This window comes from Mucilaginibacter sp. SJ (assembly GCF_028993635.1).
GTDB lineage: Bacteria > Bacteroidota > Bacteroidia > Sphingobacteriales > Sphingobacteriaceae > Mucilaginibacter.
Window position 1 is genome coordinate 4,668,472 of sequence record NZ_CP118631.1, and the last position, 230,686, is coordinate 4,899,157.

199 protein-coding genes, 3 tRNA genes and 3 rRNA genes (2 of these 205 running past the window's edge) are annotated in these 230,686 nt (G+C 43.1%); 129 read left to right on the forward strand and 76 right to left on the reverse strand.

The features are described 5' to 3' along the window. The 16 genes from MusilaSJ_RS19320 to MusilaSJ_RS19395 form a co-directional block, all read left to right on the forward strand. On the forward strand, positions 1-455 hold the 3' portion of the coding sequence (locus MusilaSJ_RS19320) for a division/cell wall cluster transcriptional repressor MraZ (RefSeq protein WP_090529909.1). It extends 7 nt beyond the left edge of the window; only the last 455 of its 462 coding nucleotides appear in the window; its start codon lies beyond the left edge, outside the window; its stop codon occupies positions 453-455. Beyond that, positions 452-1,354 (forward strand): 16S rRNA (cytosine(1402)-N(4))-methyltransferase RsmH, encoded by a 903-nt coding sequence (rsmH, locus tag MusilaSJ_RS19325; RefSeq protein WP_274986495.1) that lies wholly within the window; start codon positions 452-454, stop codon positions 1,352-1,354. Before MusilaSJ_RS19320 ends, rsmH begins: the two co-directional genes overlap by 4 nt. Further along, positions 1,351-1,758, forward strand: a complete 408-nt coding sequence (locus tag MusilaSJ_RS19330; RefSeq protein WP_274986496.1) for an FtsL-like putative cell division protein — start codon at positions 1,351-1,353, stop codon at positions 1,756-1,758. Before rsmH ends, MusilaSJ_RS19330 begins: the two co-directional genes overlap by 4 nt. Then, entirely contained in the window at positions 1,748-3,847 is a 2,100-nt protein-coding gene (locus MusilaSJ_RS19335; protein ID WP_274986497.1) for a PASTA domain-containing penicillin-binding protein, read from the forward strand. The genes MusilaSJ_RS19330 and MusilaSJ_RS19335 overlap by 11 nt, the downstream gene beginning before the upstream one ends. Beyond that, the gene (locus tag MusilaSJ_RS19340; protein ID WP_274986498.1) at positions 3,844-5,304 is read left to right on the forward strand and encodes a UDP-N-acetylmuramoyl-L-alanyl-D-glutamate--2,6-diaminopimelate ligase; all 1,461 of its coding nucleotides are present in this window, start codon (positions 3,844-3,846) and stop codon (positions 5,302-5,304) included. Before MusilaSJ_RS19335 ends, MusilaSJ_RS19340 begins: the two co-directional genes overlap by 4 nt. A gap of 117 nt (positions 5,305-5,421) precedes the next feature. Then, positions 5,422-6,663, forward strand: coding sequence for a phospho-N-acetylmuramoyl-pentapeptide-transferase (gene mraY / locus MusilaSJ_RS19345; protein WP_274986499.1), 1,242 nt, complete (start codon positions 5,422-5,424; stop codon positions 6,661-6,663). A 124-nt stretch (positions 6,664-6,787) separates the two neighbouring features. Then, entirely contained in the window at positions 6,788-8,182 is a 1,395-nt protein-coding gene (gene murD, locus MusilaSJ_RS19350) for a UDP-N-acetylmuramoyl-L-alanine--D-glutamate ligase (RefSeq protein WP_274986500.1), read from the forward strand. Positions 8,183-8,272: 90 nt separating this feature from the next. Further along, positions 8,273-9,457 carry an FtsW/RodA/SpoVE family cell cycle protein gene (locus MusilaSJ_RS19355; RefSeq protein ID WP_274986501.1) on the forward strand — a complete coding sequence of 395 codons (1,185 nt, stop codon included), beginning with the start codon at positions 8,273-8,275 and terminating at the stop codon, positions 9,455-9,457. A gap of 80 nt (positions 9,458-9,537) precedes the next feature. Then, positions 9,538-10,686, forward strand: coding sequence for an undecaprenyldiphospho-muramoylpentapeptide beta-N-acetylglucosaminyltransferase (gene murG, locus MusilaSJ_RS19360; RefSeq protein WP_274986502.1), 1,149 nt, complete (start codon positions 9,538-9,540; stop codon positions 10,684-10,686). Positions 10,687-10,740: 54 nt separating this feature from the next. Further along, complete coding sequence (gene murC / locus MusilaSJ_RS19365) at positions 10,741-12,099, forward strand: UDP-N-acetylmuramate--L-alanine ligase (protein WP_274986503.1); 1,359 nt, start codon at positions 10,741-10,743, stop codon at positions 12,097-12,099. After that, complete coding sequence (locus MusilaSJ_RS19370) at positions 12,092-12,955, forward strand: cell division protein FtsQ/DivIB (protein WP_274986504.1); 864 nt, start codon at positions 12,092-12,094, stop codon at positions 12,953-12,955. The genes murC and MusilaSJ_RS19370 overlap by 8 nt, the downstream gene beginning before the upstream one ends. A gap of 1 nt (position 12,956) precedes the next feature. Further along, a complete protein-coding gene (gene ftsA, locus MusilaSJ_RS19375) occupies positions 12,957-14,297 on the forward strand; it encodes a cell division protein FtsA (RefSeq protein WP_274986505.1) in 1,341 nt (446 codons plus the stop codon). A gap of 130 nt (positions 14,298-14,427) precedes the next feature. After that, positions 14,428-16,041, forward strand: a complete 1,614-nt coding sequence (gene ftsZ, locus MusilaSJ_RS19380) for a cell division protein FtsZ (protein ID WP_274986506.1) — start codon at positions 14,428-14,430, stop codon at positions 16,039-16,041. Between the two features lie 428 nt (positions 16,042-16,469). Further along, positions 16,470-17,714: an aminotransferase class I/II-fold pyridoxal phosphate-dependent enzyme gene (locus MusilaSJ_RS19385; RefSeq protein WP_274986507.1), complete on the forward strand. Its 1,245-nt coding sequence runs from the start codon at positions 16,470-16,472 to the stop codon at positions 17,712-17,714. A 336-nt stretch (positions 17,715-18,050) separates the two neighbouring features. After that, complete coding sequence (locus MusilaSJ_RS19390; RefSeq protein WP_274986508.1) at positions 18,051-19,484, forward strand: glycoside hydrolase family 125 protein; 1,434 nt, start codon at positions 18,051-18,053, stop codon at positions 19,482-19,484. A 313-nt stretch (positions 19,485-19,797) separates the two neighbouring features. Then, entirely contained in the window at positions 19,798-19,977 is a 180-nt protein-coding gene (locus tag MusilaSJ_RS19395; RefSeq protein ID WP_022830046.1) for a BF3379 family histone-like protein, read from the forward strand. 180 nt (positions 19,978-20,157) lie between these two features. Here MusilaSJ_RS19395 and dapA read toward each other — a convergent pair whose 3' ends face one another. Both dapA and MusilaSJ_RS19405 read right to left on the reverse strand, forming a co-directional pair. Continuing rightward, complete coding sequence (gene dapA / locus MusilaSJ_RS19400; RefSeq protein WP_274986509.1) at positions 20,158-21,054, reverse strand: 4-hydroxy-tetrahydrodipicolinate synthase; 897 nt, start codon at positions 21,052-21,054, stop codon at positions 20,158-20,160. A 418-nt stretch (positions 21,055-21,472) separates the two neighbouring features. Continuing rightward, complete coding sequence (locus tag MusilaSJ_RS19405) at positions 21,473-23,311, reverse strand: UbiD family decarboxylase (protein ID WP_274986510.1); 1,839 nt, start codon at positions 23,309-23,311, stop codon at positions 21,473-21,475. Between the two features lie 148 nt (positions 23,312-23,459). On the opposite strand from MusilaSJ_RS19405, the gene MusilaSJ_RS19410 reads away from it, so the two are divergent. The 3 genes from MusilaSJ_RS19410 to MusilaSJ_RS19420 all read left to right on the forward strand — a co-directional run bounded on the left by MusilaSJ_RS19410 (position 23,460) and on the right by MusilaSJ_RS19420 (position 25,055). After that, the gene (locus MusilaSJ_RS19410; protein WP_274986511.1) at positions 23,460-24,296 is read left to right on the forward strand and encodes a sulfite exporter TauE/SafE family protein; all 837 of its coding nucleotides are present in this window, start codon (positions 23,460-23,462) and stop codon (positions 24,294-24,296) included. 104 nt (positions 24,297-24,400) lie between these two features. Further along, on the forward strand, positions 24,401-24,784 hold the full coding sequence (locus MusilaSJ_RS19415) for a DUF1634 domain-containing protein (RefSeq protein WP_274986512.1): 384 nt from the start codon (positions 24,401-24,403) through the stop codon (positions 24,782-24,784). Between the two features lie 43 nt (positions 24,785-24,827). After that, positions 24,828-25,055, forward strand: a complete 228-nt coding sequence (locus MusilaSJ_RS19420; protein ID WP_274986513.1) for a KTSC domain-containing protein — start codon at positions 24,828-24,830, stop codon at positions 25,053-25,055. Here MusilaSJ_RS19420 and MusilaSJ_RS19425 read toward each other — a convergent pair. After that, positions 25,052-27,496, reverse strand: coding sequence for a TonB dependent receptor (locus MusilaSJ_RS19425; RefSeq protein ID WP_274986514.1), 2,445 nt, complete (start codon positions 27,494-27,496; stop codon positions 25,052-25,054). The genes MusilaSJ_RS19420 and MusilaSJ_RS19425 overlap by 4 nt on opposite strands. Positions 27,497-27,782: 286 nt before the next feature. Here MusilaSJ_RS19425 and MusilaSJ_RS19430 point away from each other — a divergent pair, with 286 nt between their 5' ends. After that, positions 27,783-29,099 (forward strand): alpha/beta fold hydrolase, encoded by a 1,317-nt coding sequence (locus MusilaSJ_RS19430; protein WP_274986515.1) that lies wholly within the window; start codon positions 27,783-27,785, stop codon positions 29,097-29,099. A gap of 116 nt (positions 29,100-29,215) precedes the next feature. Here the strand turns inward: MusilaSJ_RS19430 and MusilaSJ_RS19435 are convergent, their stop codons facing one another. Continuing rightward, complete coding sequence (locus MusilaSJ_RS19435) at positions 29,216-29,686, reverse strand: DinB family protein (protein ID WP_274986516.1); 471 nt, start codon at positions 29,684-29,686, stop codon at positions 29,216-29,218. 139 nt (positions 29,687-29,825) lie between these two features. Between MusilaSJ_RS19435 and MusilaSJ_RS19440 the strand changes: the two genes are divergently transcribed. Continuing rightward, positions 29,826-31,607 carry a DUF885 domain-containing protein gene (locus tag MusilaSJ_RS19440; protein WP_274986517.1) on the forward strand — a complete coding sequence of 594 codons (1,782 nt, stop codon included), beginning with the start codon at positions 29,826-29,828 and terminating at the stop codon, positions 31,605-31,607. An 84-nt stretch (positions 31,608-31,691) separates the two neighbouring features. Here MusilaSJ_RS19440 and MusilaSJ_RS19445 read toward each other — a convergent pair whose 3' ends face one another. Continuing rightward, positions 31,692-31,934, reverse strand: coding sequence for a hypothetical protein (locus MusilaSJ_RS19445; RefSeq protein ID WP_090529851.1), 243 nt, complete (start codon positions 31,932-31,934; stop codon positions 31,692-31,694). A gap of 154 nt (positions 31,935-32,088) precedes the next feature. Here MusilaSJ_RS19445 and MusilaSJ_RS19450 point away from each other — a divergent pair, with 154 nt between their 5' ends. Continuing rightward, positions 32,089-33,009, forward strand: a complete 921-nt coding sequence (locus MusilaSJ_RS19450; RefSeq protein ID WP_274986518.1) for a DUF6263 family protein — start codon at positions 32,089-32,091, stop codon at positions 33,007-33,009. 68 nt (positions 33,010-33,077) lie between these two features. Here MusilaSJ_RS19450 and MusilaSJ_RS19455 read toward each other — a convergent pair whose 3' ends face one another. Both MusilaSJ_RS19455 and MusilaSJ_RS19460 read right to left on the reverse strand, forming a co-directional pair. Continuing rightward, on the reverse strand, positions 33,078-33,413 hold the full coding sequence (locus tag MusilaSJ_RS19455) for a hypothetical protein (RefSeq protein WP_274986519.1): 336 nt from the start codon (positions 33,411-33,413) through the stop codon (positions 33,078-33,080). Positions 33,414-33,430: 17 nt separating this feature from the next. Then, on the reverse strand, positions 33,431-34,045 hold the full coding sequence (locus MusilaSJ_RS19460) for a TNT domain-containing protein (RefSeq protein ID WP_274986520.1): 615 nt from the start codon (positions 34,043-34,045) through the stop codon (positions 33,431-33,433). A gap of 199 nt (positions 34,046-34,244) precedes the next feature. Here MusilaSJ_RS19460 and ligA point away from each other — a divergent pair, with 199 nt between their 5' ends. The 7 genes from ligA to MusilaSJ_RS19495 all read left to right on the forward strand — a co-directional run bounded on the left by ligA (position 34,245) and on the right by MusilaSJ_RS19495 (position 44,899). Beyond that, positions 34,245-36,257 (forward strand): NAD-dependent DNA ligase LigA, encoded by a 2,013-nt coding sequence (gene ligA, locus MusilaSJ_RS19465; RefSeq protein WP_274986521.1) that lies wholly within the window; start codon positions 34,245-34,247, stop codon positions 36,255-36,257. A gap of 128 nt (positions 36,258-36,385) precedes the next feature. Continuing rightward, positions 36,386-36,616: a hypothetical protein gene (locus MusilaSJ_RS19470; protein ID WP_274986522.1), complete on the forward strand. Its 231-nt coding sequence runs from the start codon at positions 36,386-36,388 to the stop codon at positions 36,614-36,616. Between the two features lie 83 nt (positions 36,617-36,699). Continuing rightward, entirely contained in the window at positions 36,700-39,150 is a 2,451-nt protein-coding gene (locus tag MusilaSJ_RS19475) for a DUF5686 and carboxypeptidase regulatory-like domain-containing protein (RefSeq protein ID WP_274986523.1), read from the forward strand. A 55-nt stretch (positions 39,151-39,205) separates the two neighbouring features. Next, a complete protein-coding gene (locus MusilaSJ_RS19480; RefSeq protein ID WP_274986524.1) occupies positions 39,206-41,185 on the forward strand; it encodes a T9SS type B sorting domain-containing protein in 1,980 nt (659 codons plus the stop codon). 153 nt (positions 41,186-41,338) lie between these two features. Then, positions 41,339-42,037, forward strand: a complete 699-nt coding sequence (locus MusilaSJ_RS19485; protein WP_274986525.1) for a hypothetical protein — start codon at positions 41,339-41,341, stop codon at positions 42,035-42,037. Positions 42,038-42,170: 133 nt separating this feature from the next. Next, on the forward strand, positions 42,171-43,550 hold the full coding sequence (locus MusilaSJ_RS19490) for a M16 family metallopeptidase (protein WP_274986526.1): 1,380 nt from the start codon (positions 42,171-42,173) through the stop codon (positions 43,548-43,550). A 17-nt stretch (positions 43,551-43,567) separates the two neighbouring features. Then, entirely contained in the window at positions 43,568-44,899 is a 1,332-nt protein-coding gene (locus MusilaSJ_RS19495; RefSeq protein ID WP_274986527.1) for a M16 family metallopeptidase, read from the forward strand. Between the two features lie 202 nt (positions 44,900-45,101). On the opposite strand, the gene MusilaSJ_RS19500 is transcribed toward MusilaSJ_RS19495, so the two are convergent. Both MusilaSJ_RS19500 and MusilaSJ_RS19505 read right to left on the reverse strand, forming a co-directional pair. Continuing rightward, positions 45,102-46,205 (reverse strand): AI-2E family transporter, encoded by a 1,104-nt coding sequence (locus MusilaSJ_RS19500; protein ID WP_274986528.1) that lies wholly within the window; start codon positions 46,203-46,205, stop codon positions 45,102-45,104. An 821-nt stretch (positions 46,206-47,026) separates the two neighbouring features. Continuing rightward, positions 47,027-48,646, reverse strand: coding sequence for a glycine--tRNA ligase (locus tag MusilaSJ_RS19505; protein WP_274986529.1), 1,620 nt, complete (start codon positions 48,644-48,646; stop codon positions 47,027-47,029). 1,526 nt (positions 48,647-50,172) lie between these two features. Here MusilaSJ_RS19505 and MusilaSJ_RS19510 point away from each other — a divergent pair. Beyond that, the gene (locus tag MusilaSJ_RS19510; RefSeq protein ID WP_274986530.1) at positions 50,173-50,838 is read left to right on the forward strand and encodes an FAD-binding oxidoreductase; all 666 of its coding nucleotides are present in this window, start codon (positions 50,173-50,175) and stop codon (positions 50,836-50,838) included. A gap of 366 nt (positions 50,839-51,204) precedes the next feature. Continuing rightward, entirely contained in the window at positions 51,205-51,912 is a 708-nt protein-coding gene (locus MusilaSJ_RS19515; RefSeq protein ID WP_274986531.1) for an ATP-binding cassette domain-containing protein, read from the forward strand. Positions 51,913-51,921: 9 nt separating this feature from the next. Here MusilaSJ_RS19515 and MusilaSJ_RS19520 read toward each other — a convergent pair whose 3' ends face one another. Further along, positions 51,922-52,920 (reverse strand): helix-turn-helix domain-containing protein, encoded by a 999-nt coding sequence (locus MusilaSJ_RS19520; protein WP_274986532.1) that lies wholly within the window; start codon positions 52,918-52,920, stop codon positions 51,922-51,924. Between the two features lie 259 nt (positions 52,921-53,179). Between MusilaSJ_RS19520 and MusilaSJ_RS19525 the strand changes: the two genes are divergently transcribed. From MusilaSJ_RS19525 to MusilaSJ_RS19555, 7 genes are all read left to right on the forward strand, one after another. Further along, positions 53,180-53,680, forward strand: coding sequence for a putative outer membrane beta-barrel protein (locus tag MusilaSJ_RS19525; RefSeq protein WP_274986533.1), 501 nt, complete (start codon positions 53,180-53,182; stop codon positions 53,678-53,680). 64 nt (positions 53,681-53,744) lie between these two features. Then, positions 53,745-54,230: a hypothetical protein gene (locus MusilaSJ_RS19530; protein WP_274986534.1), complete on the forward strand. Its 486-nt coding sequence runs from the start codon at positions 53,745-53,747 to the stop codon at positions 54,228-54,230. A 256-nt stretch (positions 54,231-54,486) separates the two neighbouring features. Then, a complete protein-coding gene (gldG, locus tag MusilaSJ_RS19535) occupies positions 54,487-56,883 on the forward strand; it encodes a gliding motility-associated ABC transporter substrate-binding protein GldG (RefSeq protein ID WP_342457014.1) in 2,397 nt (798 codons plus the stop codon). Positions 56,884-56,916: 33 nt separating this feature from the next. Beyond that, positions 56,917-58,041 carry a DNA polymerase III subunit beta gene (gene dnaN, locus MusilaSJ_RS19540; protein WP_274986535.1) on the forward strand — a complete coding sequence of 375 codons (1,125 nt, stop codon included), beginning with the start codon at positions 56,917-56,919 and terminating at the stop codon, positions 58,039-58,041. Between the two features lie 113 nt (positions 58,042-58,154). After that, positions 58,155-58,850 carry a DUF4397 domain-containing protein gene (locus tag MusilaSJ_RS19545; protein ID WP_274986536.1) on the forward strand — a complete coding sequence of 232 codons (696 nt, stop codon included), beginning with the start codon at positions 58,155-58,157 and terminating at the stop codon, positions 58,848-58,850. An 8-nt stretch (positions 58,851-58,858) separates the two neighbouring features. Beyond that, complete coding sequence (locus MusilaSJ_RS19550; protein WP_274986537.1) at positions 58,859-59,599, forward strand: DUF4397 domain-containing protein; 741 nt, start codon at positions 58,859-58,861, stop codon at positions 59,597-59,599. A gap of 45 nt (positions 59,600-59,644) precedes the next feature. Continuing rightward, a complete protein-coding gene (locus tag MusilaSJ_RS19555; RefSeq protein ID WP_274986538.1) occupies positions 59,645-60,295 on the forward strand; it encodes a VTT domain-containing protein in 651 nt (216 codons plus the stop codon). Between the two features lie 23 nt (positions 60,296-60,318). Here MusilaSJ_RS19555 and MusilaSJ_RS19560 read toward each other — a convergent pair whose 3' ends face one another. Both MusilaSJ_RS19560 and MusilaSJ_RS19565 read right to left on the reverse strand, forming a co-directional pair. Then, positions 60,319-60,996, reverse strand: a complete 678-nt coding sequence (locus MusilaSJ_RS19560; protein WP_274986539.1) for a TapB family protein — start codon at positions 60,994-60,996, stop codon at positions 60,319-60,321. A 97-nt stretch (positions 60,997-61,093) separates the two neighbouring features. Then, positions 61,094-62,056, reverse strand: a complete 963-nt coding sequence (locus MusilaSJ_RS19565) for a zinc dependent phospholipase C family protein (RefSeq protein WP_274986540.1) — start codon at positions 62,054-62,056, stop codon at positions 61,094-61,096. Positions 62,057-62,143: 87 nt separating this feature from the next. Here MusilaSJ_RS19565 and MusilaSJ_RS19570 point away from each other — a divergent pair, with 87 nt between their 5' ends. Both MusilaSJ_RS19570 and MusilaSJ_RS19575 read left to right on the forward strand, forming a co-directional pair. Further along, entirely contained in the window at positions 62,144-62,407 is a 264-nt protein-coding gene (locus MusilaSJ_RS19570) for a type II toxin-antitoxin system Phd/YefM family antitoxin (protein ID WP_274986541.1), read from the forward strand. A gap of 3 nt (positions 62,408-62,410) precedes the next feature. Next, positions 62,411-62,686: a Txe/YoeB family addiction module toxin gene (locus tag MusilaSJ_RS19575; protein ID WP_274986542.1), complete on the forward strand. Its 276-nt coding sequence runs from the start codon at positions 62,411-62,413 to the stop codon at positions 62,684-62,686. A gap of 58 nt (positions 62,687-62,744) precedes the next feature. On the opposite strand, the gene MusilaSJ_RS19580 is transcribed toward MusilaSJ_RS19575, so the two are convergent. Then, positions 62,745-63,503, reverse strand: coding sequence for a class I SAM-dependent methyltransferase (locus tag MusilaSJ_RS19580; protein WP_274986543.1), 759 nt, complete (start codon positions 63,501-63,503; stop codon positions 62,745-62,747). Between the two features lie 246 nt (positions 63,504-63,749). Here MusilaSJ_RS19580 and rpsT point away from each other — a divergent pair, with 246 nt between their 5' ends. From rpsT to MusilaSJ_RS19620, 8 genes are all read left to right on the forward strand, one after another. Further along, a complete protein-coding gene (gene rpsT / locus MusilaSJ_RS19585) occupies positions 63,750-64,004 on the forward strand; it encodes a 30S ribosomal protein S20 (protein ID WP_090529771.1) in 255 nt (84 codons plus the stop codon). An 84-nt stretch (positions 64,005-64,088) separates the two neighbouring features. Further along, entirely contained in the window at positions 64,089-64,787 is a 699-nt protein-coding gene (radC, locus tag MusilaSJ_RS19590; RefSeq protein ID WP_274986544.1) for a RadC family protein, read from the forward strand. A gap of 142 nt (positions 64,788-64,929) precedes the next feature. Next, positions 64,930-67,329, forward strand: coding sequence for a phenylalanine--tRNA ligase subunit beta (pheT, locus tag MusilaSJ_RS19595; RefSeq protein WP_274986545.1), 2,400 nt, complete (start codon positions 64,930-64,932; stop codon positions 67,327-67,329). 119 nt (positions 67,330-67,448) lie between these two features. Next, a complete protein-coding gene (locus MusilaSJ_RS19600) occupies positions 67,449-67,739 on the forward strand; it encodes a hypothetical protein (RefSeq protein ID WP_090529765.1) in 291 nt (96 codons plus the stop codon). 21 nt (positions 67,740-67,760) lie between these two features. Then, the gene (locus MusilaSJ_RS19605) at positions 67,761-68,051 is read left to right on the forward strand and encodes a cell division protein ZapA (RefSeq protein WP_090529762.1); all 291 of its coding nucleotides are present in this window, start codon (positions 67,761-67,763) and stop codon (positions 68,049-68,051) included. Positions 68,052-68,293: 242 nt separating this feature from the next. Continuing rightward, a complete protein-coding gene (gene rny / locus MusilaSJ_RS19610; RefSeq protein ID WP_091173692.1) occupies positions 68,294-69,859 on the forward strand; it encodes a ribonuclease Y in 1,566 nt (521 codons plus the stop codon). A gap of 63 nt (positions 69,860-69,922) precedes the next feature. Further along, positions 69,923-70,468 (forward strand): Mpo1-like protein, encoded by a 546-nt coding sequence (locus tag MusilaSJ_RS19615; RefSeq protein WP_274986546.1) that lies wholly within the window; start codon positions 69,923-69,925, stop codon positions 70,466-70,468. Positions 70,469-70,779: 311 nt separating this feature from the next. Next, on the forward strand, positions 70,780-74,094 hold the full coding sequence (locus MusilaSJ_RS19620; protein WP_274986547.1) for a TonB-dependent receptor: 3,315 nt from the start codon (positions 70,780-70,782) through the stop codon (positions 74,092-74,094). A gap of 147 nt (positions 74,095-74,241) precedes the next feature. On the opposite strand, the gene MusilaSJ_RS19625 is transcribed toward MusilaSJ_RS19620, so the two are convergent. Then, positions 74,242-75,996, reverse strand: coding sequence for a bifunctional lysophospholipid acyltransferase family protein/GNAT family N-acetyltransferase (locus MusilaSJ_RS19625; RefSeq protein WP_274986548.1), 1,755 nt, complete (start codon positions 75,994-75,996; stop codon positions 74,242-74,244). Between the two features lie 77 nt (positions 75,997-76,073). Here MusilaSJ_RS19625 and MusilaSJ_RS19630 point away from each other — a divergent pair, with 77 nt between their 5' ends. Together MusilaSJ_RS19630 and MusilaSJ_RS19635 are read left to right on the forward strand one after the other, a co-directional pair. Then, positions 76,074-76,943, forward strand: coding sequence for a ComEA family DNA-binding protein (locus tag MusilaSJ_RS19630; protein WP_274986549.1), 870 nt, complete (start codon positions 76,074-76,076; stop codon positions 76,941-76,943). Further along, positions 76,940-77,467: an adenine phosphoribosyltransferase gene (locus tag MusilaSJ_RS19635; protein ID WP_274986550.1), complete on the forward strand. Its 528-nt coding sequence runs from the start codon at positions 76,940-76,942 to the stop codon at positions 77,465-77,467. The genes MusilaSJ_RS19630 and MusilaSJ_RS19635 overlap by 4 nt, the downstream gene beginning before the upstream one ends. A gap of 367 nt (positions 77,468-77,834) precedes the next feature. Here MusilaSJ_RS19635 and porD read toward each other — a convergent pair whose 3' ends face one another. From porD to MusilaSJ_RS19655, 4 genes are all read right to left on the reverse strand, one after another. Further along, positions 77,835-78,728, reverse strand: a complete 894-nt coding sequence (porD, locus tag MusilaSJ_RS19640; protein ID WP_274986551.1) for a type IX secretion system protein PorD — start codon at positions 78,726-78,728, stop codon at positions 77,835-77,837. Beyond that, positions 78,725-79,918: a bifunctional phosphopantothenoylcysteine decarboxylase/phosphopantothenate--cysteine ligase CoaBC gene (coaBC, locus tag MusilaSJ_RS19645; protein ID WP_274986552.1), complete on the reverse strand. Its 1,194-nt coding sequence runs from the start codon at positions 79,916-79,918 to the stop codon at positions 78,725-78,727. Before coaBC ends, porD begins: the two co-directional genes overlap by 4 nt. A gap of 137 nt (positions 79,919-80,055) precedes the next feature. Further along, on the reverse strand, positions 80,056-80,388 hold the full coding sequence (locus MusilaSJ_RS19650; protein ID WP_090529735.1) for a DNA-directed RNA polymerase subunit omega: 333 nt from the start codon (positions 80,386-80,388) through the stop codon (positions 80,056-80,058). 31 nt (positions 80,389-80,419) lie between these two features. Further along, a complete protein-coding gene (locus MusilaSJ_RS19655) occupies positions 80,420-81,346 on the reverse strand; it encodes an outer membrane protein assembly factor BamD (RefSeq protein WP_090529732.1) in 927 nt (308 codons plus the stop codon). A gap of 1,413 nt (positions 81,347-82,759) precedes the next feature. Between MusilaSJ_RS19655 and MusilaSJ_RS19660 the strand changes: the two genes are divergently transcribed. The 6 genes from MusilaSJ_RS19660 to MusilaSJ_RS19685 all read left to right on the forward strand — a co-directional run bounded on the left by MusilaSJ_RS19660 (position 82,760) and on the right by MusilaSJ_RS19685 (position 88,670). After that, positions 82,760-84,280, forward strand: a 16S ribosomal RNA gene (locus MusilaSJ_RS19660). A gap of 213 nt (positions 84,281-84,493) precedes the next feature. After that, positions 84,494-84,568, forward strand: a tRNA-Ile gene (locus tag MusilaSJ_RS19665). Positions 84,569-84,666: 98 nt separating this feature from the next. After that, positions 84,667-84,743, forward strand: a tRNA-Ala gene (locus MusilaSJ_RS19670). 244 nt (positions 84,744-84,987) lie between these two features. Beyond that, a 23S ribosomal RNA gene (locus tag MusilaSJ_RS19675) occupies positions 84,988-87,867 on the forward strand. A gap of 245 nt (positions 87,868-88,112) precedes the next feature. Further along, positions 88,113-88,224, forward strand: a 5S ribosomal RNA gene (rrf, locus tag MusilaSJ_RS19680). The 16S, 23S and 5S rRNA genes sit together here with 2 tRNA genes alongside, the layout of an rRNA operon. A 206-nt stretch (positions 88,225-88,430) precedes the next feature. Continuing rightward, positions 88,431-88,670 (forward strand): hypothetical protein, encoded by a 240-nt coding sequence (locus tag MusilaSJ_RS19685; protein WP_274986553.1) that lies wholly within the window; start codon positions 88,431-88,433, stop codon positions 88,668-88,670. Here the strand turns inward: MusilaSJ_RS19685 and MusilaSJ_RS19690 are convergent. Then, the gene (locus MusilaSJ_RS19690) at positions 88,667-89,650 is read right to left on the reverse strand and encodes an ISAon1 family transposase (protein WP_446725117.1); all 984 of its coding nucleotides are present in this window, start codon (positions 89,648-89,650) and stop codon (positions 88,667-88,669) included. The two genes, MusilaSJ_RS19685 and MusilaSJ_RS19690, sit on opposite strands and share 4 nt — an antisense overlap. After that, positions 89,643-89,999 carry an ISAon1 family transposase N-terminal region protein gene (locus tag MusilaSJ_RS19695; RefSeq protein WP_274986554.1) on the reverse strand — a complete coding sequence of 119 codons (357 nt, stop codon included), beginning with the start codon at positions 89,997-89,999 and terminating at the stop codon, positions 89,643-89,645. Before MusilaSJ_RS19695 ends, MusilaSJ_RS19690 begins: the two co-directional genes overlap by 8 nt. Before the next feature lie 564 nt (positions 90,000-90,563). On the opposite strand from MusilaSJ_RS19695, the gene MusilaSJ_RS19700 reads away from it, so the two are divergent. The 9 genes from MusilaSJ_RS19700 to acpS all read left to right on the forward strand — a co-directional run bounded on the left by MusilaSJ_RS19700 (position 90,564) and on the right by acpS (position 97,097). After that, positions 90,564-91,628, forward strand: a complete 1,065-nt coding sequence (locus MusilaSJ_RS19700; protein ID WP_274986555.1) for an AAA family ATPase — start codon at positions 90,564-90,566, stop codon at positions 91,626-91,628. A 206-nt stretch (positions 91,629-91,834) separates the two neighbouring features. Next, a complete protein-coding gene (locus MusilaSJ_RS19705) occupies positions 91,835-92,131 on the forward strand; it encodes a hypothetical protein (protein WP_274986556.1) in 297 nt (98 codons plus the stop codon). Further along, a complete protein-coding gene (locus tag MusilaSJ_RS19710) occupies positions 92,116-92,466 on the forward strand; it encodes a helix-turn-helix domain-containing protein (RefSeq protein ID WP_274986557.1) in 351 nt (116 codons plus the stop codon). Before MusilaSJ_RS19705 ends, MusilaSJ_RS19710 begins: the two co-directional genes overlap by 16 nt. A 1-nt stretch (position 92,467) precedes the next feature. After that, complete coding sequence (locus tag MusilaSJ_RS19715; RefSeq protein ID WP_274986558.1) at positions 92,468-93,313, forward strand: ImmA/IrrE family metallo-endopeptidase; 846 nt, start codon at positions 92,468-92,470, stop codon at positions 93,311-93,313. Between the two features lie 10 nt (positions 93,314-93,323). Further along, positions 93,324-94,106 (forward strand): thymidylate synthase family protein, encoded by a 783-nt coding sequence (locus MusilaSJ_RS19720; protein ID WP_274986559.1) that lies wholly within the window; start codon positions 93,324-93,326, stop codon positions 94,104-94,106. A gap of 50 nt (positions 94,107-94,156) precedes the next feature. After that, on the forward strand, positions 94,157-95,212 hold the full coding sequence (locus MusilaSJ_RS19725; protein ID WP_274986560.1) for a nucleotide kinase domain-containing protein: 1,056 nt from the start codon (positions 94,157-94,159) through the stop codon (positions 95,210-95,212). Positions 95,213-95,300: 88 nt separating this feature from the next. Then, positions 95,301-96,089 carry a dCTP deaminase domain-containing protein gene (locus tag MusilaSJ_RS19730; protein WP_274986561.1) on the forward strand — a complete coding sequence of 263 codons (789 nt, stop codon included), beginning with the start codon at positions 95,301-95,303 and terminating at the stop codon, positions 96,087-96,089. Beyond that, positions 96,086-96,715 (forward strand): MazG C-terminal domain-containing protein, encoded by a 630-nt coding sequence (locus tag MusilaSJ_RS19735; RefSeq protein ID WP_274986562.1) that lies wholly within the window; start codon positions 96,086-96,088, stop codon positions 96,713-96,715. Before MusilaSJ_RS19730 ends, MusilaSJ_RS19735 begins: the two co-directional genes overlap by 4 nt. A gap of 1 nt (position 96,716) precedes the next feature. Then, on the forward strand, positions 96,717-97,097 hold the full coding sequence (gene acpS / locus MusilaSJ_RS19740; protein WP_274986563.1) for a holo-ACP synthase: 381 nt from the start codon (positions 96,717-96,719) through the stop codon (positions 97,095-97,097). 1,067 nt (positions 97,098-98,164) lie between these two features. On the opposite strand, the gene MusilaSJ_RS19745 is transcribed toward acpS, so the two are convergent. The 5 genes from MusilaSJ_RS19745 to MusilaSJ_RS19765 all read right to left on the reverse strand — a co-directional run bounded on the left by MusilaSJ_RS19745 (position 98,165) and on the right by MusilaSJ_RS19765 (position 107,643). Then, positions 98,165-99,463, reverse strand: a complete 1,299-nt coding sequence (locus MusilaSJ_RS19745) for an IS110 family RNA-guided transposase (RefSeq protein ID WP_274985884.1) — start codon at positions 99,461-99,463, stop codon at positions 98,165-98,167. Positions 99,464-100,610: 1,147 nt separating this feature from the next. Continuing rightward, complete coding sequence (locus MusilaSJ_RS19750; protein ID WP_274986564.1) at positions 100,611-102,179, reverse strand: hypothetical protein; 1,569 nt, start codon at positions 102,177-102,179, stop codon at positions 100,611-100,613. Then, on the reverse strand, positions 102,176-104,029 hold the full coding sequence (locus tag MusilaSJ_RS19755; protein ID WP_274986565.1) for a glycosyltransferase family 2 protein: 1,854 nt from the start codon (positions 104,027-104,029) through the stop codon (positions 102,176-102,178). Before MusilaSJ_RS19755 ends, MusilaSJ_RS19750 begins: the two co-directional genes overlap by 4 nt. 168 nt (positions 104,030-104,197) lie before the next feature. After that, positions 104,198-106,285: a cellulose biosynthesis cyclic di-GMP-binding regulatory protein BcsB gene (locus tag MusilaSJ_RS19760; RefSeq protein WP_274986566.1), complete on the reverse strand. Its 2,088-nt coding sequence runs from the start codon at positions 106,283-106,285 to the stop codon at positions 104,198-104,200. Between the two features lie 11 nt (positions 106,286-106,296). Beyond that, on the reverse strand, positions 106,297-107,643 hold the full coding sequence (locus tag MusilaSJ_RS19765) for a sensor histidine kinase (protein WP_274986567.1): 1,347 nt from the start codon (positions 107,641-107,643) through the stop codon (positions 106,297-106,299). 1,145 nt (positions 107,644-108,788) lie between these two features. On the opposite strand from MusilaSJ_RS19765, the gene MusilaSJ_RS19770 reads away from it, so the two are divergent. Continuing rightward, positions 108,789-109,769, forward strand: coding sequence for an acyl-ACP desaturase (locus MusilaSJ_RS19770; RefSeq protein ID WP_274986568.1), 981 nt, complete (start codon positions 108,789-108,791; stop codon positions 109,767-109,769). Between the two features lie 328 nt (positions 109,770-110,097). Here the strand turns inward: MusilaSJ_RS19770 and MusilaSJ_RS19775 are convergent, their stop codons facing one another. Next, a complete protein-coding gene (locus tag MusilaSJ_RS19775; protein ID WP_274986569.1) occupies positions 110,098-111,708 on the reverse strand; it encodes a mechanosensitive ion channel family protein in 1,611 nt (536 codons plus the stop codon). A 178-nt stretch (positions 111,709-111,886) separates the two neighbouring features. Here MusilaSJ_RS19775 and MusilaSJ_RS19780 point away from each other — a divergent pair, with 178 nt between their 5' ends. From MusilaSJ_RS19780 to MusilaSJ_RS19795, 4 genes are read left to right on the forward strand one after another with little or no spacing between them, the layout of a single operon-like run. Continuing rightward, positions 111,887-112,096 (forward strand): helix-turn-helix domain-containing protein, encoded by a 210-nt coding sequence (locus MusilaSJ_RS19780; protein WP_274986570.1) that lies wholly within the window; start codon positions 111,887-111,889, stop codon positions 112,094-112,096. After that, on the forward strand, positions 112,093-112,686 hold the full coding sequence (locus tag MusilaSJ_RS19785) for an MjaI family restriction endonuclease (RefSeq protein WP_274986571.1): 594 nt from the start codon (positions 112,093-112,095) through the stop codon (positions 112,684-112,686). The genes MusilaSJ_RS19780 and MusilaSJ_RS19785 overlap by 4 nt, the downstream gene beginning before the upstream one ends. A gap of 19 nt (positions 112,687-112,705) precedes the next feature. Next, the gene (locus tag MusilaSJ_RS19790) at positions 112,706-113,065 is read left to right on the forward strand and encodes a hypothetical protein (protein WP_274986572.1); all 360 of its coding nucleotides are present in this window, start codon (positions 112,706-112,708) and stop codon (positions 113,063-113,065) included. Between the two features lie 48 nt (positions 113,066-113,113). Then, complete coding sequence (locus tag MusilaSJ_RS19795; protein ID WP_274986573.1) at positions 113,114-113,869, forward strand: MjaI family restriction endonuclease; 756 nt, start codon at positions 113,114-113,116, stop codon at positions 113,867-113,869. Here the strand turns inward: MusilaSJ_RS19795 and MusilaSJ_RS19800 are convergent. Both MusilaSJ_RS19800 and MusilaSJ_RS19805 read right to left on the reverse strand, forming a co-directional pair. Beyond that, on the reverse strand, positions 113,856-114,977 hold the full coding sequence (locus MusilaSJ_RS19800) for a DNA-methyltransferase (RefSeq protein ID WP_274986574.1): 1,122 nt from the start codon (positions 114,975-114,977) through the stop codon (positions 113,856-113,858). The genes MusilaSJ_RS19795 and MusilaSJ_RS19800 overlap by 14 nt on opposite strands. 291 nt (positions 114,978-115,268) lie before the next feature. After that, entirely contained in the window at positions 115,269-115,595 is a 327-nt protein-coding gene (locus MusilaSJ_RS19805; RefSeq protein WP_188834777.1) for a hypothetical protein, read from the reverse strand. A 414-nt stretch (positions 115,596-116,009) separates the two neighbouring features. Here MusilaSJ_RS19805 and MusilaSJ_RS19810 point away from each other — a divergent pair, with 414 nt between their 5' ends. After that, positions 116,010-117,029, forward strand: a complete 1,020-nt coding sequence (locus MusilaSJ_RS19810; RefSeq protein WP_274986575.1) for an aldo/keto reductase — start codon at positions 116,010-116,012, stop codon at positions 117,027-117,029. A 72-nt stretch (positions 117,030-117,101) separates the two neighbouring features. Next, on the forward strand, positions 117,102-117,701 hold the full coding sequence (locus MusilaSJ_RS19815) for a hypothetical protein (protein WP_274986576.1): 600 nt from the start codon (positions 117,102-117,104) through the stop codon (positions 117,699-117,701). Positions 117,702-117,727: 26 nt separating this feature from the next. Here MusilaSJ_RS19815 and MusilaSJ_RS19820 read toward each other — a convergent pair whose 3' ends face one another. From MusilaSJ_RS19820 to MusilaSJ_RS19835, 4 genes are all read right to left on the reverse strand, one after another. Then, positions 117,728-117,904 (reverse strand): hypothetical protein, encoded by a 177-nt coding sequence (locus tag MusilaSJ_RS19820; RefSeq protein ID WP_274986577.1) that lies wholly within the window; start codon positions 117,902-117,904, stop codon positions 117,728-117,730. A 22-nt stretch (positions 117,905-117,926) separates the two neighbouring features. Further along, positions 117,927-118,685: a DUF4846 domain-containing protein gene (locus MusilaSJ_RS19825; RefSeq protein ID WP_274986578.1), complete on the reverse strand. Its 759-nt coding sequence runs from the start codon at positions 118,683-118,685 to the stop codon at positions 117,927-117,929. Continuing rightward, complete coding sequence (locus MusilaSJ_RS19830) at positions 118,682-119,407, reverse strand: M23 family metallopeptidase (RefSeq protein WP_274986579.1); 726 nt, start codon at positions 119,405-119,407, stop codon at positions 118,682-118,684. The genes MusilaSJ_RS19825 and MusilaSJ_RS19830 overlap by 4 nt, the downstream gene beginning before the upstream one ends. Positions 119,408-119,867: 460 nt before the next feature. After that, positions 119,868-120,434 (reverse strand): pentapeptide repeat-containing protein, encoded by a 567-nt coding sequence (locus MusilaSJ_RS19835; RefSeq protein WP_274986580.1) that lies wholly within the window; start codon positions 120,432-120,434, stop codon positions 119,868-119,870. A gap of 323 nt (positions 120,435-120,757) precedes the next feature. On the opposite strand from MusilaSJ_RS19835, the gene tnpA reads away from it, so the two are divergent. Further along, positions 120,758-121,219: an IS200/IS605 family transposase gene (gene tnpA, locus MusilaSJ_RS19840; RefSeq protein WP_274986581.1), complete on the forward strand. Its 462-nt coding sequence runs from the start codon at positions 120,758-120,760 to the stop codon at positions 121,217-121,219. A 985-nt stretch (positions 121,220-122,204) separates the two neighbouring features. Next, positions 122,205-122,576 carry a hypothetical protein gene (locus MusilaSJ_RS19845; protein ID WP_274986582.1) on the forward strand — a complete coding sequence of 124 codons (372 nt, stop codon included), beginning with the start codon at positions 122,205-122,207 and terminating at the stop codon, positions 122,574-122,576. On the opposite strand, the gene MusilaSJ_RS19850 is transcribed toward MusilaSJ_RS19845, so the two are convergent. After that, on the reverse strand, positions 122,573-124,657 hold the full coding sequence (locus MusilaSJ_RS19850) for a beta-galactosidase (protein ID WP_274986583.1): 2,085 nt from the start codon (positions 124,655-124,657) through the stop codon (positions 122,573-122,575). The genes MusilaSJ_RS19845 and MusilaSJ_RS19850 overlap by 4 nt on opposite strands. 184 nt (positions 124,658-124,841) lie before the next feature. Here MusilaSJ_RS19850 and MusilaSJ_RS19855 point away from each other — a divergent pair, with 184 nt between their 5' ends. From MusilaSJ_RS19855 to MusilaSJ_RS19865, 3 genes are all read left to right on the forward strand, one after another. After that, entirely contained in the window at positions 124,842-126,599 is a 1,758-nt protein-coding gene (locus MusilaSJ_RS19855; protein WP_274986584.1) for a family 43 glycosylhydrolase, read from the forward strand. Between the two features lie 539 nt (positions 126,600-127,138). Then, a complete protein-coding gene (locus tag MusilaSJ_RS19860; RefSeq protein WP_274986585.1) occupies positions 127,139-127,642 on the forward strand; it encodes a hypothetical protein in 504 nt (167 codons plus the stop codon). A gap of 47 nt (positions 127,643-127,689) precedes the next feature. Continuing rightward, positions 127,690-128,643: an acetyl-CoA carboxylase carboxyltransferase subunit alpha gene (locus MusilaSJ_RS19865; protein ID WP_274986586.1), complete on the forward strand. Its 954-nt coding sequence runs from the start codon at positions 127,690-127,692 to the stop codon at positions 128,641-128,643. A gap of 134 nt (positions 128,644-128,777) precedes the next feature. Here the strand turns inward: MusilaSJ_RS19865 and MusilaSJ_RS19870 are convergent, their stop codons facing one another. Then, on the reverse strand, positions 128,778-129,350 hold the full coding sequence (locus MusilaSJ_RS19870) for an REP-associated tyrosine transposase (protein ID WP_274986587.1): 573 nt from the start codon (positions 129,348-129,350) through the stop codon (positions 128,778-128,780). Positions 129,351-129,471: 121 nt separating this feature from the next. On the opposite strand from MusilaSJ_RS19870, the gene MusilaSJ_RS19875 reads away from it, so the two are divergent. Further along, on the forward strand, positions 129,472-129,675 hold the full coding sequence (locus tag MusilaSJ_RS19875) for a DNA-directed RNA polymerase subunit alpha C-terminal domain-containing protein (RefSeq protein WP_274986588.1): 204 nt from the start codon (positions 129,472-129,474) through the stop codon (positions 129,673-129,675). Between the two features lie 41 nt (positions 129,676-129,716). On the opposite strand, the gene MusilaSJ_RS19880 is transcribed toward MusilaSJ_RS19875, so the two are convergent. The 5 genes from MusilaSJ_RS19880 to MusilaSJ_RS19900 form a co-directional block, all read right to left on the reverse strand. Beyond that, positions 129,717-130,649: a bestrophin family protein gene (locus MusilaSJ_RS19880; protein WP_274986589.1), complete on the reverse strand. Its 933-nt coding sequence runs from the start codon at positions 130,647-130,649 to the stop codon at positions 129,717-129,719. A 31-nt stretch (positions 130,650-130,680) separates the two neighbouring features. After that, positions 130,681-131,172 (reverse strand): hypothetical protein, encoded by a 492-nt coding sequence (locus MusilaSJ_RS19885; RefSeq protein WP_274986590.1) that lies wholly within the window; start codon positions 131,170-131,172, stop codon positions 130,681-130,683. Positions 131,173-131,535: 363 nt separating this feature from the next. Further along, positions 131,536-132,909: a HAMP domain-containing sensor histidine kinase gene (locus MusilaSJ_RS19890; RefSeq protein WP_274986591.1), complete on the reverse strand. Its 1,374-nt coding sequence runs from the start codon at positions 132,907-132,909 to the stop codon at positions 131,536-131,538. Next, entirely contained in the window at positions 132,910-133,593 is a 684-nt protein-coding gene (locus MusilaSJ_RS19895) for a response regulator transcription factor (protein ID WP_274986592.1), read from the reverse strand. Between the two features lie 637 nt (positions 133,594-134,230). Continuing rightward, positions 134,231-137,368, reverse strand: coding sequence for a glycosyltransferase family 117 protein (locus tag MusilaSJ_RS19900; RefSeq protein WP_274986593.1), 3,138 nt, complete (start codon positions 137,366-137,368; stop codon positions 134,231-134,233). A gap of 213 nt (positions 137,369-137,581) precedes the next feature. Here MusilaSJ_RS19900 and MusilaSJ_RS19905 point away from each other — a divergent pair. The 7 genes from MusilaSJ_RS19905 (at position 137,582) to MusilaSJ_RS19935 (ending at position 144,047) form a co-directional block, all read left to right on the forward strand. Continuing rightward, a tRNA-Gln gene (locus tag MusilaSJ_RS19905) sits at positions 137,582-137,652 on the forward strand. Between the two features lie 163 nt (positions 137,653-137,815). Further along, positions 137,816-138,760 carry a ribose-phosphate pyrophosphokinase gene (locus tag MusilaSJ_RS19910; RefSeq protein WP_274986594.1) on the forward strand — a complete coding sequence of 315 codons (945 nt, stop codon included), beginning with the start codon at positions 137,816-137,818 and terminating at the stop codon, positions 138,758-138,760. Between the two features lie 137 nt (positions 138,761-138,897). Continuing rightward, positions 138,898-139,482 (forward strand): 50S ribosomal protein L25/general stress protein Ctc, encoded by a 585-nt coding sequence (locus MusilaSJ_RS19915; RefSeq protein ID WP_274986595.1) that lies wholly within the window; start codon positions 138,898-138,900, stop codon positions 139,480-139,482. A gap of 326 nt (positions 139,483-139,808) precedes the next feature. Next, complete coding sequence (gene pth / locus MusilaSJ_RS19920; protein WP_274986596.1) at positions 139,809-140,369, forward strand: aminoacyl-tRNA hydrolase; 561 nt, start codon at positions 139,809-139,811, stop codon at positions 140,367-140,369. Positions 140,370-140,473: 104 nt separating this feature from the next. After that, positions 140,474-140,938: a carboxypeptidase-like regulatory domain-containing protein gene (locus MusilaSJ_RS19925; RefSeq protein WP_274986597.1), complete on the forward strand. Its 465-nt coding sequence runs from the start codon at positions 140,474-140,476 to the stop codon at positions 140,936-140,938. A 149-nt stretch (positions 140,939-141,087) separates the two neighbouring features. Beyond that, positions 141,088-143,574 carry a TonB-dependent receptor domain-containing protein gene (locus MusilaSJ_RS19930; protein WP_274986598.1) on the forward strand — a complete coding sequence of 829 codons (2,487 nt, stop codon included), beginning with the start codon at positions 141,088-141,090 and terminating at the stop codon, positions 143,572-143,574. Between the two features lie 122 nt (positions 143,575-143,696). Continuing rightward, positions 143,697-144,047 carry a Spx/MgsR family RNA polymerase-binding regulatory protein gene (locus MusilaSJ_RS19935; RefSeq protein ID WP_274986599.1) on the forward strand — a complete coding sequence of 117 codons (351 nt, stop codon included), beginning with the start codon at positions 143,697-143,699 and terminating at the stop codon, positions 144,045-144,047. A gap of 451 nt (positions 144,048-144,498) precedes the next feature. Here MusilaSJ_RS19935 and MusilaSJ_RS19940 read toward each other — a convergent pair whose 3' ends face one another. Together MusilaSJ_RS19940 and MusilaSJ_RS19945 are read right to left on the reverse strand one after the other, a co-directional pair. Then, complete coding sequence (locus tag MusilaSJ_RS19940; protein ID WP_274986600.1) at positions 144,499-145,242, reverse strand: LytR/AlgR family response regulator transcription factor; 744 nt, start codon at positions 145,240-145,242, stop codon at positions 144,499-144,501. Beyond that, positions 145,232-146,293 carry a sensor histidine kinase gene (locus MusilaSJ_RS19945; RefSeq protein WP_274986601.1) on the reverse strand — a complete coding sequence of 354 codons (1,062 nt, stop codon included), beginning with the start codon at positions 146,291-146,293 and terminating at the stop codon, positions 145,232-145,234. The genes MusilaSJ_RS19940 and MusilaSJ_RS19945 overlap by 11 nt, the downstream gene beginning before the upstream one ends. Before the next feature lie 214 nt (positions 146,294-146,507). Here MusilaSJ_RS19945 and MusilaSJ_RS19950 point away from each other — a divergent pair, with 214 nt between their 5' ends. After that, on the forward strand, positions 146,508-146,954 hold the full coding sequence (locus MusilaSJ_RS19950; protein WP_274986602.1) for a hypothetical protein: 447 nt from the start codon (positions 146,508-146,510) through the stop codon (positions 146,952-146,954). Positions 146,955-147,470: 516 nt separating this feature from the next. After that, positions 147,471-148,958, forward strand: a complete 1,488-nt coding sequence (locus tag MusilaSJ_RS19955; protein WP_274986603.1) for a serine hydrolase domain-containing protein — start codon at positions 147,471-147,473, stop codon at positions 148,956-148,958. A 385-nt stretch (positions 148,959-149,343) separates the two neighbouring features. On the opposite strand, the gene MusilaSJ_RS19960 is transcribed toward MusilaSJ_RS19955, so the two are convergent. Beyond that, positions 149,344-153,000, reverse strand: coding sequence for an ABC transporter permease (locus MusilaSJ_RS19960; protein WP_274986604.1), 3,657 nt, complete (start codon positions 152,998-153,000; stop codon positions 149,344-149,346). Positions 153,001-153,714: 714 nt separating this feature from the next. On the opposite strand from MusilaSJ_RS19960, the gene hemC reads away from it, so the two are divergent. The 8 genes from hemC (at position 153,715) to hemJ (ending at position 162,001) form a co-directional block, all read left to right on the forward strand. Further along, entirely contained in the window at positions 153,715-155,289 is a 1,575-nt protein-coding gene (gene hemC / locus MusilaSJ_RS19965; protein WP_274986605.1) for a hydroxymethylbilane synthase, read from the forward strand. Between the two features lie 93 nt (positions 155,290-155,382). Next, on the forward strand, positions 155,383-156,354 hold the full coding sequence (gene hemB / locus MusilaSJ_RS19970; RefSeq protein ID WP_121233467.1) for a porphobilinogen synthase: 972 nt from the start codon (positions 155,383-155,385) through the stop codon (positions 156,352-156,354). A gap of 137 nt (positions 156,355-156,491) precedes the next feature. Further along, a complete protein-coding gene (gene hemL, locus MusilaSJ_RS19975; protein ID WP_274986606.1) occupies positions 156,492-157,859 on the forward strand; it encodes a glutamate-1-semialdehyde 2,1-aminomutase in 1,368 nt (455 codons plus the stop codon). Positions 157,860-157,956: 97 nt separating this feature from the next. Beyond that, a complete protein-coding gene (locus MusilaSJ_RS19980) occupies positions 157,957-158,832 on the forward strand; it encodes a sensor histidine kinase (RefSeq protein ID WP_090529091.1) in 876 nt (291 codons plus the stop codon). Between the two features lie 15 nt (positions 158,833-158,847). After that, a complete protein-coding gene (locus tag MusilaSJ_RS19985; protein ID WP_091166941.1) occupies positions 158,848-159,555 on the forward strand; it encodes a response regulator transcription factor in 708 nt (235 codons plus the stop codon). Beyond that, the gene (locus MusilaSJ_RS19990) at positions 159,555-160,127 is read left to right on the forward strand and encodes a hypothetical protein (RefSeq protein WP_274986607.1); all 573 of its coding nucleotides are present in this window, start codon (positions 159,555-159,557) and stop codon (positions 160,125-160,127) included. Before MusilaSJ_RS19985 ends, MusilaSJ_RS19990 begins: the two co-directional genes overlap by 1 nt. Before the next feature lie 119 nt (positions 160,128-160,246). Continuing rightward, complete coding sequence (hemE, locus tag MusilaSJ_RS19995; protein ID WP_090529097.1) at positions 160,247-161,272, forward strand: uroporphyrinogen decarboxylase; 1,026 nt, start codon at positions 160,247-160,249, stop codon at positions 161,270-161,272. Positions 161,273-161,467: 195 nt separating this feature from the next. Next, positions 161,468-162,001: a protoporphyrinogen oxidase HemJ gene (gene hemJ / locus MusilaSJ_RS20000; protein ID WP_188833395.1), complete on the forward strand. Its 534-nt coding sequence runs from the start codon at positions 161,468-161,470 to the stop codon at positions 161,999-162,001. A gap of 17 nt (positions 162,002-162,018) precedes the next feature. Here hemJ and MusilaSJ_RS20005 read toward each other — a convergent pair whose 3' ends face one another. Continuing rightward, positions 162,019-162,321 carry a hypothetical protein gene (locus MusilaSJ_RS20005; protein ID WP_274986608.1) on the reverse strand — a complete coding sequence of 101 codons (303 nt, stop codon included), beginning with the start codon at positions 162,319-162,321 and terminating at the stop codon, positions 162,019-162,021. Positions 162,322-162,463: 142 nt separating this feature from the next. Between MusilaSJ_RS20005 and MusilaSJ_RS20010 the strand changes: the two genes are divergently transcribed. The 4 genes from MusilaSJ_RS20010 to MusilaSJ_RS20025 all read left to right on the forward strand — a co-directional run bounded on the left by MusilaSJ_RS20010 (position 162,464) and on the right by MusilaSJ_RS20025 (position 165,840). Further along, positions 162,464-163,033: an RNA polymerase sigma factor gene (locus tag MusilaSJ_RS20010; RefSeq protein ID WP_274990472.1), complete on the forward strand. Its 570-nt coding sequence runs from the start codon at positions 162,464-162,466 to the stop codon at positions 163,031-163,033. Continuing rightward, positions 163,017-163,805: a hypothetical protein gene (locus tag MusilaSJ_RS20015; RefSeq protein ID WP_274986609.1), complete on the forward strand. Its 789-nt coding sequence runs from the start codon at positions 163,017-163,019 to the stop codon at positions 163,803-163,805. Before MusilaSJ_RS20010 ends, MusilaSJ_RS20015 begins: the two co-directional genes overlap by 17 nt. A gap of 32 nt (positions 163,806-163,837) precedes the next feature. Next, positions 163,838-164,668 (forward strand): outer membrane beta-barrel protein, encoded by an 831-nt coding sequence (locus tag MusilaSJ_RS20020; protein WP_274986610.1) that lies wholly within the window; start codon positions 163,838-163,840, stop codon positions 164,666-164,668. 173 nt (positions 164,669-164,841) lie between these two features. Beyond that, the gene (locus tag MusilaSJ_RS20025) at positions 164,842-165,840 is read left to right on the forward strand and encodes an ABC transporter ATP-binding protein (protein WP_274986611.1); all 999 of its coding nucleotides are present in this window, start codon (positions 164,842-164,844) and stop codon (positions 165,838-165,840) included. 418 nt (positions 165,841-166,258) lie between these two features. On the opposite strand, the gene MusilaSJ_RS20030 is transcribed toward MusilaSJ_RS20025, so the two are convergent. Further along, complete coding sequence (locus MusilaSJ_RS20030; protein ID WP_274986612.1) at positions 166,259-166,570, reverse strand: hypothetical protein; 312 nt, start codon at positions 166,568-166,570, stop codon at positions 166,259-166,261. Between the two features lie 236 nt (positions 166,571-166,806). Here MusilaSJ_RS20030 and MusilaSJ_RS20035 point away from each other — a divergent pair, with 236 nt between their 5' ends. Both MusilaSJ_RS20035 and MusilaSJ_RS20040 read left to right on the forward strand, forming a co-directional pair. Then, positions 166,807-167,922, forward strand: coding sequence for a sensor histidine kinase (locus MusilaSJ_RS20035; protein WP_274986613.1), 1,116 nt, complete (start codon positions 166,807-166,809; stop codon positions 167,920-167,922). After that, entirely contained in the window at positions 167,919-168,653 is a 735-nt protein-coding gene (locus MusilaSJ_RS20040) for a LytR/AlgR family response regulator transcription factor (protein WP_274986614.1), read from the forward strand. The genes MusilaSJ_RS20035 and MusilaSJ_RS20040 overlap by 4 nt, the downstream gene beginning before the upstream one ends. A gap of 236 nt (positions 168,654-168,889) precedes the next feature. Here MusilaSJ_RS20040 and MusilaSJ_RS20045 read toward each other — a convergent pair whose 3' ends face one another. From MusilaSJ_RS20045 to hemA, 4 genes are all read right to left on the reverse strand, one after another. Further along, complete coding sequence (locus MusilaSJ_RS20045) at positions 168,890-170,134, reverse strand: ATP-dependent DNA helicase (RefSeq protein ID WP_274986615.1); 1,245 nt, start codon at positions 170,132-170,134, stop codon at positions 168,890-168,892. Positions 170,135-170,145: 11 nt separating this feature from the next. Beyond that, positions 170,146-170,463: an NIPSNAP family protein gene (locus MusilaSJ_RS20050; RefSeq protein WP_274986616.1), complete on the reverse strand. Its 318-nt coding sequence runs from the start codon at positions 170,461-170,463 to the stop codon at positions 170,146-170,148. 218 nt (positions 170,464-170,681) lie between these two features. Then, the gene (locus MusilaSJ_RS20055) at positions 170,682-172,673 is read right to left on the reverse strand and encodes a M1 family metallopeptidase (RefSeq protein ID WP_274986617.1); all 1,992 of its coding nucleotides are present in this window, start codon (positions 172,671-172,673) and stop codon (positions 170,682-170,684) included. A gap of 622 nt (positions 172,674-173,295) precedes the next feature. Then, positions 173,296-174,522, reverse strand: coding sequence for a glutamyl-tRNA reductase (hemA, locus tag MusilaSJ_RS20060; RefSeq protein WP_274986618.1), 1,227 nt, complete (start codon positions 174,520-174,522; stop codon positions 173,296-173,298). 168 nt (positions 174,523-174,690) lie between these two features. On the opposite strand from hemA, the gene MusilaSJ_RS20065 reads away from it, so the two are divergent. Together MusilaSJ_RS20065 and MusilaSJ_RS20070 are read left to right on the forward strand one after the other, a co-directional pair. After that, positions 174,691-175,080, forward strand: coding sequence for a DoxX family protein (locus MusilaSJ_RS20065; protein WP_274986619.1), 390 nt, complete (start codon positions 174,691-174,693; stop codon positions 175,078-175,080). Between the two features lie 44 nt (positions 175,081-175,124). Then, entirely contained in the window at positions 175,125-176,651 is a 1,527-nt protein-coding gene (locus MusilaSJ_RS20070) for a carbon-nitrogen hydrolase family protein (protein WP_091165564.1), read from the forward strand. Between the two features lie 351 nt (positions 176,652-177,002). Here MusilaSJ_RS20070 and MusilaSJ_RS20075 read toward each other — a convergent pair whose 3' ends face one another. Together MusilaSJ_RS20075 and MusilaSJ_RS20080 are read right to left on the reverse strand one after the other, a co-directional pair. Continuing rightward, positions 177,003-177,473, reverse strand: a complete 471-nt coding sequence (locus MusilaSJ_RS20075) for a YybH family protein (protein ID WP_274986620.1) — start codon at positions 177,471-177,473, stop codon at positions 177,003-177,005. 78 nt (positions 177,474-177,551) lie between these two features. Next, positions 177,552-178,367, reverse strand: a complete 816-nt coding sequence (locus MusilaSJ_RS20080; protein ID WP_274986621.1) for a helix-turn-helix transcriptional regulator — start codon at positions 178,365-178,367, stop codon at positions 177,552-177,554. A gap of 167 nt (positions 178,368-178,534) precedes the next feature. Between MusilaSJ_RS20080 and MusilaSJ_RS20085 the strand changes: the two genes are divergently transcribed. The 4 genes from MusilaSJ_RS20085 to MusilaSJ_RS20100 all read left to right on the forward strand — a co-directional run bounded on the left by MusilaSJ_RS20085 (position 178,535) and on the right by MusilaSJ_RS20100 (position 181,426). Continuing rightward, positions 178,535-179,365, forward strand: a complete 831-nt coding sequence (locus tag MusilaSJ_RS20085; protein ID WP_274986622.1) for an alpha/beta hydrolase family protein — start codon at positions 178,535-178,537, stop codon at positions 179,363-179,365. A gap of 78 nt (positions 179,366-179,443) precedes the next feature. Beyond that, positions 179,444-180,448, forward strand: coding sequence for an MBL fold metallo-hydrolase (locus tag MusilaSJ_RS20090; RefSeq protein ID WP_274986623.1), 1,005 nt, complete (start codon positions 179,444-179,446; stop codon positions 180,446-180,448). Positions 180,449-180,586: 138 nt separating this feature from the next. Further along, positions 180,587-181,198, forward strand: a complete 612-nt coding sequence (locus MusilaSJ_RS20095) for an RDD family protein (RefSeq protein WP_274986624.1) — start codon at positions 180,587-180,589, stop codon at positions 181,196-181,198. A gap of 30 nt (positions 181,199-181,228) precedes the next feature. Continuing rightward, positions 181,229-181,426 carry a hypothetical protein gene (locus tag MusilaSJ_RS20100; protein ID WP_274986625.1) on the forward strand — a complete coding sequence of 66 codons (198 nt, stop codon included), beginning with the start codon at positions 181,229-181,231 and terminating at the stop codon, positions 181,424-181,426. Here the strand turns inward: MusilaSJ_RS20100 and MusilaSJ_RS20105 are convergent. After that, entirely contained in the window at positions 181,421-181,642 is a 222-nt protein-coding gene (locus tag MusilaSJ_RS20105) for a hypothetical protein (protein WP_274986626.1), read from the reverse strand. The two genes, MusilaSJ_RS20100 and MusilaSJ_RS20105, sit on opposite strands and share 6 nt — an antisense overlap. Before the next feature lie 136 nt (positions 181,643-181,778). On the opposite strand from MusilaSJ_RS20105, the gene ispG reads away from it, so the two are divergent. Further along, a complete protein-coding gene (ispG, locus tag MusilaSJ_RS20110) occupies positions 181,779-183,860 on the forward strand; it encodes a (E)-4-hydroxy-3-methylbut-2-enyl-diphosphate synthase (protein ID WP_274986627.1) in 2,082 nt (693 codons plus the stop codon). Positions 183,861-184,025: 165 nt separating this feature from the next. Here the strand turns inward: ispG and purD are convergent, their stop codons facing one another. Continuing rightward, a complete protein-coding gene (purD, locus tag MusilaSJ_RS20115) occupies positions 184,026-185,300 on the reverse strand; it encodes a phosphoribosylamine--glycine ligase (RefSeq protein ID WP_274986628.1) in 1,275 nt (424 codons plus the stop codon). Between the two features lie 78 nt (positions 185,301-185,378). Between purD and MusilaSJ_RS20120 the strand changes: the two genes are divergently transcribed. Next, a complete protein-coding gene (locus MusilaSJ_RS20120) occupies positions 185,379-185,936 on the forward strand; it encodes a hypothetical protein (RefSeq protein WP_091165595.1) in 558 nt (185 codons plus the stop codon). A gap of 140 nt (positions 185,937-186,076) precedes the next feature. Here the strand turns inward: MusilaSJ_RS20120 and MusilaSJ_RS20125 are convergent, their stop codons facing one another. Then, positions 186,077-186,487: a BrxA/BrxB family bacilliredoxin gene (locus MusilaSJ_RS20125; RefSeq protein WP_090529680.1), complete on the reverse strand. Its 411-nt coding sequence runs from the start codon at positions 186,485-186,487 to the stop codon at positions 186,077-186,079. Positions 186,488-186,688: 201 nt separating this feature from the next. Here MusilaSJ_RS20125 and MusilaSJ_RS20130 point away from each other — a divergent pair, with 201 nt between their 5' ends. The 10 genes from MusilaSJ_RS20130 to MusilaSJ_RS20175 all read left to right on the forward strand — a co-directional run bounded on the left by MusilaSJ_RS20130 (position 186,689) and on the right by MusilaSJ_RS20175 (position 197,824). Further along, complete coding sequence (locus tag MusilaSJ_RS20130; protein ID WP_274986629.1) at positions 186,689-187,555, forward strand: M23 family metallopeptidase; 867 nt, start codon at positions 186,689-186,691, stop codon at positions 187,553-187,555. 124 nt (positions 187,556-187,679) lie between these two features. Continuing rightward, positions 187,680-188,063 (forward strand): bactofilin family protein, encoded by a 384-nt coding sequence (locus MusilaSJ_RS20135; protein WP_274986630.1) that lies wholly within the window; start codon positions 187,680-187,682, stop codon positions 188,061-188,063. 43 nt (positions 188,064-188,106) lie between these two features. Further along, positions 188,107-188,340: a UPF0175 family protein gene (locus MusilaSJ_RS20140; RefSeq protein WP_090529023.1), complete on the forward strand. Its 234-nt coding sequence runs from the start codon at positions 188,107-188,109 to the stop codon at positions 188,338-188,340. Next, on the forward strand, positions 188,333-188,791 hold the full coding sequence (locus MusilaSJ_RS20145; RefSeq protein WP_274986631.1) for a PIN domain-containing protein: 459 nt from the start codon (positions 188,333-188,335) through the stop codon (positions 188,789-188,791). Before MusilaSJ_RS20140 ends, MusilaSJ_RS20145 begins: the two co-directional genes overlap by 8 nt. Positions 188,792-188,909: 118 nt before the next feature. Continuing rightward, complete coding sequence (ahcY, locus tag MusilaSJ_RS20150) at positions 188,910-190,226, forward strand: adenosylhomocysteinase (protein ID WP_274986632.1); 1,317 nt, start codon at positions 188,910-188,912, stop codon at positions 190,224-190,226. A 654-nt stretch (positions 190,227-190,880) separates the two neighbouring features. Continuing rightward, complete coding sequence (locus MusilaSJ_RS20155) at positions 190,881-193,238, forward strand: TonB-dependent receptor (protein WP_274986633.1); 2,358 nt, start codon at positions 190,881-190,883, stop codon at positions 193,236-193,238. Positions 193,239-193,446: 208 nt separating this feature from the next. Then, positions 193,447-193,974 carry a hypothetical protein gene (locus MusilaSJ_RS20160; protein WP_274986634.1) on the forward strand — a complete coding sequence of 176 codons (528 nt, stop codon included), beginning with the start codon at positions 193,447-193,449 and terminating at the stop codon, positions 193,972-193,974. A gap of 192 nt (positions 193,975-194,166) precedes the next feature. Beyond that, positions 194,167-194,910 (forward strand): 3-oxoacyl-[acyl-carrier-protein] reductase, encoded by a 744-nt coding sequence (gene fabG / locus MusilaSJ_RS20165; RefSeq protein ID WP_274986635.1) that lies wholly within the window; start codon positions 194,167-194,169, stop codon positions 194,908-194,910. A 182-nt stretch (positions 194,911-195,092) separates the two neighbouring features. Continuing rightward, on the forward strand, positions 195,093-197,174 hold the full coding sequence (locus MusilaSJ_RS20170; RefSeq protein WP_274986636.1) for a vWA domain-containing protein: 2,082 nt from the start codon (positions 195,093-195,095) through the stop codon (positions 197,172-197,174). A 227-nt stretch (positions 197,175-197,401) separates the two neighbouring features. Beyond that, positions 197,402-197,824, forward strand: coding sequence for an endonuclease domain-containing protein (locus MusilaSJ_RS20175; RefSeq protein WP_274986637.1), 423 nt, complete (start codon positions 197,402-197,404; stop codon positions 197,822-197,824). Positions 197,825-197,888: 64 nt separating this feature from the next. Here the strand turns inward: MusilaSJ_RS20175 and MusilaSJ_RS20180 are convergent, their stop codons facing one another. The 8 genes from MusilaSJ_RS20180 to MusilaSJ_RS20215 all read right to left on the reverse strand — a co-directional run bounded on the left by MusilaSJ_RS20180 (position 197,889) and on the right by MusilaSJ_RS20215 (position 206,217). Then, positions 197,889-198,212 (reverse strand): FtsB family cell division protein, encoded by a 324-nt coding sequence (locus MusilaSJ_RS20180; RefSeq protein ID WP_229701646.1) that lies wholly within the window; start codon positions 198,210-198,212, stop codon positions 197,889-197,891. Between the two features lie 210 nt (positions 198,213-198,422). Then, entirely contained in the window at positions 198,423-199,793 is a 1,371-nt protein-coding gene (locus tag MusilaSJ_RS20185; protein ID WP_274986638.1) for a DEAD/DEAH box helicase, read from the reverse strand. Positions 199,794-199,946: 153 nt separating this feature from the next. After that, on the reverse strand, positions 199,947-200,483 hold the full coding sequence (gene lspA, locus MusilaSJ_RS20190) for a signal peptidase II (RefSeq protein ID WP_274986639.1): 537 nt from the start codon (positions 200,481-200,483) through the stop codon (positions 199,947-199,949). Between the two features lie 271 nt (positions 200,484-200,754). Further along, entirely contained in the window at positions 200,755-202,050 is a 1,296-nt protein-coding gene (eno, locus tag MusilaSJ_RS20195) for a phosphopyruvate hydratase (protein WP_090528991.1), read from the reverse strand. Positions 202,051-202,454: 404 nt separating this feature from the next. After that, positions 202,455-203,192: a DUF2490 domain-containing protein gene (locus tag MusilaSJ_RS20200; protein WP_274986640.1), complete on the reverse strand. Its 738-nt coding sequence runs from the start codon at positions 203,190-203,192 to the stop codon at positions 202,455-202,457. A 216-nt stretch (positions 203,193-203,408) separates the two neighbouring features. Continuing rightward, positions 203,409-204,533 (reverse strand): ABC transporter permease, encoded by a 1,125-nt coding sequence (locus tag MusilaSJ_RS20205; protein ID WP_274986641.1) that lies wholly within the window; start codon positions 204,531-204,533, stop codon positions 203,409-203,411. Positions 204,534-204,637: 104 nt separating this feature from the next. Further along, on the reverse strand, positions 204,638-205,402 hold the full coding sequence (locus MusilaSJ_RS20210; RefSeq protein ID WP_274986642.1) for an ABC transporter ATP-binding protein: 765 nt from the start codon (positions 205,400-205,402) through the stop codon (positions 204,638-204,640). Positions 205,403-206,010: 608 nt separating this feature from the next. Continuing rightward, the gene (locus tag MusilaSJ_RS20215; RefSeq protein WP_274986643.1) at positions 206,011-206,217 is read right to left on the reverse strand and encodes a hypervirulence associated TUDOR domain-containing protein; all 207 of its coding nucleotides are present in this window, start codon (positions 206,215-206,217) and stop codon (positions 206,011-206,013) included. 460 nt (positions 206,218-206,677) lie between these two features. Here MusilaSJ_RS20215 and MusilaSJ_RS20220 point away from each other — a divergent pair, with 460 nt between their 5' ends. Together MusilaSJ_RS20220 and MusilaSJ_RS20225 are read left to right on the forward strand one after the other, a co-directional pair. Continuing rightward, a complete protein-coding gene (locus MusilaSJ_RS20220) occupies positions 206,678-206,995 on the forward strand; it encodes a hypothetical protein (RefSeq protein WP_274986644.1) in 318 nt (105 codons plus the stop codon). A gap of 38 nt (positions 206,996-207,033) precedes the next feature. Beyond that, positions 207,034-208,170 (forward strand): hypothetical protein, encoded by a 1,137-nt coding sequence (locus tag MusilaSJ_RS20225; protein WP_274986645.1) that lies wholly within the window; start codon positions 207,034-207,036, stop codon positions 208,168-208,170. A 301-nt stretch (positions 208,171-208,471) separates the two neighbouring features. Here the strand turns inward: MusilaSJ_RS20225 and MusilaSJ_RS20230 are convergent, their stop codons facing one another. The 3 genes from MusilaSJ_RS20230 to MusilaSJ_RS20240 all read right to left on the reverse strand — a co-directional run bounded on the left by MusilaSJ_RS20230 (position 208,472) and on the right by MusilaSJ_RS20240 (position 210,608). Then, positions 208,472-209,185 carry an SIP domain-containing protein gene (locus tag MusilaSJ_RS20230; protein ID WP_274986646.1) on the reverse strand — a complete coding sequence of 238 codons (714 nt, stop codon included), beginning with the start codon at positions 209,183-209,185 and terminating at the stop codon, positions 208,472-208,474. Positions 209,186-209,261: 76 nt separating this feature from the next. After that, positions 209,262-210,113, reverse strand: coding sequence for a helix-turn-helix domain-containing protein (locus MusilaSJ_RS20235; protein ID WP_274986647.1), 852 nt, complete (start codon positions 210,111-210,113; stop codon positions 209,262-209,264). Between the two features lie 168 nt (positions 210,114-210,281). After that, complete coding sequence (locus MusilaSJ_RS20240; protein ID WP_274986648.1) at positions 210,282-210,608, reverse strand: DUF6686 family protein; 327 nt, start codon at positions 210,606-210,608, stop codon at positions 210,282-210,284. 320 nt (positions 210,609-210,928) lie between these two features. Here MusilaSJ_RS20240 and MusilaSJ_RS20245 point away from each other — a divergent pair, with 320 nt between their 5' ends. Together MusilaSJ_RS20245 and MusilaSJ_RS20250 are read left to right on the forward strand one after the other, a co-directional pair. Further along, positions 210,929-211,483, forward strand: coding sequence for a hypothetical protein (locus tag MusilaSJ_RS20245; RefSeq protein ID WP_274986649.1), 555 nt, complete (start codon positions 210,929-210,931; stop codon positions 211,481-211,483). Between the two features lie 138 nt (positions 211,484-211,621). Next, positions 211,622-213,805: a TonB-dependent receptor family protein gene (locus MusilaSJ_RS20250; RefSeq protein ID WP_274986650.1), complete on the forward strand. Its 2,184-nt coding sequence runs from the start codon at positions 211,622-211,624 to the stop codon at positions 213,803-213,805. Between the two features lie 152 nt (positions 213,806-213,957). Here the strand turns inward: MusilaSJ_RS20250 and MusilaSJ_RS20255 are convergent, their stop codons facing one another. Next, the gene (locus MusilaSJ_RS20255; RefSeq protein ID WP_274986651.1) at positions 213,958-214,326 is read right to left on the reverse strand and encodes a response regulator; all 369 of its coding nucleotides are present in this window, start codon (positions 214,324-214,326) and stop codon (positions 213,958-213,960) included. A 132-nt stretch (positions 214,327-214,458) separates the two neighbouring features. Then, a complete protein-coding gene (locus MusilaSJ_RS20260) occupies positions 214,459-215,040 on the reverse strand; it encodes a thymidine kinase (protein WP_090528965.1) in 582 nt (193 codons plus the stop codon). 73 nt (positions 215,041-215,113) lie between these two features. Between MusilaSJ_RS20260 and MusilaSJ_RS20265 the strand changes: the two genes are divergently transcribed. After that, on the forward strand, positions 215,114-216,187 hold the full coding sequence (locus MusilaSJ_RS20265; RefSeq protein ID WP_274986652.1) for a DUF8457 domain-containing protein: 1,074 nt from the start codon (positions 215,114-215,116) through the stop codon (positions 216,185-216,187). Positions 216,188-216,490: 303 nt separating this feature from the next. Here the strand turns inward: MusilaSJ_RS20265 and rodA are convergent, their stop codons facing one another. From rodA to purH, 6 genes are all read right to left on the reverse strand, one after another. Further along, positions 216,491-217,756: a rod shape-determining protein RodA gene (gene rodA, locus MusilaSJ_RS20270; protein WP_274986653.1), complete on the reverse strand. Its 1,266-nt coding sequence runs from the start codon at positions 217,754-217,756 to the stop codon at positions 216,491-216,493. Next, the gene (gene mrdA, locus MusilaSJ_RS20275) at positions 217,753-219,789 is read right to left on the reverse strand and encodes a penicillin-binding protein 2 (RefSeq protein ID WP_274986654.1); all 2,037 of its coding nucleotides are present in this window, start codon (positions 219,787-219,789) and stop codon (positions 217,753-217,755) included. The genes rodA and mrdA overlap by 4 nt, the downstream gene beginning before the upstream one ends. Continuing rightward, positions 219,786-220,304 carry a rod shape-determining protein MreD gene (locus MusilaSJ_RS20280; protein ID WP_274986655.1) on the reverse strand — a complete coding sequence of 173 codons (519 nt, stop codon included), beginning with the start codon at positions 220,302-220,304 and terminating at the stop codon, positions 219,786-219,788. Before MusilaSJ_RS20280 ends, mrdA begins: the two co-directional genes overlap by 4 nt. Next, positions 220,297-221,130, reverse strand: coding sequence for a rod shape-determining protein MreC (gene mreC / locus MusilaSJ_RS20285; protein ID WP_274986656.1), 834 nt, complete (start codon positions 221,128-221,130; stop codon positions 220,297-220,299). The genes MusilaSJ_RS20280 and mreC overlap by 8 nt, the downstream gene beginning before the upstream one ends. A gap of 99 nt (positions 221,131-221,229) precedes the next feature. Further along, positions 221,230-222,252: a rod shape-determining protein gene (locus MusilaSJ_RS20290; RefSeq protein WP_090528947.1), complete on the reverse strand. Its 1,023-nt coding sequence runs from the start codon at positions 222,250-222,252 to the stop codon at positions 221,230-221,232. 250 nt (positions 222,253-222,502) lie between these two features. Continuing rightward, positions 222,503-224,029, reverse strand: coding sequence for a bifunctional phosphoribosylaminoimidazolecarboxamide formyltransferase/IMP cyclohydrolase (purH, locus tag MusilaSJ_RS20295; protein WP_274986657.1), 1,527 nt, complete (start codon positions 224,027-224,029; stop codon positions 222,503-222,505). Positions 224,030-224,225: 196 nt separating this feature from the next. Here purH and MusilaSJ_RS20300 point away from each other — a divergent pair, with 196 nt between their 5' ends. Then, positions 224,226-224,462, forward strand: coding sequence for a hypothetical protein (locus MusilaSJ_RS20300; RefSeq protein WP_090528942.1), 237 nt, complete (start codon positions 224,226-224,228; stop codon positions 224,460-224,462). A gap of 14 nt (positions 224,463-224,476) precedes the next feature. Beyond that, positions 224,477-224,761, forward strand: a complete 285-nt coding sequence (locus tag MusilaSJ_RS20305) for a type II toxin-antitoxin system RelE/ParE family toxin (RefSeq protein WP_274986658.1) — start codon at positions 224,477-224,479, stop codon at positions 224,759-224,761. A gap of 44 nt (positions 224,762-224,805) precedes the next feature. On the opposite strand, the gene purN is transcribed toward MusilaSJ_RS20305, so the two are convergent. Together purN and MusilaSJ_RS20315 are read right to left on the reverse strand one after the other, a co-directional pair. Then, entirely contained in the window at positions 224,806-225,384 is a 579-nt protein-coding gene (gene purN, locus MusilaSJ_RS20310) for a phosphoribosylglycinamide formyltransferase (RefSeq protein ID WP_090528933.1), read from the reverse strand. Positions 225,385-225,500: 116 nt separating this feature from the next. Continuing rightward, entirely contained in the window at positions 225,501-226,007 is a 507-nt protein-coding gene (locus MusilaSJ_RS20315) for a lipocalin family protein (protein ID WP_274986659.1), read from the reverse strand. Between the two features lie 89 nt (positions 226,008-226,096). Here MusilaSJ_RS20315 and yiaK point away from each other — a divergent pair, with 89 nt between their 5' ends. Beyond that, positions 226,097-227,080 carry a 3-dehydro-L-gulonate 2-dehydrogenase gene (gene yiaK / locus MusilaSJ_RS20320; RefSeq protein WP_274986660.1) on the forward strand — a complete coding sequence of 328 codons (984 nt, stop codon included), beginning with the start codon at positions 226,097-226,099 and terminating at the stop codon, positions 227,078-227,080. A 25-nt stretch (positions 227,081-227,105) separates the two neighbouring features. On the opposite strand, the gene MusilaSJ_RS20325 is transcribed toward yiaK, so the two are convergent. Continuing rightward, the gene (locus MusilaSJ_RS20325; protein ID WP_274986661.1) at positions 227,106-227,831 is read right to left on the reverse strand and encodes an RluA family pseudouridine synthase; all 726 of its coding nucleotides are present in this window, start codon (positions 227,829-227,831) and stop codon (positions 227,106-227,108) included. 82 nt (positions 227,832-227,913) lie between these two features. Beyond that, positions 227,914-228,729: a 3-methyl-2-oxobutanoate hydroxymethyltransferase gene (gene panB / locus MusilaSJ_RS20330; protein WP_090528921.1), complete on the reverse strand. Its 816-nt coding sequence runs from the start codon at positions 228,727-228,729 to the stop codon at positions 227,914-227,916. A gap of 348 nt (positions 228,730-229,077) precedes the next feature. Here panB and carA point away from each other — a divergent pair, with 348 nt between their 5' ends. Both carA and MusilaSJ_RS20340 read left to right on the forward strand, forming a co-directional pair. Then, positions 229,078-230,178: a glutamine-hydrolyzing carbamoyl-phosphate synthase small subunit gene (gene carA, locus MusilaSJ_RS20335; RefSeq protein WP_274986662.1), complete on the forward strand. Its 1,101-nt coding sequence runs from the start codon at positions 229,078-229,080 to the stop codon at positions 230,176-230,178. Positions 230,179-230,294: 116 nt separating this feature from the next. Then, positions 230,295-230,686, forward strand: partial view of a helix-hairpin-helix domain-containing protein gene (locus tag MusilaSJ_RS20340; protein WP_274986663.1) — the 5' portion only. 106 nt of this gene lie beyond the right edge of the window; only the first 392 of its 498 coding nucleotides appear in the window; the start codon lies at positions 230,295-230,297; its stop codon lies off the right edge, out of view.

A 230,686-nucleotide genomic window follows, 5' to 3' on the forward strand; every position in this document is an offset into this window, starting at 1 on the left:
TTTTAACCGGTGAATTTGAGTGTAAGCTTGATCCTAAATTTAGGATGATGATACCGGCTGGCCTTAAAAAAAAGCTTCCTGAACTGGAATCTGAAGGCTTGGTGATCAATCGCGGGTTTGAAAAATACCTTGTCATATACACTAAAAAGGAATGGGATAAACGACTTGAAGAACTGAGCAAACTTAATGAATACGAAGAGGATAATATAGCCTTTATACGATATTTTACCCGTGGCGCCACCGAGCTTATGCCTGATGCTGCCGGCAGGGTATTATTACCAAAGTTCCTCTTGGAATATGCGGGTATCAAAGGCGATGTGGTGTTGGCTTGCCAGTTAAATAAAATTGAGGTTTGGGATGCTGAAGCTCACCGTAAGCTGATGGATGATGAGCCGAAAAGCTTTGGTGCATTGGCAAAAAAGGTGATGGGTAATAAAAGTAAGGAGCAGGAATGAGTGAGTACCATGTACCGGTAATGCTGAAGGAATGTATTGATGGGCTGAATATTGATCCGGATGGTACTTATGTGGATGTGACTTTTGGCGGTGGAGGGCATTCGCGCGAGATTTTGAAGCATCTGGGACCTAAAGGAAGGCTAATCGCTTTTGATCAGGATGCTGATGCGCAACGGAATATAATTGATGATGAGCGTTTTGTCTTTGTAGATCAGAATTTCAGGTATCTCAAAAACTTTTGCCGTTTACACGGAGCTATTCCTGTAAATGGCATCCTGGCCGATTTGGGTGTGTCATCGCACCAGTTTGATGAGGCCGACAGGGGGTTTTCCATCCGGTTTGATGCCGAGTTGGATATGCGTATGAACCAGTTGGGCGAGCTAACTGCGAAGGATGTGGTAAATAATTATTCTGTTGCTGATTTGCACCGGATTTTTGGCATTTACGGAGAAATTCAAAATGCCAAATCACTGGCCGAAACTATTGTGACCGCAAGGTTAAATACATCGATAGTGACTATCGCTGATTTGAAAAATGTGATCAACGCACGCATCCCGAAAGGAAAAGAAAATAAATACCTGGCACAAGTGTTCCAGGCATTAAGAATAGAGGTTAACCAGGAGCTGGAAGCATTAAAAGAGTTTTTAATGCAGTCGGCAGAAGTTTTGGGTGTTGGCGGCAGGCTGGTGGTCATGTCATACCACTCGCTTGAAGACAGGCTGGTAAAAAACTTCATTGCCAAAGGTAAATTCAGCGGCGAGGTGGAGAAGGATCTTTATGGAAATGATAATAAACCGCTTGATGCTGTAAGCCGCGGGGCTATAACAGCATCTGCAGATGAGATAACTAAAAATAACAGGGCACGGAGCGCTAAATTAAGAATAGCTGTAAAAAAATGACCAATCGTTTACGTACAGAAATTCAGGAGGAAGAAGAAGTTGAAGAAGTAATTGAGGAAAGGCCTGCAAGGGAATTGCCTGATAACTTTTTTACGCAGCTTTTTACCAAAGGCTTTCTCACTACTGAGAGAGCTACCAGTGCTTTGCCCTTTGTTTTGTTTTTGGCTTTTTTGGGTATGGTGTACATTGGTAATATGCACTATGCCGAAAAATCGGTACGTGAAATTGATGCGCTTACCAAAGAGGTTAAGGAGTTGGGCTGGGATTATAAATCGACCAAGGCCGATATGGCATATAAAAGTACGCTTACCGAAGTGGCTAAACGTGCGGATACATTGGGCCTGAGTCAATCGGTTGACCCGCCGGGAAAAATAACAGTGAAGGAGGTTGAAGATGGGAATTAGGACTAACATACTGGCCAGGGTTTATTTAGCCTTCGGGCTTGTTTTGCTTTTGGCTATTGCCGTTGTGGTTCAGCTTTGCCGGCTGCAGTTTGTACAGGGCGATAAGTGGAAGGCTATGGCTTCTGATCTTTCGGCACAATACCAAACTGTTGAGGCTGCAAGGGGTAATATTTTTTCCGTTGACGGAAGTTTGTTAGCTACTTCAGTACCAGAATATGAGCTGCACATGGATATGCTGGCAAGCGGTATTGCCTCGGATACAGCGTTCAATAATAATATTGACCTGTTAGCTGCGAAGCTATCAGGTATGTTTGGTGACAGATCGGCAAGGGAATATTCGCGCGTATTTCGTGAGGCCCGCAAGGATAGCTCACGCTATTTGCTGATCAGGCGTAAAGTATCATACCAGGACCTGAAAAAAATTCGCCAGTTCCCGGTATTTAACATGGGTAAATACAAAGGCGGGCTGATCGTTATTCAAAAAAATAAACGGATCCTGCCGTTCCAGTCGCTGGCTGCCCGTACTATCGGTTATAAAAATGAAAACGTAAAGAACCCGGTTGGTTTGGAAGGTGCTTATTCATCATATATTAATGGTGAAAGCGGCAGGCGCTTAATGCAAAGAATCCCGGGCGGTATTTGGATGCCGGTTGACGATGATGATGAAATAGCGCCTAAAGATGGTGCTGATATTATCTCAACCATCAATGTAAACTTTCAGGATGTGGCGCAGGATGCATTGAAAAAACAACTGGTTAAAAGCGCGGCCGATCATGGTTGTGTGGTACTGATGGAAGTATCAACCGGCGAGATCAGGGCGATTGCCAATTACACCCGTACTAAAGATGGTGATTACAGGGAGCAGATGAACTATGCTATCAGTAACGCTATCGATCCGGGATCGACCTTTAAGCTGGCATCGTATATGACCATGCTCGATCAGCATAAGATTGATACCAGTACCATAATTAATGCCGAAGGCGGCAGATATAAATTTCCGAAGGGGCCAACCATTACTGATACCGAGCACGATAATTATGAAATGTCGGTTAAGCGTGCCTTTGAAGAATCATCAAACGTGGCTGCGGCAAAATTGGTTGATAAATTTTACCATAATAACCCATGGCAGTATATCAATAAATTGTACAGCTATCATTTGAATGAAAAGCTTCAGTTACAGATTCCCGGCGAAGGCAGGCCGGTAATTAAAAATCCATCAAACCGCAGCTGGAACAAAAATTACAGTTTGCCTGAGATGGCTTATGGTTATGAAATGAACATTACGCCGCTGCAAATGCTGGCTTACTATAATTCGGTGGCTAATAATGGTAAAATGATAGCTCCGCTGCTGGTTCGTGAGATCAGAAGGTTGGGTAACCCTATCGAGCAGTTCCAGGCCAGGGTGATCAATGAGCAGGTATGTTCGGAAGCTACGCTGGGTAAAGTACGTGGTATGCTTGAAGGCGTTGTACTTAATGGTACAGGCAAAAATGTTATTAAAAATAAGCTTTACAGCGTAGCCGGTAAAACAGGTACGGCGCAGGTAGCAAACGGTACCAAGGGTTATAAGGATAAAAAATACCAGGCCTCATTTTGCGGTTATTTCCCGGCCGACCGTCCTAAATATTCGATGATCGTGGTGATTAATAACCCGACGCAAGGCGATTATTTAGCGGCCAAGGTAGCCGGTCCGGTATTCAGAGAAGTGGCAGACAGGGTTTATGCTAACGACTTGGATATTAACCAAAGCTCACAGGCACGTTATGTAGGTAATACTGTTATGCCGCAGGTAAAACAGGGCAATATGAAAGCCCTGAAAAAAGTTTATTCAAAACTGGGCGTTAAACCTTTGTATGCATCGGCCAATAGTACGGTTGATACCAGCAACGGGATCCCGTTTGAGGAAGTAAAATATAAAAATGGTACCGTGCCATCGGTAACAGGCATGGGACTTAGCGATGCATTATATGTAATGGGTAACGCCGGTTATAAAGTAACTGTACGCGGAAGCGGTATAGTTACCAACCAGTCAGTTACCGGAGGGAGTGCTATACCAAAGGGGTCACGAATTTTAATAGAACTGCAATGAGGTATTTAAGCGATGTAATTGATGGACTGGCCTTCACTGAATTGCAGGGAAGCGCTGATGTGGAGATAACGGCAATTGCTTTTGATTCGAGAAAGGTGATTCCCGGGGCGATGTTTGTTGCTGTAAAGGGAACTCTTGTAGACGGGCATGATTATATTGACCAGGCCATTAAAAAGGGTGCCGTAGCAGTAATTTGTGAAGATCTTCCGGCGCACACAACCGGCGAAGTTGATTTCCTGATGGTTGCCGATTCGGCTGTAGCCTTAGGTATTGTAGCCGCCAATTTTTATGATAACCCATCGGCGAAGTTAAAGTTGGTAGGTGTAACAGGTACTAATGGCAAAACAACTATTGCTACGCTGCTTTACCAATTATTCCGCGATTTGGGTTATAAATGTGGTCTGCTGTCAACCGTCGAAAATCAGATCAACGGCAAAGTGATCCCATCAACCCATACCACACCCGATCCCGTGGAGCTGAACAGCCTGCTTGCCGAAATGGTGGATAGCGGTTGCGATTACTGCTTTATGGAGGTGAGTTCTCACGCCATTTCACAAAGGCGTATTGAGCGACTGATGTTTGCGGGAGGAGTATTTACCAATTTAACGCATGATCATTTAGATTATCATAAAACTTTTCTGAGGTATTTGAATGCTAAGAAGGAATTTTTTGACGGCTTATCTAAAGATGCTTTCGCACTAACCAACAGTGATGATAAGAATGGTAATGTGATGTTGCAGAACACCTCAGCGCATAAAAAAAGCTATGGCCTTAAAACCATGGCCGATTATAAAGCTCGCATCCTGGAAAACCAGTTTAGCGGTTTGCTGCTGCAAATTGACGGCGAGGAAGTGTGGTTTAAAATGGTGGGTACATTCAACGCCTATAACCTGTTGGGAGTGTATGCTACCGCGATGCTGTTGGAGCAGGATAAAGCGAAGGTACTTACCAGCTTAAGCAAACTGACTGGTGCCGAAGGCCGCTTTGAATACATAACTGCCGCTAACAAGGTGGTAGGTATTGTTGATTATGCTCATACCCCTGATGCTGTACAAAACGTATTGAGTACCATTCATGATATCCGCAAGGGTAATGAAAAGGTGATCACTGTAATTGGCTGCGGTGGTGACAGGGATAAAACCAAGCGCCCCGTCATGGCCAAAACCGCATGTGAGTGGAGTGATAAAGTGATCCTGACATCGGATAACCCGCGTACCGAAGATCCGGCGCAGATCATCAAAGAGATGGAAGAGGGTGTTGATCCGGCATTTAAAAGACATACAGTAAGCATCATCGACAGGCATGAGGCTATTAAAACAGCCTGTATGCTGGCTAACCCAGGTGATATTATCCTGGTAGCAGGTAAAGGGCACGAAAAATACCAGGAAATAAATGGGGTGAAAAACCACTTCGATGATATGGAAGAACTGGAAAGGCAATTCCAGGACTTGGTATAACCATCAACTAATTGATAGAGAATAAAAGGAATTAAAAACGCAAATCTGCAGGATCTAAGATGAGCAAATCAATCATCTGCACATCTGAAATCTGCACATCTGCAAATTGAAGAAGCAATGTTGTATTACCTGTTTAACTATTTAAGCAAAAATTACAGTATCCCCGGGGTAGGTGTATTTCAATACATCACCTTCAGGATGGCAATGGCTGTAATCACATCATTGCTGATCACTACGGTTTATGGCAGGCGGTTAATTGATTACCTGCGCTTTAAACAAGTAGGCGAAACCGTGAGGAATTTGGGTTTAGAAGGCCAGATGCAAAAATCGGGTACCCCGACTATGGGTGGTATTATCATTTTGCTGGGCATCTTAATACCAACATTATTGTTTGCCAAGCTGGAGAATATATATGTGATCCTGATGATCATTACGACCGTTTGGCTGGGTGCTATCGGTTTTCTGGATGATTACATTAAAGTATTTAAAAAGAACAAGGAGGGTTTAGCGGGCAGGTTTAAGATCATTGGTCAGGTTGGCTTGTCGCTTATCGTTGGCTGGACAATGTATTTCAATAGCAATATTATCATCCGTCAGGAAGTGGTTTTGCCTGTGAAAGACGATGCCCCGGTTGAGTTTCATATGAAACGCAATGTTCCGGTTTATACTCAGGATGTGCACTCCACCAAAACAACCATGCCATTCTACAAAAACAACGAGTTTGATTATGCCAAGGTGTTGAAGTTTTTAGGGAAAGGTTACGAACAATATGCATTGGTTGTGTTCCTGTTTTTCGTGATTCTCATTATTACGTTCATATCTAACGGGGCCAATATTACGGATGGTATTGACGGCCTGGCGACGGGTACCTCGGCTATCATCGGCATTACACTGGCTATCCTGGCCTATGTATCGGGTAATACGGTTATTGCCGATTACCTGAACATCATGTATATCCCCAATTCGGGCGAACTGGTAATTTTTGCCGGTGCTTTTGTGGGAGCGTGCGTAGGCTTTTTGTGGTACAACTCATACCCGGCACAAGTGTTTATGGGCGATACCGGCAGTTTGGCCATAGGCGGTATCATAGCGGTGTTCGCTATCATGATCCGCAAGGAGCTGATGCTGCCATTATTATGCGGTATTTTCCTGATAGAGAATTTTTCGGTGATCGTACAGGTATCATGGTTTAAGTACACCAAAAAGAAATTTGGCGAAGGCAGGCGGGTGTTTTTGATGGCGCCGCTTCACCACCACTACCAGAAAAAGGGTTTCCATGAAGCAAAGATCGTTACCCGCTTCTGGATCATTTGTATCATACTGGCCATAGTGACGGTGATAACGTTGAAGCTACGTTAGGAAGAGAAGCAAGAAATCAAGAGTCGGGAGACAAGAAGCTAATAGATGCAGGATTTCAAGATTAAAGAGACAAGAAAGAAAAAGAAATCGGTGAAATCAAAAACATCGGTGAAATCAAGAATAAATGAACCACAACAATAACAAAAACGCTAATCAAAAGCACCCCCTTCAGGGACCGGGGGGGGCTCGCCTTGTGGTGCTGGGCGCCGGCGAAAGTGGTGTTGGGGCGGCATACCTTGCCCAACAGCAGGGCTTTGATGTTTTTGTGTCGGATTTTGGTGGCATTGCCGATAGCTATAAAAAACAACTTGAAGATTGGAAAATTCCTTTTGAGGAGAAACAACATACTGAAGAACTGATTTTAAATGCTGTTGAAGTGATCAAAAGTCCCGGGATTCCGGATAAGGCGCCGATCATCAAAAAACTTCATGGAAAAGGCATATCTGTGATATCTGAAATTGAGTTTGCCGGGAGGTATACTGACGCAAAGATTATAGGGATCACAGGTTCAAATGGTAAAACCACTACCACCAGCTTAACCTACCACATTTTAAAAGATGCGGGGATGAATGTTGGTTTGGCGGGTAATATAGGTAAAAGCTTTGCTTACCAGGTAGCTACCGAAAGGTTCGACTGGTATGTGCTGGAGTTAAGCAGCTTTATGCTGGATGATATGTTCAAATTTAAAGTTAACATAGCTGTATTGTTAAACATTACGCCTGATCATTTAGACAGGTATGATTATAAACTGGAAAACTACGCGGCATCCAAATTCAGGATAACGCAGAACCAAACGGCGGCCGATTATTTTATTTATTGCGCCGATGATCCTGAAACCCTTAAAGGCATGAGGGAACGAACGTTCGGGGCGCAATTGCTGCCATTTTCCATACAGCAAAAAATTGAACCGGGCGCATACCTCGATGAAAACGACAATATTGTCATAAACACAAAACAAGAACATTTTACAATGTCAATTCAAGAACTGGCCCTGCAAGGCAAACACAACATTTACAACTCCATGGCATCGGGTATTGTAGCAAAGGTGTTGGAGCTGCGCAACGAAACGATGAGGGAGAGCATGGGCAGCTTTAAAAGTATTGAACACCGGCTGGAGTTTGTTGCCAATATCTCCGGCATTCGCTTTATTAATGATTCAAAGGCTACCAACGTTAATTCAACCTGGTACGCTTTAGAAAGCATGACCAGCGATGTAGTGTTGATTTTAGGCGGAGTTGATAAAGGAAATGATTACAGTATGCTTAATGACCTGGTTAGGCAAAAAGTAAAAGCCATTGTGTGTTTAGGCAAGGATAACAAACGGATCCATGATGCTTTTGAAGATGATGTTGACCTTATTGTAAATACAGCATCGGCCCAGGAAGCGGCCCAGGTGGCCTACCATCTGGCAACCAAAGGTGATACAGTATTACTATCCCCGGCCTGTGCCAGCTTCGACCTGTTCAAAAATTACGAAGACCGCGGCAGGCAGTTTAAGGAGGCAGTGAAGGAACTTTAGAGATTTGAAGATGTGTTAATTTGAAAATTTGAAGATTGATCCGGCAAATAAATCGGTGAAATCAAAATAAATCGGTGAAATCACAAAAAAATGCATAGGATATTAAACAATACAAAAGGAGATCGCTGGATATGGCTCATTGTCATTTTGCTTTCTGTTATATCCTTGTTGGCGGTATATAGTTCGGTTGGTACGCTGGCATTTAAGCAGGGCAAGGGAGCGGAGATCATTTTGATGAAGCATGTGTTTATGATGATTGGAGGTATCGCCATTATGTACTTTTCGCACAAGCTTGATTACCGCTATTACGCGGGGATCTCAAAATTGCTGATGATTGTTACTGTACCCTTGTTATTATATACTTTGTTTTTTGGCGCGCACATCAACGGTGCAAGCAGGTGGATCCCCATACCCGGAACAGGCTTAAGCTTTCAAACTTCAGATTTAGCCAAACTTGCGCTTATTACTTACCTGGCGCGTTCATTATCGCGCAAGCAGGAAAATATAAAAGATGTTAAGCAATCGTTTATACCAATCATGGGTGCGGTGTGCCTGGTATTTGCACTTATTGGCCCGGCCAACTTATCAACGGGGCTAATGTTGTTTGGGGTAAGTATCCTATTGCTCATTATAGGCCGTATCAGTATCAAACAAATTGCGGTAGTGTGCCTGGCAGGCGCGGTATTACTTGCAGGTATGTTAACCTTCGGCGGCAGGAAAGGGACGCATGCATCAAGGGTAAAAGTTTTCCTTCATCCCGAACTGGCAGATAAAGATCAGCTTTTTCAGGCCAATCACGCAAAAATAGCCATAGCATCGGGCGGGGTATTTGGTAAAGGCCCGGGCAACAGTACCGAAAAAAATTATTTGCCCGAGGCGTTTTCAGATGAGATCTATGCCATCATTATTGAAGAGTACGGTTTGGTGGGAGGAGTGGCATTGGTGGGTATTTACCTGTTCTTGCTGTACCGGTGTATTAAAATAGTAACTAAAGCACCAAAGGCATTTGGGGCGTTGCTGGCTTGCGGTTTAAGCTTCAGTTTGGCCATACAGGCATTTGCAAATATGGCGGTAGCTGTAGGGTTAGGTCCGGTAACGGGCGTGCCGCTGCCCTTTGTGAGTATGGGTGGTACATCAATATTGTTTACCAGTGTGGCCTTTGGTATTATACTCTCAGTAAGCAAGGATATAGAAGAACCTAAAAAGAAGAAAGAGAAGGAAACAGATAACAGCGGGCCTAATAAAATTATTGTAGGGGAGATCAGTGTGGCGTAGACGCCCCCTAACCCCTAAAGGGGGAATGATTGACCGGGTTATATAAAAGTTAACAAGAAGTGACAGATAAAAGCAAAGATATGAAAGGCGCAACTCAAAAGCACACCCTTCAGGGGGCGGGGGGGGCGTCGCCGCGTATCATCATAAGCGGTGGCGGAACAGGGGGGCATATCTTCCCGGCTATCTCTATTGCCAATGCTTTAAAAAATATTGATCCCAATATCGAGATCCTGTTTGTAGGTGCCAACGGGCGTATGGAAATGGAAAAAGTTCCGGCGGCAGGTTATAAGATCATCGGATTGGATATCCAGGGCATCCAGCGCGGCTCTATCGTTAAAAACCTGATGTTCCCCGTCAAACTTGCCAATAGCGTACGCAAAGCCATTAAGATCATTAAAGATTTTAAGCCCGATGCTGCTGTAGGTGTTGGCGGATATGCTTCGGGGCCGTTGTTGTACGCGGCATCGTTAAAGAATATTCCATACCTAATACAGGAGCAAAACTCGTATGCTGGTATTACCAATAAATGGCTGGGTAAACATGCCAAAAAGATCTGTGTTGCTTTTGACGGGATGGAGAAATTTTTCCCTGCCGGTAAAATCATCAAAACCGGCAACCCAATCCGCAAGGATGCGGTAAACATTGCCGGCAAACACATGCAGGCTTTGGAGCTGTATCATCTTTCGGCCTTTAAAAAAACGATACTGATAACCGGGGGAAGTCTTGGGGCGCGTACACTGAACAACAGCATCATGAACGGCATTGATAAACTGCTGGCTGCCGATGTACAGGTGATATGGCAAACAGGTAAGTTTTATTATAAAAGCATTATCGAAAAGCTGGGCGAAAATTATCACCCCGATCTGCAGATCAGGGAATTTTTAACCCGGATGGACCTGGCTTATGCCGCTGCTGATATCATTATATCAAGGGCTGGGGCCGGTACCATTGCCGAACTGTGTGCCATTAAAAAGCCGGTTATCCTGGTGCCTTCGCCTAATGTAGCCGAAGATCATCAAACTAAGAACGCTTTGGCCCTGGTACACGAAAACGCGGCTGTTTTTGTGGCCGACCGTGATGCCGAAGCAAAACTGGTTGACAGGGCGCTTGAATTATTAGATGACCGCGACCTGCAAAAGAAACTGAGCAATAATATTGGTAAAATGGCCATGCCAAATGCCGATGACGTTATAGCAAAGGAACTTATCCAAATAATAAGTAACAATTAGAATGATGGTCCTCCTCTTCCAAAGAGAGGAGGACCTTTTTTAAACAAATTAAAAATGGAACTGCACGACATAAAAAGAGTTTATCTCATAGGCATAGGCGGCATCGGTATGAGTGGCCTGGCACGCTATTTCCATCATTTGGGTTGTATTGTTTGCGGATATGATAAAACGTCGACGGATTTAACAAACCAGTTGCACAACGAGGGGATCCAGGTTGTTTTTGAAGACCATGCGGATTATATCCCCATGAGTTTCCAGAAACGCTGCAGCGATACGCTGATTATTTATACGCCTGCTGTACCAAAGGATTCGCATATATTAAACTATTTTAAAAATCAGGGCTTTGAGTTGTTCAAACGTTCGCAGGTTTTAGGCTTGATCAGCAAAAGCTCATACACCATAGCTGTGGCAGGTACGCATGGCAAAACCACCACATCAACCATGGTGGCGCATTTGCTTAAGGCTTCGGGCAATGATTGCTCGGCATTTTTGGGTGGTATTTCGTCAAACTATCAAACCAATGTACTGTACGGTAAAAATAATGTAATGGTAGTTGAGGCCGATGAATATGACCGTTCATTCCTTACGCTGTATCCTGATGTGGCCATCATCACATCAATGGACGCCGATCACCTGGATATTTATGGCGATCATGCACATCTGACGGAGTCGTTTAAGCTTTTTGCTTCGCAGATAAAACCGGGCGGCACACTGGTGCACAAAAAAGGCTTGCCCCTGGATAGAGGTTATACCTACGCATTTGAAGACGAAACCGCCGATGCGCATGCTTCAAACGTGAGGATAATTGATGGTGATTTTTACTTTGATTATAACAGCGCAGCTGTAAATATTGCAGATATAAAAATGGGCATAGCAGGTACCCACAATGTAGAAAATGCTGTTGCCGCTATTGAAGCAGTGTTGAAACTGGATATTGCCCCAGCTGATATCAAGGAAGCACTGTCATCATTTAAAGGTGTTAAACGCCGGTTTGAATACATAGTTAAAACACCGGAGTATATCTATATTGATGATTATGCGCATCACCCCGAAGAGCTGAGGGCATGTATTTCATCAATTAGAAGGCTATATCCGAAGAAAAAGTTAACGGCCATTTTTCAGCCGCATTTATTTACCCGTACCCGCGACTTTGCCGATGGCTTTGCCGAAGTGTTGGATATGGTAGATGAGTTGATATTGCTGGAAATTTATCCGGCTCGCGAATTGCCGATTGAAGGCGTTAATTCGCAGATGCTGCTTAACCGCATGCAACTGCAAAATAAAAGGATCCTGAGTAAAGAGGCCGCGGTAGCCGCAGTAGCTGCCGAAAAGCCCGGGTTATTATTAACGGTGGGCGCCGGCGATATTGACACGCTGGTGCAACCCTTAAAACAAGTATTAAGCAATGAATAAAAAACTCATTTGGAAGCGCCTGCTGATAGGTTGTGCCTGGGTTATAAGCCTGGGTGGCCTTGTGGTGCTCATGAGTTTTATTGAAACAAAAAAAGCGGGCGTAAAGTGCACTTCGGTAAATGTAAGCATCCCCGGCGGGCAATATTTTATTGATAAGCAGGAGGTTGATCACATTATTGAAGTTACCAGTCACTCGTTGGTAGGCAGGCTTATCGGAAACATTAATATCCAGGAGTTGGAGGATAAGCTGAAAGCTAACCCATTTATTGAGTTTGCCAAAGTTTATACCGAGATGGACGGTGTGCTGAGGGTTGAAGTAAGCCAGCGCCAGCCGATATTGCGGATCATGAACCATTATGATATGGATTTTTATGTAGATCAAAATGGCTTAAAGATTCCGCTGTCATCAAACTTTACTGCAAGGGTATTGGTAGCTAATGGTTTTATTGAAGAGCTGTTTACCAACCGTGTTGATTCCTTGCATACGCGCCTGGCAAAGGACCTGTTTAAAACTGCGGATTATATCCGTAAGGATTCGCTTTGGGACGCACAGATAGCACAGATGTACGTGAACAGTGAGCGCGAGATAGAGCTGATCCCGAGGGTGGGTAACCAAAGGATCCTGATCGGCAATGCGGATTCGCTTAATGTAAAGCTGAATAACCTGCAGGCTTTTTATAAGCAGGTGCTGCCAAAGGTAGGCTGGGACACCTATAAAATGATCAATGTAAAATATACTAACCAGGTTATCGGTATAAAAAATGAAAATATAAAAGCTGATTCGGCAAAAGCAGCTAAAGTTGCCAAGCAGGATTCGCTTAAAACGAAAAGGGACTCATCTCAAATTAAATTGTAATATGGACAAAAGCTCAACTCAGGAAAAAAGTTCGCCAATTGTAGTAGGATTGGATATCGGAACTACCAAGATCTGTGCCATCGTTGGGCGCAGGAGCAGGAACGGGAAGATTGAGGTTTTAGGAATTGGCAAAGCCGAATCTGCCGGTGTAACGCGCGGGGTGGTTTCAAATATAGATAAAACAGTACAGGGCATCCACCAGGCGGTGGAGGTGGCGGGCTCGCAATCAAATGTAGAAATCAGGGTAGTGAACGTGGGAATTGCAGGTCAGCATATCAAAAGCTTGCAGCACCGCGGTTTGATAACCCGTCGCGATCTGCAATCAGAAATCGGTCGTAAGGATATTGATAAGCTGATTGAGGATATGTATAACCTGGTGATGCCTCCGGGCGAGGAGATCATTCATGTATTGCCACAGGAGTTTACTGTGGATAATGAACCGGGCATTAAAGATCCGATAGGTATGGCAGGTGTTAGGCTTGAGGCTAACTTCCATATCATATCTGGCCAGGTAACGGCTATCAAAAACATTGTAAAATGTGTTAACAAGGCCAGCCTGGAAAGCCAGGAACTGATCCTTGAGCCGCTGGCTTCTTCCGAGTCTGTTTTGAGCGAAGAGGAAAAAGAAGCCGGTGTAGTATTGGTTGATATTGGTGGTGGTACTACCGATGTGGCCATCTTCCACGAAGGTATCATTCGTCATACAGCAGTTATTCCGTTCGGCGGTAACAGCGTAACTGAGGATATCCGCGAAGGCTGTTCGGTAATGCGCAACATTGCCGAGCAACTGAAAGTAAGGTTTGGATCAGCTTTGGCCGATGAGAACAAAGAGAACGAGATTGTATGTGTGCCGGGTTTGCGCGGCCGTGAGCCGAAAGAAATTTCGGTAAAAAACCTGGCTTACGTGATCCAGGCCCGTATGGAAGAAATAGTAGAGCATGTTTATTACGAGATAAAATCATCAGGCTACGAGAAAAAGCTGATAGCAGGGATCGTAATAACAGGTGGTGGTGCGCAGCTGAAACACTTACGCCAGTTGGTGGAGTTTGTTACCGGTTTGGATTGCCGTGTCGGTTACCCTACGGAGCATCTGGCCAAAAATGAAGTGCTGCCCAAAAACACGTACGAAGAATTGCAGAGCCCAACTTTTGCTACCGGTATCGGTTTGCTCATCAAAGGGATCCAGAAGATGGAATACATGAATGAAGCAATCCCTGCCGAAGTAAAAGCTAAGCCCAAATACGATGCTAAAACAAAAGAAGGGGGCTTGTTAGACAGGCTGCTGAAAAAAAGCATCACATTTATTAAGGATGACATTAAGGATGAGGACTTTCTGAAATAATAATTATTCACAAGAGCTAAACTTATTCACATTGCTCACAAATGTGGATAAACCTTGTTGAAAAAGTGTTATTATTACGATGGTAAAATCTAATGTTGGGTTGATTTACATATAGCTGAAAACGAAGATTATGCATTTTGAAATGTTAAAAGAAAAATCGTCAATCATCAAGGTAATTGGTGTTGGCGGTGGTGGTGGTAACGCGGTAAACCATATGTACAGGCAAGGAATTACCGGTGTTGATTTTATAATCTGCAACACGGATGCCCAGGCATTGGAGCTGAGCCCTATACCTAACAAGGTGCAGTTGGGTGCCAGTTTAACCGAGGGCATGGGTGCAGGCTCAATACCCGAAGTTGGTAAAAATTCGGCTATTGAAAATATCGACGATATTAAACAGATGTTGGGCGTTAATACCAAAATGCTGTTCATTACAGCTGGTATGGGCGGCGGCACAGGTACAGGCGCAAGCCCTATCATTGCCAAAGCAGCGCGTGAAATGGATATATTAACGGTCGGTATCATAACCACACCTTTCTCTTTTGAAGGTAAACGCCGTAAAATGCAGGCCGATGCAGGTTTGGAAGAGCTGCGTAAGTATGTCGATTCATTTCTTGTGATCTCGAATGACAGGTTACGCCAGATTTTTGGCAATCTTACCATGAGCTCCGCATTTGCACAGGCTGATAATATATTGACCACGGCGGCTAAAGGGATTGCTGAGATCATCACCTTACCGGGTTATATCAACGTCGACTTTAAAGATGTGCGCACGGTGATGAAGGATAGCGGTGTATCAATCATGGGTAGCTTTAGTGCCGATGGTGAAAACCGTGCCCTTAAAGCTGTAGAAGGTGCATTGGCATCGCCATTGTTGAAAGATAATGAAATTGAAGGTGCACGATATATCTTGCTGAATATCAGCTCGGGCCTTAAAGAAGTTACCATGGATGAGATCAGTGTAATTACTGATTACATCCAGGAAGAAGCCGGTTTAGCTGCCGACCTGATCTGGGGTAACTGTATCGACGAAAACCTGGGTGAGCAATTATCGGTAACCATTATTGCTACCGGTTTCCAAACTAAGGACGAACGCGAAAAGGAAAACAGCAACAAGAAAATAGTTTCGATGCTGGTTCCTGAAGAGCCTCAGCAGGCAAAGCCGGTTAACGAATTTATTAAACCGGTTAAGGTTGATGCTCCTGCCGAGCCTTATGCTAAAGCTCCTAAAGAGGATGCTAAACAAGCTGGGTTGTTTGATATGTTTGCGGGCAGTCGGCAGGAAGAACCCGCTGTAGTTAGGCATAGCCTGATGCACGAGGAAGAGCCTGAAGCTGATAACGAGGCGGATACTGCGGGGTTCACTTTTAAAATGAGTGAGCCTGTAAGCTACGAGCAGCCGGTAAGGGAACAGCCACGCGTGCCCGAACCTGAGCCGGAGCCAATTCCCGCACCGCAGCCTGTTGTTGGTGCTGATGATAACAAAACCAACGAGTCAATTGAGGAGCAGCTGAAAAAATCACGTGAGCGGATCATGAGGCTGAAAGACCTGAGCATGAAACTGCGTACAGGCAATATCCAGGAACTGGAAAATGTCCCTGCCTACAAACGTAAAGAGATAGCGTTGCAGGATACCCCTGCATCTGACGAAAGCCAGATCTCCCGTTTTTCCCTGATGCAGGATAGCGAAGGTAACGTGGAGATCAGGAATAACAACTCGTATTTGTACGGAAACGCGGATTAAGAAGAGATGCAAGACTTTTAGAGTCAAGAATCAAGAGAAATAAAAACCACAATAATTGAATGGGAGATCAACAAAAGAATTATATCTGAGCGTTGATCTCCCTTTTTGTTATTATAGTAAAAAAATGTCATTTCGATAGAGCAGGGCGGGGCAGAGGACGTTGGGGCGAAAGAGAAATCTTGTACGCTATGCGATAGTGCGTTGTATGTAGTAATTGCAGAGCGTACAAGATTTCTCCTCACCCGATCACACAGGCCATCACTCTGTTCGTCGAAATGACAGCAGTTTTATATTTAGGGAAAGAATATCTCTTCTCTTGATTCTTGCTTCTTTCCTCCAAGTTATAACCTATTCTAAAAAGTTATAGCTATTGTTTAAAGGTGTTTTAACGGCTATATTTGCATTTAAATTTATAAAAACAATTCATTTTGGATTTATTTGATAAAATAACAAAAAGCTTGGGTGGGCCGATAGGTCAGCATCAAAAGTGGTCGCATGGTTATTTTTCTTTTCCTAAGCTGGAAGGTGAGATAGGCCCGCACATGGAGTTTAAGGGTAAGGAGCATTTGGTTTGGAGCTTGAATAATTACCTTGGCTTGGCTAATCATCCCGAAGTAAGACAGGCCGATGCGCAAGCCGCGGCCGATTACGGCATGGCTTACCCAATGGGAGCAAGGATGATGTCGGGAAACTCAATCCATCACGAAGAGCTGGAGAACAACCTGGCTGCCTTTGTTGGCAAGCAGTCGGCCTTTTTGCTAAATTACGGTTACCAGGGAATGGTATCGATAATTGATGCGCTGGTTGACAGGAATGACGTTATTGTATACGATGCCGAATCGCACGCCTGTATTATTGATGGCGTACGCTTACATATGGGTAAACGCTTTGTTTACCAGCATAACGATATCGAAAGCTGCGAAAAACAGCTTGAACGCGCAACCCGTTTAACAGAACAAACCGGCGGCGGGATCCTGTTAATTACCGAAGGGGTCTTTGGCATGTCAGGCGCTCAAGGCAAGCTTAAACAGGTTGCTGACCTTAAAAAGAAATTCAACTTCCGCTTATTGGTTGATGATGCGCATGGTTTTGGTACCATGGGTAAAACCGGTGCCGGTACGCATGAAGAGCAGGATTGTATGGATGAAGTAGATGTGTACTTTGCTACTTTTGCTAAATCAATGGCCGGTATTGGTGCCTTTGTTGCTGCCGATCAGGATATTATTCATTACCTGCGTTACAATATGCGTTCGCAAACTTTTGCCAAGGCATTGCCTATGCCAATGGTATTAGGTTTGAAAAAGCGTTTTGAAATGCTGAAATCGCAGCCCGAGCTTCGTGAAAAATTGTGGCAGATTGCAAATGCTCTGCAGCAAGGTTTACGGGAACGCGGTTTTGACCTCGGCGTATCAAACACTATGGTTACCCCGGTATTTCTAAAGGGCGATCTTTTTGAAGCCACTGCCCTAACCCGTGATTTGCGCGAGAACTACGGTATCTTTTGTTCGATAGTAGTGTACCCGGTTATCCCTAAAGGCTTAATTGTATTAAGGCTGATCCCAACAGCAGCTCATAGTTTGGAGGATGTACAACGTACCCTTGATGCGTACAGCGCTATCGGCGAAAAATTGAAAGCCGGTTATTACAAAGAGAATAAGCTGGAAATTGCTTAATAGCATATCCGTTTTATAATATTTTTATAATATTGGAAGCCTCAAAGAAATTTGGGGCTTTTTATTTTTACACGAATGCTTTGCAGGTGTAATACAATTTAATCGAATTACACGAATTTAAAAAAGATAGATAAGTCATAAACATTCTTTTGAAATTTTAAGAGATTAATGTCGAATAATTGACAAAATATAATTCGTGTAATTCGATTTAATTCGAAAAATTAGTGAAAGTATTTCTTCAAAAACCTTGATAAAACGTTTTCTAAATTATTTTAGCAAGCTTTTTTGTTTAACTGAAATGCTTTTCTATTTTTACAGCTACCATTACAAAACCATATGTTAAGCAGACGACATTTTATAAAAATTAACGGCGTTGCAGCCGCCGGTATCGGTTTGGGTTTAACTCCTGCATTTGCTTCGGCAATGACCCCGGCTTTTGAAAGTCAGCGCCCGAAACCGGCCGACCGTAAGTTCACCAGCAAGGCTGTTGAAGCCATCATAAAAAAAGTTAAGGCTGATATTAAAGATCCTGAAGTTGCCTGGCTATTTGAAAACTGCTACCCCAATACTTTAGATACTACGGTAAATTATTCTGAAAAAGATGGCAAGCCTGATACCTTCGTAATTACGGGCGATATCAACGCTATGTGGATGCGCGATTCGTCTGCACAGGTTTGGCCATACCTGCCGCTCATTAAAAATGATCCGGCGCTTAAGAAATTAATCCAGGGTGTATTGAGCCGCCAGGCTAAGTGCGTGATCATTGACCCATATGCAAATGCCTTTAACGAGGGCCCAACCGGCAGCGAATGGGATAGCGACCGCACCAATATGAAGCCCGAACTGCACGAGCGTAAGTGGGAGATCGACTCTCTTTGTTATCCTGTAAGATTGGCTTACAACTATTGGAAGATTAGCGGCGACAGCAGCTTTTTTGACGATAACTGGCAAAAAGCCGGCAAGATCATCCTTGCTACTTTCAAGGAACAGCAACGTAAGGATGGCAGAGGCCCATACTTCTTCCAGCGTAAAACTGAAACACAAAGTGATACCGCGCCTAACAAAGGTTATGGTAACCCCGTTAAACCGGTTGGTTTGATCTGCTCTATTTTCCGCCCATCGGATGATGCTACCATTTATCCATTTCTGATCCCCTCAAACTACTTCGCGGTAGCAAGCTTAAACCAAATGGCCGAAATGTACAGTACCATCGGTCATGATAATGCTACCGCTGATGCTTGTAAGGCTTTAGCAACAGAGGTTCAGGCAGCGCTTAAGCAATACGCTGTAGGTAATCATCCGCAATTTGGCCAGGTTATTCCGTTTGAGGTTGATGGGTATGGAAACCAGCTTTTCATGGATGATTCGAACGTTCCAAGTCTGTTGGCCCTGCCTTATCTTGATTCTGTAAAAGTTGATGACCCGCTGTACCAAAGCACCCGCAAATTTGTACTGAGCGATAGCAATCCCTACTATTTCAAAGGTACCGCTGCCGAAGGTATTGGTGGCCCGCACGTAGGTATTGGCTACATTTGGCCAATGGCAATCATTATGCGCGGCATTACATCAACCGATAAAGCAGAGATTGTACAGTGTATTAAATGGCTGAAAAGTACCCACGCGGGCACAGGTTTCATGCATGAATCCTTTAATAAGGACGATGCCAAGGACTTTACCCGTAAATGGTTTGCCTGGGCTAACACTTTATTTGGCGAATTGATACTAAAAGTGCATGAACACTATCCTGACATACTGCAGCAGACTTTTTAAACCCGCTAAATATATTAATACTTAATAGTATTTAAATACTGTGTTTAGATTGTATAGCTTGCTGTAAATATTATTTATAGTAAACTATGTTATGTATTTTAATTATTAATCAAACTTATTTTAAAGTATAAGTTTGATTTGAACTTTTTAATGGAAAATAAGCAAAAGCTAATAAAGTAAAAATGGTAAAAATGTGGAAAAAAACCACTGTCAAGGCCGTATTTTTTAGCTTTAAAAGTTTTTAATTAAAGAAAAACATTTTAGCTTAGCTTAATTAAAACAATAAACCTCAAAATTTAAAAGGAGTAATTAAATGAAAAAATTTACTGAAGTAAAAGAGCTTGTAGCATCTTTAGAGGCCGACGCCGATAAATTCTACAATAAAGGAAACAGCGCTGCCGGTACACGTGTACGTAAAGGCATGCAGGATCTTAAAAACCTGGCACAGGCAATCCGCCTTGAAGTTCAGGAGGCTAAGAATAAAGAGGCTTAGTAAGATTTTTATCATCTTATTCCAATAAAAAACCCGGTTCATGGACCGGGTTTTTTATTGTTAAAACTTGTGAGATTTATGTTGCAGAGACGCATAATTGCGTCTCCCATCATGTCATGTCTGGCAGTTCGTATGGTTGCCGTTCTGTCCGAGACCCAATATGCGTCTCTCGAAAGACATTTACGCCTTCACCGCTACAGGAACCAGCTTTTTAAGCTCTTCGGCAATAGCTCCAGCAGTTTTTTCGCTTACCTGTACTAACGGTAGCCTCACAGTATCGCCGCAGATGCCTAATTGTTTCAGTGCGGTTTTTACTCCGGCAGGACTGCCTTCGGTAAACATTAAACGGGTAAACTCAATCAGGTCAAAATGCGCGGCATGTGCTGCTTTGTAATCGCCGTTTAGCAAAAGCCTAACCATGTCAGATAATTGACGCGGCAAAGCATTACCAATAACCGATATTGCACCAACTCCGCCTAAGGCCATCATGGGCAAAGTAACCGGATCATCGCCCGATATAAACAGGAAATCCTCGGGCTTGTTGCGCATTAACTGGTTAAACAGGTCGAAATTGCCCGATGCTTCTTTGATACCGATTATGTTTTTAAACTCCTTTGCCAGGCGTACAGTTGTGTCGGCGCTGATGGTACTGCCTGTACGGCTTGGTACGTTATACAGAATTATAGGCAGTTTAGTATTTTGTGCTATAGCCCTGTAGTGCTGATAAATGCCCTCCTGAGTAGGTTTGTTATAATGCGGACTTGCTGAAAGTATAGCATCATAGCCTTCTATATCAAATGATTTTATTTGCTCAACAACTTCATGAGTATTATTACCGCCAATACCTGCTACCAGGCCAACGCGCTTATTTACCACTTCGGCTGTGAAAGTCCAAACCTGCTTTCGTTCAGCCTCGCTCAATGTGGCACTTTCGCCGGTTGTACCTAACGATACAAGGTATTCCACCCCGCCATCAATCAAATGTTCAATCAGGTTTCTCAACCCGTTGTAGTCAATTTGACCATCCGCATGAAAAGGGGTTACCATAGCTACCCCTGTTCCGTAAAATATATTCATGATTAAAATTAAAAGGATGCTAATATAGTGATTACTGATTGGAGATTAAGAGTTTATTAGAGGTTTATTTTTTGAAAAAGTGCCTTGGTTGCGTTTAAAGTTGGATTTTGGGTGGGGAGTTGTCTGAACTCGAATTTATGGAATTTAAGAGTTAACAGAATGCCGGGCAGATTCAATAAATTTTAATAATTCGTTTAAGTTTTGAATATTTCAAATCCGAAATCGAACATCTCAATTTCGAAATCAATAATGGCGTTGCCTGCGGCCCAGGCTTTCCGCTCATACTGCACGGGCCTTAGCCACACGGCCGGTATCTGCTGCAATCCTTAACGCGTTGTCTGAATCAAAATTTACAGGATTTAAGAATTAACCGAATGGAAAATCCTAAAATCTTTAAATCTATTTAATCAAGGTTCCATTAAATTATCCCAAACAACGATCCTCCCTTTTCGCCCAGCTTATCAACTGTTTTTTCTACCTCCGGCACCCGCTCCAACACGGGGGCATGATGTGGTTTTATCCGGGCATCAATAATCAGCGGACCTTTACAACCCCAGTGCTTGTGCTCAGTAAAGCTGCCAAGTCCGTAAATATCGTGCGATGGATTACTGCGGGTAAAGGTTACCCAGACGAAATTGTTAATGGTTTGGGCGGCGAAACCGGCATCATCACAAAGTACCATTAAAGGCAAGCCGGTAGGGTCTTCATCCTGCAGGCTGTATTCTATAATGCTGATTATATTATCGATGTCCTTGTGATTTACATGTTTGGGCACTTCAACCATGAGCACACCGGGTATAGCCATTTTATAAGCGCTAATTGGGCGGGGAAGACTAAACCAATCGGGCAGCTCAGCCCACAGTTCACGTTTGATTTCGCCGGCAATCGTAATGGCTACTTTGCTACCCGAGTTTAGGCCTTCGCCGCTATAGTCAAGTGTATCGATAGTGGTGTTGGTGTGAAAATGCAGGTCGCGGGTAAGGTCTATCCTTTGCAGGACGTGCTTCATGAAGCCGCCCACATTATTCACATTAAGTTTAGGGTCATCCTCCTGCGCCGCAATAAACAGGTATTTTGCGAGGCTCAATTGTCCTTTACCCAGTATATGATTGGCAATAGTAACTATCTCCTGTGGCTTGCGCTCTTTAAGATAAGGGGTATAGCGCTCGCTGCCAATGGCAAAAAGCAGGGGATGTACACCTGCCGCGTCAACTGCGTTAACGGCATGCAGGCCGGGAATTTCTTTGGGAATAGCCGAGCCTGTAATTTCATGTATCAGTGCCCCAAAGCTGGTATCCTCCTGCGGCGGGCGGCCAACCACGGTGAACGACCATACAGCATCTTTACGGTGATAAACGTTATGTACTTTCATCAGCGGGAAAGGATGTACCAAACTGTAATAGCCCAAATGATCGCCAAAGGGGCCTTCAGGTTTATTTTCGTGCGGCATAACTGTGCCGGTTATCACAAAATCAGCATCAGTCGAAATGCAGAAACCTTCAGCATCATAAAAATAGCGGAAACGGCGGTTGCCTAACGCGCCGGCGAAAGTCATTTCTGATAAGCCTTCGGGCAGGGGCATTACCGCAGCCACAGGGTGCGCCGGTGGACCGCCCACAAAGATGCTCACCTTTAAGGGCTGTCCTTTGGCATTGGCTTTGGTTTGATGCACACCAATACCCCGGTGGATCTGGTAGTGCAAACCGATCTCGTTGTTTTGGATATAGTCATTACCGGCAAGTTGGATGCGGTACATGCCCAGGTTGGCGTTCATAATGCCCGGTTGATCGGCATCCTCAGTATATACCTGGGGCATGGTAACAAACGGGCCGCCATCCATAGGCCAGTTTACAATTTGCGGGATATCACTGATGTTGCATTTGCCAAATTTAACAGGTGCGCCTGCACCGCTTTTCATAGGCAATGCCGAGAGCGCCGTTAAGCCAACACCTGCATATTTAAAAGGGTTTTTGATGGCTTTTATTGGATCATTTTTTATATCGACCAGAACCTTGATCTTTTCGAGCGTGTCCCTGAATATGAATTTCGACCTGTCGAGCGTACCAAACAGATTGGATACCGCTGGAAAACGGCTTCCTTTTACATTTTCAAATAATATGGCCGGGCCTTCGTTTTCAAATACACGCAGGTGTATGGCCGCCATTTGCAGGTAAGGATCAACCTGTTCCTTAACGCGTATTAAGTGGCCGTTTTTTTCGAGATCGGCAATGCAGGCTTGTAAACTTGAGTAACCCATGCGGCGAAATTAAGAAATTAGTTCATTGGGTCATTCATTTCATTGAGTCATTGACATTTCAGGTAGGTTTCATACTCAATTAACATAGGGAACGTTCAATCACCTAATGATAAAATCCTTACTTTAGCCGGTAAATATCAATTACCCTATGTCGGTAACAGTACTAACGCTTATTATACTTGTTGGGTCGTATTTGGCGGGTTTGCTGGGCTCGTTAACCGGGTTGGGCGGAGGGGTTGTTATTATTCCGCTGCTTACTATTTTACTTGGGGTGGATATTCAGTACGCCATCGGGGCTTCTCTGATCTCGGTTATTGCCACATCATCAGGTTCGGCAGCAGCTTATGTTAAAGAAGGGATCACCAATATCAGGCTGGGGATGTTCCTGGAGATTGCCACAACGGCCGGTGCTATGGTTGGTGCATTGATAGCCATTTATATTCCCACAAATTTTATAGCTGTTTTATTTGGTGTCATCCTGATCTTATCAGCGGTAATGTCATTAAAAAAGAAGGCAGAACATATTCATCAGCAAAAAAGTGAATTGGCCGAAAAACTAAAACTGAACGGCAGTTTCCCCGGCCCTGCAGGCGAGATTACTTATTCGGTAAGAAATGTAGGCGGTGGATTTTTCATGATGCTTTTTGCAGGCGTAATATCAGGATTGCTGGGCATAGGTTCGGGAGCGCTGAAGGTTTTGGCGATGGATGGCATTATGCGCATCCCTTTTAAGGTATCAACTACTACCAGTAATTTTATGATAGGGGTTACCGCAGCAGCAAGCGCGGTAGTTTATTTGCAACGGGGGTACATTGATCCGGGCCTTTCCATGCCGGTAGCCATAGGGGTTTTATTAGGTGCCTTAAGCGGATCAAAGATATTGGTACATACTTCATCGTCGGGATGGCTACGTGTAGTTTTTGCCGTGGTGGTTACCTTTTTGGCATCGCAAATGATATATAAAGGAATCACTGGTAATATATAGTCATTGGGGCATTGCGTCATTAAGTCATTTTTGTATGGCGTTGAAATGGAATGACTGTTCGATATGATAAGAAAAATGACATAATGACCTAATGACCAAAGGAAATGACTAAAAAGTTTAGAGATACCGATATGCAGGCCGTAATAGGCTGGATACTGCGCGCTGGGGTGCTGGTATCAATGAGTGTTATTTTTATTGGTGGGGTTATTTACCTGTACAGGCACGGGCAAACCCATGTTAATTACAGCAAGTTTGTTGGTGTGCCCGATTTTGTGAGTAATCCTGGTGGCATTATACACGGTATTTTTACTTTACGCGGCCGGGCAATTATACAGGCAGGGATAATTTTGCTGATAGCTACGCCGGTTATCAGGGTATTATTTTCGGCCATTGGCTTTGTTATGGAAAAAGATTACTTGTACACAGCCATCACTGTACTTGTGTTGCTTATTATTTTAACCAGTATGATAAGCGGTCACGCAGGCTGATATTTTAAAAACTTTTTTGTATTTAATATAGTATATATAATAAATGCAACGACGTACAGTACAATCATCGGCTTTAAGCAGCGTTGGCTATGATCCTGACGCCCGCATCCTTGAACTTGAATTTCGGGAAAATGGCGGTGTGTGGCAATACTTCGGTTTTCCTTTATCTGCTTATAACAAGTTTATTAACTCCGAATCGCTTGGGCATTTTTTTGTCACACGTATAAAAGGCAAATATCCTGAGTTAAAGGTTAGGTATGCACATTATTAATTTCCGGTGCGGCGGCGCTCGTCATCATTACCCGTATTGCGTTTATTAGCCGATTTAATGGTGCTTTTGCCAAAACGATAGGTGAAATTGAGCCTTACAATGCGCGTATCGCGTTTGTTTACCTCCGAAAGATCAATGTTTTGATAGCTGGCATGGTTGCGCCCCCTGTCGGTATTAAATACATCGTTCAGTGCTAATTTAATAGTAGCCCGCTTATCTAATATTTGCTTGCTGATACCCGCATTTACCGAATAGCTTGCTTTTAATTCATTGATACCATAAATAGTTGGGGTTTCATACCTGCCCGATATTTCGCCAAGTAATGTACTGGCGATGGTGAAGTTTTGTGTGCTGCCAAAAATAATATCCTGCTTGCCCCTGTCAAAATCCCCGTTTTGCGCGTAAGCTTTGTAGCGTACATAAATAGCATCAAGATTAAAACTGGCCGACCACCACCTGGTAAATTGTACAGGCGCGTAAAATGAAGCCCCGTAAACAAAGATCTGCCCGAAGTTTTTCCGGATAGTTATGTTAACCTTAGTCGAATCGTTTTGCTGATATACCGGAAAATCATAAGCATTATTAGTAACTGTATAATAAAGTTCGGTTGAAAAGGTTTGATTATAGGTATGGGTGATCTGTATAGTATTGGTATATTCCGGCTTTAATTGAGGGTTGCCTGCACGATAATCGTACAGATCGGTATAATACAAAAATGGGTTAATATCTTCATAAAGCGGCCTGTGAATACCTCGGTTATAACCAATACCGATGATGTTTTTTTTATCGGCCTCATAACTTATTTGTGCCTGCGGAAAAAGGTTAAAATAATTATTGGTATTTATTGCCGGTACCCGCTCATTTAATCCCCATGATTTACCGGTTGCATGAGTGTTTTCGGCACGTATACCTGCCGTGATATCCAATTTGCCTATTTTATTTATGTAATTGATATACCCGGCGCTCACCGCTTCGGTATAAAGAAACCTGTTGCTGAACCTGGCGTCGGCCTTATATAGGTTGTTTACTTTGGGACCGAAAATGAGGTTATTGTTGCTGCTGGCATTGTTATATTTAATACCGGCCTCCAATCGTGAGGTTTTATTTAAGGGGTTAATAAAATCAACTTTTGATGTCCAGATGTGGATATCCGATGGTGAAAGGTTTTCCAACTCAAGGTCATCGCGGTAAGTATTGCCCGCCGGGGTAAAAAAGCTATTGGTAATAAACTCATTCGAGTGGCGGGTGTAGGTTGAATAGTTACCATCTACCGAGATACTGCGGCCGCTTTTATCCAATACCGCGTTATAATTGATATTGTAGTTTAAATAGCTGCTGCCTCTGTCAAGGGTTGAACGGGCCCTGATTATCGAATCGAGCCGGTGTTGATTGCTGATGTACAGGTTGTTGTGCTTTATAAAATCATCACTCCTGACAATGCCGCTTACCAAAAAGCCTATAGTTTGCTTGGGGGTGATGGTATAATCGGCCCCTATTTTAAAGTTGTAATTAGTGGTTTTTTGGATATTGTTATAATCAACATCGTAATTGCTCAGGGTTTCGTTATAAGTAATATTACGGTTGGTTGTAATAGTGCGTGTGCCTTTATTATTGTCGTAAGTATAATTTCCAAAAATATTGAGCTTGCTGGTGCGGTTATTGAAAACAATGCCTGCTGTACTTTTGTAATATTTTCCATAGCCTGCCATAGAGGTAACCGTACCGTTGGTACCCAGGTTTTTACCCTTTTTTAAAATGATGTTGATGATACCTCCGCCCGAGGCGTCATATTTGGCCGAGGGGCTGCTGATCATTTCAACCTGGTCGATAGTGCTGCTTTGCATACTGCGGAGCAAGCTGGTAAGATCATCGCCGGTAAGGTTGGTAGGTTTGCCGTCGATGGTTATTAATGCTGCTTGTCTGCCGTTAATACTTAAAGTTTCGTTGCTGTTAACCCTTACCCCGGGTGATTGCCTTAGGATATCAAAGGCCGAATTTCCCTCAGCCAGGATGCTGTTTTGTACACTTAATACAATTTTGCCGGGCTTTACTTCTATGTAAGGCTTCCGGCCAACTACTTTAACTTCCTGCAGTTGGTTGTCTGAAAGTTTTAAAACAATATCATTGGCAGTTATTATTTGACCTGCGTTAACTTTATATGGCCCGGTATAAACTTTTACGTATCCTATTTTACTGATGAGTATTAAATAGCTGTCGGGATGCAGCCCGGTAAATTCAAACTGTCCATTTTTATTTACCAGGTTTGATTTTAATATAGATGAGTCGGCAGCGGAAAGGAGAATGGCTGTAGCTGCATCGGCGGGCTGATTATTTTCTGTTAAAACTTTACCCTGTATTATTGAAGATTTTGTTTGGGCGAACGAAATACAATACCCTCCCGCCAGGAATGCAAAAAATAAGCCTGCTATTAAAACCCTCATTAATCAGTAATGTAGAAATTTGCTATAGTTTAAAAGATTATAAAAATGTACCGCAATATAATACAATATATATAAAATTATATGTATTGTATTGGTATTTTAATTATATAATATAAAAGAATGTTGCAACATTAGTATGGATTATGCCTGGTAAAAGGTTTTATATTACTGCCGTCAAATATTGTTTACAAAAAATCATGCAATGGTATAAATAAACAAAACAACCTGATTTTTTCTTTATTTTCGGCCTCAATACATCATCGCACTGTATATTGACCATTATAACATGAAAAAACTTTGTCTGTTTATATTAGTTGCCTGTTTTGCAGGGAATTTATTTGCACAAACACCTCCGGCCAATTATGCTACGGCCTTAAATAAATTTAAACAGCTATACAATAACAATCAGCCGGATAGCATATACAGCATGTTTGGACCAGAAATGAAGAAGGCACTTACACAAGCCGATTTTAAGAGTACAACTGTGCAGTTAAAAACACAATTGGGCTCATTGCTACAGGCGGATTTTGAAAGCTACGAAACCCCGATAGCGCATTATAAAGCTACATTTCAGAAAAGTGTTTTTTTATTAAACCTGTCGCTAAATGCCGATAATAAATTTACGGGCCTGTCATTAACACCGTACAAAGCGCCGGCTACAACTGCTGCGCCAAGTACGGCGGCGGCTACAAGCATAGTTACCGATCCTTCTTTGGTTGAGTCACCTGTAACGGTTAAAACTTTGCTGGGCTCAATATCGGGAACGCTGGCTATGCCGAAGGACGCTAACGGTAAAGTGCCATTGGTATTGATCATCGCCGGCTCTGGCCCCACAGACAGGGACGGTAACAGTCCGAAACTGGGGCTTCATGCCAATGTTTATAAAATGATCGCTAATGAGCTGGGTAAAAAAGGAATAGCATCACTTCGTTACGATAAACGCCTGGTTGGGCAAAGCACAACTTCCATTAAAGAAAACGAGATCAGGTTTGAAGATTATGTGGAGGATGCTGCCGCGCTGCTCAACATGTTTACTGCCGACGAACGTTTTTCGAGGGTAATTATACTTGGTCACAGTGAAGGTTCATTGGTGGGGATGATGGCTGCTTTTGATGAGCCTATAAAAGGCTTTATATCAGTGGCCGGGGCCGGCGACTCGGCCGATAAAATCCTTACTGAGCAAATGAAATCGCAACCCGCGTTTATATCAGATGGTTTTAATCGCATGCTTGACAGCCTGAAGCGGGGTAAAACAACCGATAATATCGACCCTGCACTGTACTTTATTGCCAGGCCAAGTATCCAGAAATACCTGATGTCATGGTTCAGGTATAACCCACAGCGCGAGATCAGGAAGGTAAAAGCGCCAATATTGATTATCCAGGGAACAACTGATTTACAGGTAACTGTTGGTGATGCCGAAAAGCTGAAAAAGGCAAAGTCAGATGCCATACTTGATATTATCCCCAACATGAACCATGTGCTGAAAGAAGCCCCGGCAGATAAGGAAAAGAACAAGGCAACTTATAATGAGCCTGATTTACCATTGAAACCAGAGTTTGTTGCAGCGATAACTAATTTTGTTTTAAAGACTACGAAGTAAAATATCGAAAATCATGTGATTGCGAGTGATAAGCCCCCTCTAAATCTCCCCCAAAAGGGGAGACTTTTAAAAAGCTTTTGAAGCCCTCTCCTTTGGAGAGGATGGGGTGAGGCTATTTACCAGGCACCCAACAACCTCCTGATCACAACGATCTCGGCTACATGATATGCATTATGATCTGCCGCCTGTAAGGCTTCGCGAAGAATGGTTTGCCCATCGCCATGCGGAATTTTTTTATAAATATCCCCGCTTTTCACCATTTCTATTAGCTCTTCCAAATCACTGTCAATCTGTTCAAGGCTATTATCCCAGGCTGCATCATCTTTTGGAGCAAGTTCTTTTGGCCAGTAATCATCGGGCCAGTTTGGTGATTCGTGACTGCCGTCTTTGCTAAATTCAAGCATATCCCACTGGGCTATCCGGATATGTTCAACCAGTTGCCATATGGTATAAGGAAGCTTATCAACTTTAACCCCACGAAGATTGGGAGGTAAACCATCGAGCGCTTTTTTCAGATCTGCATGTGCGTTGCCGCCTTGCAGCAAATGCACAATTTCATTTACTAAAACTTTATGTTCATTATTCATAGGTAATCCAAATTATAACGACTAATTCTCGCACCCCCCTTTAGGGAGCCGGGGGGCTTAAAGTAACAAATTCGTCGCCGGTTTGATTTATTTGGCTTAAAAGTTTTAAGTTTATGCTTCATTGTAAAACTCATCAGTTGTGGTCAGAAACATATTCCTAAAATTAGCACTCGCCGTTGTTTTATTCATGGTTGCCTTTATCGGCTGTAAAAAAGATGGGGGCAGCGGCACCGGCCCATTGTTAGGGAAGGATGATGAAGCTTTTATTAAATACGAGAACACGTTTCTGGATAACTTCTGGAAGTTGAACCCCGATTGGGCAACTTCGGCAGGGTATCATAAATACGACAGCCTGATGGTGCTTCCAAACGAGCAAAGCCGCGATAAACTGGTAACCTTTGCTAAATACCAGGTTGATTCATTGAGCCGCTTTGAGGTAAACACCTTGTCTGAAGCCAATAAGATAGATTACAAGATCCTGCAAAACCAGCTTGAATACCTGCAATGGCAGGTGCGCCAGTTAAAACAATATGAATGGGACCCATCGTCATATAACGTTATCGGCACCTTCGCTTACATCCTGAACGAGCACTATGAGCCTTTGCCTAAACGTCTGCGTCATTTTTATCAGCGTATGTCGTTTATTCCGCAGTATTACAAAGACGCCCAAAAACAGATTAAAAACCCGGTAGCTGAACTTACCAGTTTGGCTATTGAGCAAAATCTGGGTGGGCTTGATGTAATAGGAAAAGACTTTGCCGATTCGCTTAAGAAAACCAATATCCCCAAAGCTGAGCAAAAGTTAATGACCGACAGGGCTGCGCAGAGCGTTGTTGCCATTAAAGCCTATGCCGATTGGCTTAAAGCACTTAAAAATGATCACCCAAGAAGTTTCAGGCTGGGTAAGGATTTATATGAGGATAAGTTTAAATACGAAATTGTAGCTACCAACACTGCCGAGAAAATCTACAATGCTGCCGTTGAACGTAAGAAATACATTCACCGCGAAATGAGCAAGATCAGTAAACAGCTTTGGTCGAAATACTTTGGTAAACAAGCTGCACCTGCTGATAGCCTGCTCATGATAAGCCAGCTGATAGATACTCTGTCATCAAAACATGTAAAGCCTGAAGATTTTCAATCGTCAATTGAGCAAATCATACCAAAGCTTAATGCCTTTGTTAAAGCTAAAGATCTTGTAACGCTTGATCCGTCAAAACCGTTGATCATTCGTAAAGAGCCCGGTTATATGGCAGGTGTGGCAGGTGCGTCCATGAGTGGTCCTGGCCCGTATGACAAAAATGGTAATTCATACTATAACGTAGGCAGCCTGGCCGGCTGGAGTAAGGAAAAAGCCGAAAGCTACCTGCGCGAGTACAACAATTATATTTTACAGATCCTGAGCATTCACGAAGCTGTGCCGGGGCATTATGTACAGGGTGTATACTCCAATAAAGCCCCAAGTATCATCAAAGCTGTATTTGGCAATGGTGCCATGGCCGAAGGCTGGGCGGTATATACCGAGCAAATGATGCTGGAGAACAGCTTTGGCAATAACGAGCCCGAAATGATGCTGATGTGGTATAAATGGAACCTGCGTTCGGTATGTAACACCATTTTGGATTATAGTGTTCATAGCGGCAGTATGACCAAAGATGAAGCTATTAAGTTATTAACCCGCGAAGCTTTCCAGCAGCAGGCCGAAGCTGATGGCAAATGGAAGCGCGTTAGCGTAACCAGCGTTCAGCTTACCAGTTATTATACCGGCTATAAAGAAATCATAGATTTGAGGGATGCCTATAAACAAAAAATGGGTGATAAATATAAACTGAAAGAGTTTAACGAAAAGTTCTTGAGTTACGGCAGTGCACCGGTTAAATTTATCAGGGAAGCCATGCTTGCTAAAACCAGCGGAAATTAATTGATAGTCCACAGGTATAAACTCATGGACTATGAACCATGGGTTTATCTCCCATGAACTATCAAATTCTTTTTTATTAACAGCTTACGCGTAATGATTTTTTATCTGGTGCTCAAGCTGGGCCATGACGTTTTTCTTTAGCTTGCCCTTATAGCAGGTACAGCCGTCCTTATCCAGGTTAAGTTCGGCAATTGTCTTACCCTGGTAAATCACGCGGAAATTTCCTGCTTCGTTGGGTAAAATTGCCAAAATACGTTCATCTTCTCCCGAAAAATTGATCAGCACATGAAACTGGTGCTGTGGTATAAATGCTATCTGCTGTAACATAAAAACCTCTCTTTCCGCTAAATTAGGTGTGTAAAAAAATTAAAGAGCCGAGCGCAGTATAAAGTTAACGAATTTGTTTTTAATTAATTGTTAGGAATTTTGAGTTTTTTGTAAAAGATATTATAATATATTTAGCGCTTACATATTAACAATCATGAAGAAAATTTTGGTGACCGGTTTACTGGCTATAGGAGCGATAACCGGTTATGCGCAGAAGGTAAAACCGGCTTTAAAACTAATTAAAGGCAATAGTTATTACTTATCTACCACAGCACACTCTGTTGTGAAGCAAACTATAAACGGGCAGGTTAATAATATCGATATGACGATTGATGGCAAAATGTCATTCAAAGTATTAAATGCTAATGATTCTCTTTATTATATGGAGGTTAACTATACCAAAGTGGGTATGAAAATGCAGCTGCCAACCGGTAATGTAACTTTTGATTCTGATACTAAAGACACGACAAATATTATGGCCAGGATCATGTCGGGCATAACAAATAAACCATTTACGGCAACGCTAACCAAAAGTGGCCGGATCAGGTCGATAGAGAATGCCGAGAATATGATCACATCTATGATAGATGGCTTTAAGGAAGTACCGGCCGAAAAAAAAGAGCAGTTGAAAACGCAGTTAACCCAATCGTTTGGTTCAGGGGCGCTTAAAAGCAACCTGGAAATGGTTATGTCGGTGTTGCCCGAAACGGCTGTGGTAAAAAATGATAAATGGACAATTAAAAATAACCTGGAGGGAGCTATGAGCGCGGCGGTCATATCTGTTTATCAACTGGTTGATATCACCCCGCAGAGCTATCTGATACACGGAAATGCCACACTTGAAACAGATAATACTGCCGGTTATAAAACCGTCAGTAATATGCCCATGAAATACAATATGAAAGGCACTATGGTAGCTGATGTTGTTGTTGACAAGGCTACCGGCTGGATCTCCAGTTCAAAATTAAAGCAAAACATTGACGGTACCGTCGAAATAAAAGATAATCCGCAGGTTCCGGGCGGTTTAACATTCCCTATGAGTGTTACCAGCGAAACATCAAGTACCGACCATTAATTAAAGCAGATAATAATAAAAAAACCTGCCGTAACCGGCAGGTTTTTTTGTTGTATAAACAGTTGGTATTACAACATCCACAAGCCTTCAAAATAAAGCTTATACCGTGTTGGCTGAAACTCGCCATATGCAAACACAGCAATAGAGTTCCCCTTTTTAGCATAATATAGCCTAAGCCTTTCGCTGCCCTTGTATAAATTAAGAAAGTCGGCATTAAAGCCCCCTGTTTTTACAATGGTCTTAAAGTCGTCGGGTGTAATTACCTTATGTAGATCTTCAAAATTATTATTGGCAAAATCACCGAACTTTATGTCACCGGCAGGCAGTTTAAATGTTTTATGCATGACCTCGGCTTCGTCTCCATCAAACAACAATGATTTTGTTACTTCATATTTTGTGATCATATTTTAATAGTATGTTTTTATTGTTTTACTTCTTCAATGTAACCGCCTGCTTTCAGGTCGTTAACAGTGGCTGGTACTTCATACTGAATACCCAAGCCCGGTTTGCCAAACCATGGAATAATTTTACCCTCCCTAACTTTGGCTATCGGCTTCAGGATCTTGTAAATTTTGTATGGCTTGCTAAGGGTATTATCCGGCAAAGCACGCATGGGGAAAGGTACGCCTTTTGGCGATACAAAAGTGCCCTTATCCTGGAAAGTACCGGTAGTATCGGTATAGCCTCCGTAACGGTCAATAAGCACGCCTTTTTTAAGGGTGATTATAACCAGGTTTACCGCCCCACGGTTTGGAGGCCAGCCGCCGTTAAGGTTGTTGGCGGTAAAGAATTTTTCGAGCGCGCCCCATTTCTCGGTTTTCCATAGCAGCCAGGCTGAATCGGCAAGGGCTTTTTTACTGCTGGTGTCGGCAAAGTCGGTTACTGAACTTTTAAAGTCATCGTAAGTAATTCCCCGTACCGGTAGTTTGTGATGGTTTGCAGCAGGGTTGTGGGCATGCTTTAATGGTTTTGTTTGCGCTGTTGCCAAAAAAGGCATTAGCAATACTGATAGGATCAGGATTTTTAGTGTTTTCATTCGATGTAGTCTTTGTTTGATAAATCTACTATGTACCCCGCGTTTATGAAAGAGATTTATCATATTTATTTTATTGGTATTATATGCAATATCATATGCTAATCATTGTTATTACCGGCCACAAAAAACGTTATTACCAAAAGCTGGTATTTACCGGGGTAAAAAGGATGAAATAAACTAAATTATTACCTTCGTACCTATGTCATCAGCTGAAGCAAAAAAACAAATAGAGGCATTAACAGCCCAACTTAAACAGCACAATTACAATTACTATGTGCTGGCCATGCCAACCATTTCTGATTTTGATTTTGATAAAAAACTGGAGTTGCTTAATAAACTCGAAAAAGAACATCCGGAGTTTGCTGACCCTGATTCGCCAACACAAAAGGTAGGCGGTGATATAACCAAGGAATTTGTAACCGTTAGGCACCGCTGGCCGATGTTATCGTTGGGCAATACCTATAATGAACAGGAACTATTTGATTTTGATCAGAGGATCCGTAAAGCCATTGGTGATAACTTTGAGTACGTATGTGAGCTTAAGTTTGATGGTTTGAGCATGAGCCTCACTTATGAAAACGGCAAACTGGTACGGGCCGTTACCCGCGGTGATGGTGTACAGGGTGACGAGGTTACCACCAATATTAAAACCATTCATACCATACCTAAGCGCCTGCATGGCGAAGGCTATCCCGGCTATTTTGACATCCGCGGTGAAGTGTTCATGCACCGGAAAGCTTTTGACAGGTTGAATAATGAACGTATCGAAAGCGGGGAGGTTCCTTATGCTAATCCACGCAACTTTGCCTCGGGCACAGTAAAAATGCAGGATTCGGCCGAAGTAGCCAAACGCCCGCTTGATTGCTTCCTGTACTTTTTGTACACCGAAAAAACAGTATTTAAAACCCATTGGGAAAGCCTGCAGGCTGTTAAAACCTGGGGGTTTCATACCAATGAGCATAGTGAGCTTTGCGGGGATATTAATTGCGTTTTGGAATTTATTAATAAATGGGATAAGGAACGTTTTAACCTGAGCTATGATATTGACGGCATTGTTATTAAAGTAAATAATTACTCGCAGCAGCAGGAGCTTGGCTTCACTGCCAAATCGCCGCGCTGGGCCATATCTTACAAGTTTAAGGCCGAAAGGGTAGAGACTGAACTTCTTGAAGTGACTTACCAGGTAGGCCGTACCGGCGCTGTAACCCCGGTGGCCAATTTAAAGCCTGTACTGCTTGCAGGTACTACGGTAAAACGCGCTACGCTGCATAACGCTAATGAGATCATCCGGCTTGATCTGCATGAGGGTGATACCGTTTTTGTTGAAAAGGGCGGTGAAATCATCCCAAAGATTATTAGTGTAAACCCTGAAAAACGTAAGCCCGATGCCGTGCCTGTTGTTTACCGGGTTACTTGCCCCGCCTGCGGTACTCCGCTTGAGCGTAAGGAAGGCGAGGCTGCATTTTATTGCCCTAATGATGAAGGCTGTCCGCCGCAGATTGTTGGGAAAATGCAGCATTTCATTGGCCGTAAGGCTATGAATATTGATGGGTTGGGTGATGAAACTATCGAAACCTTATACAGCAAAGGCTTTATAAGTCACATTAGTGATATCTATGAGCTGCATACCTATGCTGCCGAATTGAAACAGTTAGGCCGCTTTGGCGAAAAATCGATCAATAATATGCTTGATGGTATTGAGGCATCCAAAAAAATGCCTTTCGAAAAAGTGCTGTTTGGTTTGGGCATCCGTTATGTAGGCGAAACAGTTGCCCGCAAGCTGGCTTTCCATTTTAAATCGATAGATAGATTAATGGAAGCTTCGGTTGAAGAATTGACAGCTGCCGAAGAGATAGGCGAACGGATAGCCCAAAGTATAACCGAATATTTTGCAGGTGAAATCCACCGGCAGGAAATACAAAAACTAAGGGAACAGGGCCTCCAGTTTATTGCCGAAGAAAAAGAAGTTGTACTGGCCAGTGAAAAGCTTGCGGGGATGAACTTTATTATATCGGGAACATTTGGCAACTTTTCGCGTGATGAGTTGAAAGATATCATTGAACAAAACGGTGGCAAGATACTGAGCAGTATATCGGCTAAACTTAATTACCTGGTCGCGGGTGAAAATATGGGCCCTGCCAAGTTAGAAAAAGCTAATAAACTTAATATACCTATTATCAGCGATGACGATTTACTTGCACTGATAAAATAAGCACTCCTGTATTGTTTATTTTTATTCATGGTGAGGAATTTTTATTTTTTAACTCAGAAATTACGTTATTTGTACTACCGAAAGGGCCCCATAATTAATTAAACGTACTAATATTCGAGTAATTTACTATGGAAAAATTTATACCTATACAAGAAAATATCTTTTGTGAACCCTGTAAGGAATGCGGCGAAAGGCCGGTTATAGAGGAGGTTAAAGGTAAATTTATTGTGAGGTGTCCTAAAAGCAAATCGCATTATCAAACAAAGCCTGGCCTGGTTGATATTAAGGATTGGAACATCAAAAATAAGCCACACCCGCCTCTTGGCAGTAAAGATACATCAAAGAAAAGGGCATCCTAACCGGGTGTCTTTTCACATTATTTAACAATTTGGCGCTGTAACAATCAATTAATAAGTTTCATCTTAGCATAAACATCTGCTTAATGAAGCCAGCCTTAGTTGCGTTATTTTTAATATTAAATTTTTCTTCATATGCCCAGCAATTCAGCATTAGCGGTAAAATAACCAACCAGGAAGGTAAGCCCGTCCCCTTTGCATCTGTTTTTATAAAAAATACTACTATAGGAGTATCTGCCAACAGCGAAGGAACCTACTTGCTGCGTTTAAATGGCGGCATACGGGAAATTCAATACAAAGCAGTTGGCTATGCCCAGCAAAGCAAAGTTGTTAACCTTGCGGCTAACCAGGTTATCAATATCAGCCTGCAAACAGAAACTTACCAGCTTAAGGATGTTACCGTGCATGCAGGGGCTGAAGATCCAGCTTATGCGATTATGCGTAAGGCCATTAAAAAACGCAAAACCTATCTTAACGAAGTTAAAGCCTATACCTGCGATATCTACATCAAAGGCTTACAAAAACTATTGGCCGCTCCAAAAACTTTCATGGGTTTTGATGTGCAGAAAGCTACCAGTGAAGCCGGGCTTGATTCAAACCGCCGCGGGATAGTTTACCTTTCTGAGTCGGAATCAAAATATAGCTTTATAAGGCCCGATAAGGTGCATGAGGAACAGGTGTCATCAAAAGTGTCGGGCCGTAATCGGGCGTTCAGCTTTAACCGGGCATCGGATATGGCGGTTAATTTTTACCAGAACTATGAAACCTGGCGGGGCTTGAGCAACCGCCCGCTGGCATCACCGGTAGCTGATAACGCTATGTTTTATTATAACTACAGGTACATAGGTACTTCGGTTGAGAATGGCGAAACTATTAACAAGATCCAGGTGATACCTAAACGGGCACATGACCCATGTTTTGAGGGGTATATTTATATTTTGGATGATAGCTGGCGCATTTACGGGCTGCAGCTTTACATCACCAAAAAGGCTAATATCAATTTTGTTGATACATTGAAAGTTAACCAGCAGTTCTTCCCGGTGAACGAAAAAGTGTGGATGACATCATCCGTTAAGTTTGAATTTACAGGAGGCTTATTCGGATTTAAAATAGGCGGTTACTTTATTTCGATCTATAAAAACTACAACCTCGACCCTGCATTAAACAAAGCCGATTTTAACGAAGTGCTCCGGATCGCCAAAGGCATCAGCAAAGATTCTGCTTATTGGAACCAGGCCCGGCCTATTCCGCTTACCGGCGAAGAGGTTACCGACTACACCAACAAGGATAAATTAGCTAAAAAACGTGAGTCGAAAGAGTACCTCGACTCGCTTGATAAGGCCAACAATAAATTTAAACCGGTAAACCTGCTTTTCACCGGCGTCAATACCCGCAATCGATACAAAAAAGAATATTTTCATTACGATCCAATCATCGGCTCCCTGCTTTATAACACGGTTGAAGGTGTGGCTTTTGATTACGGTGCATCATACAGCAAACTTATCGATACGGTTAACAACCGCTATTTTATGCTGAATGGCAAAGTGCGGTATGGCTTCTCCAACCATTTGTTCAATGCTTCGGCAGGTGCGGCTTTCCCGGTAATGCAACGGTTTACGCTGGGTTTAAGCGGTGGTTCGGAGGTAGCTGACCTGAATAACCAGGCTCCCATGTCGACCTTTGTGAATACTGTTCATAGTCTGCTTTCGCAACAAAACTTTAAAAAACTATATCAAAAACAGTTTGCTTTGGCTTCACTTTCGGGCAGGGTGACCGGCGGTTTGCGTGGTAGCGCATCGGTTGAGTGGGCTAACCGTAAATCGTTGTTAAACACGGCCTCATTCAGTGTTTTTGATCCCCATGCCCACCAGTTTACGTCCAATAACCCGTTGGATCCTGATCATAACACATTGTTGTTCTCCCAAAATCAGTCGTTCACCGTAAACTTGCAGGTCAGTTATGATTTTAGTGACAAATATGAAACTTATCCTTCGGGCAGGCGTTATCTGCCATCCAAATATCCAACCATCAGTTTAAACTATACTAAAGGTGTCAGTAAGGTGTCAGGGTCGGATGTTAATTATGATAAGATCAGCGCCGATATTTCTAAATCGGATATAAGCATGGGCTTTTATGGCAGCAGCTCATTCTTTATAGGCGCAGGTAAGTTCCTGAATGCCAAAAGCGTTTACTTTCCCGATTATTTCCACTTTGCAGGTAACGAGGTACTTTCATACAAGCCGAGGTTAAACCGCTTCCTGCTTTTGGATTATTACGATTTCAGCACGCCTGATAAATATCTTGAAGGGCATTTCGAACACAACTTTTCCGGTTTCATCACCAATAAGATCCCGCTGATCCGCAAGTTTAAACTGCAGGAGATCGTCGATGTAAATTACCTGTACACTCCCACCCTTAAAAACTATACCGAACTGGGTTTCGGATTGCAATATCTTAATATCCGTTTGATGTATGGCGTATCATACAATGGAGGTACTGAGGCAAAATCGGCAATAAGGCTTGGGATAAGCTTGTAATACGCTAATTATTAATTGCACTTAATATGGTGTAGATATTAGTAATACTGTATATTTGGCTCAAACTATTGTGCCTGAACATATCATTAACTTAAACCTTTTACTAAAAAGAGCTGCATTGCTGTTTAGTGTTATACTTTTAACTTTTGTTAAAGGGTATGGACAGCAGTTTTATGCCGCTACCCAAGAGGGAATTTTACAACAGGTAACCATTACACCTAATGGGCCGGTTTCAAAAAATGTTAACGGTTGCGGGTCGGGTTATTTTTCGATTGCGCTTTGGGGGAATAAGATCTATTATACCCAAATTTTTGGTGGTTTGAGTGTAGCTGATATAACCGGAGGTAATACACCCCAGGTAATTAATTGTCAGTATTTGGGGCCAGTGCCCTCCATAAATTCTATGACAGCTGATAAAAATGGGATTCTGTACATGGCCAGTGGGAACTCGCTGTACAAACTCGATCCTAAAAATCCTGTGCTTGTTAATCTGGGAATTATGCCCTACGGGGCTTCGGGCGATCTTGTGTTCTATAACGATAAGCTATATATGGCAAGCTATAATGGCATTGTCAAAGTCTCCCTTGATGATCTGTCTCAAAGTAAATTAGTTATACCTATTACAAACCGGGTTATATATGGTTTAACATCGGTAGCTTCCAGGGGGGCTGTAACGGTATATGCTATCGACGAACAAGGCGGGAGGTCGGAGCTTATAGAGCTCGACCTGAACAATATGCTGATAAAAGGTACGGCCGGTTCGCTGCCTTATTCTGTTTATGATGCCGGCAGTACTGTTGAATCAGGTGAAATACCGGTAATTAAGCTTCAAAGCATTAATGTGACCCGGGAGTGCAATGTGGTGAACAAAGGGCGGACCGAAATTATTTGCGCCCCGCACGGAAATCCATATACCTACAAGCTTAATACCGGAGAAAGTAATACAACGGGCATTTTTTTCAACTTGCCTCCCGGTAATTACCAGGTTACTATTACATCAAATGGTGGTGAAGAACCTAAAAAAGCTCCATTCACTGTTCCTGATTTTTCACAACAAGACCCTGTTGTTACTTTCAATAAAACGGATCCGGTTTGTGATATCGCGGGTTCGATTAAATTGGAAACAAACGCCGATAAAGCGTTATACCGGGTAAAATATAACAATGCGGTTTACCCCATTGACCATGTTTTCGCAGATTTAGTCCCGGGTGTTTATCACTTTTCAATTATAACACCAAATGGCTGTTTGCTTTACGAAAAAGATTGTACCCTTGTACAGGAGGTATGCCCGCCAATTGTTGTAAATGACATTGTCATCAAACCTGAATGCGATTTTTACGGCGAAACAAGTGTCACCGTGCTCACAGCAGATCATCCGGATAATTATACATATAGCGTAAACGGTATAAGCAACACTACCGGCGTTTTTAACAGGATGCTACCGGGTACCTATCAATTAGTAATCACTTCATCTGGCGGATCCCAGGTTGAAAAACAAATTACCATACCCGATTTTACTTTGACCAAGCCCTATGTATCATATACCACTAAAAACGCGATTTGTACATTAGCAGGGCAGGTAAAGTTTAACACCTATGTAGAAGGGGTAGCTATCGGCGCTATTAAGCATGGTAGCCAAAGTTATACACCCGATGAAACAATAAGAGGCCTCAGCGCCGGTACCAACCACTTTGTCCTGCTGGATAAGCAGGGTTGCATCATTACGGAATTGGATATTATGATAACGCAGGATTCATGTGAGCCGGTTACCTTTTTTAATACTTTTACACCCAACGGCGATGGCGTAAACGACTTATTCAGGCCTAATCAAAGCAGTAATCCCATAGCGTATAAGCTCACGGTTTTTAACCGCCTGGGCCAGCGGCTATTTGAGTCGGAAAGTATATATGATGGTTGGAATGGCAATTATAACGGGAAACCTGTGCCTACAGGTGTTTACTACTGGTTGTGTAACTATACCATGGGCGATGGACAGGTTGAGGTTCAAAAAGGGCATGTAACCTTGTTAAGGTAGCTTAAATGTGTTTGTTTACAATAGGCGAGCTAAATGACCGGCTTAGTCTGTTTTTCCATGATCAGTGTTGCTGCAAATGGATATTATAACCGGCGCAAAAAAATCAGCGAAATCAACGTCATCAAATTCAAACCAACGGTTTAACTTTGCCACATGATCAAGAATATCTTCGCTTGCTTAATAATCATACTTGTAGCTTTTGGCTGCACTAAAAAAAATGTGCCGCATTACACCATATCAAGGGTTACCAAATCAGATACAGCCACCCAGTTAACCGTTAAAATAGATGGCCGGCTTAAATGGGCCGAACTGCTAAGCATCACCTCGCAAATTAAAGCCGACAGCGCTAAGCTGAGCAACCTGCAGCTTAACTTTTTGCTTCCCGGTCATAATGATAAAAGTACTGGTGCTAATACCTTTTATGCTGTAGCCCGCTATCCTCAAGGAGATAAAGTTACTATGCAGGATACCACTAAAGATGCTGATGGCAATACCGTTAGGCTAAACATACTTGGCCTGTCGCCCGAAAAAGCAAAATACCTGCTTGATTTAAACCCTGCCGATCTCGACGGGAAAAATATCATAGGCAGGTTTATTGACGATAATAACCATACTGTTATCGTTCCGTTTACTGATATGGCAGGGGGTAAAAAAGAAACTTATATTATTGAGCTTGATACCACGGGTACAGTAGTATCCCGTACCATTCCCCTCATGGATAACCGCGATGGCATTGAAAAACTCCATGTCAGTCAGGCCGGCGATTATATTACTATAAAAGACAGTGTGCTTACCCAATATGCTGCTCATGACATGGGTTTGCCTTATAATAGTATTAAAGCCGGTATTTAATTGCTGCTTTGTAAATATGCCAAAATCACCACAGGCTTAATTTCGTCTTGAAAAATCAGGGATAAGCTGTTAAATCATTCACTTGTTTAAGATTATACCGATATATTTATAGTGTTAAAAATATTGTAAATATATGAACCGAAATTTTATCAAAATTTTTGCATTAGGCGTGGCCGCGGTTTTTAGCGCCGGCATTGCTAATGCCCAGGTGAGGTTGCCGGAAGGCTACTTCCTTAAAACATTGCCAAACGGCCTGGATGTGCTGGTGATTGAAAACAGCAAAGTACCTTTAACTACCATTGAAATAGCTGTAAAAAACGGTGCTTACACGGAGGGGCCGGAGTTTAGCGGTTTGTCGCACCTTTTTGAGCATATGTTTTTTAAAGCCAATAAAGATTATCCAACCCAGGAGAAGTTTTTAAAACGTACGCAGGAGCTTGGCGCCATCTGGAACGGTACCACCAATACTGAGCGCGTAAATTACTACTTCACTTTTGACAGGGACAGTCTTAAAGCAGGTTTAAAGTTCATGAACGCGGCTATCCGTTTCCCAATTTACCGCGAGGAGGATATGAAAAAGGAACGCCCGGTGGTTGACGGTGAATTTCAGCGAGCCGAAAGCGATCCTGGTTTCCAGCTTTGGTATGGTATGCAGCAAAAGCTTTGGGGCGACCTCATCACCCGCAAAAATCCTATTGGTGTCCACGAAGTGATCAATACGGCTACGCCCGAAAAAATGATGATCATTAAGGATAAATATTATTTTCCTAACAATAGCTTGCTGACTATTTGCGGCGATGTTAAGCATGATAACGCTTTTGCCCTTGCCGAAAGCATTTTTGGCGACTGGGCCAACAGCGGTTTCGATCCTCAAACCAAATTCCCTATCCCAGCATTTAAGCCTTTAGCTAAACCTGAGTACTTTGTTAAGGAAACAACCATTGCCCAAACACCTTATATGGAGTTTACCTGGCAAGGGCCTTCATATCCAACGGATTCAGCTTCAACTGTTGCTGCCGATGTGTTTTCGACCATTGTAGGCTTAAACTCATCAAAATTGCAGCAGGCATTGGTTGATAAAGGTTTGGCCAGCGGTGTTTACGTAAATTATACTACCAGCCGTTATGTGGGCCCTATCGATATTTTCGTGGTGCCTAACCCTAACAAGCTTAAAGAATGCTATACCGAGTTAATGAACCAGGTAAGCATGTGGAATAAGGACGACTATTTTACCGACGAACAAATGGCCACTGCTAAAGCTATCCTGCACCGGAACGATATTCATGCCAAGGAAAAGCCTTCGTCGCTACCAAGTCAGATCAGCTACCAATGGTGCAGCACCTCGTTTAATTTTTATACCGACCTGGATGCCAACTATCAGAAAGTTACCCGTGCCGATATTAAAAAGTACCTGGATACTTACGTAATTGGCAAGCCATATGCTGCCGGTATAATCATAGCGCCCGAGTTAAATAAAACAGTAAACGCGGCTTCATTTTTTGCAGCTAAGTAATTTAAAACTACCTCATCATGATGAAAAAATATATAATTGCCCTGCTGGTAGCAGCGGCTATAGGGAATACAGCTAAGGCGCAAAAACAGGCCTATGAAACCACGGTAGATGGCGTAAAGGTTATTGTACAGCCAAGCGGCAACGATATTGTGGAAGTGCAAACCATCATAAAAGGCGGTGTGCAAAACTATCCGGCTACCAAAGCGGGTATCGAGTCGCTGGCAATGAGCGCCCTTACCGAATGTGGTACTTTAAAGCATGATAAAAATAGCTTTAAAGACGAACTGGATAAAGTAAGCGCCACCGTTTACGGCAGCAGCAACAAAAACTATTCGGTAATACGGATGAATTGTATTAAAGGCGACTTTGATATTGTTTGGCCGTTGTATGTTGAGGCAATAACCCAGCCCAAATTTGATGAAAAGGAATTTGCCCGCATTAAGCAGGATGCTATCAATAACATTAAACAGGAAGATTCACAGCCCGATAATGCCATTGATAAATATGCCGATAAAGTAGCTTTTGCCGGGACCAACTACGCTAAAGACCCGAGTGGAACCGTAGCTATTGTTACAGCCTTAACCCCTGCCGAAACAAAAGCTTATTATCAGTCCATACTGACCAAATCTCGCATGGTAATTGTTGTGGTTGCGGATCTTGACCAGGCTGCTATTGAAGCTAAAGTAAAGGGTATGCTGAGCGGTATTAAACAAGGCCCGGCTTTCGCGTTTAAAAAATCGACTTTCAGAGCCGACAAAAACAGCATAAATGTTGAAAAACGTGATTTGGCTACCAATTATGTGGAAGGTATCGCCAGTGGTCCTGCCGCCGGTACGCCCGATTTTAACGCTTTTAATGTAGCCATGCGCATCTTCTCTAACATGCACTTTTTAGAGGTTCGTACCAATAACGGTTTGTCATATGCCCCACAGGCCTGGTTTAGCGCGGGTCAAACCTCAACTGCCAAGTTCTCTGTTTCAACAACCGAGCCTGATAAATACATAGCTGTGTTTGATAAGCTGGTTGATAAAATTAAACGCGAAGGTTTTAAACCCGAAGATGTAGCCGATATGAAGGTTACTTACCTTACCGGTTTCTACTATAAAAACGAAACCAACAGCGCCCAGGCATCATCAATAGCAGCAAATGAAGTATTGCATGATAACTGGAAACGTTCATTAACCCTGGTTGATGATGTAAAGAAACTCACTCCCGATGATGTGAGCAACGCATTCCGTAAGTATATCAACAATATTGTATGGGTATACCAGGGCGATCCTAAAAAAGTAAACCAATTGCTGTACATTAACGGTACACTGCATAATGGAGATAATCCGGTGATGCACTAAATCTTTAGTCATTTGCTGCGCGTCATTTTGAAATGGTCATTTGCTGCGCGTCATTGGATCGTTTTTAATGAATAATAAAAAAGGAGCAGAAATATACTTCCTGCTCCTTTCTTAATTCAATTCGCCAAAATGATCAATGACTTAATGATGCATAGCAAAATGACTCAATGACCGCGCAGCGAAATGACTGCGCAGCGAATGACTACTTCTCCGGCAGCACCGCTTTTTTCCTGGTTTTAGTCCAGTCCGCCCCTTTCGGCCTGGTGGGTACGGTGTCGCCCAGGAGCTTGCCCCAGGGTTTGAGGGTGTCAATCCTGTCGAAGATGATTTTGAGGACTGCTACAAATGGAATGGAAAGGAACATGCCCGATAAGCCCCAAAGTAAATTGCCTAACAACACAACCACAATGGAGATAAGCGCGTTGATCTGCACTTTTGATGATACAATGCGCGGTACCAGGATATTATTATCAATAAACTGGATAACAAGATAAGCTATGATCACTCCTAACTGCGTTGTGTAACCATCTTTGGTAACCGTTGCCATCAGCACGGGAAGGGAGATGGCTATAATACCACCCAGGTAAGGTAGCAGGTTAAGGATAGCGCCTATTACCCCTATCAGGATGCCATACTTAACACCCAGTAATATCAGGGCCAGCGAATTCATGACTGCAACTATCACCATCTCAATCAATAAACCCTGGATATAGCTTTGGATGGCCGATTTGGTTTCTTTCAAAACATCGGCAACCTGTTTGGAGTTTTCTTCAGAAAATACTTCGTAAATAAAATTCAGGAGCAGGGTTTTGTAAAACAATACCAGGAAAACATATACGGGTACCACAAATATCAACCCAAACGTGCTTAACACATTGCCGAGTGTGCGGCCTACCAGCGCCTGGCTGTTATCCATAGCGTCTTTGATAAGCTTATCCTGCTTTTGAACAGAGTAGTTAAAAGTGGTAGCTACCCAGTCTTTAAAAGTGATGAACATTTCACCAAACTTCTTTTTAAGCGTGGGCAGCGAATCTCCAAACTGGATGATCTGGGTAGAAAGAAAATAGAACAACCCTGCCAGTAAAACAGCGCCAAGCAGCATAGCCAGGCATATAGCCAAAATTTTGGGCACTTTATGTTCCTGCAGCCAGTTGCTAACAGGGTTAAGCAAAATGGCAATAAAAGCCGCAAAGGCAAGCGGGATCATCACATCTGCCAGTTGGGCAAACACATAAACCAATAATATCAATCCAAAAAGTATAACAGTACTTTTAAGGTAAAAGGGGTATTCTTTAACAGCAGGCATAGACGCAGGATTTTTACACTGAAAGGAACAAGATAAGCAATTGTTTGCTTCGCCGGTAATTAGCCCGGGGGATGCTGATCAGGTTGGTATAGTGTCCGTCCGTTCCCAGATAAGGATAGTTACGGACAAGTAGGGGTACAGGGCGATATCGCGAAGATCCTTCGCTATGTATAAAAAGGGTTTCATTGGTAGCTTGTCGAAGCATGGCGGGTAGGGCCTCTGCGCGCGAGTCTTCGACAGGCTACCAATGACATAATAAATAAAGAATGTTCCCGTCAGCAGGTAAGCTTCGGGTGAAAGCGGGCAGAACAATGGTGGCCTTGAGCGCAGGAAGGGGCATAGCAAGTTTTTGCAGAAGCGAGGGAAAAAACGGGCGAAGCGGGGCAAAATAATTGCAGCCCGTGGTTCTGCCCGTTTTGCAGGGCAAAGGCCCGCGCGACGGGCTGTGGAGTGGGTGAGCGTAAAGAAGCCTCCCTGCTGACTTGATTTTTTGGGTACTTTTGTATCAAGACAAAAGTACCTGGCCTCGCGCGGCCAAGAGCGCGACGATGCAAGTTCAATACCACTAAGCACCTTGTCTGCCTATAAGAGATTGATTCGTACCTCAGCAATGACGTGGAGGAGATGTCATTGCTCCTTCAGAATTCAACGGATTTAAATTACTCAGACTGACATATCTATTTTTTGTCATCTTAAACAAAAACAAAAAACGTCATTGCGAGGTGCGAAGCAATCCCAAACTATACAGGGCGGACCTGCTAATCGGGGATTGCTTCGTACCTCGCAATGACGCTTGGTGTAGCAATTGCGTAACCTCTTAATTAACTTAACACATTCCGCCAGCTAACCAAATCTCCGATGATCTTATCCAACTGATCGGCAGGAACGCGTTCCTGGGCCATGCTGTCGCGGTGGCGGATGGTTACCGTGTTATCTTCTAATGTCTGGTGATCTACCGTGATGCAGAAAGGTGTACCAATAGCATCCTGGCGGCGGTAGCGTTTACCGATAGCATCTTTTTCTTCGTACTGGATATTGAAGTCAAGCTTCAGTTTATCCATGATTTCGCGAGCTTTTTCGGGCAAACCGTCTTTTTTGGTAAGCGGGAAAATAGCGGCTTTAACCGGTGCCAGGCAAGGGTGCAGGCGTAATACGGTGCGGCTGTCTTGCTTGTCTTCGGTGCTCAGGTCTTCCTCTTCGTAAGCGTTGATCATGGTAAGCAGGAACATCCTGTCTAAACCAATAGAAGTTTCAATTACATAAGGCACATAATTACCATACGGCTTTCCTGTTTCAGGATCAACTTCAGGGTCAAAATATTGAAGCTTTTTACCGGAGAATTTTTCGTGCTGACTCAAATCGAAATTGGTACGGCTGTGGATACCTTCAACCTCTTTAAAGCCAAACGGAAATTCAAACTCAATATCATAAGCAGCATCGGCGTAGTGGGCCAGTTTGGTGTGCTCATGGTAACGGTATTTGGCAGCGTCGGTACCCAAAGCAAGGTGCCACTTCAAACGGGCTTCCTTCCACTGGTCGAACCATTCTTTTTGCGTGCCGGGGCGAACAAAAAACTGCATCTCCATTTGTTCAAACTCGCGCATGCGGATAATAAACTGGCGGGCAATCACCTCGTTACGGAAAGCTTTACCTATTTGCGCTATACCGAAAGGGATTTTCATCCTGCCCGATTTTTGCACGTTAAGGTAGTTTACAAATATCCCCTGAGCAGTTTCGGGACGCAGGTAAATAGTATCGGCATCATCAGCCACAGCGCCCATCTGGGTGCTGAACATCAGGTTAAACTGGCGTACATCTGTCCAATCCGGTTTTTCTTTACTGAGTGGATCTATGATATTAAATTCCTCAATTAGCTCTTTTAATTCAACTAAATTTTCGTTTACAAGGGCAATATCCATTCTCCATTGTAAGAATAAAGCATCTTTAAAATAAGAATAATTTGAGGACGATAGATTAGAAAGCTCTATATCAATAAAATTAGGATCTATTAAAGCTTGATAGGATTCAACACCATCTAAATTTGTATACTCTTCCCATTTCTCCTTAAATCGCAAAGAGTATTCAAATGGTTCTTCAAGCAATTTTGCAATCTTATCTTCTATTAATTGATCGGCACGATAACGTTTTTTAGTTACTTTATTGTCGATCATCGGGTCGCTGAAGCCATCAACGTGACCGCTTGCTTTCCAGATCTTCGGGTGCATAAATATGGCCGAATCAATGCCCACAATGTTATCGTTCATTTGCACCATGGCTTTCCACCAGTAGGTTTTGATGTTGTTTTTAAGTTCGGCACCATTTTGGCCGTAATCATAAACTGCACTTAAGCCATCATAAATCTCGCTGGAAGGGAAAACAAAGCCATATTCTTTGGCGTGCGATATAACATTTTTAAAAAGTTCGTCGGTTGATTTGCTCATAATAGCTGCAAAGATAATTTTTGATTTCGGAATTGGGAATTTCGATTTCGGATTTAGTTTTATTTGGGAATGGTGGGTGTGTCACAAGTCAGCCTGCGTATAGTCCAGGACACCGGAAAAATCAAAACCACGTCATTGCGAGGTACGAAGCAATCCCCTGCTTACAGAGGGGCTAAGCAAATCTCCTATACAGTTCGCGATTGCTTCGTGCCTCGCAACGGAGTAGTGGTGAATTGCCCTGTACAGTTCGCGATTGCTTCGTGCCTTGCAATGGCGTAGTGGTGAATTGCCCTGTAGAGTTCGCGATTGCTTCGTACCTACCCATGACATAATTAAAAAATGGGTGTCATGCTGAGCCTGTCGAAGCATAGCGGGGTGGGCTTCTGCGCGCGTCCTTCGACAAGCTCAGGATGACAGCCCATCCACACCTATTGTCATCTCACCTTAAAAGGCCTTCGGATTTTACGTCCTCGCAATGACGTAGTGGTGAATTGCCCTGTAAAGTTCGCGATTGCTTCGTACCTTATAATGACGTGATTGTAAGTTATTGATTATTAAGTATATTTTTCTTGGTGGATTTTATAACATGGGCGTTGCCTGCGGCCCGGGCTTTCCGTTGCAAGTCCTCGCCTTTCCCGCCCGCAACCCCTTTGCACGCTCCGGGCTTTACACTGCAATCCCTAACGCGGCCCACGCGCAACACCGTTAAAATATATTTTACATGTCATTACATTTTTTTTCAGGGCTTCCCTGATGGATACTCGCAATGACGTGGTGGAGACAGGCGTGGCGGAGGCGTAGTAGGTATAAAAGCGGTCGTTGCTCTTATAGCCCAATGCTTTCGCCGTTAGAGGTAAAGAGCCTGTCCGTCCGTCGGGAGGTGTCCGTTGCTTATATCGGGGAGCGGACATCCTTAACACGATATAGTATTTAAGCCAATGTCATGTCCGGCATTTTTTTAGGAGTTGGACACACCCAGACGGACGGACAGGCCATTTTACAGATGTATATTCTTGAAATATAAAGAAATTTCTGTATATTTGTATTGCCGGTTGTTATGACCAATAATAAGGGCTGTCCGCCTTTTGTCCATCAGTGTCTTACTCCTCCCTGCGGACGGACATACAAATCCATTACGGCTTAACTAATCATATTCTATAGAATGGCTGCATCCGCTTCCTTTCCAGGCTATATATAATATAGCTAATGGAGGGGTATTTTTTAAAAAAGCGGTTTTTTAAAACTGGCAGTAAAAGATCTTATCTCAAACTATATCCACCCCAGTCTTATTTCGCAATGTGATCTTTACTATACAAAAGAGTATGGTAAACCGGATTCCTTTTGCAGTTCATCCTCAATAATACACTTGAGGCTTCGTTATTTTTCGCAAGGTATTGCATCAATTTCCCTCGTATTTAGTCAACCATTTCCCATAATTTGTAAACCATTTACAATAATTGCCAATTGTTATAAACTATCGGCTGTTTTGCATTATTATTGCAGTAAGCCTACGATACCGATCACAAATGGAACAAATTGTAAAGATCCTTTCTGCAAAATATGTCACCCACAATGTGAGGCAGTTCAGGCTTGAAAAACCTGCCGGTTATAGCTTTATACCAGGGCAGGCTACAGAGTTATCAATCAACAAGGAGGGTTGGCGTGATGAAACGCGTCCTTTCACCTTTACCTGCCTTAATGATGATGACTATCTTGAGTTTACAATAAAAACCTATACCGATCATGATGGGGTTACCAACCAGCTAAGCAAGGTTAACGAAGGCGATGAGCTTATCATTCGCGATGTTTGGGGAGCTATTGAATATAAAGGTGCCGGTTACTTTATTGCAGGAGGTGCAGGTATTACGCCATTTTTAGCCATACTGAGGCAATTAAATAAGGATGGTGCAATAGGCGACAATAAGCTTTTCTTTTCCAATAAAACTGATAAGGATATCATTTTGAGGGATGAACTAAAAAGCATCCTTGGTGTAAACGCGCATTTTACTATTACCGGCCAAAAGGACAGTATGTATGATCAACGGCGCATAGATGCCAAGTTTCTGAAAGCTGAAATTAAAGATTTCTCAAAACATTTTTATATATGTGGCCCTGATGCTATGGTTGCTGAGCTTAGCGACATATTGGGGCAACTCGGAGCCGATAGTGACTCGGTGGTATTTGAAAGGTAGTTTATGCGGAGACGCATCACGTGCGGTCTTCTATGCTTTGTCTTGCATGTTATCCCTGCATATTACAGACACATGTGGTGCGCCTCTGCAAAACACCTTTTTATTAAACAGTATTTATAAAGTTATGCGGCTGTCTGCCCCTTTGGACGGTACCTGGACAAAAGCGGACAAGCCTTGTCAAAATGTTATACGTTTTAAACTTACTACAAGTTGTGCCATTAGCAAAAAGGTGATGTTCATATGAATTTTGAAGAGTACAGGCACCCGTCGCTACCTGTCCTCCAAACCGGCGCGCACTGACGTCTCACCTCTCAAATCTCATATCTAATTCCCTAAATCTCATATCTAAAGCATATTTTTACAGCCATGAGTATCAGTGTTGAGGCATTAACAAAAGTTTACGGCGTGCAAAAGGCTGTTGATGGCATTAGCTTTACTGCCCAGCCCGGCGTACTGGGCTTTTTAGGGCCTAACGGTGCAGGTAAATCAACTACCATGAAAATCCTTACCGGCTTTATCCCGCAAACATCGGGTACGGCGTCGGTATGTGGTTTTGATGTGGCTAAACAACCTCTTGAGGTTAAACGCCGCATAGGTTACTTGCCCGAAAGTAACCCGCTGTATACGGATATGTATGTGAAGGAATCGCTGGGTTTTGTTGCGGGCATTCATAAAATTTATGAGCCTGCCAAACGCATTGCCGATATTATTGAACAAACAGGCCTTGGCCCCGAACAGCATAAAAAAATAGGGCAGCTCTCAAAAGGCTACCGTCAAAGGGTAGGCCTGGCACAGGCTATGCTGCATGACCCGGAGGTGCTGATATTGGATGAGCCAACTTCCGGCCTCGACCCTAACCAGCTGATAGGCATTCGCCAGTTAATCCTCGACCTGGGTAAAACCAAAACTATTGTACTTTCAACCCACATTATGCAGGAAGTAGAGGCTGTGTGCAGTCAGGTGATTATCATTAATAAAGGAACTATCGTAGCCAATGATACCCTGCAACAACTCCGGAAAAACAACGGCGGCAAATCGCTCGAGGAGGTGTTTATCAGCCTAACCAATAATTAAATATACCTGTTAACCAATATCTTTTGCCCGGTCCTGAACTTTTTTGCGGAGGGTATTAAAAAACATGCTCCTTTCTTTTTCGCCTACCAAGCTTATGTGGGTTGATTTACTGATGATGTTTTGAAGATTTTTAAAAGTGTACTCACAAAATCCGGCGTCTTGCGTAGCCATAAAGTTTAGCCCGTTATGGTTCAGGTAGGCTATCCGCCGGTCGTCACCCTTTACAAAAATGGAGTTATCGCCAATAAGGCATTCATTAATATAAATTTGATAAGGTGCGCCCTCAGCTGCCGACTGTTGGTTATAAATAAATTTCCGTCCCCTTTCGGCCTGCATTTCTACGTGGTTTAGTAGCTCTTCCAGTTGGGCATACACTTTATGCAGGATTTCTTTGCCGGCGAAAATGTTGGTATGCCTGTAAAATTCAATCTGCCTGATGGTAACATGGATACTTTCTTCGGTCCATATTTCGGTAGATGGTATTTGTACGTATTGCCGGATAACGTTTTGTGCTTGTTGTAGAATTTGAGGGTCGTTTTCTTGGCCGGTAAATTGCTGTTTGGCCAAATCAGGGTACCCGATAAGCGTACGTTTCCAGAAAAAAAATTTAAAAGCACTCAGCTCCGGGAACTGCATGAAATGAAACAGCGGCACATCCTTATTAAAAAAATAGATCTGCGCATTTTTTAATGTTTTGAATAAACCCAGGCTATTTACCAGGTCCTGCATGTAATCATTAAAGGTGAAGTTTGTACTGTCCACCTTGTTACCGGCAAAAATTACGGTGTTGTTTTGCATCCGGAGCAACTGATCAATAGAGATCTTGTATTTATTGCTAAGGATTTGAATTTCATCGAGGCTTATTGGTTTTTCACCGCGGATGCGCCTGTAAGCACTATCGTTGCTGATGTTCAGCAACTCGGCTATTTCATCTACAAAAGAAAGGTGAGGTGGCAGCTTCACCTTTATTTGGTTAAAAAGCAGCAACTGGGCAGGGGTATTATCCATAATGCAGGAATTAACAAGTGGTTTTGTTTTAGCAGTTATTAGTTACCCTCCCGCTCATTATCGGCAAAAAATGCAATAACCGGTGCTAACACATAATAAATGTAGTTAAAAATGCAATTGTTTCCAAATAGTTGTATTACAGTTAATTAATTGTTACCTGATGTGGTTTGCGATGCTGATTTTCTCATTTTAAAACGGCTGGTAGTGGCAGTAGCTTTATTCAATAATTGATAATTATTAACCTTAAAATCAAAGTATTATGAAAAAGTTATTCTTATCACTGTCGTTTGTTGGAGCAGCTTTCGGCAGCTTTGCACAATCTCTAAACGGACCGGGCAAATTCAGTATTGGTGCTGAAGCGACTATCCCAACAGGCGATGCGCATCAGTTTTTTAATTATGGCATAGGCGGCTCGCTTAAATATGAGTACCCGCTTTCAAAAACGGTTTTTATCACCGTATCGGCCGGCTATGAATCGTTGCATGCTAAAAGCGGCCTTCAGGAGCCTGATGCTAAATCATCATTTGGTTTTATCCCGGTAAAAGCGGGGATTAAGCCTTATTTGGATGGAGGTTTCTTTTTTGAAGGACAGTTAGGCACTGTATTTTCAACCGAGAAAGGCGGCGGTAATTCTTTCCTCTATTCGCCCGGCTTGGGCTACACCTTTAACGGAGGCCTGGAAATAGGTGTGCGTTATGAGGCGTGGTCAAACGGTGGAACAATAGGGCAGGTGGGCGCCCGCCTGGCATACCGGTTTTGATTTAGTAAATAAAGGCCTTACCCGGGCCTTTGTTATTTCACATTAACACTAAAAGACAATCATCATGAAAACTATAACCAAAATTTTTGCTGCTTTTGCCGGTTTGATATTTTTAAGCAGCTGTAGCAAACTGATTTACTCGCATGAGGAGGTTATGCAAAGTTATCACACCAAAAATGATGTTATACGGCAGTTTGGGCAGCCCGACGAAATTATGATTGTAAATGACACTACAAGGTGGCTTTACAATTGCGGCGAACCTTCGGTTTTTAACGACACCAAAACAAAGGTGAAGGTAAATGGCGTATTTAATGCAGGCAGCGGCTTTAATACCATCCCGGTGAACGTAAAGCAATTTTCGCGATATAACAAATATGTGCAATTTGCATTTAACCATGACGGCAAGGTTTTAAACTGGGATTCATCGGGTTTGAATTTTGCCGAAAGAAAAGCTAAACCTTTAGCTACAATAGGAGTAGTGGCGACGGTTGTTACTGCCATTGCAATTGTTATTGTTGGATCTGATCCCTGGAACATGAAGACACCTTAAATCAGGTTGAGTTGAAATGTACCATCCGTAAATTCAAATGCTTATCACTTGAGCTATTTAGCAGGAGTGTCAACGCTCCTGCTTGTATATGGTAAGCGCGAGGACACTTACCTCAATTGGGGTTCAAGCGAAAGGCGTCTAAACCTGCGGGAGAAATAAATCCGAAATCGAAATTCCGAAATCCGATATCAAACTGCTTCTTTGCTTTGGTGCAATATTGTCGTAATTTCGGCGCTTAACACTATACCATAATAACGTGCTAAGCATCCTTAAAAAAGAAATAGTATCCTACCTGAGTTCGCTGGTGGCTTATGTAATCATAGGTGTATTTTTACTGGTGCTGGGCTTGTTTTTGTGGGTGTTCCCTGATTCAAGTATCCTGGAGTACGGTTACGCCGGGCTCGAAAGCCTGTTCACCACCGCGCCTTACCTGTTCATGTTCCTGATCCCGGCAATTACCATGCGCTCCCTTGCCGAAGAACGTAAAGAGGGAACCTTTGAATTATTGTTCACCCGCCCATTAAGGGATTGGGAGATAGTACTGGGCAAATACTTTGCCTGTTTACTCATTGTGCTTTTTGCATTGCTGCCCACGCTGGTTTATTATTATTCGGTAAGTTCATTGGGCATGCCGCAAGGCAATATCGATACCGGGGCTGTTATCGGTTCATACATCGGGTTATTTTTATTGGGCAGTGTTTTTGTAGGGATAGGCATGTTTGCATCATCTATCACCAAAAATCAGATCATCGCCTTTACCATAGCTGTTTTCCTGTGTTTCTTTTTTTACAGCGGCTTTGATTCACTAAGCCAACTGTTGTCATTGCAAGATCTTGGTCTGCAAAATTTAGGGATTACCCAGCATTATGAATCGGTAAGCCGCGGTGTTCTGGATACCCGGGATCTGGCATACTTTATCATTACTGCCGGTATTTTTATCTGGCTTACGCTATTTGTATTGGCAAGGCAGCGCCAAAGGGGTATGGGCGGCATCATCACGATCAGCCTTTTGGGTGTTTTGTTTTTCCTGGGGATCTTATCTGCCTTAACATTTACCCGTTTTGATTTTACTGCCGAAAAGCGTTATACCATATCGCCCATTAGCAGGCAGATCATCGATAAGCTGCCGAAAAAGGTAAAAGTGGTAGTTTATTTACAGGGCGATAACCTACCGGGGGGCTTTAAACGCTTACAGAGCGCTACCCGCGATATGCTGAGCGATTTGCAAGCCTACAGCCATGGTAAGATCCAGTTTGAGTTTCGTGACCCGCTAAAGGGCCTGAATAACGATCAGCAGAATGAGGTGATCCAGAATATGGCCGCCGAAGGTGTTGAACCAACCAACCTGAGTGTTAAAACCGATAACGGGGTAACGCAAAAGCTCATCTTTCCGTCGGCACTGGTATCGGCAGATGGTAAGGATATCCCGGTAAAGCTATTGTTAAGCCGTATTGGTCTCTCGCCCGATGAGGTACTGAATAACTCTATCCAAAATCTGGAGTATGCTTTTTCATCGGCTATAAAGAAAGCTGTTAGCGGAGGACGACCGCAAATAGGTTTTACCGAAGGGCACCATGAACTAACCGACCTGCAACTAAACGATGCCATGAAAACCCTTGCCGATGGCTTCCAGGTAGGCCGGGTTGATCTGAATGCTATCTCCTTTGCCGATCTGCAAAAAATCAAGCTACTGGTGGTTGCCAAACCCGATCAAAAATTCAGCGAGATAGAGAAATTTAAACTCGACCAATATATCATGCACGGAGGCCGGGTACTATGGACGATAGACCAGGTAAGCGCCGAACTCGATAGTCTTCGCGGGCATGGCGGCGAGCAGCTGGCATTCCCCAAACAGCTTAACCTGGACGATCAGCTTTTCCGTTATGGGATCCGTATCAATTACGACCTGATTGCTGATATGAACTGCTCGCAAATTCCCATCAGTACCGGCAATGTCGGCGGACAGGCGCAGATTCAGATGCTGCCATGGCTGTATTACCCGGTATTTATTCCGCTAAGCAAACACCCGGTGGTGAAAAATTTGGATGGTATCAGCAGCGAGTTTGCAAGCACTATTGATATCCTCGATATCAAAAATGTAAACAAAACGGTGTTGCTAACTTCATCGCTCTATAATAAAAAGCTAACAGCCCCACATATATTATCATTGCAGGCTTTGGAGCAGGAACCAAATCCAAAAGATTTTCAAAGCACACCTAAAATAACCGGGGTACTGCTGGAAGGCAGTTTTGTGAGCGACTGGCAAAACCGCCCGCTGCCCGAGGGCCTTAAAGAACAGGTTGCTATACAGCAGCAAAGTGTGCCCACTAAAATGATAGTGATAAGTGACGGCGATATTTTCAAAAACCAGGTAGGCAGCGATGGCTCGCCTTATCCCTTAGGATACGATCATTATACACACCAAACCTACGGCAATAAAAACCTGCTGCTTAACATAGCCGATTACATGACCGACGATTCGGGACTGATGGCCCTGCGTACCAAAGAGATCAAGATCCGCCTGCTTGCCCGGGCGCGTATTCGCAGCGAAAAAATGTACTGGCAGTTGGTTAATACCATTGCACCGCTGGTTTTAGTGTTAATATGTGCTATTTTTCAACATTATTTACGCAGGCAAAAGTATGCCCGTTAAATTTTCTATTTTTGATAGATTAATTACAACCATATGAGATTTATTGTTTCTACCTCAACATTACTCAAACAACTGCAGGCGGTAAGCGGTGCGTTAAGCAGCAGTACTGTACTGCCGATACTGGAAAACTTTTTGTTCGAGATAAAGGATGGGAACTTGACCATTTCTGCTACCGACCTGCAAACCAGCATGACTACCTCTTTACCGGTTGAGGCTAAAGAGAACGGCAGGATTGCTATCCCGTCGCGTATATTGTTAGAGACCCTGAAATCATTACCTGAGCAGCCCGTTGCTTTTTCGGTTGATGATAAAACCTTCGCTATTGAAATCAACGCAGGCGATGGTAAATACAAACTAAGCGGCGAAAACGGCGAGGATTTTCCGAAAATCCCTGTTGTTGAAAACGCTTCATCAGTAAACCTGCCTGCTTCAGTTTTAGCCGAAGCTATCAACAAAACCATTTTTGCGGTAAGTAATGACGAGCTTCGCCCGGCTATGACGGGCGTTTACTGCCAGCTAACAACATCGGCCCTTACTTTTGTTGCTACCGATGCGCATAAATTGGTTCGTTACCGTCGTAAAGATGCAAAGGCTGCAAGCACCACATCATTCATCCTGCCTAAAAAAGCGTTAACCCTGCTTAAATCATCATTACCAAGCGATGATGTAAATGTATCTGTTGAGTATAACTCCACCAGTGCTTTCTTCAAGTTTGGCAATATTAACCTGGTATGTCGTCTAATTGACGAGCGTTACCCTGATTACGAGGCGGTTATCCCTCAAAATAATCCTAATAAATTAAATATCGACAGGCTCACCTTCCTGGGTTCGTTAAACCGTGTTGCCATCTACGCTAACAAAACTACCCACCAGGTAAGGCTTAAAATAAATGGCAGCGAGTTAAATATCTCTTCAGAAGATATCGACTTTGCTAACGAGGCCCACGAGCGTTTAAGCTGCCAATATGAAGGCGAGGATATGGAAATTGGCTTCAATGCAAGATTTTTAATAGAAATGTTGAAGAATTTAAGCTGCGAAGAAGTATCTTTGGAAATGTCGACTCCAAACCGTGCAGGTTTATTGTTGCCGCAGGGAGGAGATGAGAATGAAGACGTGCTGATGCTGGTTATGCCGGTGATGCTCAATAGCTATGCTTAAGTGTAAACTTAAATTATAAATCCAAAACTAAGTCCGGTAACATAAACCGGACTTTTTTTGTTCAACCCCCGATACCAAAAATTACAGTAAGCAGTTATAGCTTATAATTGTATATGAATATTAAGGTTAAAGCTTTATTGATTATTATAGCCATAACGGGCTACCTTACGTCCTGCAAAAAAAATAATGATAAGCCCGATGCGGTGGATTCGTCAACGTCATCGCTAAACGTTATTAATGCCACTTTTAATAATATTAATATTTATGTTAATGGTACAAGGATAAACAATACAACCACTTTTTATCCGGGGGGCACGCTTGGCTATATTTCGGTAAAGGCGGGTACGCAAAATTATTCGGTTAAGTTAGATGGGCCTAATAACCCTGATCCGTTGTTCAGTCTGCCCTTAACTTTGAGTAAAGATTCGGTATATTCATTTTTTGTAGCAGGTAATACGGCCGACCAGGTTTTCAAAACTACAGATGTATTGGTTGCTGATACCGGCAGTGCCCCGAAGGCAAAGATCAGGTTTGTTAATGCATCCCCAGATGCAGGTAACATAAGTGTACATTTTGAAGGTATAACAGCTGCGTTAGATACGGAGCAAGTAAAAGATCTTGGTTTCAAAACCACCTCGGCTTTTATGTTGGTAGCGCCCGGAGAGCATAATATGGCTTTGCATTCGGCTGCATTTCCAACTACTGTTGTCAGGGATACAGTGCTGCTAACAGGAGGCAAAGTATATACCTACTATGGTTATGGTAATAAAAGCGCAGGCCTGGCAACCGGCCTGTTCATCAATCAATAATTACATTAATGGCTAATAAAAATAAAAGCAAGGTACTGGTTTCGTTTTTTATAGCTGTGCTATGCGGCCTTTTCATCTGTGCTGTTTCTTCATGCGGTAAGGGGGGCAATGCGTCATCGGTAGGCCTTAATACCCAGTTCCAAATCGTTAATTTAAGTCCGGATATCCAGCCGGTATACCTTTATCAGCATTTTATCAGGTATAATACCACTACCTATACTTATCCAAACAGTTCGGGATATTTTTACCTTTCAACACTTGAACCGCCGTTACAGTTACGTACAGCTACCGCGGCGCCGGTTATTTTGCTGCAATTTGATACTACGCTTAAAGCCAACAGGAAATACACGATGTTTATAACCGGCTTCAGAAAGGATAGTTCGTTTGTCAGTTCATTTATTCTATCTGATAGTACCGGTTTGCCAACCATTGGGAAAGGAAAAGTGAGGTTTGTGCATACTTCACCTAATACATCAGCACTGGATCTGCGGGCTAATGACACCCTTGTTGTTAAAGGTACTACCTTTAATAAGGTATCTAAATACGTTGAACTTACTGCCGGTAATTATAACTTTACCATTACCACCACCCGAACACCTACAACAATTGAAACAACCCTGCAAAATGTAACAATACAGGATGGTCGCGCCTACACCATTTATACCAAAGGTATTGTTGGCAGCGCCGACTCATTGGCCTTTGGCGCGGGGGTACTTACTAATAATCTGCTCAGTAAGACACTTCAGTAGCTGCGTTTTGTTTAATATTTATATTTTTGGGCAAAATTTTAGCCTGTGGAAGTAATAAAAAGTATTATCGACTTTGTACTGCATATTGATAAGCACCTTGTGCAAATAACCAGTACTTACCAGGGATGGACCTATCTGATCCTTTTCCTGATCATTTTTGCCGAAACAGGTTTAGTTATCTTTCCTATTCTCCCCGGCGATTCACTGCTTTTTGCTGCAGGCGCCCTTATAGCCGGTGGTAATTCGGGCTTGGATATCTGGGTATTAGGTCTCATTTTAATTGCCGCTGCTTTTATTGGTAATACAGTAAATTATTTTGTTGGCAATTACCTCGGCGTTAAAGTATTTAAAGAAGAAAATAAGATCCTGAAACTGGAATACTACCTTAAAACTCGGGCTTTTTTTGATAAACATGGTGGTAAGGCCGTTATCTTCAGCAGGTTTATGCCTATCATCCGTACCATAGCACCTTTTGTGGCAGGAGTGGGTAAGATGCCTTTTTTACGTTACAGTCTTTATAACATTATTGGTGGGTCATCATGGATCGTTGTGTTCCTGTTTGCTGGCTACAAATTAGGGCAGGTAGAGATTATCGCCAAAAACTTCTCGTTGGTAGGGGTGATCATTATACTGGTATCGATATTGCCGCCGATTGTTGCGGCTATAAAAGGCCGTACTGTTAAAAATCCCGCTTAGGCATAAAACTATCTTTGATGTTTTTAATTGATGGCATCAAGGATCATAGTTCCCATCAGTTTTTCGCCTTTATAGGTTTCAGATTTAACGAAGCGGCCAAGTTTTGGGCTGTACCATTCCGTTACATGGAAGTTGAAAGGGATCCCTATACCCATCATTTTCATCTTGGTGGTGGCATCATAGCTTATTTTTAAACAATCAAAACTGCCCGCATTGGTGCTTATAGTTTCGGCTTGTTCAACCTTACGGTTTTTAATGTCCATTTGCAGGTTGGCCATTTGTGCGCCGCCACTCCCCATATCAATAGTTACCGAGCCATCATCTAAAGTTTGCCCGGCTTTCATATCAGTAGGATAAGTGAGGTATTTGGCTTCGCCGCTTACCTGCATATTGCCTTTCATATTAGCAGCCGGTACAAACGATTTCATATCTACCTTTATGGTATTACCGGTACATATCATTTCAGAATCGCCGTTGCCTATGGGTTTTCCATTTTTATCATTTATTTCGGCATGCACAGTAACGGTTGTTGCATCTTTTTTAGTGGTGGTATAAACGGCGGTCATCTGTTGTTTGCCTTTGGCATCCTGGCTTACGTAGGTGAGTTTTTTGCCATTAATATTGTTTACAAACTGGTTGCAATTTTGCGCGATAGCCGTTTTACAGCAAAGTATCATTAATAGGAAAAGTAATTTCTTCATAGCATATAATTTACTGTGGATGATTAATACTAAGTTGCAGAAAATGCAATGCGGAAACAATGTTGCTACTACCCGTTTTAGTTTCGGGTTTTACGTATTAGTGATTAATTACCAGTACTTTGCCCGCCCGATACATGGTTTCCTCTTGCCAAAGCTGGGTCTTTTGCTTGTTGCTTAACGGCTGCGCGATTAATTTATTCAGGTCTGGCTGTCCGGCATCAACCCAGGCCGAATACCAGAAACTGCCTACGGAAAGTATAGATGCCCGCATTTGCCTTGCCACCATACCCTTCAGCATTTTGTGATAAACCAGGCTATAGGTAGCAGAGTAATCATTGATCTGCTTTTTTCCGTGCTGAACCAGTTCGTATTTTTTTTCCTGCGGGTAGGTTTTGTTCAGGATGCGCTCAAAACGTAAAACTGTATCAACGCTTTTGTAAGTAGCCCTGCATATACCGAATGCTTCATTCAACGGGTTTTCAATGTATCGGGCTTTGCCGACATAGTAATTATAATGATCGGCAAATAACTCGGGCAGGCGGCTTTCCCAAAGGGAATGGATGCCGGTTTGCCCTGTAAGCTGGCCGTTGTAGTTTTGAGTTAGGTGCAGCGGTACGTGCGCATCGGCAATATAATGCCCTAAATAGGCAGATGCATTGAGGATGGCCGTTGTATCATGGGCTTTGAAAGCTCGTACCAGCCTGTAATACTGGTACTGAATGGTCCATGGAACAGTGCCATATTTAATGATGGTATCTTTTGAGTACTTGGCAACCGCATCCTTCCATTTTTTAGGCATAGCTTCAAAGGGCTTTTTACCATAACGGTCGGCATCAAAGAAATGGCGTGGCGCTTCGGATGAGTCAACATAGCGGCGTTTGTCGGCGCTGACGGCATGTTCGGTTATATAATCGATATTGCACCTGTAAAAATCCGCCATGGCATTAGGTAGCGTGAAAACTGCCAACCTGTTAATACGGTAATGCGCAAAGAATCCCCATGATGAGCATAACATGATTAAACAAATTCCTGTTATGCTTAAAATGATACGGCGGTTCATAGGGGTAAAGATGGGTCTAAGTTTTGAAGATTGAAATAATACTTTAATATTTTTTGTACATTTGATTGTACATTAAGAAGTACAAATATGAAAGTACTAACAATTTCTTCTTTACGAAGTAAAATGAAATCTTATTTTGATGTGGTTAGTAATAATCAGGATGTTATTGTTGTACCAAGGAATAATAACGACGAGGATGCAGTTGTAATTATGTCTATAAAAGAGTATAACTCATTAACTGAAACCGGGCACTTGCTATCAACCGCCGCTAATTCCAGGCGACTCGAAGAATCAATAGATCAATTGAAATCAGGAAAGACCATCACCTATGATTTTGATTCCGGTAAATAAATTATGATTACTGAGTTTACACAGCATGGCTGGAACGATTTTGAGTACTGGTTGGAGAATGACCTCGAGGTTGTTGAAAAAATCAGGGAGCTAATTAAGTCAATTAAGCAGACTCCGTTTAAGGGTTTAGGAAAACCCGAACCATTAAGACATAGTTTAAAGGGGTATTGGTCAAGAAGGATAACGGGTGAACACAGGCTTGTTTACCAGGTATCGGGCACAAAAGGTGATGATCAGAGGTGCTCAATCGTACAATGCCGGTTTCATTATGGTGAATAATGATGATGCTTACAAAATTATACTTCCCCCTCAGCTGGCCAATTATCTTTAGTTGTCACTATAATTTACCTGAATAAACTTTCGTGTCGTAATTAATAACGATAACGCCATCTTGCTGAAACTTATCAAAAAGCACCTGCAAGTCGTCGATCATTGGTTGGTAGCCTATATCTTCCCGCGCAGGCATATACGATGACGAAAGCAGCCTGCCTTTCAATCCTTCAAAATCAAATACCTGCTTATTGGCAAACACTTCGAGGTGAACTGGGGCAGAGTTAAAGAACGCAGCTATATGTTCAGTATCGATGTTGCGGTGATCAACCTTTACATAATCACGGGCATGTTTTACGATGAGTTTATCGTATTCCTGTTCAAAGGCCGAGGTTGTTTTTCTTTCATTCCAGATGAGGGCAACAATGCCATCCGGTTTCAGGATCCTTTTAAATTCAGCACAGGTTTTTACGGCATCAAACCAATGAAAAGCCTGTCCGGCTATAATAGCATTAATGCTATTACTCTCGATGCCGGTATTTTCTGCAGTGCCGTTTCGGGGGATAAAACCGTTATATGAACCGAGTAACTCGATAGCTTTTTCGCGCATCTCCAAATTTGGTTCAACAGCAATCGCCCGGTAACCCTTTTTTAGGAACAGTTCGGTAGAGATCCCTGTACCGGCACCAATATCAGCAATAAGCTTATCCTGTGTTAAGCCGTAAGCGTCATGTAAAAACTTAACAATTTCGTCGGGGTAGCCGGGACGGTATTTTACATAATCTTCAACCCGGTTGCTGAACCTGGTGGTGCTGCTGGTAATCATAAATGCAATAGTTTTAATTAATAGTAACGCTGCAAAAATCATTGTGTTGTATAAACACTTCGTGAATGCAGGGTTAACAGGTTGTTAATTTGAAGAGCCTGCAAGCCCTAAGGGTTCAGGTAATCAATCACATTATCAATCTAATCATCCTAAAATATAAATCAAAAAACCACTTGCATATTAAATTTAATCGCTCTATATTTGCAGTCCTTAAAATAAGTAGAAAAGAATAACAAGCTATACGAGATGGCAAATCATAAATCATCATTAAAAAGAATCAGGGCAAATGCTGCGAAGCGTCTGCGCAACAGGTACCAGGCTAAAACAACCAGGAACGCTATTAAGAAATTAAGAAACACTACTACCAAAGCTGATGCTTCTGCACTGTTGGGTAAAGTGATTTCAATGCTTGACCGTTTAGCTAAAAAGAACGTTATTCACAAAAACAAAGCTTCGAACAATAAATCAAAGCTTACTAAATTTGTTAACGGCTTAAGCTAATCTTAGCTATTAAAATATACCAAAGGGGATAGTGTACCAACGCTGTCCCTTTTTTTGTTTGGCGCTTTTTCATACTTTAATGCCGTGGAAAACTATGAAAGCAAGATCAGTATTAAATCATGGGCTGAGGAAGACCGCCCGCGTGAAAAACTTAGCGGACAAGGGCGCCGCGCCCTTACCGACGCCGAGCTGATCGCCATTCTTATCGGCTCGGGCAGTCGCACCGAAACCGCGGTTGAACTAAGCAAGCGCATCCTGCGCCATTATGATAACGACCTGAATAAGCTTGGCAAGGCTTCCATAGTCGAACTGTCCAGGTTTAAAGGGATAGGGGAAGCCAAAGCTATATCTATTATTGCAGCGCTGGAGATCGGTCGCCGTCGTAATGAATTTGAATCGGGCGCCATTGAAGTGATCACGTCAAGCAGGGATGGTTACAATATCATGCGCCGCCATTTGATGGACCTGAACCACGAGGAGTTCTGGATCATACTATTAGGCCGTTCCAACAAAGTATTGGGAAAGGAGCTGATCAGTAAGGGAGGTTTGTCGGCTACGGTGTGCGACCCTAAGATCATTTTTTACTCGGCCCTGCAATACCAGGCCAGCGGGCTCATACTGGTGCATAACCACCCATCGGGTAACCTGAAACCCAGCAACGAGGATATCCAGCTCACAAAAAAAATAAGCGCCGCCGGCAGGATGCTGGACATGGGTGTGTTTGATCATTTAATTATTACCGATGCCGGCTACTTAAGTTTGGCCGATGAAGGGTTGATGTGAGATTGATTTTGGATTTCGGATGTTCGATTTCGGATTTTCTTTTAAAGGAATTGTTTAAGTAAATTCTAAATCCAAATAAATCCGAAATCCCAAATCCGACATCCGAAATCTTTATATCTTTGCCGATTATCATTTCGGACTAATGAAAATATCTTATAACTGGCTTAAAGAATTTATTGATACTGATAAAACGCCCCAGGAAATTTCTATCATTCTTACCGGTACCGGTTTGGAAGTTGAAAGCCTGGAAAAGGTACAGGCTGTTCCAGGCGGACTGGAAGGCCTGGTGATTGGTTATGTAAAGGAATGTGCTGATCATGCCAATTCTGATCACCTGCATGTTACCAAAGTTGATGTTGGCGGTGCGGAAGATCTGCAGATTGTTTGCGGAGCCGCTAACGTTGCTGCGGGGCAAAAAGTGGTAGTTGCCGTGGTAGGTACTACAGTTTACCCAACCGGCGGAGAGCCTTTTGCTATCAAAAAATCAAAGATCAGGGGCGAAGAATCTCATGGAATGATCTGTGCTGAGGATGAGATAGGTTTAGGAACCAGCCACGCTGGTATTATGGTATTGCCGGAGGATGCTCCTGTAGGTACTCCTGCTAAAGAATACTTTAAGCTGAACGACGATTACATGTACGAGATAGGCTTAACCCCTAACCGTGCCGATGCGGCTTCGCATTTGGGTACGGCAAGGGATATTGCCGCTTTCCTGAAAATTGGTATCAATAAGCCCGATGTAAGTACATTTAAAGTTGATGATACAAGCCGTACTATTAAGGTTATTGTAGAGAATGAGCAGGCCTCGCCGCGTTATTCGGGCTTAACCATTAGCGGTGTTGATGTTAAGGAATCGCCACAATGGCTAAAGGAGCGTTTGGCTGTTATTGGCGTGCGTGCTATCAATAACATTGTGGACGTTACCAACTATGTACTGCATGAGCTTGGTCAGCCCTTACATGCTTTTGATGCCGATGAAATAACCGGTGATAAAGTACTGGTGAAAAACTATGCTGAAGGCACTATATTTAAAACTTTGGATGATGTTGACAGGAAACTATCTGCCGACGACCTGATGATAGGTAATGCTGAAGAGCCTATGTGTATAGCAGGCGTATTCGGCGGTGCAAAATCAGGTGTTAAGGAATCAACCAAAAATATTTTCCTGGAGAGCGCTTACTTCAACCCGGTATCTGTTCGTAAAACTTCAAAAAGGCATGGTTTAAAAACCGATGCTTCATTCAGGTTTGAGCGTGGTACCGATCCAGACATGACCGTTTTTGCATTGAAACGTGCTGCATTGTTGATTCAGCAGGTGGCAGGTGGTGAGATATCGTCAGAAATCTCCGATCATTACCCAGCACCGGTTGCTCCCTTTGCTGTGGAAATCACTTACAATACCATTGATAAGCTGATTGGTAAAAAGATTGGCCATGATGAGATCAAAGGTATTATCACGGCGCTTGATATCAAGATAGTGAATGAAACTGCGGATTCATTATCGTTACAAGTGCCTCCATACCGCGTGGATGTAACCCGCGATGTGGATGTGGTTGAAGAGATCCTGAGGATCTATGGTTATAACAACATCGAGATCCCTACACAGATCAGGGCATCCCTAAATAACTCTACCCGCCCGGAGAAAGATACTGTTCAAAACCAGTTATCTGATTTGCTGAGCGCGAATGGTTTTAACGAGATCCTGGCTAATTCACTCACTAAATCTGCTTATTCAGATAACCTGGATACTGCTGTTAAGATCCTGAACCCACTGAGCAGCGATCTGGATGTAATGCGTCAAACCCTCCTGTATTCTGGTTTGGAAGCTGTCGCTTATAACCAAAACCGCCGTAGCTCGGATTTGAAATTTTACGAGTTTGGAAAGGTGTACAGTGTTAAAGATGATAAGTACATTGAAACCCAGCGTTTCAGTATTTTCATCACCGGTGCTAATACTGCCGAGCAATGGAACCAGAAATCAAAACCGGTATCATTCTATAATATCAAGGCTGTGGTTGATGGTGTTTTGCAGCGCCTGAACATCAGTAACTTTACAGTTGAGGATGCAACGTGTAAAAAAATGTCGTTTGGCATTCAATACATGTTGAATGGTAAGCAATTGGTGAAATTTGGGTCGGTAGCTGCAGCTTCTTTAAAAAAGGCGGATGTTGACAAAGAGGTATTTTATGCTGATTTTAATTTCGACCTTGTGCTGGCAGCTATCCGTAAAAATAAGATCGTTTACCAGGAGGTTTCAAAATTTCCGGCAGTAAGACGCGATCTTTCTATGTTAATAGACCAAAGCGTATCATTCGGTCAGTTAAAGCAAATTGCACTGCGCACCGAGCGTAAATTGCTGAAGGAAGTTGATGTGTTTGATGTTTACCAGGGCGATAAGCTGCCTGCGGGTAAAAAGTCATATGCTTTAAGCTTTATCATCCAGGATCTGGAAAAAACGTTAACAGATAAGGCAATTGATTCTATTATGCAGAAATTAATTTATAATTTAGGAAAAGAAGCCGGAGCGGAGATCAGAAAATAAGGAGTGAATTAGTGAATGACTGAATTAGTGAGTTAATCAGTAGGTTTGTAATTACCGATTACTTAATAATTGAAAATAATTCGCTAAATCACTAATTCAATAAGTCACTAATTAAAAACATGGCCTCATTAGCAGAGCAGTTAAATAAAATTGTAGATAAAACCGAGCGCCTGATTGAACTGTGCGCTGCTTTGCAGGAGGAAAATGACCTTTTAAAACTGGAAAGTGAGGCGCTTACAGTAGCGCTTAACGCCAGTAAGGCCAAAACAAAAGAACTGGAAGAAAAATTAAAAGTTGTTAAAGTTGCCAAGTCTTTTTCTGAAACAAATGAAAAAAGTGTTGACATTAAGCAAAAAATTAACGACTTTGTGCAGGAAATAGATAAGTGTATTGTATTATTGAAAAAATAGTACAAAAAGTGAAAAGCTCAAATGGGAGAAATCTCAATAAAAATAAATATTGCTGACCGTGTTTACCCCTTAAAGGTTAACATGGAGGAAGAAGAAATAATACGCAGGGCGGCTAAGCTGATCAACGACCGGATAAAAGAATATCAGGAAAATTATGCGGTTAGGGATAAGCAGGATTTACTTTCAATGTGTGTGCTGCATTACGCAACATCATCATTGAAGGCAGAAAAGAAAGTTACCGTTGAGGATACAGAGGTGACTGAAAAAGTTTATCATTTAGATCATTTGTTGACCGAATTTTTTTCGAAGTAATAAACGTTCTTTACATAAATATACAAGAGCACATTAAGATTTAACCGCAGTTAAATTTTAGGTTTCACTATTAAAAACTTAACGCTTCAATATTAAGCGGATCAAGAGGCATGCGTTAGTTGCGATTAACGTTAACCAACCCATGGTCCCCAATATCCGGAATGAGGTTTTAAATACATGATACTTAAAAATTAGTTGCGGTTTTTTTATTTACATACATATATAACACCACCAAACCTAAAATGGACATATTACTATACGTCATCATCGGCCTGCTGGCAGGCGCCATCATTGGCGTGCTCATAGGTCGCTTCTTATTATTAAAGCTTTTTAAAGACCAGGAAACATCGGCTCAGAATAAAGTGAAAAAGATCTTAAAAGACGCTGAAAATAATGCCGAGATCCTGAAGAAAAACAAATTGCTTGAAGCCAAGGAAAAGTTTTTGCAGATGAAAGCTGAACATGAGCAGGAAGTAAACAATAAAAACAATGCTGTTAACCAGCGCGAAAATAGCGTGAAGCAAAAAGAGCAATCATTAAATCAGCGCCTGGAAAATGTTAACCGCAAGGAGAGCGAACTTGATAACACCCGCAAAAATCTTGAAAAACAAACTGAAATAGTTGTTAAAAAGCAAGATGAGGTAGAGCACCTTAAAAACCAGCACATTCAACAGTTGGAAACCATTGCCGGCCTATCAGCCGATGATGCTAAAAACCAACTGGTTGATACCCTGCGCGAGGAAGCCCGTACCAAAGCTATGATCCAGATCAAAGATATTGTTGACGAGGCCAAGCTTACCGCTACCAAAGAGGCAAAGAAAATCGTGATCCAAACTATCCAGCGTACTGCTACCGAAAGTGCGATTGAGAATACAGTGTCTATTTTCAATATTGAAAATGACGAAATCAAGGGCCGTATCATTGGCCGTGAGGGGCGCAATATTCGTGCACTGGAAGCCGCAACAGGTATCGAAATCATTGTTGATGATACCCCCGAGGCTATCATCCTTTCGGGTTTTGATCCGGTAAGGCGCGAGATAGCCCGTTTGGCAATGCACCGTTTGGTTACCGACGGTCGTATCCACCCGGCACGTATTGAAGAGGTAGTTGCCAAAACCAAAAAGCAGATAGAAGAAGAAATTGTTGAGATAGGTGAGCGTACTGTAATTGATTTAGGTATTCATGGTTTACACCCCGAACTGATCAGGATGGTTGGCCGTATGCGTTACCGTTCATCTTACGGGCAAAACCTGTTGCAGCACTCGCGTGAGGTCGCCAATTTCTGCGCAACCATGGCTGCCGAGCTTGGCTTGAATGTTAAAATGGCTAAACGTGCAGGCTTACTGCATGATATTGGTAAAGTACCTGATGACAACCCTGAACTGCCACACGCTATTTTGGGTATGCAACTGGCCGAAAAATATAAGGAACACCCTGAAGTTTGTAACGCCATTGGTGCTCACCACGACGAAATTGAGATGACCTCAATGTTATCTCCGATAATCCAGGCTTGTGATGCTATATCAGGCGCACGTCCGGGTGCACGCCGCGAGGTTGTTGAAAGCTACATTAAACGTTTGAAAGAATTGGAAGAACTGGCATTGTCATATCCGGGCGTTGAAAAAACATTCGCTATACAGGCCGGCCGTGAGTTACGCGTTGTGGTAGAAAGCGAAAAGATCAGCGACGCGCAATCAGAAGTTTTGGCTGCTGATATTTCAAACCGGATCCAGACAGAAATGACTTATCCTGGTCAAATTAAAGTTACGGTCATCAGGGAAACCCGTTCGGTAGCATTTGCCAAGTAATTATTATAAAATTAAACGAAACCCTTTCGGCACAAAACCGAAGGGGTTTTTTATTTTTACAGCGTGGCAGCAAAAGCAAATACCAAACAGAAGGCAGCAGTTAAAGCTACTGCAAATATTGATGAACGCCTTGTTGATCGTTATTTCAGGGAATATGAAGAAGCTCACCAGGATAGGGTTAAAAAGATCATACACTGTATCTGTATCCCAACTTTGGCGTTTAGTCTCTTTGGATTGATCTGGGCTATTCCTTTTCCTCATTTAGGATTTTTAGGAGCCTACAATGGCTATTTTAATTGGGCTTCCTTTGTTATAGCTATTGCCATCTACTTCTATTTAAAGCTGTCGCCAATTATATCTTACTTCATCTTATTTATTTTATTGGGGTTTAGTTATGGTATAATGGAGCTTGTAGCATGGCAGCAAGCGGGAGGAATGCCAATGTATCTCATTTGTGTGATAATTTTTGTTCCGTCGCTCGCTGTTTTGAGGGTTGGGGAAAGAAGGGAAAGGAAAAATCCTAAAACTTATATGGATATCAAATCATTAGTTATAGCGCCTGCTTACTTACTGAATCAATTGCTTAATAAGTTGAGAATCAAAAATTGATTTTAATTATTTGCGTATTAAGTATTTGTTAAAATGCTCATTCCTATTGCTCTTTAAATGCTATATAACAAGGACATTTTTTAGCTGTAGCGAACATCATTATGTAATTTATCCCCGATAGTGGATAAATAAAAACTTAATATTTCGGCGCATTAGATTTTTTATTTTATTGATAATCAACATTTTTTGATTGGCTTTCGGGCGTCTGTGTCAGGTAAAAAAGAAATCATTAAGTAGTTGTTAATATAATAATCTGATGTTAATGTAGAATTAACATTGGTAGGGCAATTTTGTGCAATAAAAATTCACAAATGAAAAAGCTCTACTTTATTATTTTAACACTAATAATTATTGGGGTTGGAAGCGTTGCAAACGCTCAGATCACCACCTCGGTACTTACCGGTAAAGTTACAGATCAAAAAGGTACCACTCTTCCGGGGGTAACCATTACTGTACTTAATACCAGCACAGGTACCAGGTACGGTGCGCAAACCAACGGCGACGGCCGTTTCTCGGTTAACAACATTAACCCGGGCGGCCCTTACACGGTAACCGCTACTTTTATCGGTTATAAAAAAGACGAAAAAAGCGATCTTACCCTTCAGTTAGGGAATGCTACTTTAAACTTTGTATTGCAGGATGAAACTACAACCCTGCAGGAAGTTAAAGTGAAAGCATCTGCTGGTCCGGCTAAAACAGGTGCAAGTACCCGCATTGGTCAAAACCAAATCCGTACTGCTCCCTCAATTAACCGCAGCTTGCAGGATTTAACCAGGAATACCCCTCAAAGTAACAATAACTCATTCCAGGGTACCAACTACCGTTACAATAACGTAACGCTTGACGGTGCTATCAATAACGACGCGATCGGTTTCAGCCCATCATTAGGCGGTCAGAACAATGCATCAGGCCAGGTAGGCAGCAGTACCCGTACAAGCCCTATTTCTCTTGACGCTATCCAGGATATCCAAGTTTATGTTGCCCCTTATGATATCAAAATCGGTAACGTATTAGGTGGTAGTATCAATGCTGTAACCCGTAGCGGTACAAATGATTTTAGCGGTGCAGTTTATGGTTACGGCCGTGGCTCGTTCATGGTAGGACCAAACAACGCCAAAGCTGCTTTAGGTGGCGACGGATCAAAACTGAACGATTTTCATGATTACCAGGCCGGTATCCGTTTAGGTTTCCCTATTATTAAAAACAAATTATTCTTCTTCACTAACGAAGAAATTGCCCGCAGGCAGGATCCTGTTATCCGCGGTTTAGATCACAACGGCGCTTCTAATATACTAAGTCAGGCCGATGGTGATAAATTAGTTACTGCTTTTAAAACATTTACAGGCGGTTTGGATCCGGGTACTTATAACAATACTACCATATTCTCTAACTCAAACAAGTTCTTTAACCGTTTGGATTGGAATATTGATGATCACAACCAGTTAACTATCCGTAACAATACTATTAGCTCAAAAGCTACTAACTTAGAGCGCGATCAGCAAAACTTCCGTTTCAGCGGTATTGATTATACTTCACATAACAACTCAACTTCAACCGTTGCCGAGTTAAAATCAAGATTTAACGGTAACCTGAGCAATAGCCTGGTTCTTGGCTATTCAGCCGTTCACGATTACCGTGATCCTAACTCAAATCCGGCATTACCACAAATCGAAATTACTGGCCGTTCTCCTGGTACTACTATCTTTATGGGTACTGACCGCGAGGCTGCTATTTTTGATATGCACCAAAAAACCGCTGAGTTTACTGATAATTTAACTTGGGTTAAAGGTAAGCATACCTTCACTTTCGGTACACACAACGAATTTTATAACATTACTTATAATTTTGTTAATGCGTGGAACGGTCGTATTGCTTATAATAGCATTGAGGATTTTGTTAATAATTTGCCTGCACGTGTACGTACTAACTTTAATTACACGAATAACACACGTGATTATATCTTAGCAAATCCATCAGCCAAGTTTAAAGTTAACCTGTTTAGCTTATATGGTCAGGATGAGATTCAGTTAAGTGATAATTTCAAATTAACCGTTGCTTTACGTGCTGATTATGCAAATGTGCCAAACAAACAACCATTGAGTGATAAAACAACTAACGCTCCGGTTGATCCAAATTACGGTACCACTTTTACTTATACCAAACCTAAAGATATTAAACAAAATTACCTTGGTAACATTGAGTGGAACCCGCGTGTATCATTTAACTATGATGCAAATGGCGATCAAAGCGTTATTTTACGCGGTGGTAGCGGCTTCTTTACCGGTCGTGTTCCGTTTGCATGGTTTGGTTATGCATTTTATAATAACGGCGCTACTTATGGTGCTTATGATAAAAAATCATCTGCCGGTCCATTTACAGCAGGTACCAATCCGATACAAGCACCTTCAAATGGTGGCTTAAACTTTGTTAATCAGCAAGGTGGTGTTAATACCAGCGCTTCTGGTGCTACTCAGGTGGATATGATCGACAACAACTTCAAAATGCCACAGGTTTGGAGAAGTAGCTTAGCAGTTGATTATACTACTGATAACCAGTGGAAATTTACAGCTGAAGGTATTTATACTAAGGTTATTCATGACTTGAAGTTCCAACAGGTAAATACCAAGGATAGTGTAACTTATTATCCTTATGATACCCAACACCTGCAGCCTATATTTATTAATAAAGGGATCAACTCAAAATATACCAACGCCTATTTATTATCAAATACCAGCGAAGGGTACCGTTACAGTGCAACAGTACAGGTAGCTAAGTTTACTCAATTTGATCCGCAGAATGCATTAAACTTTTCAGTTGCCTATACCTACGGTCACTCTAAAGATGTTACCAATGGTATCCGTAACTCAATGGAGTCGAACTGGCAATTGAACCAGGCTTTGAATCCTAACAATCCGGGTTTAGCCAATTCAAACTTTGATATCCGTCATCGTATCGTATCAAACGTGAACTTTAAACATGATTGGGATGCCGGGCACAACTATACAGCTAACTTCACTTTCTTCTTTAGCGCGCAAAGCGGTAACCCATATACCTGGGATACCTATCCAAACGCTATCGACGGAACAGGTCAGCAATTAAGCTTGGCTTACATTCCAACCAGAGATGAGGCAGCTAAGATGATTGTTGATCAGGTGAAAAATGGTGTGGTAGTACAAACTGCTGCACAACAGTTAGCTGCGTTTAATGCGTATGTTGATGCCGACAAATATTTAAGTTCACGTCGTGGTCAGTTTACTGAACGTAATGCTGCTTTTACACCTTGGAATAATCAATTAGACTTCCGCTTTACTCAAGACTTTAAATTTGGTAATGGTAAACACAAACAGATGATCACATTTACTTATGATATCATCAATCTTACCAATTTATTGAACAAGAGCTGGGGTCAATATTACTTTTCAGCAAACACATTCAACTCCTCAGCAAGTGTTGGTTTAACACCAGTAAGCAAACTGCCTGGAGCGTCCGGCGGCCCTGCTTTTGTTAAAGATGGTAACGTTGCATCTTATCCAACATACAACTTCAGCAACCCAGGTATACCATATTCTGTTGATTTGTTCGCTTCACGCTGGCAAATGCAGTTTGGTGTACGCTACAGCTGGTAATTGTAAAACAAAATACAGTTGAGATTAAACAAAACAGAAGCGCCCCCGATGTCATTGGGGGCGCTTCTGTTTTAATGGAAATTATTAGAAAAAAAGCGAAGCATATCATAATGCCCCGCTTTTTCTTTATAACTTTTAAAATTACGGCTACAGGTTTTTACCCAGTTTATCCAGTATATCCTGCGGTACCTTTTCAAGATCGAGCACCAGGAAACCATCCAGGCAATCGGCAAATTTAGGATCGATATTGAAGCTGATGATCTTAGCGTTAAGGGCAATGTACTGACGAAGCAGTACGGGAACTTTCATATTGCGGGTTTCCACCTCTGATATCAGGTTATCGAGTCCTTTAAAGCTGTCTTCACCGGCCATAAGCAGGTCGGTATCAATTTTGGCAAAATCAACCTTGAATTTTTTGCGCGGTTTAACATACTGCGCCATTTCATGGTCAAAGTGGTTGCGGTTAATATAATCGACAATAAGTGATTTGGAAAATTTTGAAAAGGAATTACTGATACTTACCGGGCCTATCAGGTAACGGTACCGCGGGTTATCTATCAGAAATTTCAGGATGCCTTTCCATAACAGGAATAGCGGTAAAGGTTTAGTTTGATATTCTTTGCGGATCCATGAGCGGCCCAGTTCGAGGCTGCGGCGTAACACCGGTATAAACTGCGTTTTAAGTTTAAACAGCTCATTTACGTAAAAGCCTTTTTTGCCTACGCTGTAAAATATCTCATCTCCCAAACCAATGCGGTAAGCACCTACAATTCGCTTAGCTTCAAAATCCCAGATGAACAGGTGATGATAGTAAATATCATACTCATCGAGGTCGATTGCTTTGTTGGTACCTTCGCCAACCTCGCGGAAAGTAATCTCGCGCAGTCTGCCTATTTCCCGTATCACATTGGGAATGGTTGACGTCGGAACGATGAACACCTCGTAGTTTTTCTCAGTCCAAACTTTGTAAGTTTCCCGTAGCGGCTCAATTTCTTTTTCAAGGATGGCGCTATCTATTTCAGGAGAAACCTCTTCGGCTTCGCGTTTGATCTTAAACAGGTTTCGTGGGCTGAAGATCTTTTTTTCCTCTTCCAGGCCGGTACCTAAAGCATAGGTACGTGCGCGCAAAAAGTTAAGGAGCTTGGTAGTGTTGGTATACTCCGGAATCTCTGTTACGTTAATGGGTTTACCTATCCGTAGTTTAATGGTATGCCCGTGTTTATTAAACAGCTCTGACGGTAGTTTGGCTGTGCGCAGGGTAGGGTGCAACAAGCTGAGCAGGTTAAACAACAAGCCGTTGTTACCATGAAAATAAATAGGAACCACCGGTACTTTTGCCTTAGCTATGATTTTGCCCACAACGGGGTGCCACATACGGTCGGTTACCTGTTTTTGCTCCACCTTAAAGGTTGATACCTCGCCGGCGGGGAAAATTCCTATGGGGGTGCCTTGGTTTAACAGCTCAAGGGTGTTTTTTAGGCCGCTTATGCTCGACGAATGTTCAACATTTTCAAAAGGGTTTACGGCTATGAAATAGTCGGCAAGGTTGGGGATTTTTTTAAGCAGGAAGTTGGCCATCAGCTTTGAATCGGGGCGGGCCATGCACAGGACCTTTAATAACACCATACCCTCAATACCTCCGTAAGGGTGATTGGCAATGGCTATAAATGCTCCGTCTTTAGGTATGTTACGGAGCTCACGCTCATCAAACTCAACATCAATACCGCAACCTTTTAATATGGCATCAACAAACTCAGGGCCCTGCTTGGGCTGTGCCTGGGCAAACAGGTCGTTAACCTGGTTTATTTTCATTAGCTCCATCAATAAAGCGGCCAGGCCCGGCATTTTCAACTTATCCAGTTTGGTGGCTTTGGCAAACTCTTCGGTGGTTATAACTTTCATTGTTTTTAATAGCAGTATGTTTTAACAAATAAATATCCTAAATTTTTATTTAATTTAACGCCTGGAACATATTATAAATGAGGCCGCAAATTAAAAACTACCTGTCTGTCACTAAAAAAGAGTGGAACGGGATGGTAGTGTTGATTATTTTAATTGCAATGGTTTTGCTGGCCCCTTATATGTTTCAGGCAAACCGCAAAGATAATATAATAAATTTTAAGGCTTTTGATAAAGCGATAACCGATTCCGATAAAACGGGCGATCTTACGGCAAGGGATGAAGTTTCTGCCGGTAATCGCAATGCCCTGCCTGCTACACTCTTTAAATTTAATCCCAATAACTTACCCCTTGCGGGTTGGGTAAAACTTGGCCTCACTGAACATCAGGCACAGGTAATTAAGCATTATGAAGAAAAAGGCGGACGTTTTTTCACCAAAGGCGATGTGCAAAAAATGTACAGCATCAGCCCGGCGGAGTATAAGCTTCTTGAGCCCTATATTATCTTGCCCGATGGCCCTGCTTATTACATAAATAAAGCCAAACCTGGCGAAGTAATAGAGATCAACACGGCAGATTCGGCGAGGCTTACCATGATCAGGGGAATAGGCCCCGCATTTGCCAGGCGCATTGTCCATTACCGGGAGCGGGTAGGCGGTTTTTACAATAAAGAACAGTTGAAGGAGGTTTATGGCATTGATAAGGAAAAGTACGGCCAGATTGAAGCCCGTATTGCGGTTGATGGCAAACATATCATTAAGGTGAATATTAACACAGCTACCTTTAATGAACTTAAGCGCTTCCCCTATCTGAGCTACAAACAAATGGATGCCATTGTAGCTTACCGCGATGAGCACGGTACCTACAATGACCTGGCCGATCTGAAAAATATTGCCATACTTAATGACGGAATTTTGCGTAAAATTGGACCTTATTTAGTTTTCAAATGATAGCCCAGCAAATTAAAGCAGCCATAAGGGATATTCCCGATTTTCCGAAACCGGGAATTGTTTTTAAAGATATTACGCCCATACTGAAAGACCCCGGATTATGCGAAAGCATCATCGATGCTTTTGTTGAACAATTGCAGGGAACCCGGATTGACGCGGTGGCCGGTATCGAAAGCAGGGGCTTCCTGTTTGGGCTTACGCTGGCAACCAGATTAGGTGTGCCGTTTGTACCCGTGCGTAAAGCGGGTAAGCTGCCTTTCACTATAAAACAAAAAGCTTATAAGCTGGAGTACGGCACCGCCACCATTGAGCTGCATACCGATGCCTTTGAACCCGGTCAGCATATATTACTTCATGACGATTTGCTGGCTACCGGCGGTACAGTAACTGCGGCCAGTGAGCTTATCAGGGAAATGGGAGGTATAGTTGCCGGTTTTTCCTTTGTCGTGGGACTTGGTTTTTTGAATGGTAAAGAAAGGATTATGCCTATTTGCGATAAGCTGATAGTGCTGGCGGATTATTAAGCCGTACCAAAATGGGGCATCCATTTTGTTGATTTTTTTGTTTGCCGGAGGCATGGACAATGCTTGCCCTGCTTGTGGTTTGGTTGGTAATTGCGGGCCTGTGCGTTGGCCGCGTTAGGGATGGCAGTGTAAAGCCCGCAGTGTGCGAAGGCTTTTGCAATGGGAAAAGCGAGGACTTGGAACGTACAGCCCGGGCGGCAGGCAACGCCCATGTTATAAAATTGATCGAAAAAACACGCTTAATAATCAGCAACTTACAATTATAAATTAATAAGCCAAACTAAAAGGCTTGCCCTCGTAAGTAGGGGATTACCTTGTTGTTCCCTTATGACTTCTTCTTTATTTGTTTTTAAACTAACACTAAGGGTTATTTCTGCAAGGTTTGATATTTATTGCCATTAGCAGGGTCGAGCTTTAGAAACAGGTTCATGGCGGTTAACCGTTCCTGATTATCGGCCTTGCTGTAAATGGAAACCAGTTCATCACTTTTTGCTGTATAAAATATAAGCGGAAGCATCGCGCCCACACGTTGCCGGTCTATTTGCTGTAGTAAAGGTAGCAGAGCATCAATAGCTTTGCGGCCTTTGCTCACATTGTCCGACATGATATCAAGCCCGTTGCGGTGATAATCGTACAAAAAGCTGCGTAACGGGTTATATAGTTTATTATTCAGGTTTTCGGATAACCAGTAGCGGTTTACATTGCCATCAAAAGCTTTCCAGCCACCATATGATGATGTTTGCGCATTGGTTACGATGGTCTGTGCTGCTAAAAAATATGGCGTGCCTCCAAATTTTGAAAACGTGTCATAATCAAGGCCGATAATAATGTTGGCATAAAAAGCCATGATCGAACTTAAATTTCCCTGAAAATTTTGATCGGTATAGTCAATCGTCTGGCCCTCGGTATAACTAAAGCTGATATCTTTATCATTAAGATTTAACAGGGTAGAGGTATAGGATGTGCCATAAACCGGCCGGGACGATTGTACCTGCAGCTCGCCGGTAAAATTACTGCTGCCATCCCAGTTGGTTATGTTCAGCACAAAATTGCAATCTATTCTCTCCTGTGGCAAAATCGGATCGGCACTCCATTTGCGGCCGTTCAGGAAATCCTTCATGGCAGTTTCCAGCGTTTGAAAAACGCGCTTATTCGCAACCTGTATCTTGGGCGATAACACTTGTATACGTGCATTCAGGTCCTGGGCCACAACCCGGCAGCAAAGAAACATCAGCAAAGTATAAAGCAGCAGTTTTTTCATCCGTTTATTAGTTGGGCAACTTTATTGCAAATATCGCGGGCCACTGCTTCCTTGCTTTTCAGGTCGAAAGTAGTTTTCTTAAGCTTACGGTCAATAATGGTTATCTTATTGGTATCGCCTGCAAAACCGGCACCCGCGTCATTAAGCGAATTTAGTACAATAAAGTCAAGATTTTTCTTTTGTAGTTTGGTTGTCGCGTTCATTTCCTCGTCGTTGGTTTCTAAAGCAAAACCAACCAATATTTGTCCTTCGCGTTTAGCCTCGCCAAGGGTTTTTAATATATCAGTGGTTTTCTTCAGTTCGATGCTGAGATCGTCGTCTTTTTTCTTGATCTTTTGAGTAGCAACATCAGCCGGGGTATAATCGGCAACTGCAGCACTCATGATACAAGCCTTTGCATCGCCATAAGCGGTTAAGCAAGCCCCTAACATTTGTGCCGCCGAAATAACATTAACCCGTTTTATATTTTGTTGCTTGCTGATCTGTGCAGTAGGCCCGGTCACTAAAGTAACATCGGCTCCCATCAAAGCCAGTTCATCCGCGATAGCAAACCCCATTTTGCCCGACGAATGATTGCCGATAAACCGTACCGGATCTATAGCTTCATAGGTTGGCCCGGCAGTTACCAGTATTTTATGACCGGCTAAAAGGAGTTTTTTTTTTGATTTTGCTTCCAGGAAGGTAACGATGTCTTCAGGTTCGGCCATCCGGCCTTCACCATACAGGCCGCTGGCCAGTTCACCGTTACCAGGCGGAATCATAATGTTACCAAATGATTGCAGCCTGCTCACGTTTTGGCGGGTAGCCGGGTGCAGCCACATATCCAGGTCCATAGCCGGAGCAAAATAAACCGGGCATTTTGCTGAAAGATATACCGCGCTAAGCAGGTTATCGCAAAGGCCGTTAGCCATTTTAGCAAGGGTGTTGGCCGTGGCGGGGGCAATAACCATCATATCGGCCCAAAGCCCAAGTTCAACATGATTATTCCATTCGCCGGTATCAGCCTTACAATAATCAACCAGCGCCGGGTTTTTTGAAAGCGTTGAGAGTGTAAGCGGCGTAATAAAATTGGTGGCATCGGCAGTCATCACCACTTTAACGTTAGCGCCTGCTTTAACCAGCAGCCTAACCAGCAGTGCCGATTTGTAGGCTGCAATACTGCCGCAAACTCCTAAAACAATGTTTTTCATATGCCCCCTAACCCCCTAAAGGGGGAATAATTATGTTATAAAAATTAAAAGTAACAAAAAACTCCCATACGGGAGTTTTTTGTTATAGCATGAAAAGACCCTGTACTCGCCCCTTTTTGTGGGCTGGGGGACGTCGTTTAAACTTCTTTAGTTGGGTTACGGTAGTATACTTTACCATCTAAAAATTCCTGAACGGCAACTAATGACGGTTTAGGCAATTTTTCGTAGTATTTTGAAATTTCAATTTGCTCACGGTTTTCAAATACTTCTTCCAGGTTATCATTTGATGATGCAAATTCAGAAAGTTTCTGGTGAAGCTCTTCTTTAATGTTGTTCGAGATCTGGTTTGCCCTTTTTGACATAATCACAAGCGACTCATAGATGTTCTCTGTTTTGGTATCCAGCTCGCGTAAATCGCGGGTTACAGTGCTGCTGGCTGCTGCTGGTTTATTACTGTTGTTAGCTGTCATATCTTAATTTAAACTCTTTAATATATCTTAATTAATATGGTATTTTTTGCGGCTGATTTTTTTCAGATGGCGATGTTGTTGTTACAGTATCTTTCTTTAAAAGTTTCTTTGCGGTTTTTTCATTGCTCATTGCTTCGGCAATTAAACGCTGCGCCTGTTTTATGCCCTGCTGGCTGTCTTTTACATATGCCTGAGTTTCGTGCAGGTATTTGCTGTTCGGATATTTTTCGGCAAATTGATCGGCATAAGCTATAGCCTGGTTAAAACGGTCTTCCTGTTTGGTTTCAAAGCTATGATAAGCATACTGATATTGCGCTTTAACAATAAGGTATTCCATTTCTTCGCCGTATTTGGTATCAGGATAATCGCGCAACGCATTGTTAAACGCAATCACTGCCGATTGATAATCGCTGATTGTTAAATAAAGTTTGGCGTTGGCATAAGCTTTGGTTTCCAGTTTATCGCGCAGGTTCTGGATCAGCTTGCTGGCTTCGGCTACACGATCGCTTTTTGGATAAAGGTTAATGAACAACTGCAAAGCGTCGATAGCTTTTAACGTATTATCCTGGTCAAGCGAATATATCGGCGAATCAAGGTAGTAGCAATAAGCAGAGAAAAAGCGGCATTCCTCAGCCCTTGGGCTCGAAGGGTAGGTATCGGCAAATGTTTTAAAGTGATATCTTGCCGATGTATAGTCTTTTTGTTTGTAATACGTAAACGCGTAGTAATAAAAGAGGTCTTCTGCACCTTCGCGACCACGGTAACGCTCAACCAGTACCTCAAATAAACCTAAAGCTTTGTTATAGTCCTTTTTATTATAGTATTTAATAGCTTCCTGGTATTTTTTAGCGTAATCGTTACTGGCTTTTAACTTTTCGTATTTGCTTTTACAACTGCCAAGCGTAATAATTACGATAGCTAAAACACTGGCTAATAACGTTAGTTGCTTTTTAAACATTCTGCAAAGATAGTTAATAATATAAATCAATCAATTTTTATTTAGCCGCTAATATATAACGAGGCATTGGCTCGGCACCTACGTGTATAGTGTATTTAACATCTTTTAACTATTGCGGGTTTAGCTGTGATAGACTTGGTTAAACTAATACGATTAAAATGGTTATTTCTTATATAAAGGAAGTCGGTTTTTGAAAGTTTCATTAAGCGGAAAGCTATATGGTCTGGGCGATGGTAATGATGTATTCGGTAGATTGATTGCGAATGCCTAATGTTTCAATAATGTTAAATGCCAACACCTGGCCATATACAAAACAAAGGTTTTGACTTGTAAATCTCTTTAGGTAATTTAATAATGACATTGGATGATGATAGGTTCAACTTTAGTAAATAACGGAAATGAAAAGTATATAAATTAAAGAATTGGCCGGCTACACCAGCGGTGCAAAAGGTTTGTAGAAAATAAAATGGATCAAATTTATAGTGTGCCAGAGGTACGCCACTCGGCGTTAGGTGAGCTATTGGTGATTCTCCGTTTGTATATTATATAATAGAGGTTGCAAATATTAAACTCGATGTTGATGGTTTCCCGGGTTTTTCTAAATGTTAACTGCCTATTGAAAGCTGCCAACTGAGATTATGGGCGTTGCCTTCGGCCGGGCTATTCGCTCATACGCCTGCAGGCATTACGCTCGTTGGCCGGTACCCGCTGCTATCCCTAACGCGGGTTTTGAGTAGTTTTTGAAACTTTTTCCTGTTGAAGCATAGCGTGTTAAGATGACCTTGAGGAAAATGGGTAAAAATAATTTGGAGAAGGCGTAAAAGCGTGTACCTTTGCAGCCCGCAAACGAGGAAATGAGTTGAGCGGGGTTAGTACATTAAAAGGATAGAAAAGTAAAGGAAAAAAGATTAAAAATCTTTTTGTGGGAATGAAAAAAAATCCACACCTTTGCAGCCCGCAAATGAGGAAAAGAGGAGAGTGAAGCGGGTCTGAAACTTTCAGAAATAAAAAATAAAAAAGTTTTGGAAATAAGAAAAGGTTTTCTACCTTTGCAGACCCAAACGGAAGGGTGCTTGAGAGAGCGAAAGATTTGAGGCTGAGCGAGTTCAGTCAATAAAAGAAGGAAGAAAGTTAACGATGGTTAATGAGTAAAACAAAAGAGCCGAAAGCGATTTTCGGGGAAACAAACTGACAAGTTAAGCAATGCGAATTGCGACGACATAATAGCTGATTCGGATGATGAAGCGAGGAAGTTCTTTTAAGAAATGGAAATCATGTAGCGTAACGGGAGATTAACCAAAGCTAAGGCTGAGGAAGATTGAAGAGTTACAAAAAAGAAGAGAGACTGTATAAAGATATATAATACAGATTCTATTAATTAATAATAGGGTCAGTGGTTAAACAAAACATTTTACAATGGAGAGTTTGATCCTGGCTCAGGATGAACGCTAGCGGCAGGCCTAATACATGCAAGTCGGACGGGATTGAGGGGCTTGCCCTTCATGAGAGTGGCGCACGGGTGCGTAACACGTATGTAACCTACCTTAGTCAGGGGGATAGCCTCTCGAAAGAGAGATTAAGACCGCATAACATTATGCTGTGGCATCGCAGGATAATCAAATATTTATAGGACTAAGATGGGCATGCGCAACATTAGCTAGTTGGTGTGGTAACGGCATACCAAGGCGACGATGTTTAGGGGATCTGAGAGGATGACCCCCCACACTGGTACTGAGACACGGACCAGACTCCTACGGGAGGCAGCAGTAAGGAATATTGGTCAATGGACGGAAGTCTGAACCAGCCATGCCGCGTGCAGGAAGACGGCCCTACGGGTTGTAAACTGCTTTTGCAGGGGAATAAACCTTCTTACGAGTAAGAAGTTGAATGTACCTTGAGAATAAGGATCGGCTAACTCCGTGCCAGCAGCCGCGGTAATACGGAGGATCCAAGCGTTATCCGGATTTATTGGGTTTAAAGGGTGCGTAGGCGGCTTTTTAAGTCAGGGGTGAAAGACGGTAGCTCAACTATCGCAGTGCCCTTGATACTGAAGAGCTTGAATGTACTTGAGGTAGGCGGAATGTGACAAGTAGCGGTGAAATGCATAGATATGTCACAGAACACCAATTGCGAAGGCAGCTTACTAAAGTATGATTGACGCTGAGGCACGAAAGCGTGGGGATCAAACAGGATTAGATACCCTGGTAGTCCACGCCCTAAACGATGAACACTCGATGTTGGCGATATACGGTCAGCGTCTAAGCGAAAGCGTTAAGTGTTCCACCTGGGGAGTACGCCCGCAAGGGTGAAACTCAAAGGAATTGACGGGGGCCCGCACAAGCGGAGGAGCATGTGGTTTAATTCGATGATACGCGAGGAACCTTACCCGGGCTTGAAAGTTAGTGAATGTGACAGAGACGTCACAGTTCTTCGGAACACGAAACTAGGTGCTGCATGGCTGTCGTCAGCTCGTGCCGTGAGGTGTTGGGTTAAGTCCCGCAACGAGCGCAACCCCTATGTTTAGTTGCCAGCATTTAAGGTGGGGACTCTAAACAGACTGCCTATGCAAATAGAGAGGAAGGAGGGGACGACGTCAAGTCATCATGGCCCTTACGTCCGGGGCTACACACGTGCTACAATGGATGGTACAGAGGGCAGCTACCTGGCAACAGGATGCCAATCTCTTAAAGCCATTCACAGTTCGGATCGGGGTCTGCAACTCGACCCCGTGAAGTTGGATTCGCTAGTAATCGCGTATCAGCAATGACGCGGTGAATACGTTCCCGGGCCTTGTACACACCGCCCGTCAAGCCATGGAAGCTGGAAGTGCCTGAAGTGCGTAACCGCAAGGAGCGTCCTAGGGTAAAGTCGGTAACTGGGGCTAAGTCGTAACAAGGTAGCCGTACCGGAAGGTGTGGCTGGAATACCTCCTTTCTGGAGCAGTATCTCTGAGTGACTCGGAACTGTTCGCTACATGATAATTTCTTAAAACACAAACAAAAAGACAAAAGGAAACCCAGAAGATGAAGCCATCTGTGGAATGTGCAAACGAAAGTAGGCACAGGACAAGTGGCAGTAAGCAGTGGCAGCAGCAGTAGGCAGAAAAGTCCTGCAAACTGCAACTGATAACTGCAACTAAAAACAAATAGTCCTGTAGCTCAGCTTGGTTAGAGCACTACACTGATAATGTAGGGGTCAGCAGTTCAAATCTGCTCGGGACTACAAGAGGCAATTAGCGAATTAGAGAATGAGTGAGTTAGTGAATTGAAAAGGATCACTAATTCAAAAAATCACTAAATCACTAATTGATCGCATCCTTCGGGGGATTAGCTCAGCTGGCTAGAGCACCTGCCTTGCACGCAGGGGGTCAACGGTTCGAATCCGTTATTCTCCACCAAGTATTCTACAGTAACTATAATATAGGTTACGCTACAGATGAAAACTAACGTTCTTTGACATATTGGAAGAAGTAATTGAAAACAAGAGAAAACAACAGATAGGAAGTTTTTTCAGTTCAATGGTTCATTAGTAAATTAGTTCATTGGTAGCAATACTGCTTGGACAAATGAACGAGTGAACAAATGAACGAATCAACTAACTAAAATAAAGACATACCTTGCGGCGCAAAAGGCGCAAGAGTAGAAGAAAGTAAGAAAGGGTACACGGGGGATGCCTTGGCTCTCAGAGGCGAAGAAGGACGTGATAAGCTGCGATAAGCTGCGGGGATTAGCAAATATGATTTGATCCGCAGATTTCCGAATGGGGAAACCTAGTTAGTTGAAGACTAACTGCATAAATGCGCTAACCTGCCGAACTGAAACATCTAAGTAAGCAGAGGAAGAGAAAACAAAAGTGATTTCCAGAGTAGTGGCGAGCGAAATGGAAGAAGCCCAAACCTATACTGTTACGGCAGTATGGGGGTTGTAGGACCACAACATGAATACTAAACAGAACCGGAACGGGGTGGGAAACCCGGCCATAGAGCATGAGAGCTGCGTACGGGTAATGAATAGTAGGATAGTGGTATCCTGAGTACCGCGAGGTCGGAGACGCCTTGTGGGAATTTGCCGGCACCATCCGGTAAGGCTAAATACTCCTGAGAGACCGATAGTGAACCAGTACCGTGAGGGAAAGGTGAAAAGAACCCCGAACAGGGGAGTGAAATAGAACCTGAAACCGTGTACTTACAAGCGGTCGGAGCAGAGTAATCTGTGACGGCGTGCCTTTTGCATAATGAGCCTACGAGTTACTCTTCCCTGGCAAGGTTAAGTGTTTAAGACACGGATCCGAAGCGAAAGCGAGTCTGAAAAGGGCGTATAGTCAGGGGAGGTAGACGCGAAACCTTGTGATCTACCCATGGGCAGGTTGAAGGTGCCGTAACAGGTACTGGAGGACCGAACCGATAAACGTTGAAAAGTTTCCGGATGACTTGTGGGTAGGGGTGAAAGGCTAATCAAACTGGGAAATAGCTCGTACTCCCCGAAATGTTTTTAGGAACAGCCTGGCGGTTGAGTTATAAAGAGGTAGAGCTACTAATTGGGTGCGGGGGAGTCAAATCCTACCAAATCCAGATAAACTCCGAATGCTTTATAATATACGCTGGAGTGAGGCTATGGGTGCTAAGGTCCATGGCCGAGAGGGAAAGAACCCAGACCATCAGCTAAGGTCCCTAAATTATTGCTAAGTTGAACTAACGAGGTCCGATTGCACAGACAGCTAGGATGTTGGCTTGGAAGCAGCCATTCATTTAAAGAGTGCGTAACAGCTCACTAGTCGAGCGATCGGGCATGGATAATAAACGGGCATCAAGCAGTATACCGAAGCTATGGATTCATATTAATATGACTGGTAGGGGAGCATTCTATTTGTCGGAGAAGCAGGAAGGTAACTGACTGTGGAGGGAATAGAAAAGCAAATGTAGGCATAAGTAACGATAAGGCGGGAGAGAAACCCGCCCACCGAAAGACTAAGGTTTCCTGATCAACGCTAATCGGATCAGGGTTAGTCGGGGCCTAAGGTGAAGCCGACAGGCGTAGCCGATGGACAACTGGTTAATATTCCAGTACTTTTTATTACTGCGATGCGGTGACGGAGTAGTGACACTGACGCGAACTGACGGAATAGTTCGTTAAAGGCTGTAGGTATAGAGTTTGTAGTTAAGTACGCAGACTTTGCTGAAAGCTGATAGTACACCGAATCTTCGGACAAGGTGATAGTTCAGGTAATCAGACTTCCAAGAAAACCCGCTAAGCTTCAGGTAATAAAAACCCGTACCGTAAACCGACACAGGTAGTCGAGGAGAGAATCCTAAGGTGCTCGAGTGAATCATGGCTAAGGAACTCGGCAAAATGGCCCTGTAACTTCGGGAGAAGGGGCGCTGGCAGCAATGTCAGCCGCAGTGAAAAGGCCCAGGCGACTGTTTAACAAAAACACATGGCTATGCAAAATCGCAAGATGACGTATATGGCCTGACACCTGCCCGGTGCTGGAAGGTTAAGAGGGGATGTTAGTCGCAAGGCGAAGCATTGAATCGAAGCCCCAGTAAACGGCGGCCGTAACTATAACGGTCCTAAGGTAGCGAAATTCCTTGTCGGGTAAGTTCCGACCTGCACGAATGGTGTAACGATCTGGGCGCTGTCTCAGCCATGAGCTCGGTGAAATTGTGGTATCGGTGAAGACGCCGGTTACCCGCAACGGGACGGAAAGACCCCATGCACCTTCACTATAGCTTAACATTGATATCGGATACAGGATGTGTAGGATAGGTGGGAGACTGTGATCCAGCTTCGCTAGGAGTTGGTTAGTCAACGTTGAAATACCACCCTTTCTGTATTTGGTGTCTAACTCTACGATGTGGAGAACATTGTTTGGCGGGTAGTTTGACTGGGGTGGTCGCCTCCAAAAAGGTAACGGAGGCTTTCAAAGGTAAGCTCAGTACGCTTGGTAACCGTACGCGGAGTGCAATAGCAAAAGCTTGCTTGACAGTGAGACAGACAAGTCGAGCTGGGTCGAAAGACGGATATAGTGATCCGGTGGTTCTGCATGGAAGGGCCATCGCTCAAAGGATAAAAGGTACGCTGGGGATAACAGGCTGATCTCCCCCAAGAGCTCATATCGACGGGGAGGTTTGGCACCTCGATGTCGGCTCGTCACATCCTGGGGCTGGAGAAGGTCCCAAGGGTTGAGCTGTTCGCTCATTAAAGTGGCACGCGAGCTGGGTTCAGAACGTCGCGAGACAGTTCGGTCCCTATCTGTTGTGGGCGCAGGAAGTTTGAGTGGGGCTGACCTTAGTACGAGAGGACCGGGTTGGACTAACCTCTGGTGAATCTGTTATGCCGCCAGGTGTACTGCAGAGTAGCTACGTTGGGAATAGATAAGCGCTGAAAGCATCTAAGTGCGAAACTAGCCACAAGATGAGACTTCCATAGAGGGTCGTAGGAGACTACTACGTTGATAGGTTACAGGTATAAAGGTGGTGACATCATAGCCGAGTAATACTAATTGCCCGAAGCTTTCTTCGTATCAGAGATCAGAGGTTAGAGATTAAGAGATTAGTCGCTACCTCTGATCCGCGAAAAAAACAGATAAACAACAATGATCTGTTGTTTTCTCTTAACTTCAATCACTTCTTTCAATAATATGTCATTGTTGAGCAAAAAGCTAAAGGCGTAAAGCTTAAAGCGGGGATGCGAAACAAATAAAATAATAAAAGAATTGGCAAAAAAGCTTTGAGCTTTCAGCCTTGAGCATTAAGCTCAAAAGAAATTCAGGTGCCTATATCGGCGGTGTCTACCTCTTCCCATTCCGAACAGAGAAGTCAAGCCCGCCAGAGCCGATGGTACTGCGGTAAAACGTGGGAGAGTAGGTCGGTGCCACCCTTTATCACTTTCAATAGTGCTACAAATGCAAAAGCCTTAGCTAATAACTAAGGCTTTTTGCGTTGATAGGCTTTTCAGTATCCTGTTATATTCTCCATAGCGTACTTCGGCGGTAACAAAAAATACGCGTTAACACACATACTTTTTATTGTGGTAATAATAACTTACAATCATTTTTTTATGTTTGCGCTTCCAAAAATAGCCCCATGGAATTTGAAAAATTAGCAGCCCAAATTAAATTAGAAATAGCAAAACTGGATACCACGCCCGAGCTTGATAAAATCAACAGGGCTTTTGACGAGAAGATCCGCAAGGTGGAGGAAGCCCGTCGTGAAAAGCTGGCTACCGTGCCCGACAATGCCGTAGAACGCAAAAAACTCATTGCCGCCCTTGAAGCTCTTGGAGAAAAGGGCTCAGACCGAAAAGTTGGGGGGATGAAAGTTTAAGCATAGATTTTAGCAAGTCTGAATAGAAAGAATGAAGTATCTCTTACACCTCTGAGAGTAGCTCTGAAAGCTTTAACTTTAGCATTGAAAGATTCTGCAGATGCGTTTGTACTTCTGTTATCGAAGAAGTTCAAGATAGATTCATAATGTTGCTGAACGGACCTTGCAACGGTTTTAAAAGCATTAATACCAGAGTCTTCCACCTCATTATACCATATAGCCAGTTTTTTAAAGGCGATCACTTTGGTTTTACAATTAGTGAATATATTACCTAAGCTGATAGCAAGATTATAAGCTTTGAGCAGTTCCGGATATCTTGAAAAAAGCAGATCAGCCCTTTCCTTTTGTGATAGCGTCCATTTAGATCGATGCTTGAACAGCAAGTATCTGCTTCGGGCGAGTAATTGTTTTAAAGTATCGCCATTACTGAGCACTTCGGGCTGATAGGATTGTTTGTTTTTCCGGGCCTGTTCAATCAGCTTACTTTCCGCATCAAGAGCTTCCCAGCGATATTTTATTCTTGCTTCCTGAACAGCGTCATAAGCCAGCTTTTGTACATGGAATCGATCCACGACCCGCACAGCATTGCTAAAACATCTGCGTATAGCTTTGATCATGTTTGCCGCCATGTCCATCGTTACCTCCTTTACTTTATTCCTTGACCTTAAGGGTATTTTCTCCAGTACAGCGATGATTTGTTCAGACTGTGTGCCTTTGATCATCGCCACTATGGCTTTTTTATTCCCTTTGGCTTGTTTGTTGGTAACAATGGTATAGAGTTCCCCATTGCTTAACGCAGTTTCATCTATACTCAGATAAGGGCCTGTGTTATCTGCAAACAACATCCAGTCTTCCGCATGATCCTTTTGGCTCCAGCTATGAAAATCACTTAGGTGATCTTTGTATTGCTGACCGAGCTGCTTGCCATCTACCTGGTATAACCGGCCTAATAAATGGCTGCTGATCGGGTGATTATCCAAATATTCCTTTTAAAAAAGTGCCGAATTCAGTTGTCATTCGCGCCCCTTTTCTTACTAAATCCCAATCTCTTGAGATGATCTCCCCGCTCGCCTTTACTTCCCATCTGCGTCTTTTTATACACAAGGCTACTTTATGGCCGCGGATAGGAAAATCCTGAATAGCTGTCTCTGGTAAAAAGCCTTTTGACTCTAACTGTGACTTATCATAACCGGATGGAGCAAGGTTCTTCTCCTCCAGATAAATGTTCAACGCTCCATTCTCTGATGAACGGACATCGGTAAGTTCAAAATAGTCTAAAAGGCCTTTTGGTAAGATTAAATGGACAAGGGTTTCGTATGCTGATGACAAGTGGACGCGTGTTGATTATTATATCCACAAAGCAAACACTTTTTTTTCTCCCCCACAATTTTTCTGCTTGATCCGAGAAAAGTATGTTGAACCTGCTAAGAAGAAGAGCAGGGAATAAGGGATTGGTTTTGTAGAAGAATTTGAAAGGTCTGCCAGGGTTTGGCGGGCCTTTTTTGTTTGTTGGGGTGTCTGGTTGTGTGGGGGGAATGATGGTTTCGGAGCATTGGCGCTTACCTGTATTGTACTGTTCAATTTTTTAAAGTGTAAACACCTGGTGTTTTGTTGTAAAATTGAACGGCTGATAATCAGTGTTTTATAAATTGATAAATTTGTTCAAAATCGGGATTTGAACAACTTGTATTTGATAATCAACGGGTTATGTAAATTGGTTTTTGAACGTTGAACACCCGGTTTTTAAAAATTGAACACTGACAAAGTGCTGTCACCATTGGGGGGCTTTTTAGTGGGTAAATTTGAGTGCCTTTCATGATTGCCGGCAGGTTGGCGGCAAATAACGATAGATGTTTCGGGCTTTTGAGCTGCCGGACAGGGGCGCTACAAATTATGGACCATACTGCAGAAAAACCCCTGGTTATTCAAATGATTCAAAATGAGGTGCGGGGAGCGGCGGCTAAGCTTGGGCGAAAGGGGGAGGTTATGATCTCCGACCCGGATGCGGTGGTTGAGCTGTTTGATATTTACCCGGCTAATGAGTGGATGGCCATGGAAACTGAACACGAAACGCCGCAAATGCTGTTTGGCAACTTCTGGCTGGAGGGTGAGCTGTGTATCCTGTTTGCCGATACCAATATGGGCAAAAGCCTGTTGGCCGTGCAGCTGGCCGACAGCATTACCCGGGGCGAACCCATTGCCCCCTTCACGCTTGGGGCCGAAGCCTCGCCGGTGTTGTATATTGATTTTGAACTTACCGGCAAGCAGTTTGAACAACGCTATACCGACGGCCAAAACCGTTACCAGTTTGCCACCGAGTTTTACCGCGGCGAATACAACCAGTTTAACCGTGCAAGCTCGCATTATCAAAAACTGGACAGGTATGTGATTGAAGCTTTAACGCGTGGCATTAAGCGTACCGACGCCCGGGTGCTCATCATTGATAATATTACCTGCCTGCGCAACGGAACCGAGAGCGCCGGGGCTGCCCTGTTGCTGATGAAGGAACTGAAAAAGCTTAAAACCCGCCATGGCGTGAGTATCCTGGTATTGGCCCATACGCCTAAGCGTAACCCGCGGCTGCCGCTGAGCCGCAATGATTTGCAGGGGAGTAAAATGCTCATCAATTTTTGCGACAGTGCCTTTGCCATGGGCGAAAGCCACTCCATACCCGGCCAGCGGTATTTAAAGCAGATTAAGCAGCGCAGCACTGCCGAAACTTATGGTGCCGACAATATATGCCTTGCCCAACTGGAACGGCACAACGGTTTTTTAAAGTTTGTTTTTACGGGTAATGACTGCGAGAAAAACCACCTGCGCGATGCCTCCAGGCAAGAACGCGAACGCATGCACCGGGAGGCTAAAAAACTAAGCGATGAAGGTTTGAGCCAGCGGCAGGTGGCAGAGCGGCTTGGCATGAGTGTGGGAAGTGTGAATAGGATGCTTAGGCCCTACTAAATCTCCTCCGGTAGGAAGACTTTGAAGCACAGATTGAAAAGTCATGAGTACGCCACGCTTTTGTCGGCGCGGCATACTCGCGCCGGATGGAGATGATGTAGACTTTGCATGCGGGGCACACGTTTCATCAGCGGGAGAGAATAATTTAAAAATAAATTTTGAATTGTCGGAATTTCTTACAATAATTGTATTATATATCCGACGTTATGGTAAAAATAGATATTCAAGTCATTGAAGATACTATTCTTCAGGAAATAGAAAAACATAGAGACTTACCCAGTGTAGCCACTGATGCAAAGATTGATAAAGATAGCAGACCTGGCATGATCGGGTTTAGCAGTAATGTTTTAGTTACCATAACAGGATATTTGGAAGATATTTTAGAAGTTGAAATTCCACCCAGCTGCTATATCTTCCTGGATAGTGATGGAATTAGAGAGTTAAATATTAGAGAAGCGGCAGAAAAGCTGCAAAAAATAGCGAAACCATGGAAAACAACTTAATATCTGAAAGGGAAAAAATTGCAAACAGAATCAAAGACGCCAGGACTATATCTGGATTGTCACAAGCGCAAGCTGCCACTAAATTAAATATTCCGCGTCCATCAATTTCAGAAATAGAATCAGGTAAAAGGAAAGTCACGGCTGAGGAAATAATACAATTTGCTAATTTATACAAAGTAGATAAATCTTGGCTTTTACTTGAAGAAGAGGATAAGGATCTTAAAATGAATGAGCACGTATTGTTTGCTGCAAGGGAATTAAATAAGCTTAAACCCGAAGATCGTGATAAGGTCATCGAGATTATAAAAATGCTACCAAAAAATAACCGGATTTGATATGAGAGTTCTACAAATGCAAGCTATAAAGAAGGCTGGACAGATTCGGTCAAAACTAAAATTGAATATGTTTGAGCCGATCAATATTTTCGATGCGTGTGATAAATTAGGAGTTACGGTACGTTTTGTTCCCGTAAGTATGGAGGGAATGTATGTTGTAGGTGAAGATGCTTTAAATCCAGACATTTTAATTTCAAGTTTAAGGCCATTCGCCAGGCGTGTCTATACATGTGGGCACGAACTTGGGCATCACGTGTTTGGACATGGTACACGCATCGACGGACTTACGGAAGAGGGGGCGAGTAAAGCTATTTATGATGATGATGAATACCTCGTCGATACTTTTGCTGGAGCTTTGCTAATGCCTATTGTCGGGATTGAGTCTGCATTTGTAAAACGGGGTTGGAATATTCGTAATGCGTCGCCAATACAATATTATACGATCTCTTCAATTTTTGGCACAGGCTACAGTACACTTATTACTCATTGCAGGGTAAATGGCCTTATAAATGAATTGAAAGCTACGGGGCTACTTAATCAATCGCCAGGAAAGCTTTTGCAACAACTAATTGGGCCTACTTCGGCAAAGCCGCACTTTAAAATTATTGACGAAAACGCCGAAGCTTCTGTCGTAGATATAGAGGTAGGGAGCTATATTTTTTTACCTGAAAATACAATCATAGAAGGCAACCATTTAAATAAATTAAAAAAAGTTGAGGTTGGCGATGTTTTTATTGCAGAAAAACCAGGGATAATACGCGCAATAGCAGGTACTAAAGGTTTTTTCATAAGAATACAAAACGTGGGCTATAATGGCTTGGCCGAGTATCGTCATTTAGAAGATTAGTTAATCGAATATGAGCAGTAATCCATTAGTAATAGAAGATAATAATTTATCAAATGCTTGGCATAAGATATTAAAATTGTTAGTTGAAAGCAGACATGGCGAAATTAGTCCATTGGTTTTGACTTTGACAGCGTTCGATGAATCGGAAGAAATTAAGTCAGCACTTCAAGTAAATCTTAAAGAAAAAAACGAAAGCTCTGATCGAAAAAAACGGATGCCAAATATACAAACGGTATCGGAAACAATTTTCCCACAATCGCTGTACGAGTTAGCGGGCTACGACAGAATTAAACTTTATGCAATCTATAAAAAGAATCTTCCTAAAATTAAGAAGCTCGATTCATCGAACAGGAACGGGACGTATTTTTCGCGTCTAATAGCATTCGGAGAGGGGGACAAATCCAAAAATCAATTGGAAATTATTATAAAAGCTCTAATTGAAGAAAAATCGCCACGTAGATCAAAATTACAGGCGGCAATTTTTGATCCTTTTATTGATCATACCAATAGCGCAATGCAGGGGTTTCCTTGTCTTCAGCATGTGACTTTTGTTAAGACTAAAGACGGCGGCTTAATATTAAATAGCTTCTATGCCATACAGTTTTTTTATAAACGAGCCTATGGAAACTGGTTGGGACTGATTAACCTTGGGAAATTTGTTGCTAAAGAATCTGGCCTACGATTTGAACGATTTAATTGCTTTATAGGTGCAGAGGCATTGGAAAGCCAAAATATAAGCAAAACTGACGCAAGAAAATTGTTGGAAAGGTTGGATGGAATGGTTTCAGGATAAATCTAACTTTGTCGACTTTAAAACTCACAACACATTTACGAGAAATTATTTTGAGAAAACTGGAATCTAATATTATTAAATCGAATTTAGTTATTTATACTCCTTTGTCACCAGCGATAACAACGGAAGTTTACGATAGCTATTGGAAGTTTGCAACACTGAGACAAGAGGCTTTTTTTAACCGTGTCGAAGAACGCGCTTATCCATGGTCTGCTGATCCTATTTTGAATCAATACAAATTTACTAATGCATATCGTGCCGCAGATCGCGTGAGCCAATATTTGATAAAAAATGTAATCTACAACAAAGACCTGCCCGACTCGCCAAAGGAGGTTTTGTTTAGGATTTTGCTATTTAAATTATTTAATAAAATCGACACTTGGGAATTACTTACAAAACATTTTGGGCCTCTAACATTCGAAGATTACAATTTTCAACACTTCGACCGTGCGCTGAATGCGGTTATTACTGGCGGCCAAAGAATATATTCCGCAGCTTATATAATGCCTTCAGGGCAATCTTATTTTGGCTTTGAAAGAAAACATAGTAATCATCTTAAGCTCATTGAATTGATAATGAACAATGAAACAGAAGATAGATTAATGGGTGTTAAAACGATGCAAAAAGCTTTTGAAATTCTAAAGGGGTTTCCCGGCTTTGGTGATTTTCTGGCGTATCAACTACTGATTGATATCAACTATTCACCAATACTGGACTTTTCAGAATCAGAGTTTGTCGTTCCGGGCCCAGGAGCCAAAGGCGGCATAAGCAAATGTTTCGAAAACACAGCGGGTCTTAGTCACGTCGAAATTATTAAATTCGTAACGGATCGGCAGGAGAGTGAATTTGAGCGACTTGGTTTATCGTTTAAAAACCTATGGGGACGCCCTCTTCAGCTTATAGATTGTCAAAATCTATTTTGTGAAGTTGATAAATATGCGAGAGTCAGACATCCGAATATAAAAGGTGATAGCGATAGGGTCAAAATCAAGCAAATGTTTAAACCAAATAATTCAAAAATCAATTTTTGGTTTCCGCCAAAATGGGACATTAATAAGAATATTGTTGGGTTGCAAGATGTTGGTAAATTGAAACCAATATTGTAATTAAAAAAAACGCAAATGCTTAGATTTGATAAGGCTCAAAGTTTTTGCATAAATAAAAGAAAATCAAAAATTAATATAATTCGATATAATGTCATTTATTGGTAACGACAATCTTCATATATTATTAGGTAATGGCTCCGAAGTCATTAATCCCTTTGATGCCAAACGGATTAAAAATGGAGCCTATGAATTATCACTCGGTGGGGAAGTATTTCTGACTGATTCAGAAAAAAGATCAGTAAAACATTTATTGGATAATGAGATGATTGAAATTAGGCCAGGTCAGTTTGCGTTGTTATTGACTAAAGAGTACGTAAAAATACCTAATGATAAGATTGCTTTTATCTCAATAAAAGCTGGTATTAAATTTGAAGGATTGATTAATGTATCCGGATTCCATGTTGATCCCGGGTTTGAGGGGAATTTATTGTTTTCAGTATATAATGCGGGGCCTTCAAATATTAGGCTCAGCAACGGAACACCGTATTTTCCGATATGGTTTGCCGAAATAAATCAAGAGCATCAAGAATATAAGGGGTCCCACGAAAAGCAAACAAGAATTCCTGATATTCCTGTGAAAGCTTTGAGCCAAGGAGAATTAGCGTCTCCTAATGTATTAAGTAAAAGAATAGAGGATAATAAACACATGAAAACCAAAATTGAATGGGTTTTCTTGGCGATTTTCACAGGTATTGTCGCGCTTTTAATTAAGGTTTGGACAGATTCTAATAAATTAAAAGATGCAATAGAGTACGGATATCGAAAAAAGGCAACAGAAATGGTCGCCGATTCGGCCTTGAAAGCTATGAAAGACAGTGTTGCAAAGCTAAATAAGAAAGTCGATAACATAACATTCTCCATAAAGATGAAAAAATGAGAACACAAAACAATAAGCGAAACATTATCACAATTGGCTTTGATTCTAATTTTAATGAGTCGGAGCAATTGCCAAAAAAGTTTACTATAAACTTTGATTCTTTGTTTGTAAATCAAGTTTGGAAAACCAAAGTCACAATGGATGGCGTACAACTTGGCGATATAGTAAACGATAATTCAAAAACCAGCGACTATTATCGCTTTCACGACATATTTCATTATTCATTTGCTGCAATTTTGGGGTGGTCTCCTTGTACAAGGGCCATGATGAAGAAAAAAAGGAAAAGTGACTATTGGATTGATGAGGTTGAAGATGGGGCTCGTGCTACCATTACAGAAGAAGCCTTGTCGATGATAATTTTTAATGAAGCTAAACGAAGGAATTACTTTGATGGGGTAACTAACGTATCCAAAACAACGCTTAGGATCATTAAAGAAATGACCGAAGACTTTGAAGTTAACGTAAGAACTGCAAAAGAATGGGAAAAAGCTATTCTTAAAGCCTATGATGTTTTTCGGTTATTAATGGCTAATGGAGGTGGAAGGGTGGAATTTGACGCCCTTAATAAAGCTATAACTTATACGATGTTATCCGATAGTAATACGAGTCATAATAACCCAAATTAACATGATTGTAGGTATTGGCTGCGACGTTGTAGATCACTTAATGACCCGTAAATTAAATTGGTCTACTAACTTTCGTGTTCAAAAACGCATATTTTCAGTTAAAGAAATAGATCTTTCCCTTTCCCATGACCATAAAACAGACAGGTTTTTCTCAGGACGTTTTGCCGTAAAAGAAGCAGTTCTGAAATGCCTCGGCACTGGAATGCGTGATGGTATCGCACTAACTGACATCCAAGTTTTGCAGACAGTTACTGGGCAGCCTTTCATTGAAATTGAGGGAGAGATAAAAAGAATTTCAGAGCAAATGGGCATTGTAAATTGGCATGTTAGCATTAGCCATACCGACAATTCAACTTGTGCATTCGTTGTCGCAGAAAAGTAACGAGCTCGGTTGTTAACAGTTGTTTATCTGCACAATCTCCAAAAAAATATTTGATTCAGAATTCCCTTGCTATCGCAAGTAAATTCGAGGCATAAGATGCTTGCCACAATGCTTAACAATAAATAAACACTTAACATCCTGTCCACACCATGTCCCAAATATACCCTTCCCCAAAACGGACGGACAAAACATTTTTTATCCTCTCTTTTTCGGGCCCCCGCTCCCCCGCCCGCGTTAGGGATTGCAGCGGAAAACCCACAGCCTTGCGTAGGCCTTCGCGCAGGGGCCAAGGCGAGGATTTGCAGCGTAAAGCCCGGGCCGCAGGCAACGCCATTATTTTGATTTCGGAATTGGGTTTTTCGATTTCGGATTTAAGGCATTGAGAAACGGCTGTTATGCTGAGTGTTTAAATCCGGGGCGTCTGAAGGTGAAATGACAAATCCACCACGTCATTGCTATAAGGAGTGAAGCAATCCCCGACAGGCTGGTAACGGGGTTTATTAGTATTTGACTTGCATCGTCGCGCTCCTGGCCGCGCGGGGCCAGTTACGTTTTTCGCTGTTGTTCATTTTTTAAGGTGCTCAAGAAGGCTCCGCCGTTTGTCTTGCCACAAAAGTAACCAAAAAGGCTTGCAGCAGAGAGGCTTCTTTGCGCACAACCTGGCCTCATAGCCATCGGCGCGGCCTTCACCCTGCAAAACGAACAGAACCACGGGCTGCAATTATTTTGCCCCGATTCGCACGCAATGCCTCCGCTTCTGCAAAAACTTGCTATGCCCCTGCAGCCGCACCGCTCAGCATCGTTCTGCTCGTTTTCACCCGAAGCTGATCTGCTGCGAAAAACCACATTTTTTATCTTGTCATGGGTAGCTCGTCGAAGTATGGTGAGGCAGGCCTCTGCGCGCGACCCTTCGACAGGCTCATGGTGACAGGCCTTTGCACTCAGGTTGACAACATTAAAACAGGTGTCATGCTGAGGTTCTCGAAGCATGGTGGGTGAGGCCTCTGCGCGCGACACTTCGACAAGCTCGGGGTGACAGTCCTTTGCACTACCCATGACATAATAATTTAAGCAGGTACAAGTTCCCTATTTAGTTCAAAGGCGAGTTTCTCTAATCGCCTTTGTTTCTGTTCCTTAATGATATTTTCATAGGCTTGCAGCCCTTTTTCCACAAAGTCGGCTCCTTTTACAATTAAACGCCAGTATTGAGCGGCCAGTTTTCTGGCCGTTGCTTTAATAGCTATTGCCGGACCTTTTCTGCTCCTTAATCTTCTTGCAAATGAACCCCAGCCGATATACTTGCTGTTCAATAATCCATGGGCCATTTGTTTGAATATTTGCCCGACGGCCGGTTTACCCTTACTTTTACTTTTGTTCTTTTTCCCTGAACGATCCTGGCCGGGAGATAAACCAAGCCAGCTTGTGAAATGTTTTTCACTTGGCCATCGGCTAAGATCCGAACCCACCTCTGTGTATAACTGTAACCAGTTGTAATCTGTAATACCCGGAAGTTTAGTTGCATCCTTACCATCAAATATTTTTAACAGATGATCTCCCAGGTTGTTGATATGAGGTTTGTTGTGACGGATCGCCTTGCGTTTTCCTTCGCTTATTCCCGGTGGCAGGTTCTTATCCCTGTTGATCCGTTGTAAAACACTATCAATCTGGCTGTCGCATTCCATTATCTGGCCTTGATAAAAACCATAAGCCTTATAGGCCTGACCTAATGCAAAAAGCCCTTGCGCTGTATAATGACCTTGCAGGGCTTTCAATAGCTCTTCCCCTTTATTCTCCCTGATCTTTTTATGGCAAAGTGAAAACAACTTATCAGGATCTCGCTCGCCTTGCAGTATCGCATCGATTAACGCCATCCCGCTTACTCCATGGACCTGGCTTAATACCTCCGGCAAACGGATATTCATTTCTATTAAGGCCTTCTGCATGTGCTGAACATGCATGGCCGCACTCCGAAGATGATCCTCACGAAGGCGCTGGTAACTACGCAATTCTTTGATATGACCTTCGGATACATAACAGCGGTTCAGCAAGCCATAACTATGCAATTGCTGTATCCACTGACAATCTTTTACATCTGTTTTCCTGCCTGGTAACTGGCGCGTCTGTCTTCCGTCAACAAGCCACACATCCAATCCCCCATCTAAAAGAATATCGTAAAGTACATACCAGTATACTCCTGTGGCTTCCATTGCCACTGTACTTACCTTATGCTCCAATAAATAGTTCTTAAGTGATACCAGATCACTGGTGAAAGTCTCAAACGAACGAACCGGCTGGCCTTCAAGACCCACAAATACCTTGCGGGCTCCAATATCTATACCTGCCGCATGAAAATGCATCTTTTCCATACTTATAACGCTTTTTAAACCGTGCCCGAAGGAGTTTAAAGAAAAGACAGGCTACCCATCGGACAAATCACCCACACAAGGGATCGTACCATACCTTCAGACTCTTGCTTCGGAACCATACTCAGCAACAGGCAATAAGCACTATAACTCGGTCGGCCACACTGCACGGTTCAGCAAATCTATGTCATTTCACCTTCAGAGGCCACGGATTTAAACACTCAGGTTGACAACATTAAAACAGGTGTCATGCTGAGGTTCTCGAAGCATGGTGGGTTAGGCCTCTGCGCGCGACCCTTCGACAGGCTCAGGCTGACAGGCCTTTGCACTCAGGTTGACAACATTAAAACGGGTGTCACGCTGAGGTTCTCGAAGCATGGTGGTGAGGCCTCTGCGCGCGACCCTTCGACAAGCTCAGGCTGACAGGCCTTTGCACTCAGGTTGACAACATTAAAACGGGTGTCATGCTGAGGTTCTCGAAGCATGGTGGGTTAGGCCTCTGCGCGCGACCCTTCGACAAGCTCATGGTGACAGGCCTTTGCACTCAGGTTGACAACATTAAAACGGTTGTCATGCTGAGGTTCTCGAAGCATGGTGGGTTAGGCCTCTGCACGCGCCCCTTCGACAGGCTCAGGCTGACAGGCCTTTGCACTCAGGTTGACAACATTAAAACGGGTGTCATGCTGAGGTTCTCGAAGCATGGTGGGTTAGGCCTCTGCGCGCGACCCTTCGACAAGCTCAGGGTGACAGGCCTTTGCACTCAGGTTGACAACATTAAAACGGGTGTCATGCTGAGGTTCTCGAAGCATGGTGGGTTAGGCCTCTGCACGCGACCCTTCGACAAGCTCAGGGTGATAGGCCTTTGCACTCAGGTTGACAACATTAAAACGGGTGTCATGCTGAGGTTCTCGAAGCATGGTGGGTGAGGCCTCTTCGCGCGCCCCTTCGACAAGCTCAGGGTGACAGGCCTTTGCACTCAGGTTGACAACATTAAAACGGGTGTCATGCTGAGGTTCTCGAAGCATGGTGAGGCAGGCCTCTTCGCGCGACCCTTCGACAAGCTCATGGTGACAGGCCGCTATCACTGCAACTGCCGCTGCTACTGCCACTAAAAACTAACTGCAAATGCCCACCAAAAACTGCCCACTGATTATTGCAACGTTACTACCTTGTACAAAATCCATCCTTCGGTTTCGTAGGCGCGTTTATAGTTTACACCGCTGTTGAGGCGGCGGATTTCGGGGATGTACCGGTCGCTGAGCTGGGTGTAGCCGGTGAAGGGGTTTTTGGGGGTGGCTATCAGGATATAGTCGTCGTACTTGTATGGGGTTTCAATGGCCGACAGGAACGAGTTGAGCTGGTAGGGCAGGGTTAGTTTTTTGATATTGTTGGTAAAGGCCACAATGGGGTATGATACGGCATCGTCCATGAGGATGTGCGTACCGTCGGGCAGGCTATTGATATAGGCTGCTATTTCTTTGCTTTCGTTTTGATCGGTATTAGGTTCCAGCCGGCTAAGGGTGGTGATGAAGCGGCGCTCGTCGGTAATGAGCGAGTTGGTTAAAAAGGTGTAGCCGGTATATAGCTGCAGTACCATTACCAAGGCCAGACCCAGTTTAACGGCCAGCTTATTTTTGATGGTATGTACCTTAAATATGATACACAGCAGCGCCACAAATAAAAATATGAGGTAGTACTGGTAGGTGAGGAACAGCTTATCGTACTTAATGTGCAAAAACTCCACAAAGGCAAACAGGGTGAGTACGGTTAGCACGTGATAAGTGCTTTCGCGCAGCAGGTACAGGCCAAACAGTATCAGCGGACAAAAATAAATCACCCTTAATGATACCAGGATGCTGAGTTCGGGCAGCTGGTAGTTTACGGCGGTGGCGGCGGTGTCGTAATTCAGCTTGTCGACCAGTACGTTCCAGGTGGCCAGGGGGCTTTCCATAAAGTAGTTATAGTCGCTGGCGTGGGTTTGGTTAAGCAGCTTGTAGCAAACAAGGGATACCACGGGCAGGATAAACAGGATCACGTAAATGGCAAAAGTTTTATTGATAAGCTTACGTCTTAACGACGGACTGTTAAAGCTCATGAACAGCCTGAAAATGGATTCCTTTTCGCCCAGGTTAAGGCTGGCCAGCGTGATGGACAGCACCAGCGGAATAAAGAACAGGGTAAGCCAGATGAAGCGGTAATCGCAAAAAATGAGCATCACCAAACACATACTGGCTATGGATACGTGGAAGGTGGTGTTTGAGCGGTAAAACTTAAGCAGGTTAAGGAAAAACAGGTATACGAAGATCACTACCAGGTAAATGGCCTTGCCCGAGCAGGCCATGTAAATGATACCGGGATGCAGCAAAAATAGCAGGGCCACCATGATGAGGTAAAAATCATCCTTCACCCTGATAACAAACGAGCGCGAAATAAGATAAAAGAAGCCCGCCGTACCCAGCGCCGATGCGATGACCGGGGCGAGGTAACTGTTTACCCACGAAAATATAAGCGAGGAGTAAAAGGGCAGCAGCGGGGCGGTTAAGCCCATTACCTTAAGGCGGTTGCCCAGCCCCTCAAACACGATCTTTGTTTTTTCGACATAAAAAAGGCTTTCCTGGTTATAATAGCCTAAGTGGTTAAGGTATACGCCGATAACCAGGTACCAGGCGGCCAGCACCAGGGTAAATATAAACAGGTATGTACTTTTGGCAATTTTCATTTAATAACGTTTGTGGGGTTATTAACCTTACTTAAACCGTGGTTGGTTTTTTCCCAGTAAAACGGATTGGTGATAAGCTGGTACAGGCCCATATAGGCTGCTACCGAGTGCATGAGCCAGTAAACCGGGTTGGCTATGGCAAACAAAATGAGCTCGAAATAGCGGCGTTTAAATACGGCCATCATGTTGATATAGATCATGAGGATATTACCCACCATGAGGTTAAATATCGACATGAACAGCACCCAGTCCGGAAACAAATTGCGGATGGTTGAAAAATCAAATATGAGGTAACAGATAAAGATGATGAGCAGCACCGGGTAAATTAAAAAGGTGGCTGATGTGGCGCCGATGAAAAAGTTAAAACCCAGGAAACCGCGAAAGCCTATTTTACGGATGAGGGCCGGCGGGTTGCGCATGTGCACCAGGTAGGTTTGCATGTAGCCCTTGATCCAGCGCGAGCGCTGGCGGATCCAGTTCCAGAAGTTATTATTGGCTTCCTCGTACGTGGTGGAGTTTACTATGGCCACCTTATAGCCTTTGGCATAGGCGCGTACGCCAAGGTCGGCATCCTCGGTTACGTTAAAGGGGTCCCAGGCGCCAAGCTCAATCAGCGCGTCCATTTTAAAGTGGTTGCTGGTGCCGCCAAGCGGGATGGGGATATCCAGCGTATCCAAACCGGGCAGCATATAATCAAACCAGTACGAATACTCGAGGGTGAACATCCGGGTAAGGAAGTTTTCGTTGCGGTTAAAGTAGTTTAAGGCGCTTTGGATGCAGATATAGTTTTCGGGCAGCTTATGAAACAGGGCCACCACTTTTTTAAGCTGATCGGTATCGGGGATATCCTCGGCATCATAAATGGTGAGGTACTGGCCCCTCGAAAAATGCAGGCCGTAGTTGCAGGCCTTCGGTTTGGTTTTGGGCATGTGGAAAGGCACCACAATAACTTCAAACACAGAGGGGAAATCGAGGTTTTTTACGGCGTTTAATGTTTTATCATCATCTTCTTCAATAAGCAGTTTGATATCCAGCTGCTGGCGCGGATAGTCGAGGCTTTGCAGGTTCCAGATGAGTTTTTTGATCAGCTTATCTTCCTTGTAAACGGGCAGCAGGATGGTGTATACCGGAAGTTCATCGTTTACGATAGTGCGCAAATCATCTTTGGTGACGGCCTGGTGCAGCTCAAACCGGGAGCCTACCAGCGCCAAAAACAATTTGAAGATAATGGCGATGAGGAAAAACGAGCTGATGATTAAGTTAATGGTGATGGATACATTTTTAAAGTTGAGGAAAAGGCCGATGGCGGTAATGCCCCACAAGGCAAAAATGAAAACAAGCTGTGATGTGGTGAACGTTGTTGAGGCCGAGCTTTTAGGGTCGCGCTTAAGGAGTTCAAAAACGGATGCCTTCACATATTTTTGCCCGGTAAGCTTGTGGCTTAGCCAGGTGATCTCCAGGTCGGATGCTACGATGACTTCGGGTTCCATGTCATAGGTAAACCTTACAAAATCAAGGAAGAGTTCATTGCCGGGGTCGGCCATAACGGTAACCACCTTATTGTTTTCGATGCGGAGGGGAAGGCCCAACTGGTCGTTGGCAAATTTAAGGTCAACCTGGTCGAGGATTTTCTGGTCGAAGGCTTCCTGGCGGATTTCGGCAAAGTGGTAGCCCGCGTTGCCTAAGGCGCGTTCATAGTTTTTGCGGGAAACATAGCCGAAGTTAAGGGCTATTTTGAGGTATGACATACCCGATCTTTCCGAAAAAGCATGGATCTTTTCCTGGTCGGCCGGCGAAATAAATCCGTGGGCAACCAAAATTTCAGGAACAGAAATACTCAATGTATCCATATTAGGTGTTTTATAACCTCACCCCCCGCCCTCTCCAAAGGAGAGGGAGCTCTTTTTTTTTAAAAGCCTTCTCCTTTGGAGAGGGAGCCGGTTTGTTACTGTATTTATGATGATGCCTTAGCGTCATTTTCTTAAAACCCTCTCCTTTGGAGAGGGCAGGGTGAGGTATTAATCGTTAAACAGATCCTGCGATTTTTGAACTTTTGACCGCACATACAGGAACGAAAGCAGGATCAGGATCAGGATGCCTAACAATATATACAGGTTATAGCTGTCCCAGAAACGGGTAAGGCCGCTCTTGGTATCGATGTACTCCAGGTTTTCGCTGGATTTGTTGATGTTGAACAGGTATTTGTTGGAGTTAACATCCGAGATACAAACATTGCTCGACAGGGTTGAAAGCTGCTCGGTAATGGATTTGGATACCGCCAGGAAAGCTTCAGAAACATGCGTGCCGGTAGCGGTAAGCACCAGGGTAGCATTGTTGCTTACGCCGTAAAATATTTGCGCCAGGCCGTTTGATACCGTATCCGAAAGCGAGTAAACCGGGCTATTATTATCGGTGTTGTACAGCCTGAAGTTCCTGTCGAACTTGATTGGTGCATCGCGAAACTCCTTAAGTACTTTATCATCTTTTGATAGCAGGGCTATGATATTGTATTGCTTCAGATCAGTTTGCTTCAAATCTTTCGAGTAAACAAACTCGGGGAAGTTATTGGCGTTGATGTTATTGTTAAGCTCATAAATGATCTCGCCCATAGCACCGGCGGCATATTTGGCGTATTCCTCGCTTACTACAATTTTGGTAGTGCCGTTGTTAAAGGCCTCGGGATACTGGTAAAAGCTCAGGTCGCTGGTGATGAAGGGGTTTTTTGATTCGAGGTATGATTTGTCAACGTCAACTTCGGCAAAAAAGTTGGTGAAGCTGTTGCGGCAGTTGCCATTGGTAGGGTAAAACCTAAATTCGGCCTCCAGTGTGTTGTATTTATGGTGCTGGTAACGGTTAATGGTGATAGAGCTGTTCAGCTTGCCCGATGCATCCAGTTTTTCGCTGCTGATAAGTAAGCCGTTAAGGTATATGTTGAAGAAACCGCGGTCGCCGGGGGCAAGGCCGCTGTAATTGGCAACAAAACGGATCTCCACTTCTTTAGGGGTGAAGCTGAAATCACTGTTTTTAAAGCTGTAAGCGCTTTTTAACGAGCCAATGCCCGACAGGAAGTCGCTCACGCCGCCAATTTGCTTTAAGGATAGCTTTGAACGGTTTTCGTCGATAGTTTTAAAGAAGGTGTTCTCGGCCTTGTTGATCAGCAGGTAATCGCCATAGGTTGAGTTAAGGATATTCATGTTGCCCAGGGCGGTTATGGCCTTTTCATAGCCGGTATCATCGCCGCCGGTAACAAACAGCACCTCTTTGGGCGATTGCTCCTGCGTTACGGTTTTAACCGGCACAAACCGGCCTTTTACATCAACCATGTGCACAATGGTATCAGTGAGCAGGCTTACTGATTTATGCAGGTAGAATAAACCCTGCGTATTTTGCGGGGTAACTTTTACCAATGCGCGCGCATCGGCCGGTAATTTATCAATGGCGCCTACCCTGATGTAGTTACGAACGCTGTCGGGCAGTTTGCTTTCTTCGTAAACGGCAATCTCACGTGTTTGGGTCTTTTTTAACCTTGAATAGGCCCAGGCTACGGCCTTAAGGTCGTGCAGGCTTGGGTTTGACGGGTAAACGATAGCTTTTTTGGAGTCAAAGCAGTTGCTGATATTTACGTTATCAAAAAAGTTTTTATTGCTTTTAACCAGCGACAGGTAGGAGTAGTTTTTGATCCTTAACCACATCGCCGGGTTATCCAGGTCTTTACACTGGTCATCGGTAATGGTGAGCAGGGTTTTGATCTGGATCTTGAGGAATTTATCGGGGCTCAGGTCGGCGCGGCTCAGGTTAAGGGTGATCTTCTGGATAGAATCGGGGCCCAGGTGGCTGCTGTATGCCGGTTTGTTATTAATAACCAGGTTAATGTACGAATGCGATTTTATCAATGCCTGCGACGGTTCAAAAAATAAAACCAGTTTACTGCCATTCATTTCAATCAAAGGGGTGACCTTGAAGTAAAATGAAATAGCGCCGCTCATGCCGTATACCACCTCATCGTCATGGCCGTAGGCTTTAAAGGATGCAATGCTGTTGCCCTGAGCCTGCGAAGCCGTGTTGAATAATAGGATAAAGGCTAATAAGGTAAAAAACTTATTCATTGATATCAATATTAATTTATTACGTAAAATTCTACTCTGAAATAATTACCGTTGTCATTACTGCGGTAGCTGAGCTCGCCGCCCATTTCTTGGGTCATCAGCTTGGCAATTGATAAGCCCAAACCCAGGCGGCTTTCCGTAACGCCGTGAGTATCGTTAAGGGTTTTAAGCTTGTTGAACATCATGTCCAGCTCCTGTTGGCCTATGGCTATACCTTCGTCAATGATCTCGAAAACAAAACGCTGGCGCTGCAGGCTGGTTACTACCTTAATGCTGTTATTGGTTTGCGAAAATTTGATGGCGTTTGATAGCAGGTTTTGAAACACCTGGCCGGCAAATACTTTGTCGAGCCGCACGTTGAGGGGCAGCTTCAGGATATTATCAACCAGGTGGATGTTTTTCATGAGGGCAGTTTCGTACAGGCCTTTAAAAACATGCATCACTTCAACGTTGATATCAAAGATCTCCATGTTGAATTTCATATCCGGCGATTCGATCTCCTTAACATCCATCAGCTTGTTGAGCATATACTGCATCTTATCGGCCGATTCGGCGATGTAGCCCACAAATTCTTTCTGGTCGGTGCTCAGCCTGAAATCTTCCTCCCTGATCATGTTGTTGCTCATTATAATAGAGCCAATGAGGTTTTTAAGGTCGTGTCCGGCAATATTGATAAAGCTGTTCTTCTGGCTGTCGAGCTTGCGGAGCTGCTCATACTGATGATCGATGAGGTTATTTTTTTCGTTGATATCCTTGTTTTGCTGTTTAAGCTGCTCGTTTGATTTTTCGATCATGATCTGCGCGCGTACTTCACGCTGAATCACCTTATAACGCGCCCCGGGTATTAAGCAGGAGATGCCCGAGATGATAAAAAAGATCTGCCCGCCGTTGCTTAAAACGAGGTCGAGGTTGTATTCGCTTAGCAGGTTAAAGAAAATGGCCAGTAACAATAGCGCCATTAAGGTTTGGATAATGGAGTTTAAAGGCTCCCAAAAAACCTGCAGGTTAAAAAACAGCAGGGTGGTAGCAAACAGCATAAAGTAAATGGTCAGGAACTGAATGTTTACCAGGTTGCATAATATAGCTGCCGTTACCGAAAGCATAAAGAAACTGATATGCAATAATATGCGGTAACTAAATTGTTTATGCTGAAAATAACTGAACAGGCCGTATATAATAAGGATAGTGATAATGCGGATAATAAAAAACTGCAGCCAGTAGTTTGTAGCGTAAATAAAATCAACAATACTAAAAAGAGGGTACAGAAATATAATTGTCCAGATTATATTATTGGTTTGATACCATGCTTTTTTGGAGGTCTCTCTAATTAATTCTTCGTTGGTAATTTGAACAAACATTATTTGTTATCTTGAATTGTAATTAAAAATTAAGGCCGCTGTTTAAATTACCTCCGTTAAATATTGATAGACAAAAATATTCGTTATACGATAATTTAAACAGGTTTGTTGTTACTGTTGCCAACAGTAATAATTGCCGTTGCAAAAAGCCGTCCAATTCCCCGGCAAGCTCGGGAAGTTGCTTTTAAACCGGGCCAAGGTTTAAGCAAGGGTATCAGTATTTTATGGTCTGAGCAAATCCGGAACGACGGCTCACCGCCCCAAACACCATTAAAAAAATCCAATTTTATGTTGCTCAAAAGCTGGGCTTCAAAAGTATCAGGCTGCCTGTGGCTTTTACTTCTTTTGGCCCTAAAGCAACGGCGCGGCTATTTACCTGTATCGATAAAGTTGCTAAGCGATGCAATACTTATGGATTGAGCCTGGTGATAGATTATCATTATGGCAGATTGGGCGACAATAATTATCTCACAGAAACACCGCAAACAATTGATTTGTGGCTGAAATTAACTAAAAGGTATAAAACGCAGGTGATAACAATCTGTTTTTCGAGATCTATAATAAGCCGCCCCATATTAACCCCAAAGTGTGGAAAGTTGCGGCGTATAATATTGTTACGGATATCCGTAAAATTGATAAACACGTACCATCATTGTAGGTGCGTCAAATTATAACAGCATCTATGAGCTAAGCAGGTTGGTAAGGCTGACCGATGACTATATCATCTGCACTTTTCACTTTTACGAGCCTTTCTTTTTTATTCACCAGGGCGCAAGCCGGGTGGGCGATCAGGTTGCAACCACCGGGGTATCATTTCCATACAATGCGGAAAATTTTCCTGCACTTAACCCAAAGGCAAAAACACCCCCGGCGAAAGTAATTACCCTATGTGCTCCCGCGATGGCACCGAACAATCCCTAAATGATAACTGCCACTGCGGGTATATCAAGGCTGTACGCGAGGCTTTAAAAGAGCTTGATATTCCTGGCATGCTTTGGGATTATAACAGTAGTTTTTCACTGTTTAACTGCAGGTTGGTTGTGGGAAATTTATCCTTGCGTATGAAAGACGCAATTAACGCCGTACGGTGAAATTTTAAACATTAATGTTACAATTTTATTACCTTTGCTCACTAATATACAGTTATGAGATTTTTTGAAGAAAAGCGCAGAGAAGTAATGGTGCATATCGAAAAGTTCATGTTAGAAAAGATACATGAATACCTGAAACCGATTGATACCATCTGGCAGCCGTCTGATTTTTTGCCTGATTCTTCAAGAGACTCGTTCTTTACCGAGATTAAGGAATTGCAGGAAAGCGCTGCAGGCCTTTCATATGATCTGATTGCTGTTTTAATTGGCGATACTATTACCGAAGAGGCTTTGCCTACTTACGAATCATGGCTTACCATGGTTGAAGGCGTATCTGACAATGAAGAAGGCGGCTGGATGAAATGGACCCGCCACTGGACCGGTGAGGAAAACCGCCATGGCGATTTGCTTAACAAATACTTGTACCTGTCTGGGCGTGTGGATATGCGCATGATGGAGATCTCCACCCAATACCTCATCTCTGATGGTTTTGACATTGGTACCGGTCATGATCCTTATCGTAACTTTATATATACCTCTTTCCAGGAGCTGGCAACCAATGTATCGCACCGTCGTGTAGCATCGCAGGCTAAAAAATACGGCGATCCGCTGCTTTCAAAAATGTGTGGTGTTATCGCATCCGACGAAGCCCGCCATGCTAAAGCTTACAAGTACTTTATCGAAAAAATATTTGAGGTAGATCCAAGCGAAGCCATGATAGCTTTTGAGGATATGATGCGTAAAAAGATTGTAATGCCTGCCCACTTCCTGCGCGAGGTTGGTTTAAAAGTAGGTCAAACTTTTGGTCATTTTACCGATGCTGCACAGCGTTTGGGCATTTACACCGCTATCGACTATGTTGATATCCTGAAAGAGCTGCTTACCGACTGGCATATCGAAAGCATAACAGGTTTGGACGAAGCCGGCGAAAAAGCCCGCGATTACGTGGTAAACCTTCCGGCCCGCTTACTGCGCGTAGCCGAGCGCATGAAAAACCCAATGCTGGAGTATAAGTTTACCTGGATTAACGGTTGATTTTAGCTTAAAGCGGAAAGCCGAAGGCTTAAAGCTTTGCTTTGCAATCGGGTTTAGTAAGCTTCTTTCCTATAGCTTTCTGCTTTAAGCCTTAGGCTTTCAGCTATTTTTCCCCTATCCGATAAAGCACAAGTCACCCATTACACATTTCTCCGCTCAAGACTTGCGCTAAAGGAGGATTTTTAAGCTTAAAGCTAAAGGCCGAAGGCTTAAAGCTTTCCTTGCAACCGGGTTTTAGGTTAGTGCTTCTTTTTCAGAGCTTTTTGCTTTTAGCTCTTTCCTATAGCTTTCTGCTTTAAGCCTTCGGCTTTCAGCTTATTAATGGCTTTTAGCTATCCCGTTCTATCTTATACCCCGGCTTTTTATATCCATCGGCAACATAGTTTTCGGGGATCTGGATGTGGCTTCCATCGCGCACAGCTGTAAAGTGCGGCGACATGATCTCCATGCCTGCTTCATTAAATTTATCCTGTATGTTTTGATACAATGCCGAATAGATCATGGCCATTTTGCCGGGCTGATCGGTATACGCGTTTATCTGGTAACTCACATTAAAATCATTCAAAGCGGTTTGCAGTACAAACGGTTTTGGATGGGCAAGAATCCCCTCTGTTGCTTCGGCCGCACTAATGAGCAGGTTATGGATACTTTCCCAGGGGGCATCGTAGCCAATAGTAACACTGGTATTCAGTATCAAACCCAACGTTTTTGACGATGACGTATAGTTAACCGTAGCACCGCTTAAAATGGTAGCGTTGGGCACGGTTACGTCTTCGTTTTTAATAGTGCGCACACGGGTAACCAGCAGGTTTTTTTCAATTACATCGCCCATAATTTCGCCAACTTTTATGCGGTCGCCAATTTTAAAGGGGCGCATATAGGTAAGTACAATGCCCGATACCATATTGGCAATAGCCGACGAGGAGCCTAACGAAAACAGTACGCCTATAAACACAGTAACCCCCTGGAACACTTTAGACTGCGACCCCGGCAAATATGGAAATATCACCACAAACATAAACGCGTACATCAGTACCCGGATGATATTGTAAGTTGGGATAGCCCATTCCGGATAAAAGCCCTTTAAAGCGATGGCCCCGTTTGCTATTTCGGTAGCTATAAATTTTACCAGTTTTACAATGTAGCGGGTAACCAAATAAATAACCGTTATGGTAAGCAGGTTGGGTATAAAGTGAACAATGGCCAGCAGGATACTTTTCAAGGGGTTAACCACAAAGCCGATCAACTGTGTAGCAATAGGCTGCGACGAAGGAAAGATATAAAACAATACGGGCAAAGCCAGGTAAACCAGCAGCAGGATAACGAGTAGCCGGCCAATATTTACAAGTCCGCTGATAAAAGGAAGCAGGCGTGAGGCATAAGCCACGGGCGCCCCTTTGGCTGACAGCTTTTCAACCCGGCGTTCCCAACCCAGTATAATCTTTAATTTTATCCACCTGAAGCCCTTGTTAACGATCCAGATCAGTAAAATCAGTAAAATAACAACCGCCACGGCTTCGAGCACGTTGGTGATTAATTGTTTGGGGCTGTTGCTTTCAAAAACATTGCCCAGTTTGTTTTTTAGTATGGATAAGTAGCTTGCTGCCAGCTGCGGCCGGTTCAGTTCGGAGTAAGAGGCATCGGTATTGTTAACGCCCATGATCATCTGGCCGTTGTAGGTTATTATCGATATGGACGTATCGTTTTTAAGCGTTAACGAATCCGGGTTAAAATCTAACCGGCTCATCAGGGCCTTAATGCGTTGGGTAACAATCCCGGCGCGCTCTTTAGGATCAAACAATCCCTGCGGGGCATAAAATTTAAACAGGGTATCCCGGTTAATGATCACCGGTTCGCCGTTTTTTTCAGCGAGTTTTTGTGCCTGTGTGGTAAATGCAGCAAACAGAAAAAGGATGAGCAGGCTATAAATTTTAGGCATAGGGATGTTTTTCTGTTAAAGCTAAAAAATAAATAATGAGATTATAATTTCGTGCCTGAAATTCCAAAATGATTTGCCGCTTTGAGATAGTTTTTTTATATGGATTTTTTAATTAAATGTTTTGTAGTGTTACTTATAGTCTTTGGCTTATAGTCTACATTCTGGCATCTTTACAACAATGGAAATTAAGTCGAAAGTCGGGAATCGCATAAAAGATATTCGTGAAAGAAACGGTAAATCGCAGAAAGATTTAGCATATACGGCAGACTTAGACAGAAGCTATATCGCAAGTGTTGAAAACGGTCAGCGAAATATTTCTATAGTTAATTTAGAAAAGATAGCCATAGCACTTAAGGTCAGCTTAAGTGAATTATTTCAGGGAATATGAAAATAAAAATACCCAATGCTCAAGTGCAAGAATTACTTTCCGGCAAGAAATATAATTACCTGAAATATGCCACTCAAATTATGAACCTGGCAAATCAAAATGCACAAGGTACAAGAGCGAAAGTAGTGGGACAAATGAGTGATCTCATCCAACAATTTGAAGGTACTTCACTTGCTGATTGGGAAAAATGGTATCTTGAAAGTTACCCGAAAGCTATTGATGACGCTTCTGATAAAGTATGGGAAATGGTGAAAGCGTTCCAGGAAAACATTCAAAAGATTGACAGAGATACAGTAAAACAATGGATTGAAGAGCTTGTAATCGTTAAAACATTTGCGGGGCTGAAATTTCAGCAGGCAATTTTAAAAACTGTTGCAACGAAATATAACAAAGAATATAGGCTGGCTACTCCTGAAGAAGAAAGCAAAGGAATTGATGGAGTGATTGGCGATATACCGGTTAGCATTAAGCCAACTACTTACAAAACTAAGCTTGGATTAAATGAGGTAATTGATGTACCTATCATTTTTTACGATAAAAAGAAAAGTGAAATTGTAATTGAGTTTGATTTGCCAGGACTCGATATTTAAACACATAATTCCTCAATATATGCCAATTACCTTTACGCAGCAACAAAGGCAAGCTTTGCTTAACACTTTGGGAATAGGGAAGCTCGCAGCGATTACCGCTCCTGTATTAGAACAAACATTAGGGTATACACCCACTAAAAATCAAACAAAACTTAGGAAACTAATAAAAGAATGTATCGAGCATGATGGAGATTTGATTGGATCAACAACAGGTCGGCCACCAGGTTTTTTTATAATAAGTACAACTGCTGAGATTGATGAATATCTTGACAGCCTTGAAGGGCGAATAAGAAGTGATAATACTAGGAGAAGTGCTTTGATAACTCAATGGAATGCGACCAATCCACCAACGACGAGGTTACCATTGACAATTATCTAAAATATAAGTTCATCAATTCGGTGATGAGATTAATATGCATTAAATATCATGAACGAGTTTATTTTACCAATAGAAATCGCTAAATTCAGATCAACCAACCAAACCTGGAATGACCTGATGTTAAATGACCCCTGGTCTGTTGGTTATGTAACCAGTCTGATTGTTATTGAAGAATTTGTAACTAAGGAGGATTGGGAATTATTTTACTATACAAGTGGTGAAAAAAGAAACCATCAAATCCAACATTTGAATGATGAGCAGCGGGTGTTAGTGAATGATGAACAACTTGTCTTAAAAAATGGAGCGAGTATTCGGAAATTATCCTGGGATTTAAAGAACTTAAACTTTCAGTTTGGTAGAACCGAAGAGCAATTGTATAGAAAGGGTGAGTTGTTACACGGAGTCGTAAAAAATAATGGTTATGACTTAACTATAGAAGATTGCTTTCAGTGTGTGCGCTTTCGAGTAATTTGTGAAACCTGGAATGGAGTGGTTGTAAGAGAAGTAAATACCATTGCGACATTAAAAGGTCTATTACCACAAGCAGACTTCCGAAAAGTTGAAGGTGAATTTGATCATAAATATGCAGTCGATTACGAAGTGTTTAAAAATGATCATTTAATTTACGGACTCCAGATCAAACCCGAATCTTATACACGGAATGCCCCTTATATCAATAAAGCCCGCTTTGCAAATCAACAAAAAAATCAACAATACAAAGCAAAATATGGAGTTCCCGTTTATGATATAATTGCTGGTAGCAGTGGAAATATTATTAATCAAGAAATTCTTAAAAATTTATAAGCTCCTGATTGGAAATGCTACGTCTTTTGAATGAAAGGTGTTCATTTTTAGATGTTTCTGTATAGGATGCTTCAAATCCTTCTTTAGTTTTCTTAACATCCCTCAAGTAGGATACCTTTATTCCGGTTTCCTGTGAAGTCATTACAGGTAGATTAAGGTGAGGATTAAAATGTTTAATTTCGTTTTTCTTCGCGTCATTACTGCGATTATGTAGAAAGATTTTATGTTGCTCAACGCGGTTCTGTATATATCTGTTCAATTGTGCAGGAGCAGCATTATTTACATTTTCGTCTACGATTTGTACAAAAGAAGAATCAATCTCAATGCCTATGCTATTTCTTTCGGATGTTATAGCAGCCAAAGTAGTAGTTCCTGTTCCTAAGAACGGATCTAACACGATATCGCCCTTAACGGAATACATATTAATTAACCGATAAGGTAATTCAAAAGGGTAGGCGGCACTTCTGTTTCTTGATTCCTGATTTTCGATTTTTTGTTTTGTGCCTTTCAAGTCCCAAAGATCGGAAAACCAAATATTTCTTTCCTCCCAAAAAAAGGCACTTTCACGCCTCAATGCTTTCTCTTCTTCTGTCTTAAACACTCGTTTCCCTCCTTTACGAAAGATTAAGATCCATTCATGTTCTAATGTAACATACGCGCCAGCAGGCAGCATTCCTGAGCCCATAAATTTATTAGGAGCATTAGTCTGCTTTCGCCAGATGATGTTGGGCATATTGGTGAATCCGAGTTTAACAAATGTAGATACAATACGTGAATGATTATTATATAGAGAAAAATGTTCGTTGATCGTCCTTGTGGCATCCCCAATGTTTATACAAGCAAATCCACCAGGGGCAAGTACTCTCTCCACCTGCGCCCAAATTTTGTCTAATTCCCGATGCATAAGTTCAAAACTCAAGCTACCATTTCCAACGGCTTGTGCATTCACTATAGTTGGATTTTGATTAGCCATGATCTCGTCCCACATTTCGATCATAGGATAAGGAGGTGAAGTAACTACTAAATTCACCGTATGGTCATCAATACTTTCCAACCGTTTGTCTGCGGCCCCAACTAAAATCTCATGCTTGGTTGTAGAAAAAATCATGCTGTAAAAGTACTAAAAGTTACTTAAAGTCAACAAGTGACGTGTCTAAATTTTACGGAATGTTAAGAAAAGACAGTGTTGTTTTTAGATTTGCCTATTAGCATAAGTATAGTGAATTTATTTGATCAACTTTATTACAAGCTCTGACTAATTTTATTGCCTTTCTGCGAAAACTAAATGTGTGCCCTATGGTCAAGAGCATGACTATTTAATACCAATATATCCTATCACTCATGAAGTTGATTGATGAAATATGCAAAAGGATAGCTATGTGCCAAACTTACAGTTTGGTCAACCCTCCTGTACCAGATCCGTACCCAAATTACCGGCAATTTTGCTGAACAGATCATTCAGGATCGATTCGACGGTGAGCGAGTTTACATCATCAACATAATGTTCATTCCGGGTAATCCAAAGTTCGTTACCGTTAATCGCGATGCTGAACAGTGCGCCTTCATAAACAGCAGGCAACGAAATTTCAACCGCCCCGCCTTTGCGCTCAACGGTGAAATTTAATTCGCTTTTTCGTTGCTCCTGAAACAGCGGGTTAAGTTTTTCGTGCAGTAACTGGTATAACTGGTTGATGTCGGTATTGGTATGGAGGGTGATGATTTTCATAATTTGGTATATTAGCGATGTATTAAATAGTACAAAGTTGAAGGAGGGATTGTTTGGAAAGTATTTTTCCGGATGGTTTTATAAATTCTTAAAACCAACCATGTTATTGCCAACAGGGTTGTGCGGGGGAGCGTTAGGGATTGCAGTGTAAAGCCCGCAGCGCGTATAGGGATTGTGGACCGGAAAAGCGAGGACTTGCAACGGAAAGCCCGGGCCGCAGGCAACGCACATGTTATAAAAAAGATTAAAAATACACACTTAATATCAATGACTACAATCACGTCATTATAAGCGATAGCGCGGGAACCGCGTAGCTATGCTCAGCCACCTTGCAAATTGTACATGTATGGCTGCAAGATTGCCACGCTTCGCCAATAACATATTTTAAAAACGTTACACAAAACATCACCATATATGAACTACAAATTATTAGGCCGCTCGGGCCTTAAAGTTTCTGAATTATGCCTGGGCACTATGGGCTTCGGTACCGAAGGCGGCTGGGGCGCCGAAAAAGATGCCAGCTTTGCCATTATGGATGCCTTTGCCAATGCAGGCGGCAATTTTATTGATACCGCCAATGTGTACAAACTGGGTACCAGCGAGAAGATCATTGGCGAATACCTGGGTAATCATGACCGCGATTATTTTGTGCTGGCTACCAAGTACACGCTGAAAGATAATATTACCAATCCTAATGCATCGGGCAATAACCGCAAAAACATGATGCGTAGCGTGGAAGAAAGCCTTAAACGCCTCAAAACTGATTTTATTGATGTGCTGTACCTGCACATCTGGGATAATATTACCCCGATTGATGAGGTTCTGCGCGGGTTGGACGACCTGATAAAACAGGGCAAAGTAACCTATGCCGCTATCAGTGATACGCCCGCGTGGGTGGTATCAAAAGGAAATACCCTTGCCGAGCTGATGGGCTGGAGCCAGTTTATTGCCTTGCAGGTTGAGTACAGCCTGCTGGCCCGCACCGCCGAGCGTGAACTGATCCCGATGGCGAAACATTATGGCATGACAGTTACCCCCTGGGCCCCGCTGGCTGGTGGTGCTTTAACCGGTAAATACCTGCGCGGCGAACAGGGACGTGTAAAACCGGAAAGTAACCGCCGTAACGACAGGGCTAAAACCATTACTGAAGCCGTTGTAGCCATCGCCGCTGAACTCGGGGTATCCGAAAGCCATGTTGCACTGCAATGGATGATGGACAGGGATTTTAGCTGTATACCTATAGTTGGTGCAACCAAAATTGACCAGCTAAACGATAACCTCAAAGCAATAGATACGAAATTGACCCCTGATCATTTTAAAAAACTGAATGAAGCAAGCGCGATTGAATTAGGTTTCCCCGGCGATTTTTTCAATGAGGATGCCGTGAAAATGAACAGTTTCGGTGGGTTTTATGATAGGGTTGAAAAAAGGTAGCCTTCATTTCATTTATATGTTTTTTGATGTAAATTTAGGCGGGAGCAATAAGAAAGAGCCCGCCTAAACTTTATGAAAAAATTCCTCATTCTGCTATTTATCTTATCGGTAGCTTTTACAAGATCGCATGCCCAGGAGTTGGTTCCCGATGCTCAATTCTCAACACTCATCGGCTTTTTAAATGAGGAGAACTGGCCTGAGGCAGCCAAACTATCCGAAGCTATTTTAAAGAAAATCCCCGGAAACAAGCAGGACGATGATGCACCGGCTGTTATCAGGTACATGCACATTATATCCGAGGCCGGTTTAATGTACATGGGTAAATTAACCAAAGCTGAGGCATTGAAAAATGTTTCGGGTTATATCGGCCATACTATTTTTTCCCCATCCCGATTTACTTCGCTGAAATATGGGCTTAACCGCATTGTATGTTCTGATAATAAAACGGATACACTCGCCTCATCCTGCACCAACAGGAAGGGGACAGATTTATATACTTCTGAAAGTATAGTGCCCGCCCATCCCGTTACTATAGATGAGTTTAAAAGTTATGATGGTAAATTATTCAGGATAGGCGGGGTGTTAAAATCAATATCGGTAGCCGGGAATATGATGCCGCATTTTAATATAGTAATAGATAAGGCCATATTAGAACCCGGTGATAAGCAGTAAAACCGGTATAAATTGTTTTTTGGGCGTTAAGATTTATTTTTCTTAACGATCATGCGTATTCCAAAAAACACCCCAAAGCCACATCCCACAAGGTTTAATAATAAAGCAACTCCATTGGTAAAACTGTCACTTGCAAGTGCAAGAAATAAAAAGCCCCAAATGATAGAGACGATAATTAAAATACTGCCAAATATTCTTTTCATTAAAATTGCGCTATAAACCTACCTAAAACCGCTTCAAATAATTTTTGCTAATCAGCTCGCCATACATGATCCCGCTATGCTGGTCCATAGCAAACCAGGGTGAATCATATTTTAGCACCTGGATATTTTGGGCCGGCATAAAACTCTGTGCTAACAAAAATTGCTTTTGATGATCCGCATTTTCTACAACATCGAGCACAATAAAACAATGTCCGGGCGAGCCTCCGCGGATAAATACATCGCCTGGTTTTACATCATTGGGATTGGCCACAGTTTTTAATTCTTTTTGCAGGGACAGGGTGCCCGCATAACTGAATACCAAATTCATGTAATTTAAGAATGTTTTGTATGAATAATCAGGTTTGGCTTTCAATACCCAACGATCATTTTGATAACGATATCCTTTGGCATAGTGCTCATAGTCGCATTTAAAACCGCTGGTAAAGTTAAAAGAAATTTCGTTGTATTTTTTTTGCTGATAAAGGTATTCGCCGCGTAAGCGCATCACCGCGTCAGCGCATTGTTGCAGGCCCTGGTTGCCCACGCTCATGTCAATAACCGCAGCGGTGTAAACATCGGTGCGGGCAATATCGCCTTTGTAAGTTTTGGTTGGTGTGCCCGCCGGCTTTAAAGGTAAAGCCTGCAGCCATGCCCCGAAACTGCCGGGCGAAGCTGTTATACGCTGATAGCCTTCCGGTACCGCGAATCTTTTAATCACGTTATCCGGAGGAGTAATATTAATATTCAAAAGCAAGAGCAGGCAGGTGGTCAGGATTTTCATAACGTTTTGGCTTTTTTTAGCTGTTCATAAGGGTTATAAGGTACAGGGATGCCATCTACCAGTTTAAACGCCGAAAAATGCAGGTGCGTAGGCGAACGTTTTTTATAAGCGTTATAACCCGTGCGCCCTACTTCGGCTATTTTTTTGCCCTGCGTAACGTAGTCGCCCGGTTTTACAAAAACCTGGTTATTGTGCGCATAGTAGGTGAAAATATGGGTTGCCGGATGATAGACCCATATGAACTTGCCTCCCCGCATATTGCTGTTGGGTTCCCATTGATTGGTGCAGGCAATAACCCAGCCGTCGTCAACAGCAACTACATCAACAGGTTTTTGAGTATGGTCGTCAATGCAATCCTGGTTACGGTCGTTGATGAAAATATCGTGTGCAGGATGGGCGCCATGCTTGTTGCCGTCAAGGTAACGGTATCCTTTATCAAAATAACCATTACCATGTGTACCGCCAATGGCGCTGCTTTTATAGCGTTTTAAGGGGAATACCCATTGTGTTTTTGGAATGATCCGCTCAGCACGGATCATTTCCAGGATGTTAATTCGTTTTAATAGGGTTTCAAATTGCTTTTGAGCTTCCGGTTTTTTGACACCACCCTTTAAAACCAGGTTATTAAAATCATTGAATTTGGTAAACGCTGAAGTATCGGCCTGAGCTAAAGCCCCGGTGCTTATCAACAGAAAAGAAAAAAACAGGACAAGTTTTTGCATAAGGTTTGTGGTCAGTAAGTAGTTTCAAGATTTCAAACACGTCATTGCGAGGAACGAAGCAATCCCCGATTAGCAGATCCGCTCTGTATAGTTCACGATTATTAATATCTATAATTTGTTTTTTTATAGGTATTAATGAGCTCCCTTCGCTCGGTTGTCTTCGTGTCTTATAATGACGTGATTGTAAGTTATTGATTATTAAGTATATTTTTTTGATGAATTTTATAACATGGGCGTTGCCTGCGGCCCGGGCTTTCCGTTGCAAGTCCTCGCCTTTCCTGCCCGCAATCCCACTACGCGCTCCGGGCTTTACACTGCAATCCAAACGCGGCCCACGCGCAACACCGCTAAAATATATTTTACATGTCGTTACGTTTTTTTCAGGGCTTCCCTGATGGTTACTCGCAATGACGATTCTTAATTTTATGCTTTTGATATTAACTAATAAGTCGCCAAAATATTATCCTATCCTGATATCATATTTGGCAAGCAATCCAGGCAACCCATGAAGCGAAAACTTTGCTTTTTTGATGACGTTATCATCCGGGTCGATGATGAAGTTATAAGATGTGCTCAGGTCGGCGTTTTTAAGGATGGTACGACTGAAGAAAGCGTTTTTAAGGTTACAGTTAATGAATTTACAATCGCCCAGGTCGGCCTCGGTCAAGTCGGTTTCCATCATGGAACAATCAGTGTAGGTAGCTTTCTTGTTCTTCTTTTTATAAAACACGGCATTGTCTAAAATGCAATCTTCAAAATGCGCCTCAAATAAAAAATCACTGGCCTTACCAAAATTTACGCCGCTTAATTTACAATGTTTAAAGCGGATGTTCTGCAGGCCGGTATTGCCTAATTCGGCAAGGAGCATGTTGCAGGTATCAAACAGGCAATCAACAAAAGTAATGCCCGCGAGGTGAGCATGAGCAAGGTCACAGCTGATGAATTTGCAGTTTTCGTAAGTGGTGCCGTTGAGCTGGCCGGCGGTTATTTTGGTAAAAGTTTGGTCTTCGTAGAGTAGGGATTGCATGGGGGCAAATTTATGTTTTAAATGCGTGTTGGTTGTTTGCCCCTCCTATAATTATCAAAAGTTTGGTTGAATTATCTTGACGGGGCAAGTCTGCAAGTACAAACGTAGAGGAATAGCGGTTATAAATGTGCAAAACCCCAGAGTTGCGTACCTCCGGCACGCTTAAATCTTACTTATATTATGCTACAAACCTTTGCACCTCTGGTGCAACTTATAAGTATCATAACTTAATAGCGTGACCCAGAAATACAACAGGTTTATAGAAAAAATGTATGTTTGAGTTTAGAGTTTCGGCGGCTTACCAATTAACATATTAAAAAAGCATGGGAAATACATACACCCAATTATATATTCATTTTGTATTTGCGGTAAAATATCGCGCGTCGCTAATTGACGAAACATGGGCAGAAAGATTGCGGCAATACATAACTTCTATTGTTCAGAAACAAGAACATAAAATGATCGCTATCAACAATATGCCTGATCATCTGCATTTATTTATTGGATTGAATCCTAATCAAGCTATTTCTAACTTGATAAGAATCGTCAAAAGTGATTCTTCTGAATGGATCAACAAAGAAAATTTAACACGTGGTAAATTTCAATGGCAGGAGGGCTATGGTGCTTTTAGTCATAGTCGGTCGCAGGTGAATAAAGTAGTGAATTATATTACCAATCAACAAGAGCATCATAAAAAGAAAACCTTTTTAGAGGAGTACCAGCAGATATTAAAGGATTTCAATATTGAGTTTGATGAGCGATACATTTTCAAATTGCCCGAATAGAACGCTTTATAAGTGGAGCTCCTATGGAGCTCTGAAATATACTTATCAATATTATTCTACAAACCTGCTGTCCCTATGGGACAGATCTTCCAGTTTGCTTTTAAAGCTAATGAACGGAATGAACCTAATGCTTGCAAGGTTTCCAATGATAATGTCAAATAAGCTAAAACCTTGATTAGTTGCGCCGTAGGTGCAAAAGGTTTGTAGAATAATATGAATGGGAAATGAACCTAATGCTTGCAAGGTTTCCAATGATAATGTCAAATAAGCTAAAACCTTGATTAGTTGCGCCGTAGGTGCAAAAGGTTTGTAGAATAATATGAATGGGAAATAAACCTAATGCTTGCAAGGTTTCCAATGATAATGTTAAATAAGCTAAAACCTTGATTAGTTGCGCCGTAGGTGCAAAAGGTTTGTAGAATAATATGAATGGGAAATAAACCTAATGCTTGCGAGGTTCCCAATGATAATGTTAAATAAGCTAAAATCTTGATTAGTTGCGCCGTAGGTGCAAAAGGTTTGTAGAATAATGTGAATTAATTTTAGTGTGCCGTAGGTACGCAACTCCCGCTTTTCTCATCGGTGACACAACGCATCAATTCATTTTATGTAATACTATCCCCATCACTGGCGCAGCTATTGTTTTAACTGACCTGCATCAAAATAATACGCTATGAAAAGCATTAAAGATAAAATTAGCTGTTCTGTTATTGGGATTAACGCTTAATGCTGCTGTTCCCGTATCAGCGCAATCCTAATGCTTACAACAGTTCCAATGGTAATTCCAATAAGTTATTATCCTGATTAGTTGCGCCGTAGGTGCAAAAGGTTTGTAGAACAATGTGAATTTAATTTTAGCGTGCCGTAGGTACGCAACTCCCGCTTTTCTCATCGGTGACACAGCGCATCAATTCATTTTATGTAATACTATCCCCATCACTGGCACAGCTATTGTTTTAACTAACCTGCATCAAAACTATACGCCATGAAAACATTAAAAATAAAACTGGCTATGATATTATTGGGATTAACCTTAGGCGTTACTGTTCCTGTATCGGCGCAATCATCCAAAGATACTTCATCATCAACTACTAAGGCTAATGGCGCCGGTGCCGGGAACGGGTCAAGCCAGGGAGCGCCCGGTGCGGCAACGGTATCCGGTACCGGGACAGGTACTTTGCAGGACAGTGACAAAGCCAGCGTACCCAGTGGCGATGCCGGTGTAAAGCAAAGTACCGACCAGAAAGCGGTAAATCCATCCCAAACAACAGGTTATTGGATTTTGGGCGTGTTTAGTTTTATCGGCCTTATAGCGCTCATCCTTCTGCGGAGAACCAGGAAGGCTAATCATAATTAATTAACCTCAATGACCTTAACGCCCCATGGCTCCAGTTTTAAATCGCTGTTTTTGCTGACATTGTCGCCTGATAACAACTCTTTGCCATTATTATAAGGATAAGTCAGACTGGTTTCTTTTGCCGAATAATTAAAATAATAATGAACCGTTTTGCCGCCCTGGTTTACACCTTGTTTGGTAATAACAGGCCAGGCTATCTGCTGATCGGCACCCCAGAGCCCAACCTTTTTAACGGCATCGGCCAATAATTTGTCGGTAACGGCGCTGGTGGTTAAGCTGCCTATGTATGTTGCCAGGCCCTTGCCGTAGGTGTTTTCGGTAATAGCCGCGTATTTGCCCCAAACCGGATGATCGTAATAGGCTAACACTTTAGCGGTAGTAGGGGTAATGAGCTCCATCCAGGTATTCAGCTTTTTGTCTTCAGGTTTCAGGTTCCAGTCATCGGCTTTTAATGATACATTGCTGGGTTCGGTGAACTGGCTGTAGTAAATTCCGCAGGCTTCTTCAATAATTCCCGGCTGATGGGTAGTGCGTACTTTCACATTTTCGTCGGCGAAACCGCTTTTGAAAGTATAAATGATATGACCGCCGTTTTTAACGTAAGTGTTTAAGCGCTTTAACAAACTATCCGGTGCGGCGTATAGCAGGGGAACTATCAGCAGTTTATAATCTTCAATATTTTTACTTGTCGGATCAACAAAATCACAGCCTACGTTCATATGGTACAGGCCATCGTAAAACTGGCGTAATACATCATTATAGCCGGTACGTACGCCCCAGCCAAAGCCAAAAGCTTTAAAGCCGGTAAGTGCTTCGTTACTGAACAGGATAGCTACATCGTTTTTCTTTTTCAGGTTGATGAGTTTGGCGCTTAGTCTGTCGAAATCCTTCCCTATAGTTTTGGCCTCGTCATAAACCGGGTTCGGTTCAAAATCATGGCTTAACAAACCCTTCCAGTATGTTTCGGCCGAATTATGAATGGAGTGCCATGGCCAGTAGCTCACCATGTTGGCCCCGGATGCCAAATGACTAAATGCCTGTAACCTCAACTGACCGGGATACGGTACCCATTGCGGAAAGCCTTGTGCTTCAGTTTCGATAGTAAGGTAATTTTTGCCGCCTTTCATTGATCGGGCCACATCGCCTCCAAAAGAGATCTCCACGCCGGTAAGTTTGTCCTGGCTCGGGTGGTAAATATCTATGCCTGCAATGTCTAAAGCTTTTGCTGCTGCAAAGTGATCAACATCGGGCTGAATGCCGAACGAATAGCCGTGCCATTCCAGGTCGAAGTTTTGGGTGATGAACTGATCGGGGCGTTTGTATTCGCGTACTATGGCTGCTTGCCATGTTAAGTAGTCTGTAACCAGCTGCCGCTGAAATTTGGCAAACTCCGATGAAAGACTGCCATTAATAGTATTAACCATCGACGGAAAATCGTCCCAGTTATTGATCCGGTTGCTCCAGTAGTCGAGCCCGAAAATGTGGTTAATGTTATCAAGTGTTTTATACTTAGCCTTCATGTAGTTAACAAACAGGGCCTGCACGTTTGGCCCCGCCGTACCGTACGATTTGGTTTCGTTATCTACCTGGTAGCCTATCACCGCCTTGTTATCCTTCACGTGCTCCATTATTTTACGGATAACACGCTCGGCATAAAAACGGTAATCTTTATTGGTGATATCCATATTTTGCCGCGGCCCGTATTGGTTTTGGCCCGATGGGGTGATAGCTAAGATCTCGGGATGTTTTTTTACCATCCAGGTAGGTACGGCGTAAGTGGGTGTACCTATGATAACATGGATCCCCGCTTTTTGCATGGCATTAAGAACCCTGTCGATATGGGTAAAATCAAAAACACCATCCTGTGGTTCTTCCGTGCTCCAGGTCGATTCGGCAATGCGCACCACGTTAATGCCGCAGGCTTTCATCATTTGTACGTCCTTATCCAGCCTTTCATAAGGCATGTACTCGTCATAATAAGCTACGCCGTAAAGCAGCTTATCCATTTTAGGATATTGCGCGAAAGCAGATGCAATAAAAAGTAATTGCATGACGAAGAGCAGCAGGGATTTCTTGTTCATAAAAGCGATATTTAGGATAACTGGCTTGTGCTGATGAAAGTACGAATTAATTGTGTTTTTAACACACAATAATAAAATATTTTACGATGTGAAACAGATGTAGTAGTACACAAAACTTTTATTGCTATTTAAAAACTGATATTAGCCCCCTGTTGTAATACCATTATAGCCTGTTATTTTGCTTATGAAAATAGTAACCCGCAACCTGTTGATCCTGGTATTTTGTTGTGCCATATTCAATGTAAGCGCGCAACAAAAGCGCCTCACTTATTGCAATCCGCTTAACCTTGATTATGGTTATACACCCTTCGAAACTTTTGCAAGCTGGGGCAAACACCGCGCTACTGCCGACCCGACCATGACTTTATTTAAAGGTAAGTATTACCTTTTTTCGACAAATCAGTTTGGTTATTGGTGGAGCGATGACATGCTGAACTGGAATTTTGTGTACCGCAAATTTGTTCGCCCATATAATGAAGTAAAGGGCGACGAGCTTTGCGCTCCCGCTACGTTGGTTTTGGGCGATACCCTATTGGTGATCGGCTCTACCTATAATAAAGATTTTACCCTGTGGATGAGCACCAATCCCACACATGACGATTGGAAAGCCGCCAAAGATTATTTTAAAGTAGGCGCCTGGGACCCGGGTATGTTCGCCGATGACGACGGCAGGGTTTACATTTACCATGGCTCCAGCAATACCCTGCCACTTTACGGGCAGGAGATTGACAGGCATACCTTCGAGCCCATCGGCCCAAAAAAAGAAATGGTAAAACTTAACCCCGAAGAGCATGGCTGGGAGCGTTTTGGCGAACATAATGATAATGTATTTCTGCTACCCTTTATTGAAGGTTCATGGATGAATAAGTATAAAGGCAAGTATTACCTGCAATTCGGCGCGCCGGGTACCGAACAAAGCGGCTACGGAGATGGCGTTTTTGTGGGAGATCATCCGCTGGGGCCGTTCACTTATCAAAAGCATAACCCTTTCTCATACAAGCCAGGCGGCTTTGCCAAAGGTGCAGGGCACGGTGCTACCTGGGCCGATAAGTATGGCAACTACTGGCATATCAGCACCATGGGCATCTCGGTTAAGAATAATTTTGAGCGCCGTATTGGTTTCTGGCCGGCCGGTTTTGATAAGGATGGAGTGCTGTACAGTAATACCGCTTATGGCGATTATCCGCACTATTTATCCAGCGGCCCCGAAGACCACCTGAAAAGTAATTTTACCGGCTGGATGATCCTTAATTATAATAAACCTGTCGAAGTTTCATCAACCCTCGGTGCTTATGCAGCCAACAACGCGGTTGATGAGGATATTAAAACTTACTGGAGCGCCAAAACAGCCAATAAAGGCGAATGGCTAAAAACTGATCTCGGCGGGGTCAGCACCGTAAATGCCATCCAGATAAACTATGCCGATCAGGATGCAGAATTCCTCGGTAAATCACTTGGCGTTTATCACCAGTATATTATCTATTCATCGCTCAACGGTAAAACCTGGCAACTCCTTATCGACAAAAGCAAAAACCGTAAAGATGTGCCGCACGATTATATCGAGCTGAAAAACCCGGTCAAAGCGCGTTACATAAAAATGGTTAACCTGCACATGCCTACAGGCAAATTTGCAATATCTGGCTTAAGGGTGTTTGGTAGAGGTGCAGGTGCAAAACCCGATACTGTTCAAAACCTGATTATACTGCGTGGCGACAGCGAACGCCGCAACGCCTGGCTTAAATGGAAACCAAACGATAATGCCACCGGCTACACCGTGTACTTCGGCATAGCGCCCGATAAGTTGTACAACAGCATGATGGTTTACGGCAAAAACGAATACTATTTTAATGGGATGGATAAAAGCCTGCCATACTATTTTCAAATAGAGGCGTTTAATGAAAACGGAATTTCGGCAAGGACGAAGGTTGTGAAGGTGGAATAGTAAAAATCAGTATTGATTGGTTAAATTGTTTCACGCAAAGTCGCTAAGGCGCAATTGAAAACACAATTAACCTTAGTGTCTTTGGGATCCACCACGGAAGCCCCGGAAAAAATAGTGATAGTGTGTATAATATATTTTAGGGATGTTGTGTGTGGGGTGCGTTAGGGATTGCAGTGTAAAGCCCACAGCGTGTATAGGGATTGCGGGCAGGAAAAGCGAGGACTTGTAACGGAAAGCCCGGGCCGCAGGCAACGCCCATATTTATAAAACAAATCGAAAATATGCCTAATAACCAATGATTTACAATCACGTCATCAGAAAGATATAATCTTTGATTTTGGTTGAAATTTGAGTTATATTTAATAATGAAGTCGATACAAAGACAAAAAATTAAACGCGATAAATTTTCAAGGGAGGATATCTTGAGATCGATGATTGCCTCTTTTAAAATAGAAGGTATTCAAATTCCATATGAAAAAGCCCTGGCTATCTTAAAAAAGATAGATCCATGTTTAAAAAAGTAAGAATTAAATCAACGCATGCTAAAAACCATCATCCCCCTCCTCATAACCCTGACGCTAAACATCACTGCCAAAGCCCAGCAGGCCGACAGCACCCTGAAAAAATCTCCCATAAAAACATTAAGCGATAAACAGTTTACCCAGCTAATTACAGGTGAGTACCTGTTTGATGATATTGAACAGGTTGCAAGGCTAAACCATTACCCCATGCCCGATGGCGCGCTGAAGTTTAAAAAAGAACTAAGCTTGAGCCCTGTGCAGGTTACCAAAATCACCGCCATTGCTGCCGAACTGCACCGCAAAAGGGTGGAGATGGGCAATTTTATAGTTACCAACGAGACTACGCTTGATAAACTGATGAGAAAGGGAACGGATAATGGCAGCATTATTTTTTACGCCAACCGCTCGGGTTTGTATTACGGAGAGCTCAGGAACGCTATTTTGCAGGCCTGTTTAAGCACCGGCAGCGCATTGGCCCCGCAGCAAATCACGAAGTTGGAAACACTCACTGCTCATAATTGAAAATATCCCGTTTGATTTGCTTAATTTAGCGCCTCCAAATAAAGTGTATGAAGATTACGTTTGATTTTGAAAAACCATTGGCTGAATTACAGCAGCAAATTGAAAAGGTAAAGCAGGTTGAAGACAAGAATAAACTTGATATGTCTGCAACTATAGCCGAACTGGAAGGAAAGCTGGAAGAAGCCAAAAAAGATATATATAACAACCTTACAGGCTGGCAAAAAGTACAAATTTCGCGTCACCCGGAAAGGCCTTATACCTTGCAGTACATCGAGCTGATGTGCGATGATTTCATCGAGCTGCATGGCGACCGTACTGTTGGCGATGACAAAGCTATTATTGGTGGTTTTGGTACGCTGAATGGTCAAACGGTAATGTTTATCGGCCACCAGAAAGGCCGTAACACCAAGGAGCGCCAGTACCGTAACTTCGGTATGGCTAATCCTGAGGGCTATCGTAAAGCCTTGAGGCTGATGAAAATGGCCGAAAAATTCAATAAGCCAATTGTTACTTTGATTGATACTCCCGGAGCTTATCCGGGTTTAGAGGCCGAAGAGCGCGGACAAGGTGAAGCCATTGCCCGTAATCTGCTCGAGATGGCAGTGCTGAAAGTGCCGGTGATCTGCGTTATTATTGGCGAAGGCGCATCGGGCGGTGCGTTGGGTATTGGTATTGGCGACAGGGTACTGATGCTGGATAACTCATGGTATTCAGTGATCTCTCCCGAAAACTGCTCAACCATTCTTTGGAAAACCTGGGAAAATAAAGAGCGTGCCGCTGAAGTACTTAAATTAACCTCGACAGAAATGTTTAAGAACAGGCTGATTGACGGGGTGATCAAAGAGCCACTTGGTGGTGCCCATCAAGACCCGGTTGCTATGGCCGGTATCCTAAAAAAACAATTATTAAAAGACCTGAAAACCCTTAAAGAGCGCAATATCGATGAGCTTGTAACAGAGCGTATTGATAAATTCTGCTCGATGGGTGTGGTTAATGAATAGAAAGTATCGCGATGCAATCGCTGAACCATATTAAGCGCTCGTTGCAAACGAGCGCAAGAACTAAATAAAAAGACCCTTGCGCTCGTTTATAACGAGTGCTTAACGTGGGTTTACGTTTGTAACGTAAATCCATGTTAAGCTTTCACGGAGATAAAGCCCCTTTCCAATAAAGTTATTTCTAACAAACCCGGCTCTCCGGCATAATTAATCGCCGAGCTATATATGTAATGTTCAGGATAGCTTACTATTTCAGCCCGTACAGGGTTATCATGAATATAATCCAATTTTTGAAAAAGTATGTCTTCCCGGTCACACTCGATGGAATGATAGCCATCCTGCCAAACTTTATAATTTTGTATCCGATCATCAAACCTGGCATTATACTTAAAACGATACAACATCCAATCCCTGCGGCTTTCGTTTTCTGCTTCTATCAGTTTGATAATTTGTTTGTTGGTGTGTTTTTTAAAATCGCGCACAATATCGGGTAGTCTTACTGGGCTTCTTGCGGATACCAGCAAATGGAGGTGGTTTGTCATCAGGCAAAAAGCATATATCTCCAAACCTTTGTTTTTTTGACAGTAAATAAGGGAATCAATAATTAGTTGTTTGTAAGATGGCCTGATAAATACATCAACCCAATCGACTATAGTAAAAGTAATGAAATGTATTTCTTCATGGTTTCTAACTCTGTATTGATGCGACATCCTGGATATAGGTTTAGGCTAAATTAATAATCGTGCGTTACAAACGCAAAACCATGTTAAGCGCTCGTTGCAAACGAGCGCAAGCGTATATTAAATTTGCCCATCCATAAAATCATTCCTTATGAAGACTGAAAAATCAGAAAGCCCATTTGGTAAATTGGGCAATCCTGCTCAGCGCGCGTTGGCTAATGCGGGTATAACATCATTGCTTGAATTATCAAAACTTACCGAGAAAGAGTTTTTGCAGTTGCACGGTGTCGGCAAAAGTTCGGTGCCGATAGTGAAGGAGAAAATGAAAGAAGAAGGTTTAGGGTTTAAAGAATAAAAAAGTGAACCCCTGTGCCTTCCCGCACAGGGGTGTAAAGCTTACAGTATATAATACACATTTGCTTTAGCGGCGGCGGCTTGCACCGGCGCCTTTTCACTCTCATGTTTATCGTTAAGCATCTGCTTTAAGTCGCGTTCAATGGCTTGCGATATGGCAGTTGTCGGAGTGTCTGTTGGTTTGTTTTCAAATGGGTCCTGCAGGTGGATGGCCATTTTTTCTACCAGTAAAAATGCTGCCGCTATAGCTATGATCAGCGGTACTTCAAACATACCGAAGAATTCGATGAGGCCAAATGGCAGCAATATGATAAACAGGTACAGGCAAAAGTGGATGTACAAACTGTAGGTAACCGGGAATACCGTGTTCTTGATCCGTTCACATTTGCCCATAGCATCGCACAGGCGGTTAAGTGTGCCATCTATCTGCACTTGCTGGTAATCATTAAGCCAGCCGTTTTTATAAGCCAGTTTTAGATCAAGCCCGTGCAGTTTTAGCAAGCTGTTGGGCATGTTTGTAAAACGATGAGTGAATTTCACCTCTTCGTCAACCAACAGGTGAGTGTTTTTGGCATATGGATCTTGCTTGCGTAATGATTGACTTAAGCCATAGCACCATGCTATCTGCCTGTAAACAAACCGTTTTTTGAAACCTTCTATTTCTTCACATACAGCGTTATCGCCATCTAAAAAAGTGATCAACTCGCGCACCAGCGATCTTGAATCGTTCACTATGGCTCCCCAAATGCTCCGGGCTTCCCACCAGCGGTCATAAGCCTGGTTTGAACGAAATGCCAGTAACAAGGATATGATGGTAGCCAATATGGCCGGCACGGCAATTGGGATTGAAATGCGGTACTCAGGCAAAAAACGATGGAATAAGGCTATAGCTACAGCATACACGGCAACCAGTAACAATTCGTTCTTTATTTTGCCCACCACATATTTTACCGGGATATTTTCTTTTAGTAACATAGATAGTTGTTTTAAATGATTTTAGTAAATATTAAATCTCCAGCAGCTCATGTTCGGCTTCGGCATTAACTATGGTTAAAGACTGCTTTACTTCAGCTTTAAGGGTAATTATTTTATACCCGCTCCGTTGCATCAGTATGGTAGGGTCAAAACTGTTGGGTGTTAACCTTGCATAGTTGTGATTTTCGGGCATGGCAATCAGGTCAGTCTCTTTTTCTTCGAGATAGTTTTTAAATACAGCTATCGTGTTGCCATAAAAAAAGTCGGGGATGATGTTTTCTATCTGGTCTGTATAGTCGTTCTTCAGCATAGTACAACCGGCGTAAAATTCATCGCTGATGAGCTGGTATTCCCTGCTTCTGCGGGATAATAATAGCAGATCGGATATAGAGTCGGACAGTTGAAGGAAATGAACGAGCGATATGTTGAGCTTTTGATTCGGATAGCGCTCTGCTAAAACAGGTATAATGTTTAATGATGATAAGGTGAAATCAGACGGGATGATAATGTTTAATGTTTTCATGATGATACCTTTTTTTGTGTTTACTACTGTTTGTTGATACAATAGTCGGTACCAGGCATTAAAGCGGTTTAAGAAAGAAATTAGAATGTGATTAGAATTTTTAAAGAATAAAGAAAATGTGTGGATTGGGTGGGGGCCAGGGGCCTGTCATCCTGAGCTTGTCGAAGGATGCGCGCAGAGGCCCTGCCCACCATGCTTCGACAGGCTCAGCATGACACCTTTTTTAACTTTATCATCTTAGGAGCGAGAGCCTGTCATCCTGAGCCTGTCGAAGGACGCGCGTAGAGGCCCCGCCCACCATGCTTCGACAAGCTCAGCATGACACCCTTTTCTTCGCTTGATATGGCAAAAGTAGAAAAGCATTTAACTTTTCTCCCCCTTATAAATCGGCAGCATCACCCTGATCTCTGTGCCTTCGCCTTCTTTAGAGACTATGCCGATATTGCCTTTATGCAGCCTCACTATATTAAGTGCCAGCGGAAGCCCTACGCCATGTCCCTCGTATTTGCCTGTGTTGGATGCGCGGAAAAATGGCTCAAAAATGTGCTGCACGTCACTTTCGGGTATGCCAATACCCTGGTCCTTTACGCTAAAAATAATGCTGTTGTTTTCGGCGTACACTTTAAGCACTACGGGCTTGTTCTCAGAATATTTACAGGCATTGAGGCCTATATTACTTATAGCCAGTTTAAGCAGGTTGATGTTTCCCTCTGTCACCAGGCTATCTACATCATCGGGCAGTGATGAAAAATCAATGCTGAGGTTATTTGCCGGGATTATATGATCAACAGCCTCTTTAACCATAAATGCCATCTCATCGGCGCGGATCTGTTCCCAGTTTTGCTTTTTACCATCGAATCCGCTTTGAGCAAGGCCCAGTAAGCTGGTGATAATATCCTGCAGACTTTGAGTGCCGGTTAATATTTCCTGCAGGTTTTTATGCAGATCGGCTCCCGGCGTATCTATGTTTTTGAGAGAGAGCTCCGCCTCGCCTTTTATGATGGCCAACGGTGTACGCAGCTCATGCGAGGCATTGCTGATGAAGTTGTTCTGTGTTTCAAAAGCGGTTTCCAGCCTGTCGAGCATGTTGTTGAAAGTTTGGGTAAGCTCGGCTATCTCGTCTTTTCCGTTATAATCCTCCAAACGCAAATGCAGGTTGCTGGCGGTAATGGTATTTACCTTTTTAATGATGCTGCGTACCGGCTTAAAGGTATGGTATGAAAACCGGCGACCTATAATATACACGATCAATATCGAAATCAGGAAACTGATTATCAGCACCTGCTCAAGATCATTCAGCTCACTAAGGCCCGATGGATTGGTTGCCGAAACCACAATGATAGCATCCCCCTCCGGAAAGTGGAATATATTGCCGGCGTAAAATACATTATCGGCTTTAAATCTCGATTTTCCGTTGGCGATGATGTTATTTATTAGTTGGCGCGGAACGCCTTTCACTGTTTTGCCTTTTGTATAAATATCGGGTTTAATGATGTATTGCTTTTCGGCTATGAGGCGTTCAAGATAGCGCTGGCGGATTTCCCTGTACATGCCGAGGCTATCGCGATCATTCAGGTGATGGATCTGGGAGGAGATGTTTACACGGGTCTCAAGCCGTTTATAAAAATCATCGAAGGTAAACTGGTGTACAAAATAAAAAATAGCGCTGCTGAATATCAATATTACCGACACTGTTAGCACCAGGAACAACAGCGCTACTTTTTTTTGGATGCTCATTTAAGCCGCGTTATTTTTTAAAATATAGCCCATGCCAATAACTGTATGGATCAATTTGTTGTCAAAATCTTTATCCACCTTTTTGCGCAGGTAGTTAATGTATACATCAACCACGTTGGTCCCCATATTAAAATCAATGTTCCAAACGTGCTCCAATATCTCAATGCGACTGAGCATATGGTTTTTGTTTTTAGCCAGAAACTCGAGCAGGCGATATTCTGTAGCTGTCAGGTCGATGGTTTTATCACCGCGTTTAACTGATTTTTCGTCGCCGTTAATTACCAGGTCGGCAATTTGGATTACGTTTGGCGGCTGTACAAGATGGGTATTACGCCGGGCTAATGTCCGGATGCGGGCATTGAGCTCGGCCAGGCTGAAGGGTTTAACCATATAATCATCGGCTCCGCTGTCGAGGCCTACTACCACATTTTCGGTAGTACCCAGCGCGGTGAGCATTAATATAGCAGCGTTTTGATTGGCCTGCCGTAAACGGCGACAAACTTCGATACCATTGATGCCCGGCAGCATGATGTCAAGGATGATCAATTGAAAATCCATTTTCATAGCCATATCCAACCCGGTTGTACCATCAAGGGCAACACTTACTTCGTGGCCTTCGGCGGTAAGGTCGCGCTGAATAATGGATACCAGTTTAGCTTCATCTTCAATTAACAGGATCTTCATTATGGCAAATATATATTACGCTTAGTATAAACAATAAATAACGCCGATGTTTTCATTCAATCATATAACCGGCACCGTCATTCTTTGGTAAAATCCTTAACATCCCATCAGGGTCTCTCGTAGATTTAAGTTTACCCACAAAATCAATAGTCAATTGGGGTAATCTTCATAAGTTGAACCCCTCCGGGGTTCAGGTAAGGGGTGTGACATTATTTCTACAAACCTTTTCCCCCTCCGGGGGATTTTTACAATTTAATAAACAGGTATTAATTGCACAAGGACAGGTGCACCAGAGGTGCAAAAGGGCTGTAGGTCGTAAAGTTATAGAATATCCTTTGCCCCATCTGGGGCAAAACACGACGCCATGCTGTTTAAGCGACAAGTTTTGTAGGTAAACTTAAACTGTGACTGGTCAAAGTTTAGCGGCAGCGTAACTTCGACCTAAAATCGTGGAAGCATCCTGCTTCCACGACTCAGGTAAGATGCTCGCTTTAATTCTTTTAGGCAAGGACACTCAAGCTGAAAGCTTGAGCTGTTTTGGGACGAAGTTACGCTGCCGCTAAACTTCAACCAGTTTTCGTAAATAAAGCAAAATGCCCGTTTTCGGCGGGCATTTTGCTTTATTAGAAAGGACAACTTATCTCTTTCCCGTCACCCCAAATTTCTTTTCAAAGCCGCTCAGTTGTGCGCTGAACTTATTAAACAATTGCGGCTGTTTATATTGTTTGCTAAACTCAACCAGGCCGCCTAAAATCTGCATTGAATATTGCAGGTCACGATTTTCGAGGTTGGTTTCGCCTTTTTGGAACAGGGCGTAGCTATAATCAAGCTGATTGCTTACATAGTCATCAACCAGGTTAGCCAGTTTGTTGCCAAGCTGAATATCGTTTAAGCGATAGGCGTTTTCTATCATGTAATACTTACGTACCGCTATCTCCAACGAGTTAATAGTTGTCGGCATTACCTCATCATATTTTTTAAGCACCTTACGGGCCGAATCAGGTTTGCCTGCTTTTGCCAAATCATCCGCCAGGGTTGAGTACAGCCTGGTGATAAGCGGGTAAAACATGGTCATTGATTCGTGATCAAGATAGCTGGCGTTTTTCATGTTGCCCCATTTGTATTTGGTCATCATGTTTTCATACATCTTACCGGTATTGCTGGCCTCAAGCGGACCAACTGCTGTATCCGGCTTTAATGGCAGCAGGCGATAAGCAAAACCTTCGTTATACATGTATTTATCTAAGCCGATCATGTTGCTGTTAGGTACAGTAACCGAAAAATAGATAGGACGTTTCCAGTCATTATGGCTCAGGATGTCCATCATAGCCAGTACATCTTTGGTAACATAGCGGCCGCTGAATGTCCAATCCATTTCAGGAGCTATTTTAGCTTTATCAGCTGCCGGCACTGTACCGGTTTTAACAACCTCATCAGCGTTAACCGTTAGTTTGAATTTGTTGGTTGGCAGGTAATTGGCAACATCGCCGTTGTTATACTCAACCATGGCTTCTTTTTTATCAGAGGTGATGAAATCAAAAACATCTTTCAGCTCGGTAGCCCCCGCAATTTTCTGATCGCTAAAGTAAATCACATCACGCACACCCGGTTTAAATTTATCATTCGGCATACTGATCGGCAATGGTTCCGATTCGTTCATCTTGTTTTTCATGCCACGGATGTACCAGTCGGTACCCAGCAGGCTCAGGTTTACGATGCGTACATCGGGGCGTACGTTTTCAACTTCCTGTATATACCAAAGCGGGTAAGTATCATTATCGCCATAAGTAAACAAAATGGCATTTGGAGCGCATGAGTTCAGGTAGTTATAAGCCATATCATGCGGGGTAAGCTTGGTTGAACGGTCATGATCGTCCCACTCCTGGTTGGCCATTAGCAAAGGCGCTGCCAGTAAGCAAACCACTGTAGAGATAATGGCGCTGACTTTTGCATTCAGCTTTTTGCTTAAAACATCGGCAATGCCTATCACGCCCAAACCTATCCATATGGCAAAGGCATAAAAGGAGCCTGCATAAGCATAATCACGCTCACGGGGTTGCAGCGGGTCCTGGTTAAGATAAAGCACAATGGCTAAACCTGTACAAACAAACAGTATAGCAACAACACCTGCTTCGCGCTGGTTGCGCGCAAAATGAAATACCGCACCAAACAAACCAATAATAAGCGGTAAAAAGAACAGGCGGTTATAGCTTTTGCTTTGAGTAACCGAATAGGGCAGGGGTTTGCTGAAATTCCATCCGCTAATCCATTCGCCATCGGCACCTGAATTTAAGCTTTGGCCATCGAGGTCATTGGCCCGGCCCGCAAAGTTCCACAGGAAATAGCGGGTATACATCTGGTTGATCTGCCATTTGGCAAAAAAGCTAATGTTTGAGCCGAAGGTAGGGTGTTCACTTTCACCGAGACCAGTCCACTCACGGTAAAACTCCGGATGGCCGGGCTTATCGCTAAACATCCGCGGGAATATGGTATTGCGGTCATAAACGGTATTGAGTTTTTTACCGGCAATCTCGTATTTGGTTGCGCCACGGCGATAAATATTAGCGCCCTCGGTTTGTGCTGTAGCTTCCGAATCAAAAAATTGGCCATATAATAACGGGGTATCGCCGTACTGATCGCGGTTAAGGTAGCTATTCAGGGCGAAGGCATTTTCGGGATCGCTGTTATTCAGGTTAGGGTTAGCTTTTGCACGCACCACGATCATCACAAACGAACTGTAGCCAAACAGGATAAACAGCAGGCAGATCAAAAAGCTGTTGAGCGCGAAGCGTTTTTCGCGGATCTTTACCACATACTCTAACAAGGCTAAAACTGCTCCGCTTACTATCAGGCCAATAATGCCACCGCTTATGCCTAATATCAGTACAAAGCATACGGCCGCTAAAATAATGGCAGGTTTAACAGGATTTATAGTATAGTAAATGCCTGCAACAATGGTAATAATGAGCAAAACAAAAAACACTAAAGCTCCGCTGCCAAAACCCATACCCAGGGTGTTTACAAAAAGCAGGTCAGAAAAAGCCGCGCCTTTTACGGTGTATTGTATCACGCCCCACAGCACAAATGCCAAAGCCACAACACTTGCCAAAAAGGTAAGCAGGGTTCCCTTTGTAGTAACATTTTTTACCCTGCGGAAATAGATCACCAAACCGATAGCCGGGATTACCAGTAAGTTTAATAAATGGATACCTATAGAAAGGCCCATTACATAGGCGATAAAAACTATCCACCTGTCGGCATGAGGCTCATCGGCATAAGCGTCCCATTTTAATATCGCCCAAAATACTACAGCGGTACAAAGTGATGATTGCGCGTAAACTTCCGATTCAACAGCCGAAAACCAAAAGGTATCCGACCATGCATAGGCTAAAGCACCTACAAAACCCGAACCTATGATCAGGATGAGATTGGTAACATTAAGCTGTTCCTGTGTTTTAACCAATAGCTTTTTAGCCAGGGCAGTGATTGTCCAAAACAAAAACATGATGGTAGCGCCACTGGCCAGGGCCGACGCCATGTTGGCCCAATAGGCTACTTTGGTATTATCGCCCATGGATAGCAGGGTAAATACTTTGCCAATGATGGTAAACAGGGGTGCGCCGGGCTGGTGGGCTACCTGTAAGCGGTAAATACAGGCTATAAATTCGCCGCAGTCCCAAAAGCTTGATGATGGCTCAAGGGTTAAAATGTAAGTTACCGTGGCAATGATAAAGGCTACCCAGCCAAATATATTGTTGAGTTTTTTGTAATTCATGTTCGGATGCTATCTAAAAAACAGGTTTAAAGCAGCCGAAAATAATAAAACTATTGGGATGTTGCCATTAAAACCGTGGTTTTAACGCGTAATTGCAATGTATTTGGTTGTGTTTAAGCGATTAATGAATTATTTTAAAATTCTGTTTTGAGAGTTAAAAATTCGTCTTATATTTGCATTCCTTTTCGGGGAGTAATACAAACCAAAGGAGATTGCCTGATAGTATAATGGTAGTACGACGGTTTTTGGTACCGTTTGTCTAGGTTCGAATCCTGGTCGGGCAACATTAAGATTTCGGATTTCGAATTTTTGATTTCGGATTTATTCCGTTTTAAAAACTTGAAATCCGAATTGTGTTTTAAGAGGTTTGTAAAAGGAATACGCTATCTTTAACAGGATAGAATATCCGATCCGAGATCGAACATCCGAAATCCAAAATCATAAAAAATGCCCTTACAATTTAACCCGGTTAAATTATTTGCAGGATCAGGCTCGCAGGATCTTGCGCATCTTATAGCTGATGCTTACGGCCGCGAATTAGGTGAAGTTGTGATATCGCGTTTCAGCGATGGCGAATACCAGCCGCATTTTAATGAATCTGTACGGGGATCTGATGTTTTCCTGATCCAGTCAACCCATCAGCCTACCGATAATTTAATGGAATTACTGATGATGATTGATGCCGCCCGCCGTGCATCTGCCCATTATGTAAATGCCGTTATCCCTTATTTTGGTTTGGCCCGGCAAGACAGGAAAGACAAGCCTCGTGTTGCCATTGGTGCAAAGCTGGTAGCTAACCTGTTGGTTGCAGCCGGTATTAACCGCATCATGACCATGGATTTGCACGCAGCGCAGATCCAGGGATTTTTTGATGTTCCGGTTGATCACCTGGATGCTTCTATCATTTTTGTACCTTATATCAAAAGCCTTGGTTTAGGTCACCTTACCATTGCATCGCCTGATATGGGCGGTTCATACAGGGCCCGGAGCTTTGCCAAGTTCTTTAATGCCGAAGTGGTAATTTGCGATAAACGCCGTAAACGCGCCAACGAAATAGAAGCCATGACGCTGATAGGGGACGTTACCGATCAGGACATAGTACTGATTGATGACATTTGCGATACTGCAGGTACATTGGCAAAAGCAGCCGGACTGATCATGGAGCGTGGCGCACGCAGCGTTCGCGCCGTTTGTACGCACCCGGTATTATCAGGCAAAGCTTATGAAACTATCGAAAACTCGGCATTAACCGAGCTGATAGTTACAGATACTATCCCGCTTAAACAACAAAGCCCGAAAATAAAAGTGCTTTCAACTGCCGAACTGTTTGCAAAAGCGATAAGCAATGTAAACGAGCATGGTTCGATAAGTACCTTGTTTAAGGTGGAGTAAGAGTTCATAGATCATGGTTGATGGTTCATAGTAAATTGCCAACCGTGAGATAAAAACGAATAAAGATTTTATGGGAAAATAGGCCATGAACAATGATCTATCAACCATGAACTAAATAAATAAACAAATAAATAAAAATGAAATCAATTGCTATTAGCGGTTCTCTAAGAGAGAACGTAGGGAAAAGAGACGCGAAAGAGCTGCGTTACAATGGCTTAGTGCCTGCAGTTCTTTATGGTGGTGCTACACAAACCCACTTTGCAGTGTCCGCAGCTGATTTGAGAGCCGTAGTTTACACTCCGGTTGTTCATTTCATCGATCTGGAAATTGCCGGAGTTAAATCACAAGCTATTATCCAGGACATCCAGTTTCACCCACTAACTGAAAAAATCACTCACGTTGACTTTTTATTGTTAGATGAGAAAAAACCTATCACCATCGAGATCCCGGTTAAATTAACAGGTACTTCTCCAGGTGTTAAAGTAGGTGGTAAACTGGTTCAGAAATTAAGGAAACTGCGTATCAAAGCGCTTCCTAAAGAACATCTTGATGCTATTGAAGTAAGCATCGAATCTCTTGAAGTTGGTAAATCAGTAAAAGTATCTGATATTAAATTAGATAACTTAGTGATCACCAACGCTAAAGAAGATACCATTGTTTCTGTAACTACCTCACGTGCATTACGCCAGGCAGAGCAGGAAGCAGCTCAAGGTAAAAAATAATTTCAGTTGATTTCACAGATTTTTAGGTGATTACACCAATTGATTTGATGAAACTACAAATTATTGAAACAGCGATAGGGTAACTTATCGCTGTTTTTGTTTATTTTGAAATTAAAAATGACCTGGTGAGGCTTTAAGAAAGCGGAGGCCTTGTGCGATTCCCCTCTTGAGAGGGGAGGAGGGGTGTGTTATGCTGAAACGCGGAACAACACACCCCTGCTACTGCACAGGCAGGCGCGCCCCCTCTCAAGAGGGGAGCTGAATCATGGCAACAACCCAATACAATAACTGACAAACAAAATTCCCCCTTTAGGGGGCCAGGGGGCATGAAATATTTAATTGTAGGTTTAGGAAATATCGGTCCGGAGTATGCGGATACCAGGCATAACATAGGTTTTATGGTATTGGATGAAATGGCTAAGCAAGAGGGAGCGAGGTTCCAAAACTCGCGGCTGGCTTATTATACCGAGGTATCGTTTAAAAGCCGTACGCTTTGCCTCATTAAACCTACTACCTATATGAACCTGAGCGGGAAAGCATTGAGCTACTGGATGAAAGACCTGAAAATTCCGGTTGAAAATGTTTTAGTTATTGTAGATGATATCGCCCTGCCGTTAGGTACCCTCCGCCTTAAACCTAAAGGCAGTGCCGCCGGGCATAATGGCCTTAAACATATCGAAGCTACCCTTGGTCATAATAACTACGCCCGTTTACGCTTTGGCGTAAGTGATAACTATCCAAAAGGAAGGCAGGTTGATTACGTATTGAGTGGTTTTGATGAAGATGAGAAGCCAGGGCTCCCGGCATTGATAGACCGCTCGATTGAGATGATCAAAAGTTTTGCCACCATAGGTACCGAACTTACCATGACCCGCTATAATAAGTAACAACGCCGTTACAAACTAATAATTTAGTTAAAAATCCGTTTAAACTCTGATTAGCGTTGTAACGCGGCGTGATGTTCTTACGTCTTGTAAACCTAAATAACCTTATGAAACAAATCCTGTTAACGGTACTTTGCTGCTACTTTTCTACACTCTTACTTGCTCAAACAAAAACTACCACGGCTCCGGCAGTTCCTAATATTATTGTAAAAGGTATTGTCATTGATTCGGCTAATAACAAACCTGTGGGATATGTTACTGTTGCACTCCAGGATGCCGCCACCAAAGCCCCGGTAAAAAGCACGCTGGCTAAAGATGACGGCAGCTTTGAGCTGAAAGCGCCCGAAGGTAAAACTTACCGGCTGGTAGCTGTTTTTATTGGTTACGCCACCAAAACTATCTCCGTAAAACTTACAAATAATACATTTAATGCCGGCCGGATCCTGCTGTTGGCATCGGGCAAGCAATTAAAGGAAGTTACCGTTACGGCAGTAAGGCCGGTGATGAAGCAGGAGGTTGACCGCCTGAGTTATGATGTGCAGGCCGACCCTGAAAGCAAATCAATTACCTAATAATGATGATACCAGCAGCGGAAGCCGCAATTAACAACCTTAGTAATTATTCTGTTACCTGAACCGGGCAAACGTTAAAAAGTGTTAAACGCATACTTTTTACTGTCACACCCGGATATCTTAAACGTCTTATGATCAAAATCGCAATTATGAAACATTTTTTACTAACAGTGCTCTGCTGCTTTGTTACGGGCATGGCTATGGCCCAGGCTACCGCACCGGTTCCTGTTCAAAATATAACGGTTAAAGGCACCGTGATTGATTCGGCCGCCAACAAGCCGTTGGGATATGGTACTGTTGCCCTACAGGATGCGGCTACCAAAGCACCGGTAAAGAGTGTGCTTGCCAAAGATGACGGCAGCTTTGAGCTGAAGGCTCCCGAAGGTAAAACCTATCAATTGGTGGTGGCCTCTGTTGGTTACGCAACCAAAGTGCTCCCGGTAACAATAACCGGTAAAACATTTGATGCCGGGCGGATCCTGGTAGCCACATCAAGCAAACAATTGAACGAAGTAACGATTACCGCGGTAAAACCGGTAATGAAACAGGAGGTTGACCGCATCAGTTATGACGTTACTGCCGACCCGGAAAGCAAGGCCGTATCGGCATTGGATATGATGCGCAAGGTGCCGCTTTTAGCTGTTGATGGCGACGATAATATCAAATTAAAAGGCAGCGGTAAATACAAGATCCTGATCAACGGCAAAGAATCAGCACTGATGGCCAAAAACCCATCAGATGTGTTGAAGGCCATGCCGGCCACTAACATCGAGAAAATTGAGGTGATCACCACTCCGCCCGCAAAATACGATGCGGAAGGTTTGACAGGTATTATCAATATCATTACCAAAAAAAATGCTGACCAGGGCTACAATGGCAGCATCAACATGCGCTATAACACTGTATGGGGACCCGGTTATAATCTAAACGTAACTGCCAAGCAGGGCAAGTTCGGAATTTCGGGTTATGCCGGTTTTGGTAATCAGAAACGTAATACCAATACTTTTACTACTACCCAAACGCAGTTTCAGCCAAATTCAAGAACGGTAAAGTCAAATATATTGCAGGACGGTACCAATTCATTTGGCGGCAAATATCGTTATGCCAATGCTGAAATGAGCTACGAGATAGATACCCTGAACCTGCTTACCGGTTCATTTGAATTTTTTCACGGCGAATTTGACCAGGACGGCTCACAGCGATCGGCCCAGACAAATGCCGTTGGCGATCTAACCCAGGGCTATAACCTGTTGAGCAATGGCTATAATCACGATCAGGGGCTTGATGCATCCCTCAATTATCAGTTAGGTTTTAAAGGGCATAAAGATGAGTTGCTTACCGTATCCTACAAATACAGTTACGGGCCGACCAAAAATTTTACCGACAACCAGTTTTCGGACAGGGTTAATTATTACAATGCCCTTCAGCCCGATTTCAGGCAGTATAATAACGCCGGTAACCGTGAGCATACTTTCCAGTTAGATTATACTTACCCGCTAAAAAAGATCAGTATCGAGGCCGGGGGTAAAGTGATCCTCCGTAACAATTTTAGCGATTACAGGCGCGAGGATAAAGATTCAACCAGCTCGGTGTATAATGTAAACACGGGGCAAACCGGTGAGTTTGATTATCACCAGGACGTGTACAGTGCTTATAACTCGTACCAGTTAAAGATGGACAAATGGACAGGCAAAGCAGGTTTACGATTGGAACATACCCAGGTAAATGCTGTGTTTACAGGTACGCCGCTTGATAAGAGTTATAATAACTTTATTCCATCGGTATCTATCCAGCGCGCGCTGAAAAGCAGCAGTATTAGCCTGGGTTTCACCCAGCGCATTCAAAGACCGGGTATTTATCAGTTAAACCCTTTTATTGATAAATCGAACCCTAAATTCATCAACACCGGTAACCCCGATCTGAAACCCGAATTGAATAACACTTTTGAGTTGAACTACAGCAATTTTACAAAGGGGTCTATCAATGTTGGTTTAAGCTATGCATTCTCCAACAATGCTATCCAGAATGTGACCAGCTTAGTTCAAAATAACGCCGGCGATCATATTGACACGGTTACTTTTACTACTTATCAAAACCTGGGCAGTAACCGTACACTTGGTTTAAACCTCAATACTAATTATTCCATTACTAAAAAGTTTACGGTTAATATCAACGGGCAAATTTCGCATGTGTGGTTAAAAGGGACTTACAACGGCCAGTTTTATAAAAATGATGGCTACACCGGCAACGCTTTTGCTAATATCGGCTATAAGTTTGATGACGGCTATCGCATTGGTCTTAATGCCGGTTTCTTCAGTGGCGATGTTACCTTGCAGGGAAAATCGAGCAATTTTATTTATAACTCCTATGTGGTTTCAAAAGAGTTCCTGAATAAAAAACTAACTATATCTGCGGTAGCCAACAACCCGTACAGCAAGTACCGCACCTTCAGGTCAACTACGCACACGGTTAACTTTGACCAGGAATCGTTGTACCATAACCGCTACCGTAACTTTGCTATCAGGCTAAACTATAAGTTTGGCAAGCTGAATGGTGATATCAAAAAGAACCAGCGCGGTATTAATAACGACGATACCAAAGGCGGTGGTAAAAGCAACAGCGGGGGTAACGGATAATTGTTAAATATATTTATGATGACGAGGCGCGTAATTGCGCCTCTTTTTGTTTTCATTGTAAAAAGAACCGGGTCGGACGCAAATGCATCTTTACGATATTCCGAAATCTGTAAATTTACCACATGAAAGTTTACGGAATAACCAATTGCAATACGGTAAAAAAAGCCCTCGACTGGCTTAAAGAGAATAAAGTAGCTTATGAGTTCCAGGATTTTAAAAAACTGGGTGTGAGCACCGAAAAACTGCAGGAATGGGACACAAAAGCAGGGTATGATAAATTCCTGAACAAACAAGGCCTCACCTGGAAACAGCTTGACCCGGCAGTTAAAGAAAGCATCAAAACCAATGCCGACGCGCTGCAATTATTACAGCAAAAAACCAGCATGATCAAACGCCCGGTTATTGAAGATAACGGCTTCCTTTTCTTCGGCTTTGATGAAAAGGTTTATGCCGATCATTTTTTGGAGAAGTAAGGTAAGTCAACAATACTTAATCCAGCTCTTTTAAAGTTTACATTTTGTGAACTTTTGGCGCCGTTGTTGGTGTTGTTACCATAGGTGTTCGGAAGAAATAAGAAAAGCGTTGGATTGTGCGATTCCCTCCCCCCGGGAAGGTGTAGGGAGGGGTTTCATCGCCGTGTCCTTTCCTTTGAAATAGCGGATAAACCCCGCCCTGCCACTACGCATTCCAACCACACCTCTCCCACGGGAGAGAATTAAAAAATCTTCCGAACAGTTGCACTGTTGTTACCAGCAACGGCACGGAATAGAAATTAGAAAGCCAAAAATTGCACCGGAGGTGCAAAAGGTTTGTAGCTATACAATACCACAACCTTTAGCGCACCGGAGGTTTGCCACATCCATGTGCTGAGCTATCATCTGTATGCCATCTGCTATCCCCTCACCAAATCATTCTCAATTATTATCACCCCCTTAACACCCGCTCCAAATCTTCCTTAAAACTCCGCCCTACCGGAATTTCATGTCCATTCAAAATAATGCGGTTACTCTCCAAACGGGTAATCTTATTAACGGATACAATGAACGATTTATGTACCCGGATAAAACGCTTCTGCGGAAAAATATCCAGCATAACTTTGATGGAACCTTTTAACAGGATCTTTTCTGTATGGGTATAAATGATGGCGTAATCCTTTAAGCCCTGGATGTAGGTAACATCGCTAAAGTAAAGCTTAATGCGCTGTACACCGCTTTTAACAAAAATGAAATCGGTGCTTTCACCCGCCGGCAGGTCATCTGCATGATCATATTGTGCTTTCAGGGCCAGGAACTCCCTGATCTTGTCAATGGCCTGCCCGAAACGCTTAAATGAGATCGGTTTCAGCAAAAAATCAATTACACCCAGTTCATAGCCTTCAAAGGCGTAGTTGCGGTAGGCTGTGGTAAAAACAGTAAGCGGCGGCTCTGGCAGTAATTTCAAAAATTGGATCCCTGTCATTTCCGGCATCTCTATATCCAGTAGCAATACATCGGCATGGTGGTCTTTTAAATGATGTAAAGCATCACCCGCATTGCTGAACAGAAATACCGAATGCACATGATCAATCCTTTTCAGGTAGCCGTCCAATATTTCAAGCGCAAGCGGCTCATCATCTACTACCACAAATTTCAGCATCGCTTCCATACTACGTCCGTCCTTATAACTCAATCAGCAGTTTAACCCAAAAAGCATCTTTTCTATCTTCCAGTTGCAGCGCATACCTGGCCGGGTAAAGCAGGTCGAGACGCTTTCGCAAATTATCGAGCCCTATTCCCCCCTTACTATTATTAACTGCCGATGCTGGTTTGGCATTTTCTATCATAACCTCCAGTGTTGACTGCTCCAGGCTGATATTCACCTTTAGCCAGCCGTTTTTAGTTTGCCTGCCCAGTCCGTGTTTAAAAGCATTTTCAACCAGGGGCAGTAACAGCAACGGGGCAATTTCATGTCCGATCAGGTCCGCATTAATATTCAGGTCAATGGCAGCCTCGCCGCTAAACCTCAGTCGCTCCAGCTCCATATAATTGCTGAGATAGCTGATCTCTTTTTCCAACGGTACCTTTTCGCCGGTACTGTCGTACAGCATATATTCCATCATTTCTGATAGCTTCAGTACCACATCCGGGGCAAGTTCCGATTTTTTAAGTGTCAGCGCGTACAGGTTATTCAGGATATTAAACAGGAAATGCGGATTTACCTGCGCACGCAGAAAATTAACTTCGGCGTTCAGTTTTTCTACGGTGATTTTCTGAATGACTAACTGCTGTCCATACCAGTCCATACTTAATTTGAGCGCCAGCATCAACCCCAGATACCATAGGGTACTGAAAAAGTTGTAGGATAATGACTCCAGCAGGTTACTGTTGCGCATGGGGCCCACCACATAACCGTACAGGTAAAAATCAAACAGGCTTTGAGCGGCTAAATACCCAATTACCGACAGGATAATTGCCGTAAAATACGCAAGGTACCGCTTCTTTAAAAGGTACCGGGGTAAAAAATATTGCAGGTTAAGATAGGCTATAATGATAAGCAGCGCAATGCGACCGGCGACGCAGGCTACAAAGTAAGGCATGCTGGCTTTATATATGAGATACCTTTTCTCATAAATGAAAAAGCCGGTGATCAGTACCCAGTAAGCGCTATGCATCAGGACATGCCTAAAGGTAGTGCCGCGTTTTAAAAACGGCAGCGAGATTGGTTTATCCAGCGCATCCATTTCAGTGTTTCATTATCATTGAGCATAAAGGAAACTAAAAGCATTTGGCCCGCAAAATTATATCGACAAACTGCACAAATAGTAGAGGAAGATAAGGATAAAAAAGCTGATATCTATTATTCCGGTTGTTGGTCTACTAATTTTCTGCCTGATTTTCAATCTGTTTAATATTGTACTTACAAACAATTGAGGATTTCATTTAAAACTTATGATCATGAAACACATCAAATTTTATCAGGCGTTTATAGGGTTATTTACGCTGATCGCATTAAGCTTCACTGCATTTGGTTTCACCAACAAATTTGGACTGGACGGTTACGAAATCTACCTGAATAACAAACTTATTTTAAAACAATATGTAAACCAGCCTGTCAACTTACGGGTTTTACAACTAAATAAGGCAAATGAAGGCGACCAGCTGCGCATTAAGTATACCCACTGCCAAACAAAAGGCCCCGGTACCGGCCGAAGCCTTACATTACAGGATGAAAAAGGAAACACACTAAAGAAATGGGATTTTGCTGATGCTTCGGATTTTGCAATGACAGTGCCTGTAAAAGAGTTATTGCAACTGGAAAAGAAAAACAGCAATCATGAACTCAGTTTGCATTATGTTTCAAAGGAACGGCCAAATGGTGAAATGCTGGCAATGCTGCGATAGAATATCCTTTTAACGCTCCCTCAGGGTCTCTCGCAGAGGACCCTGAGGCTTGCCGAGCTTTAAACATCCAACGGATATTCTAAACATCGAATCAGCATGGCGTATACATCAGGGTCTCTCGCAGACTTAGGTTAACCCACAAAATTCAGCAACCTGAAATTTCAAAACGGGGCACCTATGGAGCCGAAAAAATGCTCTTTTAGGAGCTATAAACACGTGACCTCCCTGAGGCCGGCAATACTTATACGCCTTTGGCCTCAGAGAGGCCACGTGTTTATAGATAAAACTAAAGAAACAGTGGACTCCAGCGGAGTCTCGTAATCGTAAACTTGCTTGCCGAACCCTGTTTAATCAATATTCAGATCTTGTGGGTTACCCCAAATCTGCGAGAGATCCTGATGGGAGGTTAAGCGTGTCGTTTTATTTTACCGCCTTTTCTAAACTGATAAAAAATGCATCTTTGCGCGTAACTTAAGCTTCCCGCTTATCTCTAACCTGTATATATACTATCTTAATATGTCTCTGAAATACGTTATCACATCTTTTTTACTGATCTGCCTTTTTACGCCCTTTGCATCCAGCGCGCAGCAGCATACTCCCGACAGTATAGATGCTTTTGTTGAGAATACCATGCAACGTAAAAGTATCCCGGCATTGCAGCTGGCAGTTATCCGCCAGGGAAAAATCGTTAAATTAAAAGCCTATGGCACTGCCAATCTTGAAAACAATATCCCGGCAACCGATCAAAGTATTTTTTCCATTAACTCCATTACCAAAGCTTTTACCGGTGTAGCAGTTATGCAACTGGCCGAAGCGGGCAAGCTAAAAGTAACCGATCCCTTATCTATGTACCTGGATAGCCTGCCCGCCGCCTGGCAAAAAATAACATTGCAACAGGTGCTAACGCATACCTCGGGCCTGCCCGATATGTTAGATGAAAACGAACAGGTAATGGGCAACGGCAGCGAAAAACTCGCCTTACAAAAAGTGAGCGCCCTGCCTATGGAATTTAACCCCGGCGATAAATTCAGCTATAACCAAACCGGCTATGTGCTCATTGGCAAAATCATCACCAAGCTAAGCGGCATGCATTTCACCAGGTTTATTGAAGAAAGACAGTTTAAAGTAGCCGGCATGAACTTAACACGCTTTGGTGATTCGTATGACGTGATCCCCAATTCGGCAGGCGCTTATACCATGACTAAATTAGTCGACGGGCAATTTGTCAGGAACAAAAAACCGGGAGTGGGTTATATCCAATTCCCCTTATTTTTCCGTACTGCGGCGGGCATCCTGTCTACAGCCGGAGATATGGCCAACTGGGTTATCGCTTTAAAAACGGGTAAATTGCTTAAAGATGAAGCCAGCATCAAAACCATGTGGACCCCGGCCATCCTTAACAACGGTAATATCGGCGGTTTCAACAACTTAACTAATGGTTATGCCCTGGGATGGCCTACTGTAACCCGTCCCGATCACCCGGCTGTTGGCCCGGTTGGCGGTGGCAGGTCGGCCGTGTTTGTGTATTTAAAAGATGACCTGTCTATAGTTGTACTTACCAACCTTATGGGCGCCAATCCCGATCGGTTTATTGATGAAATAGCAGGCTACTATATCCCCGAAATGCACGAAGTAAATGGGTTCGGCCTATCACCAAATCTTAAAAAACTACGGACCGCATTACTTAAACAGGATTTTAAAAACGCTGACGCCGCTGTTAACGGTTTAAAAAAGAAGGATGTTTCCTTTAAACTATCCGAAAACGAACTGAACGGCTGGGGGTACCAACTGCTTAGCCAAAAGAAACAAAATGAGGCGCTTAGCATTTTTGCTTTAAATACAATACTTTATCCTAACAGTGCCAACGCTTACGATAGCTATGGCGAAGCGCTGGAACTTGCCGGCGAAAAAGAAAAAGCAGTTGTTAGCTACAAAAAATCATTGCAATTAAATGCCGGAAATAAAAACGCAGCCGAACGGGTTAGGATACTTTCGGCTAAATAAAAATAATAAGCCCGAACAGGGCTTATTATTTTATGTTCCCTCAGAGTCTCTCGCAGATTTAAGTTTACCCACAAAATCAATAGTCAAATTGGGTAATCTTCATAAGTTGAACCCCTCCGGGGTTCAGGTAAGTGGTGTGACGTTATTTCTACAAACCTTTTCCCCCTCCGGGGGATTTTTACAATTTAATAAACATGTATTAATTGCTCAAGGACAGGTGCACCAGAGGTGCAAAAGGGTTGTAGGTCGTAAAGTTATAGAATATCCTTTGCCCCAGAGGGACAAAACACGACGCCTTGCTGTTTAAACGACAAGTTTTGTGGGTAAACTTAAATCTGCGAGAGACCCTGATGGGACGTTAACTCTTACAATAATCTACCATGAATCATTCACTCCGCAAACTTTTTACAGGATTTGCCAGTGCGGCTTTTAACGCTTTGTAACCCACAGTAAACCAGCCTATGAATAAGGAGATTGCAATGGCTGCCACAAAAACCCATAGGCCCGGCGAAATGCGATAGGCAAAAGTTTGCAGCCATCCGTTCATCAGGTACCAGGCAGGGGGTGCGCCAATCACGAATGCCACTACAATAAGCGCTAAAAACTCCTTCGAAAACAGGTACACAATGCTGCTTACTGATGCGCCTAAAATCTTCCGGATTCCTACCTCCCTGGTACGCTGCACCGCCATAAATGACACCAGGCCGTACAAACCAAGGCAGGAGATAAAAATAGCGATGAGCGCAAATACTTTATAGATTAGCTCGAGCTGGTTTTCCTGTTCGTAAAATTTGGCTATGCTATCGTCAACAAAAAAGCCGGTGTAGGCATATTCGGGATATTTCTTTTCCCAGGCACTTTGCACCAATGCTGCCGTTTTTGCAAGTCTCCGGCTTTCAATTTTTACCGCTATTTGCTGTTCCGATTGTTTTGAGGGGAACATCACCAGCGGCTTAACTTCCTCGCGCATGGAGTTTGTTTTAAAGTCGGCAACTACACCGACTATAGGCAGGTTTCCGTAACTGTCGAACGTGAGGGTTTTACCCAAAGCATCTTCCGCGCGTTTAATGCCCAGTTTATGTATAAAAGTTTCGTTAACCACAAATTTGCGCGCGGTATCGCTGGGTTCATAACCTTTACCTGCAATGAATTTAAGATCGAAGGTTTTAAAGTAATCCGCATCGGCCACTTTCATGAAAATATCAAAGCCCGGATCTTTCTCCGAATGGTTGAAAAAGAAATTGCTTGAATTATTATGCGATGACGACGGTGCATCGGCCGAAAAGCTTGCTGCTTTTACACCCGGCAATGCCAGCACCTGCTGTTTAAAGCTGTTCATTCGCGTTAAACCTACGCTATCGGCGGGGCATGGTATAGCCAACACAGCTTCTTTATTAAATCCAAGGTCGGCATTGTTTACAAAATCCATTTGTTTTACGGCGATGGCCGTTCCAATGATCAGCAATTGTGAAATGGCAAACTGGGTAACTACCAGCACGCGGCGGAGCGATATCCCACCAACCGCGGCAGAATTGATCTTGTTTTTCAGCGCCTGAACAGGTTTAAATCCTGACACGATAATTGCTGGGTATACCCCCGAAAGCAGGATCACAGCAAGTATTATGCAGGCCAGGCAAAGCAATATGCCAGGATTGAACAAACCAATACTATCCGGAATGCTGGCGATATGTTTGAGCAATGGCAAAGCTATTTCGGCCACACAAACTGCAAGCCCGGCCGAAAACAGCACGATAATGGCCGTTTCACACATCACGAGGCCTACCAATTGCCCGCGGCTGCTGCCCAGTACTTTACGGATCCCTACTTCTTTGGAGCGGCCAACAGATTGCGCCGTTGAAAGATTAATAAAATTAATGGATGCCATAATGATGATCAGTACAGCGATAAGCGATAGGGTACGCAGCGTAGACCTGCTGATTATATGATCGCCCAGCGTATCGCCAAAGCTGGTATCAAAGTGAATAGTTGATAAGGGCTGTGCTACAGCATATCTTTTTCTGGCGGTGCGTTTATTATTGTTGAACTGTTTTTCAGAAAAACTGAGCATTTGACTTTCCACAGTGCTTTGCAATACATTTGCCGGAAATTTTATATATACCTGCCAGTCACTGCTTGTTTCGTCCCAGGTGTATGAATAATGATAGCTTTTGGCATGCTGCTTCCAGGTGATGTACGAAATCAGCACTTTAAACGGCAGGTCAGTATTTGGAGGCAAGTCCTCTATCACACCGGCTACCTTTAGCGTTAACAGGTTATCCATCCTGAGCGTTTTTCCTACAGCCAGTTGCCAGGTACCAAAATATTTTATGGCGCTGCTTTTATCTATCACCACCATATCAGGATCTTTCAAAGCCGATGCACTGCCGGCAAGCCAGGTTGCTGAGAAAATATCGAAAAGCTGGGGTTGGGCGAACATGATGCCGGTGTTCTCTATAAATTTTTTATCGCCGGCGGGGTTACCGTCAGCTGCCGGGGCCACGATCTGACTGCCGTAAATGGCATTGATGCCAGCAACAACAGCCTGCGGAAAATAAAGGCGAAAAGCATCTACTGCAGGTGTTGAGATCCCGGCACTATACCTGATATTACCTTCCCGGTCTTTTTTGGTAACGATGCGATAGGTGCTTTTATAACCGGGTTGATAGGTGTCAAAGCTCAACTCATATTGAACAACTACAAATATCAGCAGGCAGGCCGCAATGCCTACCGCCAGCCCGGCTACATTTATGGCCGAGTAACTTTTGTGACGGGTGATATTACGCCACGCGATCTTAAAATAATTTTTGAACATATAGCTGCGGTTTAATTTCCTGGAAGGCCACATAATTATGGCTTCATGCTTCGAAATTACCCCTGCAAACTGGGTGTGTCGTCTTAAGTTATAACTTGGGAACTCTTTTTGGGGCTCGTTTTTATATTCCGCCGGGCTTTTGCCGGTCATTTGTTTAAAAATGCGGTTAAAGGTGGATTTTGAATTAAACCCCGACTCCAGCGCTATGCCAAGCAGGGTTATATGGGCAAAAGCAGGATCCTGTATTTTCCGGATTACTTCTGCAACGCGGTATTCATTGATAAAATCGTTAAAGTTTTTTTTGAGTGCCACATTAATGATCCGGGATAGCTCATGAACGGTGAGCCCCAGTTTCTCGGCAAGTGAGGTTAAATTCAGTTCGGCATCCTGGTAATACCGTTTAGCCTCCATAGCCTTCCTAAGCCAGGTTCCCTTTTGCCTGAGCTCCGCCGAAACCGGTGTTTTCAAAATCGGGGAGGCCTGCACCATAACCAGGTTTGCTGGTTTTGAATGGACAGTAGCCGCTATCCAGGTCATCATTCCCGCTAACAGCAGATACAAGGGATAGTATGCGTGGATACCTAACCGGTAATGAAAATAAAAAAAATCTGCAACAGTATATGGCAGCCATAATAACCATAAAAAACCAAAGGCCTTGATTAACCGGGCCAGCCAGCGCATTTGATTGCGGTATCGGTCATTTACATTGTTGAATTTCAACTGTTGATAATAGCTTTCAATCAGCCTGAAGGAAATATACAAATAGGCGACTACCGAAATAAACGCTGCCATATTCAGTATCAGGCCCGTTTGCCGAAAGACCGGTGTATGATAAGTTGCCGCACCGGTGCTGATGCTTTGCCCAATCTCCAATACCAAAATGCCCTGTTGCAGCAACAAGGGGATAAAGTGCAACAGATCCGTACCACGTATTTTATATTCCGGCCGGGTTATCTTAAGCACATAAAAATAAATAAGCGGGCCCAGTGCCAGCGAAAATTGAAGCGGCAACCGGTCCCAATGCGGGAAGTAAGCACCCAGCCCAACGCTTTCTCCCAATATCCGGGCCATCCATAAAACAATAGTTAGCATAGCAAGGGCCAGAAAACGGTTTGCCGAGAGGTTAATGCTTTTGGTAAACCATAACAGCAGGCTAAACGTGAGGCCGATAAATATCGCAGCCAAAAACGCCAGGTCATAGAGGGTGATATGAAAACTATACGCGGTCATTTATAATACTGTTTCAAAGGCTATTCCAAATTTATAACTTTTTGATATATAGGGAATAAGGTTTCTTAAGCAGGAATTGTTGTAATAAAAACGGACGTTTGGTTGTACGGAGTTGAACCGTTGTATTTGAAATCGGCCGGCAATAGCCCCGACGCACAAACTAAGCATCCCTGCTTTAACAAATGGTGGCAGTACTTTGTCACCAGCCAACTCAAACAGCCGCACCGGTTTAAAAAACTCTGAAAAACGATAAAAATCAACTCAAAAAATCAGCTCCTATATTCAGCGATCATGAAACACCAAACAAACACACCATAAAGTTTTAAGTGTTGATTATCAGTAATTTATCAATGTTTCACATAGAAACCTAAAACATTGATTATCAAGCGATAATGCCATTAACCCGTTCCGCCGTTTCACTCTTAAAAAATGGAACATAGCTATTTTTAAAGAAAAGAAGCGCCGGACTTTTTTCACTTTTTTTTCGGGAATCAAAAAATTGGGACACCCGCTTTGTTACAAAGTTACATCCGCTGCTGCAAGGCTGTGCGCTGTGGCAAATATGTTAAGTATGTGATATGGAGGGCAAATTTTTTCAACTATCAAAACCCACACACTACAGTCATTTTGTTGCAATTAACAATAATTCATTAAGTTGTTGTACCTTATCATCGGCATAAAAAATTAAATTTGCAGCTGCAAACATTCATTCTTTTGGACAGAAAACTGATTATAGGAACCCGTGGCAGTGAATTGGCTTTATGGCAGGCCAATTTCGTTAAAGACAGCCTTGCTGCCATTAACATTACCGCCGAGTTAAAGATCATTAAAACCCAGGGCGACCGCATCCTTAACCTCAGCTTTGATAAGCTGGAGGGTAAGGGCTTTTTTACCAAAGAATTAGAAGAAGAACTAATAGCCGGCACTATTGATATCGCGGTCCATTCACATAAGGACCTGCCTACCGAAAATCCTCCGGGACTCATCATCGCAGCAGTTTCAGAACGGGAAGACCCGGCTGAACTGTTGTTGATCTTGAAAGACTGCGTTGATGTGCACCAAAAGCTATCTGTTAAATATGGTGCTATCGTTGGCACCTCGTCAAACCGGCGCAAAGCCCAGCTACTGGCCCACCGTCCCGATCTTGAAATTGAAGAACTTCGCGGTAACGTGCCTACCCGTATCGGTAAGCTGCGCGATGAAAAATATGATGCCATTATGCTGGCCAAAGCCGGCGTTACCCGTTTAGGCCTCGACCTGAGCGAGTTTCATGTGGAAGAAATAACCCCGGTTGAACTGATCCCGGCACCGGCACAAGGTGCATTGGCTATTCAGATCCGCGAAACAGACCATGAGCTTTTTGAAGCCTTGCAGGCATTACATCATACCGATGTAGCCGAACAACTGGCCGTTGAGCGTACCGTATTAAAATTATTTGGCGGTGGCTGCCACTTACCTTTAGGCTGTTATTGCCGTAAGGAAGATGGCCTTTTCCAGGTGTTTACTTCTAAAGCTAACGAAGGCGATGAGTTTCCGGACAGGTTGTTTTTAGAAGCGCCAACTACCGAAGGTTTGGCCGAAAAGGTGGTAGCCAAGTTTGCAAAAGACCGTAAGCATCCGTCAAGTGTATTTATTTCGCGCGAGCTTGGTGAACAAAGCTATTTCCGCAAAGCGCTTGAAAAACATGGCATTGCAATAGAAGACCGTTCGTTGATCCGTACGGTGCCGGTAATCACCCGCTTTGACTCATACATATTAAAAAATATTGACTGGGTATTCTTCTCCAGCAAAAACGCTGTTGAATACTTTTTCCAGTTGAACCCACAGTTCCCTAAAAAGGTAAAATTTGGGGTAATGGGCAGCGGCAGCGAAGAAATGCTGCGCCGCAAAGGTCACTTTACCGACTATGTTGGCGAAGGTACGGATACCGCCGAGGTAGCCGAAGAATTTGCCAAGCTGGCAAACGGAAAAATAGTGCTGTTCCCGGGAGCCGAAAGCCCGATGAGGAGTATCCAGCAAGGCTTATCTGCCGATACCAAGATCATCGACCTGCCGGTTTATGAAACCGTATTAGAAGAAGATGTGGAAGCCAGCGGCGCAGATGTAATGGTATTCACCAGTCCATCAAACGTAGAGGCCTATTTTGCCGATAATCTGCTGGATCCATATCAAAAAGTTGTGGCCATAGGCAAATCAACCGGCAAAAAATTTGACGAAATGGGTGTAAAATACACGCTCCCTTACTCACCCGATGAAGTTGGGCTGGCAGAGGCAGTGTTTGGACTTTAATTGAAGTCCATAGTCGATGGTCGATAGTCCATAGACTTTAAACGTATATTATTTTGACCATGGACTATCGACCATGGTCTATGGACTAAAGTTATGTTACAACGACCAAGAAGGAACCGCAAAAGTGAAGTGATCCGCCAGATGGTGCAGGAAACGCATGTTAGCGCTGCTAACCTGATTTTCCCGCTGTTTATTATTGATGGCGTAAACCAGAAAAGCGAAGTGGCGTCAATGCCAGGCATTTTCCGTTATTCTATTGATAACTTGTTGCGCGAAATTGAAAGCTGCCTTAAACTGGGCTTAAACTCTTTCGACCTGTTCCCAAACATCGCCGAGGAACTGAAGGACAAATTTGCTACCGAAAGTTACCGGGATGAAAGTTTGTATCTGCGTGCTATCCGCGAGGTAAAGAAAAACTTTCCTGAAGCCTGTGTAATTACCGACGTAGCTATGGACCCATACAGCAGCGACGGGCATGACGGTATTGTAGAAAACGGCGTGATCCTGAACGATGAAACACTTGACGTTTTAGGCAAAATGGCTTTGGCACATGCACAATCAGGTGCCGATATCATTGCCCCTTCGGATATGATGGACGGTCGCGTGGGTTACATCCGCAATGTATTGGATGATAATGGTTTTACCAACGTATCTATCATGTCATACTCGGCTAAATACGCAAGCGCGTTTTATGGCCCGTTCCGGGATGCCTTGAACTCGGCACCAAAGTTTGGCGATAAAAAAACTTACCAGATGAATCCCGCCAACCAGCGCGAAGCGTTGATAGAGGCTGAACTGGACGAACTGGAAGGCGCCGACTTTCTGATGGTAAAACCAGCCCTGCCATATCTTGACGTTATTAAACTGATAAAAGATAATACCGAATTGCCTGTTGCAGCCTACAACGTAAGCGGCGAATACGCTATGATCAAAGCTGCTATTCAACGTGGCTGGCTAAACGAGCAGCGTGCCATTACCGAGGTACTTACCAGTATCCGCCGTGCCGGTGCAACTGCTATTTTAACCTATCATGCCAAAGAGGTTTTGGAGAATAAGTGGCTTTGATAAGCTAAAAGCTTAAGGCAAAAAGCCGAAAGCTAATAAACAAATATATAGAAGCTTTAAGCCTTTGGCTTTTTGCTTTACGCTCAAAAAATCAAGCTTTAAGCCTTTGGCTTTCAGCTTTAAGCTCATAATAAAAAATGTTCGATTCAATAAAAAAGATGTTTTCTGCAGAGGATGAACCGGTAAATACTACGGGCAAGCCCGATATCAGTCGTGAAAAATCGGCTGAACTTTATGCTAAGGCGCAAACCTATTTTCCGGGTGGGGTTAACTCGCCGGTAAGGGCTTTTAAATCTGTTTATGGCACGCCGCTGTTTATTCAAAAAGGTGATGGCAGTCATATCTGGGATGCTGATGGTAACGAGTTTATCGATTACTGCTGCTCATGGGGACCACTGATCCTGGGCCATAACAATGCCAAAGTACGGGAAAAGGTTATCGAGGTAATGCAAAACGGCATGAGTTTCGGCGCACCTACAGCATTAGAGAATGAGCTGGCCGAGCTGATCCTGAAAAACAATAAGTTTATTGAAAAGATCCGTTTTGTAAGCTCTGGCACCGAGGCTGTAATGTCGGCCATCAGGTTGGCAAGAGGTTATACCAAACGCGATAAGATCCTGAAATTTGAAGGTTGCTATCACGGTCACGCCGATGCTTTATTGGTAAAAGCAGGCTCAGGTTTGGTTACCTTCGGCGAAACTTCATCAGCAGGCGTGCCAAAATCAGTTGCTGATGAAACCATTGTAGTAGCGCTTAACGATAAGGAAGCTTTAGCCAAAGCTTTCGAAGAATTTAAAGACCAGATTGCCGCGGTGATCATTGAACCGGTACCCGCCAATAATGGTTTACTATTACAAGAAAAAGAATACCTGCAATATTTGCGCGACATCTGTACGCAAAACGGCACCATGCTGATATTTGATGAGGTGATATCCGGTTTCCGCGTTGGCTTTGAAGGTGCGGCCGGTTACTACCAGATCAAACCTGATATTATCACTTACGGTAAAATTATCGGTGGAGGTATGCCTGTTGGTGCTTATGGCTCATCGGCAACAATCATGAGCAATATCTCACCAGAAGGTTCGGTTTACCAGGCGGGTACCTTATCAGGCAACCCGGTTGCCATGGGTGCCGGTATCGCCCAGCTTAGTGAGCTTTTACGCATGGGCTTTTACCGCGACCTGAACAATAAAACAGAAGAGTTCGTAGAAGCCATTCAGCGTTTTGCTACCGCCCGCAATTATAAGTTTAAGGTGTTTGGCATAGGCTCCATATTTTGGTTTGCTTTTACAGATAAAGAGTATATTCGTAAAGCCGAAGACATTGATGCATCAAGCATGGAAAAATTCAAAAAATTCCACCGCGAACTGCTGAACAGGGGCATTTATTTAGGCCCGTCGGGGTATGAGGTTGGCTTTATATCATCGGCCCACACCAAGACAGACCTGGAGAAAACAAAACGTGCTATATTTGATAGTTTGGATTTAGTATTCAATTCTAAGTAGCCAGTTTGCAGTTGCCAGCGGGCAGTTTGCAGCTTAATACAACACATTGCAAACTGACAAACTACTGCCAACTGAAAACTGATAACTGCCAACTGATATGAAGAAGTCATTTGTTATTTTTTACGCGCTCATCACCTACGCCGTTGCCGAACTGGTGTGGTGGGGCTATATGCTGGTTACGCTGCAACCGCGCCGTACCGGTATGATCCTGGGCGAAGGGGCCATGTTTGTGGCCGTATTTTTAATTGGCGCCATTAACCTGCACCGCTCGTTCAATAAAGAACGCAGGTTACAGGAGCAAAAAAAGAACTTCCTGCTTTCGGTAACGCATGAATTGAAATCGCCGCTGGCATCTATCAAGATACTGCTGCAAACTATCCAAAAGCGTCACCTGACCAAAGAACAGCTCCTCGATTTTATTGAGAAATCACTGAACGATGTTGAGCGTTTGGACGATATGGTTGAGAATATGCTGCTTGCATCTAAGATCGAAAATCGCTCATACAGTTTCCCTAAGGCCAGCTTTAACCTTTCGGTTTTGGTTGATAGTATTGTTAACCGGCTCCAGATCTCTAAATGTGATTGCAACCAGCAGATCATAGAAGCAGAGATTGAGCCTAAGGTGGAGATCGTGGGCGATAAATTTGCCCTTACATCAGTAGTGACCAATTTGATAGAAAACGCGGTAAAATATTCAAGCCCCTGCTCATCTGTTGGGGTAAAGCTGTTTTCAAAAGATGATAAAGTTTATTTGCAGGTATCTGATCATGGTATCGGCATAGCCGACGAGGAGAAAACCCGCATTTTTGACCGTTTTTACCGCGTAGGCAGTGAAGAAACCCGTAACACAAAGGGCACCGGACTGGGCCTTTATATTGTTAAGGAGGTGTTGGATAAACACCAGGCCAGCATCAGGGTTAAAGATAACCGCCCTGCTGGTAGTATTTTTGAAGTTACATTTGGACTAACCTAAATTTAAGACATGAATATGCCAAACAAAAAAAGGATTTTATTGGCCGAAGACGAAGAGCATTTGTTAGAAGCAATTAAGCTTAACCTTGAGCTGGAAGGTTACAAGGTTTCTCCGGCCAAAAACGGCAAAAAAGCTTTACAGCTGTTTAAGGAAGAACGCTTTAACCTGGTGATATTGGACGTAATGATGCCCGAAATTGACGGCTTTGTTGTTGCCGAAACCATCAGGCTTGAAAATACAGAAGTACCTATCATGTTCCTCACCGCTAAAAATACTAATGAGGACAAAATCTCGGGCTTGAAAAAAGGTGCCGATGATTATCTTACCAAGCCGTTTAACCTGGAGGAGCTTATTTTAAGGGTGAACAACCTGGTAAAACGCAGCCTGAAAGGTGAGGACCTGAAAGAGTTTAACAGCTACAAAATTGGTGATAAAACCATCCATTTTAACTCGTTTGAACTGGTTAATGAAGATGGCTCAATTACCGCCCTTACCAAAAAGGAAACCATGCTGCTTAAACTGTTGATTGAGCGCCGTAATGACGCCGTATCGCGCGAGCAGATCCTGGAAACCGTTTGGAATTATGACGTTTACCCGTCAACCCGTACTATCGACAATTTTATCCTAACCTTCCGTAAGTACTTTGAACCAGATCCTAAAAACCCGGTTTATTTCCACTCCATTCGTGGCGTTGGGTATAAATTTACCGATAACCAGCATTAATGTTCAGTAACAGGACACGTATATTCATTGCGTTTATATTTCTGCTGTCGTTAGGTATATTGGTATATTTTCATATATATGAACTTGCGGCAGTTGCAGCTATGATGATCATCCTGCTTATATGGGATTATTTCAGGCAGGGTACCTTAGTTGTAGCATCCAAACATTTTCATGTAAAGGACTACGATAAAACCGCAGCCTCGTTAAACGAGATCATGAAACCCGAATGGCTCAGCAAAAACCGCAGGGGATATTATGAGTTTATATTCGGCGGTTTATGCCTGCAAAGACAGGATTTTGAAGGAGCAGAAATGCACTATGAAATAGCGGCGCAATATCCCTTACGTTCGGTTAACGACCACGTAGCCGCTTTGGTTAGTGTGGCCAATATCAGCATCAGGCGCGGTAATTTTGAAAAGGCCAAGGCCTATCTGCAATTAACCGAGAAGCATAAAGAAAAAATAACCGCCAAAATGAAGGATGTGATAAGCCGCCTTCAGCAGGAATTGAGGAAAGAGTCAGGACAGCAAGAGTCAGGATTCAAGATTAAAAAGTCGGGAGACAAAAAATAAGATAAAGAGACAGGAAGGCAAGAGTTGGAAGACGAGTTAGCAAGCGTAAGAGAGTATTTTTTCTTGCATCTTGGTTCTTGACTTCTTGACTCTGAGGCCTCTGGCCTCTCAAAAAAAATATGAGAGATTCGTTATTAATAAAAGCGGCATTTTCGGAGCAAACAGAACGCCCGCCGGTTTGGATGATGAGACAGGCAGGCCGCTTTATGAAAGAGTATTGGGACATTAAAAATAAATACTCGTTCCTTGAAATGTGTAAAACACCGGAGATAGCCGCCGATGTTACCATGCTGCCGGTTGATCTGTTAGGGATTGACGGTGCGATTTTATTTTCTGATATCCTGGTAACGGGTGAAGCCATGGGCGGCGACCTGAGCTTTAACGCAGGTGTTGGTCCGCTGTTTGCCAATCCCGTACGTACACAAGCCGATATCGATAACCTGCAAACTGATGTTATTGATAAGCTGCAATATGTTGCTGATGCTATTAAGGTGATTCAACAGCGCCTTGGCGGCCGTATTCCGCTGATAGGTTTTGCCGGTGCTCCGTTTACTGTGATGAGCTATCTGGTTGAAGGCGGATCATCAAAAGATTTCAAGCTTACCAAACTGATGCTGCACAATGAGCCTGAAATGGCCCATCAGTTGTTATCAAAAATAGCTACCGTAACTGCCGATTACCTCAACATGCAGATTGCTGCAGGCGTAAATGCGGTACAGATCTTCGATAGCTGGGCGCAGGCTCTGGCATGGGATGATTATAAAGAATTTAGCCACCGTTATATTGCCGAGATCATCAGCAAACTTAACCGTAAAGATATCCCGGTGATCTCTTTCTGCAAAGGCAGCTCGGTTTTTGCACCGCTAATGGCAGAGGCTAAGCCGGATGTAATTTCTATCGATTGGAATGTTGACCTGTTAGACATCAAAAAACGTTTACCGGCAGGGATTGCAGTACAGGGTAACCTTGATCCGCACATTCTTTATGCCGATAAAAAAGTAATTAAAGAGCGCATCTACCGCCTGTTTGATCGTATGAAAGGCGAAAATGGCTTCATCTTTAACCTGGGCCATGGTATTATGCCTGATATCCCGTTTGACAACGTGAAGTACGCGGTGGAAGTGATAAAAGAATATAGAAACTAAGAATAAATATAATCCGGCGAGGGCTGGAAAGTGCGATTCCCCTCTTGAGAGGGGGGTAGGGGTGTGTTAATCATGCGATAAGAACACAGATGAAACACACCCCTGCTCACGCTCATTCCTATCGCGCCCCCTCTCAAGAGGGGAACCCAACCGTCGGTCATCATAAAAACAACTCCTCTTTTGAGGTCGGTGCATATGTACGATTACGTAAAAGCTATACATATCATTTTTGTGGTCTGCTGGATGGCGGGGTTATTTTATAGCGTACGTTTATTTATTTATCATACCGAAGCCCAGGATAAGCCCGAGCCGGATCGTACTATATTGTCTAAACAATTCGAAATCATTGAACGCAAGTTATGGAATATCATAACCATCCCCTCAATGTACCTTACCATAGCAGCCGGCGCAACGATGCTTATCCTCAAGCCAATTTGGCTTCAATTTGGCTGGATGCATATCAAGCTGACCTTTGTTGTGGCTTTAGTGATCTATCATTTCATCTGCCAAAATAAAATAAAACAGATGCGTAACGGCGTATTCAAATGGACATCCATTCAGCTCCGCTTATGGAATGAAGTTGCCACCATTTTTCTGTTCGCCATTGTTTTCCTTGTGGTGCTTAAGAGCGCTTTGAATTGGATCTTTGGTGTTGTTGGCTTGGTATCGCTGGCTGTGATACTGATGATAGCCGTGAAGATTTATAAAAGATATAGGGAGAAGAAATAATCAGCTGATTTTAATATTTATCTAAAAGCCTCATCGTCAAGTTCTATTTTCCCCTCCAGTTCGAGCAACTTTTTTTGATTTTCTAAAATCGCAGATATATCTGATTCACGATCTTCCCTTTGAGCTCTTTGCCATTGCACAGGATCCTCAAATGAAGATTCAGAAGTAGCCCTGAAATTCAAAATCCGCTCTTTGAGCGCTTCGCGGCTTATACTCTCAGGTTCCATACTTTTTTCTTCTACAATAACATTAAGCTCTTTAGCCAAAGCGATTATCTTCGCGATGCTTTGCTTGTTATCTGATTTTAGGATTAATTCCATGATTTTATCTATTGGCGCTTCTCAAAAAGCTGTAAACCGAAGTTACAACAAATCATCATCATTCATCTTCTTAAACTATTCATTAAAATATTTCCATCACCATGCAACCATTTACATCACTCTGCCATCTTACTTATAAATGATGTTTTTGGAACCTAAATATACCATTCAGCAATTGATAAACCGCTGCCGGGCCGGCGAGCGAAAGGCGCAGGAACTGCTTTATAAACAGTTTGCCTCAAAAATGCTGGGGGTATGCATGCGGTACGCTACCGACCACATGGAGGCCGAAGACATGTTGCAGAATGGCTTTATAAGGGTTTTTCAAAAAATGGATGATTACCGGGGCGACGGATCATTTGAGGGTTGGGTTAGGCGCATTATGATTCACAGTTCAATTGAATACTATCGCAAGCATCATAAAATGATGCAGGTAATTGATATTGACGAAGCAGGGCATGAACCTTCTGTTAATCCGCTGGCGGCGGCTAACCTGGATGCAAAGGTGCTGATGGGCATGATACAGCAATTGGCACCGGGTTACCGGATAGTGTTTAACCTTTACGCGCTTGAAGGCTATTCGCACAAAGAGATAGCGGAGATTGTAGGCATTACCGAGGGTGCCTCTAAATCACAGCTGTCAAGGGCTCGTACAATATTGAAAGAACAAATTACTAAAATGGAGGGCAAAAGTTATGGATATGCAGGATAAGGAACTGGACAGGCTGTTTCAACGAAAGCTTGATGACCTGGAAATACAACCGTCGGCCCATGTATGGCAGGGCATCAACGCCGAATTAAACGCCGGCAGGCGTAAAGGAATATTATTGCCTTTGCTAAGCGCAGCAGCAGGTGTTATATTACTGATCACCGCAGGTATCCTGTTTATTCCTAAACAACCGGTTAAACATCATGACCGTTCAACAGCCATAGTTAAAACCCATCAACCGGTAAAACAACCTGTTGCAGTTACAGTTGAGCCTGTGGTACCTCCAACCCCGGCGCAAAACAAAGTACCTGCAAATCCGGTTATAGCACCTGTTAACAATTTGGCCCACGTTAATAAAACGAAAACAAAAACTAACTTGACGCAATCCATAAAACAGCCTGCAGCTACTGCCCAACCGCCTGTAGATGCCCGTACAGATGAGCCCTTATTAGCAAATGTCCCTGCCGCAGATTATCCTGTTGTGAAAACCGCTGCCCCGGATACGGCAACAAGGATCGGCCCAAAATCAGCCAGTATTGACATCGAAAAAGCACAGCCCACACTAATTGCGCAAGCCCCGGCACAATCGGCCCCTGCCAAACCTGTTAAAAAACACCGTATTCGCAGCCTTGGCGACGTATTTAATGTAGTGATAGCCGCGGTTGATAAACGTAAAGACAAAGTAATTGAATTCAGTAATACCGATGAAGACGATGCCACTATTACAGGTGTAAACCTGGGCTTCGTCAAAATAAAAAAAGACAAAGACAAGTAATATTTTAGCGAACGAAAGATATACCACAATATATGAAACGCCTTATTTTAACCATCGCGATATGCCTTGCCGCGAGCTTTGTTTTTGCTCAAAGCACACCCGCTGATTCTGCACAAAACACCACTGATACCACAACCCATAAAAAACATGTTAAGGTAAAGCTTGGTTTTGGTGACGATGTGACGCAGGTGAATATTAATAACGACGAGCCCGATACCGTATACCATGCCCACAGAGCACCAGGCTTTTCGTTTGGCGTAACTTTTTCACGGATCGACCTTGGGTTTGCTACCTTAGTTGATAATGGCAGCTTTACTTTATCTGATAAAAACAAGTTTTTAAGCTACCGCCAATGGAAAACAAGCAACTTTGGTTTTGATGTGCTGCAATTCGGTTACCGGTTTAACAGCTCTTTCAAAATTTATGTATCCGGCGGCTTCGACTGGACACACATCCGCTTACGTAATGATATCACCATACAGCGTAACGCACCGGTGCTAACTTACGTTCAGGATAGTATTCACTACAGCAAAAACCGCTTCTCATCAACTTACTTACGTATCCCACTGTCGTTCTACTACCGCAGCCATGAAGACGACCGGGGGAACTACTTCCGGCTGGTTGCCGGTCCGGAGATTGGCATCTTGCTCAATGGTCGTGTAAAACAGATCAGTGACGAAAATGGCAAACAGAAGTTCAACGACGACTATCATTTTGCCAAACTGCGCAAAGGCGTGTTTGTACGTATGGGATACGGCATCATGGGCTTATATGCCAAGTATTACTTTAACGACATGTTTGAAAACAGCCCCGATCAAAAAGGGTTAAGGAACTTCTCATTCGGATTGACTTTTGGCTTCTGACCGCTGATTTAGGTGATTACGTTGATTTCGCTGATTATTTTTGATTGTAAATGATTAAGATGATTTGATAATCTTCAAGCGAACTCTCTCTCCAAAATGATCAGTGTAATCCCAAAAAAGAAATCAACGCAATCAGCGTAATCATAACCATCAACGGTTTATCTTTGCCCTTGATGTCAGAGATTCCTTTTTTGCAGGCAGTTGCCATAAGTAAAATATTTCCGGGAAAGCAGCAGGCCGGTGTAAAAAAAACCGGGCTCATTATTGAGCCGGGCAAAATCACCGCCATTATAGGTGAAAGTGGTAGTGGTAAAAGCACTCTGTTACGCTTGTTATACGGCTTACTTTCCCCTGATGAAGGTACCGTTTACTTTAAAGGCGAACGCATTTGGGGCCCCGAAGAAAAACTGATCCCGGGTCATGATGCCATGAAAATGGTAACCCAGCATACTGACGATCTTAACCTGTTTGCCAAAGTTTGGGATAACGTGGCTGCTATGCTGCCGGCAACAGATCTCAAAGCCAAACAGGAGAAAACCGAAAGGGTGCTTAAACAGCTCAACATGTTTGCCATGGCCGATAAGCGCGTAGCCGACTTAAGCGGCGGCGAAAAGCAACGAGTAGCCATTGCCCGCGCAATCGTTACCCATCCCCAGGTATTACTGCTTGACGAGCCATTTAACCAGGTGGATACCTCCTTCAGGGAAGGCTTACAGCATGATATCAGACAAATTGTTAAGGAAACAGGGTTAACGGTGATCATGGTATCTCATGATCCTGCCGAAGTGCTATCGATGGCAGATGAGCTTATTGTTATAAACAAAGGAGAAATTGTTGAGCATGGCAACCCCAAGGCGTTATACAAACATCCAAAATTTCTTTACACAGCTCAATTACTTACCAACTGCAACGTACTAACCGCTCATGAGGCCCGTTTTTGCGGCATTAACATAACCAAAGAATATGCGGTTGTTTATCCTGAGCAGATCAAAATTAAATTAATAGCTGCAACCAAAAGCTGGGTTGTTAAGCAGGTGTTATTTAAAGGTTTTTATGAGGATTTGATCCTTAGGCATGAAGATATTACCCTACGGGTTTTGAGCGAGGAAACCGGAAAATATGCCGAGGGAGATTTGGTAGCAGTACGGGTGGAGAAGTATTTGGAGTATTAATCCTACGATTAGGCTTACAAGGCAAGCAAGATATTTAGTTGTAGTTAACTGATATCGGCCCGCTCATTCGCCGCGGGTTGGCTTTGTTCTTTTTCTTGATAAAAAGAACCAAAAATCAAGTCAGCAGATAGGCTTCTTGGCGCTCAAGGCCTTTGCCCTGCAAACCGGGCATAACCACGGGCTGCAATTATTTTGCCCTGCTTCGCTCGCTCGTTGTCCCCGCTTCTGCAAAAACTTGCTATGCCCCTACAGCAGCACAGGCCAGCATTGTTCTGCCCGGTTTCGCCCGAAGCTTACCTGCTGACGGGGAACTGAAGACACAAGACGGTTAGATTTAAGAAAAAAGGATTCAAAAAATAAACCGGCGCCATACCTCGCGCTGGCTACCGGTTTTTTAAACGTATATTTAAAAAAGGTCTTAATGCCTTAAATCAAGGCTCAGCATTACCAGGTTTTTACTTTCAACATAGGCGGTGCGCTCGTTCAACCTGTCAAGGACCTGGTCAAGCGCCAGGCGGGTCTTTTTCTTTTTAATGTTGAGTTTACTGTAAACTGTTTCCTCGTATATCAGCTTATTGTTATCGTTATAAAACTTAATGGTTTGCACGCGGGGCAAATTAATATTGTGTTCAACTACCCAAAAACCGCGTACATTTGTTATTTTATTTTGAGCCTGCACCGCAGCTGCTGCAAGTGCCAGTATACAAACTGTGATAATTAACTTTTTCATGGTGTTATTTTTAATATAAACTAAAATTAAGGGCCCGTAAAATGGCATGAAAATAGCATAGGCACACAACCCGCCAGTTACGATTAACCGCATTTTAATACGACAAATAAACATCCAACCTAAAAAACGTACCGAAGCAGCCTTACTCCAGGTAGTTTGTCATCAAATGATTGCAGTTTGTCGCACTTTTATCCTAAAAGCCGTCCAATTAAACTGTTTTACAGTAAATTAGCTATATGAATACTGGTTTCGATCTCCTGCTCAATAATATAAAGCTGCCGCGCTTTTGGCAGCATGTGATATTTTGGGTGATTGTATCGTTTTTCATTACCACACTTTATTCATTCCAGACCAATTTTTGGGTATCCTTACGCAATAACCTTTTGTACATGCCCATACAAATTGCGTATTACTATGCCATTGCCTACTGGCTGGTGCCCAAATACGTTTTTGAAAAGCGATATATAATGTTTTTCATGATGCTGATACCGCTTGTTTTTGCATGTATGTTTATCAGCCGTACCATCGGAATCCTTTTTGTAGCGCCCTACCTGATCAGGGTGATGCATGTGACAGATGCCGGTTATATCGCCTCAACCCAACGTCCGTTTTTTGAGCAGTTAACAGATGGGCAAAGCCTGGTAAATTCATTTAAAGGAACCAACCTGTTCACTGGGTTTGTACTTGCTATTAAACTTTTTAAAATGTGGTATGAGCGCAAGCAGGCGGCATTGGAAGCCGAACTCAACGCGTTGAAAGCCCAGGTACATCCGCATTTTTTATTTAATACGCTTAACAACCTTTACTCATTAAGCCTTAACAGCTCGCCAAAATCGCCGCAGGCTATCATTGGCCTGTCTGACCTGCTGCGCTATATGCTTTATGAATGCTCAGATAACGAAGTACTTTTAGAGAAGGAGGTATTTATGATGCAGCAGTATGTGAAGCTTGAAAAGCTGCGCTATGAAGAACGTATCGATATCAACTTTACCATTACCGGTAATTTGAAAGATAAAACTATAGCACCGCTGCTGATTTTGCCTTTTATTGAAAATGCCTTTAAGCATGGTACCAGCGAACAGGTAGGCGCAGCCTGGATCAATATTGATATCAGCGTTACACTCAACCATTTTAAACTAAAGGTTGCCAACAGTAAACCGGATCATCCTTTTGATACAAACAATACACCGGGACATATCGGTTTAAAAAATGTCACCAAAAGACTCGATCTGCTTTATCCCCACTCGTCACGCCTTAAAATCGTAAATGAGGAAGATACCTTTTTTGTGGTGCTTGACCTCGACCTTAAGATCATAAAGCAATCTGCTGAACAACAAATGGTAACCGCATGAAAATCCGCACACTTATAGTCGACGATGAGCCACATGCCATTGAGGTGTTAAAAAATTATCTCGAGCGCTTTAGTGAGATGGAGGTTACCGCTACCTGCAATGATGGTATTGAAGCCTTTCGCCTCTTGCAACAAAAACCTATCGATTTGATGTTCCTGGATATTCAGATGCCGGGAATAAAAGGTACCGACCTGCTGAAAAGCCTCAAGAACCCACCTAAAGTAATTTTCACCACCGCCTACAGCGAATATGCGCTTGATGGCTTTGAGCTGAATGCGGTTGATTACCTTTTAAAGCCTATCTCCTTTGAGCGTTTCCTGCGGGCGGTCGACAAGATTTATCAGCTAAACGAGCATAAGGGCAAACTCCTGATTACCCATGAAGAACCTGTAAGTGATACGCATACGTTCATCTATCTTAAAGTAGACCGCAAAACCATCAAAGTTAACATCAATGATATTTTATGGATAGAAAGCCTGCGCGATTATATTAAGGTAGTAGCTGTAAATAACCAGGTGCACATTACCCGGCAAAAGATCAGCCTGCTTGAAGAGATGTTGCCTGAAAGCAGGTTTGTACGCATCCATCGGTCGTTTATAGTTGCGTTGAATAAGATAGATTCTTTCTATGCCTACAGCATAGATGTTGCCGGGCATGAGCTCCCTATCGGTCGTAATTATAAGCAGGATGTACAGAAGAAATTAAAGAATGAGCGGTTGCAGATGGGGTGATAAAGCCTTAGAAAATTATAAATGTCTGCCTTTTTTCATTCCCTCCCCCGGGAGGGGTGCGGTTGGCAAGTGTAGTGGCAGGGAGGGGTTATACGCTTTGCTATTTAATAGGCAATATTTATGAAACCCCTCCCTACACCCTCCCAGGGGAGGGAATCGCACCAATCCCACGCTTTCTCTTATTCCTTTTGAACAGCTATTCTTACGAAACCCACCAGTCATTTACCAAATTCAATTCATCCTTTGCGCGGGTCACGGCAGTATATGAGATAAGCATCTTCGCGCATGGCTTCCCTATACTGTTCACTTTTTTGAGAAATGCCTTTTGCCTTCATCTGGTCATTAAAATCGATGATCAGCGCTTTGGATTGATCGTTAGTGAGATTTCCCTTTAAGCTTTCAAGCGCATCTAAAGAAAGCAGCATCTTAAACTCCTTCCCCGAAGCCAGTGCGGTAACCAACACTTTTTGAAATTTCATGCCCAGCTTTTGTTTAGTTTCTTCAAGTTCATTCACAATTACAAAATCGCCGTTGGTAAGCGGTACCGAATAGTTGTTTTGTGTTACCAGCAACACATCACCAACCTGTAAAGGCACATACCCCGAACCAAAAAGTTCGCGTCGCATATCCCGGTTTATCATTTGAACTTTTTTGTTACTGCGTGCTATAGCCAGGCAGCTATTGGGGCCTGCGGCCTTATAATTAGCCGCATACAGGTTAAACATCAGATCGTCTGTAGCATGAAGTTTTACATTATTGAGGTTTGATGCCGGGATCTTCGGAAATTTGATGCGCTCGCGGCTTTCGCTCATGGTGCGAATTGCTCCTGCCAAAACCAAAATATCGTTATCATCTTTATTACGCTCTATTTTTGAGAGTTTAACAGATACCGGGAAACGTTGCTTTTTGGCCAGCCAGTCGATATCAAGCGCCGGGCTAAAGCTTTGCCCTACAGGTGGCAACTGGCAGGGATCACCGACAAAAATAATCTTGCTTTTATTAGCTACCTGGAAAAAATCCTGCAGCAGGATCCCCGAACCGAAAACGGCAAAGCCATTGCCTTCAGTCAGCGTACCTGAAAGCATCGAAGCCTCATCAACTATATAAATGGTGGTTTCAGCATCTGCAGAGCGGGTTGAAAACTGCATGGTCATTTGTCCGGCCATGCCAGATGCTGAGTTTTCGGCCAATGTTTCCTCGTCAAGGCCGTCTATCTTATCAAAATTATATAATTCGCCATGAACTGTTGAGGCGGAGAATCCCGTTTTACCCCTTAAAACCGTAGCCGCCCTGCCTGTTGCTGCCAGCATGCAAAACTTCCTTTCTTTTTCTTTCAGCCATTGTGCAATGTGCTGCATCAAAAAGGTTTTACCCGTGCCGGCATAACCCTTTAGCACAAAAACATCGGCAGCAGGATGATCAAGAAATTTTTGGATTGCCTTGAAAGCAGCTTTTTGATCTGTATTTAAAGTAACGGGCACAGGAATCTTTTTTAATTAACGGGCACAAAACCGGCAAACAAATCTCCGGTCTCCTTCAATGTATTTAGCGGAACGTAATCGCATACCTCAGCATATTCGCCCCACATTTGCTGTACTGCTTTATTATGATGGGCATTTGCAATAGCCTCGGTACTCAGCCATTCAAAAACTTCAATGATGGTTCCATCAGCCGCTTCCATGATGGTAGATTCTCGGTTGGTTACCAGTCCCTCCTGCCTGAGACGGGGTACATGCGGTTTCATTAATTGTTTCAATGCCTCCTCCTTGCCCGGTTTAGGTTTATAGGCAACAATTACAATCTGTCCCATAGGTTTCAGTTTATTAATATGCAATTTACAAAAAACTGCAGAGGCTATATGACTGAAAAACAAGTTTAAAACTGGTCGTTCCTGAGTATGGTGTTTAGCATTGTAAGCAGGGGCACTTATCGCTATTGGAGACCAGGCAAGGGACGCTTAATGCAAAAACGGCGACAAGATATCTTGTCGCCGTTCACTGATCTCCCCTTCAGGAGAGATTTATAAGGTTATTTTTTCCAAACGTTATTTTCAGGATTGTAGTCCGGTAATACTTTATCAGGATCGTAAGTAACCGATTCAATTTCTTCAGTTGATGGATATTTAAATGTCCATGACGCATAACGCTCCCAGATTTCAACCGGCAGTTTTACGCGGTCAACTTTACCACCTTTGGTTTTGATTTCCAGGATAACCGGCATTGCCATTTTACCTAAGTTATCTAAAGTGATCAGCGAGCCTTTGGTTGGATCGTTATCAACATATTTTACGTCGCTTACAGCAACATCCAAACGCCAGTCGTTCAGGAACCAGCCCCTCCAAAACCATTGCAGGTTTTCGCCGCTTACATTTTCTATCGTGCGGAAAAAATCATCAGGAGTAGGGTGTTTAAATGCCCAGCGGTTAATGTAGGTTTTAAAGGCGAAATCAAAACGCTCAGGACCTAATACCTGTTCGCGCAGTAACACTAAACCGGCACTTGGTTTTGAGTAAAGCAGGGTACCGGTATTTTTTTCTTTGAGGTTAGCGGGCTGGCTCATAATAGGCTCAAGATCGGGCCTGGTAAAGAAAGCTCCGATAGCGTGCATATCAGGCACGCGGGTGTTTTTGTATTCGCCGTTATTAAAGTTAGCTGTCGATAGCGTATTGATGAACGTATTAAAACCCTCGTCCATCCAGCCGTACATGCGCTCGTTTGAGCCAACGATCATCGGGAACCAGGTATGCCCAAATTCATGATCGTTAACCCCCCAAAGGCTCGCTTTTTTTGCTTTAGCTCCGCAGAAAACAATACCAGGATATTCCATACCACCTACAATACCGGCAACAGCAGTAGCAGCAGGGTAAGGGTATTCAAACCATTTTGATGAGTTATATTCAATAGATTTTTTCACATACTCAGTTGAACGGCCCCAGGCATCGTTGCCATCGCTTTCAACCGGGTAGGCAGATATGGCAGTTGATTTTTTACCGCTTGGCAGGTCCATCTTGGCTGCATCGATAACAAACGCTGCTGAAGAAGCCCATGAAGCATCGCGGGCGTTCTTGATTTTAAAGTGCCAGGTTAATTGGGTTTTACCGGCAGGGCGCGATTTTGGATCGGTAACCTCAGCAGCCGAGCGGATGATGACAGTGCTTTCGCTTTTTTCGGCAGCTGCCCAGCGTTTCAATTGTTCAGGAGTATATACCTCCTGCGGGTTTAATAATTCGCCCGAAGCTACAACGATATGGTTTGCAGGGGCAGTAATGTTCAGGTCAAAATCACCATATTCAAGGTAAAACTCACCCGGGCCGCTATATGGGAGGGTGTTCCAGCCCATTACATCATCATATACACATACGCGTGGGTACCATTGTGCAATGGTATAAACTTTACCATTTTTGGTTTGCAGGTAGCCCATCCGGTCGGATCCATAATTTGGTGACACAAAAGAGTACTCAATTTTCAGTTTAGCCTGTCCGCCGTTGGCCGCAATTTCCTTTGGAAGGAAAACCTGCATCCGCGTATCGGTGATCAGGAATTTAACATCAACGTATTCGCCTTTCGCGCCGGCAACTTTTACCGATTTAATTTTATAACCGGCATCAAATGCTTCGCCGCGGCCCCAGTTACGGCTACCTGCCGGAGGAACAATGGCTGTACCCCTTGAATCGAGCTTAAACAGGTTCTGATCAAGCTGCATCCACATAAAGCCCAATGTTTGCGGGCTGTTATTGGTATACGTTAAAACTTCCGAGCCGGTAATTTCGTTGGTTTGATCGTTCAGTTTGGCGGCCAATTGATAATCGGCACGGTTTTGCCAGTATTTATATCCTGGCTCGCCGCTGGCTGCGCGAAATTCGGTGCCATTTTTTGTGTAAAAGCCCGGGCCAAAAGTTTCGTGATAATCATAGACAGAGCCGGCGGGTGTGGTAGGGGTAGGTGCTGGTTGCTGGGCGTAACTTATGCTCGCGGCCAACATACAGGCAAGGCTGCAACCTGCCATTAGTTTTAGTTTCATGTTCAGTCAAATAAATTGCGTAAAGGAACAAGTATACTACAAATTAGGGAGATGCAAAAGGTTGGTAAAACGATTGTTACCGATTTATTAAATAATTATATTCATGCTTAGAAGCTATAAATCGGGTGGATTATCTACTAATAACAGATGGTCGAATTTGATTTACAAACTTGATTTTCTTCGTATATTTGAATATGACCAGGCTAACTGGGAATATAACTAAAGGAAAGCGATTTACCTGTACTGCGGGAAATATTAAATCGTTTTGAGTTAACACATACAATCGACTTAGAAAATGAGTCCCCTTTTTCAAAAAAAGACATTGAAGGGTTACTCAAATCAAAAAGATTTTTTAGAAGGAAAAACAACCGCACGGAATTGGGACGATATAGAAGAAGACTTGAACCGTACCCGCAGTTAAACTTTTAAAGAGGATTGAGTTTTGAACTTATTGATGCCTGTGCATGGTATGAAGAAAAACAAAAGGGCCTATCTAAATATCTCAGAAAAGAAGTAAAGGTATTTTAGGTGTTATATTTTCATCGGTGTTGTCACCACCAACAACAGCGAAAGCAAGCATTCTGTTAACCCTCAAAACCTGTAAACTCTGATTCAGAAAGTTTTAGTTTTCATTGATCAATATATCCTTGGCCATAACCATGGGTACGCTGATATATTTTTTCTCCATGTAGTTGATCACCTTTTCCAGGATCTCGCGCGATTGCTCGTCCAGGCCCTGTACTTCATCTGCAAAAACCGAGTTAATGGCGGTATTGCGGATCTCTTTGATCTTTTCAGGCACCTGGCGCATGGCTACCTCAATACGGCGCTGTTTAAGCTGCTGTACAAATTCGGCAATGTTTTGCTCAATGATAGCTTCGGCGTGTACCAGTTCGTGGTAACGTTCCTGCAGGTTCTTTTTGGCAACCTCGTTGAGCGAGTGTACTTCGATAAAGTTAACCGGGAATTGCTCCAGTACTTCGGGAGCGGTATCGTTAGGGATGGCGAGATCGACAATGGTTTTCCTGCCGGTTTCGCCGTTTAACAGCGATTGGTAAACGGCGGTAGTGATGATTGGCTCAACTGCCGATGTGCAGGTGATAATGGCATCAAAACCTTTTTTATAGGTTTTCAGAGCTTCGAGGTCAAATGCTTCACCGCCCAAATCGGCAGCTAATTTTTCGGCATTGGCCACGGTACGGTTAAATACCGCGAAGTTTGAAAATTTATGTTTTTGAAGATATTTGGAAATGTTGCGGTTGGTTTCGCCTGCGCCGATGATCAATACACGGGCATTTGAACAAAGATTAAGGTCTTTAAGCTTGCGGTAAGCCAGCGATACTACCGAGATTGGGTTTTTGGAGATGTTGGTATGTGTATAAACTTCCTTGGCTGTTTTTACTACGCAGTTCATGATCATGCGCATGGCATCGCCGGTTAGGCCAGCCTCTTTGCAATGTTCATATGCTTTGCGTAACTGGGCCAGGATCTCCTTTTCGCCCACGATCAAACTCTCCAGCGAACATGAAGTACGCAACAGGTGCACCATAGCTTCCTGATCTTCATAAATAGACGCGCTATCCATAAAGGTGCTTAGTGAATCATGGCAAAGCTCTGTGTTGAAGGCCTCTATGAATTTTTTGGCAAAATCTTTGTCAACTGATTGTGGGGTTGTCATTACAAATTCCACACGGTTACAGGTAGCCAGGTAGAAGATCTCCGGGATATTGAACTGCTCTTTAACCTGTGCAAGTTTATCTGTCAGATTTTCCTGGCAAACCACCAATCTACCCAATTCCTTCAGTTCAATCTGTTTGTGCGTAAAAGCTATTACCTTTAGATACTTCAAAGCAGTTTTAAAATTTGACCGAACAAAAGTATCACTATTCGGCGCATCCAATGTCAACACTTTGTCAAACAGGCTTATTTGGAATGGTTATAAATTACAAAAATGGCTTGTTTTGCAGTATTTAAACTGTTTTACAATACGTATCACAAAATATTTGTAAATTAAAACATGGATAAGTATAAAAAAATAAGCCTGGTAATACTCGTGGCATTCTATGTGCTTGCAGGCCTTAATCACTTCCGCGCCCCGGACTTTTACTACGCCGTAATGCCCAATAACCTGCTTTACCCCGAGACTGTTAACCTTCTTGCCGGGATTGCCGAAATTACATTAGGTGTGTTACTTATACCAGCCAAAACGCGATACTGGGCTGCCTGGGGAGTTGTTTTAATGTTGATTGCCTTTTTGCAGATTCATGTGAGTATGGCATTTAAAGCACCGATGAAGTTAAACTCCATAACAGTTACACCTTTTTTAGCATGGCTGCGCCTAATCTTACAGTTTGTGCTGATCTACTGGGCCTGGTGGCATACAGCCGATCGTAAGAAGATAGCCTAAACTAAAACAAGGTTTGGTTGTTGCTATCGAAGCAAAATAAAAATATGGATCTGCAAAGTATTGAAATGCGCAACCTGGAAGTACAGGACTACCAGGAGCTGAAAAAATCAATGAAATCGGCCTATATGGATATGGACGAGGATTATTGGGATGCCAATTCTATCCGCCGGCTCATCAAAATATTCCCCGAAGGGCAGATCTGCATCACCGTTAACGATACGGTTGTTGGGTGTGCGCTGGCCATCATTGTTGATTACCAAAAATTTGGCGACAATCACACCTACAAACAAATTACCGGCGATAGTACCTTTAAAACCCATAATGACAAAGGGGATGTACTTTACGGTATAGATGTGTTTATCCATCCTAAATATCGCGGCTTGAGGCTTGCACGGCGATTGTACGATGCCCGCAAGGCCCTTTGCGAAAAGCTGAACCTGAAAAGTATTATAGCCGGCGGCCGCATCCCCAACTATCAAAAATTTCAAAATGAGCTTACGCCCCGTCAGTATATTGATAAAGTAAAGTATAAGGAGATCTACGATCCTACTTTATCATTCCAGTTATCTAACGATTTTCACGTGCGCAAGGTGTTGAGGAATTATCTGCCCGAGGATAGTCGCTCAAAAGGCTTTGCTACCCTTATTGAGTGGAATAATGTTTATTACGAAGAGGTAAGTGATGTTATTAACCATAAAACAGTAGTGCGCATTGGGTTGGTACAATGGCAGATGCGTTCGTACAGTAACATCAGTGAGCTGATGAAGCATGCCGAATATTTTGTTGATGCCGTGAGCGATTACCAGGCCGATTTTATCCTGTTCCCCGAACTGTTCAATACACCGCTTATGGCCGATTACAACCACATGGATTCGGCCAAGGCCATGCGCGAGCTGGCCAAGTATACCCAGCCCATTATCGAGGAGTTTTCAAAACTGGCGGTATCGTATAATGTAAACATTATTGCGGGCAGCATGCCTTATATTTTTGAGGAGTCGTTGTATAATGTATCCTACCTGTTCAGGAGGAACGGCAGTATGGAAGAGGTTTACAAAATTCACCCCACCCCGGCCGAGATCAGCTCATGGGGGATGCGCGGCGGCGATGAGGTAAAAGTTTTTGATACCGATTGCGGCAAAGTTGGCATCTTGATTTGTTATGATGTGGAATTTCCCGAATTATCACGCATATTGGCCGGTCAGGATATGCAGATCCTGTTTGTACCTTTCCTTACAGACACCCAGAATGGCTATAACCGGGTTAAGTTTTGCGCCCAGGCCCGCGCCGTTGAAAACGAATGCTATGTGGCTATTGCAGGCTGCGTTGGTAACCTGCCCAATGTAAATAATATGGGTATCAGCTATGCACAGTCGGCGGTGTTTACGCCTTCTGATTTTGGTTTCCCTACAAACGGAATCCAATCTGAAGCTACGCCAAACACCGAAATGATTGTTATTGCCGATGTTGACCTTTCGTTACTTGATGAACTGCATGAATATGGCAGTGTGCAAAATATCAAAGACAGGCGCACCGATTTGTATAACATTACTTTTAACGGGAAGAGGGTGTAAGGATTGCCCCCTTAGCTGTTCCATCAATGTCCTCCACGAGTTTAAGTTTATCCACAAAATTGCTTGTCGTTTAAACAACAAGTCGTCGTGTTTTGCCCCTCTGGGGCAAAGGGTATTTTGTAACTTTACGAGTTACAAACCTTTTGCACCTCTGGTGCATCTGTCCTTGGGCAATTAATACATGTTTATTAAATTGTAAAATCCCCCAAAGGGGGAACAGGTTTGTAGAAATAACGTCACACCCCATACCCGAACCCCAGAGGGGTTCAACTTATCAAGATTACCCAATTTGACTATTGATTTTATGGGTAAACTTAAACTGCGAGAGACCCTGAGGGGATTGGAACGTTTTTAAATTTTGTGGTTGCTGTTAAAAGAATCCCTGAATATTTTCCAGCCGGCTTTCGTGAGTTTCCACAGCTTTAAATACTTTCCATCATCAAGAACTTTACCATTTGGGTCAAAAACCTGCCAGGTGCCTTCTTCGGTAATGTAAGCTTTACCATCGCCATAGATATTGCCGGTTTGGAATTTAACCCCTTTAACTTTTCCCGCAACAAAAGTATCCTCGAAATCTTTTTTCAATGCCTTTTTGCCATTTATAGGCAGCATATTTGGCGCCAATAAAATAGCATCATCAGTATACAGGTTTATGATTGAGGCGTCACTTTTTGCAAACAGCTCATAATAAAGTGTATTTATTTTTTGAATTGAACTTTTGATCTGCTGTAAGCCGGGATTATTTGCCTGGGCAGTGCCGCTTTTATACGTTAAAAAAACACACAGGCATATAATTGCTGCAGTTAAGGTTTTTTGTTTCATGATCTTTAAATATTGAATGAATAATTAAAGCGAAACTATATCCTTAAAATGGGCCAAAATTGTAAAAATCGGAACAGCTTAACTATTGAGCGCGGCAGAAAAATCAGTTGAACTTTCGGGCGAAAACCGTGAAGGGGGCGACCCGGTGAAGAATTTAAAATCCTTTATAAAATGCGACTGATCAAAGTACCCACACTCATAAGCGATAGAAGTGAGCGATAGTTTGTTTTCGGCAACCCGGTAAAGGCTTTTTTGAAACCGTGCTATTTTAGTGTACAAGTTCGGGCTCAGCCCGGAATAGTTTAAAAACATTTTCTGAAGGTACCGGGAGGAAAGACCGTATTTAGCTGCCACTGTATTGATATTCTCCAGAAAATCCTCTTTGCTTAAGTCAAGCATGATGTTGTTAATCAGCTTTAGCCTGCTGAATTTAGGCCCTGATGCTAACAGTCTTTTCATCAGAAACTTTTCTACTAAATCTATTCTCCGGTCCGTTGTTTTGGCCTCTATCAATCTCAAATGCAACAAAGCCGCTTCCTTTCCTGCCAGCTCTTTGAAATCAATGACCCGGTCATTAAATTCTTCTATCCGCTCATTAAAAAAGCAGGCGGCGGTATGGGTGAAAAAACGGATCCCAAACATACAGTGCTTACCGTAAGAGGTAAAAGTAAATGGCTGTATAGTTTGCCCCCATAATTGTATATCGGGACAGGTTACCAGGTCACCGTTTTTTATTTGTTGCGGGCCATCCGCTCCCAGGTTGAATAAGATTTCGATAGCGCCTGTAGCAAACACCTTGTCATCAGTCATAACAGGAATATCTGTTTCGCACACAAAATAACATTGTATGAAATCTTTTAGTATGCCATTAGGACGATATTCGGTATAGCGCATGTCAACTGCAATCTAATATAATCAAATTTAATATAACTGTTTCGATGATTTTGCTTTTCAGGTTTAAATAAAATCTGCGAAAGGCCTGAAGGGAAAATAAGGCTTCGGCTCAGTTGCACTGATTTATTTCAACAACATTTTCGGCCTTTAATACTAAATTAGCCGCCATGATCAGGAAAGATAATTTTACCCTTCCCGGCGCTAAAGGGCGGCCAATGCTTATTGATGTTACCTATGATGATGTTTTAAAAAACGCGCCGCTGGTAATTTTTGCCCATGGCTTTAAGGGCTTTAAAGATTGGGGCACGCATGATCTGTTAGCCCGGTATTTTGCCGAAAAGGGTTTTCGTTTCCTGAAATTTAACTTTTCGCATAACGGCACTACGCCTGCCAGTCCCTTAGACTTTGCCGATTTGACCGCCTTTGCTGATAATACAGTCTCTATCGAACTGGAAGATTTGGATACCATCATTGATTTTGCCTGCAGCGGGGCGAGTATGCCCATGGCCAATGGTGTATACCTCATTGGGCACAGCATGGGCGGCGGCGTAAGCATTATTAAAACTGCCGAAGATAGCCGGATTAAAAAGCTGGTTACTATGGCCTCGATATCCGGTTTCCGGAACCTGTGGCCCAAACAAATAGAACAGCAATGGCGTTTGCAGAGCGTTTTTTACTTTGAAAATAAACGTACCGGGCAGCAAATGCCTGTCAAATCAACCTTGCTTGATGACCTGGACAGTCACCCGTTGAGGCTGGATATCATCAGGCAGGCAGGTTTAATAAAACAGCCATGGCTCATCGTTCATGGTGATGCCGATCCTACGGTACCTGTAAGCCATTCCCTGCAATTGCATGAAGCTAATCCTGCTGCTCAATATATAGTGCAAAAAGGCGCAGATCATACTTTTGGTGGCGAACACCCTTTTACCGGAGATGCTTTGCCGGCCCCGCTTGTTGAGTTTTGTAATACGGCAATATCATTCTTAAGTAAATAAAGGCTGGGCCGCTTCAACCATTCGTAACTTTTTTGCGTTAGTTATATCATACCTGATATAAGTACTATAATTGCTATTATGAGTTTACCCGCATCGCGAAAAAGAGGACGAAAATATCAAAATACCATACCTACCGACGAAGCCGGCTTTGGTAAAATGATTCCCATTTTAAGGGAGTACATGAATAACAAGGCCGAAAATACGCCAAAGAAAACTTTGGGTCCTTTTAAAACAGACCCTTCGGTTTACAGTACTCCGCCCGCTTCGGGTTTGCGCATTACCTGGGTAGGCCATTCCAGTATTTTGATAGAGATTGATAGCAAACGCATCCTTACCGACCCGGTTTGGAGCGAGAGGGTTTCGTTTTCGCAATCATTCGGGCCGAAGCGATTTTTTAAACCGCCCATAGCTTTAGAGGATTTGCCTCCGCTGGATGCCGTGATCCAGTCGCACGATCATTACGACCATCTGGATAAGGCTACCATTAAGTTTTTTGCCGATAAAAACATCCCTTTTTTCTGTTCGATAGGGGTAGCGCAGTATTTAACCCGCTGGGGCATGGCGGCCAACTTTATCACAGAAATGGATTGGGGCGATAGCGCCATGATCGGTAACGAAATTGTACTTACGGCAACGCCGTCGCGCCATTTTTCGGGCAGGGGCATTGTTGGGCGGAACGAAACATTGTGGTCTTCGTTCGTGATCAAAGGTCCGCAGCATAATATTTATTTTGGTGCCGATTCGGGTTACTCGCCCGAATTTAAAGCGATAGGAGAGGCTTTTGGCCCGTTTGATTTAACCATGCTGGAGATAGGTGCTTACGGGAAATTCTGGCCAGATATTCATATGGGGCCAGATAATGCTTCAAATGCCCATCTCGATCTGAAAGGCAAACTGATGATGCCCATCCATTACGGTACGTTTAACCTGGCCCCGCATGCCTGGTACGAGCCTATAGAATGGCTAACCGCCATGGCAAAACAAAAACACATCGATTTATTTGTACCCAAACCCGGTGAGCCAACCGAAGTAAAAGGGGCCTATAATTCTGATTGGTGGAAGGAATATTTGAGCCCCCTCTAAACGGCTAAGCCTTCATGAACTCAAAAACAAAAAATTAGATCGTGAATAATCTCCCCTAAAGGGGAGGAGACTTTTTGCCGTGGTGGGTTAAGCTTTGTAACTTTACAACATTCCAACCTTAAAACAGAGGTCGACACCATGTCCCAATCCTATATATTAGTTATCAACGGTAAGCCCGAAGGCCCATTTACCATTCCCGAGCTCAAAACCCGCGGCATCAAACCCGGCGATTTTGTCAAAACCGATGAAATGGTGGATTACAAAGAAGCTCAGGAGATTGTTGAATTACGCGAACTGTTCGGCTTTGCCCGTCCTAAACTACTCATGCAGTACTATGGCAGCTTTGACCAGCGCTGGCTGGCCTCGGCACTGGATTGGTTTATCGTGTTTGGCGTATTTGTGCTACTTGCAGCTATGGCTGTATTCCTGTTTATTACAGATAAGCAGGCGCGGATATATACTTCTATCGGCATCGTTGCTTTTACTCCCATTGGTAAATTTATTTATCATGTGGTGATGGAAAGTTCGGTTAAGCAAGCCACTTACGGTAAGCAAATGCTCAAAATTAAAGTAGTGGATCTGGATGGAAACCGGATATCCGTTGGCAAAGCCATTGGCCGTAATCTGGCCAAAATATTTTCGGTATTAACTTTTTTTGTTGGTTACCTAATGGCGTTTTTTAATAAGCAGCAGCAGTGTTTACATGATATGATAGCGGGGACACTGGTAATTAAGGATAGGTTGGTGTGATTTTGTATATTGGAGTATAATTTGCGAAAAATGAAAAAGGCAACAGTACTTGAAGCGCTCAAATCATTTGGAGATGAGGTTGATATTGAAAAGTTAATTGAAAAGCTTTTGGTAGCTGATCATAAAAATGAAGTTTTTTATAATGCTGACTTTGTGATCAAAATAGAAAAGAGTCAGGAGCAAGTAAGAAATGGCGAAATCAATATTACCGATATTGACAATTTATGATTCAAAAGAAGCAAACCGGTTATTAATATGCTGAAGCGTAACATATTTAGCCTTGCCTTTGTCTTCATCCTCCAACATCAAATCTATCATCGTTTTATACTCGTCGGTTAATTCAAGATTAATATGATGTTGATGCAGCAAATTTTCGTATTCGCTTATCGGAATAATTACAGCGGTTTTTTGACCTTTTTCATTAGTGATGAACTGAGTTGCCATATTCAAATTTAGTGAATATTGTTTGTATTTGATAAGGAGTGAAAATGCTTTTAACCCAAACATTACAGCCTTTAAACATTACAACTTCCTCCCATCAAACAACTTTCGTATTTTTGTAATCTAATTTCCGTCATTGATGAATACTGATGCTGTTAAAGTACTGCCCGGCCGTTATTGTAACTCGTTAACCGAATATTCACGCTTTATTACCCGCGAGGTTAATATTGGCGACGTGCCTATGGGCGGGAATAATCCAATCCGGATCCAAAGCATGACCACTACCGATACTATGGATACCATTGGTACGGTTGAGCAATCCATCCGCATGGTTGATGCCGGTTGCGAATACGTGCGCATTACAGCACCGAGCATCAAAGAAGCCCAAAACCTGGCCGAAATTAAAAAGCAGCTTCGCGCCCGTGGTTACACGGTGCCTTTGGTTGCTGATATCCACTTTACTCCAAATGCTGCCGAGGTAGCTGCCCGTATAGTTGAAAAAGTACGCGTAAACCCCGGCAACTACGCCGATAAAAAGAAATTTGACCAGATAGATTATACTGACCTGGAATACCAGGGCGAACTGGAGCGCATTTTTCAGAAATTTACGCCGCTTGTAAAAGTTTGTAAAGAATATGGCACAGCCATGCGCATCGGCACGAACCATGGTTCACTGAGCGACAGGATCATGAGCCGTTACGGCGATACCCCGCAAGGCATGGTTGAATCGGCCATGGAATTCATGCGGATGTGCGAGCAGCTTAACTTTTACAACCTCGTGATCTCCATGAAGTCGAGCAATCCGCAGGTAATGGTACAAGCTTACCGTTTGCTGGTTGAAACCATGGTTGCCGAGGGCATGAACTATCCGCTGCACCTTGGCGTAACTGAGGCCGGTGATGGTGAGGACGGTCGCATCAAATCTGCCGTAGGTATTGGTACTTTATTAGAAGACGGCCTCGGTGACACCGTACGGGTGTCTTTAACCGAAGAACCCGAAGCCGAAGCTCCGGTTGCTATTGAGCTGGTTCGACGTTATACCGAGCGGAAAGCAAAAAGCGAAAAGCAGAAAGCCAAAGAACAGGAGCTTTCAGCTTTCAGCCCTCAGCCTTCGGCTTCGCATAGTCCCTACGAATACAAAAAACGCGAAACCCATGAGGCTAACGCATTTATTGGCGGACATTTGGTGCCACGGGTTGTGGTCGACTTATCTAAAAAGAATCTGAAAGACCCGGCTGTGCTGAACGAGGCAGGCTACCTGTACTCGTCGCTGCTGGATAAATACAACATGGCCGAGCAATCGGTTGATTTTGTTTACCTGGCCGATGAACTGCCTTCGTTTACTTTGCCCGGCAATTTAAAACAGCTGTATAACTATAACACCTGGCTTAAATTGACCGATAAAACCAACTGCCATCCGGTATTTACTTTGGAGGAATATATTGGCGAAGTTGACCGCTCATCAAAACTGAACCTTGTACGTTTAAAACCTGCTGATATTGATTCGGATGCTTTTGGTTCGATCCAACTGGATGATTCGCTGGTGTTTGTACTCGAAACAGATGCTTTACATGGCATGGCCGAACAACGCTCATTCTTCTTTAAAATGGAAGAGCTGGGTTTGGATGTACCGGTGATTGTGAAGAGAAGCTATATTTTTGAGTCCGAAAGTCCGGAAGTCGGAAAGTCGGAAAGTAGTCTTAAGTCTGGAGTCGAAAGTGATAAGTTAGAAAAGACTCAAGACTTAGAACTTAAGACTCAAGACTTACAATTGTACGCCTCTACTGACCTCGGCGCTTTATTAGTTGATGGTTTTGGCGATGGTATCTGGATAGATGCACCTGAATTGCCTACAAGTGTAATTACTTCTACTTCTTTTGGTATTTTGCAGGCTACCCGGTCAAGGATTTCTAAAACGGAATATATCTCCTGCCCAAGCTGTGGGCGTACCCTGTTCGATCTGATGGTTACCACCCAAATGATCAGGAGCCGTACCAGTCACCTGAAAGGCTTGAAGATTGGCATTATGGGCTGTATCGTAAATGGTCCCGGTGAAATGGCCGATGCTGATTACGGCTATGTAGGTTCAGGTACTGATAAAATTACCCTTTACCGGGGTAAAGAAGCGGTAAAGAAAAACATCAGCTCGGCCAATGCGCTTGATGAGCTCATCAATATTATTAAAGGTGATGGAAACTGGATTGATGTGGTGCAGGAATAATTGTCTGAACCGGGATTAAACTGATTTGTCGGATTTAAGGATTTTAAAGTCTCCTGAGAGCCTCTCGCAGAGAGATTCTCAGGGGACTTTAAGTTTGACGATTCACCATGCATCCGAAGAATCCATAAATCCTAAAAATCCTGGTTCAGAAAAATGACTTAATGATTATAAGAGGTCAAAGCCAATATCTTTCCTGAAATACATTCCGTCATAATAAATCCGGCTTGCATCAGCAGTCGCTTGTTGCAACGCGCTGAACATATCATCCTGCACGGTGGTAATAGCTAATACACGCCCGCCGGTAGTTATTACATCATTGCCATCCATAGCGGTACCCGCATGGAACACGATGGAATCGCGCACGTTTTCGGTACCGGTGATCACTTTATTTTTGAGGTATTCGCCTGGGTAACCGCCTGCAACCATGACTACGGTGGCAGCTGTTTTAGGGCTGATGATGATTTCTTTTTCGTTCAGGTTCCCTTCGGCAACGCCTAACAGCAAATCAACAAAGTCCGAATCTATACGGCGCATCACGCTTTCAGTTTCAGGGTCGCCCATGCGGCAGTTGTATTCAATTACCCATGGTTCTCCGTTGCTGTTCATCAGGCCGATAAAAATGAAGCCTTTATAAGGGATGCCATCTTTCTTCAAACCTTCAATGGTAGGGATGATCACGCGCTCTTCTACCTTTTTCATATAAGCAGCGTCGGCAAATGGCACCGGCGAAATAGAGCCCATGCCTCCGGTATTTAAGCCGGTATCACCTTCGCCAATACGTTTATAATCTTTAGCCTCGGGTAAAATTTTATAGCTGTTACCATCGGTCATCACAAAAACCGATAGTTCAATGCCTGTTAAAAATTGTTCAACAACCACGCGTGAGCTTGCTTCGCCAAATTTGGCATCGGCCAGCATGGCAGTAAGCTCGGTTTGCGCTTCCTCTAAAGTAAGGCAGATCAGTACGCCTTTTCCGGCTGCAAGCCCGTCGGCTTTCAATACCACCGGTAGTCCGGCGGTAACTAAATAGGTTAGGCCATCCTGCAGGGTATCTTTGGTGAAAGTTCTGTAAGCAGCGGTTGGGATGTTATGCTTCTCCATAAACTGCTTGGAAAAATCTTTACTGCCTTCCAATTGTGCGCCTTCCTGCTGCGGGCCAACAACCGGGATGTTTTTCAATTGCTCATCGGCCAGGAAAAAATCATGAACGCCTTTTACCAGGGGCTCTTCGGGGCCAACCAATACCAGGTTGATATCCTCTTTTAAAACCAGCGCTTTAATGCCTTCAAAATCGGTAACCTTAATATTTACGTTGGTGCCGTATTGAGTGGTGCCGGCGTTACCGGGAGCAATAAAAAGTTTTTCGCAATGAGCGCTTTGGGCTACTTTCCAGGCGAAGGCACTTTCCCTTCCGCCCGAACCAAGAATCAGGATGTTCATGCGGCAAAGATAGTTTTTTTAACAAGCCTTTAATACTATATATGAGGCTACTTGTGTTATAAGTAGTAAATTTACCCCATGGCCCGTAGACTCGAAAAGTTTGAAAAGCTCCCGGTATACCAAAAATCGCAGGAATTATTTGACCTGGCAGATGTAATTGCCGAATCATTAAAGGAAGACAGTATGAAAGAACATCTGGCTATACAGATGTGCAGTAATGCCGCTCTTATCCAGGCAAAAATTGCCGGCGCCGAAGGTGGTAGCCTGTATTCGCTGCGGATGCAAAATGCTGTGCTCATTAAACTTGCGGTGCAGGATATGTTTAATGCCGTATCTTTTGCATCAATGGTAAAAATTAATGAAGAGGACTACGTACAGTTGATGAGGGAAAAGGTAGAGGAGTTTCGCCTGGTTTTTGTAGAATGGATCAGGGGATTTGATAAAAGCTATGATATCCCCGACAATTGGGCCATCCGCTTTGATACCAGTACGCCCGAACAGGAAAAGATGGAAGAACTGATGTTTGATGAAGACCGCTTTTTTGGCGAATTTAACGAGGATGACGAAGACATGGGCAGCTTCGATGATTTTGACGATGATGAAGAGGATGAGGACAAAAATGACGACGATAAATAAAAGCAGAACGACATCAATTTGATTTCGGATATCGAATTTTCAATTTCGGATTTTGAACAAAACAAAAAGAGCTGAAGGATTTTCCCTCAGCTCTTTTTATGTTTTTAGCTTTCCGCTTAAGCCTTTGGCCTTCAGCTCAATTAGCAGTATTGTTCAAACGCGTCAATCAGGTTATCGGCAATCATTTGTGCCGGGCGGCCTTCTATCTGGTAGCGCTCAATCATATGTACCAGTTTACCATCTTTAAACAGCGCCATAGCAGGTGACGATGGCGGGTAAGGCAGCATATAGTTACGCGCGGTATCAACAGCTTCTTTTTCCATGCCTGCAAAAACGGTTACCAGTTTATCAGGGTGTTTGCCGTTTGCGGCGGCAATTTTAGCAGCCGGGCGTGCGTTTGCCGCGGCACAGCCACATACCGAGTTAACCATTACAAATACTGTACCTTCGCTTTCAATAGCGTTTTTTACAGCATCGGCATCTTTTAATTCTTCAAAACCAACCCTGGTCAGATCTTCCCGCATCGGGGCTACTAAATATTCCGGATACATCATTTTTTTTTGCTTTACAATAAAATCAGTGTTACAAAAATAAGAAATGATACTTGGTTTACGTTTATAAAAACTCAATAATAACAATTGGTTGACGATTAACGTAGAAGGCTATTTCATTGATAACCTGTTTACATACATTTAATATTGTTTTATTAACAGTAATTTTTAACTTGCGTACCCTAACTTATTTTGAATTTGATGAAACTTAAAACATCTGATATTAGCACTGTTGTTATCATCAACAAAAATCAACAGCATACAAAATCATTACAAATAAAAACCAAGCACCTTAACAGGCTTAAACACTACGCATGGAGCATAGCTGCTGTTGTTGCCGTACTTGGTGGTTTGGTGTTTTACCTGCATCATAAAAGCGCTGTGCAGGAAGCTGAAAACCAACAGTTACAGGCGCAGATAGCGAAACTTAAAGGCACCATGCCGGTTGTTAAAGCAGAGGTAAATACGCAGGGTACTGCCCAGTCGTACATTCAATCTATCGAGGTTAAACTTAAAACTATAAATGAGTATTTAAAAAGGCGCGGCCTTAAAGGTTTTACTGTAAAAGGTACCGGGGGCGATGGCAACAGGGAGGGGGTAAAACTACCCGATACCGAAGCTTACAGCCTGTATGACGATTATCTTAAGCATTTAACAAGCACTATAGCGTTTACCCCTATGGGCTACCCCAGGATTAGCTCGTTTACCTCATTTTTTGGTTACAGGAGCGACCCCTTTGATTCGGAGCATGCCGAGTTTCACCCCGGTATTGATTTTAAAGGTAACCGGGGCGATGCAGTAAAATGTACGGCCAGCGGCAAAGTTGTTTTTGCAGGATGGGCCGGTGGATATGGTAAATGTGTCAGGATTCAGCATATTAACAGCCTGGAGACCTTGTACGGTCATCTTTCAAAAATTGAAGTGAAGGTAGGGCAGCAGGTTACCGTTGGTGATAACATAGGCAAGGTAGGTTCAACCGGGCACTCAACGGGTGCACACCTGCATTATGAAGTACGTAAAAATGGGAAGCCGGTTAACCCGGTAAATTTTTTAACCCTGAATAAATAAGTTCTAAGTAGGAAGTTTGTTAAGTCGGAAATCTTTAAGTCCTGAGTCGGAAGTTGACCATGGATTATTATGATGCAGATTTAGAACTATCGACTTCGGACTTAGAAGTTAAGACTTTAAAAACATGGCTATTTTTTCTAAAAAAGATAAGGTTGCGCTTGATTTACAGGCAATCTCGACCCTCATTAGCGAAGGCAGTGTATTAGAAGGTAACCTGAAAGCCCCGGCTTTTGCACGGATCGACGGACTTGTTAACGGCGATGTAATGGTTGATGAGGGCCTGATCCTGGGCGAAAAGGGAGAGGTTAAGGGAAATATAAGTACTAAAGAGATCTTTGTTTATGGCACCGTAAGGGGCGATATTAATACCTCCTCGCTTGAAATAAAAGCTACAGGCCGTATAACCGGCGACATCAAAACGCAGAACCTGGCCGTAGAAAATGGCGGGGTATACAACGGCAACCTGACCATGCAGCAGGTGGAGGTGCAAAAGCAGTTGCAGGCGTAAGCCCCATGTTCTTGTTTTGATATAGAATGCGTATCTTTATATTATGACTACGATGACATTAAATGTGCCTGATGCGCTTGAAAAAGAGCATGATGAAACTGTGCGTTTTCTTGCCGCCAAATTATATGAAGCCGGTAAATTATCGTTAGGGCAGGCTGCTGAAATGTGCGGAATGGAGAAGGTTGATTTTCCGGCAGTGTTAGCTGAATTTAACGTTAACTATATACAATACAACTACGAAGATATATTGGCGGATGTAGCCCGGATCAATGGTTGAATACGCCGTTATCACCGATATCAGTTGTTTGATTTTATTAGATAATATCCAGGCGCTACATATTCTCCAATCCGTTTATAATCATATCATAACCACGCCTGAAGTTGCAGCTGAATTTAAAAAGCCCCTACCCGAATGGATACAGGTAATGACTGTAAAAAATTCGCAATTAATTGCTGTTTACTGTTTGCAGGTTGATATAGGTGAAGCAAGCGCTATAGCTTTAGCACAAGAAATACCAGATACTTTACTTATTGTAGATGATTTTAAAGGCAGGCGGCCCGCAAGTCAGCTTAATATCAAATTCACAGGTACCCTGGGTGTTTTGATCGCAGCTAAACAACAAAATAAAATTCCGTCACTGAGGCCATATTTTGAATTGATTAAGTCAACCAATTTTCGAATTGATCCGTTATTGTTAGAACGGATATTGAAAGATTTGGAAAATTAATATCGGTTAGCTTGTTAAGCCGCAGGCTCATTTATAGAACATCCTCGAAGCGCCTGAACCAAACATTTCATTTTCACAAGGATATCAGTTAACTTTGCACTCTCAAAATAAAATCGATATGTCATCAGTAGAAACTGCATTCGTTAAATACAAAGTAAAAGATCTGTCGCTGGCAGAGTGGGGCCGGAAGGAAATTGAACTGGCTGAGGCTGAGATGCCCGGCTTAATGGCTTTACGTAAAGAGTACGGGCCAAGCCAGCCGCTTAAAGGTGCAAGGATTGCCGGTTGTTTGCACATGACCATCCAAACCGCTGTTTTAATTGAAACCCTGATTGCCCTTGGTGCTGAAGTTACCTGGTCATCATGTAATATATTCTCAACCCAGGATCATGCCGCTGCTGCTATTGCTGCCGCTGGTATTTCTGTTTACGCCTGGAAAGGCATGAATGCCGAAGAATTTGACTGGTGCATTGAACAAACTTTATTTTTTGGCGAAGACCGCCAGCCGCTTAACATGATCCTTGATGATGGCGGTGATTTAACCAACATGGTATTGGATAAATACCCTGAGCTGGTTGCTGCTATCAAAGGCTTATCAGAAGAAACTACTACCGGCGTACACCGTTTATATGAGCGCATGAAAGCAGGAACCCTGCCAATGCCTGCTATTAACGTTAATGATTCGGTTACCAAATCAAAATTTGATAATAAATACGGTTGCCGCGAGTCATTGGTTGACGCTATTCGTCGCGCTACCGACGTGATGATGGCCGGTAAAGTGGCCGTTGTTTGCGGTTATGGCGATGTTGGTAAAGGTTCGGCCGATTCTTTGCGCAACTCTGGTGTACGTGTTATTGTTACCGAGATCGACCCGATCTGTGCTCTGCAGGCCGCAATGGAAGGTTTTGAAGTTAAAAAATTAAGTACTGCTATCACTGAAGCTGATATCGTGGTTACTGCTACAGGCAACAAGAACATCGTTCGCGAGCAGCACTTCCGTGCTTTGAAAGATAAAGCAATCGTTTGTAACATCGGTCACTTTGATAACGAGATTGACATGGCCTGGTTAAACGGTGCTTATGGCAATACCAAAGTGGAAATTAAGCCACAGGTTGATAAATATACCATTGAAGGCAAAGACGTTATTGTATTAGCCGAAGGCCGTTTGGTTAACTTAGGTTGCGCTACCGGTCATCCAAGCTTTGTAATGAGTAACTCATTCACCAATCAAACTTTAGCTCAATTAGAGCTTTGGACAAACGGCGCAGCTTACGAAAACAAAGTTTACACCCTGCCAAAACATCTTGACGAAAAAGTAGCCCGCCTGCACCTTGCTAAAATTGGTGTGGAGCTGGAAGTACTTGATCAGGACCAGGCCGAGTACATCGGTGTAACGGTTGAAGGTCCGTTTAAACCGGAATATTACCGTTATTAATCTTTTTTAAGGTTAAAGCATAAAGGCGAAAGCCGAAAGGTTTTTTGCTTTGAAAATATGAGAGGCTGTATCACATGGTGATGCGGCCTTTTTTTGATTTATGTGATTTGATATTTTTCATGGGTTAAGCCCGATGAACTATCCCGGGCATCAGCCTTTGGAGGGTGCAGTTGAAATGTATTTCACACTTGAAGACGCGCCACAAACCGGAAGGACTTGCGGCAGTAATTGATAGGTTATTTGATATTTAAGCTGATATGGATTGAAAAATCAGTAATATTCCTGTTATAATAGCTGTAATGACTAAACCCCAACTTTTAATGTAGCCGATTTTTAAAATTTTCCCACCCATGTCTTCATAATACAGGTCCTTCCCTTTAACAAAAATTCTGTAAAATAAATATGCAATTGCTAAAGAGAAAATACCGTAGAAGAATAGTTCCCAATTCATTTTTTTAATACCGTTTGTTAAGGTTGTAGTTTGAGGTTTAAGCGAATTTAGAAATTATTACCCATAAGAATTTATTTTTCGCCAACACTTAGAGCCATTAAAAATTGGTAATATTTATGTAGTTATGACCGTTAATTGTTTGTCATTTGCTATTATTGACAATCGATTACAATGTGTGATCTGTACACACTTATACCTCTTTTATGCGCAAATTATTTACTTTATTACTCCTTGTTATTGCATTTTCGGCCCGGAGCCAAACCAGGGGTGATTTATCGGGCACCGTTACCGATAGCAAGAGCCAGCCTATCGCGGGCGCTTCGGTGTACCTGCTCAATACCAACTACCAAACCAGTGCCGACAGGAGCGGGAAATTTATTTTAAAAAGTATAACTGCCGGGAAATATACCTTGCATATCAGCGCTATTGGCTATGCGGCTAAAAACATCCCGGTAACTATGATCGGTACCAGTCGCCCGATAACAATCCAGTTGAATGATGCCAGCAACCAGTTGGATGAGGTTACGGTATCTGCGCAAAAAACAGAAGAACAGGCCCAACGCGTACCATTCAGTATTTCAACTTTATCAGCTAAACAAATCCAGGATTACAGGCTTTGGGATTTGAAGGATCTTACTGCCATTGTACCTAACTTAAATTCAGGTGCTCCCGGCGATGGTCGTACAGTAACAGGCATCCGCGGTATTGTTACCACATCATACGATCCGGCTGTGGCTACTTACGTTGATGGTGTAAACCAATACGGACTGGATACCTATATCCCCCAATTACTGGATGTGGATAGGATAGAAGTGCTTCGTGGCCCGCAGGGAACGCTTTATGGCCGTAATGCTACCGGCGGTGTTATCAATGTGATCACCAAGCAGCCATCAAACACCCTGAGCGGTTTTGCCGGTGTTGACGTGGGTAATTACAATCAGCAACGTTATACCCTCGGCATCAAAGCCCCTCTGATAAAAGATAAATTGTATTTAGGCGTAGCAGGTATATATTCTGGTTTCAATGGTTTTTATACCAATACATTTAACAATGCCCATTTTGACAAACAGCACTATTTTTTGGGTAACTATTACCTGAAGTTTTTGGCTACCTCCAAACTGGCCTTTATGCTGAATGTAAAAAATTACAACAACCGCAACAATGGCGCGTTCACCTTAGCAGGTTCGCCTGATGATGCTTTAAGCCATCCTTTTGAGGTTAACCAGAACGCTACGACTAAAATGGTTGATAATACTTTCCAGTCATCATTAACGGCCAACTACAGCGGCAATGATTTTAATTTCACTTCGCAAACATCCTACCAGGTAAACAACCGCTATTATACTACACCTATCGATGGCGATTTTTCCCCTATCGACGCCGTATCTATCATAAATAATTATGGCGGCAAATGGAACAAGGTAAAAACCACCATCCAGGAGTTCCGCTTTACTTCGCCGGCATCATCAACCTCAAAATTGAAATGGGCAGCCGGTACTTATGGCTTTTATCACTATGCGCCAAACAGGCAGGGTACTTACTTTGGTGACGATGCCGGCGCTGTTGGCTCACCGATGACTGATTTTACCAGCATCAATACTAATACCGACCGAAACTATGGCATAGCTGTTTACGGACAGGCTACTTATGCCGTGAATGAGCAGTTTGATATCACAGCTGGTTTGCGTTATGACTACGAGCATAAAAAGGAAAACGTAATGGGCGAGTTCCTGCCAAAGGGCGGCGAGTCGGTGGTTACCCGTTCGGATACGTCGTCAACGGCACATTACAAAGCCTTTACGCCTAAGGTTAGCCTGGCTTATCATGTATCAGCACATAATAACCTGTTTGCTACTTACAGCCGCGGTTTCCGCGCGGGAGGCATTACCGAGTTGGGTTCTGATCCTTCGTCTCCGCCGCTTTATTCTTTCAAGCCCGAGTACAGTAATAATTTTGAAGTAGGATCAAAAAACGACTTTTTAGATAACCGCCTGCGTGTAAATGTAACCGCGTTTTATACCCGCGTTACCGACGCCCAGGTGCCAACCCTGATATTGCCTGATGCCATCACCGTTACCAAAAATGCGGGTAAATTAAGCAGTAAAGGTATCGAGGCCGAAATTAACGCTACCCCAATTAAGGGCCTGGAGTTTGATTACAATTTTGGTTATACCCGCGCCCGTTATACCACTTTAGTAGTTGGCAACAATGGTGAGGAAGTGAATTTAAAAGGCAACAAGCAAATTTATACGCCTAACATCACCAGTATGCTGGCCCTGCAATATGGCTATGATTTGGGCGGTCTGCTTAAAACAAAGCTGATTGCCCGCGGCGAATGGCGCTATCTTGGCGATCAGTATTTCGACCTGGCAAACCAGATAGAACAAAAAGGTTACAACAAGTTCAACGCGAGGGTAGGTGTAAGCACCAAAAGGTTTGGGCTGTTCTTTTGGGAAAGCAATATCGCCAACAAAAAATACATTGATTATGCCTATGATTTCGGCGCGACACACTTAGGCAATCCGCGCACTTACGGAGTGTCGCTGAATACTACTTTTTAATTGAAAAAACAGGTTCAAACGTCCGTGTTTGAATGATGCTTTTTTATAGCATTGGGATGTGCGATTCCCTTCTCGAGAGGGGATTTTAAAATGCTTCTTCTAAGCCATGCCCGGGTAAATCGACGCATTAGGTTATTTTACCTTATAATATCCCGGATATTTTTTGTTAATTCATTTAAAATCTGACTATTAATAAACTCCGATCACCATGAAAAAGAATATCCTGCCTCTGCTTATCGCTATAATTACCATTGCTATCACTTTTCCTGCGCACTCGCAGGTTATTACCAAATACGGAGATAATGTAAGTACTCTTGACGGTATCATGAAAGCCTATTATGGCGTAGTTACTGTTAAGAAAGGCGAAAAGGTAAGTTATGAGCGCGATAGCCTGCTGCATATTGCCAATGCCCATGTTGGTGCAGGCTATACCGATAAACAAGGCAAACAGCAGTTCAGCTATATGACGCTGAAGGAATACCACAAACTGGCCGACCCATCATTGTCAAAAAATGGTTTTGACGAGCGGGAGATAACCCGGCGGGTAGAAAAGTTTGGCAGTATTTACCACATATGGAGCACCTACGAATCGCGCAACACAGCTGATGGGCCGGTAACTGAGCGCGGCATCAACAGCATTGAACTATTTAACGATGGGACCCGTTTCTGGATCCTCGCCTGGTTTTATGACGGCGAACGGAAGGATAACCCGATACCGGCGGAATATTTGAAGTAAGTTTTTTGGGTTCATGGTTGATGGTTGTTCATAGTTGATGGTTCATAGATCATAGCAACTGCTTGCAGGTCGTGATAAAAAATGAATGAAGCTAAACCATGAACCATGATCTATTAACTATGAACAACCATCAACTATGAACAGAAACAAAAAACTACTAACTTCACCGCCCTGAAATCATATACTTTAATTATGAAATTATTAGAAGGAAAAACCGCGTTGGTTACCGGCGCGTCAAAAGGAATAGGCCGCAAGATTGCCGAAAAATTTGCCGAGCATGGCGCTAATGTAGCTTTCACTTATTTGTCGTCTGTTGAAAAAGGCCAGGCCCTTGAGCAGGAGCTGCAAAGTTTTGGCACTAAAGTAAAAGGTTACCGTTCTGATGCTTCCAAATTTGACGAGGCTGATAAACTGATTACCGATATTGTCGCTGATTTCGGTACGCTTGATATTGTTGTCAACAATGCCGGTATCACTAAAGACGGTTTGCTGATGCGCATGACCGAAGAAAACTGGGACGAAGTGCTTGACGTAAACCTGAAATCGATATTCAATGTTACCAAGGCTGCCTCAAAAATCATGATGAAAAACCGTAAAGGTGTATTCATTAACATGAGCTCGGTTGTTGGTGTGCAGGGCAATGCCGGCCAGGCTAACTATGCCGCTTCAAAAGCAGGGATCATCGGTTTCTCTAAATCAGTAGCTAAAGAGCTGGGCTCACGTAACATCCGTACCAACGTTGTTGCACCAGGTTTTATCCGTACCGAAATGACCGAAGTGCTCGACCCTAAAGTTGTTGAAGGATGGGCAGCAGGTATTCCGCTTAAACGCGCGGGTGAAACTGAGGATGTAGCCAATGCCTGTGTATTCCTTGCATCAGATATGGCCGTTTACATCACCGGACAGGTTATCCCTGTTGATGGTGGGATGTTGTAAGAATGCACCCCCTCTAAATCTCCCCCAAAAGGGGAGACTTGAAAAAGCTTTTAAGCCCTCTCCTTTGGAGAGGGTTGGGTGAGGTTTAAAACTTATTCCCCTCCTTTCACAATAATTTCGCATTTTGCAGGTAATGTTTATTGGGCCGGATGACCTGCGCCCTGATGATACTATAGCTACAGATGTTTTCACTTACATGGGGTTCTGTTTCGGGATGGTGGTTGCCTGCCGGCTTATTGCTTGGTTTGGCATATGCCTGGCTCATGTACCGCAAGCCGGTTGACCTAAGTAAAAACTTACGCTATATCCTGGCAGTTATCCGGGCGATAACCGTTTTTTTTATAACGGTGCTGCTCATATCTCCCCTGGTAAAGTCGGTTAAATACGAGCCACAAAAACCTTTAGTACTTATCGCGCAGGATAATTCATCATCCGTAAACACTTTTAAACCGGCGGGTTTTAATCCATCTGCCTTTGTTGAAGGCTTGGCTAAACTGAAACAAGAGCTTGGCGATAAATACGATGTGCAGGAGTTTAATTTTGATAAAGACCTGCATCCCGGTCTTTCAAAAAACTTTAACGGTAAGCAAACCGATATAGCAGCTGCGTTGCACCAGCTTAACAACAGGTTCACTAACCAAAACATCGGCGCGCTGGTATTGGCAACCGACGGTTTATACAACCAGGGTAATGATCCGCAATATGAAGCCGGGAATATCAAAACCAGCATCTACACCATAGCCCTTGGCGATACCACAGCCAAGCGCGACCTGCTCATCGGCAACGTAAATTATAACAAAACGGCCTTTTTAGGGAACGACTTTGTGATAGAAGTGCTTGCCACGGCCTACCAAAGCAAGGGCGAAAGTATGAACCTGTCGATTACCGAAGATGGTAAACAGCTGTATGCCCAAAGCATTGCGGTAACCGCAAACGATTTTAAAAAGATCGTCCCCATACAGCTGAACGCTGCTAAAAAAGGCCTCAGAAAATATACTATCAGCATTGCTCCTGTTAAGAACGAGCTGTCCATCCAAAACAATACCGAAACTATTTATGTGGAAGTACTTGATGCCCGGCAAAAGGTACTGCTGTTATACAACGGTCCGCATCCCGATTTAACGGTGATTAAACAGGCTGTCGAGGCTAACAAAAACTTTGAGGTAAAAGCCAGTTCGCTTGCTGATGCTTCAAGCATTAAACCGGCAGATTATAGCCTGGTGGTCCTGTACCAGCTTTCGGCAGGCGAATATCCGCCGGTAAAAAGTTTTATTGCTAAGAGCAAAACACCGGTTTGGTATATCATTGGTTCACAAAGTAACCTGCAGGCCGTTAATAGCGAGCAAAACACGGTGCGCATAAGCGCAGGCCGTGCTGAAACGCAGGAAGTGATGCCCCTGCCAACCAATGATTTTACGGCTTTCACCCTCTCCGATTCGGCGCAAAAAAAGATTGCCGCCTTTCCGCCATTAGTAGCGCCGTTCGGCAGTTACGGAACCGCTACCGGTGCTTCAGTTTTATTGAAACAAAAGATTGGGACTGTAGCTACTACCTATCCTTTACTGGCCTTTGGCGATGAGGCCGGCCGGCGTATCGCCGTATTAACCGGTGAAGGTCTGTGGCGCTGGCAACTGGCCGAATATCAAAACTATGGTAACCGCAACGCTATTGACGAATTGCTGAGCCAAACTGTACAGTATTTAACTGCCAATGCAAACCGTCAGCGTTTTCGTGTTTATCCGGCCCGTAATGTATTTGATGAAGGGGAAAACGTGATCCTTAATGCCGAATTATATAATGAAGCCCTTGAGTTGATCAATACCTCTGATGTAAAGATAGAGCTGAAAAGCACGGCCGGAAAAAACTATAGCTTCCTGTTTACACGTACCGGGCAAAGCTATCAACTTGATGCAGGCACCCTCCCCATAGGCGAATACACCTACAACGCATCAACCCAAAACGGCAAACAGGAGTTTAAAGCTACCGGGCAATTCACCATAAAACCGCTTAACCTCGAAACCCGCCAAAGCGCTGCCAATCACACATTACTTAATACCCTGGCCAAACAAAGCGGCGGGCAAATGATCAAACCATCGCAGCTAAGCCAGCTTGCTGATCTGATCCGCAAAAATGAGAATATCAAAACGGTGGTTTATGAAGATAAGCATTACAGCGATTTGATAGATCTGAAATGGCTGTTTGGGTTGATCCTCCTGCTATTATCAACCGAATGGTTTTTGAGGAAGCGGGAAGGGGAAGTGTAGGGTAGTAGAGTCAAGACCGCAAGAAGTAAGAGGCAGGAAAAGGAAGAAAAAAAAGCGGGGACCCGTGCGATTCCCTCCCTTGGGAGGGTGTAGGGAGGGGTTTCAGCGAGATACTTACCCGTTTGGAATAGCGTATAACCCCTCCCTGCCAATGCGCAATCCCACCGCACCCCTCCCAAGGGAGGGAATTAAAAAGACTCGAATAACTATCATAAAACGATAAAAAAATGGTTAAAATCATCCCATACAACCCCAAACTAAAAGCAACCGCCAGAAAACTTCGAAAAGAAATGACTTTTGGCGAGGTTCTCCTGTGGAATGAATTAAAAGAAAATAAGCTACCGGGTTTCGACTTTGATCGTCAGCGTGGTATGGATAATTATATAGTCGACTTTTATTGCAAGGAACTAATGCTGGCAATTGAAGTAGATGGGCGGTATCATAATTATGAAGATGTTTTGATTAAGGATGATGTCAGACAAGCGAAATTAGAAAGCTTCGGTGTTAAATTTTTAAGGTTCGCCGAGGCGGATGTAAAAGATGATCTGCCTAATGTATTACGGGCTATTGAAGGGATGATAATTGAGATTGTGAAAGACGACTCTTCGATTGAACTGCCGAAAGATTTTGATAGAACATTGTTGGAATAGCGTAGAAACCCCTCCCTACACCCTCCCAGGGGGGTAATCGCACTGGCCCCAGCTTTACTACACTTTACTTCTCCTTCGTTTCGGGGATTACCACGTAAACATCCTCATTGGCTTTTTTCATGAGGTACTTTTCGCGGGCAAATTTTTCCATTTGCTGGGGGTTGGTGGTCAATTCTTTAAGTTCCTTGGTCACCTGGTCGGTTTGGGCTTTGTAGAAATCGCGCTCGAGCCTTAGTTTTTTAACCTGCTGGTGGTATTGGTATTGCGAAAAAAGATCGTTCCTGTCAAAAAATATCATCCACACCACAAAAGCAATGGTAACCAGGAAAAACTTGTTCTTGAAAAGATCTATAAGGCGTTTCATTGATACCGGCTGGATAATTTTCATTTAAAGCTATTTAATTTTTTCGACGGATACAAATATGCTTATTAACTTATTAACAGGGAAATTTTTGTGGTGATGGGTTTTGCTGTGAGTGGTTGATTAAGTTGATTGGTTGAGTGGTTGCCTTTGCAGTGAGTAGTTGATTGAGTTGATTAGGTGAGTGGTTTTTGTCTTCAATTAAAACAACCATTCACCTAATCAACTATTCTCCAATTATCCTCTCTTAGCCCCACTCATGCCGCTTTTGCCGCCGGATTTACCGGCTTCTGAACGGTTACCCCCAGACCTTCTGTTACCACCCGAACGATTATTGCCAGCCGAACGGCTATTACCGCCACCGCTGCCTCCTGATCTGCGGTTACCGCCGCGACCACCTCCACCGCGTTGGCCACCGCCTGAGCCGCCTTTTTTAGGCGCTTCGTTTATTTTAGCTGCCATAGCCGCCGGACTAAGCGGGTACGGGTGACCTTCTTCAATCGGAATCTGTTTGGCTATCAGCTTGTGGATATCTTTCAAAAATTCCAGTTCTTCGGCATCGCAAAATGAAAATGCTATGCCATTGGCGCCAGCCCGGCCTGTACGGCCAATACGGTGCACATAAGTTTCGGGTACGTTTGGCAACTCATAGTTGATAACGTGTGTAAGGTCGTCAATATCAATGCCACGTGCTGCGATATCTGTAGCTATCAGTACGCGGGTTGTGCGATTTTTAAAGTTGGTTAAAGCCCGCTGCCTTGCATTTTGTGATTTATTGCCGTGGATGGCTTCGGCAGTAATGCCAACCCGGTTTAAGTCTTTCACCACTTTATCGGCACCGTGTTTGGTACGGGTAAATACCAAAACGGTTTTAATGTCCTTATCTTTCAGAATGTGGATCAGCAACGACTTCTTATCTCCCTTATCAACATAATAAACGGCTTGTTGTATGGTATCGGCAGTTGATGAAACCGGGGTAACTTCAACTTTTTCGGGATTGTTCAGGATGCTGTCGGCCAGGCTCTGGATCTCCTTGGGCATGGTAGCCGAAAAGAACAGGGTTTGCCTTTTGGCCGGTACTTTGGCTATGATCTTTTTAACATCATTAACAAAGCCCATATCTAACATACGGTCGGCCTCATCCAATATCAGGAATTTAACATGCTCCAGGTGAACATAACGCTGGTTCATCAAATCCAGCAAACGCCCCGGGGTTGCCACTAAAATATCAACACCGCGACGCAAAGCATCAACCTGAGGGTTTTGTGATACGCCGCCAAATATTACGAGGTTTTTAAGGCCTGTATGTTTGCCATAATTGGTAAAACTTTCACCAATTTGAAGGGCAAGCTCGCGGGTTGGGGTTAAAACCAATGCTTTAATGGTTTTTTGCTCTTTGTGAGCTATCCTGTCCTGGTGTAATAATTGCAGGGTAGGGATAGCAAAAGCCGCGGTTTTGCCGGTGCCTGTTTGGGCACAGCCCAATAAATCCTGGTGTTGTAATATAATAGGAATGGCTTGTGCCTGTATTGGAGTAGGTGTGGTATATCCCTCTGTTTTTAAAGCCTTGAGGATTGGCTCAATTAAATTTAAATTTTCGAATGACATTCTTGATTATTTGTAATATATAATGTGCTAACGCGAAAGCATAAGCGGATCTGAAGAGTTTGCTGGGCTCAAAACCGTAAGCGAACGGGTAATTAGCTGCAAAGATACGCTTTTTATTGTTAAGAAATTTTTAAGAGCAAGAACTACGCTGGATTAGGCTGCCAGCGTTTCGGTATCAGGAGTTCCTTGTTCCTTTTTGGCCTTACGGTCCTTTTGCCATGATTCCAGCAGGATTAAGCCCATACCTATCATAATAGATACATCGGCCACATTAAATACGCCTGTTTGGAAGATTCCGAAGTTCATGTGCATAAAATCTGTTACGCTGCCATAAAGCATCCTGTCGTACAGGTTACCTGCGCCACCGGCAATAACCAAAACGATACCTGTGGTGGTTAATTTACCTATTGATGGTTTTAGCATGACATAAAAAACGCCAAAGGCAAGGGCCAGTAAGGGCAGCAATGATAGCAGGATGAATTTCCATGGGTTTTGCAGCGAATCGCCAAGACTTAAAAAAGCTCCCGTGTTTTCGGCATGCAGAATGGTGAAAAAGTTTTTGATAACAAAAACGTTATCGCTGATGTGAATATGCTCCCTAACGTAAATTTTAGTAACCCTGTCAAGCCCGATGCTTAAAACTAATACCAGCACTATACCCAATATCCTCAAAATCCCTTTTTTGTTCATTAGTTTATTTTAACAAGTTATTATAACGTGGTTGCCTTAGTTTAATTATATGGCTTTGGTTGCAGGAGGCAAAGGTATAAAAAAATAGGTGATTGAGATAGATAACTATAACAATGCACATCTATCAGGGTGTCATGCTGAGGTATTCGAAGCATGTGGGTAGGCCTCTGCGCGCGACCCTTCGACGGGCTCAGGGTGACGGCCCTCTTTTTTAGCTAAAACAAAAAAGACCACCTGCTTTACACAGATGGCCTTTCACATCGTCAAAAAATTACTTTTTAAAGTATTTGAAATCTTTACCGATGAATTTAGCGTTAGCGCCTAATTCTTCTTCGATACGTAACAACTGGTTGTATTTAGCGATCCTGTCTGAACGTGAAGCCGAACCGGTTTTGATCTGGCCGCAGTTTAATGCTACAGCAAGATCAGCAATGGTTGAATCTTCAGTTTCGCCAGAGCGGTGGCTCATTACTGAGGTGAAGCCGTTGGTTTGAGCTAAAGTAACCGCGTTGATAGTTTCGGTTAATGACCCAATTTGGTTTACTTTTACCAGGATTGAGTTAGCAATACCTTCGCTAACACCTCTTTGTAAACGTTTGGTGTTGGTTACAAACAAATCGTCGCCTACTAACTGTACTTTTTTACCAATTTTGTCGGTTAAGATTTTCCAGCCTTCCCAATCGTCTTCGGCCATACCGTCTTCGATAGAGATAACAGGATATTTTGCTACTAATTCGGCAAGGTAATCAGCCTGCTCAGCGCTGGTGCGGATAGCACCTTTTTCGCCTTCAAATTTAGTATAGTCGTATTTACCGTCTTTGTAAAATTCAGATGCAGCACAGTCAAAAGCGATGAAGATATCTTCGCCGGCTTTGTAGCCTGCTTTTTCAATAGCTTTTAAAATGGTTTCAACACCATCTTCAGTACCTTCAAAAGTTGGGGCAAAACCACCTTCATCACCTACTGCAGTTGACAAACCGCGGTCGTGAAGGATTTTTTTCAGGTTGTGGAATACTTCTGTACCCCAACGTAAAGCTTCAGAGAATGAAGGAGCGCCAACCGGCATGATCATAAATTCCTGGAAAGCGATAGGGGCATCAGAGTGTGAACCACCGTTAACGATGTTCATCATAGGTATTGGCAGCGTGTTAGCATTTACACCACCAATGTAGCGGTATAAAGGCTGGCGGCTTTCCTGGGCAGCAGCTTTAGCTACGGCTAATGAAACACCTAATATAGCGTTGGCACCAATTTTACCTTTGTTTTCGGTACCGTCAATTTCAATCATTAAAGCGTCGATAGCATTTTGTTCAAACACATCGATACCTTTTAATTCAGGAGCCAAAACTTCGTTTACATTTTCAACGGCTTTTAAAACGCCTTTGCCCATGTATTTTGATTTATCGTTATCGCGAAGCTCAACAGCTTCGTGAACGCCGGTTGATGCACCTGAAGGTACAGCAGCGCGACCAAATGCGCCGTTCTCGGTTAAAACTTCTACCTCAATAGTAGGGTTACCGCGCGAATCTAAGATCTGGCGGGCATGCACATCAATTATTATGCTCATAGTGAATTGTCAGAGTGTGGTTTGAATGAATACTATTAATAACGGCGGCTAAGTTAATGCCTAAATAAGGAAAACGCAATTGAAATTTTGTATTTGTAACGATTATAGGCAATTAATGATGCGATTTAACATGAAATTAATATAGAATGATAGTTTTTTCATGAAAACGGATGTCTGAACCGGGATTTGGGTGGATTTTTATGATTTATAGGATTTTTCTTTCCTTGCTTCCCCGGTTGCCGTGTCTCCACGGCAACATGTAAGGTTTGAAATTTGGTTGCCGTGGAGACACGGCAACGTGGGGGAGTTTTTTAATTCAGTTTAAAAAAAATCGGTGTAATCAGAAAAAGAACCAGTGTAATCCCAGAAATAAAATCAACGTAATCATCCCCACTCAACGGTGATTAATCGCTCGTAGTAGGGACGTGCTCACGCTGCACGGCATTTTTGCGCTGGATGCGGTACATCAGGATGAGCATAATATTGTCCTTATCGCTTTTAGCGGCAGCCGAATAATTATATTGGTTGATCCAGCCAGCCTGTAAGATCCACGATTTATCAAACTGATAACCTACTGCAGCCGATATTCGATTACGTTCAAAGTTAGGTACCTTATTATTAAGGAATACTTCGTCGAAAACAGAAATGAACCAGGTTTTGGCTTCAATTTTGGTGCTATTTAAAGGCACAAACACATTTAGCCTGTAACGGAAACGGTTGCGGTAGTCGCTGTTAACCCAGCGCTGCTCTACCCGGTAGCGGTGTTCCAGTTTTATGCGGTACAGGAACTGGTTGCTGGTAATCTGTTCCCAAAAACGGGTTTCGGTAGTTGTAGGGCCTTTTCCAACGTCCATATAATCAAAGGTAGTATAACGGCCGGTACCTAAAAGCGCGGTGAAGTTTCTGTCTATGTCATAACTTACACCAGCCTTAACCTCATAATATTGAAACTGGCTGAATACATTATTGGTACGGGTTTGAAACTCGGTATAACCACCCCATTTGTGGGAACTGTCGCCCGGTAAAACTACCGTAACTATGCCCCAGGTGCCTACTTTTGAGTCCTGTGCCTTAACAGTAATTGAACATATAGTTAATAAAAAGAGCACTAAAGCGATGGAATTGACGGGCTTGATTGTCATTGCAGAGATTATTTCTGCAAATATATTTCCTAAATGTTATCTTAATGTTAATATTAATACCGTTAATGTTAACATAATGTTAAGGATTTAGAGTTGGGGTTTGTTGTAAATACATACGTTTTAAAAAATTAGTAAGGCTGCATTTGCAATTCATAGGGATAAAGTAAGGTGGCGAGGGGGCGGCAATATAAATCTTAAATTCCTGATCCTTTCCCGCTATTCCCACTTAAACGTTTTTACCGCTACCGCATAAATTCCGATAAACCAGGCAAAAAGAATCAGTAACTGGTGTGTAACATCACCTAAGCCCGCGCCCTCAAATGCTACTTTGCGCATAGCATCGTTTAAATGGGTTAGCGGTAACACCTTGCTGATATATTGCAGCCAGTTTGGAAAGGCGGTGATTGAAAAAAAAGTACCCGAAAGCAGGAACTGCGGCAGCGTGATAATATTGGAAAGCGGTGGCACCGAACTTTCGTTTTTGGCGATGCCAGATACAGTAAAGCCGAATCCCATGAAAATGATCAACCCTATTGCCGAAAGTACCAGCATATTTAGTACAGTTGTTACACCGTGGATCAGCGTAAAACCAAACATGTAATGCCCAACCAGTATAATAAATAATGAACCTAATAAAGAAAAGGCCAGCCTCGCAATAGCTTCGCCCAACACAATACTGTAACGCTTAACCGGCGTAGCAAAAAAACGCTTGATAACCAATGTTAACCGCAGGCTCAGGAACACGAAAGCCGTACCGAAAACGCCGCTGCTTAGCAACGAAAAACCTAACTGTCCGGGCAATATAAAGTCAATATATTTATACGGGCGACCACTTATGGTTTCTTCTTTAAGATCGATTAATTTGGGTACCTGAACCGTGGTGTATGATTGGATGCGCTTCAATTCTTCTGATTGAATACGATAAAAAATATTGTTCAATGCCGATTTCAATACACTGCCTTTATCGCCCGATGCCTGGCTATATTGTACATGAACGGTCATTGATGCTGGTGGTGCAAAGGGTTTAAGGTCGATAATAGCATCGATATTTCCTTTTGCCAGGTTTTTATTCATTTCATCAGCCGTTTGATCATGGATGAGGTGCATGATCTTGTTTTTTTTCAGTGCAGTGTAAACCGGGTTATTGGCCGATGTATCGCTGCCTTTGGCTACACCTACATCTATCGACATGCCCCCGCCGCCAATATTGGCAAAAACAATGATGAATATCAAGGGGAAAGCCAGCGTAAACACCACCGCCGAAGGACTGCGTAATATCGACCGGAAACTTGCCCGGGCAATAGCCAGGGTTGCTTTTGTATTGCTGTACTTATTGTTCATTAGTTCAATGGTTCATTAGTTCATTGGGCTTGTTTGCTCAGATATTTACTGCCACTGCAAACTTAAAACTGCATACTGACTCCCCCTTTAGGGGGCTGGGGCACCTATCCCTCCCGCCATTCCTTCCCGGTGAGGTTGATGAATACGTCTTCGAGATTGGCGAGTTTTACCTGCTTTTTACGTTCGAAGCCTGATGCTACCAGCTCATCAATGAAATGGTCGGGAGTGTCAATGCCGATAATATACCCGCCGTCAACAAAGGCAACACGGTCGCACAACACTTCAGCCTCGTCCATGTAGTGGGTGGTGATCACTACTGTAGTGCCCTGGTCACGGATCTCACGGATCAAATCCCAGAGGTTACGGCGTGCCTGTGGGTCGAGACCGGTTGTAGGTTCATCCAAAAATATGATCCTTGGGTTATTGATGAGCGTAGTAGCGATAGAAAAACGCTGCTTTTGTCCGCCGGAAAGGTCTTTATATTTAGCCTTCGCTTTATCGGTAAGTGCAACTTTTTCCAGCATTTCCATTGGTGTTTTATCGATGCCATATAGCCCCGAAAACAGTACGATCAGCTCCGATAGATTGAGGTTGGGATAATAGCCTGCAGCCTGCAATTGTACACCAATAAGCTTTTTGATGCTATCAGCGTCGGTTTCAATATCAAAGCCATCAACATTAATACTGCCGGATGTTTTATCGCGAAGGGTTTCTATAATTTCGAGGGTAGTTGTTTTACCTGCGCCATTGGGGCCGAGCAAGCCGAAGATCTCACCTTCGTAAACTTCAAAACTAATGCCTTTAACGGCTGCAAAATCGCCATAGTTTTTTACCAGGTTGTTTACAGTGATGATAGGTTGTTTTGTCATAGGGTAAAAATGCATCACATTAATGAAATAACCATGAGTTTTTCGGTGAAGTACAGAATTTTTACGGTGAAAGTAAGTTGGAGCGGGGTATGGAGGGGAGATGGCATTTAGGTGTAGGCTGTCATCCTGAGCCCATCGAAGTACGCGCGCAGAAGCCCTGCCCACATGTTTCGACAAGCTCAGCATGACCCATTTTAATTATGTCATGCTGAGTGTTTAAATCCGAGGCCTCTGAAAGTGAAATGACATTAATACTTATTGTCATCCTGAGGAACGAAGGATCTTCTTCGCCCTGCTTAGCGGCCCTGTATCTTGCAGAAGATTCTTCGCTACAATCAGAATGACAGGCGTTTTTTAAACTTGTCATGGGTAACCTGTCGAAGACTCGTGCGGAGGGGCTTGCCCGCCACACTTCGACGGGCTCAGTATGACACCCGTTTGAAGTTGTCTTGGGTAACGATAGTGAAGATCCTCTGTACTATGAATATGCATAGCTTTGAACATTGCGAAGAAGATTCTTCGCTATCGCTCAACATGACAAGCGGCCAAAAATAAAAAAGCCCGGATGTTCATCATCCGGGCTAAAATAATCTTCGTAAAGATGGGGTTTAGCTGGCCTTTAACTCACTTTCAGATTTCAGCACTTTACTACCGTTTTTCTGTTCAATTTCATAAGCGGGCTCCTCTTTGCTGGCGTTCCGTTTAACTTTTGCGCCTTTTATAGTTTTGCTTACCGGTTGGGTGTGTTTTTTAACCACCTTGCCTTCAGCTTCTGATTTTCCCCATTTCCAGGTTACTTCATCTCCTTTTTTCATGTGCTCACCCTTTTTAAGGATAACATGTGCGGTTAATTATTGATTTAACAAAGATGAAATAACAACCCTCGGGGTGCCGGGACATTATTTTATTAAATGACCAATGGAGTGGGCGATAGCCACGGCGTGCTCGGCGGCTTTCATTACCAAATGGATCAATTGAATTGCAAGTAGAGTTTTCATGGCATTTATTTGTTGTTGTTTAGTGATCCAAAATTGCACACAAAAGACACCCTGCCGTTAGGTTTATTAGGCGAAGCAAGTACGGTTATCGGTGAATAGCGGTAAAATATCGGAGAAATGCCGGTAAAAAATGGATGTCGTCGGTAAAAATTGGGGTATTAGGATTAATGAAAAGAGCAATTTTTTATACTCTATTGTCGCGTTAATAGACTGAATGTCGTTGTTTTCGTTACATTTGTTTAACAGAAACAATTTACACCTAATTAATTATCACTAAATGAAAAAGACTGCTCTGTTAGTCGCGTTAATGCTATTGTGTGGCATTACGCTCCAAGCACAATTTAAACCCCTTGCCGAAGGCGCTACCTTTGAAGAACCTGAAGAGGGCTTCGCTAAGATTCTCCAGCTTAAAAACGGCAATACCATGTTTATTCATATTACATATAAAAAGGGAATAAACGTCCGCATGTATAATGCAAGCTATCAGGAAATTGCCGTAACTCACGTTGATCCATCGTACGGTAAACTCGACCATGGGAGTATCGAAGCTGTTTTTGAATTAGCGGGTAATGCTGTTTTGATGATCAGAAAATAGGTGAACTTGCTCATGTAAGTTTTTTTGGAGGCTACGCTATGGCCTTCGGTGATGTACCGGAGCCCCATTTTTTTGTGCGTAAAGATCCTGATAGTGATAATTACGCTGTGGTAATGTTCAATAGTTTTGAATCTGAACGGAGTAAACGTATTGAAATTGTAAGCTATGGTTCTGATAACAAGGAAACTAACAGAGCTTATTATGCATCGCCCGAAGAAAAATATAAGTACATGCGTTATGTAGATATGGCAGTTATAGGCAGCGATAAAGTTTGTGTGCTGGCTTATGGCTACAATACTAAAAGCAGCGGCGGCAAGGAGAGTGAGTTGATCCTGGCTAATCTTGATAAGGGAGCCAAAGCGGTTAGTTTTACCGAATTGGGTTTTTCAAAAGATCTGATCGTTTACGAAGGAATAACACGTTACAGCCCTGCTATAAAATCGTTAATATTGGTTGCGCTGGTTAAAGAAAAGAAAGGTGACAGGGGATATACTCCAATCCTGTCGTTCGTGAACCCATTTGAAAAGAAGATTAACCGGGCCGATCTGATCTCCCCATCGCCAAGGCTCGATCAGTATTCAAAAAAAGGTTTTAGGGGATTGCCGCAAAACCTGTACCTTAATGATGACGGGACATTTTCAATTGTATCTGAAGAAATGACGGTAACCTCGGGTAGGTATATTGCAACAACGCTTGGTGATATAGCCGTGGTTAATTATAGCAAAACAGGCGAGTTTATTAATGATTATCTTATACGCAAGAGTCATGATTTGCTTAACGTTTATTTAAATCCTTTTTATCAGTCGCTGCGTGAAGGTACTGCCCAACGCCTTTCGGGTGGTAACCAGTTTAAATCGTTCGCTTTTCTGAGTGCCGGCCCAAAAAGTTTTGTATTATTTAATGATACTGAACGCAATAACGACGCCCAGGAAAAAGGTGGTTTGGTAACCATAAAAGGTGTTAGTGGTAGTGATGGGTTCTATTACCCGCTCAAAGGGCCTGATCCTATTTTGAAACGGGATTACGTTTTTGGCAACCCTGCAGGTAAACGTGATCATGACCTGGGTTTGTTTTCCATATCCGACTACGACCGTAAAAACAATGTTTATGCAACTTTAAAGCTTGAAAATCAACACGGCGATAAGGGCGTAAAGGTGGTTTGGCTGCAGCCATAAAACAATAAACAGGTATTAAATAGCGAAGCCGCCTTGCCTTAACTGCAAAGCGGCTTCCGTGTTTTATAGGCAGATGAATATATTAACTGATCAGGTTAGCCAACGCCTGGATAACGGTTACCGTATGCTCTTGCAGGGAGATCATCACAGCTATAAGCGGATTGTAAAATGTTTTCATAGTAATGTTATTTGCCGCAAATATGTGCCCTTAGCTTTTTGTTAAACAGGTTTTTTTAGGTGAAACGGCATAAAATGTCGGTGAAAGGGAGGCTTGCACAGGACAAGCCCAATCAACTAACTTTTATGACCAAAAACCCTGTATCCTGATCTGGCTTGACGGGTACCCCTGTAGTTTTAACAATTTGCGTAATTCGCCTACCATGGTATGGTTGCCGGCAATGTAAAATACCGAGTGTTCAAGGTTATACTGTTGTTCCATTACCCACTGGATGAGGCTGTGATGACCGTATACATCATTACGTTCTATAGGTGTTAATGGCGATTTGAAATATTCACCAAATAAATCCCTGTGATTTTCATCGGCCATAACTATAGCGCCCGAAAAACGCGTTGCGGGTAATACCATTTGCTGTAAGGCCAGCATATGCCCCATGCTGCTTTCATCGCCAAGGCCTATTATGGCCGGGGTGCCGGCCGGTGCGTGCCGGGTAGAACGGATTTTTAAATAGCGTACGGTATCGTTTTTTTGAAGTTGTTTAGCCCATTTACTGCCGGGACCGCTATGGGCTGCATCAACATACAGGGTACAGGTGCTGGTTTCGGCATCCCAGCCGGCAGGGGTATAATCGCGGTAAGTAAGGTTATCAACTTTTATTTTTATGTAGGGTATTTCGTGCCAGTTTTGCATATCAGCCTGTGGTAAGTGCAGGTCAATCTCAATCATGGTCGACGGTTCCCAGTGCCTTACTTCAAGCACCCTGCCACTTTGTAAAAGTTGGTTTTCAAACAAGCTGCCTGCCTTTCTTTTTAATTTATGAAGAGTGGATGTTTCCATGGTGTAGTGTTTTAATACTACAAAGAAACATTGAATTTTAGGCTGATAAAATAGTAGTTTCAGGGTAAATATTGGATTATTTACGGTGTTTGTCCCTGAACTCGAGCGGGGTGATGCAGGCCGATTTTTTAAATAACCGCGAAAAATAGGTGTGGTCATCATAACCCAGTGTATGCGCAATCTCCTTTACGTTGAGGCCGCTGTAATACAGTAATCTTTTTGCTTCCAGCATTACTTCCTGGGTTATCCAGTAACTTACCTGGAACCCGGTGGTTTTCTTTAAAACCTCGTTAAGATATGATTCGGAAACATTAAGCATACCCGCGTATGCCGATGGGCCTTTAACTGTGCGTACATGCCTCAACAATAGCTTTTTAAACTGATGTGAAATTTGTGCCGGCCTTGAAAGTTGCTTTTCGGGCGTATAAACGTTACTGAAAGTGGCCGCTGCCATGCCTGTGAATGATTGTATAAGCGATTGCAAAACGGGTAAAAAGAAAGCGCTGTTATCATCCTCATTATTTTTTTCACGTAACAGACAAAGGAGCTGCTGGTATTGCCTTAATTCAATATCATTCAGTTGATAAGGCTGCTGCAAAAAAAGTTGGTTTTCAAAAATATTCCGGAAGTCGGCCGGAATGTGCTGTGAATCGATGGCTACATACCAGCCGCCTGCAATTTCATTACGTATCCGGTGGTGTACCTGCCCCGGCAAAATATAATAGAATGTGTTTTCACAAAAATGAATTTCGTTAAAATCTATCATCAGTGATGCCGAGCCGCTTTCAATCAAAAAAAACAGGTAATGATCATCACGATGGGCGCCCATCGGCGGTTTTTTTGAATCTTCTTCGCCGCTTTCGAAGTGCCTGATCTCAAAGCCGGTATTTGATCGTTCATGTAGCTGGTGTACAGGTATATCTTTCATTTTGCAGGGTAGTTATTGTATTATTGTAACGCAATCTTTAACCGGTAGGGTACATTTTCTCCAGGCTAAGGAATTTATTTTAGATAGAATCTGTTAGTATTGGACCTAAATTAGCTTTTGGCTTTGTGCATTCCGCTTTCAGCTATATAAATACAATAATTCCGGCGATTATTTACCGCCATCTACCAGTGCATAAATTTCCTGCATGTAAATGGCTTCATCCATCGCAACATGAAAATCTTCCCATTCATCAACAGTAAAAGTAAGCTGGATATCATTGACCGGGGTACGCATTACCACGCGTTCCTGTCCGTCGGGAAATGGGAAGGAATGGTCGCCGAAATCAAGATCGATAGTGAAATTTTTAAACTGGATAAATTGATCGGGTGTAAAGCTAAGGATCAGGTTATGATGCCATATAAATAGGCATTGGCATTCGGAGCAACGGCTCACTACCGATGTTCCCTTTTGGCTGAGTATTTTAGCATCGCACATAAATTCTGGTAATTTAAAAATGAATTGGTGCCTGCTCTGCTGATTAAATGTTTGATATAAACAATTAAACTACAGAACAGGACTTTATATTTTAAGCATTAATAATCAAATAATTGTTAATGAGCTTGTGGGCCTCTGTTTTGCGCATAGTGTATTAACAGCAACAAAGAAATACGTTATTTAGAATAAATCCAAATAAAAATAAATAAAACTCCAAAAAGCATTCAGAATTAATTACTTTGAGTTTATTTTTTTTAACGTATGAATTATTATATCCCTAAAATTTGCGTAGCATTGCTGTTGTTTAGACTGATTATTGATTGAAAAAGACTTTTGCCATAGTAATGTTAGTTACCCATATGCTCAATTTGCTGGGGTACATGGCGCTTAATCAATATTTTTTTAACAGATCAAACAAAGTAATTGCCCGGCAAATTGCCAGAGGTAAATATGATTCGCGCGATCTCATTGAAATTAAGATCGGCCAAAACCTGCCCTTTATACATGATTGGGACAGCTATGTGAATGTTTCCGGGCAGTTACAGCTGGATGGTGTGTCGTACAACTACGTGAAACTCAGGGTTACGCGCGATACGTTGTATGTACAGTGTATCCCCAACTATGAAACTACCAGGTTGTTGAATGAAAATGTGATCTGCGCTAAAAAGTTATATAGTAAGCCTATCAGCAAACGCACACATGAATCATCAGAAAAAAAATTGGGCAGCGACGCTAAATATAACTGCCCCGAAATTTCATACGCTTTTATAAAACAGACGGAGCCTGTTCAGCCCCCCGGCACATTTATCTATATCAGCATGCCTGATGCTTTTGTATCTGTCGGCGGTCAGCCTCCGGAAATGGCGCTTGCCTAAGTTTATATCCGATAATTAATCTGTTCCCTCAATCTTAATGACTTGCATTGATATGCCTGCAATACGCTGCGCGTATGCATTGCCAGTTTCATTATTGTGCCTGAACAGCATCCCCCAAAATCTATTTTATTTGAATAAATGAATACCCTTTATAAAACTTCATTACCTGCCTTATTAATATGTTGCGCGGGCTTTGCCCGGGCGCAGCATAAAAGCGTTAAAGATACCCTGCAACTTGACAGTGTTATTATTAAAGAAAGCAGGCCAAAACATTTGCCCAATGTATCCGGCACCAGCATTTTTGCCGGAAAAAAAACCTTTGATATTTTTCTTGACGCCGGAAAAGCAAACTTAGCTAATAATAATGCCCGTATGACCTTTGCAAAAGTTCCCGGCGTTAATATCTGGGAGATGGACGGTGCCGGTTTACAGCTCAATATCGGTACCCGGGGTACGGACACCCACCGCTCTATCGAAACCAACATCAGGCAAAATGGCTATAACACCAACTCGGATATGTTTGGCTATCCCGAAAATCATTACAATGTGCCATTCCAGGCGGTAAGCGAAATTCAGATAGTGCGAGGTTCGGCGGCATTACAATTTGGCAGCCAGTTTGGCGGCATGGTTAACTTCAAACTTAAAGAAGGCGACAGCACTAAGGTGCTGGGTTTTGAAAGCGAACAATCGGCCGGCTCAAACAGGTTTTTCAATTCGTATAATGCCATTGGCGGCAAAGCGGGCAAGGTTAGTTATTACGCTTTTTACAGCGCCCGCACCGGCGATGGCTGGCGGCCTGATGCCAATTTTAACTCCCGCGCTTACTACGCCAGCCTCAAATACCAGTTTAATGATCAGGGCAGCATAGCTTTCCAGTTTTCAAGATCAGACTACAGGCAGCAAATAGCCGGTGGTTTAACCGACGCACAATTTGAAGCAAACAATCGTCAGTCGACCCGTGCGCGTAATTTTTTCAATCCTGAAATCAATATCCCGGCATTGTTGTTCAATTACCGGTTTGATAGAAATACCAGGCTGGAAGTTACCTCGCATGTACTGTTTGGTCAGCGCAATAGTGTGCAGTTCATTAACACGGCCAATATACCTGATACAGTTAATACAAGTTTGAAAACATTTAATCCGCGCCAGGTCGACCGTGATTATTATGCCGGTTTCACTACCGAAGCCCGCTTGCTGCATACTTACAAACTCGGTAATCTCAGGAGCTCGTTTACCACAGGTATAAGGTATTTTGAAGAAACTACCAAACGTAAACAAAAAGGCACAGGCACGGCAGCATCTGATTTTGACCTGCGCCTGGTTAAAGATTATGGCATCGACCTGAGATTGCATACCTTAAACTATGCAGCCTTTGCCGAAAATATGTTCCAGGTAACGCAGGCATTTACAGTTACCCCCGGTGTGCGTTTTGAGCAGATCAATACCACTACTTCGGGTGTTATTGTAAACCGTGCGGTGCCTGTAACCTATAAGGATAATCGCAACTTTCCGCTGTTTGGTACTGGTTTGCAATACCAGTTTGCCGGTGGAAACCAACTTTACGGTAATATTTCACAGGCTTACCGCCCTTATATTTATGCCGCCGTTACCCCTGCAGATCAGTTGACCATTATCGATCCGAACATCAGGGATAGCAAAGGTTATGATGCCGACCTGGGTTACCGCGGTCATATCAGCACTTTATTTAGTTTTGATGTTAACGCCTTTTACGTTTACTATGGCAATAGGGCAGGTACCCTGACCCAAACTGATGCCAATAACGTAGCCCATCTTTACATGACCAACATTGGTAATGGCGTGGCTAAAGGTATTGAGGCCTTTACCGAAGTTTCGCTGATCCGCTCATTTGATAAATCTTCGGTGAGTGATCTCCGTTTGTTCAACTCACTGTCGTACACGCATGGTCGTTACACCAGTGGTTCTGTCAATCAAAACGGAAAAAATGTAAGTTTAAAAAATAATCAACTTGAAGGCACTCCCGATTGGATAGACCGTGCAGGTTTAACATTTTTAAGCGGCCATGTAAGCAGCACACTGCAATACAGCTATGTAGGGAAAAGCTTTAGTGATGCCAATAATACTACTTTTAATGCCACAGGCGCTACCGGCATAGTGCCCGCGTATCATTTGTTCGACTGGGCTTTCAATTATGGGTTTCTGAAAAACTACCATCTCACGGCCAATGTGAACAACTTATTTAACGCTAAATATTTTACACGCCGTATTAACATGTACCCCGGACCAGGCATTTTACCGGCCGACGGGCGTACGTTTAATATTGGGTTTGGGCTGAAGATTTAAGCGCCGGCTCCAAAACCTCCCCAAAGGAGAAGGCTTAAAGTATTTAACGATATTTCTTCAACGTCCTCTCCTGGAGCGGATTTAGGTGAGGCCTAACAAAACGGCCCTTCAAATTAATGGAGGGTCGTTTTATTTATACTGATAAGGATTGCTTACTTGATATGCTTTTTTACGATCTCTGAAAGTGATGTCAGATCAAATGGCTTGGCAAGGTACCCATCGGCGTTACCGGCTTTGGCAATTTCTTTGATATTGCTCACGGCCGAAATAATGATCACGGGGATGTGGCTGGTAGCCGGATTGTCTTTTATACTTTTACTTAGCTGCTGCCCGTTGGCGTCACTGCTCCAATCGGTAAGCCAGTTATCAAGCAAAATCAGGCCGGGGTTAATAGTGGTCAGGGTACGCAGGATTCGGGCATTGTCGGATTGTATTACTTCGTAACCTTCTTCCTCCAATACATACACTACGGTATCACGAATATCTTTATCGTCCTCTATAACTAAAACCTTTTTGGCCATAAACTTGATTGCTTTATACTTTATTAAAGCACCTTCTTTTTGAAGCTGCTGTGCTTAAGTACATAACAAACAAATACCCGGTATTTGTTTTAGTTATAGTATTAAATAAAAAATATATTATTTAATGAAATCTTAACCCGCAACGGTATTATAGCATGCCCTGCAGCGGGGCTCATAGCTTTCCTTTTCGCCTAATAATATTTTTGAATTATCATGTACCAGGCGGTACGAGTATTGGGCCGGGTTGCCGCATCTTACGCAAACGGCCTGCAGTTTGGTTACCGATTCGGCAATGGCCATAATGTTGGGCATTGAGCCAAATGGACGGCCTTTAAAATCCATGTCCAAGCCGGCTACAATTACGCGTACGCCGCGGTTGGCCAGTACGGTACATACCTCGGGGAGCTCATCGTCAAAAAATTGTGCTTCATCAACACCTATTACATGGGCATCACTGGCCAGCAGTAAAATAGCCGAAGCGCTATCAACCGGGGTAGAAGTTATTTTGCTGGCATTGTGCGAAATGATGGCATCCTCGCCATAACGGGTATCGGCTTTAGGGCTAAAAATCTCAACCTTAAGCTTGGCAATGCGGGCACGGTTAAGCCTCCTGATCAGCTCTTCGGTTTTGCCCGAGAACATTGATCCGCAGATAACCTCAATACTGCCGCCTACTTCGCTTTTACGCCTGAAAACCTCTTCGTGATATACCATTTATGACTTTTATAGTCGGCAAATATCAGAATTTAATCCTATTTTTGGTAAGCATTTTCCTAACATTGAGGCCATGAAGCAAATGGATGTATTTAAAAAGATAGGTGGGATTTTAAAAGAGCTTAATGATCAATATGACTACCTTGCAGCTGATCCCAGCGAACTTAACGAGCTTGAATTAGAACTTTTTGTAGCCAATGCCCATTTTTTAAAAGACCATGCCGAAATACTGCGCCGCATCAACGAGCGCGCGGCAGCTCCTGCACTGCTTGCAGAAAAAAACCAGCCGGCAGTTGAAGAACATACACCGGTAACCCTGGTATTACCTCCCGCTCCGGTGCCGGTAACGCCTCCGCCTGCAAAGGAAGAAGCTTTGCATGAGCAGCGCTTTTTTGAGCCGGTAGTACAACAGCACGTCCCTGTGCCGGTTGATAAGATAGAACTTACCAGCGATGCTGAACCACCAGCTCCGGTGCCGTTTAACCCGGTAAAAATAGAAGTGATCAACCCTGCGCCCGAAATAAAGGAAACGCCCGAACCGCAAATAAATTTCGCTGCCGAAAAAGATACAGATACTTATTCATTTCAACAGGAAATTCCTGAAGGAAGCAGCTTTGAACTAAATTTAAACGAGGCTGATACCTGGGACGACGAAGCTGACAGGTTTGAGCAGGAAGAGCTGATGGGTGAACTTCCCGAAAAGCCGGTTGAGATAGTACCCATAGCCGAACAGCCAAAGCCCGTACCGGTAACTGAGCCCGTAAAACCCGCAGCGGAGCCTGTTGTGGCTACAGCTCCTTCGGCAGATACAGGCAGCAGCCAACAGGTACTGACCTTTAATCAGAGGATCATGGCCCAAAAGGCCGAGAAGGCTAACAATGCAGCAAGCACCACTGCCGAGTTGCCGGTTACCGATCTTAAATCGGCCATAAACCTAAACGATAAGCTGCTTTATATAAAAGATTTGTTTAATGGTTACAGCCTGGCCTACAGTGAAGCTATTGAGATAGTAAACCGATTTAACACTTTTGAAGAAGCCGAACGTTTCCTGAAAACAAACTACGTAGTTAAAAACAACTGGGAAAGTAAAGCATCAACAGCCGATAAGTTTTACGCTTTGCTGAAAAGAAGGTATCCGGCGGGATGAAGTTTTTTGGTTCATGGTTGATGGTTCATAGTTCATAGCCAAAGCGACTTGAATAATATTGCTTTTGATAGCGTACCCTCGTTGTGCTTTATAAGAGGCTGTTTAAATTTAGCCGTTTTAAAAATGTAGAGATGCATCACATGCGTCTCCCGCATGCAAATTCCTGAACTTAATGACTTACAAAGCGGCTTATTCTATGGGAGACGCATGTGATGCGTCTCTACGTAAAACCTTCTCAAACAAATTTAACCGTTTTTAACTTACGGACCTTCCGACTTCCACCGACTTGCGGACTAAAAACGCTTAAATAATCCCCATCCTGTTGGAGTCGAGTTTGATAAGCACGAACAAGAGCATGGTAAAGCTTAACAGCGACGAGCCTCCATAGCTGATGAACGGTAAAGGGATCCCAATAACGGGCACTACGCCAATGGTCATACCGATATTGATCACTACGTGAAAAAATAGCACTGAAGCTACACCGTAACCGTAAATACGCGTAAAAGGCGATCGTTGCCGTTCGGCTATGAGTATTACCCGCAATATCAGGAACATGAAAAGGCTTATTACCGTTAATGAGCCTGCAAAGCCCCATTCTTCGCCGACGGTACAGAAAATAAAGTCGGTACTTTGCTCGGGTACAAATGAGTATTGGGTTTGTGTACCATGTAAATAACCTTTACCCCACATTTTTCCGGAGCCTATAGCTATTTTCGACTGGTTTACATTATAGCCTTTCCCCCTTAAATCGGTAGTGATGCCCAGGAGTATGTTAATACGCTCTGTTTGATGTTTCTTTAAAACGTGGGTATAGATAAACTTTACACTGAATATAAATGCTATAGAAATTGCAAGGCCGATGATCAGGGTTTTGATGAGCTGCCTGTTACGCTTAAACAAAAAGATAATGAAAGCAGTTATTGCAGCCAGTATCAGGATAATATACAGCGGATTGTATAATAGCGACGTAACAAAAAGGGTGATGAACAACCCCGTTATCACCAGGAAATAAGGCGAAAGCCCTTCGCGGTATAAAACAAATATCAAAGAGCAAAATACCAGTGTCGAACCGGTATCGGGCTGCAGCATGATCAGCAACATCGGGAACCCGATAATCACGGCGGCCGTTAAAAATGATTTGGGTTCGGTAACCCTGATATTAGTGCCGCTTAAATATCGCGCAAGCAACAAACAGGTTGCAAACTTGGCAAACTCCGAAGGCTGCAGCCGGAAACCGCCGCCCATGTTAATCCAGGCCTGGTTACCGCCTACGTTTCGACCTATCACCAGCACCAGTATCAATAACAGTACAATCAACACGTAAAATGCCGGGGCTAAGGCAGCAATAAATCGGCTTTCGAGCAGGAGTATCACAATACCTACGACAATGGATACGCAGATGTAAATAAACTGTTTGCCGTAATTGGTGGAGGCATCAACAATACTGGAGTGGTTGACATCAAAAACAGCAGCATGGATATTGAACCAGCCAATGGTACATAATATCAGGTACAGAAAAACTGTAAGCCAGTCTACATTAAAAAAGAAACTCCGCTGCTGATTGCTCATGACTTGCCCGGCCTCCCGCCCGTTAATGATTTAATCCAGTTCGCCGGTTTATTGTTATAAGCTGATTCGCGCCTTTCTTTTTTTATTGAATCGGCCTTGAATTTTTTTATTGAATCAGCTTTGAATTTTTTGATCGAATCAACTTTTGCCGCCCTGATACTGTCACGCCTGCGTTCTTTTTGCAGGTCTTGAGCATAAAGGCTAAGATCGGGCAGGCGATTGGCATTTGCATAATAATCAACTGTAATTCCCGATTCGCGCGGGCTTATCTTACCTTTTAAATATTTTTCAACTATGAAGCTTGCAATGGGAGCGGCCCAGTGTGCACCCTCGCCCGAGTTTTCAACTACAACAGCAATCGCTATCTTAGGATTATCGCGTGGGGCGAAAGCTACAAATACTGAGTTATCCTCGCCATGTGGATTTTGCGCGGTGCCGGTTTTACCGCACATAATAATATCAGGTATTTTTGACCGTCTGGCTGTACCGTTTTCAACCACTGCCTGCATTCCGTTAATAACAGGCTCAAAATATCCGGAATCTATCCCAACATAGTTTTTTTCAACGTATTCTTTTTTAATTACGTTTTTGGTACCGATTGCCTTGATAAGGTGGGGCTTATAGTAAAATCCGCGATTGGCAATAGTACACTCCAGGTTAGCCATTTGCAAAGGTGTTGCCAATAACTCGCCCTGGCCTATGGCCAGCGGAACGATGGTGCTTGAACGCCAGCCGCCTTTATGATAAACATTATCATAATGTAAAGGCGTTGGAACGTTACCACGGCTTTCGGCAGGCATATCCAGGTCCAGCCTTGCACCAAGGCCAAATTTCATTACATTATTTCGCCATGCGGTGAAATTGGCTTCTGTATTTTTTACCCCGTACCGGTCAACAATACGTTGAAAAACCATTGAGAAGTAGCCGTTACATGACTCGGCCACAGCCCGGGCCATATTTACCGTGCCATGTGCTTCGCCATGGTTACAGTGTACAATGCGGTTGCCTGCCCGGTAATTACCGGTACAATAAAAAGTTTCGCTGGGGTTAACGATGCCCTCCTGCAGCGCGATAAGGGCACTTAATGGTTTAAATGACGAGCCGGGAGGATATTGTGCCTGGATAGGCCTGATGAAAAACGGCTTATACGGGTTATTATACATTTTGGCAAGGTTATTACCGCGCTGACGACCCACCATGAGGTTAGGATCATAGGTGGGGCTGCTCACATAACATAAGATCTCGCCCGATGATGGCTCTATGGCCACAATACTGCCCAGCTTGTTTTGCATCAGTTTTTCACCGAGCCTTTGCAGGTCAACATCTAACGACGAGGTCAAACGTTCGCCCGAACGGGGCACGGTATCAAGCGCGCCATTGGCAAATGAGCCTTTGGGTACACCGTGCGAATCTACCATTTGTACCTGTACGCCGCGTTGACCGCGCAATACATTTTCGTAGGCCTTCTCGACGCCGGTAACACCAATATAATCGCCAAGGCGATAATAACCATTTGAGCGTTTGATATCCCTGTCGGTAACCTCACCAATAAAACCTAAAAACTGTGCCGCTACCGAATCTGGATAGGTACGTATGGTGCGGGGTACAATAGCAAAGCCCGGAAACTCAAACAGCTTTTCCTGCAATGAAGCATACAACTGAACAGAAAGCTGTTTTTCAAATACGGATGCTGTATTGGGCGATTGTTTTTTAGCCTTGATAAAGCGTTTGTCAAACCCCTCTTTGTCGATGCCTATCATTTTGCAAAACAACAGGGTATCAAAAGGTTTTACCTCCTTGGGGTTGACGGTAACATCATAAATGGGTTCGTTTTGTACAAGGATTTTGCCGTTGCGGTCAAGTATAGGCCCGCGGGCAGGGTAAAGTATAGTGGTACGCCTTACATTGCTGTTGGCGTATATGGTATAGCGGTCGTCAACTATCTGGATATAATAAAGCCTTCCCAGCAGGGCTAATATAATAGCTATAAAGATACCGGTAACAACGTAGCGGCGTTCAAAAAACTTATTCATTTACGTTCTTTCCTTCTGAAAAATAGCAGGCCCGAAATTAGAATTAAAAATACGGTAAACAATGAACTCAAAACAACACGGCTTAGTGTGTATTGTATTTCAGAAAAACTAAAAACCTCTAAATTAAGCAGGAAAAAATGGTGAAATAAAGTGAGGATCAAAACGTAGGTAAAAAACCACCTGAAACCCATGATACTTAATGTAGGTTCCGGCTCATTATCAAAGCCATCCTTTTGTACCGTGATGCTGATGAAAAGTACACGTACCAATGCCAGCACAACGCAGGCTGCTGCATGAAGCCCCGGTGTATCATAAAAAGCATCAATAGTGAGGCCTGTCAGGAACGAGAGTACAAACAACAGCAGATTAGGTACTTCAAAGGGAAGCAACAAAATGAAAAGGATATAGAAATACGGGGTGGCAAGATTATAAAACGTTATGTTTTTTAACAGGAAAACCTGCATAAAAACCAAAACCATAAACCTAACAAGGTTAACAAGGATAGTCCTACTCATTTTTGTTTTGTACGGCCTCCAGTCCCGTTTGTTCACCTGCAAATTTGTTATTTACCACGTAAACGTATTGAAGCTTTGTAAAATCAACAGCTAAGGCTACCTCAACGTTGATGAGTAAACCGCCGCCTTTGGCATGCAGGTTAGTAATTTTGCCAAACGGTATGCCGGTAGGGAAAAGCGAATAACCGGAGGTAACCACCGTGTCGCCAATTTTGGGCTGAGCGTTATTCTGGATATCTATCAATACACCCCTGTGCGGATCAATATCATTGCCCCATACAAACGAACCTATATCTTTAGTGCCTGCAAGCATAGCGCTAAACCGCGTGTTTTTATGTAAAACCGATTGAATAATAGCTAAATGCTCGGTTACGGCAATAACCTGGCCCACAACGCCTGCCCCGGTTATTACACCCATATCTTTTTGGATCCCGTCCCTGCTGCCCCGGTCAATAGTAATATAGTTGCTGCGTTTATTGAACGAATTATTGATTACTTTGGCTACGATATAAGTATACTGTTGTTTGTAAACAGTGTCATTAACCTTGTGCTTTTCAACACTATCAACATACATAGAAGCTTTGAGCTGGCCGCGGAGTTTGGCATTTTCGCGGGCAAGGCTGTCGTTGGTTTCTTTTAATGACAGATATTCTTTTAAGGCGTCAACCTGGCTGTACAGCGTACCGGTTACCTTATTAGTTGAGTTAATAAAAGATGCTTTTTGAAACGAGTTGTATTTAATATAAATAAGCAGCGAGCTAATCTCAAAAATCAGGAATAAAAAAAACGCGTTATACTTAGTTATAAATATCCAAAGGTTACGCATTGCTTAGATTAGATTTGAGATATGAGACGTGAGATATGAGATCAGAAAAACATCGATAGCCGGTGCCTTACATCTCATATCTAAAATCTCACATCTAAATTACTGCATTAAAAATTTAAAGTTGCCAATGTTTTTAAGGGCAGTGCCGGTTCCGCGTACTACGGCGCGAAGAGGGTCTTCGGCAACGTGAACGGGTAGTTTGGTTTTGGCAGCCACACGCTTATCCAAACCGCGCAACAAGGCACCGCCACCGGTTAAGTAGATCCCGGTTTGATAAATATCGGCCGAAAGCTCGGGAGGGGTAATTTCCAACGCTTTTAATATCGCTTCCTCAATTTTTGAAATTGATTTATCCAAACAATGCGCAATCTCGGTATATGATACCATGATTTGTTTTGGCACACCCGTCATGAGGTCACGGCCTTGTACGGCAAAATCACCCGGTGGCTCGCTTAGTTCAGGAAGCGCGGCGCCAACCTCAATTTTAATTTTTTCGGCAGTACGGTCACCAATCATGATGTTATGCTGGCGACGGATATATTGAACAATGTCCGAATCAAAGTTATCTCCTGCTACGCGGATCGATTGGTCGCACACGATACCTGATAAAGCGATAACGGCAATTTCAGTAGTACCACCACCAATATCGATGATCATGTTGCCCATAGGTTCTTCCACGTCGATACCGATACCTACAGCAGCCGCCATTGGCTCGTGGATGAGGTAAACCTCTTTGGCGCCGGCAATCTCGGCCGAGTCGCGCACCGCACGTTTCTCAACCTCGGTAATACCCGAAGGGATACAGATCACCATACGCAGCGATGGAAAGAACCATCCTTTGCCCTGGTTAATCATTTTGATCATACCGCGGATCATGTGCTCGGCGGCGTTAAAGTCGGCAATTACGCCATCCTTAAGCGGGCGCACAGTGCGGATATTATCGTGCGTTTTACCTTCCATTTGCATGGCCTGGCGCCCGATAGCGATCACTTTATTGGTTGTCCTGTCAAACGCCACGATCGAGGGTTCGTCAACAACAACTTTATCGTTATGTATAATGAGGGTATTTGCTGTACCTAAATCGATAGCAATTTCTTGTGTAAAAAAGTTAAATAAACCCATCTGGTATTTCTTTCAGTATGTTATGCAAAGTTTATAAAAATACGCTTAAAAAGTTCAGCATTTTGCAAACTAAAGCGTTAAAAAATCACATTTATTGTGTTGGGTTCAGGAGAATGGTTGATTAAGTTAGATTAGGTTGATTAAGTTTTGTGTTGATTGATTAAATTAATTAAAACCCCTTCCGCAAACCAACCACTATCCTAATCAACTTAATCAACCACTCACCAAACTCAATTAAACCAACTCAAAATTAATGTTTAAAGTGGCGTACGCCGGTAGTAACCATAGCCAGGCCTTTTTCATTGCACATGGCAACTGAAAGCTTGTCGTTAATTGATCCGCCTGGTTGTAAAATGGCAGTGATGCCTGCTTCGGCAGCCAGTTCGGCACAATCAGGGAAAGGGAAAAATGCATCAGAGGCCATTACCGCACCGTTCAGGTCGAAGCCAAAGCTTTGTGCTTTGATCACCGCTTGCCTAAGTGCGTCAACCCTTGAGGTTTGACCCACACCGCTTGCCATTAGCTGGTTATTTTTAGCAAACACAATGGTGTTTGATTTGGTATGTTTTACAATTTTGTTAGCGAAGAACAGGTCTTTCAATTCAGCTTCAGTCGGCGCTTTTTCAGTAACGGTAGTCATTTGGGCCGGACCTTCAATAACCGCGTCTTTATCCTGCTCAATTACACCATTCAATAAAGTTTTGAAATGCTTAACAGGCAACTCAACCGGCTGGCGAACCAACAGGATGCGGTTCTTCTTGCCTGATAGGATCTGTACGGCTTCATCAGTGAAAGCAGGAGCGATCAGTACTTCATAAAATATCTTGTCGATTTCAGTAGCTGTTTCAGCATCGATTTCGGCATTGGCAATAATTACACCGCCAAAGGCCGAAACAGGGTCGCAGGCCAATGCGTCTATCCATGCTTCTTTGATAAATGAACGCGAAGCTACACCGCAGGCATTGGTATGCTTAAGGATAGCGATAGTAGGCTCGGTAAACTCATCAATAATAGCAACGGCAGCATCAACATCAACCAGGTTGTTGTATGAAAGCTCTTTGCCGTTGAGTTTGTTGAACATGGCATCAAGGTTACCATAAAAAGTTCCTTTTTGGTGAGGGTTTTCGCCGTAACGTAAAACCTGGCTGGTTTGGATACTTTGTTTAAATACCGGGAGTGGTTCAGCCTCGTTAAAGTAGTTAAAAATATGTGTATCGTAGTTTGACGATATGTTGAATGCTTTTTGAGCGAATGAACGGCGCTGATCAATTGTGGTAGTACCATCCTGTGTTTTCAGGATATTTTCCAGGCCTGCGTAGTCATCTTTTGAAGCTACGATCACTACATCTTTAAAGTTTTTTGCAGCCGCGCGAATCAAAGAAATACCACCGATATCGATCTTTTCGATCACATCTTCGGCACCGGCGCCTGATTGTACAGTTTCTTCAAACGGGTACAGGTCAACAATTACCAAATCAATTTCAGGAATTTCATATTGCTCTAATTGCTGTTTATCTCCATCAAAGCTCCTTCGGGCCAAAATACCACCGAAAACCTTAGGGTGCAGGGTTTTAACACGGCCACCCAGTATTGAAGGGTATGAAGTAAGGTCTTCAACCGGGATCACATTTACACCTAAATTGCGGATAAAAGTTTCGGTACCTCCGGTTGAATAGATATTTACACCAAGGCGGTTTAACTCATGAATGATGGGCTCTAAGTTATCTTTGTAATAAACAGAAATTAAAGCATTTTTTATTTGAACTGACTGGCTCATGTACACGCTGTTTTTTGAGCCGCAAAGGTAGTGATATTTAGTTAATTGGAGGTTAGTTAATTAGAGATAAGTTATTAGCATAAGGATCGATATTTATCCACATCAAAATTTTATAGCGGACGATATTTAAAATGTATTGCTGTACGTTCAATAGGCTAATTGTTGAGGTATTCATAAATAATTGGTAACTTAGTGTATGACTACGGTGATCATTCAATCAAATTCGGAAAAAAAGACCCGCTTGTTGATGCAGCTTGCTGAAGAGCTTGGTCTTTCTGCGCAAACACAAGAAGTTAAGGATTTGAACACAATTGACGTTGCGAGGGGGATTGGAAGAAAAGCAACAGACGAAGAGCTGATTAATTATTTAAATAAAGATCTTGATGAAGAAGCTATTCCGTTAGATAAAGCTTTTTCTAAGTATACTCAATAAGCCCATCCTGTATTTTGAACGTTACTATTAAGCCTAAGGCCTTAAAGGTTATTGATGCGATTGTTGATTTTGTAGAATCGAAAAATACACCGGGAAGCGGTGCAAGATATGCTTTGAAATTCAAGACAGCTATCAAAAGATTAGCTATACCCGGAGTACAGCATTCCATTTGTAACCATGAGGTTTTAGCCGCGTTCAAATATTCTTGCAGTCATTTCAATGACTGGGTTATAGCCTTTAAAATTGTTGATGGTGAATTGACTGTTTACGAAATTATACACGGGTCATTGTTGTTTTAATAACCCATAAAAGAACTTAGGTAACCCCCTAATCACTAAACAACTCAGCTTTTCATCTTTTTCAACAGCGCCTCAACAACTTTCGGGAAATGATTATGCTCTAACTGCTGGCCTTTAAATTTTACGATCTCAAGCGTATCGCCCGGTTCAATTTTAAATTTCGACTGGTGGATGATCTCGCCTTCGTCAAAGTTTTCGTTAACGAAGTGGATGGTGATGCCGCTTTCTTCTTCTTTGTCTTCTAATATTTTTCGGTGTACATTATCACCGTACATGCCTTTGCCACCATATTTGGGTAACAGGGCAGGATGCAGGTTAATGATCTTATTGGGGAATGCTTTTAACAGTGATTGTGGCACAAGCCATAAAAAACCGGCAAGTACAATCAGATCAACCTGTAAGTTTTTTAGCAGGCGGATAACACCGTCGGTTTCATAAAACTCATGGCGACTGAAAATATGCGAGGGTACCTCAAAGTTATCGGCACGCTGCAAAACGTAAGCTTGCGGGTTATTGGTAAGTATCAGCACAACTTCGGCATCGGCATTGCGTTTAAAATGCTCCATTAACTTTTGGGCGTTTGAGCCGGAACCTGAAGCGAAAATGGCAATTCTTTTTTTCATCGATAATATCTCTTTCAACGAAGATGAAGCTACAATAGTTTCATCGGGGCTGACTGTTTACTTGGCATTGAAACTATTATAACAAAACCATTTTTACAACTTGAAAACATTTTATGCTATTGGGTTGAGCTTATTTTTTGTCTGATAAAGCCATATCGCATAACACGTCTTTTTTTTGTTGCCGAATAATTGGGTTCAACATCTCCTGTTTCCAAGACTAACGAATAGTTTCCTAATGTAACTATTTTAGCGTTTGCAAATGGCTTTGAAGTACCTCCTGATGATTTGGTAGTATCATTACAAACCATATCCGAAGTTAAAAATAACTTATTTGCTGTAAGCGACCAGCGGCCTGTTGTTGTATCAGAATTGCATTGGAAATTGACATAAGAGCAACTGTTATCGCTGTTGAAAATAAAATATTGAGTTATTGTGCATGTAGTGTCAAGCACATCGGTAGATATTTTAGAATCACCTACGTAATTATACACTTCTATTGAAGCAATTTGCCACTTCCCAGCCAATAACCCAGGTATGTGGCTTAAGTTATCTTTCTTGCATGAATTAACAATCAGCGCAATGCTTATTAAAAACAGGAAAAACAACAGCGGAGTTCTTTTCATTTATTAAAGGCAAAATTATAAAATATGGTTGATTACCTTGCATCAGCATACTGTAATAAACGCTATAAATTAAATTTATTTCAAAACCTATGCGCGTTCCATACCAAAAACTTGAAGCCGAATTTGAAAGGGTACTATTAAGTATTGATCTGCCGCTTGAAAAAGCCCGGCAATGCGCCGCCATTTTTGCCGCCAACAGCAGGGATGGTGTTTACAGTCATGGCCTTAACCGGTTTCCTGCTTTTGTACAAACTGTAAAGGAAGGCTTGTTTAAACCGGATGCGGAGGCTGTAATGGTAAACAATCTGGGTGCAATTGAGCAATGGAACGGTAATTTTGGTCTTGGTATGTTAAACGCAAACAAGTGCATGAGCCGGGCTATTGAACTGGCCGGTGAGTACGGCATCGGCTGTGTTGCTATCAAAAATACCAATCACTGGATGCGTGGCGGTACTTATGGCTTGCAGGCGGCTGATGCCGGATTTATAGGCATTTGTTTTACAAATACCATTGCTAACCTGCCGCCCTGGGGCGGGCTCGACCCGCGGCTTGGTAATAATCCCCTGGTTATTGCGGTGCCGCGTAAGGGCGGACATGTCTTATTGGACATGGCTATTTCGCAATATTCGGTAGGTAAGCTGATGGAGAGCAAATCGAAAAATAAACCTTTGCCATTGCCCGGCGGCTATGATCATGAAGGGAATTTAAGTACTGATGCCGATGCCATTTTGCAGTCAAAACGGATGTTGCCTATTGGTTTTTGGAAAGGGTCGGGTTTATCGCTGATGCTTGATCTGTTGGCTACACTACTAAGTGGTGGAGAATCTACCTCAAAAATCAGCGAACACGAAAAGGAGTGGGGCGTATCGCAAGTGTTTATCTGCCTGAAAACAGACACTGAGCAAAATGAGCGTTTGATAAATGAGATCCTGGACTACACCAAAAGCAGCAATCCTGTTGATGGCGAGCAGGTTTCTTATCCGGGCGAAAATATGCTTAAAACAAGAGAGCTGAATTTACGGGATGGGATACCTGTTAATGAGGAGATCTGGGAAAGGGTATTGAATATGTGAGCCGATGGATTGACTACTGACAAATTTACCCTACCATCATTCCCTCAAATTTTTCCCAAAAGCCATCGCGCGGTACGGGAGCGATAATAGCAACCGGTTCGTTTTTTACCGGGTGTACAAACGTAAGCTTGCGTGCATGCAGGCAAATGCTTTTGCGCAGGCTGCCGCGGGGATAGCCATATTTATTATCGCCTACGATGGGGCAGCCGAGGGTTGAAAGCTGTACCCTGATCTGGTGCGGGCGACCGGTTATCGGGTCTACCTCAATTAAATAATACCCGTTTAGCTCGCCCACCAATTTATAGCTTAGCTCCGAGCGTAAACTGCCCTGTACTTCGCGGTCATGGGCTTTGGTTACATTTTTCTGTGAGTTTTTTACCAGCCAGTGTACCAGGGTACCTTCTTCGGGGAATGGTTTTTTGCGCACTACTGCATAATAGGTTTTATGCATTTCGCGGGCTTTAAACATTTTGTTGATGCGGTCGAGCGCTTTACTGGTTTTGGCAAACAGGATCACGCCGCTTACCGGTCTGTCCAGCCGGTGCACTACGCCTAAAAATGCGCCGTTAGGCTTGCTGTATTTTTTGGCGATGTATTTTTTTACTTTTTCGTCCAAGGGCTCATCACCGGTTTCATCAACCTGTACAATGTCTCCCGCGCGTTTATTTATGGCAATAAGGTGGTTGTCCTCATAAAGAACATCCTTATCAGTAATATCTGCATTGCTATAATTAAATTCAGGACGGGCCATTGTTTAGTTCATGGTTCATGGTTAATAGTTCATAGTTAAGCAGCATTTAGCCATGATCTATGAACCATCAACTATAAGCTAATTAATATTGTTCCTTCTCGTTAGGGAAACTGTTACTTTTTACGTCGGTATTGTAATTTTTGATCGCGTCGTGCATGATATCATACAGGTTGGAATACTGGCGTAAAAAGCGGGGTTTAAAGCCTTTGTTAATCCCCAGCATATCATGGATCACCAGTACCTGGCCGTCGCAATGCTGACCGGCGCCGATACCTATTGTAGGGATTTGCAGACTTTCAGATACCTCCTGCGCCAGTTTGGCCGGGATTTTTTCCAATACAATACCAAAGCAGCCAAGCTCCTGTAGTTTAAGGGCATCCTCGCGCAGCTTTTGCGCTTCGGCTTCATGTTTGGCGCGTACAGTGTATGTTCCAAACTTGTATATGGATTGCGGTGTAAGGCCAAGGTGCCCCATTACCGGGATGCCGGCGGTTAAAATCCGGCTAACTGATTCGGCTATTTCAACACCGCCTTCAATTTTAACGGCGTGTGCCCCGGCTTCCTTCATAATGCGGATGGCTGAGTTCAGCGCTTCCTTTGAGTTGCCCTGGTATGATCCAAAAGGCAGATCGACAACCACCAATGCACGTTTAGCCGCACGTACCACAGATGATGCATGATAGATCATCTGGTCGAGCGTTATAGGCAGCGTAGTTTCGTGACCCGCCATCACATTGGAGGCCGAATCACCAACAAGGATGATATCAGTCCCGGCATCGTCGACTATGGTAGCCATCGAATAGTCATATGCGGTAAGCATAGAGATCTTTTCGCCACGAACCTTCATCTCCTGGATGGTATTGGTGGTGATACGCTTTATTTCTTTATTTACAGACATTGATAAATGTGTTATCGCAGTGCAAAGGTAAGCATGATTTCGGATTTCGGAATTTTGATTTCGAAGGTGATTTTTGGATTTCGAATTTCGGAATTTCGATTTCGGATTTTTCTGTTTTTGATTTGTTATTTTGATTGGCAGGGAGCGTATTCATTACTAATAAATCCGAAATCCCACATTCGAAATCCGAAATCAAAATAAATCCGAAATCTCACATCCGAAATCCGAAATTATTTTCTACTTTTGCGCCGTGAATCCGGAAGTTCCTTACTTCAATATTTCTATCAGTTTTCACGGGGCTTTGAACCAGGCGATCCGATCATTTAACCCTTTCAATTTTTTTAAGCGATGAATTATTTCACCAAATTACCGGCTATATTGCTGCTTGCCGACGGCACCGTTTTTTACGGTAAAGCCGCGGGCAAAATGGGGACTACCACCGGCGAGATTTGTTTTAATACCGGCATGACCGGCTACCAGGAAATTTTTACCGACCCTTCATACTTTGGGCAAATTATGGTAACCACCAATGCGCACATTGGTAACTACGGTATTGCTAATGAAGAAGTGGAATCGGGCAGGATCCAGATTGCCGGCCTGGTTTGTAAAAATTATAACATCGCCTACAGCCGTAAACAGGCTAATGAATCGATACAGGATTATTTCCAGGAGCAAAACATTGTAGGGATCTCTGATATCGATACCCGTAAGCTTGTTCGTCACATTCGTGATAAAGGCGCTATGAACGCCATTATTTCATCAGAAATATTAGACCTGGATGAACTGAAAGCAAAGCTTGACCTGGTGCCTTCGATGGATGGCCTGGAGCTTTCATCGCAGGTATCAACTACCGAAACCTATACTTTTGGCAGCGAAGATGCTCCTTACCGTGTAGCGGTGCTTGACCTTGGTGTAAAGAAAAATATCCTTCGCAATTTTGATTCGCGCGAGGTTTATGCCAAAGTATTCCCTGCTAAAACAACCTATGCCGAAATGGAAAAAGATTTTGGCCCAACAGGTTACTTTATATCAAACGGCCCCGGCGATCCATCAGCGATGCCTTACGCCGTAGAAACAGTTAAAGAAATTTTAGCTGCTGACAAGCCAATGTTCGGGATTTGTTTAGGTCACCAGTTGCTGGCTTTGGCTAACGATATCCCAACCCAAAAAATGTTTAACGGTCACCGTGGTTTAAACCACCCGGTAAAAAATATCATCATTAACCATTGTGAGGTTACTTCACAAAATCATGGTTTTGGAGTAGTGCCGGAAGCTGTACGTGCTTCGGATAAAGTGGAGATCACCCACGTTAACCTGAACGACCAATCCATAGAAGGCATTCGTGTAAAAGGCAAAAAAGCTTTCTCGGTACAATATCACCCTGAATCGTCACCTGGTCCACACGATTCAAGGTATTTGTTTGATGACTTTATCAAATTGATGAAATAAATTGCAGATGTGCAGATTTTAGATGTGCAGATCTCCGGAAGCCTTCCAATTTAGTTTGGAAGGCTTTTTTGTTTGTCGGGATTCCTTGTTAAATTAGCTTATTAAGTAAGCCTGTCATGAAAAAATCAATTAACCTACTTTTAACTGCCGAAGAAAAAGCTACCCTCAGGGCCCAAAAAACAAAAATAGCCGATCTTATAAGTTTCGCCCCTGATGAAATCGCCATGATATTAAATGCGGATGCCGAACGGGCAAGAGAGATCAATGCGCTTATTGAATTTCAGAGTATTCCGTCGTTAGGGATCAACTTTGCTACTGAGTTGATACAGCAGGGCTATTACTCGTTAAAACAATTGGAAGGCAAGGATCCGGTAGAATTGTTTAACGCCTTTGAACGTTACGTTGGCGCATGGGCCGATCCTTGTGTGGAAGATTCATATCGCTTACTGGCCCATTATATAAAATATGGTGATACCGGCAAGAGCTGGTGGGATTTCACTGCCGAACG

Bases quoted from the DNA above. Each gene is read 5' to 3' on its own strand.
- rsmH (WP_274986495.1), top strand. From the start codon at position 452: ATGAGTGAGTACCATGTACCGGTAATGCTGAAGGAATGTATTGATGGG.
- MusilaSJ_RS19330 (WP_274986496.1), top strand. From the start codon at position 1,351: ATGACCAATCGTTTACGTACAGAAATTCAGGAGGAAGAAGAAGTTGAA.
- MusilaSJ_RS19335 (WP_274986497.1), top strand. From the start codon at position 1,748: ATGGGAATTAGGACTAACATACTGGCCAGGGTTTATTTAGCCTTCGGG.
- MusilaSJ_RS19340 (WP_274986498.1), top strand. From the start codon at position 3,844: ATGAGGTATTTAAGCGATGTAATTGATGGACTGGCCTTCACTGAATTG.
- mraY (WP_274986499.1), top strand. From the start codon at position 5,422: ATGTTGTATTACCTGTTTAACTATTTAAGCAAAAATTACAGTATCCCC.
- murD (WP_274986500.1), top strand. From the start codon at position 6,788: ATGAACCACAACAATAACAAAAACGCTAATCAAAAGCACCCCCTTCAG.
- MusilaSJ_RS19355 (WP_274986501.1), top strand. From the start codon at position 8,273: ATGCATAGGATATTAAACAATACAAAAGGAGATCGCTGGATATGGCTC.
- murG (WP_274986502.1), top strand. From the start codon at position 9,538: ATGAAAGGCGCAACTCAAAAGCACACCCTTCAGGGGGCGGGGGGGGCG.
- murC (WP_274986503.1), top strand. From the start codon at position 10,741: ATGGAACTGCACGACATAAAAAGAGTTTATCTCATAGGCATAGGCGGC.
- MusilaSJ_RS19370 (WP_274986504.1), top strand. From the start codon at position 12,092: ATGAATAAAAAACTCATTTGGAAGCGCCTGCTGATAGGTTGTGCCTGG.
- ftsA (WP_274986505.1), top strand. From the start codon at position 12,957: ATGGACAAAAGCTCAACTCAGGAAAAAAGTTCGCCAATTGTAGTAGGA.
- ftsZ (WP_274986506.1), top strand. From the start codon at position 14,428: ATGCATTTTGAAATGTTAAAAGAAAAATCGTCAATCATCAAGGTAATT.
- MusilaSJ_RS19390 (WP_274986508.1), top strand. From the start codon at position 18,051: ATGTTAAGCAGACGACATTTTATAAAAATTAACGGCGTTGCAGCCGCC.
- MusilaSJ_RS19395 (WP_022830046.1), top strand. From the start codon at position 19,798: ATGAAAAAATTTACTGAAGTAAAAGAGCTTGTAGCATCTTTAGAGGCC.
- dapA (WP_274986509.1), bottom strand. From the start codon at position 21,054: ATGAATATATTTTACGGAACAGGGGTAGCTATGGTAACCCCTTTTCAT.
- MusilaSJ_RS19405 (WP_274986510.1), bottom strand. From the start codon at position 23,311: ATGGGTTACTCAAGTTTACAAGCCTGCATTGCCGATCTCGAAAAAAAC.
- MusilaSJ_RS19410 (WP_274986511.1), top strand. From the start codon at position 23,460: ATGTCGGTAACAGTACTAACGCTTATTATACTTGTTGGGTCGTATTTG.
- MusilaSJ_RS19415 (WP_274986512.1), top strand. From the start codon at position 24,401: ATGACTAAAAAGTTTAGAGATACCGATATGCAGGCCGTAATAGGCTGG.
- MusilaSJ_RS19420 (WP_274986513.1), top strand. From the start codon at position 24,828: ATGCAACGACGTACAGTACAATCATCGGCTTTAAGCAGCGTTGGCTAT.
- MusilaSJ_RS19425 (WP_274986514.1), bottom strand. From the start codon at position 27,496: ATGAGGGTTTTAATAGCAGGCTTATTTTTTGCATTCCTGGCGGGAGGG.
- MusilaSJ_RS19430 (WP_274986515.1), top strand. From the start codon at position 27,783: ATGAAAAAACTTTGTCTGTTTATATTAGTTGCCTGTTTTGCAGGGAAT.
- MusilaSJ_RS19435 (WP_274986516.1), bottom strand. From the start codon at position 29,686: ATGAATAATGAACATAAAGTTTTAGTAAATGAAATTGTGCATTTGCTG.
- MusilaSJ_RS19445 (WP_090529851.1), bottom strand. From the start codon at position 31,934: ATGTTACAGCAGATAGCATTTATACCACAGCACCAGTTTCATGTGCTG.
- MusilaSJ_RS19450 (WP_274986518.1), top strand. From the start codon at position 32,089: ATGAAGAAAATTTTGGTGACCGGTTTACTGGCTATAGGAGCGATAACC.
- MusilaSJ_RS19455 (WP_274986519.1), bottom strand. From the start codon at position 33,413: ATGATCACAAAATATGAAGTAACAAAATCATTGTTGTTTGATGGAGAC.
- MusilaSJ_RS19460 (WP_274986520.1), bottom strand. From the start codon at position 34,045: ATGAAAACACTAAAAATCCTGATCCTATCAGTATTGCTAATGCCTTTT.
- ligA (WP_274986521.1), top strand. From the start codon at position 34,245: ATGTCATCAGCTGAAGCAAAAAAACAAATAGAGGCATTAACAGCCCAA.
- MusilaSJ_RS19470 (WP_274986522.1), top strand. From the start codon at position 36,386: ATGGAAAAATTTATACCTATACAAGAAAATATCTTTTGTGAACCCTGT.
- MusilaSJ_RS19475 (WP_274986523.1), top strand. From the start codon at position 36,700: ATGAAGCCAGCCTTAGTTGCGTTATTTTTAATATTAAATTTTTCTTCA.
- MusilaSJ_RS19485 (WP_274986525.1), top strand. From the start codon at position 41,339: ATGATCAAGAATATCTTCGCTTGCTTAATAATCATACTTGTAGCTTTT.
- MusilaSJ_RS19490 (WP_274986526.1), top strand. From the start codon at position 42,171: ATGAACCGAAATTTTATCAAAATTTTTGCATTAGGCGTGGCCGCGGTT.
- MusilaSJ_RS19495 (WP_274986527.1), top strand. From the start codon at position 43,568: ATGATGAAAAAATATATAATTGCCCTGCTGGTAGCAGCGGCTATAGGG.
- MusilaSJ_RS19500 (WP_274986528.1), bottom strand. From the start codon at position 46,205: ATGCCTGCTGTTAAAGAATACCCCTTTTACCTTAAAAGTACTGTTATA.
- MusilaSJ_RS19505 (WP_274986529.1), bottom strand. From the start codon at position 48,646: ATGAGCAAATCAACCGACGAACTTTTTAAAAATGTTATATCGCACGCC.
- MusilaSJ_RS19510 (WP_274986530.1), top strand. From the start codon at position 50,173: ATGGAACAAATTGTAAAGATCCTTTCTGCAAAATATGTCACCCACAAT.
- MusilaSJ_RS19515 (WP_274986531.1), top strand. From the start codon at position 51,205: ATGAGTATCAGTGTTGAGGCATTAACAAAAGTTTACGGCGTGCAAAAG.
- MusilaSJ_RS19520 (WP_274986532.1), bottom strand. From the start codon at position 52,920: ATGGATAATACCCCTGCCCAGTTGCTGCTTTTTAACCAAATAAAGGTG.
- MusilaSJ_RS19525 (WP_274986533.1), top strand. From the start codon at position 53,180: ATGAAAAAGTTATTCTTATCACTGTCGTTTGTTGGAGCAGCTTTCGGC.
- MusilaSJ_RS19530 (WP_274986534.1), top strand. From the start codon at position 53,745: ATGAAAACTATAACCAAAATTTTTGCTGCTTTTGCCGGTTTGATATTT.
- dnaN (WP_274986535.1), top strand. From the start codon at position 56,917: ATGAGATTTATTGTTTCTACCTCAACATTACTCAAACAACTGCAGGCG.
- MusilaSJ_RS19545 (WP_274986536.1), top strand. From the start codon at position 58,155: ATGAATATTAAGGTTAAAGCTTTATTGATTATTATAGCCATAACGGGC.
- MusilaSJ_RS19550 (WP_274986537.1), top strand. From the start codon at position 58,859: ATGGCTAATAAAAATAAAAGCAAGGTACTGGTTTCGTTTTTTATAGCT.
- MusilaSJ_RS19560 (WP_274986539.1), bottom strand. From the start codon at position 60,996: ATGAAGAAATTACTTTTCCTATTAATGATACTTTGCTGTAAAACGGCT.
- MusilaSJ_RS19565 (WP_274986540.1), bottom strand. From the start codon at position 62,056: ATGAACCGCCGTATCATTTTAAGCATAACAGGAATTTGTTTAATCATG.
- MusilaSJ_RS19570 (WP_274986541.1), top strand. From the start codon at position 62,144: ATGAAAGTACTAACAATTTCTTCTTTACGAAGTAAAATGAAATCTTAT.
- MusilaSJ_RS19575 (WP_274986542.1), top strand. From the start codon at position 62,411: ATGATTACTGAGTTTACACAGCATGGCTGGAACGATTTTGAGTACTGG.
- MusilaSJ_RS19580 (WP_274986543.1), bottom strand. From the start codon at position 63,503: ATGATTACCAGCAGCACCACCAGGTTCAGCAACCGGGTTGAAGATTAT.
- rpsT (WP_090529771.1), top strand. From the start codon at position 63,750: ATGGCAAATCATAAATCATCATTAAAAAGAATCAGGGCAAATGCTGCG.
- pheT (WP_274986545.1), top strand. From the start codon at position 64,930: ATGAAAATATCTTATAACTGGCTTAAAGAATTTATTGATACTGATAAA.
- MusilaSJ_RS19600 (WP_090529765.1), top strand. From the start codon at position 67,449: ATGGCCTCATTAGCAGAGCAGTTAAATAAAATTGTAGATAAAACCGAG.
- MusilaSJ_RS19605 (WP_090529762.1), top strand. From the start codon at position 67,761: ATGGGAGAAATCTCAATAAAAATAAATATTGCTGACCGTGTTTACCCC.
- rny (WP_091173692.1), top strand. From the start codon at position 68,294: ATGGACATATTACTATACGTCATCATCGGCCTGCTGGCAGGCGCCATC.
- MusilaSJ_RS19620 (WP_274986547.1), top strand. From the start codon at position 70,780: ATGAAAAAGCTCTACTTTATTATTTTAACACTAATAATTATTGGGGTT.
- MusilaSJ_RS19625 (WP_274986548.1), bottom strand. From the start codon at position 75,996: ATGAAAGTTATAACCACCGAAGAGTTTGCCAAAGCCACCAAACTGGAT.
- MusilaSJ_RS19630 (WP_274986549.1), top strand. From the start codon at position 76,074: ATGAGGCCGCAAATTAAAAACTACCTGTCTGTCACTAAAAAAGAGTGG.
- MusilaSJ_RS19635 (WP_274986550.1), top strand. From the start codon at position 76,940: ATGATAGCCCAGCAAATTAAAGCAGCCATAAGGGATATTCCCGATTTT.
- porD (WP_274986551.1), bottom strand. From the start codon at position 78,728: ATGAAAAAACTGCTGCTTTATACTTTGCTGATGTTTCTTTGCTGCCGG.
- coaBC (WP_274986552.1), bottom strand. From the start codon at position 79,918: ATGAAAAACATTGTTTTAGGAGTTTGCGGCAGTATTGCAGCCTACAAA.
- MusilaSJ_RS19650 (WP_090529735.1), bottom strand. From the start codon at position 80,388: ATGACAGCTAACAACAGTAATAAACCAGCAGCAGCCAGCAGCACTGTA.
- MusilaSJ_RS19655 (WP_090529732.1), bottom strand. From the start codon at position 81,346: ATGTTTAAAAAGCAACTAACGTTATTAGCCAGTGTTTTAGCTATCGTA.
- MusilaSJ_RS19685 (WP_274986553.1), top strand. From the start codon at position 88,431: ATGGAATTTGAAAAATTAGCAGCCCAAATTAAATTAGAAATAGCAAAA.
- MusilaSJ_RS19700 (WP_274986555.1), top strand. From the start codon at position 90,564: ATGGACCATACTGCAGAAAAACCCCTGGTTATTCAAATGATTCAAAAT.
- MusilaSJ_RS19705 (WP_274986556.1), top strand. From the start codon at position 91,835: ATGGTAAAAATAGATATTCAAGTCATTGAAGATACTATTCTTCAGGAA.
- MusilaSJ_RS19710 (WP_274986557.1), top strand. From the start codon at position 92,116: ATGGAAAACAACTTAATATCTGAAAGGGAAAAAATTGCAAACAGAATC.
- MusilaSJ_RS19715 (WP_274986558.1), top strand. From the start codon at position 92,468: ATGAGAGTTCTACAAATGCAAGCTATAAAGAAGGCTGGACAGATTCGG.
- MusilaSJ_RS19720 (WP_274986559.1), top strand. From the start codon at position 93,324: ATGAGCAGTAATCCATTAGTAATAGAAGATAATAATTTATCAAATGCT.
- MusilaSJ_RS19730 (WP_274986561.1), top strand. From the start codon at position 95,301: ATGTCATTTATTGGTAACGACAATCTTCATATATTATTAGGTAATGGC.
- MusilaSJ_RS19735 (WP_274986562.1), top strand. From the start codon at position 96,086: ATGAGAACACAAAACAATAAGCGAAACATTATCACAATTGGCTTTGAT.
- acpS (WP_274986563.1), top strand. From the start codon at position 96,717: ATGATTGTAGGTATTGGCTGCGACGTTGTAGATCACTTAATGACCCGT.
- MusilaSJ_RS19745 (WP_274985884.1), bottom strand. From the start codon at position 99,463: ATGGAAAAGATGCATTTTCATGCGGCAGGTATAGATATTGGAGCCCGC.
- MusilaSJ_RS19750 (WP_274986564.1), bottom strand. From the start codon at position 102,179: ATGAAAATTGCCAAAAGTACATACCTGTTTATATTTACCCTGGTGCTG.
- MusilaSJ_RS19755 (WP_274986565.1), bottom strand. From the start codon at position 104,029: ATGGATACATTGAGTATTTCTGTTCCTGAAATTTTGGTTGCCCACGGA.
- MusilaSJ_RS19760 (WP_274986566.1), bottom strand. From the start codon at position 106,285: ATGAATAAGTTTTTTACCTTATTAGCCTTTATCCTATTATTCAACACG.
- MusilaSJ_RS19765 (WP_274986567.1), bottom strand. From the start codon at position 107,643: ATGTTTGTTCAAATTACCAACGAAGAATTAATTAGAGAGACCTCCAAA.
- MusilaSJ_RS19770 (WP_274986568.1), top strand. From the start codon at position 108,789: ATGAGATTTTTTGAAGAAAAGCGCAGAGAAGTAATGGTGCATATCGAA.
- MusilaSJ_RS19775 (WP_274986569.1), bottom strand. From the start codon at position 111,708: ATGCCTAAAATTTATAGCCTGCTCATCCTTTTTCTGTTTGCTGCATTT.
- MusilaSJ_RS19780 (WP_274986570.1), top strand. From the start codon at position 111,887: ATGGAAATTAAGTCGAAAGTCGGGAATCGCATAAAAGATATTCGTGAA.
- MusilaSJ_RS19785 (WP_274986571.1), top strand. From the start codon at position 112,093: ATGAAAATAAAAATACCCAATGCTCAAGTGCAAGAATTACTTTCCGGC.
- MusilaSJ_RS19790 (WP_274986572.1), top strand. From the start codon at position 112,706: ATGCCAATTACCTTTACGCAGCAACAAAGGCAAGCTTTGCTTAACACT.
- MusilaSJ_RS19795 (WP_274986573.1), top strand. From the start codon at position 113,114: ATGAACGAGTTTATTTTACCAATAGAAATCGCTAAATTCAGATCAACC.
- MusilaSJ_RS19800 (WP_274986574.1), bottom strand. From the start codon at position 114,977: ATGATTTTTTCTACAACCAAGCATGAGATTTTAGTTGGGGCCGCAGAC.
- MusilaSJ_RS19805 (WP_188834777.1), bottom strand. From the start codon at position 115,595: ATGAAAATCATCACCCTCCATACCAATACCGACATCAACCAGTTATAC.
- MusilaSJ_RS19810 (WP_274986575.1), top strand. From the start codon at position 116,010: ATGAACTACAAATTATTAGGCCGCTCGGGCCTTAAAGTTTCTGAATTA.
- MusilaSJ_RS19815 (WP_274986576.1), top strand. From the start codon at position 117,102: ATGAAAAAATTCCTCATTCTGCTATTTATCTTATCGGTAGCTTTTACA.
- MusilaSJ_RS19820 (WP_274986577.1), bottom strand. From the start codon at position 117,904: ATGAAAAGAATATTTGGCAGTATTTTAATTATCGTCTCTATCATTTGG.
- MusilaSJ_RS19825 (WP_274986578.1), bottom strand. From the start codon at position 118,685: ATGAAAATCCTGACCACCTGCCTGCTCTTGCTTTTGAATATTAATATT.
- MusilaSJ_RS19830 (WP_274986579.1), bottom strand. From the start codon at position 119,407: ATGCAAAAACTTGTCCTGTTTTTTTCTTTTCTGTTGATAAGCACCGGG.
- MusilaSJ_RS19835 (WP_274986580.1), bottom strand. From the start codon at position 120,434: ATGCAATCCCTACTCTACGAAGACCAAACTTTTACCAAAATAACCGCC.
- tnpA (WP_274986581.1), top strand. From the start codon at position 120,758: ATGGGAAATACATACACCCAATTATATATTCATTTTGTATTTGCGGTA.
- MusilaSJ_RS19845 (WP_274986582.1), top strand. From the start codon at position 122,205: ATGAAAACATTAAAAATAAAACTGGCTATGATATTATTGGGATTAACC.
- MusilaSJ_RS19850 (WP_274986583.1), bottom strand. From the start codon at position 124,657: ATGAACAAGAAATCCCTGCTGCTCTTCGTCATGCAATTACTTTTTATT.
- MusilaSJ_RS19855 (WP_274986584.1), top strand. From the start codon at position 124,842: ATGAAAATAGTAACCCGCAACCTGTTGATCCTGGTATTTTGTTGTGCC.
- MusilaSJ_RS19860 (WP_274986585.1), top strand. From the start codon at position 127,139: ATGCTAAAAACCATCATCCCCCTCCTCATAACCCTGACGCTAAACATC.
- MusilaSJ_RS19865 (WP_274986586.1), top strand. From the start codon at position 127,690: ATGAAGATTACGTTTGATTTTGAAAAACCATTGGCTGAATTACAGCAG.
- MusilaSJ_RS19870 (WP_274986587.1), bottom strand. From the start codon at position 129,350: ATGTCGCATCAATACAGAGTTAGAAACCATGAAGAAATACATTTCATT.
- MusilaSJ_RS19875 (WP_274986588.1), top strand. From the start codon at position 129,472: ATGAAGACTGAAAAATCAGAAAGCCCATTTGGTAAATTGGGCAATCCT.
- MusilaSJ_RS19880 (WP_274986589.1), bottom strand. From the start codon at position 130,649: ATGTTACTAAAAGAAAATATCCCGGTAAAATATGTGGTGGGCAAAATA.
- MusilaSJ_RS19885 (WP_274986590.1), bottom strand. From the start codon at position 131,172: ATGAAAACATTAAACATTATCATCCCGTCTGATTTCACCTTATCATCA.
- MusilaSJ_RS19890 (WP_274986591.1), bottom strand. From the start codon at position 132,909: ATGAGCATCCAAAAAAAAGTAGCGCTGTTGTTCCTGGTGCTAACAGTG.
- MusilaSJ_RS19895 (WP_274986592.1), bottom strand. From the start codon at position 133,593: ATGAAGATCCTGTTAATTGAAGATGAAGCTAAACTGGTATCCATTATT.
- MusilaSJ_RS19900 (WP_274986593.1), bottom strand. From the start codon at position 137,368: ATGAATTACAAAAAACTCAACAATATATTTGGCTGGGTAGCCTTTATC.
- MusilaSJ_RS19910 (WP_274986594.1), top strand. From the start codon at position 137,816: ATGCCCTTACAATTTAACCCGGTTAAATTATTTGCAGGATCAGGCTCG.
- MusilaSJ_RS19915 (WP_274986595.1), top strand. From the start codon at position 138,898: ATGAAATCAATTGCTATTAGCGGTTCTCTAAGAGAGAACGTAGGGAAA.
- pth (WP_274986596.1), top strand. From the start codon at position 139,809: ATGAAATATTTAATTGTAGGTTTAGGAAATATCGGTCCGGAGTATGCG.
- MusilaSJ_RS19925 (WP_274986597.1), top strand. From the start codon at position 140,474: ATGAAACAAATCCTGTTAACGGTACTTTGCTGCTACTTTTCTACACTC.
- MusilaSJ_RS19930 (WP_274986598.1), top strand. From the start codon at position 141,088: ATGAAACATTTTTTACTAACAGTGCTCTGCTGCTTTGTTACGGGCATG.
- MusilaSJ_RS19935 (WP_274986599.1), top strand. From the start codon at position 143,697: ATGAAAGTTTACGGAATAACCAATTGCAATACGGTAAAAAAAGCCCTC.
- MusilaSJ_RS19945 (WP_274986601.1), bottom strand. From the start codon at position 146,293: ATGGATGCGCTGGATAAACCAATCTCGCTGCCGTTTTTAAAACGCGGC.
- MusilaSJ_RS19950 (WP_274986602.1), top strand. From the start codon at position 146,508: ATGAAACACATCAAATTTTATCAGGCGTTTATAGGGTTATTTACGCTG.
- MusilaSJ_RS19955 (WP_274986603.1), top strand. From the start codon at position 147,471: ATGTCTCTGAAATACGTTATCACATCTTTTTTACTGATCTGCCTTTTT.
- MusilaSJ_RS19960 (WP_274986604.1), bottom strand. From the start codon at position 153,000: ATGACCGCGTATAGTTTTCATATCACCCTCTATGACCTGGCGTTTTTG.
- hemB (WP_121233467.1), top strand. From the start codon at position 155,383: ATGTTACAACGACCAAGAAGGAACCGCAAAAGTGAAGTGATCCGCCAG.
- hemL (WP_274986606.1), top strand. From the start codon at position 156,492: ATGTTCGATTCAATAAAAAAGATGTTTTCTGCAGAGGATGAACCGGTA.
- MusilaSJ_RS19980 (WP_090529091.1), top strand. From the start codon at position 157,957: ATGAAGAAGTCATTTGTTATTTTTTACGCGCTCATCACCTACGCCGTT.
- MusilaSJ_RS19985 (WP_091166941.1), top strand. From the start codon at position 158,848: ATGCCAAACAAAAAAAGGATTTTATTGGCCGAAGACGAAGAGCATTTG.
- MusilaSJ_RS19990 (WP_274986607.1), top strand. From the start codon at position 159,555: ATGTTCAGTAACAGGACACGTATATTCATTGCGTTTATATTTCTGCTG.
- hemE (WP_090529097.1), top strand. From the start codon at position 160,247: ATGAGAGATTCGTTATTAATAAAAGCGGCATTTTCGGAGCAAACAGAA.
- hemJ (WP_188833395.1), top strand. From the start codon at position 161,468: ATGTACGATTACGTAAAAGCTATACATATCATTTTTGTGGTCTGCTGG.
- MusilaSJ_RS20005 (WP_274986608.1), bottom strand. From the start codon at position 162,321: ATGGAATTAATCCTAAAATCAGATAACAAGCAAAGCATCGCGAAGATA.
- MusilaSJ_RS20010 (WP_274990472.1), top strand. From the start codon at position 162,464: ATGTTTTTGGAACCTAAATATACCATTCAGCAATTGATAAACCGCTGC.
- MusilaSJ_RS20015 (WP_274986609.1), top strand. From the start codon at position 163,017: ATGGATATGCAGGATAAGGAACTGGACAGGCTGTTTCAACGAAAGCTT.
- MusilaSJ_RS20020 (WP_274986610.1), top strand. From the start codon at position 163,838: ATGAAACGCCTTATTTTAACCATCGCGATATGCCTTGCCGCGAGCTTT.
- MusilaSJ_RS20025 (WP_274986611.1), top strand. From the start codon at position 164,842: ATGTCAGAGATTCCTTTTTTGCAGGCAGTTGCCATAAGTAAAATATTT.
- MusilaSJ_RS20030 (WP_274986612.1), bottom strand. From the start codon at position 166,570: ATGAAAAAGTTAATTATCACAGTTTGTATACTGGCACTTGCAGCAGCT.
- MusilaSJ_RS20035 (WP_274986613.1), top strand. From the start codon at position 166,807: ATGAATACTGGTTTCGATCTCCTGCTCAATAATATAAAGCTGCCGCGC.
- MusilaSJ_RS20040 (WP_274986614.1), top strand. From the start codon at position 167,919: ATGAAAATCCGCACACTTATAGTCGACGATGAGCCACATGCCATTGAG.
- MusilaSJ_RS20050 (WP_274986616.1), bottom strand. From the start codon at position 170,463: ATGGGACAGATTGTAATTGTTGCCTATAAACCTAAACCGGGCAAGGAG.
- MusilaSJ_RS20055 (WP_274986617.1), bottom strand. From the start codon at position 172,673: ATGAAACTAAAACTAATGGCAGGTTGCAGCCTTGCCTGTATGTTGGCC.
- MusilaSJ_RS20065 (WP_274986619.1), top strand. From the start codon at position 174,691: ATGGATAAGTATAAAAAAATAAGCCTGGTAATACTCGTGGCATTCTAT.
- MusilaSJ_RS20070 (WP_091165564.1), top strand. From the start codon at position 175,125: ATGGATCTGCAAAGTATTGAAATGCGCAACCTGGAAGTACAGGACTAC.
- MusilaSJ_RS20075 (WP_274986620.1), bottom strand. From the start codon at position 177,473: ATGAAACAAAAAACCTTAACTGCAGCAATTATATGCCTGTGTGTTTTT.
- MusilaSJ_RS20080 (WP_274986621.1), bottom strand. From the start codon at position 178,367: ATGCGCTATACCGAATATCGTCCTAATGGCATACTAAAAGATTTCATA.
- MusilaSJ_RS20085 (WP_274986622.1), top strand. From the start codon at position 178,535: ATGATCAGGAAAGATAATTTTACCCTTCCCGGCGCTAAAGGGCGGCCA.
- MusilaSJ_RS20090 (WP_274986623.1), top strand. From the start codon at position 179,444: ATGAGTTTACCCGCATCGCGAAAAAGAGGACGAAAATATCAAAATACC.
- MusilaSJ_RS20095 (WP_274986624.1), top strand. From the start codon at position 180,587: ATGTCCCAATCCTATATATTAGTTATCAACGGTAAGCCCGAAGGCCCA.
- MusilaSJ_RS20100 (WP_274986625.1), top strand. From the start codon at position 181,229: ATGAAAAAGGCAACAGTACTTGAAGCGCTCAAATCATTTGGAGATGAG.
- MusilaSJ_RS20105 (WP_274986626.1), bottom strand. From the start codon at position 181,642: ATGGCAACTCAGTTCATCACTAATGAAAAAGGTCAAAAAACCGCTGTA.
- ispG (WP_274986627.1), top strand. From the start codon at position 181,779: ATGAATACTGATGCTGTTAAAGTACTGCCCGGCCGTTATTGTAACTCG.
- purD (WP_274986628.1), bottom strand. From the start codon at position 185,300: ATGAACATCCTGATTCTTGGTTCGGGCGGAAGGGAAAGTGCCTTCGCC.
- MusilaSJ_RS20120 (WP_091165595.1), top strand. From the start codon at position 185,379: ATGGCCCGTAGACTCGAAAAGTTTGAAAAGCTCCCGGTATACCAAAAA.
- MusilaSJ_RS20125 (WP_090529680.1), bottom strand. From the start codon at position 186,487: ATGTATCCGGAATATTTAGTAGCCCCGATGCGGGAAGATCTGACCAGG.
- MusilaSJ_RS20130 (WP_274986629.1), top strand. From the start codon at position 186,689: ATGAAACTTAAAACATCTGATATTAGCACTGTTGTTATCATCAACAAA.
- MusilaSJ_RS20135 (WP_274986630.1), top strand. From the start codon at position 187,680: ATGGCTATTTTTTCTAAAAAAGATAAGGTTGCGCTTGATTTACAGGCA.
- MusilaSJ_RS20140 (WP_090529023.1), top strand. From the start codon at position 188,107: ATGACTACGATGACATTAAATGTGCCTGATGCGCTTGAAAAAGAGCAT.
- MusilaSJ_RS20145 (WP_274986631.1), top strand. From the start codon at position 188,333: ATGGTTGAATACGCCGTTATCACCGATATCAGTTGTTTGATTTTATTA.
- ahcY (WP_274986632.1), top strand. From the start codon at position 188,910: ATGTCATCAGTAGAAACTGCATTCGTTAAATACAAAGTAAAAGATCTG.
- MusilaSJ_RS20155 (WP_274986633.1), top strand. From the start codon at position 190,881: ATGCGCAAATTATTTACTTTATTACTCCTTGTTATTGCATTTTCGGCC.
- MusilaSJ_RS20160 (WP_274986634.1), top strand. From the start codon at position 193,447: ATGAAAAAGAATATCCTGCCTCTGCTTATCGCTATAATTACCATTGCT.
- fabG (WP_274986635.1), top strand. From the start codon at position 194,167: ATGAAATTATTAGAAGGAAAAACCGCGTTGGTTACCGGCGCGTCAAAA.
- MusilaSJ_RS20170 (WP_274986636.1), top strand. From the start codon at position 195,093: ATGTTTTCACTTACATGGGGTTCTGTTTCGGGATGGTGGTTGCCTGCC.
- MusilaSJ_RS20175 (WP_274986637.1), top strand. From the start codon at position 197,402: ATGGTTAAAATCATCCCATACAACCCCAAACTAAAAGCAACCGCCAGA.
- MusilaSJ_RS20180 (WP_229701646.1), bottom strand. From the start codon at position 198,212: ATGAAAATTATCCAGCCGGTATCAATGAAACGCCTTATAGATCTTTTC.
- MusilaSJ_RS20185 (WP_274986638.1), bottom strand. From the start codon at position 199,793: ATGTCATTCGAAAATTTAAATTTAATTGAGCCAATCCTCAAGGCTTTA.
- lspA (WP_274986639.1), bottom strand. From the start codon at position 200,483: ATGAACAAAAAAGGGATTTTGAGGATATTGGGTATAGTGCTGGTATTA.
- eno (WP_090528991.1), bottom strand. From the start codon at position 202,050: ATGAGCATAATAATTGATGTGCATGCCCGCCAGATCTTAGATTCGCGC.
- MusilaSJ_RS20200 (WP_274986640.1), bottom strand. From the start codon at position 203,192: ATGACAATCAAGCCCGTCAATTCCATCGCTTTAGTGCTCTTTTTATTA.
- MusilaSJ_RS20205 (WP_274986641.1), bottom strand. From the start codon at position 204,533: ATGAACAATAAGTACAGCAATACAAAAGCAACCCTGGCTATTGCCCGG.
- MusilaSJ_RS20210 (WP_274986642.1), bottom strand. From the start codon at position 205,402: ATGACAAAACAACCTATCATCACTGTAAACAACCTGGTAAAAAACTAT.
- MusilaSJ_RS20215 (WP_274986643.1), bottom strand. From the start codon at position 206,217: ATGAAAAAAGGAGATGAAGTAACCTGGAAATGGGGAAAATCAGAAGCT.
- MusilaSJ_RS20220 (WP_274986644.1), top strand. From the start codon at position 206,678: ATGAAAAAGACTGCTCTGTTAGTCGCGTTAATGCTATTGTGTGGCATT.
- MusilaSJ_RS20225 (WP_274986645.1), top strand. From the start codon at position 207,034: ATGGCCTTCGGTGATGTACCGGAGCCCCATTTTTTTGTGCGTAAAGAT.
- MusilaSJ_RS20230 (WP_274986646.1), bottom strand. From the start codon at position 209,185: ATGGAAACATCCACTCTTCATAAATTAAAAAGAAAGGCAGGCAGCTTG.
- MusilaSJ_RS20235 (WP_274986647.1), bottom strand. From the start codon at position 210,113: ATGAAAGATATACCTGTACACCAGCTACATGAACGATCAAATACCGGC.
- MusilaSJ_RS20240 (WP_274986648.1), bottom strand. From the start codon at position 210,608: ATGTGCGATGCTAAAATACTCAGCCAAAAGGGAACATCGGTAGTGAGC.
- MusilaSJ_RS20250 (WP_274986650.1), top strand. From the start codon at position 211,622: ATGAATACCCTTTATAAAACTTCATTACCTGCCTTATTAATATGTTGC.
- MusilaSJ_RS20255 (WP_274986651.1), bottom strand. From the start codon at position 214,326: ATGGCCAAAAAGGTTTTAGTTATAGAGGACGATAAAGATATTCGTGAT.
- MusilaSJ_RS20260 (WP_090528965.1), bottom strand. From the start codon at position 215,040: ATGGTATATCACGAAGAGGTTTTCAGGCGTAAAAGCGAAGTAGGCGGC.
- MusilaSJ_RS20265 (WP_274986652.1), top strand. From the start codon at position 215,114: ATGAAGCAAATGGATGTATTTAAAAAGATAGGTGGGATTTTAAAAGAG.
- rodA (WP_274986653.1), bottom strand. From the start codon at position 217,756: ATGAGCAATCAGCAGCGGAGTTTCTTTTTTAATGTAGACTGGCTTACA.
- mrdA (WP_274986654.1), bottom strand. From the start codon at position 219,789: ATGAATAAGTTTTTTGAACGCCGCTACGTTGTTACCGGTATCTTTATA.
- MusilaSJ_RS20280 (WP_274986655.1), bottom strand. From the start codon at position 220,304: ATGAGTAGGACTATCCTTGTTAACCTTGTTAGGTTTATGGTTTTGGTT.
- mreC (WP_274986656.1), bottom strand. From the start codon at position 221,130: ATGCGTAACCTTTGGATATTTATAACTAAGTATAACGCGTTTTTTTTA.
- MusilaSJ_RS20290 (WP_090528947.1), bottom strand. From the start codon at position 222,252: ATGGGTTTATTTAACTTTTTTACACAAGAAATTGCTATCGATTTAGGT.
- purH (WP_274986657.1), bottom strand. From the start codon at position 224,029: ATGAGCCAGTCAGTTCAAATAAAAAATGCTTTAATTTCTGTTTATTAC.
- MusilaSJ_RS20300 (WP_090528942.1), top strand. From the start codon at position 224,226: ATGACTACGGTGATCATTCAATCAAATTCGGAAAAAAAGACCCGCTTG.
- purN (WP_090528933.1), bottom strand. From the start codon at position 225,384: ATGAAAAAAAGAATTGCCATTTTCGCTTCAGGTTCCGGCTCAAACGCC.
- MusilaSJ_RS20315 (WP_274986659.1), bottom strand. From the start codon at position 226,007: ATGAAAAGAACTCCGCTGTTGTTTTTCCTGTTTTTAATAAGCATTGCG.
- yiaK (WP_274986660.1), top strand. From the start codon at position 226,097: ATGCGCGTTCCATACCAAAAACTTGAAGCCGAATTTGAAAGGGTACTA.
- MusilaSJ_RS20325 (WP_274986661.1), bottom strand. From the start codon at position 227,831: ATGGCCCGTCCTGAATTTAATTATAGCAATGCAGATATTACTGATAAG.
- panB (WP_090528921.1), bottom strand. From the start codon at position 228,729: ATGTCTGTAAATAAAGAAATAAAGCGTATCACCACCAATACCATCCAG.
- carA (WP_274986662.1), top strand. From the start codon at position 229,078: ATGAATTATTTCACCAAATTACCGGCTATATTGCTGCTTGCCGACGGC.